The following is a 227,835-nucleotide window of genomic DNA, read 5'->3' on the forward strand; positions in this document are numbered from 1 at the left end:
TGCCGGAGTACATGGTGCCGGTGGTGGTGGTTCTGGACGCGTTGCCGTTGACGCCGAGCGGGAAGGTCGACCGGAAGGCGTTGCCCGCGCCCGACATGGGTGCGGTGGTGTCCTCGCGGATGCCCCGGGATCCGGTGGAGGAGGTGCTGTGCGCGTTGTTCGCGCAGGTCCTGGGCCTGGAACGGGTCGGCATCGACGACAGCTTCTTCGAACTCGGCGGCCACTCCCTCCTCGCCGTCCGCCTCGTCAGCCGCGCCCAGACCGCCGGCCTGCGGCTCAGCGTCGCCGACGTGGTCCTGCACCGCACCGTCGCCGCACTCGCCACCCGCGCCGAGAAGACGGGACCGGACCAGGAGAACACCCTCGATCCCTTCTCCACCGTGCTCCCCATCCGGCCGGGCGGCGACGCGCCCCCCGTCTTCCTCGTGCACAGCGGGCTCGGCTTCAGCCTCCCGTACGTCGGGCTCGCCCGGCACCTCGACCGCCGCCACCCCCTCTACGGCCTCCAGTCTCCGGCCGTCGGCGGCGCCTCCCCGATCCCCGACGACCTCCGTGCCGTGGCCACCGAGTACATCGGCCACATCCGGCGGATCCGACCGCACGGCCCGTACCGCCTCCTCGGCTGGTCCTACGGCGGCGTGCTGGCCCACGAGATCGCCGTGCAGCTGCAACAGGCGGGCGAGCGGGTCGACTTCCTCGCCAACCTCGACGGATACCTCGGCAGCACCGGACGCGACGAGGAGGACGACGAGCGGGAACTGCTCCTGCGGGCCCTCGAAGCCCTCGGCCACAGCCGGGCCGCCTTCACCGACCGTCCGCTCACCCCGGCCGTACTCCTCGACGTCCTGCGGCGGGAGAACCATCCGCTGGCCGAGCTCGGCGAGCACGGCATCCCGCGACTGCTGCGGCTGTCCCGGACCCACGGGGACCTGATGGAACGGTTCACCGCCGGCCGGTTCACCGGCGACATGCACCTCTTCACCGCCACCCGCGAATGGACGGCGGACCGACTGGCCGACCAGACCCGACGATGGGAGCACCACGTGGACGGACACCTCCGGATCCACCCGGTCGACTGCGGCCACGAGTACCTGATGCACCCCGGCCCCCAGGCCGTCGTCGGCCGCGCCGTCGACGCCGCGCTCGCACGGCTGGACGCGGCGGACACCCGTCCCGCGGACGTCGGCGCGGCGGACGGCGGGCAGCGGGGCGGTGACCGGACATGGTGACCCTCGTCCAGGTCCGCAGGCCCGCCCCGCCCATCGCCCTGGCCGTGGAGTCCCTCGCCGTCGCGGGCCGGAGACTGAACCGGCTGCGCAGGGCGCCCGGCCGCCTCATCGGCATCATCATGAACCCGCTCGTCTCCATGATCGTCCTCGGCTACCTCTTCCAGGGATCGCTGTCGGTGACAGGCGGATCCGACTACCAGACGTACATGTTCGCGGGCGTGGCCGCCCAGGTCGGGCTCGCCGGCATCGGCCCCACCGCCGTGGCCGTCGCCGCCGACCTGCGGGGCGGACTCGTCGACCGCTTCCGCAGCCTGCCGATCGCCCGCCCCTCGGTGCTCCTCGGCCACACCCTCGGCGACCTGGCCGTCGGCCTCATCGGGCTCGCCGTCGTCACCGGCATCGGCGTCCTCTTCGGCTGGCGGCCCGAGCGCGGCCCGCTGCCCGTGCTGGCCGGCTTCCTCCTGCTCGCCGTGTTCATGTACGCGATGCTCTGGGTCGGCGTCCTCCTCGGCCTGTTCTCCCGCAACATGGAGACGATCAACGTGGTCGCGGGTCTCGTCACCGTCCTCCTCTCCTTCCTGTCCAACGCCTTCCAGTCCGTCGACCGGCTGCCGGCCTGGCTGCGCCCGGTCGCCGAGTGGAACCCGGTCAGCGCCGTGGTCACCTGGACCCGCGAGCTGTGGGGCAATCCCACCGCGGCCGGCGGAAGCTTCCCGGGCGAGCACGCGTCCCTCGCCGTCGCCATCTCCCTGGGCGCCGTCTTCGTCCTCACCGTGCTGTTCAGCCTCCGCCGCTTCCGCACGGCGGCATCGTGAGACCGGGGCCGCGGCGGCCGCGCGCCGCGGCCCCACCGCCCCTCGTCACACCGCGATCCCACCGCACCTCGGTTCCCGCACCACCGCTCCCCGCACCACCTACGCCGTGCGCCGCGGTCCCACCGCCCCTCTCCGCCGTGTTCCGAAGGGAGCACCCGCCATGAGACCCACCGCACCGCAGCCCTCCGACCCCGCGAGACCGGAGGTCCCCGACCCCGACAGCGTCGACCTCACCGACCCCCGCACCTTCACCCGCCCCGACCTGAGGGCGATCTGGGCCCGGTTCCGCGCCGAACGGCCGGTCCACCACCACCGCGCCACCCCGGGCGCACCCCCGTTCTGGGCGCTCTCCCGCCACGCCGACGTCGTCGCGGTCTACCGGGACGACAAGCGGTTCACGTCCGAACGGGGCAACGTCCTCGCCACCCTGCTCCAGGGGGAGGACTCGGCGTCCGGGAAGATGCTCGCCGTCACCGACGGGCCCCGGCACCGCGAGATCCGCAACCTCATGCTCAAGTCCTTCTCGCCCCGCGTCCTCGCGCCGGTCGTGGAGGGCGTGAACCTCCGTACGGCCGACCTGCTCGCAGGGGCCCTGGACCGAGGCGCGTTCGACTTCGTCGTCGACCTCGCGGACCACATCCCGATCAACACCATCGGCGACCTCATGGACGTGCCGGTGGGGGACCGCGAGCAGCTCGTCCACTGGAACACCATGACCCTCTCCCGTACGAGCGAGGAGCACGGGGCGGAGGAGGAGTGGCTCGCGCGCAACGAGATCCTCCTGTACTTCTCCGGCCTCGCCGCCCAGCGCCGCCGGCACCCCGGCGAGGACGTGATCAGCGCCCTGGCCACCGGCACCGTCGACGGGCGGCTCCTCACCGAGGACGAGATCGTCTTCAACTGCTACAGCCTCATCCTCGGCGGCGACGAGTCCAGCCGGATGTCGTCCGTCGGCGCCGTGCTCGCCCTGGCCGAACACCCCGACCAGTGGAAGGCGCTGAAGGAGGGGGCCGTCGACACCGCCACCGCCACCGAGGAGGTGCTCCGCTGGACGACCCCGGCCATGCACTTCGGCCGGCGCGCCCTCACCGACGTCGAGATCCGCGACCGCACGATCGCCGCGGGCGACGTGGTCACCCTGTGGAACAGCGCCGCCAACTTCGACGAGGACGTCTTCACCGACCCGGAGCGCTTCGACCTGGCCCGTACGCCCAACAAGCACGTGGCCTTCGGACACGGGCCGCACTTCTGCATCGGCGCCTTCCTCGGCCGCACCCACGTCGAGGCGATGCTCCGCGCCCTGCGGGACAAGGTCGGACACATCGAACTGCTCGGCGGCCCGCGCCTGCTCCACTCGAACTTCGTGTACGGCTACACCGCCCTCCCGGTCCGTCTGGACCGCCCCACCCCGGACGCGACCGGCGGCATCAGCCCGGTGTCAGCGCCCCCTGCCACAGTCGAGCGGACCCGCGAGTCCGCGACAGATGGGAAGTGACCACATGCCGAACCCCTTCGACGACCAGAACGGCACGTTCCTCGTCCTGGTGAACGACGAGGCCCAGTACTGCCTCTGGCCCGCCTTCGCGCAGATCCCCGACGGCTGGACCGTGGCGCTCGGCGAGAGCAGCCATGACACGGCCCTCGCGTACGTGGAGGAGAACTGGACGGACATGCGCCCGCGCAGCCTGCGGGAGCAGGCCCCGGACCCGGTGCGCTGAGCGCGGTGGGGGCGGCAGAGGTGGACACGGCCATCCGGGCCGAGGGCCTGCGCAAGCGGTACGGGGACGTCGAGGCGCTCTCCGGCATCGACCTCCAGGTGCGCGCCGGCACGGTGCTCGGCCTGCTCGGCCCCAACGGGGCGGGAAAGACGACCACCGTGCAGGTGCTCACGACGCTCGTGGCGCCGGACGGCGGGCACGCGGAGGTCGCCGGATTCGACGTGGCCCGGCAGCCGCACGAGGTACGCCGGCGCATCGGCCTCGCGGGCCAGTACGCGGCCGTCGACGAGATCCTCACCGGGCACGAGAACCTGACGCTGCTCGGCAGGCTGCTGCACCTCGGCCGCCGTCCGGCGCGCCGGCGTGCGGACGAGCTCCTGGAGCGCTTCGGTCTCACCGCCGTGGCCCACCGGCCGGCCCGCACCTACTCCGGTGGCATGCGGAGGCGGCTCGACCTGGCGAGCTGTCTCCTCACCTCGCCCCCCGTCCTGTTCCTCGACGAGCCGACCACGGGTCTCGACCCGGTGAGCCGGATGGCGCTGTGGGAGCTGGTTCGCGAGCTGGTGGACAACGGCGTCACCCTGCTCCTGACGACGCAGTACCTGGAGGAGGCCGACTTCCTCGCGGACCAGATCGCGGTCGTCGACTCCGGCCGGGTGATCGCCGACGGCACCCCCGACGCTCTGAAGCGCAAGGTGGGACGGGAGTGGCTCGAAGTGACGGTGCCGGACCCGTCGGAGGTGGGTGCGGTCCTCACCGCCCTCGGACCGGCGCTGACGACGGTGCCGACGGTGGACGCCGCCAAGGGCACGGTCGCCATCCAGCTCGACGACGGTCTCGGTGACGTCGCCGACGTCGCCGTCGCGCTGCGCGACGCGGGCATCCGGGTCAGCGACTTCACCGTGCGCAGGCCGACCCTCGACGATGTCTTCGCGCATCTGACGGGCCGGCCGGCGGAATGACCCCGGCCCCTCCGGGCCCCGGCGACGACGCATCCGACCCCCGCGCGTCACCCCGCCGAGGGCCCGGAGGCGCCGGCTCGTGACGGACAAGGCCGGGACGTCGGCCTCAGGTCACGGGGGAGAGACGGAGGTCGCGGCCTTCGGCTCCCCGCGCGGTGGCCCGGCGTCCGGCGATCGGCCCCGCGCGGTGACCCGGGGCCGTCGGCGCCGCCACCGGCCGTAACCTCCCACCCGCGTCACAGCCCTCCGGCGCCCGCCCTCCGGCTACGCGCGCCGGAGGGCGACGGCCGTCACGACGAGGCCGTCGCGGCAGAGCCAGCGGCCTTCGAGGACCTTCAGACGGTCGCCGTCCGGGCCGTGGTCCGGGAGGGATATGCGCGCGGTGAACGTCCCGGCCTCCGGGTCGATCCGGACGTCCGCGTCCCCGAAGTCCAGCTCGCGCCGGGTCAGCGGGTACCAGACCTTGAACACCGCCTCCTTGGCGCTGAACAGCAGACGGTCCCAGCGGACCTCCGGCGCGGACGCGGCCAGCTCGCGGAGCCGGGCGCGCTCCCGCGGCAGGGAGACGAACTCCAGGACGTCGTCGTCGAGGGGCGCGTTCGGCTCGGCGTCGATGCCGAGCCCTCGGTAGTCGGAGACCCGGCCGACCACCGCCGCGCGGTACCCGGCGCAGTGGGTCATGCTTCCCACGAGACCGGCGGGCCACCGCGGCGCCCCCCGTTCCCCCGCCACGAGCGCCACCGCCTCCACACCGAGCGCGCCCATCGCGCGCCGGGCGCACATGCGGACGACGGCGTACTCCTGCCGCCGTTTCGGCAGGGCGAGCGCGACGGCGGCGGCCTCTTCGGGAAACAGCTCCCGGACGGCCGACTCGCAGTCGCGGAAGGCGTGCGCCGCGCTCGCGGGCGCGGGTACCAGCTCCTCGATCACGACGCCCCTCACGGCACGGGGTCGACGCCCACACCGGCGCCGACGGGGAGCCCAGCCTACCGACGGTCCGATCGGGCGTTCCGGACGGATGACACCATGGGTGCGCATCGACCGCCCACGATCGACAGGAGGCGACGGCCCCGTGCCCGCTCCCCGGATGAGAACGACCCCCCTGCCCGGCATCGGAGTCCAATACGACCTCAGCACCCGGGAGCACCGTCAGCTGTCGGTCATCGCGCACCGCGACGGGACCCGGACCGTGAACGTGTACCGGGCCGACGACCCCGACGCCTGCGCCCAGTCGCTGCACCTCACCGAGGCCGAGACGGCCTCGCTGATCGACGCCCTGATGCCCGCCCACCACAGCCCCAACGTCCTGCACACCACCGACCTGGGGCTGGTGGCCGAACGCATCGAGCTGTCCGCCCACTCGTACTGGAACGGGCGGGTCCTCGGCGAGACCCGGATGCGTACCGACGCCGGTGCCTCCATCGTCGCCGTCCTGCGCCGCTCCGGGGCCGTACCGTCCCCGACGCCCGCGTTCCGGCTGGCCGGCGGCGACACGCTCATCGTCATAGGCACCCGCGAGGGCGTCGACGCCGCCGCCACGATCCTCGGTCGGGAGTGAGGCAGGCGTGCACTCCGCGGTCTTCCTGATCGAATTCGGCGCCATCATCCTCGGCCTCGGTCTGCTCGGGCGCTTCGCCGGCCGGTTCCGCTTCTCCCCGATACCCCTCTACCTCCTCGCGGGGCTCGCCTTCGGCAAGGGCGGTCTCCTGCCGCTCGGCGCCAGCGAGGAGTTCGTCGCCATCGGCGCCGAGATCGGGGTGATCCTCCTGCTCCTCATGCTCGGCCTCGAGTACACCGCGAGCGATCTCGTCTCCAACCTCAAGACCCAGTACCCGGCCGGCCTTGTCGACTTCGCCCTCAACGCCCTGCCGGGCGCCGCGACCGCGCTGCTCCTCGGCTGGGGCCCGGTCGCCGCCGTCGTCCTCGCGGGCGTCACCTGGATCTCGTCCTCCGGGGTCATCGCCAAGGTCCTCGGAGACCTGGGGCGCCTGGGCAACCGCGAGACCCCGGTCATCCTGAGCATCCTGGTCCTCGAAGACCTCGCCATGGCCGTCTACCTGCCCATCGTCACCGCGCTCCTCGCGGGCGTCGGTCTCGCCGCGGGCAGTGCGACGCTCGCCATCGCTCTCGGTGTGGCGGGGGCCGTCCTGTTCGTCGCCGTCCGATACGGGCGCCTCATCTCCCGTTTCGTCTCCAGCGACGACCCGGAGAAACTGCTCCTCGTCGTCCTCGGCCTCACCCTGCTCGTCGCGGGCATCGCCCAGCAGCTCCAGGTCTCGGCGGCCGTCGGCGCGTTCCTCGTCGGCATCGCCCTCTCCGGTGAGGTCGCCGACGGCGCCCACGCGCTGCTGAGCCCGCTGCGCGACCTGTTCGCCGCGGTCTTCTTCGTCTTCTTCGGACTGCACACCGACCCCGCCAGCATCCCGCCGGTGATCCTGCCCGCGCTGGCCCTGGCCGTCGTCACCGCGCTGACGAAGATCGCCACCGGGTACTGGGCGGCGCGCCGCGCCGGGATCGGGACCAAGGGGCGTTGGCGGGCGGGCGGCGCCCTGGTGGCGCGCGGCGAGTTCTCCATCGTCATCGCCGGGCTGGCCGTCACCGCGGGGGTGCAGCCGCAACTGGGGCCGTTCGCCACCGCGTACGTCCTGATCCTCGTCGTCATCGGACCGCTCACAGCCCGCTTCACGGAGCCCGTGGCCACCCGCCTCACAGGGCGCCGGGCGAAGAACCCGCCGTCCCCGGAGCATCTGACGCCGGAGACGGTCACGGCGCCGGAGGCGGCCTCCGACCGCGTCTGAGGAACCCGTCGTTCCGGGGGGCCCTCCAGGGGGTCCCCCGGTTTCCTTTGCGCCGGAATCGCGCCAGCCCCTTGTCAGTGCAATTTCACATTACTATGGTACTGCTCGCACCTCCGCTGGAAAGAACGTCAACTCGGCTTATAGGCAACCGAGTTGACTGGGAACCACCCCCACATCCCCCTCCTCGACAGGAGTTCTGGTGTCCCAGCACAGATCCGTGCGCAGCGCTCTGCTCGCCCCCGCCCTCGCGGTCGGCCTGCTCCTACCGCTCGGCCAGACCGCCGGCGCGGCCGCCGCACCCCGCACTTCACCGACCGTGGCCGCCGCGTGGCAGCCGCACCCCTACGACGAGGTCGAACGGCTCGCGTCCGCGCCCCCGGCCCTCGCCGCCCCGGCCCCCGCCCCCGGCGGCGCCACGGACGGCCGCATACCCGGCGCCGCCCCCGACCCCGCCGACCGGACACACGCCGCCGCAACCGACTCCGCCGGCCGGACACCCGGAGCCGTCTCCGACCCGGCCGGCCGCCTCCCCGGAGTCGTCTCCGACCCCGCCGCGCGACCGCCGCGAGCGCACCGGCGGGCCGCCGCCGCGCCCTGCAGCCTCGACGGGGTCACCGGCCTCACCCCCGAACGGTTCGCCGACTTCCTCGCCGACCCCGCCGTGACCGCCGACGGCTGTCTGCGCGGACTCGTCTGGACCTGGGACACCCGGCTCGCGCCGGTCATGTCCGACGCCCACGTCCAGGCCGTCGCGCGCCGCGCCACCACCCTCGCGCCCGGCCACGACGGAAAGAACTCCTCCCACCTGGAGGAGATGTTCACCTACCTCCACGCGGTGGCGTACCACGACTTCTCGCGCGACGAGATCGACACCACCGACGCCCCGACCGTCGACGCCGTGCGACGGGCTGTCGCCGCCCACGGCACGGCCCCGCGCACCTTCGACGTCACCCCCACCAACGCCGACACCCTCCGCGAGGCCCTGTACGCGGCGAGCGCCCCGGGGCTCCGGCAGCACCAACTGCCCCTGATCCGCCGGACACTCGCGACGATGGACGCGGCGCACCCCGCGACGCACCTCGACCCGGCCTGGGCGGGCGCCGCGCTCGCCGCGCTCTCCCTCAACTACCTCGGCGTCTACCCCGGCAACCAGGACACCGCCTTCCACGCGGCCGCCGCCGCCGACCCCGCGTACCGCGCCGCCTTCAAGGCCTTCTCGGGATACGGGCACCTGAAGGACACCGCCAACAGCTGGGTCGCCCGTGACGCCCTGGGCGAGTACGGCCGCTTCGGCCAGATCCAGGGACTGCGCCCGGCGGTCGTCGCGGACCTGGGCGCCCTCCTCGGCCCGGTCGAGAGAACCTTCGGCACCGGCAGCGCCCCGTGGGCCTCGCTGGTCTCCTGGCTGAACGTCTACGAGGCCTGCGCCCCGTACGGGGTCTGCAAGGCGGACATCGAGCGCCGGATCTTCCCGTACACGTACCCGTACGACAGCGGCGCGATCAAGGTCCGCACCGGGCTGCCGCGCACGACCGTCGACACGCTCTACTACGCGAGCAAGCAGGTCAAGGCGCAGTTCCACCGGGTGCTCGGCACACAGGAGCCGCTGGCGGGCGACCCCAACACCTCCCTGAACATCGTCCTGTACGCCTCCCGCGCGGACTACGAGAAGTACCACCCCATCCTCACCGGGATGGACACGAACAACGGCGGCATCTACATCGAGCGCGGCGCCACCTTCTACACCTATGAGCGGCGCGTCCCGCAGGACTCCTCGCTGACCCTCGAAGAGCTGTTCCGGCACGAGTACACGCACTACCTCAACGGCCGTTACGCGGTGCCCGGCTTCTTCGGCGAGGGCCCCTGGTACCAGGGCGACCGCACCACGGCGATGGACGAGGGCACGGCCGAGTTCTTCGACGGAGCGACCCGCGACGACGGCGTCGCCGTCCGCAAGTCCCTCGTCCGCAGCGTCATCGCCGACACGGCGGGCGGCGGACCGCGCATGACCGTACGGCAGATCCTGCACGCCACGTACGACGGCGACGGCTTCCGCTTCTACGCGTACGCCGGCACCTTCTTCGAGTACCTCTGGACCGACAGGCCGGCCGCGCTGCGCGAGATGTACAAGCACCTGCGCGGCAACGACGTCGCCGCGTACGACGCCTGGCGTGAGCGGCTCGGCGCGGACCCGTCGGTGCAGCGCGGCTACGACCGCTTCCTGGACGCGGCGATCGCCGACGTCGACCGGCTCTTCGTGCCGGCCACCACGTTCACACCCGTCGCACAGCTCCGGGACTCCCGGGCCGCCGACGTCGCGGCCTCCTTCGCCGCCGCGACGTCCAGCACCCCCGTCTGCGCGGAGAGCGGCGAGCCCGGCGGTCGCCGCTTCACCTGCACCGGACGCGTCACGGCCAACCTCGCGAACGCGGGCAGCGCCGACCAGGTGTTCAAGGACATGTCCGAGACGGTCGACTACTTCCTCCTCGACCGGGCGGGCGCGGCCTCGAACAACCTCGCCGACATGAACTGCTCCTTCGGTCCGGTCGACATCTGGACCGGCGGACGCGCGGGAACGTCGAGCTACCACTGCGAGGGACCGCTGCGCGGCTGACCGTGGACCAACCCATCTGACGGGGTGCGGAGTTGAGCGGACTCCGCACCCTGTTCCCCTTCCAAAGAATGTGACATATTACTGCCGTGCCCAAGAGACTGCGGACCCTGGACGCCGTGATCATCGGCGCGGGCGTCGTCGGAGCCGCCTGCGCGTACTACGCAGGTCGCGCGGGACTCTCCGTCGCCGTCGTCGACCGCGGACCCGTCGCCGGGGGAACCACCGGCGCCGGAGAAGGCAATCTCCTCGTCTCCGACAAGGAGCCCGGCCCCGAACTCGACCTCGCGCTGCTCTCCGTACGCCTCTGGCGCGAACTCGCCGCCGCACTGCCGCAGGACATGGAGTACGAGACGAAGGGCGGCCTCGTGGTGGCCCCCGACACCGCCACGCTCCTGGCCCTGCGCACCTACGCCGAGAGCCAGCGGGCCGCGGGGGTGGAGGCCGCCGAGGTCCCCGGCGACACCCTGCGCACCCTCGAACCGCACCTCGCCGACGGTCTCGCGGGCGGCTTCCTCTACCCGCAGGACGCCCAGATCCAGCCGGCCCGCGCCGCCGCCCGTCTCCTCGCCGCCTCCGGCGCCGCCGTCCACCTCGGCGAGGAGGTCACCGCCATCCTCCGCACCCCCTCGGGAGCGGTACGCGGCGTCCGCACGGCCCGCCGCGAACTCGCCGCGCCCGCCGTGGTCAACGCGGCCGGGACATGGGGCGGAGCCGTCGCCGCCCTGGCGGGCACGGACCTGCCGGTACTGCCCCGGCGCGGGTTCGTGCTGGTGACCGAGCCCCTGCCCCGTGTCGTACGGCACAAGGTGTACGCCGCCGACTACATCGCCGACGTGGCCAGCGGCTCCGCCGCGCTCCAGTCCTCGGCCGTCGTCGAGGGCACTCCCGCGGGGCCGGTCCTCATCGGCGCCACCCGGGAGCGGGTGGGCTTCGACCGTTCGCTCTCCGTCCAGGCCCTGCGCAGGCTCGCGTCCCAGGCGGCCGCGCTCTTCCCGGTCCTCGCCGACGTGCGGGTACTGCGCGCCTACCACGGCTTCCGGCCCTACCTGCCGGACCACCTGCCGGCGATCGGACCCGACCCGCGCGTCCCGGGCCTCCACCACGCGTGCGGCCACGAGGGCGCGGGCATCGGCCTGGCCCCGGCCACGGGCCTCCTCGTGGCGGCGGCGCTGACGGGGGAGCCCCCACCCCTGAACCACTTCCCGTTCCGCCCGGAACGCTTCACGGCGGACGCCACCGCCACGGCTGCCCCCGATCCCTGCTCCGGCCCCGCCCCCGAACTCGGTTCCGGTTCCGGACTCGGTTCCGGTCCTGGCTCCGGCCCCGGCTTCGGTCCCGGCCCCGGCTTCGATCCAGCGGTTGCCGATTCCACCTCCGGGGCCTTCCCGGCCCCCGGTCCCGGCTCCGCACCAGACCCCACCCCCACCCCCCGGGAGACCGCACCATGAGACGACGTCGTCCCGCGTCCGGCGCCCGGACCCCGCGTTCCCTGGTCGGCGGAGCCGCGTCGGACGCGTTCACCGTCGACTTCGACGGGCGTCCGGTGCCCGCGCTCGCCGGGCAGTCCCTCGCGGCCGCCCTGTGGAGCGCGGGCATCCTGACCTGGCGCACCACGCGCGTCTCGGGCGCCCCGCGCGGTGTCTTCTGCGGGATGGGCAGTTGCTACGACTGCCTCGTCACCGTCGACGGGCGCCCCAACCAGCGCGCCTGTCTCACCCCGGCCCGCCCCGGCGCCACCGTCACGACGCAGGAGGGGACCGGCCGTGCCGACCTCACCGTGTGACACGGGACCCGAGCCGCACGACGCTGCCGGAGGCGACCCGTTCGACCTGGCCGTCGTCGGTGCCGGTCCGGCCGGACTGGCCGCGACCGTGGAGGCGGCGCGGCTCGGCCTCCGCGTGGCCCTGTTCGACGCCGGGGACCGCCCCGGCGGCCAGTACCACCGGCATCCGGCGCCCGCACTGGGCGCGCTGCGTCCGGAGGCGCTCCACCACGACTGGCGTGCCTTCGCCCGGCGGACGGCGACCCTGGACGGGTTCGTCCGTTCGGGACGGGTCACCTACCGCCCGGGGTGCCACGTCTGGACCGTGGTGCCCGAGGGCCCCGCGTGGCGGCTGCACGCGGTCGCCACCGCCGACGACAAGGCCGTGACCGTACGCGCTCGTGCCGTGGTCCTGGCCACGGGCTCGTACGAACGCCAACTGCCCTTTCCCGGCTGGACACTGCCGGGGGTCGTCGCAGCCGGGGGAGCGCAGGCCATGCTCAAGAGCGGGCTCGTCCTGCCGGGGCGCCGCGTCGTCGTCGCCGGCAGCGGCCCGCTGCTCCTGGCGGTCGCGTGTTCCCTGGCGACGGCGGGCGCACGCGTCCCGGTCGTCGTCGAGGCCGGGACGTATCTGGGGTACGCGAAGTTCGCGCCCGACGTGCTGCGCAACCCGGCCAAGCTCGCCGAAGGCGCGACGCACGGAGGGACCTTGCTCCGCCACGGCGTCAGGGTCCTCACCCGCCACGCGGTCGTCGAGGCACACGGCACCGACCGTGTGGAGGCGGTCACCGTGGCGCGGCTCGACCCCGACTGGCGCCCCGTACCCGGCACCGGCCGACGGGTCCCGTGCGACGCGGTCGCGGTGGGCCACGGGCTCGTACCCCAGCTGGAACTGGCCACCGCTCTCGGCTGCGCGACCCGGACGTCCGCCGACGGGACGTCTGCCCTCGTCCTCGACACCGACCAGTCGACCTCTGTCCCCGGCATCTGGGCGGCCGGTGAGCCCGGTGGCGTCGGCGGGGCGCGACTGGCCGTACTGGAGGGGGAGTTGGCGGTGGAGTCCGTCGCCCGGTCCCTCCTCGGGGTCGGGCCGCCGGGGGTACGGAACGCGCGTGGACCGACCGCCGCCCGGCGTCACCGCGACCGGCTGCGCGGGTTCGCCGAGGCGATGGGGGCCGTGCACCGGCCCGGCGTCGGATGGACGGACTGGTTGCGGGAGGACACCGAGATCTGCCGCTGCGAGGAGGTGCCCGTCGCGCGGGTCGTGGAGGCCGTCGACACGCTGGGCGCGCGGGACGCCCGTACGGTCAAGCTGTTCACCCGGGCCGGGATGGGATGGTGCCAGGGCCGGACGTGCGGGCCCGCCGTGGCGGCGCTCGCGGGCACCCCCGAGGGCGCCCCGGACCGGCGCCCGCTCTCCTGCCCCGTACCCCTCCGGCATCTGGCCGAGCTACCGGCCCCACCGTCGCGCAACTGACCTTCCATCAAGTCGGATGCCACAGGATGCACTTGTGGCCGGCGCGCGCACGAGTAAAATGTCACACACCACACAAGGGAGTTCTTCCATGGCCCACGAGCCCCGCGATTCCCACACGCCCCGCACATTTCCCAGTGCCCAGGGGCAGGCCCCCGCGCCCCGCGCCCACCCCTGGCACGGCATCATGGTCGCCACCACCCTCCCCCTGCGCGGCGACGGCTCCGTCGATCACGACGCCTACGCGCGCCACGTCTCCTGGCTGATCGCCCAGGGCTGCGACGGTGTCGTCCCGAACGGCTCGCTGGGCGAGTACCAGACCCTCACCGACGCGGAACGCGCCCAGGTCGTACGGACCGCCGTCGAAGCGGCCGGGGACGGATCCCGGGTCATGCCCGGCGTCTCCGCGTACGGCGGCGCCGAGGCCCTGCGCTGGGCCGAACAGGCCGCCGAGGCGGGGGCCGGCTCGGTGCTGCTCCTGCCGCCCAACGCCTACCGGGCCGACGAGCGCTCCGTACGCGCCCACTTCGCGCAGGTCGCGGGCGCCGGGCTGCCCGTCGTCGCGTACAACAACCCGTTCGACACCAAGGTCGACCTGACCCCGGCCCTGCTGGCCCGCCTGCACGCCGACGGCAGCATCGTCGCGGTCAAGGAGTTCAGCGGGGACGTCCGCCGCGCCTACGAGATCGCCGAACTCGCACCCGGACTCGACCTGTTGGTCGGCGCCGACGACGTCCTTCTCGAACTGGTCCTGGCCGGTGCGGTCGGCTGGGTCGCGGGCTATCCCAACGCCTTCCCGCGCACCTGCGCCACGCTCTACCGTGCCGCCGTGGCGGGGGATCTGGACACGGCGGTCCCCCTGTACAAGTCCCTGCACGGACTCTTCCGTTGGGACTCCAAGGTCGAGTTCGTCCAGGCGATCAAACTGTCGATGGACGTCGCGGGCCGGACCGGCGGCCCCACCCGGGCGCCCCGCCTCCCGCTGACAACGGAGCAGGAGACGGCCGTACGCGCGGCGACGGAGAAGGCCCTCGCCGAGGGCCACGCGTAGGTCGGCCTCGCCGAGGGCCCGCCCGGTCCGGCCGGTCGGACGACAGAGGCCGTAGGCCACGCAGACCAACGCCCGTTCCACCGCGTCCCGTTCCCGCCCCCGTACTCCTCCGCACGCCGACCCGAAGGGGACCCCATGCGCACCCGTCACGTCTACCACGCGGTGGACTCCCACACCGAAGGCATGCCCACCCGGGTGATCACCGGTGGCGTCGGGGTGATCCCCGGCGCCACGATGGCCGAAAAGCGGCTCCACTTCGTCGAGCACCTGGACCACGTCCGTACCCTCCTCATGTACGAGCCGCGCGGCCACGCGGCCATGAGCGGGGCGATCCTCCAGCCGCCCACCCGCCCCGACGCCGACTACGGCGTCCTGTTCATCGAGGTGTCGGGGCTTCTCCCGATGTGCGGTCACGGCACCATCGGCGTCGCCACCGTCCTCGTCGAGACGGGCATGGTGCCGGTCGTCGAACCGGTCACCACCGTCCGCCTCGACACCCCGGCGGGGCTCGTGAGCGTCGACGTCCGCGTCGAGGACGGGCAGGCCCGCTCCGTCACCCTGACCAACGTGCCGTCCTTCGCGGCCGGGCTCGACCTGAAGGCGGACGTGCCCGGGTACGGCACCGTCACCTACGACCTCGCCTACGGCGGCAACTTCTACGCCTTCGTCACCCTCGACTCCCTGGGTCTGCCGTTCGACCCGGCCCACAAGGACGAGCTGCTCGCCGCCGGACTCGCCGTCATGGAGGCGGTCAACGCCGGCCCCGACCGGCCGGTCCACCCGGAGGACCCGGCCATCGCCGGGGTGAAACACGTCTACCTGGCCGCGCCCGGCTCCGACGCGGTCCGCTCGCGCCACGCCATGGCCATTCACCCCGGCTGGTTCGACCGCTCGCCGTGCGGCACCGGCACCAGCGCGCGACTGGCGCAGCTGCACGCGCGGGGACTCCTCGCCCCCGGAGTCGACTTCGTCAACGAGTCGTTCATCGGCACCGAGTTCACCGGACGGATCGTCGAGGAGACGGAAGTCGCCGGCCGGCCGGCCGTCGTGCCGACCGTCACCGGCCGCGCCTGGATCACCGGCACGGCCCAGTACTTCCTCGACCCGGAGGACCCCTTCCCCGCCGGCTTCCTGCTCTGACCGCCCGTAACTCCCGCCCCCTTCGATACCGGCCCTCCGTAACGCCCCCCGTCACTTCCGCTCCCGCTAGAGAAACGTGACATTGTACGATGCCCCTCCGTGACTTCTCGGAGGACGCACGATGGGTGACCTGAAGCAGTACGGCCTCGTCAGGGCGCAGGAACGGCTCCGCGACCAGGTCGGGCACGCCCTCCGCGCCGCCCTGATCGCCGGCGAACTGCGCCCCGGTCAGGTCTACTCGGCGCCCGGCCTCGCGAGCGACCTCGGTGTCTCCGCGACCCCCGTCCGCGAGGCCATGCTCGACCTGGCCCGGGAGGGCCTGGTCGAACCCGTCCGCAACAAGGGCTTCCGCATCACGGAGGTCAGCGAACGGGACCTCGACCAGTTCACCGAACTGCGGACCCTCATCGAGGTCCCCACCATCGGCCGCGTCACCCGGAAGGCCGACCGGGAGCAGCTGGAGGCGCTGCGCCCGGTGGCCGAGGAGATCGTCGCGCGGGCCCGCGAGCACGACCTCATCGGCTATCTGGAGGCGGACCGCCGCTTCCATCTCGCGCTGCTCGCCCTCTCCGGCAACGAACGCCTGGTCGAGACGGTCGGGGAACTGCGCAAGCGCTCCCGCCTCTACGGGCTGACCGGTCTGGACGAGGCGGGCAGACTCGTCTCCTCCGCCGAGGAACACCTGGAACTCCTCGACCTGATGCTCGCCGGCGACGCACGCGGCGCGGAGGCGTGCATGCGCCGCCACCTCGGCCATGTGCGGTCCCTGTGGGCCGACGCCCGAGACACCCCGCCGGGCCGCGCGCGAACCGCCAAGGACGGCGGAAGGTAGCGCCCCGCACCTGCTCCTGCTCCCGCGCCTGATCCCCGCGTCCACCCCGCTCGCGTCAGCGGTGTGGCGGGGCATCGGCCGGACCGCGGCGATGAACAGCTTCGTGTCGGCGCCGATGACGACGTGCACGTCCGCCGAGAGGCGGCATTCGCGTAGGGACGCTCCGGCCTTCCGGTCACGGACCGCGACGGCTGCCGTCGTCCCGGGCCGCAGCCGACGCGACAGCCGCCGCACCGTGCCGCTGAAGCGCGATCGGACCGCCGGCCGCACAGAAGGCGGCTCCCTGGACGAGTGGTTCCGATGTCGTGGTGCTGTGCCATCTGGGATTGAGCGGTGTCACCAGGTACGTCGTGACATCGTGGCACCATGACGATCGCGGTTCGCCCGGCTTCAGCCTTCGAGGATGTCCGTACTCTGGTCGGCCCGAAGTCACCTGGGGCCGACGTCTGCTGGTGCCTGAGCTACCGGATCCCCTCCAAGCTCAACAACGAGCTTCGCGGGCCGGCCCGCGGTGCGTATGTCGCCGAGCTGTGCCGTACGGATCCCCCTCCGGGGGTGCTCGCCTACGACGGCGACGAGCCGGTCGGCTGGGCCGCCGTAGCACCGCGCTCGGACACCTCCTTCGCGCGCAGCCGTAAGATCCCACACGTTGACGACCTGCCCGTCTGGTCGCTGTGGTGCATCCGCGTACGCCCTGGTCATCGCAAGAGGGGGATCTCGCATGCCCTGATTGCCGGTGCGGTCGAGTTCGCCCGTGTCCACGGAGCACCGGCGATCGAGGCGTACCCGCTCGACAGCGGTGGCGCCAAGGTCGACCTGACGATGGCGTACGCCGGGATCCGGAAGAACTTCGAGCGTGCCGGGTTCGCCCACGCCGCCGACACCACCTCGGTGCTGGCCGGTCATCCCCGGGTCCTGATGCGGCTCGACCTGCGCTGACAGATCACGGACCTTCGACGGCCGTTCCGTCCTCCTCCGCCACCGGGTGGTACGCGAGGCGTGGGGCTCCGCCATCCGGGCGAGAGCTCGTGTCGCTGTTGGGCCGAACGGGTGAGGGGCGGGAGGATGGGGCCCATGAGTAGGTACGAGAGGTACGACGTCACCGACGAGCAGTGGGAGGGCCTCGCCCAGGTCGTGCCCCTGCGCGGCCGTGACGAATGGCCGTCCAGGGTCGACCACCGCACGAATCCCGAGCCGTACGAATCCGCCGAGCAGCGCCGTATGGTCGTTCTCCGCGTGCAGGTCTTCGCCGACGCCCGTGAGGTAGCCGACTACCTCATCGCCCAGATCCCGGTGCTCCTCGACCTGACGAGCGCCGACACCGAGGTCGCCAAGCGCATCCTCGACTTCAGCAGCGGCGTCGTCTTCGGCCTCGGCAGCGTGATGCACCGAGTCGACCGGAACGTCTTTCTGCTCGCCCCGGCCGGTACGGAGGTCGAGGGCACGGAAGGCGAGGACGAGGAGGGCGGCGTCGGCGGCAGGACCGCCGACGTCCCCCGATCGTAGGAAGGTCATCTCGGCGTAACGGTTCGTCAGGGAATGACGTGCGTACGGTCCGGGCATGGACCTCACCGGCGGCTTCACGCTCGACCACTCCTCCACCCTCGCGCCTTCTCCCGGCACCCCCGCCGACAGAGCGCCCTTGAGCGTGGCCCCGGCCAGAGGCGCCGCGCCGCGCGTGGCCCCCGCCCGAGCCGGAGTCCCCGGTTCGCGAGCCTCCGTCCCCGAGGCCCGGGGTCCGGCCGCCTCGGAGAGCCGGCCGCGGGGCGGGCCCGGGCGGAGGCCCGAGGGCGGGGCGGCCGACGGGCGGGAGGGCGGCCGGCTCCGCCCACGGCCCGCCGTCACCGAGCTGCGCCTGTCCGCGTTCGCCGGACATCGCGCCGCCGTGCACGCGCTGGGACCGGTCACCCTCTTCGCCGGTCCGAGCGGCAGCGGCAAGTCCACCACCCTGCGGGCCCACGAGGCGCTGGCCCGGCTGGCCGCGGGCGACCCGCTCGACGAGGTCTTCCCCGACGCCGCCGACTGCGTCCCCGAGCGGGCCAAGCCCGACGCCCAGGGCAGGCGCGGCTTCCGCATCGGATGCACGGTCGACGGACCGGAGGGCCCGGTCCACCTGGACCTCGCCGTCCAGGCCGAGCCCCGGCTCCGTATCGTCGGCGAGCGGCTCACCGGCCGCGGCCGCACCCTGCTCGCCACCGCCCTGCGGGACCCCGGCCGCACCACCGTCCAGGCCGAGTGGCACACGGCCGGTTCCACGCCCGTCACCCGGGCGCCGCTCCCCGACGACCTCCTGGGTACGGCGCTGCTGCCGCTACGGGTCGCGGGCAAGACCCCGGGGCAGCTCGAGGTCCTCGCCGCCGCCGAGCAGGTGGTCATCGGACTCTGCTCCGCGTTCGCCTGCGACCCCCGGCCCGAGCGGATGCGGGCCCCCGTCCTCCCCGGCGAGGGGCGGCTGCGGCGCGGCTGTGGCAACCTCGCCGAGGTGCTGCACCGCACCCACACGGACTGCCCGCGCCGTCACCACCGTCTCGCGGCCGTGGCGGGAGCCGGCTGCGCCGGACCCGTCACCGGGCTCGGCGTGCAGGAACTCCCCGAGGGCACGGTCCGGGCGGTCCTCGAACGAGGGGCCCGTCCTGCGACCCCGCTCGGCCGCCTCGGGGACGGGGAACTGCGCTATCTGGCACTCGCCCTCACCCTCCTCACGGGGCCCGGTGTGCTGGCGATGGACCGGCTCGCCGAGGTGCCCGACGCCATGCAGTCCCTGACCCTCCTCGCCGACGGCTTCGACCGGGGGCTCGACGGGCGGCAGGTGAGCGAACTGCTCCGACTCGCCACGGGCATCGCCGCCGACGGACACATCCGGGTCGCCGGGACGGTCGGCGCCGCGGCGGCGGAGGTGGCGTTCCGGATGCCGGGAGTGACGGTGGTGGATCTGAGTGCGTGACGGTCACGGTGATAGACCTGGACGTGTGACGGACAACGACGTACCGGGATTGCAGCGCAGGCTGGTCGAGTTCGCGGCGGCCCGCGACTGGCAGCCCTACCACACGCCCAAGAACCTGGCGGCGGCGCTCAGCGTGGAGGCGTCCGAACTTCTGGAGATCTTCCAGTGGTTGACGCCCGAGCAGGCGGAACGGGTGATGGAAGACCCCGGTACCGCCCACCGGGTGGCGGACGAGGTGGCGGACGTCCTCGCCTATCTTCTCCAGTTCTGCGCGGTGCTCGGGGTCGACCCGCTGGCGGCGCTCGCGGCGAAGATCGACCGGAACGAGGTCCGATTTCCGGTCCGGAGGCGGGGCGGAGCGGACGGAGAAGGGGATCCGGCCGACCATCGTCACTCTTCGGAGTGAGGCACTTTTCCCCGTCGAGCTTCCTGTCCACAGATTTCCGAATTCCCCTGGTGCCGCGGCTCAGGCGGCCTCACTCTGGGTAGTGGACTCAGTGGGTGGATAAGTCGTAGGAACGGGGGCGGCGTTGATGGAAGCGGAGCGGCTCATCGCGCTTGGCCGGCACGCACTGGCCGAGAGCGGAACGGCGCAGGACATCGTGGCGGAGGCCTGGCAGGCCCAGGCGCTCGCCCAGGCGATAGGAAGTCGACTCGCGCTCTGTGGACCGCAGGAACTGCGGGGCGAAGCGCGGGGGCTGAGTGAGATCGGGGAGTACCCGGCGTGGGGAGCCGGCGGGCCGCGAGCGGCCCAGTTGTCCGAAGTGGCGGACCCGCAGGGCGCGTTGACCAGACTCGGTGAGCTTCTCGGGGAGGTGGGAATCGGGCTGGTCGGGGTGGCCTGCGCCACCGACGAGGAGGGGCTCTACTGGCAGTGCATCGAGGCGATCGACGCGGTCGACGAGTCGAATGACCGGGTGCGCGGGATGCTGCGGCGGCTCGCGGTGCGGGAAGGGGAGCGGGCCCGCCCTCCCGACGCCGCACGGGCCGCGCGGAGCCGGTGGTGACCGGCGGGCGTCTACCCACCCGACCGGTGCGGCCGGCCCGTCCGGACCTGCTGGCCCCGCTTGGCCCTGCTGGTTCGGCCGACCGGCCGGCCCGGCCGCCCCGATTGGCCGTGCCGGTTCGGCCGTCCCGGCCGGCCCTACTGGTTCGGCGCGTGCTGCTCCGGCTCGTGCTGCTCGGACGCGGACTGGAGGTCGGCGTCCAGTTGGGAGAGGTCGGCGGAGAGCGCCGCCATCAGCTCCTCCATCTGCTGGAGCAGGCCCCCCGGGGCACCGGCGCCCTTCTGCTCCGGCACGGACCGCGGTACCGGCTGCTCGGGCACGGCCCGCTCCGGCGCGGCTTCCTGGGACATAGGGGCCTCCTCGGCCCGGACTCCGCCGCCAGGGCGGGGCCAGGAGAGAGCGACGCACCGGCAGCGGCCGCCGGCGCGCGGGCCGGGCGGTCCGGCTCCGCCCGAGCCAACGACGGGAACCCGGCCCGGTCACTGGCCGGGGAGGACGCGGCCCGCCAGGGGGCCGGATGTTCACCCGACCGAGCCGGGGCGGGCAAGGGGCTGACGGACAGGTTGACACGCACCCGACGGTGCAGGATGGAGGCATGGACCTTCGCATCTTCACGGAACCCCAGCAGGGGGCCGACTACGACACCCTCCTCGCGGTGGCACGGGCCACCGAAGAACTCGGATTCGACGCGTTCTTCCGCTCCGACCATTTTCTCAGCATGGGCTCCGGCGACGGGCTGCCCGGACCGACGGACGCCTGGATCACCCTCGCCGGGCTCGCCCGGGAGACCAAGCGGATCCGCCTCGGCACGCTGATGACCGCCGGTACCTTCCGGCTTCCCGGCGTCCTCGCCATCCAGGTCGCCCAGGTCGACCGGATGTCCGGTGGCCGGATCGAACTGGGCCTCGGCGCCGGCTGGTTCGAGGAGGAGCACAAGGCCTACGGCATCCCGTTCCCGAAGGAGAAGTTCGGCCGGCTGGAGGAGCAGCTGGCGATCGTCACCGGTCTGTGGGAGACGGAGGTGGGCAAGACCTTCAGCTATGAGGGGGAGTTCTACCAGCTCACCGACTCTCCGGCACTGCCCAAGCCGGCCCAGGACCGGATCCCGGTGCTGATCGGCGGGCACGGCGCCCGCCGCACGCCCCGCCTGGCCGCGCGCTACGCGGACGAGTTCAACATCCCCTTCGCGTCCGTGGAGGACAGCGAGCGACAGTTCGGCCGCGTCCGGGCCGCTGCCGAGGAGGCCGGGCGGGCACCCGGCGAACTCGTGTACTCGAACGCGCTGGTCGTCTGTGTCGGCAAGGACGACGCCGAGGTGGCCCGCCGGGCCGCCGCCATCGGTCGGGACGTGGACGAGCTGAAGGCGAACGGTCTGGCGGGCTCGCCCGCCGAGGTCGTCGACAAGCTCGGACGGTACGCGGACATCGGCTCCTCCCGGGTCTACCTCCAGGTCCTGGACCTGGACGACCTGGACCACCTGGAACTGATCTCCGCACGGGTCCAGTCGCAGCTGGGATGAGCGGGGCCATCAAATGAAGCCGGTCCGTACGCTCGCCGAGGCCCTCGGGGCGGGAGTCCTCGTCCTCGACGGCGGTCTGTCCAACCAACTGGAGGCGCAGGGATGCGACCTCTCCGACGCGCTCTGGTCCGCGCGGCTCCTCGCCGACGGGCCCGAGCAGATCGAGGCGGCCCACGCGGCGTACGTACGGGCCGGGGCCCGGGTGCTGATCACCTCCAGCTACCAGGCCACGTTCGAGGGCTTCGCCCGCCGGGGCGTGGACCGCCGGGAGGCGGCCCGGCTCCTGGCGGGGAGCGTGGAGCTGGCGAGGGCGGCGGCGGAGGGCGTGCGGGAGGAGGTCTGGGTCGCCGCGTCCGTGGGGCCGTACGGGGCGATGCTCGCGGACGGGAGCGAGTACCGGGGACGGTACGGGCTGTCCGTACGGGAACTGGAGGCGTTCCACCGGCCGCGGATCGAGGCCCTCGCGGCGGCGGAGCCGGACGTCCTCGCCCTGGAGACGGTTCCGGACGTGGTGGAGGCGGAGGCGCTGCTGAGGGCGGCCGAGGGGTGCGGGGTGCCCGTGTGGCTCTCGTACACGGTGGAGGGCGGGCGGACCCGGGCCGGGCAGGACCTGGGGGAGGCCTTCGCGGTGGCCGCCGGGAACGACCGGGTGGTCGCGGTCGGCGTCAACTGCTGCGACCCGGCCCAGGCCGGGCCCGCCGTGCGGCAGGCCGCGGCCGTGACGGGGAAGCCGGCCGTCGTCTACCCCAACAGCGGCGAGCGGTGGGACGCCCGCGGGCGAGGCTGGCGGGGGGACGTGGCCTTCGATCCGGCCCGCGCCACGGACTGGGCCGCGGCCGGCGCCCGGCTCGTCGGCGGCTGCTGCCGGGTGGGACCGACCACGATCACCGCCCTGGCGGCCTCCCTGGCCCTCGACGACAGCGCCTGAGGCGCGGAGCCCACCCCTCGGAAAATGCCTGGTCAGGAGGGGAGAGGAGAACCATACTCGGACGGGTGTTCCTGACGATCAGTACGACCGGCGACCAGGAGCGTCCCGCGACCGATCTCGGTTTCCTGCTGCACAAGCATCCCGAGCGGGCGCAGACGTTCTCGACTTCACACGGCACGGCGCACGTCCTCTACCCCGAGGCGAGCGCCGAGCGGTGCACGGCGGCACTTCTGCTGGAGGTGGACCCCGTGGCGCTGGTGCGCCGCGGCAAGGGCAAGGGCCGGGGCGGCGCCCCGGACTCCGCGCTCGCGCAGTACGTCAACGACCGGCCCTACGCGGCGTCCTCGCTGCTCGCCGTCGCGCTCGCCAGGGTCTTCAAGACGGCGCTGCACGGGGTGTGCCAGGCGATGCCCGAGCGGGCCGCCGCGCCGCTGCCGCTGCGCGTCGAGGTGCCCGCGCTGCCCGCGAGGGGCGGCGCCGACCTGGTGCGCGCGCTGTTCGCGCCGCTGGGCTGGGGCACGGTGGACGTCGAGCCGGTGGCCCTGGACGCGGAGTTCCCCCAGTGGGGCGACTCCCGCTACGTACGGCTGGTCCTGGAGGGCGAGCTGCGGCTCGCGGACGCCCTCAACCACCTGTACGTCCTGCTGCCGGTCCTCGACGACGCCAAGCACTACTGGGTCGCGCCCGACGAGGTCGACAAGCTGCTGCGCGCCGGTGACGGCTGGCTCGCCGCACACCCCGAGCGGCAGCTGATCACGGCACGCTACCTCTCCCGTCGCCGGGGCCTGGCCCGCGAGGCGACGGAGCGGCTCGAACTGGTGCGGCTCGCCGAGGCCGAGGGTCTCGACGTCGACGACGTCGACAACGCCGTGGACGAGTCGACGGACACCGAGGAACGGCCGGTGCCGCTGGCCGAGCAGCGCAGGGAGGCGATCCTCGGCGCCTTGGGGACGGCCGGGGCGGCTCGGGTGCTCGACCTCGGCTGCGGCCAGGGCCAGTTGGTGCAGGCCCTGCTCAAGGACCCCCGGTACACGGAGATCGTCGGCGTCGACGTGTCCGTCCGCGCCCTGAGCGTGGCCGCGCGCAGGTTGCGGATCGACCGGATGGGGGAGCGGCAGGCCGCCCGGGTGAACCTGCTGCAGGGCTCCCTGGCGTACACCGACAAGCGACTGACCGGGTACGACGCGGCCGTCCTCAGCGAGGTCATCGAGCACCTGGACCCGACGAGGCTGCCGGCCCTGGAGTACGCGGTGTTCGGCTCGGCCCGGCCCCGCACGGTCCTCGTGACCACGCCGAACGTCGAGTACAACGTGCGCTGGGAGTCCCTCCCGGCCGGACACGTCCGGCACAGCGACCACCGCTTCGAGTGGAACCGGGAGGAGTTCCGGAGCTGGGCGGCCTCGGTCGCCGAGCGGTACGGGTACGACGTCGGGCTCACCCCCGTCGGCCCCGACGACCCCGAGGTCGGGCCGCCCACCCAGATGGCCGTCTTCACCCGCGCCGACGAGACCCCGAAGGAGGCCGCGGCATGACCCGCACGCTCCCCGTCACCGACCTGTCCCTCGTGGTGCTCGTCGGTGCCACCGGCTCCGGCAAGTCCACCTTCGCCCGACGCCACTTCAAGGCGACCGAGATCGTCTCCTCCGACTTCTGCCGGGGGCTCGTCGCCGACGACGAGAACGACCAGTCCGCGAGCAGGGACGCCTTCGACGTCCTCCACTACATCGTCGGCAAGCGGCTCGCCGCGGGACGGCTCGCCGTCGTCGACGCCACCAACGTGCAGCAGGAGGCCCGGCGCCGGCTCGTCCAGCTGGCCCGGTCGCACGACGTGCTGCCCATCGCGATCGTCCTCGACCTGCCCGAGGACGTGTGCCGCAGCCGGAACGCCGCCCGTCCCGACCGCGCCGACATGCCCGCGCACGTCATCCAGCGCCACCGCCGCGAGCTGCGCCGCTCGCTGCGGGGCCTGGAGCGCGAGGGCTTCCGCAAGGTCCACGTGCTCCGGTCCGTCGAGGAGGTCGAGGACGCCGAGGTCGTCCTGGAGCGCCGATTCAACGACCTGCGTCACCTCACCGGCCCCTTCGACATCATCGGTGACATCCACGGCTGCCGCTCCGAACTGGAGACCCTGCTCGCGAAGCTCGGCTACGTCGACGGGCACCACCCCGAGGGGCGTACGGCCGTCTTCGTCGGCGACCTCGTCGACCGCGGGCCCGACTCGCCCGGCGTCCTGCGCCGGGTGATGGCGATGGTCGCCGCCGGCGACGCCCTGTGCGTCCCCGGCAACCACGAGAACAAGCTGGGCCGCTGGCTCAAGGGCCGCAAGGTGCAGGAGACGCACGGTCTCGCCGAGACGGTCGAGCAGCTCGGGCACGAGAGCGAGGAGTTCCGGGCCGAGGTGGCGCGGTTCATCGACGGACTCGTCAGCCACTACGTCCTCGACGGCGGCGACCTCGTCGTCTGCCACGCCGGTCTGCCGGAGAAGTACCACGGCCGGACCTCGGGGCGGGTGCGCTCGCACGCGCTGTACGGGGACACCACGGGCGAGACCGACGAGTTCGGGCTGCCGGTGCGCTACCCGTGGGCGGAGGAGTACCGGGGACGGGCCACCGTCGTGTACGGGCACACACCCGTGCCGAGCACCTCCTGGGTCAACAACACCATCTGCCTCGACACCGGAGCCGTCTTCGGCGGCAGGATGACCGCGCTGCGCTGGCCGGAGCGCGAACTCGTCGACGTACCGGCCGAGCGTGTCTGGTACGAGCCGGCCCGGCCGCTCGCGACCGAGGCGCCCGGCGGGCACCAGGGACGCCCCCTGGACCTGGCCGACGTGCACGGCAGGCGGATCGTGGAGACCCGGCAGCACGGCAACGTCGCGGTGCGGGAGGAGAACGCGGCGGCAGCCCTCGAGGTCATGAGCCGGTTCGCGGTCGATCCCCGGCTGCTCACCTACCTGCCGCCGACGATGGCACCGACCGCCACCTCCAAGGAGGACGGCTACCTGGAGCACCCGGCCGAGGCCTTCGCCCAGTACCGGGCGGACGGAGTCGGACGGGTCGTGTGCGAGGAGAAGCACATGGGCTCCCGCGCTGTGGCCCTGGTCTGCCGGGACGCCGACGCGGCCCGCGAGCGCTTCGGCGTCGACGGGGTGACCGGCGCGCTGCACACCCGGACCGGGCGGCCCTTCTTCGACGACCCGACCGTCACCGAGGAGGTCCTCGGACGGCTGCGGACGGCGATCGGCGCCGCCGGGCTCTGGGACGAGTTCGGCGCGGACTGGCTGCTGCTCGACGGCGAGCTGATGCCGTGGTCGCTCAAGTCGGCAGGTCTGCTCCGCCATCAGTACGCGGCGGTCGGCGCGGCCTCCGGCGCCGTCTTCCCCGGCGCCGTCGCCGCCCTCGAACAGGCGGTGGCGCGTGGCGTCGACGGGCTCGACGGGCTGCTCGCCAAGCAGCGGCAGCGGGCGGCGGACGCGGGCGCGTTCACCGAGGCGTACCGCAGGTACTGCTGGCCGACCGAAGGGCTAGACGGCGTGCGGTTCGCGCCGTTCCAGCTGCTCGCGACGACCGGACGCTCGCTCGCCGCCGTCCCCCACGACGGGCAGCTGGCCTGGCTCGACCGGCTCGTGGAGCACGACCCCACCGGGCTGCTCCAGGTCACCCGCCGGCTCGTCGTCGACACCGGCGACGAGGCCTCGGTCCGCGCCGGGGTCGACTGGTGGCTGGACATGACCGGCGCGGGCGGCGAGGGCATGGTCGTCAAGCCGTTGGCCGCGCTGGTCCGCGACCCCAAGGGCCGGCTCGTCCAGCCCGGGGTGAAGGTGCGCGGCCGGGAGTACCTGCGGATCATCTACGGCCCCGAGTACACCCGCCCGGAGAACCTGGAGCGGCTGCGGCAGCGCTTCCTCGGCCACAAGCGGTCGCTTGCCCTGCGGGAGTACGCCCTCGGCCTTGAGGCACTCGACCGCCTGGCGGAAGGAGAGCCGCTCTGGCGCGTCCACGAGGCCGTCTTCGCGGTCCTGGCCCTGGAGTCGGAACCGGTGGACCCGAGGCTCTGACGCCGTGGGGCGGGGCCTGACGCCCGGGACGGGGGCCGGCGGCCGACCGCCGGCCCCCGCTCACCGAGGCGCCCGGCGCGCGGACGGACCGGGCGCCTCGTCGTCGGCGGCGACGCCCCGGTCGGCACGACCGCCGCGCTCCTCCCGGCGGCGTATGAGCCGGGCGCCGCGCGCCCGCCCGTTACGCCCGACCACCCTGCCCCCGGCCATCCCGCCCCCGGCCATCCCGCCCCCGGCCATCCCGCCCCCCCCGGACCATTTCGCCCCGCCCTTCGATGACCCCGCCCCGCCCCCCCGACCACCCCGCCTCGTGCGAAACGCGGGCCACGGCCGCTCGGCTCCGTCAGGATGGGCGCATGGGATTCCACGTCGATTCCGAGACCGGGCGGCTGCGCCGCGTCATCCTGCACCGGCCCGATCTGGAGCTGAAGCGCCTCACCCCCAGCAACAAGGACGCCCTCCTCTTCGACGACGTGCTGTGGGTGCGCCGGGCCCGGCAGGAGCACGACGGCTTCGCGGACGTGCTGCGGGACCGGGGGGTGGAGGTGCATCTCTTCGGGGACCTGCTGAGCGAGGCCCTCGAGGTGCCGGCCGCCCGCGCGCTCGTGCTCGACCGGGTCTTCGACGAGAAGGAGTACGGGCCGCTCGCCACCGACCACCTCCGCGCCGCGTTCGACTCGCTGGACGCGGTCGCGCTGAGGGAGGCGCTGGTGGGCGGGATGACGAAGCGGGAGTTCCTGGTGGCGCACCGCGAGCCGACCTCGGTCCGTTTCCACGCCCTCGACCTGGACGACTTCCTCCTCGGCCCGCTGCCGAACCACCTCTTCACCCGGGACACCTCGGCCTGGATCTACGACGGTGTCTCCATCAACGCGATGCGCTGGCCGGCCCGGCAGCGCGAGACCGTCCACTTCGAGGCGATCTACAAGCACCATCCGCTCTTCACCGGCCCCGAGGCGGGTGCCTTCCACCACTGGTCGGAGGGACAGGCCGACTACCCGTCGACCATCGAGGGCGGGGACGTCCTCGTCATCGGCAACGGCGCCGTGCTCATCGGGATGAGCGAGCGGACGACGCCGCAGGCGGTGGAGATGCTGGCCCGGGGCATGTTCGCGGCCGGTTCGGCGCGCACGATCGTCGCGCTCGACATGCCGAAGCGGCGGGCGTTCATGCACCTGGACACGGTGATGACGATGGTCGACCAGGACACGTTCACCCAGTACGGAGGGCTCGGCATGCTCCGCTCGTACACGATCGAGCCGGGGGAGGCGGGGCAGGCGCTGCGGGTGACCGACCATCCGCCGGAGCACATGCACCGCGCCATCGCGGCGGCGCTCGGGCTCCAGGAGATCCGTGTCCTGACGGCGACGCAGGACGTGCACGCGGCCGAGCGGGAGCAGTGGGACGACGGATGCAACGTGCTCGCCGTGGAGCCCGGCGTCGTCGTCGCGTACGAGCGGAACGCGACCACCAACACGCATCTGCGGAAGCAGGGCATCGAGGTGATCGAGATCCCGGGCAGCGAGCTGGGGCGGGGGAGGGGTGGCCCGCGCTGCATGAGCTGCCCGGTGGAGCGCGACGCGGTGTGACGGATTCGTGAGGGCCCTCGCCCGAAGGGGGCTGTATAGAAATGTTGGTGTGCGTATACACTTCCAGCGTCGTCGATCGCCGTCCCCCCGACCGTACCCATAGGAGCGCGACCCATGGCCATAGACCTCATCGGCCGCCACTTCCTCAAGGAGCTGGACTTCACCGCCGAGGAGTTCCGCACCCTGATCGCGCTCTCGGCCGAACTCAAGGCCGCCAAGAGGGCGGGCGCCGAGGTCCAGCGGCTGCGCGGGAAGAACATCGCCCTCATCTTCGAGAAGACGTCGACCCGCACGCGCTGCGCCTTCGAGGTCGCCGCCGCCGACCAGGGCGCTTCCACGACCTACCTGGACCCCTCCAGCTCCCAGCTGGGTCACAAGGAGTCGGTCAGGGACACCGCCCGCGTCCTCGGTCGGATGTTCGACGGCATCGAGTACCGGGGTGACAGTCAGGCCGCGGTCGAGGAACTCGCCGCCTTCGCGGGCGTCCCCGTCTTCAACGGGCTCACCGACGACTGGCACCCCACCCAGATGCTCGCCGACGTGCTCACCATGACCGAGCACACGGACAAGCCGCTGGACGCGATCACCTTCGCCTACCTCGGTGACGCCCGTATGAACATGGGCAACTCCTATCTGGTCACCGGCGCCCTCCTCGGCATGGACGTACGGATCGTCGCCCCCCGGGCGTACTGGCCGGCCGAGGACGTCGTCGCCGCCGCCCGGAAGCTCGCCGGGACCAGCGGTGCCACCGTCACCCTCACCGAGGACGTGACGGAGGGGGTCAGGGGCGCCGACTTCGTGGCCACGGACGTCTGGGTCTCCATGGGCGAGCCCAAGGAGGTCTGGGACGAGCGGATCGCCGCCCTCGTCCCCTACTCCGTGACCATGGACGTGCTGCGCGCCACCGGGAACCCGGACGTCAGGTTCCTGCACTGCCTGCCGGCCTTCCACGACCTCGGTACGGCGGTCGGGCGGGACATCCACGCCCGGCACGGCCTGACCGAGCTGGAGTGCTCCGACGAGGTCTTCGAGTCGGCGCACTCGGTCGTCTTCGACGAGGCCGAGAACCGGCTGCACACCATCAAGGCGGTCATGGTCGCGACCCTGGCGGGTCCGACCGCGTGATCCCGGTGACCCCGCGCCTCGCGCACGCGCGGGCGTGCCCGGTCACGGTGCCGGGCGGCGCTGGGACGGTATCGCCGGAAGGGTGAACCAGACCGCCTTGCCGTGGGGGGTGGGGCGGTGCCCGCAGTCGCTGCTGAGCGCGCGGATGAGGAGGAGGCCGCAGCCGTGCTCCTGCCAGGGGTCGACCTCCGTCACCGGTTCGGGGCAGACGAGCGCGCCGGGGCGGCCGGGGTCGGAGTCGTGGACCTCGATCTGGCAGCCGCCGGGCCCCGGGAGCAGCTCGACGACGAGTTCGATGGGGCCGCGGCCGCCGGTGTGTTCGACGGCGTTGGCGACGAGCTCGGCGGTGAGGAGCTCCGCCGTGTCGCGGTCGGGGCCGTGGGCGGCCCCCGGGTCGATGTCGGACAGCGCGGTACGGATCAGGGCGCGGGCGATCGGCACGGCGGCGGTGGTGTGCGGCAGCTGGACGCGCCAGGCGGCGGGAGGGCCGGTCGCGGCCGCGCCGGGAGGCCGGCTCGCGGGGGCGTCGGCTTCGGGGCCGGTGGCCGCGCGTGAGTCGGTCGCGGACCCGGCGGCCGCGCGTGAGTCGGCCGCGGACCCGGTGCCTTCTGGTCCGGTGCCTTCTGGTCCGGTGGCTTCGGGCATGGGGGGCAGGGCTCCCTTCACCGAGGGGGGCGGTGGGGCGAGTGGGCGGGGCATCCAGAGACGTCCTGGTTTCAACCTTACGAGCTGTAATTTCTCGTTCCAGGGGCGCCCCTCCTTTACGGCGGGGACCTCCGCCCCCTCGTGCCCGGGACCTTGGCGGACGCCAGGCCATGTCGCGCACTCGTGACGACAGTCACAGTATGGTGATAACCTCCGAGCGGAGGAAGGAGGCCCTTCCCGATGAGCCCTTTCACCGGCTCCGCCCCCCGCACGGCGGACTGGCGGCATCTGCGACTCGACATCGACCGGGGCGTCGCCACGGTCACCCTCGCCCGGCCCGCGAAACTCAACGCCCTCACCTTCGGCGCCTACGCCGACCTGCGTGACCTCCTCGCCGAGCTCTCCCGCGAGCGGACCGTCCGCGCCCTCGTCCTCGACGGCGAGGGCCGGGGCTTCTGCTCCGGCGGTGACGTCGACGAGATCATCGGTGCCACCCTCGCCCTCGACACGGCCCAGCTCCTGGACTTCAACCGGATGACCGGACAGGTCGTCCGGGCCCTGCGCGAGTGCCCCTTCCCGGTCGTCGCCGCTCTCCACGGCGTCGCCGCCGGCGCCGGGGCCGTCCTCGCCCTCGCCGCCGACTTCCGGATCGCCGACCCCACCACCCGTTTCGCCTTCCTCTTCACCAGGGTCGGCCTCTCCGGCGGCGACATGGGCGCGGCCTATCTGCTGCCCCGGGTCGTCGGACTCGGACACGCCACCCGGCTCCTCATGCTGGGCGAGCCCGTCCACGCCGCCGAGGCCGAGCGCATCGGCCTGCTCTCCGAGCTCACCGAGGAGGGCCGGGCGGCCGAGCGGGCCACCGCCCTCGCCCGTCGCCTCGCCGACGGCCCCGCCCTCGCCCTCGCCCAGACGAAGGCGCTGCTCACCGCCGAGCTCGACATGCCGCTCGCCGCCTCGATCGAACTGGACGCGGCCACCCAGGCCCTCCTGATGCACGGCGCGGACTACGCCGAGTTCCACGCCGCCTTCACGGAGAAACGGCCCCCGACATGGCAGGGCCGCTAACCATGCCGAGCCCGCCGGAGACTGCCCGCCCGCCGGAGACTGCCCGCCCGCCGGCTACACCCCGGTCACCGACCGCACGCCAGCCGCTGAGCACGGCCCCACCGCCGGCTGCCACATCCCTACCGTGGGCCACGCCCCGGCCACCGACCACACCCCAACCCCAGGCCACACCCCAACCCCAGGCCACACCCCGACCGGCGACCACACCCCAACCCCAGGCCACACCCCGACCGGCGACCACATCCCAACCGCAGGCCACATCCCACCCGTCGACCGCGCCCCGTCCGTCGAGCATCGCCGTAGTCGGAGGCGGCCCCGGCGGGCTCTACGCCGCCGCCCTGCTCAAGCGGCTCGACCCCGGTCGTGAGGTGACCGTCTGGGAGCGGAACGCGCCCTCCGACACCTTCGGCTTCGGCGTCGTCCTCTCCGACGAGACCCTCGGCGGCATCCGGGACGCCGACCCCGTCGTGTACGAGGCGCTCCGCCGCGACCTCGTCCGCTGGGACGCCATCGACGTCGTCCACCGGAGCCACCGCACCCGCTCCACCGGGCACGGCTTCGCCGCCCTGGGCCGCCGCCGGCTCCTGGAGATCCTGCACGCCCGCTGCGCCGACCTGGGCGTACGGCTCCGCTTCCGCACCGAGGCCCCGCCCGCCGACGTCCTCGCCGCCCGCCACGACCTGGTCGTCGCCGCCGACGGCGTCCACAGCCGCACTCGCGAGGCACACGCCCCGCACTTCCGCCCCACGGTCACCACCCACCGCTGCCGCTACATCTGGCTCGCGGCCGACGTCGCCTTCGACGCCTTCCGCTTCGAGATCGCCGAGACCGAGTACGGCGTGATGCAGCTGCACGCCTACCCGTACGAGGCCGGCGCCTCCACCGCCATCGTCGAGATGCGCGAGGAGGTCTGGCGCGCGGCCGGATTCGACGGGCTCGACGAGGCCGACTCCACCGTCCGCTGCGCGAAGATCTTCGCGGAGGCCCTCGGCGGGCGGGAACTCCGCGCGCACCGTTCCGCGTGGGCGGCGTTCCGTACCGTCGTCAACGAGCGCTGGTCCTACGGCAACACCGTGCTCGTCGGCGACGCCGCCCACACCGCGCACTTCTCCATCGGCTCCGGAACCAAACTCGCCGTCGAGGACGCCCTGGCCCTGGCGCACGCCGTGGGCGGGCACCGGACGCTCCCGGACGCACTCGCCGCCTATGAGGCCGAGCGCCGTCCCGTCGTCGCGTCCACGCAGCGCGCGGCCGCCGCCAGCCTCCACTGGTTCGAGGAACTCGCCGGCCGCGTCGACCGCCCGCCCCGCCGGTTCGCCTTCGACCTCCTCACCCGCAGCCGCCGCGTCACCCACGCCAACCTGCGGCTCCGCGACCCGGACTTCACCACCGCCGTCGAACGCGACTTCGGCTGCCCGCCCGGCACCCCGCCCATGTTCACCCCGTTCCGGCTCCGGGGCCTCACCCTGCGCAACCGGGTCGTCGTCTCACCCATGGACCTGTACGTCGCGGAGGACGGCGTTCCCGGCGACTTCCACCTCGTCCACCTGGGGGCCAGAGCCCTCGGCGGTGCCGGGCTCGTCATGACCGAGATGGTCTGCGTGAGCCCCGAGGGCCGCATCACCCCCGGCTGCACCGGTCTCTGGTCCGACGAGCAGGCCGCCGCCTGGAGCGGGATCAGTGCCTTCGTCCACGCCCAGGCACCCGGCACCGCGCTCGGCGTCCAGCTCGGCCACTCCGGCCGCAAGGGCTCCACCCGCCGCATGTGGGAGGGCATCGACCAGCCGCTCCCGGCCGGCAACTGGCCCCTGGTCGCCGCCTCGCCGCTCCCGTACCGGCCGGGTGTCAACCAGACCCCCCGCGCCCTCGACCGCGCCGGACTGGCCGCCGTACGCGCGGAGTTCACGGACGCCGCCCTGCGGGCCGCCCGCTGCGGCTTCGACCTGTTGGAACTGCACTGCGCCCACGGCTACCTGCTCTCCGGCTTCCTCTCCCCCCTCACCAACCACCGCACCGACGCGTACGGCGGCGACCTCGACGGCCGGCTGCGCTTCCCGCTCGAAGTCTTCGACGCGGTACGGGAGGTGTGGCCCGCCGACCGTCCGATGACCGTCCGGATCTCGGCCACCGACTGGGCCGAGGGGGGCACGACCGACGAGGAGGCCGTCGCCGTCGCCCGGGCCTTCGCGGAGCACGGCGCCGACGCGATCGACGTCTCCACCGGCCAGGTCGTCGCCGAGGAGACCCCCGCCTACGGCCGCTCGTACCAGACCCCGTACGCCGATCGGATCCGCAACGAGGTCGGGATCCCCGTCGTCGCCGTCGGCGCGATCTCCTCGTGGGACGACGTCAACTCCCTGCTGCTCGCCGGCCGCGCCGACCTCTGCGCCCTGGCCCGCCCGCACCTCTACGACCCGCACTGGACCCTCCACGCGGCGGCCGAGCAGGGCTACCAGGGCCCGGCCGCACCCTGGCCGGCGCCCTACCGAGCGGGCAGCCGCCGCCCTCCCACCGGCCGCCGCGACTAGCGACCCGCCGCCCCCTGACCGGCCGCGGCGACCAGCGGCCCGCCTCCCATCGGCCGCCGCGACCAGTCACCCGCCGCCCCCCCGGTCGGCCGCCGCGACCAGTCACCCGCCGCCCCCCCCGGTCGGCCGCCGCGACCAACCACCCGCCGCCCCCCACCGGCCGGTGCCTGCTCCGAGTGGCCGTACGCCGTTCGCCGCCTCGGCGCGGCTCGGGTGGGATGGGGCAGCGACCACTTCTCCCATCGCGCCCCCACCCACGGGGTGCTCCGGAAGGACGGCTCTCCATGTCTGTGAGCGGCGACGGGCCCGACGGCGGCCACCGGCGTCCGGACGGTGTCACCGACGCCACCGTGGAAGCGCTCGGCTCCCTGTCGAAGGCCTTGGAGACGACCGAGCGGGCCCGCGGTCACCTCTACTCGTTCCACCAGCTGACGGGACGCGCGGACCTCGAACTGGACCGGGCGACGCGGCTGCTGAGCGACGCCGGTCACAGCGCCTGGGCCGACCGCGTGCGGCGGGAGATCGTGGGCCGCAACGTCATCCCCGGACGCTGGACCTTCCAGATCGTCGAGGAGTACAACCGCACCTACTACGAGCCGTTCCGGTCGGTGGAGCGGCAGGTCCTGGCCGACCTGGCCGAGGGGAAGGACCACCTGTACGAGGCGGAGATGAAGGAGGCCCGCCGCACCGATGGCCACCCCGACCACGCGGCCCGCCCCGACAGTCCCGGCACCGGTCGCCAGTGACGGTCTCGCGGAGAGGCCACCGGTTCGGAGCTGCCGGCCGGACCGGCCGTCACCCCTCGGCGGCCGCCTGCCGGATCAGCGGCTCGAACTCCCGCCGCACGTAGACGTCGAAGGGCTGCGTCAGCGCGCCGTCGATCACCCGCCGCACCCGGTGCTCCGCCGCGAACGCCTTGATCACGGCGCGGGATTCCGGCCCCACACCCCCGCCGATGATCAGCACGCCGAACTCCTCGGCTTCCATCAGCTTCAGGGCCTCCTCGTCGGTGCTCACCCCCTCCGCGTCGAACCCGTCCTCGCGCAGTGTCGTCAGCACCGCCGTCACCCTTGCGGGCGTCCTGCCCAGTACCAGCGTCCTCATGGTCGTTCCTCCCGGGTACGTCGACATCGGCATCCCCGAACCTAGAAGCTCAACCCGACTTGAGGTCAACCCCGCCGCCCCGACCCGCCCCCGCAACCCGTGCGCCGCCGGACAGGACCCGGCTAGGCGGGTTCTCCGGAGAGGAACGGGCGCACGAAGTCCGCGCCCCGGTCCCGCAGCAGTTCGTGCAGGGCCGTGAAGACCTCCACCGAGCGTCTCCCCGGCCAGTCGTCCGGCAGCAGCTCCGCCGGAAGCACCGGGTCCGCGTACGGCAGCCTGCGCCAGGAGTCCAGGGCGAGGAGGTAGTCCCGGTAGGCGTCCTCAGGGTCCGCCGGCGCCGTCCGCCAGCCCCGGAGCACCGGCCCGTGGGCCGCGAGGAACTCCTCGTGCAGCGCGGCGATAGCCGGCAGGTCCCACCAGCGGGCCACCGCCCCGGCCGTCGCCGCGTACCCCAGGTGGTCGCCCCTGAAGAGGTCCACGTACGGCGAGAGCTCCAGGCGTTCCAAGGTGTTCCTGGTCTCCTCGTACAGCCGCGCGGGCGCGATCCAGACGCCCGGCGCCGCCGTACCGAAGCCGAGCCGGGCGAGTCGGGAGCGCAGCAGATGGCGCTTGTGCCGCTCGGCCTCGGGCACCGAGAAGACGGCGAGGACCCAGCCCTCGGACAGTTTCGGCTCGGTACGGGCGTAGATACGGCGGTCGCCGTCGTCCAGGAGCCGACGGGCGTCCTCCGAGAGGGCGTACCCGGCGGCCCCGTCCGCCGTCCGGCCCGGCAGCAGCAGCCCGCGCCGCTTGAGCCGCGAAACGGAGGAACGCACCGAGGGCGCGTCCACCCCCAGCACCGCGAGCAGGCGGACGAGCGCGGCCACCGGCACCGGCGAACCGTCGGGGGCACGGCCGTACGCGCCGTAGAGGGAGACGATCAGGGATCGGGGAGTGTGCTGCTCGGCCACGTGATCACTTTAGGGGGTGCCTCGCCGATCGGGCGGGGTCGTACCGGGTCCGCGCGCAGCCGGAAGCGCTGGAGCTTGCCCGTCGGCGTCCGGGGCAGGGCGTCGAGGAAGACGATCTCGCGGGGCGACTTGTACGGGGCGAGGCGGGCGCGGACGAAGGCCCGCAGCGCCGCGGCCGTGGTGGCGTCGCGCGGCACCCCGTCCCGTACCACCGCGTAGGCCACGACGACCTGGCCGCGCAGCTCGTCGGGGCGGCCCACCACGGCCGTCTCCAGCACGTCGGGATGGCCGAGGAGCGTCTCCTCGACCTGGGGCCCCGCGATGTTGTACCCGGCCGAGATGATCATGTCGTCGGCCCGTGAGACGTACCGGAACCAGCCGTCGGGCTCGCGGACGTACGTGTCCCCCGTGATGTTCCAGCCCTCCCGTACGTACTCGGACTGGCGGGGATCGGCCAGATAGCGGCAGCCCACCGGGCCGCGCACCGCGAGCAGCCCCTCCTCGCCGTCGGGGACCTCCCGGCCGGCGTGGTCCGTGATCCGGGCCTGCCAGCCGGGCACCGGGCGGCCGGTGGTGCCGGGGCGGATGTCGCCGTCGGCGGCGGAGATGAAGATGTGGAGCAGCTCGGTCGCCCCGATGCCGTTGATCAGACGCAGCCCGGTGCGCCGGTACCAGGCGGTCCAGGTGGCCTCCGGCAGGTTCTCGCCGGCCGAGACGCAGCGGCGCAGCGACCCGACGTCGGGGGCGGTGCCGAGGGCCAGCTCGTCGAGCATGACCCGGTACGCCGTCGGGGCGGTGAAGAGCACCGACACCCGGTGCCGCTCGATCGCCGCGAGCAGTTGCTTGGGCCCCGCCTGTTCGAGCAGGACCGCGCTCGCCCCGGCCCGCAGGGGGAAGACGACGAGCCCGCCGAGGCCGAAGGTGAAGGCGAGCGGCGGTGAACCGGCGAAGACGTCGTCGGGCCGGGGGCGCAGGACGTGCGCGGAGAAGGTGTCGGCGACGGCCAGGACGTCCCGGTGGAAGTGGACGCACCCCTTGGGCCGGCCCGTCGTGCCGGAGGTGAAGGCGATCAGGGCCACGTCGTCGGCTGCCGTGGCCACCGCCGGGTACGGGCCGGGGCGGCGGGCGGCGAGGGCGAGGAGGTCGTCCGGTCCCTCCCCGCCGAAGGGGGTGACGCGGAGTCCCGGGATCCGGGCCGCGAGGAGCTCGTCGAGGGTGTGGGCGTCGCAGAGGGCGTGGGTGCAGCGGGCCGCGTCCGCCATGACGGCCAGCTCGGGGGCGCGCTGCTGGGCGAGGACGGTGACGGCGATCGCGCCGGCCTTCATCACGGCGAGCCAGCAGGCGGCGAGCCAGGGGGTGGTGGGGCCGCGCAACAGGACCCGGTTCCCGGGCCGGACCCGCAGGTCGGAGGTGAGGACGTGGGCGATGCGGTCGACCCGGTCCTGGAGCTCCCCGTAGCTCCAGACGCCGCCCTCGCCGTCGTGGAAGGCGGGCCGCTCGGCGCCGAATCGTTCCACCGTGCGGTCGAGGAGTTCCGTGCCGCAGTTGAGCCGGTCGGGGTAGGCGAGCTCGGGGAGGTCGAAGACGAGCCGCGGCCACCGGTCCGGTGGCGGAAGCCGGTCGCGGGCGAAGGTGTCGAGGTGGGCCGAGGGTGTCAGCTCCATGAGTCCGTCCCCCTGTCGTGGTGGGGTCGCCCGTCGCCACACGAGCGTATCGTGTTGGTGACGGCAGTCAACGGTTCGCGACAAGGGTGCCCGGCGACGAAGGGACGACGGCGTCCGGCGACGACGGGACGACGACGCCCGAGGGCGTCAGAGAGGGCCCACATGCCCGCATTCTCGCTCGATACGGCACAGACCACCTGGTGTGCGGAGCTCCGCGCCCTCGCCGCCGAACGCCTGCGGCCCCTCGCCGAGAAGGGCGAACCCGGCCGGGTCAACCGCCCCCTCGTCGCCGCCCTCGGCGAACTCGGCCTCCTCTCCCGGCTCTTCGACGCGGGCGCCCTCGACCTCTGCCTCCTGCGCGAATCCCTCGCCCGGACCTGCACCGAGGCCGAGACCGCCCTCGCCCTCCAGGGCCTCGGCGCCCACCCCGTCGCCGCCTACGGCACCCCGGCGCAGCGCGCCCGCTGGCTCCCCGAGGTCACCGCGGGCCGGGCCGTCGCGGCCTTCGCGCTCTCCGAACCGGGCGCCGGCTCCGACGCGGCCGCCCTCGCTCTCGACGCCGTCCCCGACGGGCGCGGCGGCTGGCGGCTGCACGGCGAGAAACAGTGGATCTCCAACGCCCCCGAAGCCGACTTCACCACCGTCTTCGCCCGCACCACCCGGGGCGCGGGCTCCCGGGGCGTCACCGCCTTCCTCGTCCCCGCCGACCGGCCGGGCCTCGGCGGCGAGCACCTCGACATGCTCGCCCCGCACGCCCTCGGCACCCTCACCTTCGACGGCGTCCCCGTGGGCCCCGAGGACCTCCTCGGCGAACCCGACGCGGGCTTCCGGGTCGCCATGCACACCCTGAACCTCTTCCGGCCCAGCGTCGGCGCCTTCGCCGTCGGCATGGCCCAGGCCGCCCTGGACGCCGCCGTCGCCCACACCGCCGCCCGCCCCGCCTTCGGCGGCCACCTCGCCGACCTTCAGTCCGTCGCCCACCGCATCGCCGAGATGGCCACCCGCACCGAGGCCGCCCGCCTCCTCGTGTACGCGGCGGCCGCGGCGTACGACGAAGGCGATCCGGACGTGCCCCGGCGCTCCGCCATGGCCAAACTCCTCGCCACCGAGACCGCCCAGCACGTCGTCGACGCCGCCGTCCAACTCCACGGCGCCCGCGCCCTGCAACGCGGCCACCTCCTGGAACACCTCTACCGTGAGGTCCGCGCACCCCGGATCTACGAGGGGGCCACCGAGGTCCAGCGCACCATCATCGCCAAGGAGCTGTACGCGTCCCACCACCGCCACGAAGAACCGTCCCCGGGCCGCGCCGCCGGCGGGAACCGTCCCCAGGAGCCGGTCATGAGTCGTGACGCGACACCGCACGAGGAGGAACCGTCCCCATGAGCCTGCACCGGCACAACCCCGCCGAACTCGCCCCGCCCAGTGGCTTCTCCCACGCCGTCACCGCCACCGGCACCCGGTTCGTCTTCCTCGCGGGCCAGACCGCCCTCGACAGCGAGGGCGCCGTCGTGGGGGACACCCTGGCCGAGCAGTTCACGACCGCCCTCGCCAACCTCCTCACCGCCCTGCGGCACGCCGGGGGCACCCCCGCCGACCTCGCCCGCGTCACCGTCTACACCACCGACGTCGACGAGTACCGCACGCACGCCCATGAACTCGGCCGGATCTGGGGCCGGTTGGCGGGCCGCGACTACCCGGCGATGGCCGTCATCGGCGTCGTACGCCTCTGGGACGAACAGGCCAGGGTGGAACTCGACGGCTTCGCGGTCCTGGACGAGCCCGCCCACGCTTGATCAACTGGTCAGCCGCGCGGGCCGGGCTTAGTGTCGAAAAGGTGGACTGACCGGCCCACGGCTCACTCACCAGGCGAAGCACTTGAGGCGCCCACATGAGTACACCCAAGCCGACGACACCGGCACAGACCGCCACCCCGGGGAACGGCAGTGACGGCAAGGGCATCGCCCTGTTCGTGATCGCCTCCTGCCAGCTGATGGTGGTCCTCGACATCACGATCGTGAACATCGCGCTCCCCCATATCCAGACCGCGCTGGACTTCTCCACCACCAGCCTGGCCTGGGTCGTCAACGCCTACACCCTCACCTTCGGCGGCCTGCTGCTGCTCGGTGGCCGCGCCGGCGACATCCTGGGCCGACGACGCGTCTTCATCTTCGGCGTGCTGCTCTTCGGACTCGCCTCGCTCTTCTGCGGACTCGCGCAGAGCGAGTGGCAACTCCTCGCCGCCCGAGCGCTCCAGGGCGTCGGCGGCGCCATAGCCTCGCCGACCGCGCTCTCCCTCATCACCACGACGTTCGACGAAGGCCCGGAACGCAACCGGGCCTTCGGCGTGTTCGCCGCCGTCTCGGCCGGCGGCAGCGCGATCGGCCTGGTCGCGGGAGGCATGCTCGTCCAATGGCTGGACTGGCGCTGGATCTTCTTCGTCAACGTCCCCATCGCCCTGCTCATCGCCTTCCTCACCCCCCGCCACGTCAAGGAGTCCGAGCGCAGCCCCGGCCACTTCGACCTCACCGGCGCCCTCACCTCGACGCTCGGCATGGTGGCGCTGGTCTACGGGTTCATCCGCGCCGCCCAGGAGGGCTGGCGCGACCCGTACACGATCGGCTCGTTCGTCGCGGCGGTCGTGCTCCTGGCCGTGTTCCTCCTCGTCGAACGGCGCTCCCAGCAGCCCATCACGCCGCTGCGCATGTTCGCCGACCGCAACCGCTCCGGCACCTACGCCATCATGCTGTGCCTGGCGGCGGCGATCTTCGGGATGTTCTTCTTCCTCACCCTGTTCGTCCAACAGGTGCTGAGCTTCAGTCCCTTGAAGGCCGGTCTGGCGTTCCTGCCGGTCAGCGCGATCATCGCGGTCGCCGCGGGACTCACCTCCAGCCTGCTGCCCCGCTACGGGCCGAAGCCGTTCATGGTGACGGGCTCGGTACTGGCCGCGGCGGGCCTCGCCTGGCTGACCCTGACCGACGTGGACTCCACCTACCTGGGCAGCATCCTCGGGCCGATCCTCGTCTTCGGCTTCGGTATGGGCTTCATGTTCGTCTCGCTGACCATCATGGCGCTGTCGAACGTCGAGCAGAGGGACACCGGCGCCGCGTCCGGCCTGCTCAACGCCACGCAGCAGGTGGGCGGTTCGCTGGGCCTCTCGATCCTGGTCACGGTCTTCGGCACGGCCAGCCGCAACGAGGCGGACAAGCAGGTCCCCGCCTTCCTCTCCCAGGCGAGCCCGCTGGAGAAGGCCGAGTTCGCCAGGACCGGCCAGCTCCCGCCCCCGTGGAGCGACCAGGTCCTCACCTCCGGAGTCTCGGCCGGCTTCGTCACGGCGGCGATCTTCGCCGTGCTGGGCGCCCTGATCGCCCTCTTCGTGATCCAGGTCCGCGCCTCGGACATCGAACGCCTCAAGGGCGGCGTGGTGCCGCCGGCCTGAGTGTGCCCGAGGGCCCCGGGACGGCGTAATGAAAATGATTGTCATTCTGGTATGGTCGGCGCGTACCCGCTCGCCGCGCCCTCCGAGGACCCCCCTTGCTCCCCCTGCCCGCGCCCTCCGGCCTGCCCGGAAACAGCCGCACCCTCCGCGCCCACCGTCGTCGCCCGCTCACCGCGCTCGCACTCACCCTCGCGGCCGCGACCCTGCTGACCGGCTGTTTCGCCGGAACCGGAACCGGAACGGGAGCCGGAGCCGACACCGGGGCCCGGTCCGGACCCGGGAGCGCAGGCGCCGACGGACGCCTCAGGGTCGCCATGATGCAACCGCCGCGTTCCGGCCTCTCCCCGCTCACCGACGACGCCTTCAAACTCTCCCGCTGGTCCACCGCCGAGACCCTCGTCCGGCTCGACCGCGACGGCAACGCCGAACCCGCCCTCGCCACCGACTGGCGACAGACCGGCCCGACCTGGACCTTCACCCTCCGCGACGACGTGACCTTCCACGACGGGACACCCCTGACCGCCGAGGCCGTCGTCCGCTCCCTCACCACCGCGGCGAAGGCCTCGCCCAAGCCCCGCATCCTCGACGGCGTCACCCTCACCGCCCGCGCCACCGGGCCCCGCACCGTCACCGTGACCACCGGCACCGCCGACCCCCTCGTCCCCCAGCGGCTCAGCTCGCCCCAGCTGTCGATCCTCGCCGCCAAGGCCTACCGGGGCAGGACCGTGAACCCCGTCGGCGCCGGCACCGGACCGTTCGTCCTGGTCCGCGCCGAGGGCACCGCCTCCGCGACCCTCGACCGCTACGACGCCTACTGGGGCGGCCGCGCCAAGGCCGCCGGCATCGACGTGCGGTACGTCCCCGACGGCACCGCCCGAGCCGCCGCCCTGCGCGCCGGCGAGGCGGACATCGTGGAAGCCGTCCCCGTCTCCCAGGCCCGTCTCCTCGACCCGGAGCTCGTCACCGAGGTCCCCATGCCCCGGACCAACACCCTGTACCTCAACACCCGCACGGGCCCGTTCAGGGACCCGGCCCTCCGCGCCGCCGCCCGCGAGGCCGTCGACGCCCGCGCCCTCGTCGCCGGGGTGTACGAAGGGCGCGCCGACGTCGCCGGCGGACTCCTCGGCCCGGCCCTGCCCTGGGCGGCCGAACTCCGCGCACCCGTCCGCCGCCCCCACGCGCCCGCCGCCCCCCGGGGCGCCACCGTCACCATCGGCACCTTCACCGACCGGGCCGAACTCCCCGAGGTGGCCCAGCTCCTCCAGCAGCAACTGGAGAAGGCCGGCTTCACCGTGAAGCTGGACGTACGGGAGTACGCCGCCATCGAGGCCGACGCGCTCGCCGGGAAGTTCGACGCCTTCGTCCTCTCCCGCGCCACCGTCCTCGACTCCGGCGATCCCGCCGCCTACCTCTACAGCGACTTCGCGGGCGACGGCTCGTTCAACATCGCCCAGCTCGCCGACCCCGCCGTCGACCGGGCGCTCGCCGCCGCGACCGGCACGGCGACCGGGGACTCCCGCCGCCGGGCCGTGATCGCCGCCGAGGCCGCCGTACTCGCCACCGACGCGGCCGTGCCGATGCTGCACGAGCGCGTCATCCAGGGCGACGCCGCCCACGTCGTGGACGCCGCGCACGACCCGCGCGAACGCGAACTCGTCACCGTCGACACCCACGTACGGTGAAGTCCCCCGCGGTCACGACCCTGGCGGCCCGGCTCCTCATCGCCAAGGCCCTGGCGGTCAAGTCCCTCCTGACGAAAGCCCACCCATGACCGCCCCCACGAGCCGACGGGCCACGATCCTCGCCGGGGCGGTCCCCGCCCGCCGGCGTGTGGCCACCGTCCTCGCCGGGGTGGTCCCCGCCCACCGGCGTGTGGCCACCGCCCTCGCCGGGGCCGTCCCCGCCCGCCGACGAGCCGTCCTCGCCGCGGTCACCGTCAGGGGGGTCGCCCTCACCGGGCTCGTGGCCGTCGTCGGGCTGCTGCCCTGGCTCTCCGGCAAGGATCCCGCGCTCGGTCTGCTGCGGGCCCGGTCCGCCGAGCAGGAGCCCACCCCCGAGGCGCTCGCCGCCATCCGCGCCGACCTCGGTCTCGACGCGGGACCGTGGGGTCTCCTCGGCGACTGGGGCGCCGGGCTGCTCCGGGGCGACCTCGGAGTCTCCTGGGTCTCCGGCACCGACGTCCTGCCCACGGTGGCGGCAGGCCTCGGGGTCTCCGTGACCCTGATGGGCGCCGCCCTCGGAGTCGCGCTCGTCGTCGGCTCACTGCTCGCGGCGCCCGCGCTCGTACGGGGCCGCCCGACGGCCGGCGCGGTCGCCGCGGCCCTCGCCTCGCTGCCCGAGTTCCTGCTGTCCCTCGTCCTCCTTGTCGTCGCCGGCGTATGGCTCGGTCTGCTGCCCACCTCCGGCTGGGCCGGACCGGCCCATCTGGTGCTGCCCGCCGTGGCCCTCGGCGTCCCGGCGGGCGCGCTCCTCGGCCGGCTCGTCGCCGACGCGGTCCCCCCCGTCCTGGAGGAAGCGTGGGCGGAGCTGTGGCGCGGCGCGGGCACCAGCCGCGCCCGTATCACGCGGGCCGCGCTCCGCCGCGCCCTGCCGTCGCTCGTCCCGCAGATCGGCCTGGTGGTGGTCGGCCTCACCGGTGGCGCCGTCGCCGTCGAAACCGTCTTCGCCGTCCCCGGCATCGGCCGTACGGCGCTCGGCGCGGCGAAGGCACAGGACCTGCCGCTGCTTCAGGGCTGCGTCCTCGCCCTGCTCCTGCTCGGCCTGCTCGTCGGCGGCGCGGCCTCGCTCGTCCGACGACGGCTCCTCGGTCCCGCGCTCCGCGAGGCGGGTCTGAGTCTGCCGCCGCCCCGGCCGACGCGGGTGTCCGCCGCGGTCCCGCTGCTGCTCGCCACCGTGCTCGCGGGGGTGATCGGCTGGGGCCTGCTCCGCGACCCGTACGCCGTGGACGTCGCCTCCCGGCTCGCCGGGCCCTCCGCCACGCACCCGCTCGGTGCGGACGCGCTAGGCCGGGACGTCCTCGCCCGGCTCGGGCACGGCGCCGCCTCCACCGTCGGCACCGCCGCCGCGGTGACCGCGCTGAGCTGTCTGGTCGCCCTCGTACTCGGCTTCCTGCCGGGCGCGACGGCCGGCCTCGCGGACATCGCGAACGCCCTGCCGCCGGTGATCGTCGGCCTGCTCGTCGCCGCCGTGACCGGTCCCGGCGCGGGCGCGGCCGCACTCGCCGTGACCCTGGTGTCCTGGCCGCCGCTCGCCGCGCACGCGGCCGCCCTCGCCCAGGAGGTGCGCGCCTCCCGCTTCCTCCAAGCCCAACGGGCCTTGGGAGCAGGTCCGTTGTGGATCGTCACTCGGCATGTACTGCCGTCGGTGGCGGGCCCGGTGGCCCGGCACGCGGTGCTGCGGCTGCCCGGAGTCGCCCTCGCCCTCGCCTCCCTCGGCTTCCTCGGTCTCGGCGCGCAGCCGCCCTCGCCGGAGTGGGGCCTGCTCCTCGACGAGTCGGCCGACTACGTCGAGCGGGCCCCCGTCGCCGCGCTCGCCCCGGCCGCGGCCCTCGCCATGCTCGCCGCGCTCGCTGTCCGCCTCTCCCACGCCTCCCCGACGGGTCGAATCCGCCGCACAGCCCCCGTACCCGGAAAGGCCGGTCCCGTTGCCGCCCCCCGCTCCTGAACCGCTCCTCTCCGTCGACGCGCTCCATGTCTCCTTCCCCGGGGCCGCCCCCGCGGGCGTCGAGGCCGTCCGCGGGATCGGTTTCGAGGTGGCCGCCGGCGAGGTCTTCGCCCTGGTCGGCGAGTCCGGTGCGGGCAAGTCGCTCACGGCGCGCGCCCTGCTCGGCATGGCGCCCCGCACGGCAACCGTCTCCGGTCGGGTGCTGCTGCGTGGCGCCCCCGTCACCCGGACCGACCTCGGGCGCCGCCTCGCCGGTATCCCGCAGGACGCCCTGTCGGCGCTCTCGCCCGTCCACCGGGTCGAGGACCAACTGGCCCTGGCCGTAGGGTCGGTCCAGGGTCTCGGCCGCCGCGAGGCCCGTGCGGCCGCCCGCCGGGCGCTCGCCGACACCGGCCTCGGCCCGGAAGACGCCGCCGCGTACCCGCACGCCCTGTCCGGCGGCATGCGTCAGCGCGCCGTGATCGCCATGGCCCTGGTCAACGGGCCCGATCTGGTGGTGGCCGACGAGCCGACCACCGCGCTCGACCCGGACCGCCAGGAACGGATCCTCACCCTCCTGCGGGAGCGGTGCGCGGCGGCCGGAGCGGCGCTGCTGCTCGTCAGTCACGACCTGGAGGCGGTGCGCCGCCACGCCGACCGGGTGGCCGTCCTGTACGCGGGCCGGATCGTCGAACTCGGGCCCGTGGACAGGGTCCTGGGACGCCCGGCCGCCCCGTACACCCGCGCTCTCCTCGCCTCGCTGCCCGCGCCCGGCCTCCCGCACCGGTCCCGGCTGCCCGTCCTGGCCGGAGCCCCGCCGCTCCCGGGCGCGACGGGCGAAGGCTGCGCCTTCGCACCCCGCTGCCCGTACGCCACGGCCCGCTGCCGCATCGAGGACCCCGAGCCGAGAACCGTCGACGGTCGCCGGGTCGCCTGCCATCACCCCCTGGGGGAGACCGCGTGAGCACCCTGCTCCAGGTACGCGACCTCGTCGTACGGTACGGCGGCCGCACCGTCGTCGACGGGGTGTCGTTCGACGTGGCGGCCGGCGAGACCGTCGGTCTCGTCGGGCCCTCCGGCTGCGGCAAGTCGACCACGGCCGCGGCCGTCCTGCGACTGTTGCGCCCCGACGCGGGATCGGTCCGCTTCGACGGGGTGGAGCTGACGACCCTGCGCGAGGGCGAACTGCGCTCGTTGCGGCCCCGGTTCCAGCCGGTCTTCCAGGACCCGTACGGAGCGCTCAGCCCGCGCCGCCGCGTCCGCGACCAGATCGCCGAGCCCCTCAGGCTGCACGGACTCTGGACGCGGGCGGCCGGCCCCGCGCGGATCACGGAACTGCTAGGCCTCGTCGGCCTGGACCCCTCGCACGGTGACCGGCTTCCCCACGAACTCTCCGGTGGGCAGTGCCAGCGCGCCGGGATCGCCCGCGCCCTCGCCACCCGCCCGGAACTCCTCGTACTCGACGAGCCGACCTCGGCCCTCGACCCGTCCCTGCGGGCCGGCGTCCTCAACCTCCTGATGGACCTCCAGGACACCCTCGGTGTCGGCTGCCTGTTCATCTCCCACGACCGGGCCGCGGTCCGGCACACCTGCGACCGCGTCCTGACCATGCACGACGGAAAGCTCACCGAGTGATTCCCCTCACCCGAACCACCCACACCGAAGGGCCCCGTCTGTCCGACGGGGGCCCTTCGGTGTGGGGCGGCCCTAGATGTCCCGGAAGATCTCGATCTGCGCGCCGATCGAGTTCAGGCGCTCCGCCAGGTCCTCGTAGCCGCGGTTGATGACGTAGACGTTCCGCAGGACCGACGTGCCCTCCGCCGCCATCATCGCGAGCAGGACGACCACCGCCGGGCGCAGGGCCGGCGGGCACATCATCTCGGCGGCGCGCCAGCGGGTGGGGCCCTCCACGAGGACGCGGTGGGGGTCGAGGAGCTGGAGGCGGCCGCCGAGGCGGTTGAGGTCGGTGAGGTAGATGGCGCGGTTGTCGTAGACCCAGTCGTGGATGAGCGTCTTGCCCTGGGCCGTCGCCGCGATGGCCGCGAAGAAGGGGACGTTGTCGATGTTCAGGCCCGGGAACGGCATCGGGTGGATCTTGTCGATCGGCGCCTCCAGCTTGGAGGGGCGGACCGTCAGGTCGACCAGGCGCGTGCGGCCGTTGTCCGCCGCGTACTCGGCCGAGCGGTCGTGGTCGAGGCCCATCTCCTCCAGGACCGCGAGCTCGATCTCCATGAACTCGATGGGGACCCGGCGGATCGTCAGCTCCGACTCGGTGACGACCGCGGCGGCGAGCAGGCTCATCGCCTCGACCGGGTCCTCGGAGGGGGAGTAGTCGACGTCCACGTCGATCTGGGGCACGCCGTGCACCGTCAGGGTGGTCGTGCCGATGCCGTCGACCCGCACGCCGAGCGCCTCCAGGAAGAAGCACAGGTCCTGGACCATGTAGTTGGAGGAGGCGTTGCGGATGACGGTCACGCCGTCGTGCCGGGCGGCGGCGAGCAGCGCGTTCTCGGTGACGGTGTCCCCGCGCTCGGTCAGCACGATCGGGCGGCCGGGGGAGACCGAGCGCTCGACCTGGGCGTGGTAGATGCCCTCGGTGGCCGTGACGTCGAGACCGAAGCGGCGCAGCGCGATCATGTGCGGCTCGATCGTGCGCGTACCGAGGTCGCAGCCTCCGGCGTACGGCAGCTTGAAGCGGTCCATGCGGTGCAGCAGCGGGCCGAGGAACATGATGATCGAGCGGGTGCGGATCGCCGCGTCGGCGTCGATCGAGTCCATGTCCAGCTCGGCCGGCGGCACGATCTCCAGGTCGACACCGTCGTTGACCCAACGGGTGCGGACCCCGATGGAGTTGAGCACCTCCAGGAGCCGGAAGACCTCCTCGATGCGCGCGACCCGGCGCAGGACCGTGCGCCCCTTGTTGAGGAGGGAGGCGCAGAGCAACGCGACACAGGCGTTCTTGCTCGTCTTGACGTCGATGGAGCCGGAGAGCCTGCGGCGGCCGACGACCCTGAGGTGCATCGGTCCCGCGTATCCCAGGGACACGATCTCGCTGTCGAGGGCTTCGCCGATCCGGGCGATCATCTCAAGGCTGATGTTCTGGTTGCCGCGCTCGATCCGGTTGACGGCGCTCTGGCTCGTGGCCAGCGCCTCGGCGAGCTGCGTCTGCGTCCAGCCGCGGTGCTGCCGGGCGTCACGGATGAGCTTGCCGATGCGTACGAGGTAGTCGTCTGCCATGGCGTCACGTTATCTCAGATATGAGATGACGCTGATCATGGGGGTGGGCCGTCAGGGTGACAGGCCGTGCGCGGTGGGGTGACGCGGCTCGTACAGGGGGAGTTCGGTGCCGCTCGGCAGCCGGACGGCGGCGAGCATGCCCCAGCCCTGGTCGGTGATGGCGCGTGAGATCTCGGCGCCCCGGTCCTCCAGGGCCGTCAGGGTCCCCGTGAGGTCCTCGCACATGAGGTACACCTCGTGCTTCGGCTCCTCCGACGTGGGATGCACCGCGATCTCGGACGGCGGCAGCTTGAAGATGAGCCAGCCACCCCCGGCGTCGACGTGCTCGAAGCCGAACACGTCCTTGAGGAAGGCGCGGTCGGCCTCCGCGTCCCGGGTGTACAGAATCACATGCGCGCCGCTGAACATGCTCCGATCCTGGGCCTCCGGTGCGGCGGCGGCAATCGTTCGGCGTCCGTACGAGGGCCGGGCCCCCTCCCCGGCCGCTACGGCAGGTCCACCGAGACATGGGCGGAGAGGGCGCGCAGGAAGTCGGCCGCGTCGAAAGCGGCCCCCGCCGAAGCGACCCCCACTGTCCTCGTCCGCCCCGACAGCACCCGGTCGACCGCCTCCACCGCGAGCGGCGCGCTGACGGCGTAGATGTCCTGGCCGCGCGCCACCGCGCGCCGCTCCTCGCCGCCGGAGCGCACGACCACGTCCACCAGGAAGGTCTGCGCGGACCGTCCGCGCTCGTCGACCGCCGTCGGCGCCGGCGTGTCGGAGGAGGCCAGATCCTCCGCCGCCCCGGCGGCCATGTAGGTGCGGACCTCGGGGACGTCCACGTGGCTGGGGACGGTGACGACGTCGGCCATCGTGAAGTCACCGATCACGGGGCTGACCCCCAGCGGCTCGGGAAAGGCCCACTTCTGGACGGTGGAGGCCGCCTCGTCGCGGTACTCGAGCCGCCCCCGTGTGAACCGGACGTGCCGGCCCTCCCTGCGTTCCCGGGAGACCGCTCCCGCCGTACGGGTGCCGGCCGTCGGGTGCCAACTGCTCAGCCCGTACGCGACGTGCACCTCGTCGGCCGACGCCCAGTCGCCCATCGCCGCCGTGACCAGCAGGTCACCGAGGCCGCCGAAGAAGGCCATCGCGGGGACCACGACGGCGCCGGCGGCGCGGGCGGGCTCCGCGAAACGGGTGAAGGTGTCGACGTTGGCCTCGATCTCGGCCGCCACGTCCACGTACGGGATCCGGGCGCGCAGCGCCGCGTCGATCACCGGGGCGGCGGTCGACGCGAAGGGACCGGCGCAGTTGATCACGGCGGCGACGCCGGCGAACGCGCGGTCCAGCGAGGCCGGGTCGTCGACCGTGGCCGGCCGGACATCGAGGCCGGCCGGCTCCGGGCGGGACGCCGCGAACTCCGCCAGCTTTCCGGCGTCGCGCCCGGACAGGACGGGGACGAACCCCCGGTCCAGCAGCTCCGCCACCACGAAACGCCCGGTGTGCCCGTAGGCGCCGAACACCGCGACCGTCCGTCCCGAACCCATGACTTCCTTCATCGCCCTCTGTCCTCTGTTCCTTGTTCTCTGTTCTCTTCCGGTACGAGGAGCCTGTCAGGGACCGTCAGCCGCGACGAGTGTCCGGAACGACATGGCCCGTACAATTACGGACATGGAAACCGTCGCGCTCGCCGTCACCGACGGCATGCTGCACTTCGAACTCTCGGTAGCGCACGAGGTGTTCGACGACCCGGCGTACGATCTCGCCGTCTGCGGACCGGGCCCGGTTCGGTTCGGGAGGTTCCGGCTCGAACCGGACGCCGGGCTCGACCGGCTCCCGGGTGCCGCCACGGTGATCGTCCCCGGCTGGGCCGACGTCGACGTGGACCCGCCCGCCGAACTCGTCGACGCGGTGCGCGCGGCCCACGAGGCGGGCGCGCGGGTGGCCTCGCTGTGCACGGGCGCGTTCGTCCTGGCCGCCGCGGGACTGCTCGACGGGCGCCGCGCCACCACCCACTGGGCGCACACGGACGAGCTGGCCGCCCGCCACCCCCTGGTCGAGGTCGACCCGGACGTCCTCTACGTCGACAACGGCACCGTGCTCACCTCCGCCGGCAAGGCCGCCGCGATGGACCTCTGCCTGCACCTGGTCCGCCTCGACCACGGTTCGGCGTACGCCAACACGATCGCCCGCCGTCTGGTCGTCCCCCCGCACCGCTCCGGAGGTCAGGCCCAGTTCGTCACCGCGCCGGTGCCGGCGCAGGAGGACCACCCGCTCACCGAGCTGCTCCCGTGGGCGATCGAGCGGCTGGACCAGCCGCTCACCGTCGAGGACCTGGCCCGCCGCGCGAACATCAGCTCGCGCCACCTCGGCCGCCACTTCCGGGCGGTGACCGGCGCCACCCCGCTCCAGTGGCTGCTGACCCAGCGGATCCGGCGCGCCCAGGAGCTCCTCGAATCCAGTGGCGACAGCGTCGACGCCATCGCGGCGGCCACCGGCATGGGCACGGCCACGACCCTGCGCCGCCACTTCAACCGCACCCTCGGCGTCCCCCCGGACGCCTACCGCCGCACCTTCCGCCGGTCCACGGCGCCCACCGAGGAGCCGGGAGCCCACGGCCCCACCCCAGGACCGTCCACGCCGGGTGAGGTGTAGGCCCGGTGGGTGCCGCCGTCCCCCGGGGTGGCGTCCAGTCCCAGGACCGCCCCGGGTGACCGTCCAGACCCAGTGCGCGAGGACCCCCCTACCCGATCGCTAGCCTGTTCGCATGACGCCGACCGACGACCGCCGCTTCCCTCCGGGGATCGCCGCCGCCATGGCGGTCCGCTTCGAGTACGAGGAGGGCTCCGGCATCGACTTCGAGCCCTTCAGTGCCTTCCTGTCCGCCGAGGAGACCACGGACTGGTTCCAAGCCTGGACGGGCAACGGCGAACTCACCGGCGACGACTTCCGTGTCTTCGGCCAGGACGGCACCGGCGGATACGCGGCCTTCTGGATGGTCCGCCCTGGCCGCCCGGTCGTCGAACAGCCCGTCGTCTTCCTCGGCTCCGAGGGCGAGACCGGCGTCGTCGCGCGCGACCTGGGCTCCTTCCTGTGGCTGCTCGCCGCCGGCTACGGCCCGTGGGAGGCGGCCACCTCGTACGAGCCCGACTGGACCCCGCACCCGCACCCCGAGCTGACGGCGATCGCGGAGCGCTTCGCCCCGTCCCACCGCGCACCGGCGTCCCGCGTACGGGAGGAGGCGGCGACAGAGTTCCCGGCCTTCGACGGCTACGTCGTGGACCTCTGTCGCTGACCGGCACCCGGGACCTGTTCCTGACCGGCCCCCCGGGGAGCCGGCCCGAGGGGTCGTAAGCCTCCGAGAAGATTCGCGTCCCGGGAGAACGTTTCGCGCGGCCGGCTTCCTCACCAGGGGGACGGAATCCGCACGCCGGCCTCGGAGGACCCATGCCCCGCCCGGTGGGCACCCGCGCTGCGGAGCCGGTTCCTGCTGGTGGGCGTGGCGGCGGCGCCGGAGGGTCCGGGTACGCGGGTGGCTTCACCGGCGGCGTACACCTGCCGACCCGCGCCGCCCCGATCCGCTCGGAACGTCATGGCGGCGGTCACAGGCATGCCGGGCATGACCGACTGGCGGGGATGCACTAGAGTTATCTCGACATCGAGATAACTGCTTACGGCGCACCGCGGCCGCCCACCCGGTAAGGTTTACCTAACTAAGTCTTACCTTAGCGGATCGGCGGGGAGTCGGGCGGCACCACGCGGCGGCAGCCGCATATTGTCGCTGCGCGGTAATCGCGCACACTGATGAAGGAGACTGTCGTGTCGGCGAACAGCTTCGACGCCCGCAGCACGCTGCGCGTGGGTGACGAGTCGTACGAGATCTTCAAGCTGGACAAGGTCGAGGGCTCCGCGCGCCTCCCTTACAGCCTGAAGGTCCTCCTGGAGAACCTGCTCCGCACCGAGGACGGCGCGAACATCACCGCCGACCACATCCGGGCGCTCGGCGGCTGGGACTCGCAGGCCCAGCCGAGCCAGGAGATCCAGTTCACGCCGGCCCGCGTGATCATGCAGGACTTCACCGGCGTTCCCTGTGTCGTCGACCTCGCCACCATGCGTGAGGCCGTCAAGGAGCTCGGCGGCGACCCGGCGAAGGTCAACCCGCTCTCCCCGGCCGAGCTGGTCATCGACCACTCGGTCATCGCCGACAAGTTCGGCACGAAGGAGGCCTTCGGCCAGAACGTCGAGCTGGAGTACGGCCGCAACAAGGAGCGCTACCAGTTCCTGCGCTGGGGCCAGACCGCCTTCGACGACTTCAAGGTCGTCCCCCCGGGCACCGGCATCGTCCACCAGGTGAACATCGAGCACCTGGCCCGTACGGTCATGGTCCGAAACGGCCAGGCGTACCCCGACACCCTCGTCGGCACCGACTCCCACACCACCATGGTCAACGGCCTCGGTGTGCTCGGCTGGGGCGTCGGTGGCATCGAGGCCGAGGCCGCGATGCTCGGCCAGCCGGTCTCCATGCTCATCCCGCGCGTCGTCGGCTTCAAGCTGACCGGCGAGCTCCCGGCCGGCACCACCGCCACCGACCTGGTCCTCACGATCACCGAGATGCTGCGCAAGCACGGCGTCGTCGGCAAGTTCGTCGAGTTCTACGGTGAGGGCGTCGCCGCGACCTCCCTCGCGAACCGCGCCACCATCGGCAACATGTCGCCGGAGTTCGGTTCCACCGCCGCGATCTTCCCGATCGACGGCGAGACCCTGAAGTACCTGAAGCTGACCGGCCGCTCCGAGCAGCAGGTCGCGCTCGTCGAGGCGTACGCCAAGGAGCAGGGCCTCTGGCTCGACCCGGCCGCCGAGCCCGACTTCTCCGAGAAGCTGGAGCTCGACCTCTCCACGGTCGTCCCCTCCATCGCCGGCCCGAAGCGCCCGCAGGACCGCATCGTCCTCGCGAACGCCGCCCAGCAGTTCGCCCAGGACGTCCGCAACTACGTGGACGACATCGACGAGGCGGGCAAGGAGTCCTTCCCGGCCTCCGACGCCCCGGCGAACACCCCGAACGGCGCCCCGTCGAAGCCGGTCACCGTGACCGCCCCCGACGGCTCGACCTACGAGATCGACCACGGTGCGGTGACGGTCGCGGCCATCACCTCCTGCACCAACACGTCGAACCCGTACGTCATGGTCGCCGCCGCGCTCGTCGCGAAGAAGGCCGTGGAGAAGGGCCTGACCCGCAAGCCGTGGGTCAAGACCACCCTCGCCCCGGGCTCGAAGGTCGTCACCGACTACTTCGACAAGGCGGGTCTCACCCCGTACCTCGACAAGGTCGGCTTCAACCTCGTCGGCTACGGCTGCACCACCTGCATCGGCAACTCCGGCCCGCTGCCGGAGGAGGTCTCCAAGGCCGTCAACGACCACGACCTCGCGGTCACCTCGGTCCTCTCCGGCAACCGGAACTTCGAGGGCCGTATCAACCCCGACGTCAAGATGAACTACCTGGCCTCCCCGCCGCTGGTCGTCGCGTACGCCCTCGCGGGGTCCATGAAGGTGGACATCACCAAGGACGCCCTCGGCGTCGACCAGGACGGCAAGCCCGTCTACCTGGCCGACATCTGGCCGACGGAGGCCGAGGTCAACGACGTCGTCGCCAACGCCATCGGCGAGGACATGTTCAACAAGTCCTACCAGGACGTCTTCGCGGGTGACGCACAGTGGCAGGCGCTGCCGATCCCGACCGGCAACACCTTCGAGTGGGACACCGAGTCCACCTACGTCCGCAAGCCCCCGTACTTCGAGGGCATGACGATGGAGACCACCCCGGTCACCGACATCGTCGGCGCCCGCGTCCTGGCCAAGCTGGGCGACTCGGTCACCACCGACCACATCTCCCCGGCCGGTGCCATCAAGGCCGACACCCCGGCCGGCAAGTACCTCACCGAGCACGGTGTGGAGCGTCGCGACTTCAACTCCTACGGCTCGCGCCGTGGCAACCACGAGGTCATGATCCGCGGCACCTTCGCCAACATCCGCCTGCGCAACCAGATCGCGCCGGGCACCGAGGGCGGCTACACCCGCGACTTCACCCAGCCGGACGCGCCGGTGTCGTTCATCTACGACGCCTCCCGCAACTACATCGAGCAGGGCACCCCGCTCGCGATCCTGGCGGGCAAGGAGTACGGCTCCGGCTCGTCCCGCGACTGGGCCGCCAAGGGCACCGCGCTGCTCGGCGTCAAGGCCGTCGTCGCCGAGTCGTACGAGCGCATCCACCGTTCGAACCTCATCGGCATGGGCGTCCTGCCGCTCCAGTTCCCCGAGGGCCAGACGGCCGCGACCCTGGGCCTGACCGGCGAGGAGACCTTCTCCTTCACCGGCGTCGAGGAGCTCAACAACGGCACGACCCCGCGGACGGTCAAGGTCAGCACCGACACCGGTGTCGAGTTCGACGCGGTCGTCCGCATCGACACGCCCGGCGAGGCGGACTACTACCGCAACGGCGGCATCATGCAGTACGTGCTCCGCAACCTGATCCGCGGCTGACACCCCCGGACCGGCTGAACGGCAAGGGCCCCGCTCCTCGGAAGAGGAGCGGGGCCCTTGTGCTGCGGTGGGGACGGTCAGAACATGATCTTGAAGCCGTTCCAGCCGGACGTGCCGATCTTGACCTTGGTGTGGAAGGGCGCGGCCGCGTTGCCGGTGCCCTTGTACAGCCACAGGGCGCCCGCACTGTCACGGGCGACCAGGTCCGCGACGCCGTCGATGTTGATGTCACCGACGGACAGCAGGGAGTTGAAGGCGTTCCAACCGCCACCGATGCGGGTGGGGGCGGAGAAGGGCGCCTTGTAGTTGCCGGTGCCCTTGTAGAGGTACAGCACGCCAGAGGCGTTGCGCGCGACGATGTCGGCCTTGCCGTCACCCGTCAGGTCACCCTTGCCGGTGATCTGGTTGAAGGCGTTCCAGCCCCCGCCGACCTTGGTCCGGGTGGTGAGCTTGCCCGTGCCGTAGCCCAGGTAGTGCCAAAGCACGCCCGCGCTGTCACGCGCGAACAGGTCGTCGGCAGCGCCGCCACCCGTGTTGCTCGCCGAGAACACCTTGTTGTAGGCGCCCCAGCCGCCGCCGATGTCGACCGGCGAGCCACCGAACTTCATGTGGGCGAGTCGGCCGTTCTCGACGAACCAGAGGGCGTCCGCGAACCCGTCGGCGTTGTGGTCCGTCTGGGTGATGAACTTGCTGTACTGCCACCCGCTGCCGGCGTTCACGGAGGCCTTCAGGCCGCCGCTGCCGTCGAGGTCGTAGCGGTAGAGGGTGCCGTTGCCCGCCACGCCGAACAGGGAGTTGTTCGGGGTGACCGTGGCGGCGGTCGCGGCGAACGTACCGGCGCGCGACGACTCGGTCGCGGCGGCGACGGCGGAGCGGGACTGCGGCGCGTCCGCCGCGACCGCGGCGGTCGTGGTGCCCACGAGGGCGGCCGTGATCGCGGCCACGGTGACACGGGACAGGACGCCCGTGCGGTTCAGGCCAGAAGAGTTGGCCACGTATTACTCCAGATGCGAGAGGTAAAAGGCAGGTTCCGCCGTTCGTCGCTGCGTGAGGACGGAGACGGTGGACCTCTATGATCCCGGATCGCCCTTACAGAACCTTCACCGGGCAGGGGGTCTGTGACACAACTGTTTCGATCCCGCTCTCATGTCCCCCTTGTCCGGTCTGTCCATGAGCCGCCGTCCGCGGCCCACCGGAACGGCCTCAGTACGGTGAGGCCTGATGTCGTGTCAAGGGTGGCGACGAACGGATGGTTGGACGAAACGCCGCAGATCCGCCGTGCTTATCCCGGAGGTCTCAACTCGGGAAAGATGGTTGCCGAAACCTGGTTTCGATCTTGCTCGGACGAAGGGAAGTGGACTATACCTGTCGGCGTCCAGCCAGTCGTATCCATCACACGACGGCCCGACGCCTGCACGACCCGGCTGCAAATGACCGCGGTGGCGGGGCCCTTCGCCTGTGGCGAGCGAGTACGGGCGACCGGTACACCGCCTGAGTCCTGAATGAAGGCGAGGACTTGAGCATGGGATCCACCTCCGCACACACCGATGAGGGCCTTGGCCGTCGCGATCTGATCAAGCGTTCTGCCGCTATCGGTCTGATCTCCGTACCGACGATGGGGTTCCTCTCCGCCTGTGCGAGCAGCGACAGCGGTGGCAACGGAAAGGTCGAGAAGGGCACGAAGTCCGAAAAGAACCCGCTCGCGGTGAACGAGTCGGCTCCGCTCGATTTCGTCCTCTTCGACGGCGGATTCGGACAGCAGTACGCCAAGGACGCGGTCAAGGTCTACGAGACCAATTACCCCAAGGCGAAGGTCAAGTTCACCCCCACCCAGAAGATCACCACCACGCTCCAGCCGCGCTTCAACGGCGGCAACCCGCCGGACCTCATCGACAACTCGGGCGCCGAGCAGATGGACATGGGTGTCCTCGTCGGCCAGAAGCAGCTGGCGGACCTCACCCCGCTCCTGGACGCGCCCTCCATCGACGACCCGAGCAAGAAGGTCCGCGACACCCTGCGGCCCGGCATCGTCGAGATGGGCCAGTTCGACGGCGACCCCGTGTGGATCATGTACTACGCCTACACGATCTACGGCGTCTGGTACTCCCAGAAGCTCCTCGACTCGCTCGACGCGAAGTACCCGGAGACCTGGGACGAGATGCTGGCCGTCTGCGAGAAGGCCAAGAAGAAGGGCATCGCCGGCTGGACGTACGCGGGCAAGCACCCGTACTACGTCCCCTTCTCGCTCTACCCGATGATCGGCAAGGTCGGCGGCCGCGAGGTCCTGGACGCGATCGACAACCTGGAGCCGAAGGCCTGGGAGCACCCGGCGGTCAAGGCCTGCTTCGAGGCGTACTACGAGCTCGTCCGGAAGGGTTACATCCTCAAGGGGACGCCCGGCCTCGACCACATCCAGTCGCAGACCGCCTGGACCGAGGGCAAGGCGCTGTTCATCCCGAACGGCTCCTGGGTCGAGAACGAGGCCGCGAAGACCATGCCGGCCGACTTCGGCCTGGCCGTCTCCGCGCCGACCGGCATCGACGCCTCGGACAAGATGCCGTTCGGCACCATCTGGGCCTCCGGTGGCGAGCCCTTCATCGTCCCGGCGAAGGCGGCGAACCCCGAGGGCGGCATGGAGCAGCTGCGCATCATGCTCAGCGAGGCGTCCTCCAAGAACTTCACCCAGTCCGTGAAGTCCCTCACCGCGCTCAACGGCGGCACCGACGGCATCGAGCTGACCCCGGGACTCAAGTCGGGCGTCGCGGCGCTGGAGAAGGCCGGTCAGAACGTCGTCAACCCGCGCCTCCAGGACTGGTACGTCGCGCTCCAGAAGGAGAAGATCGGTGTCGCGGGCATCGGCGAGATGATGGCGGGCCGCGCGACCCCGGCCGAGACGATCAAGAAGATCCAGAAGTACGCCGACGAAGCGGCCAAGGACTCCTCGATCAAGCACTACAAGCACCAGTGAGCTGTGCCGGGGCCCCTTCCCGCCGACCGGGAGCGGGCCCCGGGCCCTTCGCGCGCGGCACCAGCGGCGCGCCTCCGCGGGAAGATCGGGGTCGGTAGGAATGCAACACGGCAAGTACCGTTTCATCGTGGGGTTCCTGGCGGCCCCCCTCGCGCTCTACGCGCTGTTCGTCATCTGGCCCTTCATCCAGTCCATCTACTACTCCTTCACGGACTGGACGGGACTGAGTCCCGAATTCGGGATGGTCGGGGTCGACAACTACAGCCGGATGCTGGACGACGAGATCTTCTGGAAATCGCTCCAGCACAGCCTGACCTTCGCGGTGGTGCTCCCGATCGTGACGGTCGGACTCGCGCTGTTCTTCGCCTTCATGCTCAATGTCGGCGGTCGGCGCCGTAGGGGCGCGGCCATCGCGGGTGTGCGCGGCTCGTCCTTCTACAAGATCGTCTATTTCTTCCCGCAGGTGCTGTCGATCGCGATCGTGGCACTGCTCTTCCAGTTCGCGTACAACCCGAACAGCGGAGCCATCAATTCCGTTCTGAAGGGTGTCGGTCTCGACACCGTCCAGCCGGACTGGCTGGGAGATCCGGACCTCGCCCTCATGTGTGTGATGGTGGTCCTCGTCTGGTCCACCGTCGGATTCTTCGTCGTCCTCTTCTCGGCCGGCATGGCGTCCATTCCGCGGGACTTCTACGAGGCGGCCCTCCTCGACGGGGCGAACCGCTTCACCACGTTCTTCAAGATCACCCTGCCGCTGCTCTGGGACACCGTGCAGTCGGGCTGGATCTACATGGGCATCCTCGCGCTCGGCGCGGAGTCCTTCGCCGTCGTCCAGATCATGACCGTCGGCCCCAGTGGCGGCGGACCGGACTACTCGACCATCGTCCTTCCGTTGTACGTGTACCAGAAGGCGTTCCGGGACGGTCAGGCCGCCTACGCCACGACCATCGGTGTCGCGCTCCTCCTCGTCACGCTGGCCTTCGCGGCCGTCGTGATGAAGGTGGGCCGGCGCGAGCGGCTGGAGTTCTGATGAAGACGACCGACACTGCCCCCACCGGCGTCGAGAGCCCCGGCTCCCCGGGCGGCCCGGGTCCCGTGGTCACCAAGACGGTCACGCCCCCGCCCCGGAGGACCGCCAAGGCCGAGGGCGCGGCCCTCAACGTCTTCTCGCACGGCGTACTGATCATCTGGGCGATCATGGTGGTCACGCCGCTGCTCTGGGCCGTGATGACCTCCTTCAAGACCGACCGGGCGATCTTCACCTCCCCGTGGGCGCTCCCGGACCGGCTGCACTTCGAGAACTGGTCGCGGGCCTGGACCGAAGCCCACATGAGCGACTACTTCCTGAACACGCTCCTGGTGGTCGGCGGCTCGCTCCTCGGGACCCTGCTCCTCGGCTCGATGGCGGCCTACGTCCTGGCCCGCTTCGACTTCCCGGGCAACCGCTTCGTCTACTTCCTCTTCATCGGAGGGATGAGCTTCCCGATCATCCTGGCGCTCGTGCCGCTGTTCTACGTGATGCAGAACATGGCCCTCCTGAACACGCTGCACGGCCTGATCCTCGTGTACATCGCGTACTCGCTGCCCTTCACCGTCTTCTTCCTGACCGCCTTCTTCCGCACCCTGCCGACCTCGGTCGCGGAGGCGGCCTTCGTCGACGGCGCCTCGCACACCCGGACCTTCTTCCAGGTGATGCTGCCGATGGCCAAGCCCGGTCTCATCAGCGTCGGCATCTTCAACTTCCTCGGCCAGTGGAACCAGTACCTGCTGCCGACCGTGCTCAACACCGAGCCCGAGCGGAAGGTGCTCTCGCAGGGACTCGTCCAGCTCGCCGTCAGCCAGGGCTACAAGGGCGACTGGTCCGGGCTCTTCGCCGGCCTCGTCATGGCGATGCTCCCGGTCCTGGCCGCGTACATCATCTTCCAGCGTCAGGTCGTGGCCGGTCTGACGGCCGGTGCCGTGAAGTGATCCCGTAACCCCCTTTCCGTACCCGCAGGGCCCCCGGCGCACCCCGTGCCGGGGGCCCCTCGCGTACCGCCGGCACCGTGTGACTCGGACCGTCCGCCTCTCAAGGTCTTGACGGGGACCAAGGCGAAAGCGTCCCCTTAGAGTTCACATGTTGGAGAAAACGGTGGGAGTGAGTGAGTCGATGGAGACTCCGGGGTCGCAGACGTCTCTGCACAGGGCCAATCTCGAACGGGTCGTCCGGGCGGTGCGGATGGCCGGATCGCTGACCCAGGCGGAGATCGCCCGGGCGACGGGCCTGTCCGCCGCGACGGTCTCCAACATCGTCCGGGAGCTGAAGGACGGCGGCACCGTCGACGTCACACCGACCTCCGCGGGCGGTCGCCGCGCCCGCAGCGTCTCGCTCTCCGGCGACGCCGGCATCGTGATCGGCGTCGACTTCGGCCACACCCACCTCCGGGTCGCCGTCGGGAACCTCGCCCATCAGGTGCTCGCGGAGGAGGCCGAGCCGCTCGACGTGGACGCCTCCGCCGCCGAGGGCTTCGACCGGGCGGAACAGCTGGTCAAGCGGCTGATCCTGGCCACCGGGATCGGTCCGGACAAGGTGATCGGTGTCGGACTCGGCGTGCCGGGCCCGATCGACGTCTCCTCCGGAACCCTCGGATCGACCTCGATCCTGCCGGGCTGGAGCGGGATCAACCCCGCGGAGGAGCTGTCCGGCCGCCTGGGCGTCCCCGTGCACGTCGACAACGACGCCAACCTGGGCGCCCTCGGTGAGCTGGTCTGGGGCAGCGGGCGGGGTGTCAAGGACCTGGCGTACATCAAGGTGGCCAGCGGTGTCGGCGCCGGCCTGGTCATCGACGGGCGGGTCTACCGGGGGCCGGGCGGCACCGCGGGGGAGATCGGGCACATCACGCTCGACGAGTCGGGCCCGGTCTGCCGCTGCGGCAACCGCGGCTGCCTGGAGACCTTCACCGCCGCCCGGTACGTCCTGCCGCTGCTCCAGCCCGGCCACGGTCCCGACCTCACCATGGAACGGGTCGTCCAGCTGGCCCGGGAGGGCGACCCGGGCTGCCGGCGGGTGATCGCGGACGTGGGGCGGCACATCGGCAGCGGCATCGCCAACCTCTGCAACCTCCTGAATCCCAGCAGGGTGGTGCTCGGCGGTGACCTCGCCGAGGCCGGGGAGCTGGTCCTGGCGCCCATCAGGGACTCCGTCTCCCGGTACGCGATCCCCAGCGCGGCCCGGCAGCTCTCGCTGACCCAGGGGGCCCTCGGCGGCCGTGCGGAGGTGCTCGGCGCGCTCGCGCTCGTCCTGAGTGAAATGGGCGATTCGACCCTGTTGGAGAGCGCCCTCCCGACGGCCGCGCCGGCGTCTCGGCTTGCCTTCACTTAGATAACGAACACCACCGTTGTCATCTCGTTAAGAATTTACTTCTTGACGGCAACGTTGCGGCCAAGTTGACTTCGTGCCACCTCGGCCGCAACGTCGCGGCCTCGTCAGGGAGGCAAAACCCACATGAACGCAGTGACGCGTCGTGCCGTCATAGCCACGGCCGCGGTCTCGATGGCCCTCACGCTCGCCGCCTGCGGCCAGGCCGGCGGCGACGACAGCGCGGACAAGGGCAGCTCGACCAAGATCGGCCTGCTCCTTCCGGAGAACAAGACCGCTCGCTACGAGGGCCTCGACAAGCCCCAGTTCGAGAAGGCCGTCAAGGCCGCCTGCGGTGACTGCGAGGTCGTCTACAACAACGCGGTCTCCGACGTCGTCAAGCAGAAGCAGCAGTTCGACCAGCTGATCGCCGACGGCGTCAAGGTCATCGCGCTCGGCTCGGTCGACGCCACCAAGGCCGAGGGCTGGGTCACCGAGGCCAAGGCCAAGGGCGTCAAGGTCATCGCGTACGACCGTGCCGTCAAGGGCGCCGACGCCTACGTCAGCCACGACAACAACAAGGTCGGCGAGCTCCAGGGCCAGGCGCTCCTCGCCGCCCTCGGCGGCAAGGCCGCCACCGCCAACGTCGTGATGATCAACGGCGACGAGAAGGACCCGAACGCCGGGCTGTTCAAGAAGGGCGCCCACAGCGCCCTCGACGGCAAGGTCGGCAAGATCGCCTACGAGGCCTCCGGCGAGTGGGACCCGAAGGTCGCGGGCGAGAAGATGTCCGCCGCGATCTCCTCGCTCGGCAAGGACAAGATCACCGCGGTCTACTCCGCCAACGACGGCATGGCCGGCGGCATCATCACCTCCCTCGAGAACGCCGGCATCAAGAACATCCCGGTCGGCGGCCAGGACGCCGAGGTCGCGGGCATCCAGCGGATCATCGCCGGCACGCAGACCTTCACCATCTACAAGTCGCCGCTCCAGCTGGCCCCCGAGGCCGCCAAGTTCGCGGTCAACCTGCTCCAGGGCAAGGAGCTCGGCGCCCAGGGCGCGACCGACGGCGTGCCGTCCACGCTCTTCCCGCCGGTCGTGGTCGACAAGACCAACATCCAGACCACGGTCGTCAAGGACGGCATCTACAAGGTCGCCGACCTCTGCACCGCGGACCTCGCCGCCAAGTGCACCGAGCTGGGCGTCAAGTAGGCCCTCGCCCCACCCGCCGGGCCCCCCGAGGTCCCGGCACCACGGATCCCGCCGCCGGCCGCGTACGGCCCACCGGCCGCCCCTCGGACGGGGTGGCCGGCACTGGGCCGCCGCCACGGCCCGCGTACAGAGGGTGAACACTCCCTCCGGCCGGCGTGCGGCACTGGGATCCGTCCTCCCGCCCGTCCGGCCCCCGGCCGACCCAGACCCCGCTGTCGGCCCGGGGGCCGGACGAGCTCACCCCCCCTCTCGAACTTTGGCGCTGCACCGGCGGCGCGACATGCCGCCGCCCGCGGGCGGCGAAGGAGTTGGTTCACGTGTCCCAGACGCCCGTGCTGGCGTTGCGCGGGATCTTCAAGCGGTTCGGAGCGGTTCAGGTCCTCTCCGGTGTCGATCTCGAAGTCCACGCAGGAGAAGTCGTCGCGCTCGTCGGCGACAACGGAGCGGGAAAGTCCACGCTGGTCAAGACGATCGCCGGCGTGCACCCGATCGACGAGGGCGTCATCGAGTGGGAGGGCGAGCAGGTGGAGATCCAGCGCCCGCAGGACTCCCAGAACCTCGGTGTCGCGACCGTCTACCAGGACCTCGCGCTCTGCGACAACCTCGACGTCGTCGCCAACCTGTTCCTCGGCCGCGAGATCAAGAAGGGCAGCGTCCTCGACGAGGTCGCCATGGAGAAGCGGGCCAAGGACCTGCTCTCCACGCTCTCCATCCGCATCCCCAGCGTCCGCATCCCCGTCGCCGCCCTCTCCGGCGGCCAGCGGCAGGTCGTCGCCATCGCGCGCGCCCTCGTCGGCAACCCCAAGATCGTGATCCTGGACGAGCCGACCGCCGCCCTCGGCGTCGAGCAGACCGCCCAGGTCCTCGACCTGGTCGAGCGCCTGCGCGAGCAGGGCCTCGGCGTCATCCTCATCAGCCACAACATGGCCGATGTGAAGGCCGTCGCCGACACCGTCGCGGTGCTGCGCCTGGGCCGCAACAACGGCACCTTCCCGGTCGCCACCACCACGCACGAAGAGATCATCGCCGCGATCACCGGTGCCACGGACAACGCCGTGACCCGCCGCCAGGCCCGCAACGCGGAGGTAGCGAAGTGAGCAACACCCCTCCCGCCGCGAGCGAGGAAGCAGCGGTCCCCGAACCCCGCACCCCGGACGCGCAGGCCCCCGGCGAGCAGACCCCGGTGACCGAGACCCCGGCCGCCGCCGCGGTCCCCGCCGTCGACCCCCGCCTCCTCGTGCGCGAGCAGGGCTTCAAGGGCTACGTCGACGAGTTCAAGCGCAAGATCCGCTCCGGTGAGATCGGCTCGCTGCCCGTCGTGGTCGGCCTCGTCGTCATCGGCATCGTCTTCCAGGCCCTCACCGGCAACTTCATCACGTCGTACAACCTCGACCAGATCACGCTGTACGCGGTCGGCCCCGGCATCATGGCCGTCGGCATCGTGTTCGTGCTGCTGCTCGGCGAGATCGACCTCGCCGTCGGCTCCGTCGCGGGCCTGGCCGGCGCGGTGTGGGGCGTCCTCGGCACCGACATGCCGGACGGCCTCGCCATCCTCCTCGGCATCCTCTCCGGCACCCTGCTCGGCGCCTTCCACGGCCTGGTCTTCGCCAAGATCGGCGTGCCCGCCTTCGTCGTCACCCTCGCCGGCTTCCTCGGCTGGGCCGGCCTCCAGACCTGGGTCATGGGCGAGCGGTCCACCATCCCGACGCCGATCGGCAGCTTCGTCGGCGACCTCACCAAGTACTACTTCTCCGACGTCGCCGCCGCCTACGGCCTCGCCGTGGCCGTCGTCGCCGCGTTCTACCTCGCCCAGCTGCGCGACGCCCGCCGCCGCAAGGCCGCGGAGCTGCCGTACCGCCCGCAGAGCGAGATGATCCTGCGCACCGCCGTCCTCGCGGTCCTGGTCCTCGTCGCCGCCTACGGCTTCAACCAGGAGCAGGGCCTCCCGCTGTCGCTGGTGATCTTCCTGGTGATCCTGCTCGTCACCGACTTCGTGCTGCGCCGCACCACCTACGGCCGTCAGGTCTTCGCCGTCGGCGGCGGCATCGAGGCCGCCCGCCGCGCCGGCATCAACGTGGCGTGGATCCGGATCTCGGTGTTCATGATCTCCGGCACGATGGGCGCGATCGGCGGACTGTTCCTCGCGTCCGCGACCGGTGGCGCCGACCGCTCCCTCGGCGGCGGCAACCAGCTGATGATGTGCATCGCCGCCGCGGTCATCGGCGGTACCTCCCTGTTCGGCGGACGCGGCAAGGTCTGGTCGGCGCTCCTCGGCATCCTGGTCATCCAGTCGATCGTCCAGGGCCTCAACCAGATGAACCTGTCCTCGAACGCGATCCAGTACATGATCACCGGAGCGGTCCTGCTCATCGCCGTGATCATCGACTCGGTCTCCCGCAAGACGCAGAAGACGGCGGGACGCGCCTAGGCCTGTCCCTCGCGCGGGACGGACCCCGTCCCGCGCGCGTAACGCTCGCCACACCGCCCGGCGCCGCGAAACCGGCGCCGGGCGCTGCTGCGTCCGGAGCAGTGCACCGCCCGGCACGGGGCCGTACAGATCAGCGGCGTGTAGGCCGTGAGGGTGACGCCTCATCCACCGGCCCGATGCCCACGATCCAAGACGGAACATTAGACTCGACAAATCGGCAAGCTCGACCAGCTCAAACGCAAGGAGGCACGGGTGGCATTGCTGACCCGTATCAGGGGACCGCGAGATCTGGACCGGCTCTCCCCGGAACAGCTGGACCAGCTGGCCGACGAGATCAGGACGTTCCTCGTGGACGCCGTCTCCAAGACCGGCGGGCACCTCGGGCCCAACCTCGGCGTGGTCGAGCTGACCATCGCCCTGCACCGCGTGTTCGACTCCCCGAAGGACAAGGTCCTCTGGGACACCGGCCACCAGAGCTACGTCCACAAGCTGCTCACCGGCCGCCAGGACTTCTCGAAGCTCAAGATGAAGGGCGGCCTCTCCGGCTACCCCTCGCAGGCCGAGTCCGAGCACGACGTCATCGAGAACTCGCACGCCTCCACGGTCCTCGGCTGGGCCGACGGCCTCGCCAAGGCCAACGAGGTCCTGAAGAAGGACGACCACGTCGTCGCCGTCATCGGCGACGGAGCCCTCACCGGCGGCATGGCCTGGGAGGCGCTCAACAACATCGCCGCCGCCAAGGACCGCCCGCTCGTCATCGTCGTCAACGACAACGAGCGCTCCTACGCGCCGACCATCGGCGGCCTCGCCAACCACCTGGCGACCCTGCGCACCACCGACGGCTACGAGCGCTTCCTCGCCCGCGGCAAGGACATCCTGGAGCGCACCCCCGTCGTGGGGAGGCCGCTCTACGAGACCCTGCACGGCGCGAAGAAGGGCCTCAAGGACTTCATCGCCCCCCAGGGCATGTTCGAGGACCTCGGTCTCAAGTACGTCGGCCCGATCGACGGCCACGACATGGAGGCCCTGGAGTCCGCCCTCACGCGCGCCAAGCGCTTCGGCGGCCCCGTGATCGTCCACTGCCTCACCGAGAAGGGCCGCGGCTACCAGCCGGCCCTCCAGGACGAGGCCGACCGCTTCCACGCCGTCGGCAAGATCCACCCCGACACGGGCCTGCCCATCTCCTCCTCCGGCGCCGACTGGACCGGTGTCTTCGCCGAGGAGATGGTCGCGCTCGGCAAGGAGCGCGAGGACATCGTCGCGATCACCGCGGCCATGCTCCAGCCCGTCGGTCTCGACAAGTTCGCCAAGGCCTTCCCCGAGCGGGTCTTCGACGTCGGCATCGCCGAGCAGCACGCCGCGGTGTCCGCGGCCGGTCTCGCCACCGGCGGACTGCACCCCGTCTTCGCGGTGTACGCGACCTTCCTCAACCGCGCCTTCGACCAGGTCCTGATGGACGTGGCCCTGCACAGGTGCGGTGTCACCTTCGTCCTGGACCGGGCCGGCGTCACCGGTACCGACGGCGCCTCGCACAACGGCATGTGGGACATGTCGATCCTCCAGGTCGTCCCCGGCCTGCGGCTCGCCGCCCCGCGCGACGCCGACCAGGTCCGCGCCCAGCTGCGCGAGGCCGTCGAGGTGACCGACGCCCCGACCGTGGTCCGCTTCTCCAAGGGCGCGGTCGGCCCGGCCGTCCCCGCCCTGCGCAGGGTCGGCGGCATGGACGTGCTCCGGGACCCCGGCACCGACAGGCCGGACGTCCTCCTGGTCTCCGTCGGCGCCCTCGCCCCGATGTGCCTGGAGATCGCGACCCTCCTCGACAACCAGGGCATCACCACCACCGTCGTCGACCCCCGTTGGGTCAAGCCGGTCGACGAGGCACTCGCCCCGATGGCCGAGCGTCACCGGGTCGTCGTCACGGTCGAGGACAACAGCCGCGTCGGCGGTGTCGGCTCGGCCGTCGCGCAGGCGCTGCGCGACGCCGGAGTGGACGTACCGCTGCGTGACTTCGGGATCCCGCCGCGCTTCCTCGACCACGCCTCGCGGGCCGAGGTGATGGCCGAGATCGGGCTGACCGCCCCGGACATCGCCCGCCAGGTCACCGGTCTGGTCTCACGGCTCGACGGCCTCCCCCAAGCTCTCGGCTCCGCTCGAGCGGGGGGGACCCCCGACGAGAGCAGCGCGCAGGCCGTGGAGCCCGCCCGCGACTGACGGATCCCGTCACCCGGCGTCACCCTTGGGCCGGTCGGCTTGCTCTTCGGAGTGCCGACCGGCCCATTGCCGTGCATTCTGACCCCAGGGCGGACAGCCGGCAGGGAGGTACGAAGGTGAGTACGGACCAGCAGCCACGGGCGAACTCCGGAATGTTCCGGACCAAGTCGGTCGAACAGTCGATCCGGGACACGGAGGAACCGGAGCACGCGCTACGGAAATCACTCTCCGCGTGGGATCTGACGGTGTTCGGCGTCGGTGTCATCATCGGCACCGGCATCTTCGTCCTGACCGGAAAGGTCGCCAAGGAGAACGCGGGCCCGGCCACCGCCCTCGCGTTCGTCGCGGCGGGCATCGTCTGCGCCCTCGCCGCCCTCTGCTACGCCGAGTTCGCCTCGACGGTGCCGGTGGCCGGATCGGCGTACACCTTCGCGTACGCCTCGATCGGCGAGCTGCCGGCCTGGATCATCGGCTGGGACCTCGTCCTGGAGTTCGCGCTCGGCACGGCGGTGGTCGCCGTCGGCTGGTCGGGGTACGTCCGCTCGCTCATGGACAACATCGGCTGGCACCTACCGGCCTGGCTGGAGGGCCCGGACGCCGCGGGCGGCACCTTCGACATCCTGGCCTTCATCCTCGTCCTGGTGCTGACCGTGGTCCTCGTCCTCGGCATGAAGCTCTCCGCGCGGATCACCGCCGTCGTCGTGGCGATCAAGGTGACCGTGGTCATGATCGTGATCATCGCGGGCCTGTTCTTCATCGTCGGTGACAACTACAAGCCCTTCATCCCGCCGGCGATCACCCCCGAGGGCGGCGGCTCCAACTGGGACTCGCCGCTCGTCCAGCTGCTCTTCGGGTACGAGCCGACCAACTTCGGCGTCATGGGCATCTTCACCGCCGCCTCGGTCGTCTTCTTCGCCTTCATCGGCTTCGACGTCGTCGCGACCGCCGCCGAGGAGACCAAGCTGCCGCAGCGGGACATGCCCCGGGGCATCCTGGGCTCGCTCCTCATCTGCACGGTCCTCTACGTGGCCGTGGCCCTGGTCGTCACCGGCATGCAGCACTACACGGAGCTGTCCGTGAGCGCCCCGCTCGCCGACGCCTTCAAGGCAGCCGGGCATCCCTTCTACGCGGGCGTCATCAGCTTCGGCGCCGCCGTGGGCCTCACCACGGTCTGTCTGATCCTGCTCCTCGGTCAGACCCGGGTGTTCTTCGCGATGAGCCGTGACGGCCTGCTGCCGCGCTTCTTCTCCGTCACGCACCCCAAGTACAAGACCCCTTACCGGCCGACGATCCTGCTCGGTGTGATCATCGCGATCGTCGCCGGCTTCACCAGCATCAACGAGCTGGCGACCCTGGTGAACATCGGCACCCTCTTCGCCTTCGTCCTCGTCGCGTTCGGTGTCATCGTGCTCCGCCGCACCCGCCCGGACCTGCCCCGCGCCTTCCGCACCCCCTGGGTGCCCGCGCTGCCGATCCTCTCCATCGCCGCCTCGCTCTGGCTGATGCTCAACCTGCCCGGCGAGACCTGGTTCCGCTTCGCCGTCTGGATGGCGATCGGCATCGTCGTGTACTTCCTGTACGGACGCGGTCACAGCCGGCTCGGCCGGGAGGGCCCGAACGCCCGGTACTGAGACGGGTGGGCGGTGGCCGCGGAAGGGGCCGTTCGGCAGGACGACTACAGTCGGTTCGTACCCGAACTCCTCACGACGACCGGAGTGCTGGATCCCCCCATGGCGAATCGATCCCAGGTCCCCGCTGCCCGCTCTCACACCTCGACCACCGCCCCTGTACTCCAGGGGCCTTGGCTGACCCGAGGGGAGGAGGGCCGGTTCAGCGCCTACCTGCCCCGGGACGGAGAGGTGGTGCGCTGGACCGAGGGGCCCGACGGAGTCTGGAGCGGGCCGGTGTCGCTCGGCGGCGGCGGGCTCACCCCCCTCCTCGCGGTCGGCCAGGGCGCCGACCGCTACGTCCACCTCGTCGGACTGCGCCCCACCGGCGGCGACGAAGGACACGTCGAGGTGGTCCACACGGTCCAGTTCCAGACGGGCCGCCCCGCCCTGGAATGGCGCGCGATCGGGCACTCCAACGTCAAGGGGCCGTGGACCGGCAACCCCGCCGTCGCCGTCGACGCCCAGGGCCGCGCGTACGTCTTCATGCGCAACGGCGGCGGCGGCCTGAGCGTGCGGGCGCAGAAGGACGCCGGCGGCTGGCACCCCTGGTGGGACCTGCACGGCTCCCGGACCGACCCCTCGCCGGTCGCCGTCACCAACGGCTCGGGCCTCGTCGAGCTGTACAGCGCGCACGCCAAGGGCCTCGCCCGGTACGTCCAGCGCGAGCCCGGGGCCAAGCCGATCCGCGAGGAGGTCGTGCCGGCCCCGGTGACCATGGGCACCCTGGCGGCGACGACCGGCCCGTCCGGTCACGTCACCCTCTACTACCTCGACGAGGACGGCCGGGTCTGCGCCTGGTCGCCGGAGCGCGCCCTGGAGCCCACGCCCCTCGGTGAGGCGGTCGGCACCGGCCGGCTCGCCGTCACCCGCTGTCTCATCGACGGCTTCGACTGCACGGTCCTGGCCCAGCAGTCCACCGACGGCCGGCTCGCCCTCGCCGCCTACCCGAGCGAGCAGGAGGCCGAGGGCATCCGCTGGTCGGAGACGGGGGAGGCGCAGGGCGACCTCGCCCCCGTCCTCACCCGGGGGCTCGACGGGCGTCTCGTCGTGATGGCCCACGTCGGCGGGACCTCGCTGCTCACCACCCGTCAGAAGGCGGCGGCGGACGGACTCCTGCTCGAAGGCTGGCGCTCCCTGGCGTGACCACGGCCCCTGACGGCACGGGAACGGCCCCGGCACCTGGAGAAGGTGCCGGGGCCGTTCCCGTGTACGGGGAGGCGTTACGCGGGGACGCTCGCCACGCCCTGCGCGAGGAACCGCTTGCCGTTGACGCGCTCGGAGACGCCCTCACGGTCCAGGTACGGCGTGATGCCGCCCAGGTGGAAGGGCCAGCCCGCGCCCGTGATGAGGCAGAGGTCGATGTCCTGCGCCTCGGCGACGACACCCTCCTCCAGCATCAGGCCGATCTCCTGCGCGACCGCGTCCAGGACACGGTCGCGGACCTGCTCCTCGGTCAGGACGGAGTCGCCCTGGACGAGGAGGGCGGCGACCTCCGGGTCGAGCTCCGGCTTGAAGCCGTTCTCGGCGTTGTAGACGTAGAAGCCGCGCTTGCCGGCCTCGACCACACGCTTGAGGTTCGGCGAGACGGTGAAGCGGTCCGGGAAGGAGCGGTTCAGGGTCTCGGAGACGTGCAGACCGATCGCCGGGCCGACGAGCTCCAGGAGCACCAGCGGCGACATCGGCAGACCGAGCGGCTCGATGGCCTTCTCGGCCGTCTCGACGGGGGTGCCCTCGTCGATGACGTTCTGGATCTCGCCCATGAAGCGGGTGAGGATGCGGTTCACGACGAACGCCGGGGCGTCCTTGGTGAGGACCGCGGTCTTCTTCAGCTTCTTCGCCACGCCGAAGGCGGTGGCGAGGGAGGCGTCGTCCGTCTTCTCGCCGCGGACGATCTCCAGGAGCGGGAGGATCGCGACCGGGTTGAAGAAGTGGAAGCCGACCACGCGCTCCGGGTGCTGGAGCTTGGAGGCCATCTCCGAGACGGACAGCGAGGAGGTGTTGGTGGCGAGGATCGCGTGCGCCGGGGCGACCGCCTCGACCTCCGCGAACACCTTCTGCTTGACGGACATCTCCTCGAACACGGCCTCGATGATGAAGTCCGCGTCCGCGAAGCCCTCGGCCTTGTCCAGGACGCCGGAGACCAGGCCCTTGAGACGGTTGGCCTTGTCCTGGTTGATCCGGCCCTTGCCGAGCAGCTTCTCGATCTCGGCGTGGACGTAGCCCACGCCCTTGTCGACGCGCTCCTGGTCGATGTCGGTCAGGACGACCGGCACCTCCAGGCGGCGCAGGAAGAGCAGGGCCAGCTGGGAGGCCATCAGACCGGCGCCGACGACACCGACCTTGGTGACCGGGCGGGCGAGGGACTTGTCCGGGGCGCCGGCGGGGCGCTTGCCGCGCTTCTGCACCAGGTTGAAGGCGTAGATGCCGGCACGCAGCTCGCCGCCCATGATCAGGTCCGCGAGGGCCTGGTCCTCGGCGTCGAAGCCCTTCTGCAGGTCGCCGTCCTTGGCGGCCTCGATGATGTCGAGGGCCCGGTAGGCGGCCGGGGCGGCGCCGTGCACCTTGGAGTCGGCGATGGCGCGGCCCTTGGCGACGGCCTGGTCCCAGCCCTCGCCGCGGTCGATCTCGGGGCGTTCGACGGTCACGGAGCCGTTCAGGACGGAGGCCGTCCAGATCAGCGACTGCTCCAGGAAGTCGGCGCCCTCGAACAGGGCGTCGGCGATGCCGAGTTCGAAGACCTGCTTGCCCTTGAGCTGGCGGTTCTGGTTCAGCGAGTTCTCGATGATGACCGAGACGGCCTTCTCCGCGCCGATCAGGTTCGGCAGGATCGCGCAGCCGCCCCAGCCGGGCACCAGACCGAGGAAGACCTCGGGCAGCGAGAAGGCGGGCAGGGCCTTCGACACGGTGCGGTAGGAGCAGTGCAGACCGACCTCGACGCCGCCGCCCATGGCCGCGCCGTTGTAGTACGCGAAGGTCGGCACGGCGAGCGCGGACAGACGCTTGAAGACGTCGTGGCCGCCCTTGCCGATGGCGAGCGCCTCGTCGTGCTTCTTCAGCAGCTCGACGCCCTTGAGGTCGGCGCCGACGGCGAAGATGAACGGCTTGCCGGTGAGGCCGACACCGACGATCTCACCGTTGGCGGCCTCCGCCTCGACCTGGTCGATCGCCGTGTTCAGGTTGGCGAGGGACTGCGGGCCGAAGGTGGTCGGCTTGGTGTGGTCGAAGCCGTTGTCGAGGGTGATCAGCGCGAACCGGCCGGCACCGGCGGGCAGGTCGAAGTGGCGGACGTGGGCGCTGGTGACGACCTCGTCCGGGAAGAGCTCCGCGGCGCCCTTCAGAAGCTCGGCGGTGGTGCTCACTTGCCCTCCCAGTGGGGGTTTTCCCAGATGACCGTGGCGCCCATGCCGAAGCCGACGCACATCGTGTTGAGGCCGTAGCGGACCTGCGGGTTCTCCTCGAACTGGCGGGCCAGCTGCGTCATGAGACGGACGCCGGAGGAGGCGAGCGGGTGACCGTAGGCGATGGCGCCGCCGTACTGGTTGACGCGGGCGTCGTCGTCGGCGATGCCGTAGTGCTCCAGGAAGGCGAGGACCTGGACCGCGAAGGCCTCGTTGACCTCGAAGAGGTCGATGTCCTCGATGGAGAGACCGGCCTTGGCCAGCGCCTTCTCCGTCGCGGGGATCGGGCCGTAGCCCATGACCTCGGGCTCGACGCCGGCGAAGGCGTACGAGACGAGGCGCATCTTGACGGGGAGGTCGTTCTCCCGCGCGAAGTCCTCGGAGGCGATGATCGAGGCGGTGGCGCCGTCGTTGAGACCGGCCGCGTTGCCGGCGGTCACGTTGCCGTGGACGCGGAACGGCGTCTTCAGGCCGGCCAGCGACTCCAGGGTGGTGCCCGGACGCATCGGCTCGTCGGCGGTGACCAGGCCCCAGCCGGTCTCACCGGTGGAGGCGTCGGTGCGGCGCACCGAGATCGGCACCAGGTCCTGCTGGATCTTGCCGTCGGCGTACGCCTTGGCGGCCTTCTCCTGCGAGCGCACGGCGTACTCGTCGGCGCGCCGCTTGGTGATGCTGGGGTAGCGGTCGTGCAGGTTCTCGGCGGTCATGCCCATGAACAGGGCGGACTCGTCGACCAGCTTCTCGCTCACGAACCGCGGGTTCGGGTCGACGCCCTCGCCCATGGGGTGGCGGCCCATGTGCTCGACGCCACCGGCGATGACGGCGTCGTAGGCACCGAAGGCGATGGAGCCGGCGACGCTCGTCACGGCGGTCAGCGCACCGGCGCACATGCGGTCGATGGAGTAGCCCGGCACCGACTGCGGCAGCCCGGCGAGGATGCCCGCCGTACGGCCGAGGGTCAGGCCCTGGTCACCGATCTGCGTGGTCGCGGCGATGGCGACCTCGTCGATCCGCGCCGGGTCGAGGCCCGGGTTGCGGCGCAGCAGCTCCCGGATGGCCTTGACGACGAGGTCGTCGGCGCGGGTCTCGTGGTAGATGCCCTTCGGGCCCGCCTTGCCGAACGGGGTGCGGACGCCGTCGACGAAGACGACGTCCCTGACGGTACGAGGCACGATGGCTCTCCTCCAGGGTGCGGGATGGCACTGCTGCGAGCACACGCCTAAGCGTGCGCTTGCTTCCCCCATGCTACTTGTGGGTAACCAGGCTGCCCAGCCCCTGGGGGCCAAGCGGCGAAGGTCACATCCCGAGGATGCCACCGGACCGACCGCACGCCCCCCGCGCACGCCCGACCGTTCGAACGGTCCCGCCCTCCGATGGCCCAGGGCGGCGGCCGCGTCACGGGGTCGGCTCGCACGGGCGGCCGCAGTCTGGCCGGGCCGGGGCGCGAGGTCCCGGCGCCCCGCGCACAGAAGGGATCCCCGTGCCCATCGTCACCACCGATCACCAGGTCACCCATACCTCCACGGTTCCGGCGAACAAGGACGAGATCGTCGAGCTCTTCGTACGGGAGCGGAACGGCACGCCTCCGGGACAGCCGCGCAAGCCGGTCCTGATGCTCCACGGCCGGAGCGTCCCGGTGCTCCCGGGCTTCGACCTCCAGTACAAGTCGTACAGCTGGGCCGAGGACCTGGCGAAGGCCGGCTACGACGTCTTCCTGATGGACCTCCAGGGCTCGGGACTCTCGCCGCGCCCCAAGATGGACGACCCCCGCAACGTCAACCCCGCCCAGCAGCACCTGCTGAACCCGAGGCCGCCGGGATTCGTGCCGGGCCCGCCGAGCTACCCGTACCAGCTGACCAACTCGGACAGCGACCGCGACGAGCTGAACACCGTCGTGGAGTTCGTCCTGAACGAGTGCGGGACGGCGAAACTCGCCTTCGTCGGCTGGTCCGCGGCCGCCTTCCACATGGGGCCGTACGCGATCGACAACCCCGGCAGGGTCGAGAGCCTGTTCCTGCTGGCCCCGATCTTCCCGGCCAACGGCTCTTCCACCCCGCCGTCCCCGCTGCCGCAGCCGGGCTTTCCGACCTTCGTCGGTGGCAAGACGGGGTTCGTCAGGGGCATGGACAACGAGACGCACTGCGTGGACCAGCGCGAACCCGGCATCACGGACGTGGCCTGGGACGCGATCATGGCGTGTGACCCGATCGGCAGCGCCTGGGGGCCGCCCACCGGGTTCAACAGGATCAGGAACTTCGTCCGGTGGGGATGGAACAAGACCACGGCGTCCCAGGGCGGAGTGCTCGGCGGAAGCGTGCCGGTGCTCATCGTGTACGGGGACAGCGACACCCAGGTGAACACCTCGCCGCCCAACCCCGACCCGGAACTCAACTTCTCGGTCCCCGAGCTCTACGACGCCGTCGCGGGCCCCCACAAGCTCATGGTCAGGCTGGCCTGCGCGGGGCACTCGGTGGTGTGGGAGGCGCAGCACAAGAACGTGCACCTCCTCTCGAAGCACTGGCTGAAGCACCTCAAGGTCGACGGCAAGACCCAGGGCGTCTTCGACATGGACACCGACGGCATCCTCAGCCCGGTCTCGTAGGACGACGAAGCCCCCGGCGCCGTCGGGGGCGCCGGGGGGCCTGTTCGGGCGGCGTCACGCCGTCGCCGTCAGCGCCTCCACGAGGAGGGGGGTCACCAGCTCGACCTGCCACTGCCGGGCGCCGTGGTTCGTCAGGGCCTCGGACACGCCCTCGGGGCCCGACGGGGACGGCGGCTCCCAGCAGACCCGGCGCACGGTGTCCGGGGTGATCAGGTTCTCCTGCGGGAGGTTCAGCTCCTCCGCGAGCGCCGAGACCGCCGCGCGCGCCGCCGAGAGGCGGGCCGCCGCGGCCGGGTCCTTGTCCGCCCAGGCGCGCGGCGGGGGCGGGCCCGCGATCTGCTGGCCGGGCTGCGGCAGCTCGCTCTCGGGCAGCGCCCTGGCCCGGTCCACCGCGGCCTGCCACTGCTCCAGCTGACGGCGGCCCGTCCGGTGACCGAACCCGGGCAGTGCCGAGAGCGCGGCCAGGTTCACCGGCACCGCGAGCGCCGCCTCCACGATCGCCGCGTCGCTCAGCACCTTGCCGGGGGAGACGTCCCGCCGCTGGGCGACCGCGTCACGGGCCGTCCACAGCTCCCTCACGACCGCCATCTGACGCCGGCGGCGCACCTTGTGCATGCCGGAGGTCCGTCGCCACGGGTCCTTGCGGGGCGGGGCGGGCGGGGCCGCGGCGATGGCGTCGAACTCCTGGTGCGCCCAGTCCAGCTTGCCCTGCCGGTCGAGCTCCTTCTCCAGCGCGTCCCGCAGGTCGACGAGGAGCTCCACGTCGAGCGCCGCGTACCGCAGCCAGGGCTCGGGCAGCGGACGGGTGGACCAGTCCACGGCGGAGTGGCCCTTCTCCAGGGCGTAGCCGAGGACGGACTCGACCATCGCGCCGAGGCCGACGCGGGGGAAGCCGGCGAGCCGCCCGGCCAGCTCCGTGTCGAACAGCGAGGTCGGGAGCATGCCTATGTCGCGCAGGCAGGGGAGGTCCTGGGTCGCCGCGTGCAGGATCCACTCGGTCCCGGCGAGCGCGTTGCCGAGGCCCGACAGGTCGGGGCAGCCCACGGGGTCGATGAGCGCCGTGCCCGCGCCCTCGCGACGGAGCTGGACGAGGTAGGCGCGTTGGCCGTAGCGGTAGCCGGAGGCGCGCTCGGCGTCCACGGCGACGGGGCCGCGGCCGGCCGCGAAGGCGGCGATCACCTCGGCGAGGGCGTCCTCGGTCTCGACGACGGGCGGAACTCCCTCGCGGGGCTCCAGCAACGGGATCGGAAGCCCATTCGCAGGGACGTCGTCGTCCGGGGGGCCGCCCCCGGTGGTGCGCAGTGCTGTGTCTGCTGCGGTCTCTTGGGCGTCGGTCACCTGTCAAGGGTATCGGTGAACGGCAAGCGCCCGCCGACGGAACGTTCCGTCGACAGGCGCGGGCCCGATGTCCACCGTTCTGTCAGTGGATGATCCCCGTCCGCAGGGCCACCGCGACCATGCCGGCGCGGTCGCCGGTGCCCAGCTTGCGGGCGATGCGGGCGAGGTGGCTCTTCACCGTGAGGGCCGAGAGGCCCATGGAGACGCCGATCGCCTTGTTCGACTGGCCCTCCGCGACGAGCCGGAGCACCTCGACCTCCCGGCCGGAGAGCTCGCGGTAGCCGCCCGGGTGGCTCGGGGTACCCGGGGGGCGGCGGTGGCCGAGACGGGCGGCCGCGGCGCCGATGGGGGCGGCGCCGGGCCGGGTGGGGTGCCCGATGTTGTTCCGGGTCCCGGTGACGACATAGCCCTTCACGCCGCCCGCCAGGGCGTTGCGCACGGCGCCGATGTCATCGGCGGCCGAGAGGGCGAGGCCGTTGGGCCAGCCCGCGGCGCGGGTCTCGGACAGCAGTGTCAGGCCGCTGCCGTCGGGCAGATGGACGTCGGCAACGCAGATGTCGCGCGGGTTGCCGACGCGGGGACGTGCCTCCGCGATGGACGAAGCCTCGATCACGTCACGTACTCCGAGGGCCCACAGGTGGCGGGTCACGGTGGAACGGACACGCGGATCGGCTACGACGACCATGGCCGTCGGCTTGTTCGGGCGGTAGGCGACCAGGCTTGCGGGCTGCTCGAGGAGAACGGACACCAGGCCTCCTGGGGGAAGGATGCGGGACGGGGGCCGGCTCGGGGAAGAGGCCGGGGGCGAACCCGTGCTGTGAAGGGGTCTCTCACTCCTTCGGCAGCCGAGCCGCCCGCCTTTAGGGAAAGATCACGATTTGGTGAGTAACAATTAGGGCAATTCGGACGCTTGATCGATCATCCTACGAGCGGACCCCGCCCCGTCACCCCCACGAGGGAGCGCCGGGACGCCGCCGTTCACCCCCCTAGGGCTGCTGCGGGCCCCGCCGCTGTGGCAACGAGACGACCCCCGCGCCCGACACCGTCCCCGCCGCCCCGGGTTCCGCCGGCGCCGGGGGGAGCCCCGCGATCTGGCAGAGGAGATCGCACCAGGCCGCCAGGTGCGCTCCCGTGTCCGGCACGCCTCCCGGACCCTCGTGCGGCGTCCAGGACGCCCGGATCTCGATCTGGGTCGCCGGCCTGCGCTCCGCGAGCCCGCCGAAGTAGTGCGAGCCCGCCATCGTGACGGTCCCGCTGGCCTCCCCGTACGCGAGGCCCCGGGCGTCCATCGCCCCGGTCAGCCAGGACCAGCACACCTCGGGCAGCAGCGGATCCGCGGCCATCTCCGGCTCCAGCTCCGCCCGGACGAGCGTCACCAGGCGGAACGTTCCCTTCCAGGCCTCGTGCCCGGCCGGATCGTGCAGCAGGACGAGCCGCCCGTCCGCCAGATCCTCCTCGCCGTCCACCACGGCCGCCTCCACCGCGTACGCGTGCGGCGCGAGGCGCTGCGGCGGCCTCGTCGGATCGACCTCGACCTCCGGCCGCAGCCGCGCCGAGCGCAAGGCCTCCACCGCCCGCCGGAACGCCGGTGGCACCGCGTTCGCCTCCGTACTGTCCGCCGTTTCGCCCGTCCCTCGATCGCCGTCGGAATGATCGGAAAAATGTCCCTGCGCCGCAGCCATGCCGGGAAGAGTAGGCGGAACGGGGCCTCCGTGCAGGGAGGGACACCCGGCCCGGACGAGCGGCTTCCCGCCACATGCGAAGATTCTGGGCGTGAGTGCCAACGACAGCCCGCAGGGCCAGCAGACGAAGCAGCAGTCGCGGACGCACGACTCCGCGTTCCTCAAGGCATGCCGGCGTGAGCCCGTGCCGCACACCCCCGTCTGGTTCATGCGGCAGGCCGGGCGCTCGCTCCCCGAGTACCTGAAGGTGCGCGAGGGCATCCCCATGCTCGAGTCGTGCATGCGGCCCGAGCTGGTCACCGAGATCACCCTCCAGCCGGTCCGCCGCCACAAGGTCGACGCCGCCATCTACTTCAGCGACATCGTCGTCCCCCTCAAGGCCATCGGCATCGACCTCGACATCAAGCCCGGCGTGGGCCCCGTCGTCGCCGACCCCATCCGCACCCGCGCCGACCTCGCCCGGCTGCGCGACCTGACCCCCGAGGACGTCCACTACGTCACCGAGGCCATCGGGATGCTCACCGAGGAACTGGGCGAGACCCCGCTCATCGGCTTCGCCGGCGCGCCCTTCACCCTCGCGAGCTACCTCGTCGAGGGCGGCCCCTCGCGCAACCACGAGCACACCAAGGCGCTCATGTACGGCGACCCGCAGCTCTGGGCCGACCTCCTCGACCGCCTCGCCGAGATCACCTCGGCCTTCCTCAAGGTCCAGATCGAGGCCGGCGCCTCCGCCGTCCAGCTCTTCGACTCCTGGGTCGGCGCCCTCGCCCCGGCCGACTACCGCCGCTCCGTGATGCCGGCCTCCGTGAAGGTCTTCGACGCGGTCGCCGGATACGGCGTCCCCCGCATCCACTTCGGCGTCGGTACGGGCGAACTGCTCGGCCTCATGGGCGAGGCCGGCGCGGACGTCGTCGGCGTCGACTGGCGCGTCCCGCTCGACGAGGCCGCCCGCCGCGTCGGCCCCGGCAAGGCGCTCCAGGGCAACCTGGACCCCGCCGTGCTCTTCGCCTCCCGCGAGGTCGTGGAGGCCAAGACCGACGAGGTCCTCGCCGCGGCGAAGGACCTGGAGGGCCATGTCTTCAACCTGGGCCACGGCGTCATGCCGTCCATGGACCCCGACGCGCTGAGCCGCCTCGTCGAGTACGTCCACACCCGGACCGCCGTCTGACGGTCGCCCCCGCACAGCCGACGCCTCCGCCCCACCGGGCGGAGGCGTCGTCGTCTCAGCCCGCCGCGCGGACCGCCGCCGCAGCCTTGCGGGCCGCGACCAGGACCGGGTCCCACACCGGCGAGAACGGCGGCGCGTACCCGAGGTCCAGCGCCGTCATCGCCTCCACCGTCATCCGCGCCGTCAGCGCCACGGCCGCGATGTCCACCCGCTTCGCCGCGCCCTCCCGGCCCACGATCTGCACCCCGAGCAGCCGCCCCGTGCGCCGCTCCGCCAGCATCTTCACCGTCATCGGCGCGGCCCCCGGGTAGTACCCCGCCCGGCTCGTCGACTCCACCGTCACCGACACGTACCGCAGCCCCATCGCACGGGCGTCCTTCTCCCGCAGGCCCGTCCGGCCGATCTCCAGGTCGCACACCTTCGACACCGCCGTGCCGACGACGCCGGGGAAGGTCGCGTAGTCGCCGCCCACGTTCGCGCCGATGACCTGACCGTGCTTGTTCGCGTGCGTCCCGAGCGGCACGTACCGCTCCCTGCCTGAGACCAGGTCGAGGACCTCCACGCAGTCACCGCCCGCCCAGATGTTCTCCTGCCCCCGCACCCGCATCGCCGGATCGGTGAGGAGCCCCCCGTGCGACCCGAGCGGCAGCCCCGCCGCCCTCGCCAGGGACGTCTCCGGCTCCACCCCCATCCCGAGGACCACCACGTCCGCCGGGTACTCGGCCTCGTCCGTCGCCACCGCCCGGACCCGGCGTCCCCCGAGCTCTCGGCTGCGTTCGAGCAGGGAGGTGCCCCCATCATCCGTCAGGATCTTCGTGACCTCCGCCGAGGCGACCGTCGTGATCCCCAGACCGTCCATCGCCCGGTGCACCAGACGGCCCATGTCCGGATCCAGGGTCGCCATCGGCTGCTCGCCCCGGTTCAGGACCGTCACCTCGTAGCCCCGGCCGAGCAGCGCCTCCGCCATCTCCACGCCGATGTACCCCGCGCCGACCACGACCGCCCGCCGCCCGGGCGCCCGCTCCAGCGAGTCGAGCAACGCCTGCCCGTCGCCCAGGGTCTGCACCCCGTGCACCCCCGGCGCGTCGATCCCCGGCAGCCGCGGCCGCTTCGGCCGGGCCCCCGTCGCGATCACCAGCTTGTCGAAACCCGTCCACGCCTCCGTACCCGCTTCGAGATCACGGGTACGGACCCGCTGACCGGCCACGTCGACCTCGGTGACCTCCGTCCGCATCCGCAGGTCGATGGCACGCTCCCGGTGCTCCTCGGGAGAGCGCGCGATCAACTCGTCGCGGGTGGCGACGTCACCCCCCACCCAGTACGGGATGCCACACGCCGAGTACGAGGAGAAACGACCGCGCTCGAAGGCGACGATCTCCAGCTCCCCGGCCCCCTTGAGCCTGCGCGCCTGCGACGCGGCGGACATCCCCGCCGCGTCCCCACCGATGACAACCAATCGTTCGCTCATGGGAGGAAACTACTTCTCGGGGGTCCCCGCGGGTTCGGGAGCCGTCGGCGCCCCCGCCGCGTTGCGCGGCACCTCCCGCTCCGTGGGGGAGTCCTGGGGCTTCCGGGCCGTGCGACGGGGGCGGATCAGACGGTGCCACAGGGCGAAGGCGATCAGGCCGACCGCGAGCCACGGGGCCAGGGCGGCCAGGACGAGACCGATCCAGGTGGCCGCGCCGACCAGGGCGTTCCAGCCGCCGCCGAGGGCGTCCCCGAAGCCCGGACGGCCCTCGTCGGGCGCCGCGGGCGCCGGCTTCTCCTTCTCCGTCAGCTGGAGGGAGATCGTCGCCAGGGACGTGCGGTCCTTCAGCGAGGACTGCTGGGCCAGCAGCGACTCCAGGTCCGCCTGGCGGCGGCTCAGTTCGCCCTCCAGGGTCACCACGTCCGCGAGCCTCTCCGCGCGCTGCATCAGCGCCCGTACCCGCGCCACGCTCGCGCGCTGGGTGGCGATCCGGCTCTCCACGTCCACCACCTGCTCGGTGACGTCCTTGGCGTCCGCCTTGCGGCCGAGGAGCTTCCCGGTGCCCGCGAGCTCGGTGAGCACCGCGTCGTACCGCTCCTGCGGCACCCGCAGCACGATGTGCGAGGTGACGTGGGTGTCGTCGACGCGTTCCGTCGACTCGTTCTCGACCCGCCCGCCCGCCGCCGCCGCCACCCGGCGGGCCGTGGCCACCGCCTTCGTCGCGTCCGCGACCTGCACCGAGAGCGAGGCGGTACGGATGACGTGCTGCTGGGCGGCGGCCTTGGACGGCGCCGCCGCCTGTCCGCTGCCCGAGGCGGCGTCGGCGGCCCCCCGGCCGGAGGCGTCGGCCGCACTGCCCTCGGCCCCGTCGGCGGGCTGCGCCGCGCCCAGGTCCCGCTTGGCGTCCGAGCTCATCCCGGTGTCGTCGGCTCCGCAGCCGGTCACGACCAGTACGGCCGTCAGCAGGGCGGCGGCCGCCGCCACCCGTGTCCTCGCCGTCGTACGTGCGCTGCGCATCGTGTCCCCCCAGGGTGTGGTGAAGTGCTGCCACTTCGACGCCTCTTCGACGTACGAGCCCCCGGAACGGGTTGCCCTCCCGCGGTAGCGATGCGGTCACGGTCCGGCCTCGGAACGGGAGCGGCGGGCGATTTGAGAGAGTGGTCCCATGAACGCGGACACCACGGGACCCCATGTCGTCGTCGCCGGAGGCGGTATCGCCGGGCTGGCGGCCGCCCACCGGCTGGCCGTCGCCGGCCACCGGGTGACGCTTCTCGAAGCGGGACCCCGGCTCGGCGGCAAGCTCCTCGCCGGGGAGATCGCGGGAGCGCCCGTGGACCTCGGCGCCGAGTCGCTGCTCGCCCGCCGCCCCGAGGCCGTCGCCCTCGCCAGGGCGGTCGGCCTCGGCGACCGGCTCCAGGCCCCCGCCACCACCACCGCGTCCGTCTGGTCGCGGGGCGCGCTCGTCCCCATGCCCAAGGGCCACGTCATGGGCGTCCCCGGCGACGCCCGCGCGGTCGGCGGGCTCCTCTCCGAGGAGGGCGTACGCCGGATCGGCCGCGACGCCGAGCTGCCCCCGACCGAGATCGGCGAGGACATCGCCATCGGCGCGTACGTCGCCGACCGCATGGGCCACGAGGTCGTCGACCGGCTCGTGGAACCCCTCCTCGGCGGGGTGTACGCCGGTGACGCCTACCGCATCTCGATGCGGGCCGCCGTCCCCGCCCTCTTCGACGCCGCCCGCGCCCACCCCACCCTCACCGCCGCCGTCCGCGCCGTCCAGCAGGCCGGAGCCGCCGTCCCCGCCGACGCGGCGGGCGCCGCCACCGGCCTCGGCGGCTCCGTCTTCCTCGGTGTCGACGGGGGTGTCGGCACCCTGCCCGGCGCGGTCGCCGCCGCGATCCGCGCCGCGGGCGGCGAGATCCTCACCGACGCCCCCGTGACCGGACTGCGCCGCACCGGCCGCACCGGCTGGCAGGTCGTGACCGGCGACCGGGTCCTCGACGCGGACGCCGTCGTCCTCGCCACCCCCGCCGGGCCCGCCGCCGCGCTCCTCGCCCCCCACGCCCCCGCGGCGGCCGCCGAACTCGACGCCGTCGCGTACGCCTCCATGGCCCTGGTCACCCTCGCCTTCCGCCGCACCGACATGCCCGCCCTGGCCGGCTCCGGTTTCCTCGTGCCGCCCGTCGACGGCCACACGATCAAGGCCTCCACCTTCTCCTCGCAGAAGTGGCGCTGGGTCACCGACGGCGCCCCCGACCTGTTCGTGCTGCGCACCTCCGTCGGCCGGCACGGCGAGGAGGAGCAGGTCCACCGCGAGGACGCCGACCTCGTCGCCGCCTCCCTGAAGGACCTCGCCGCCGCCACCGGTCTCGCCGCCCGCCCCGTCGCCACCACGGTCACCCGCTGGCCCGGCGGCCTGCCCCAGTACCCGGTCGGCCACCTCGCCCGCGTCGTCCGGGTCCGCGAAGCCGTCGCCGCGCTCCCCGGGCTGCGGGTCGCGGGCGCCGCGTACGACGGTGTCGGCATCCCCGCCTGCGTCGTCTCGGCCCACCGCGCCGCCGACGAGATCGCGGACGAGATCATCGCCACGTCGAAAAGGACCGACCCCGGTGCGGGGCACTCCCGGTGACGGGCGAGAATAGGCGTATGAGTGCGCCCGAAAAGATCCCGAACGCCGGTAAGAAGGCGAAGGACCTCAACGAGGTCATCCGCTACACCCTGTGGTCCGTCTTCAAGCTGCGCGACGTCCTGCCCGAGGACCGCGGCGGTTACGCCGACGAGGTCCAGGAGCTGTTCGACCAGCTCGCGGCCAAGGACATCACCGTCCGCGGCACGTACGACCTGTCCGGTCTGCGCGCCGACGCCGACGTCATGATCTGGTGGCACGCCGAGACGAGCGACGAGCTCCAGGAGGCGTACAACCTCTTCCGCCGCACCCGCCTTGGCCGCGCCCTCGACCCGGTCTGGTCGAACATGGCGCTGCACCGCCCCGCCGAGTTCAACAAGTCGCACATCCCGGCCTTCCTGGCCGACGAGAACCCCCGCGACTACGTCTCGGTCTACCCCTTCGTGCGCTCCTACGACTGGTACCTGCTGCCGGACGAGGACCGCCGCAGGATGCTCGCCGACCACGGCAAGATGGCCCGTGGCTTCCCGGACGTCCGCGCCAACACCGTCGCCTCCTTCTCGCTGGGCGACTACGAGTGGCTCCTCGCCTTCGAGGCCGACGAGCTGCACCGCATCGTGGACCTCATGCGTCACCTGCGCGCCTCCGAGGCGCGGATGCACGTCCGCGAGGAGGTCCCGTTCTACACCGGTCGCCGCAAGAGCGTCGCCGACCTGGTGGCGGGCCTGGCCTGACGGCCGTACGAACATGGTGGCGGCCCGGCTCCCGGCCGGGTGCGTCACCCCTCGACCCGGAAGATCAGACGGCAGGCGGGAATCTCGCCTGCGGGTCCAGCGACACCGGGTCCGGCACCGGGTGCGGCGCGCGTCACGCGCGCCGCACCGGCGTCATCTCATGAGCTGCTGGAACTGGAGCACGAGCTTCCGCCGGAACTCGAGCTGGAGCACGAACTCCCGCTGGAGCCGGAGCACGAGCTGCCGCCGCCTCCGCCTCCGCCGCCCCCGCAGCCGGAGCCCCCTCCGGAACAGGAACCCGAGGAACACGACCCGGAGCCACCGGAGCCACCGCCTCCGCCGCAGGAGCTGTTCCCCGCGCACCACAGGGCCACCGCTCCGGAGGCGTCCGCCGCACCCCAGTCCGCGACGAACTGCGGCGAAGGACGCCTGCCGCGCCTGACCGGTCCGTAGAACCGGGCGGCGGCCAGGATCTGCTCCCGCAACACCGGGTCCGGCAGAGCCCGCAGGCCGTGCAGGGCCACGAGATGCCCGGCGTCCGTGAGGTGCCCGTACGCCCGCCCGTACGCGAAGAGCGCGTTCCGCCCGGCCGAGGTGACCTGCCGGCCGGACACCGCCCCGCAGACGAGGGCCGTGAGCCCGCAGGCCAGCAGCGCCGGCAGGACCGAGAAGACGAACGGCACCGACAATCCCGGCGTCACCGCGAAGCCCACCGCCGTCAGGACGACCGACACCGGGACCAGCACGAAGACCGACAGACCGAGCCCGGCACACCACCAGGCCGTGGTACGCCGGGTCGCCGGAGGGACGACGAGCCCGCGCGCCGCGAGCGCGTCGCCGACCTCCTGCACCGCCGGGTGCCGCATCACGGCGAGCCGCAGGTGGTGCAGCGCGCCGTGCGGGGCGGCGGCGTGCGCCTGGAACACGGCGCGCTCCACCGGGTCGTGCGCGACGGGCCGGACGACGGCCACGATCCCCGGGCCGCCGACCGCCAGCCGGCCGTCCGCCTGGAGCGCGGCGAGCGCCGTGTCGACGACCCTGGCCGGCCCGCCGGTGAGGAAGGCGACCTCGTACCGGTCGTGGACGGGCCCGCCGGGACCGCGCCGCGTCCGCACGACCCGGGTGACGACCAGGGTGATGCCGACGGCACCGAAGAGGTAGTAGAGGGCGGTCAGGACGTTCATGGGCACCTCACCTTCCGACCAGTGCGTGACGGGCGGCCCGTACGAGCCGGGTGGCGCGGCCCGGCGGGCGGCTGCCGGAACGGTCCTCCCACCACCGGGTCAGCCTCTGCCGCGCCGCCGGATCCTCCGGCCGGCCGGCCACCAGCAGGTGTGCGGCGAAGTCCAGCGCGTCCCGGCGGTAGCCGCCGGTCATGGGGCGGGACCTGGCGTAGCCGAGGAACGCCCGCCGGAAGTCCGTGCCCAGGATCTCCGGCAGCTCCGGCGCGACCTTCGCGACCACCCCCGCCCGCTTCGCCGCGAGCGCCCGGCTCTGCACGCCGAGCCGCCGACTGTCGAAACCCTCGGGCACGGGCGTGCCCGCGACCAGCGCCGAGAGGAGGGAGGCCTGGGCGAGGCCGAGCCGCTGGCGCGCGCCACCGCTGTCGCCGTCGCGCGAGGCGGGCGCGGCCGGCATCGGGCCTCCCGAGACCCGGGCCTCGGCACCGATGAGGAGCGCCGTACCGGCTGCGGGCCCACGTTCCGCAGGGGCGGGACGAGGGAGCACAGCCCGGCCGCGCGGAGCCCCTCCGCCGGAAGCGGCATCCCGTCGCGGCGCCGCATCCGTCAGCGTCTCCCGTATCCGGCCCAGTTCCCCCGCCAGCTCCGCCGCGGGCGGGAAGTCGTCGTCCCGTTCCAGCAGGATGCCCGGCGGCGACACCCGGGACGCGAGGTCCGCCAGGACGTCCAACACCGCCTCCGGCACGGGATGCGCGTGGGTGTCGTGCCAGACGCCGTCCCGCTCGACACCCCCCGCCACGTGCACGTACGCGATCGCCTCGACCGGCAGTTCCGACAGGGCCCGCGCCGGGTCCTCGCCCCGGTTGACGTGGTTGGTGTGCAGGTTGGCGACGTCGACGAGGAGCCGTACCCCCGTGCGCTCCACCAGCTCCGCGAGGAACCGTCCCTCCGACATCTCCTCGCCCGGCCAGGCGAGGAGCGCCGCGATGTTCTCCAGGGCGAGCGGCACGGGCAGCGCGTCCTGGGCGATCCGCACGTTCTCGACGAGCACGTCGAGGGCGTCCCGGGTCCGGGGCACCGGTAGCAGGTGGCCCGCTTCGAGCCGCGGCGTCGCCGTGAGCGGCCCCCCGGCCCGGACGAACGCGATGTGTTCCGTGACCAGCGGTGCCCCGAGCGCCACCGCCTTCTCCCCGAGCGCCGCGAGCCGCGCCGGGTCGGGCCGGTCCGCGCCCCCGAGCCCCAGCGACACGCCGTGCGGCACGACCGTCACACCGCGCTCGCGCAGCCGCGTCAGGGATGCGGGCAGATGGCCGGCGCAGATGTTCTCCGCGACGACCTCCACCCAGTCGACGCCGGACAGTCCCTCCACCGCCTCAGCGATCTCGGGACGCCAGCCGATGCCGATGCCGAGTTCCGTCATGTCCCCCTCCTTCGGTCCCCAGTCACCCACGTGATGGCCCTCGCGGGAACGTTCGAACCCCGGGAGGGGGACGTTCAGAGCTTCATTTGAGGTTCGCCGGCGGCGCTCACGCCCGGGGGAGACGCAGACGGGGAGCGAAACGGTCGCTGCCCTCGGACACGACCGTCTCTCCCGGCGCGATCTCGGTGAACCCGGCGTCCCGCACGGTGGGCAGACCGCTCGCCGCGAGCGCGGCCCAGCGTCCGGGCGCCGCCGTCCGCACCGCGAGCGGGAAACCGGCCTCCTGCCACTCCTTCCGCTCCGCGTCCGTCATCGCCCACCACAGCAGCTGCGCCCCGTGCCCGGTCTGCGCCATCGTCTTGCCCGCCGACATGTCGAGCCCGGGGTTGATCCAGAGCACCACGGCACCCTCCGGTACGGGACCGGGCGCGGCCGGGTCGTCGAGTTCGGTGCCCGAGACCTGGAGTTTGGCCAGTTCCTTGGGCCAGCCGTCGAGCGGAACCGGCGGGAAGACCCGTACCTCCGCCTCCTCGCCCGCGACCGTGATCCCCGGCAGCGCCTCCGCCTGCCGCCACTCCGCGCCGCGCGCCCGGCGCACCACCTTGCGGATCCTGGCGTCCTGCCAGTCGGTCATGGCCGGGGCCCACTCCCCGTCACCGAGGGAACGGGCGTCGGTGAGGATCTCCATGACGGCGCGCGCGGCCGTCTCCAGGGCGTCGGTACGGGCCGGGGGCGCGTCCCGCTCCATCCGGACGACCAGGGGGAGGACGAACTGGGGCTTCTCATCGCGGAGATCGGTGTCGTTGCTGCTCACCCGGCAAGTCTGCCATCGCGGTGACGAGCCGTTCTTGTGGGAGTCGTCCCTTCCGGGCCAGGATGCCCCCATGAAGAGCGATCTTTTCGCCGGTGAGCACCTCGCCGAGGCCGCCGGCTTCCCGGGCATGACCCTGCAGAACGCCAAATCCGTCAAGTACACGGTCAACGGCGAGATGCACGCTCGTCAGGGGTCGATGATCGCCTTCCGCGGCGACCTCCAGTTCGAGCGCAAGGGGCAGGGCATCGGAGGTCTGCTCAAGCGCGCCGTCACCGGCGAGGGCCTGGCGCTGATGGCCGTGCGCGGCCAGGGCGAGGCCTGGTTCGCGCACGAGGCGCAGAACTGCTTCATCGTCGAGATCGAGCAGGGCGACGCGTTCTCGGTCAACGGCCGCAACGTGCTCTGCTTCGACGCGACCCTCCGCTACGAGATCAAGACGGTGAAGGGCGCCGGTATGACCGGCGGCGGCCTCTTCAACTCCGTCTTCACCGGTCACGGCAAGGTCGCCCTGATCTGCGAGGGCACCCCCATCGTCATCCCCGTCACCCCGCAGGCACCCGTCTTCGTCGACACGGACGCCGTCGTCGGCTGGAGCGAGCAGCTGAGCACCTCGCTGCACCGCTCGCAGTCGCTGGGCTCGATGATGCGCGGCGGCTCGGGCGAGGCGGTGCAGCTGAAGCTGGAGGGCCAGGGTTTCGTGGTCGTCCGTCCCAGCGAGGCCACCCCGCAGAAGAACTCGGGCGGTTGAGGCTGGAGGGGGTCGGGCGCCGGCACGGCCTCCGGGGGCCGTGGGTCCTGCGTGACGTCGGTCTCGACCTGCCCGCGGCGACGCTCGTGCGGGTCGTCGGCGCCAACGGCACCGGCAAGTCCACCCTGCTCCGGCTCGTCGCCGGTGTCGACGCGCCGAGCGAGGGCCGGGTCACGGGCCGTCCGGCCCGTACCGCGTACGTCCCCGAACGCTTCCCGGTCGCCCTGCCGTTCACGGCCGTCGACTACCTCGTCCACCTGGGGCGCGTCCAGGGCCTCGGCAGGGCGGCGGCGCGGGCCCGGGCGGGGGAGTGGCTGGAACGCCTCGGGGCCGCCGAGCACGCCCGTACGGACATGGCGCGGCTCTCCAAGGGCAGCAGCCAGAAGGTCGCCGTGGCGCAGGCGTTCGTCGCCGATCCGGCCCTCCTCGTCCTCGACGAGGCCTGGACGGGCCTCGACACGCGCGCGCGTGCGGAGCTGGACGCGGCCGTCCGGGAACGCCGGGCGGCGGGCGCGACGGTCGTCTTCGTCGACCACGACCCCCGACGACTCGCGGACGAGGCGGACGCGGTGTACGAGGTGGGGGCGGGGCGAGCCCGGGAGCGAACCGCCGCGCCCGGACGTGGGACGGTCGGGCCCGGACGCGAAGCGGTCGCGCCGGGGTACGGGACGGCCACCCCCGCCGACCGAGACTCACCCGACCCCGACCCCGACCCCGACCCCGACCCCGACCCGCACTCGCCCGACCCCGACCCGCCCGCGCCCGCCTCCCTCGTCACGATCGTCGTCTCCGGGGGGCGGCGCCCGTTGCCCGCGTGGCTGCCCGGCGATCCCGTCGTCGCTCCGGGGCCCGACGGCATCACCACCGTCCTGACCGTGGGCGCCGCCCACTCCGACGCCCTGCTGGGGGCGCTCCTCGCGGCGTCCTGGCACGTCCATCACCTCACCACCGAGGGCGTACGGGTATGACGGCGCTCCTGCGCTACCAGACGGGCCTGCTGCTCCGCTCGCAGCGCTGGCTCGCCCCGCTCCTCCTGTACGCGGCCTTCGTCGGGGTCGGCGTCAACCCGGGCGAGCCGGTGCTCGGGGCCCTCGGCTTCGCGGCGGCGGCTCTCCTTCCGGTGACCGCCTGGTCCGTCCGGATCTGTCTGACGCAGGAGCCGCCCGCCGCGAGGAGCGTCGTCGCGGCCGCGGCCGGCCGGGACCGCGCCCATCTCGCGGCACTCGTGACCGGGACCGCCCTGCCCGTGCTCATCGGCGCGGTCGCCGTGCTCGCGGTGACCGCGCTCTGCGACCGGCGCGGCGTCACGGCGCCGGCCGCCGCGAGCACCGGCCTCGTCGCGGCCGTGGCCTGCGCCCTGACGGGCGCCGCCGTCGGCGCGCTGACCTCCAGGCCCTTCCTCCGCGCCGCCGGCTGGTCGCTCGCGGCCCTGGCCCTGGGCTCGCTGCTGGCCCTGGTGACCACCGGGTCGCCGGCGAAGCACGCGGTGACGGCCCTGATCACGGGCTCCCGCACGGCGGCGGCGGAGCCTCCGTGGCTCGCCTGCGCCGGTGCCGTGCTCCTGGCCGGCGTGGTGGCGGCCTTCGCCTGCCGGGCCACGGCACGTCTGGAGTGAGTACGCTCGAAGACATGAGCGAGTCCACGTCGTACTGCGCGCCCGAGCCCGGCCCGACGCCCGAACGGGCGGTCGGGGGACCGTTCGCCGCGTGCGTGCAGTGCCAGGAGCCGACCGAGTACCCGGAGTCGACGAAGGGCATCACGCTGTGCCCGGTGTGCGAATGGCGGGAGGCCGAGCGCACGGCCTGCTCCGGGTGAGCCCCGTCAGCGGCTCATGAGCTCGGAGACCTTCACGAAGCGGTAGCCACGGGCCCGCAGCTCCGGGACGATCCGGCGAATCGCCCGCTCGGTGACGGGGGCGGCGCTGCGCGTGCAGTGCATGACGACCAGGGAGCCGGGCTTCACCCCGTCGAGGACCTGTTCGGCGACGGCGTCCGCGTCCTTCGCGAAGGCGTCGCCGCTGACCACGTCCCACTGGACCGCCGTCACCCCGGCGGGCGCGAGGGCGCGCAGGGCCGCGTCGTCGTAGCACCCGCCGGGGAAGCGGAAGTACGGGACGACGTTGACGGCCCCGGCGTCACGGAAGGCGTCGAAGGCCCGCTGGACGTCGGCCGTCATGTCCGGGCCCGGGACGGTCGGGAGGCCGTAGCAGGGGGACGCGAAGGCGTAGTGGCTGTAGGAGTGGTTGGCGATCTCGAAGCGCGGATCGCCGCCGATGGACCTGGCCTGCTCGGGGTACTCCTCCGCCCAGCGGCCGGTCATGAACACCGTCGCGTCCACATCGAGCCGGCGCAGGGTCGCGATGAGCTCCGGGTTGTCGAAGCGCTCGCCCCGCGCGGCCCGGGGTCCCTGGTCGGCCGTCATGTCGGCGTCGAAGGTGAGCGCGACGACCTTCTCGGCGCCCTTCGTCCGGCGCTCGTACACGGGGGTGAGACCGCCGGGCCCCGGTGCCATGGTCGGCGGGGCGCCGGGGACGCGGGCGGGCTTCGGGCCGCCGACCGCCGCGCCGGCCGACGGCGCGGCGGGTCGCTTCGACAGGGAGGTCTCGGCGGCGCCCCCGCCGCAGGCGACGAGAACGACACCCGAGAGACCGAGCATCGCCATTTTTCGGACAAAAATATTCACGATCGGAAGTTATCCGATCATCGGTGCTCCAGCTCGCGACGCGGCAGCGCCACCCGGGTCATGTCGCCAGGAGTCGCCGCCTGCACTCCTCCACGTCGAAGTCCCCCGGCGGGTACGTCGGGTCCAGGGCTTCGAGGTGTTCGAGGAGTAGTCCGCTGATGGCCCAGTTGCGGTACCACTTGCGGTCCGCCGGGACGAGGTACCAGGGGGCCTCGTCCGTCGAGCAGCGCCCGAGCGCGACCTCGTAGGCCTCGCGGTACGCCGGCCACAGCGCGCGTTCCTCGATGTCGCCCACGGCGAACTTCCAGTGCTTCTCCGGGTTGTCCAGACGTTCGAGGAGCCGCTTGCGCTGCTCCTCGTACGAGAGGTGGAGGAAGACCTTGACGACCGTCACACCGTCCTCCGCGAGGGACTTCTCGAAGCGGTTGATCTGCTGGTAGCGGCGGTCGATCCGGTCGCGGGCGGCCAGCTCCCGCACGCGCGCGATGAGGACGTCCTCGTAGTGCGAGCGGTCGAAGATGCCGATCTCGCCGGGCGCGGGGAGGGCCTTCATGATCCGCCAGAGGAACGGGTGGTTCCGTTCCTCCCGCGTCGGGGCCTTGAAGGCGTGGATCCGGCAGCCCGACGGGTTGAACTGGCCGATCACGTGCTTGACCGTGCCGCCCTTGCCACTGGTGTCCATGCCCTGGAGGACCAGGAGGACGCGTCGGCGGTCACCGGCCGTGCTCGCCGCATACAGACGTTCCTGGAGGTCGGCGAGACGCGGCGCGAGGGCGGCCGTCGCGGCCAGCCCCGCCGCCTTGTCGCCGGGGCCGACCGGGATCGCCGAGGGGTCGTACGCGGTCAGGTCGAGGCGCTTGCCTCCCGGGACGCGCAGCACCTCACGGAGGGACGGTTCGGACGCCGAGCGCGGACCGTGCTTCCCCGACCCGTGCTTCCCCGTCCCGGTCTTCCCCGTTCCCCGTATGTCCGTCCCGCGCTTCCCCTGTCCGTGCTTCTTCGGCATCCCGTTCCCCTTCCGCCGCGTCGCCGCCCGTCTTCCCCCGATCCTGCGACGGAACCCGGCCGCCCGCGAGTGCGGACGGCCGGGCCGGAACGGAGCAGGACCTCAACAGGTCAGGTCGGAAGGGTCAGGTCAGCACCACGGGCCCGTCACCGCGAACGTCGTCCCCGGGGTGTAGCAGTTCACGTACATCGTCTGTCGGTCGGGCGAGAAGGTCACGCCCGCGAACTCGCCCCACTCCGGGGCCTCGGGGGTGCCGATGTTCCGCGCGCCCCGGGCGAGCGCGTACACCTCGCCCTTCATGCTCACCCCGTAGACGTGCTGCGCCCCGTCGCCGTCCTCGCACACCATCAGGCCCCCGCTCGGCGCCAGACAGATGTTGTCCGGTGACTCGCCGGGGAGCTGGATGTCGGTGCTCGGGCCGAAGACGACGACGAGGGTGAGCCGGCGCCGGTGCGGCTCGTACTTCCACACCTGCCCGAAGTGCGTGGCGCCCGAGCCGTCCCTGACCCGCGCGAAGGAGGACACGAAGTACACCGCGTTCCCGCCCCAGTAGCAGCCCTCCAGCTTCTGGGCGTGCGTGATGCCCTTCGGGCCGAAGTCCTGGAGCCTGATGGGGGTCTCCACGGCCTGCGGATCCGGTACGGGGACCCACTCGACGCCCTCGAAGCGCGCGCCGGTCTCCTGGATCACGGAGAGGTCCGGTACGCCCGGCACCCGCATGGCCTCCAGGTCGCCGCCCGCGCGCAGCGAACCGGTGCCGCCGAGCGGGTTGCGGGGGAGGAAGCGGTAGAAGAGGCCGAAGGGCTGCTGGAAGGCGTCCTCCGTCTCGTACACGATCCCGCTGGCCGGATCGATCGCGACCGCCTCGTGCTGGAAGCGGCCCATCGCGGTGAGCGGGACGGCTCCGGTGCGCCGAGGGTCGGCGCCGTCGACCTCGAAGACGAAGCCGTGGTCCTTGGCGTAGCCGTTGGTGCCCGCCTTGTCCTCGGTCTCCTCGCAGGTCAGCCAGGTACGCCAGGGAGTGGGCCCGCCCGCGCAGTTGACGGCGGTTCCCGCGATGGCGACCCGCTCGCCGAGGACGTTGTTCCGGCCGTCGAGTTCGAGGGCCGTGCAGCCGCCCTTGGCGGCCGGGTCGTAGGTCAGGCCGGGGACGGTCGGGACGCCGGCGGCCGCGGTGATCCGGTTCTCGTGGTTGCGGACGAGGTGCACGCGCCCGCGACGGCCGGCGAAGGCATGCATGCCGTCGGGGTTGCCGGGGACCTGGCCCTCGCCTGAGCGGAGCGGTTCGCCCTGCCGGGAGAGGACCTTGTAGCGGAAGCCGGCCGGGAGGTCGAGGAGGCCGGCCGGGTCGGGCACGAGCGGGCCGTAGCCGTCCCGGCTGCCGGCGGCGGCCGCGCTGCCGGCGAAGAGTTCGGAGAAGGCGCCGGTGAAGGCGATCCCGACGGCGGACGCGCCGGTGCGGGAGAGGATCTGACGTCGTGTCGCGGACATGAGGCAACCACTTTTCCTGTTGGCGGACAGGGTGTGTGCGATGACGTGTGACCCGCATGTGTGTATCACGCACTCTGGTGACACGTGAACATGCGGGTCACAACTGCCTCATGTGGCTTCTGCCGCGATCCGGGCTCGGGATCAGACCAGTTCGGCGGTGAGGGTGATCGTCGTGCCCGTCAGCGCCTGGCTGACCGGGCAGTTCTTCTTCGCGTCCTCCGCGAGCTGCTGGAACTGGTCCGCGTCCAGGCCCGGGACCTCGCCCCGCGTGGTCAGGTGGACGCCGGTGATGCCCTCGCCCGGCTGGAAGGTGACGTCGGCCTTGGTCTCCAGGCGGGTCGGCGCGTTCCCGGCCTTGGCCAGGATGTTGGAGAAGGCCATCGAGAAGCAGGAGGAGTGCGCGGCTGCGATGAGCTCCTCGGGGCTGGTTTTGCCGTTCGGCTCCTCCGTCCGGGCCGGCCAGGAGACGTCGTACGAGCCGAGACCGGAGGAGTCGAGGGTGACGACACCGGAGCCCTTGAGGAGGTCGCCCTGCCAGACGGTGTGTGCGTGACGCACGGTGGCCATGTGAATCCCTTTCGATCGGGTACGGCCACCAAGCTACTGCGCGACGAGCCCCTTCGCGTCGCGGGCGAGCGCGGTGAGCCGGGAGATCGCCCGGAAGTACTTCTTGCGGTACCCGCCGTTCAGCATCTCGTCGCTGAAGAGCCGGTCGAAGGGGAGGCCGGAGGCGAGGACGGGTATCTCGCGGTCGTAGAGCCGGTCGGCGAGGACGACGAGTCGCAGCGCCGTCGACTGGTCGGGGACGGGCCGCACGTCGGTGAGGCAGACCGCGGAGAGGTCGTCGGTGAGCGCGCCGTACCGGCTGGGATGCACCTTGGCCAGGTGGTCGAGCAGGTGCGGGAAGTCGTCCAGCGAGGCGCCGGGTGTCGCGTACGCGGTCTCCGTGACGACCTGGTCGGAGTGAGGGGCCGGGGCCTCGGGGAGACCCCGGTGCCGGTAGTCCTCGCCGTCGATCCGCAGGGGGCGGAAGTGGGCGGAGAGGCCCTGGATCTCGCGGAGGAAGTCGACCGCGGCGAAGCGGCCCTCGCCGAGCTTGCCGGGCAGGGTGTTGGACGTGGCGGCGAGCGCGACGCCCGACTCGACGAGCTTTCCGAGCAGGCTGGAGACGAGGACGGTGTCGCCCGGGTCGTCGAGTTCGAACTCGTCGATGCAGAGGAGACGGTGCCCGCCGAGGGTCTTCACCGTCTGCTGGAAACCGAGCGCGCCGACCAGGTTGGTCAGCTCGACGAAGGTGCCGAAGGCCTTGAGCGCGGGCTCCGCGGGAGTCGCGTGCCACAGCGAGGCGAGCAGGTGGGTCTTGCCGACGCCGTACCCGCCGTCCAGGTAGACCCCGCGCGGCCCGGTGGGGGCGGCCGGCTTCCTGGCGAACCAGCGGCGCTTCCCGGAACCGGAGGCGTGTGCTCCGCCGAGGCCCTCGGCGAAGGAGCTCAGTGCCTTGACGGCGTCCGCCTGGCTGGGCTGGTTCGGATCCGGGAGGTACGTGTCGAACCGTACGGAGTCGAAGCGCGGCGGCGGCACCATCTCCGCGACGAGACGGTCCGCGGGGACGTGGGGCTCTCGGGAGCAGAGCGAGAGCGGGGCCGCGGAGGCGGAAGCGGCTTCGGTGAGGGCACGGGTCGACACAGTTCCCCACTGTAAGCGCCATGTCAGACTGCGAGGATGCGACGACTGTTCCCTGTGACGGACATGACAGCCTGGGTGACCGCCGCCGACGGGGCCGTCGAGCCCCCCGCCACCGGGGCCGCCGACGGTCGTGAGTGGTCCCTCGACGAGCTCGCCGACGCCTACGCCCATCCCGAGCTCCCCCCGGGCGGCTCGTGGCTGCGGGCCAACATGGTCTCCTCGCTCGACGGGGCGGGGCAGCACGACGGGCGCTCCCAGCCGCTCTCCTCCGAGGCCGACATGCGGATCTTCGGCACCCTGCGGGCGCTCGCCGACGTCGTCGTCGTGGGTGCGGAAACGGTACGCCTGGAGGGTTACCGTCCGGCACGCGCGCGGGAGGCCTTCGCGGCCCGCCGCGCGGCTGCCGGACAGGGCCCGGCCCCCGTGATCGCCGTGGTCAGTGCCTCACTGGACCTGGACTTCTCCCTTCCGCTCTTCACCGAGCCGCTGGTACCGACCCTGGTCCTCACCGGTGCCGCCGCCCCCGCCGACCGGGTCGCGGCCGCCCGCGCGGCGGGCGCCGAGGTGCTGGTGGCGGGCGACGGCGCGGGAGTGGAGCCGGCCCGTGCCAGGACGGTGCTCGCGGAGCGGGGGCTCCGGCGGCAGCTGACCGAGGGCGGGCCCAGGCTGCTCGGGCAGTTCGTGGCGGCGGACGCCCTCGACGAGCTGTGTCTGACGGTCTCGCCGACGATGACGGCGGGGGGTGCCCAGAGGATCGCCGGGGGCCCTTCGGTCGCCGTCCCGACACGCTTCGCCCTGGCTTCGCTGCTGGAGCAGGACGGCTTCCTCTTCACCCGATACCGTCGGATCTGACAATCGGCGGAATTTGTCGTTCCGCTTACCGTCCGCTGGGCACACTTACTGTCGCAGACCCCGTGCGGGCACGGGGAAGGATGGTTTCCGCAGAAGGGCTCCTGAGGTGTTCACAAGCGTTCTGATGATCGAGAAGCCCCTGACGTCCGTGGACGTGGAGTTCGTCACCACGCTGCACGGCGACGAGGGCGTGTCCTTCATCGTTCTGATGCAGCCGCGTGGTGACCAGGCCGATGTACTGCTGCGTGCCATCGACGACGTCGCCATGGGCGAGCTGAAGGAAGCCGCCCGTGAGGGCGACGAGCCGGAGGGCAGGGAGGCCAGAGTCCCCGCCGAGCTGGCCCTGGAGCACTCGCTCCAGGCACTGAGAGACGCCGGCTGCGAAGCGGTCGGCCAGGTCGTCGAGGACCACCCGCTCGACAAGATGAAGGCGGTGGTCGGCGAGTCGGCGGCGGACGAGGTGATCGTGCTCACCGCCCCCCACTACGTGGAGGAGTTCTTCCACCGGGACTGGGCCTCCCGGGCCCGCCACAAGGTGGGGGTCCCGGTGCTCAAGCTCTTCGCCCACAGCGGGCAGGAGGACGAGTAACCGCCCGGGCCCGGGTCCGCCCCACCCCGCGACGGGGCGCGGACCCGGGCCCACCCCGCGCGAGCCACTAGGCTGAGACCTTCCACGCAAGGACACGCAACGACAAGCGTCAACACACGACGACGTGCGACGCAACGCACCCAGGGGAGAGATCCGCATGGCACCCGCCATCCCTGCCGCCATGGAACGGCCGCACTTCATCGGCATCGGCGGTGCCGGAATGTCGGGCATCGCGAAGATCCTCGCCCAGCGCGGCGCCAAGGTCGCCGGCAGCGACGCCAAGGAGTCCGCGACCGCGGAGTCCCTGCGCGCCCTCGGCGTCACCGTGCACATCGGCCACGCCGCCGAGCACCTCGCCGACGACGCCTCGGCCGTCGTCGTCTCCAGCGCCATCCGCGCCGACAACCCCGAGCTGGCCCGCGCCGCCGAGCTCGGCATCCCCGTCGTCCACCGCTCCGACGCGCTCGCCTCCCTCATGGACGGCCTGCGCGCGATCGCCGTCGCCGGCACCCACGGCAAGACGACGACCACCTCCATGCTGGCCGTCGCCCTCACCGCGCTCGGCCTCGACCCCTCGTACGCCATCGGGGGCGACCTCGCGGGCCCCGGCACCAACGCCCTGCACGGGGACGGCGAGGTCTTCGTCGCCGAGGCCGACGAGAGCGACCGCAGCTTCCAGAAGTACGACCCCGAGGTCGCGATCGTCCTCAACGTCGAGCTGGACCACCACGCGAACTACGCTTCCATCGAAGAGATCTACGAGTCCTTCGAGGCCTTCACCGCGAAGATCCGCCCCGGCGGCACCCTGGTCGTCGGCGAGCACGCGGGCGCCCGCGAGCTGGCCCGCCGGGTCGCGGACCGCGAGGGCCTGGACATCGTCACGGTCGGCGAGACCGAGGACTCCGACGCCCGCATCCTGAAGATCGTCCCGAACGGGATGAAGAGCGAGGTGACAGTCGCCCTCGACGGCGTCGAGCACACCTTCACCGTCTCCGTCCCCGGCCGCCACTACGCCCACAACGCCGCCGCGGCCCTCGCCGCCGGCGCCCGCGTCGGCATCGACCCGGCCGAGCTCGCCCAGGCACTCACCGCCTACACCGGCGTCGGCCGCCGCCTCCAGCTCAAGGGCGAGGCCGCGGGTGTCCAGGTCATCGACTCGTACGCGCACCACCCCACCGAGATGACCGCCGACCTGGAGGCCATGCGCGGGGCCGCCGGGGCCTCCCGCCTCCTCGTCGTCTTCCAGCCCCACCTCTTCTCCCGCACCCAGGAGCTGGGCAGGGAGATGGGCGACGCGCTGGCCCTCGCCGACGCGTCCGTGGTCCTCGACATCTACCCGGCCCGTGAGGACCCGATCCCGGGCGTCACCAGCGACCTGATCATCGCCGCCGCGCGGAAGGCGGGCGCCGACGTGACGCCCGTCCACGACAAGGACGCGGTGCCGGAGGTCGTGGCGGGAATGGCCGGCCCCGGCGATCTCGTTCTGACGATGGGCGCGGGAGACGTCACGGACCTCGGTCCGCGGATCCTCGGCCACCTGTCGAAGTAGCGGTCGCAACAGCAGAGGGAGCGAGCTCATGGCGTACGACGTCGAGAAGCCGGACGAGCAGTGGCGTGCGGAGCTGACCCCGGCGGAGTACCAGGTGCTGCGCCAGGCGGGCACCGAGCCCGCCTTCCGGGGTGAGTACACGGACACCACCGCCAAGGGCGTGTACTCCTGCCGGGCCTGCGGCGCGGAGCTGTTCACGTCGAACGAGAAGTTCGCGTCGCACTGCGGCTGGCCGTCCTTCTTCGACCCGAAGGACAGCTCCGCAGTCGAGCTGATCGAGGACCGCTCCCACGGCATGCTCCGCACCGAGGTCCGCTGCTCCCGCTGCGGATCGCACCTCGGCCATGTGTTCGTGGGGGAGGGGTACCCCACCCCCACGGACCAGCGGTACTGCATCAACTCCATCTCGCTGCGGCTGGAGCCGGAGGCGTAGCGGCGGTGGACGGGTCGGCGCGAGGGCTCAGCTCGGAGAGGGTTCCGGGGTGAGTTCCTCGCGGCCGATGCGGGAGCCCGACTTGTAGATGGAGACGGTGCCCCCGCTGATGACGTACCGGTACGGCGTGTTGGTCGCCTCGTACCCGTCGCCCGTCTTCTTCGCCGGCATGGTGATGCCCGCCTCGCGCCCGTCCCTGAACTCGCCGTAGTAGTACAGCTTCCCGGCCTTCGTACGGCACAGGGTGATCCGGTGGTCGTCCGTGCGGAACGCCTCGACGAGCGTGGCGCCCCTGCCGCTCGGCAGCGTGGACGCGATACGCGACGGGCACGCGGCGGCGGCCGGGCCCCGGCTCGCGGTCGGCTTCGGGTCGGCCTCGTCGAGGGAGCCGACGATCGCGGTGATCCCTCCGTTGAGGATGCCGAGCAGGACGAGGCCCCCCACCACGCTGAGACAGCTGATCATGCAGCCGTTCGACTTCTTCTTCGCCGGCGGCCGGTACGGCGGCGTGTAGGGCGGCGGGGTGTACGGGGTCCGGGGCGGGGGCGTGGCCCGCGGAGGTGACGGGGTGTAGCCGGTGCTGCTCGGCGGCGGGTAGAGAAGACCCGTCGGGCGGGCCCCGGTCCCGCCGGTGGTGCCGGGGCGCGGCGTGGCCGTCCTGCGGGGCGTCGGCTTCTTCGGGGCCGCCTTCTTGGTGGGACTCGTCCTCGGCGGTGTCCCCGTCCCAGGGGTGGCCTTGCCGGTCGTCGTCCTCGGAGTGGTCTTCGGGGCCGCCTTCGTCGGCGTGCTCTTCGGGGTCGTCTTCTTCGGGGCCGGGCCGCCGCTCGTCCGCCAGCTCTTGCCGCAGCCGACGCAGTCGAGCCGCCGTGCCGGGTTGGTGGCGCGGCACGCCGAGCACTCCCAGTCACCGGAGGGGCGCGCGGGTGAGGGGCGTCTCGCCGCCGGGCGGGGCGGGGTGGGGGCCGCCGGGGCGGGGGTCTCCCCGATCGGTACCTTGCGGGTCGACTCGCAGATGACGCAGGGCTTCGCCCCCGCCTCGGTGTTGCTGCCGCAGTCCTTGCACTTCCACTTGGCAGAGCCCGCCACCCCGTCGTCCCTCCTATCGGTCGCTGTTGACCGGGCGTGCCATCACGTCCCGGAAGAGTTCCTCGGACCTCGGCCCGACGTGGTTGACGATCCAGGCGGGCCCTCCGGGGACCCGCTCGAGTTCGGCCTCGTCCGGGGCCGTCTCCGTCTCCGTCGCCTTCCGCGTGCCGACGCCGGAGACGGTTCCCTCCCCGGCACCGGCACCGGCACCGGCACCGGCACCGGCACCGGCCTCGGCCTCGGCCCCGATCGCGGTCTTCGCCTCCCCGTGCGCTCCGGCCTCGTCCGGTACGGAGTAGTCCGACCAGAGCATGGTCACGAAGCGCCGCGCCTGCTCCACCGCGCCGGGGGGCACGTCCACGCGGATCACCACCGACTCGGTCCCCAGGGCGACGCCGGGGAACCGGAACCGGAAGACGAGCCGGTGTGCCTCGCCCGCCGCCTTCGGCTCGTGGAGCGAGACCGAGACGCAGTCCGTCGTTCCGGCCTCGAAGACGCTTCTCCCGATCCAGACGAACTGGAGGCCGTCACGCCCCAGGGACAGGTGGAACCCGTCCCACTCCAGACTCACAGGCTGTTCGCGATGGTCTCGATGATCTCGTCCATCTCGAACTCCTCAAGGCCCTCGCCCGCCTTGGAGGCGAAGTGCAGGGTGAGGTCCCAGTCCTCGGCGATCGGGTCGGACCAGGGCGCCTCCTCCGGTGCGAAGAGGACGAGACGCTTGGCGGACTGCTCCATGACCGAGGTCTGGCTGCGGGCGTAGCCCCACTGCTCGAACAGCTCGTCCATGCTGCGGGGGATGTGCCGCGGGTAGGTGGCCGCGTCCGCGCCGACCGTACCGAGGGCGTGCGCGGACGCGTCGGTGAACATCACGATCACATGGCGCCTGCGGTCGAGCCCGGTCTCCCAGGGGGAGTTGATGGCCAGGGCGAGGGCCTCAAGGCCGGACTCCGGGTAGTCACCGCCGCCTCCGGCCTCGATACCGCTGACGAACTGCTCGAACTCCCGTGCCTGGGCCGGGAGATGGAGGAAGTCCGTCTCCTCGATCGCGTCCGTGGGGTCGTCGCCGAAGTCGCGGAAGGCGATGACCTTCAGCCGCAGCTGGCTGATGGACTTGCCCTTCTTGGCCATCACGTCGTCGAGGCGCTGGTGGAACTGGAGGGCGCTCGACTTCACCGTGCCGAGGACGGGGTGCATGCTGCCGGTGGCGTCGATGCACAGGGCGATGTCGACGGCGTACTGCAGATTGCCCTGGTACTGCCCGCGGGCGTCGCTCATGGTGGTTCTCCTTGTCAGCGGGGACGGCGGTCGCCGCGGCGGCCGCCGAGGTTGATGTGGACGCGGGACGTGCCCGGCGCGGGGGAGGGAGCGGGTGCCGGTTCCGCCGCCGGAGCGGGGGCCGGTGCCGGCGCTTCGGGCGCCGGGGTCTCGGCGGTCTCCTTGCGCCGCCCGAAGGTGGACTTGATACGGCTGGGGCGGCGCCCTTCCGCCGGGGGTGCGGGAGCGGGCGCGGTCGCGGGCCTGGGCGCCGGGACCCCCGGGGCTGTCGTGCCGGGCCGACGGTGCTGGAGCGTGCACACGGCGGGGTCGGAGAGCGCCGCGAGGAAGGCGGCGATGTCGGGACGGGTACGGGGGTCGGCGGCCGTCATCCGGCGCAGCAGGTCGAGCAGCTCGTCGGAGAGGCGTGGGTCGAGCCGGAGTTCCTCCCCGGCGTTCACGGCGTCCGCGGGCGAGCCGAACCTCTCGTCGTACGAGGGGAGGTGCCCCACCACGTACAGATGGGTCATCAGGCCGAGCGCGAAGATGTCGACGGCGCAGGTGAGGTCCTTCGGGCCCGCCGATCCGTCGTCCTGGAGGTAGCGCCGCCACTCCGGGGCGCCGTAGACCGAGTCGCCCGAGATGTCGTCCGGCTTCGGCGGGTCCCCCGAGTCGTAGGAGTCGTCGAAGTCGATGAGCCGCGCCGAGTGGAACGCGGCGCCCTCCCGCTTCTGCACCAGCACGTTCAGCGGCTTGAGGTCCCCGTGGACCGTGCCGGTCTCGTGGAGCTGCTTGAGGCTCGCCCCGAGCGTCTTGAGCAGCACCGTCTTCGGCCGTGGCTCAAGGGTGTCGGGCTGTTCGAGGCTGGAGGTGTCGATCCGCTCGGTGACCTTGTAGTAGGTGCTGCCCTGGTGGAAGAAGTCGGTGGCGAGCACGAGGTTGCCCCCGCCGAGCGTGTCCGGACGCAGCCGCTTCATGATCTTGCGGTGCCGCTGCTCGAACTCCCGGGCGACCTCGCGGCGGATCCGCACGCTGTTGGAGTCGGCGGCGTCGTCGCGGGGGCGTTTGGGTTCGAGGAACTGTTTGATGAAGTACTGGCCCCCGTCCTTCTCGGCGAAGGCCCAGATGCACTTGCCCCCGTTGGCGTTGGTGGGATCGGTGACGACGCGGTAGCCCGCGATCGTGTCGCCCTTCTTCATCGGCGCTCCTCGGATGCGGGCGGCAGATAGGTCTCGTATCCGGCGCGGTACGTCTGCCAGCTCTGGTCCTGCCAGGCGCGGACGCGGGCGTGCGTCTCGCGTTCGTCCTCCGGCCCCGTGGCCGAGTCGACCGCGCCCGGGGCGGGCCGGTCGAGGGCGGCGGGTCTGCCCCGCAGATGCCGTTCGATCAGGGCGTCGAACCGGCGCTCGTAGGCGCGGCGCAGCTGCGCGAAGTCGCGGTGGCCGATGGCGAGCAGCGCGAGCGAGGCGTCGTCCGCCGTGTAGGCCTGCACCTCGCGGCGCAGCAGGTCGGCCCACTCGTACTCGCTGCCCGCCTCGCGCAGGGTGCGCAGGAGCAGGTACTCGAAGTCGGCGGGGGTGTGCACGTAGCCGAAGTACCCGTCCGTCGCCGCCACCAGGACGCAGGGCAGGTCGAACGACGCGATGTACTGCGTGTCGATGGTGAACTCCCGGTCCGCGCAGATCATGTTGGTCATCGGCGGGTCGGAGCGCAGCAGTTCCAGCGCGTCGCTCTCACGGGTGTGGTCCCGGGTGAGGACGTGCAGTCCGCTCCCGGGCGAGAGCACGTACGCCCGCGAGTCACCCGCCCACAGGGGGCGCAGCGCCAGGGAGTTGCGGTCGTCCCGGATCTGGTAGTGCACGGCCGCGAGGGTGGTGGGCAGTTGTCGGCGCATGGTGCCACCGATCTTGCTGCGGCGCTGCGGGGCCTTCGCCAGGAACCAGTCCAGGTACTGGTGCAGGGAGTCGGGGCCGCCGTCCTCGGCCTCCCGCGCCACCTCGTGGAACCAGCAGTCCGTGGCCAGGCGGGCGACCCGGGCGCCGACCCAGGCCGAGGTGTGCGTGGTGCCGTCCGGCCCCTGCCACACGGGGGTGGAACCGGCGCCGCCCGATCCGTCGAACACGGCGATCACGCCCTGGTGGGTGCCCCAGTGGTGGACGACGAAGGGTTCGGCGTCCTCCCCGTGCCCGGGGACCCGCTCGGTCCACACGGAGAGCGCGTGCACGCGGGTGTCCTCCCCCTCCGTAGCCCAGACGGCCTGTGGAGGCTGCGGGCGGGGACCCTCCGCGGTCGCCGTCGCCGGCGCCGGCGGAGCACCTGCGGAGGCGGCCATGGGCCCCGGCCCGATCTCCGGACCGAGGTGCGGTACGGAGGCGGGCGGGGATACGGCGTGCTGCCGCGGGTCCGTGGCCGCGGGGGGCCCGGTCGGCGGGGGCGGTCCCTGCGGGGCGGGTACGTGCGGCCACCCGTCCAGGTGGTGCGAGGGCCCGGCGTGCCGTGCCCCGTGGTCGTGGTCTGCCATCAACGCTCCCTGTCGGGTCCGGGCCGAGGAGTGTCCCGCCTGGTGGTGCCCCGCACCCTGCTCACCCGGGGTGGCGCCCCTTCCACGGCCGACCCGCCGGGCTCCACCCCACGCGCCCCGGCGTCGGCCGCCGCTCCAGGCCGGTCCCGGTCCCGGCCCACGCCCGGGTCGGAACCCGGCCGGTCCCGGTCCCGGCCCGCCCTCGGGTCAGGCAGCGGCTCGTCCTCCGGTGGACCGGCGTACCCGGGGCGCGCGGCGCTCCGTGGCGCCCCGCCGTCCCGGCCCCGTCCGTCGGGGTCCGCCGCGCGCCCGGTGCGGCGGCCGGAGCCGTACCCCTCCGAACGCCCCGAGCCGTACCCCTCCGTGCGCCCCGAGCCGTACCCCTCCGTGCGCCCGGAGCCGTACGCCCCCGACACCCGCCCGCCGGGCCGCGCCGGGCCCGCCTCCCCGGGGCCCGTGCCCCGAGCGTCCGTGTCCGGGTCCGCCGGGACGTCCTCCCGCACGACCTCGCCGCGCAGCGGTCCCCGGCGCTCGCTCCCGGTCTCCCGCGCCGGGCCCAGCGCGGGGGCTGGGTCCGTGGTGCGGGCGAGGGAGCCGCGCAGCCGGCCGCGTCTCGCGGCCCCGTCGAAGAGGCCGTCCCGCTCGCGCAGGACCTCCTCCAGGACGGTCCGCTCCAGTTCGGCCTGCTCGAAGGGCTCCCGGTCCGAGTCGCCGCGCTCCAGGACCAGGCGCATGATCTCGCGCCGTGCCTCGTTCTTCTCGGCCTCGTTCTTCTCGATCCAGGTGAGGGCGGCCCGGGGGCCCTCCTTCTCCATGATCTCGGCGATCAGGCCGTCGAGGCCCTCCTCGCGGATCATGTCGAGGTGCCGTCCGCGCCGCATCCCGGCGAGCCGGGTCTCCCGGACGACGTCCCGGTACTCGCGGCCGCTGGTGGCGATCTCGTCCTCGTCGACGAGGAGTTCGACGTGCACGTTCCGCAGGCGGACGGCGTCGTCGCCGGTGAAGCCGGTCACCGTCCCGTTCAGCGCCCGCTCCGCCTGGTGGAACTCCGCGATGTCGTAGTCCCGCGCGACCTCGCGGAGCGTCTTGCGCAGGTAGTCGAAGAGCGTCGCGCTCATGTCCCGGATGCCCCGCGACACGACCTGCGCGGGGTCGGCGACCCGGCACACCAGGTCGACCCGGCTGCGGAAGGAGAACGTGGGGTCACGGCTGAGGAGCGGGATGTCGAGCACGAGCCGGTGCTCGGTCATGTCGACGGTGAACATCCCGCTGTACGCGCCGAAGCGCGAGGACGGTATCTCCTCCCCGCTGCGGATGGTCAGGGACGGGCCGCTGTCCCGGACCAGGACCAGGGCGCGGCCGGGCTGCGGCGGCCGTACGGGGCTCGTCAGCCGCCACTTGGGCAGCTCCTCGTAGGACGTCACCGGGTCGTAGGTCTGTGCTTCCACCGGTTCCTCCCCCTTCCTCGGGGCGTGTCGCTCAGGTCGTACGGGCCAGGGCCGCGTGGAGAAGCGCGGCGTTGGCGGAGGGCGAGTCGCGGTCCCGTGCCCACGTGTCCAGCCACCACAGCAGCCGCTCGCGGTGGGAGCCGCGTTTGCGGGAGATGTCCCACAGGAGGCGGTTCAGGGCCTCAAGGGTGCGCCGGCCGCCACGGGCGGCGTAGACGTCGATCCAGTCGCGCAGGGCGAGGAGCGCCTTGTCCTGCATCGGTCGGCGGGCCAGCGCGCGGGCCCACAGTTCCGCGACGGCTTCCTCGTGGTCGGGGAGGCCGCTCAGCAGCAGAGGCACTCCGGACACGCCGTCCACCGGTCCGTCGCCCGTCGGTTCGTACGGTCGTCCCGCCGCGAAGAGGAACGCGGAGAGCGACTTGACGACCATGGGGGAGAGGTCCTGCGGCTCGGACCAGTCCAGATAGGCGTCGAGCAGTTCGCCCGCCCGCCCCTGGTGCACGAGGTGGACGCCGCCCCACGCCACGGACGGGAGGGTGCCCCAGTCGCCGTCCCGGTCGAGAGCGTCGTGCAGCACGGCCACGGCCCGCTCGGGCGCCTTCCGGCCGAGGAGTCCGCCCGCCGTGTTCGCGGCGGTCCCCGCGAGCCGGCGCTGCCGGACCGAGCTGCCGCCGCGCGCCCAGCCGTGCAGCAGGTTCCACACCGTCTCGGCCGAGTCGTCGCGGCTTCCGGCCACGCCGAGCGCGGTCGCGGCGGCCTGGCGCAGCTGCCAGGAGTCCGACGCTGCCCAGGCGGTGAGGAAGCGGTGCACGGCGTAGTGGTGGTCGGCCCAGGCGAGGATCCCGGCGGCGACGGCCGCACGGGCGCGGACCTCCAGGTCGCTGTGGTCGAGGAGCCGGCGCAGCCAGGTGAGCAGGGCCTCGCGCCAGCCGTCGAGTCCGGTCCAGGCGTAGATCAGGACGACCTGGCCGAGCATCGCGTTCCGGAAGCGCACCCGGGGCGGTCCGAAGCCGTCGGCGTCGAGACGGATCCACTGCTGCTCGTCGCCCAGCCGGTCCCTGAACCGTACGTCGGGCAGGGCGGGTTCGGGCACGGCGAGGGCGGCGCGGAGCTTGACGGCGGCCTCGGCGACGGTGAGGTAGCCGCTGTCCTCCAGGACGGCGGCGGCGAGGGCGAAGGCCACCGCCTCCGGGTTCCGGTGCCGGTCGAACCAGGTCCTGACCTGGTCGCTCGGGTCGCGCAGCGCGGCGGCCGCCGCGGCCACGTCCCGGCCCGCGGAGATGTCGGCGGCGAGGCGCGCGGCGTGCCGGGCCGCGGGCATCTCCCGGAGGGCGGCGACGACCCCTTCGGAGTCGAGCATCGCCCGCAGTTCGGCGCGGGCCTCGGGCGGGCCGCCGTGGCCGAGCACCCGCAGTTCGAGGACGGCCACCGGGTCGACGGGTGCGAGGGCGTGCACGGCCACCGACTCGGCGCCGTCGCCGCGCACGGCCACGGCGAGGTCCTGGCCGCCGGTGAGGACCAGATGGCAGCCGTGGGCGCGCAGGGCCGCCACGACGGCGGGAAGCCGGCGGGGGAGTGCTTCGAAGTCCCGCGCGCCGGCCGCCCCGTCCTCGACGGTGACCAGGTATCCGCTGTCCTTGGCCGGTGGTTCCCAGTCGGGGGCGAGGACGGAGACCGGGTCGAGGAGCCGGTGGCAGGCGCCGCCGCCGTCGGCGCCCCCCAGGGCGAGGGCCTCGGCGAGCAGATTGACGGCGGCGGCCTCACGACCGCTGCCGGACGGCCCGGTCAGGACGAGGAGCCGCCGCTCGCCCAGGGCGGTGAGGGCGGATTCGTATCCGTCGGGCTGCACGAACAGCTCGGTGTGGTCGACCAGTTCGGCCGCGCCCAGCGGCAGCACGGACCCGCCGCCCCGGTGGGCGGCGCGGCCGGACCGCTCGCCCCCGGAGTGGAAGCCGCCACCGAAGCTGACGGTGTCGTTGAAGAGGGCCAGCGTGCCGATCCGCGTGCCGGACGCGTCGGCGTTGAGGCGCTGCGCGATGAGGTCCGCGATGGCGCCCGCCTTCTGCGCGTCGGACCGTTCGGCGTCGTCGGACGCCGAGCCCTCCGTGAGGGAACGCAGGGCGTCGGACTCGCTGACGGGCCCGTCCTGCTCCGTGACCCCGGCACGCGGCTCACTCTCCGGCACCCCTTTCGGGGCGTCGGAGGGGGAGGGCGGTGCGGGGGCGGGATCGGAGCGGACACTCGTACCGCCGGACGACGGATCGGCGGTGGATTCCTCGCTCATGGCACAGGTCTTCCGGGGTGGGTCGGCGAAGGGCGGCGCGCGGACGGCCGTCCTTCTCTGAGCGGGGTCGGACGGACGTCGTTACGAGACGTTCCAGTCGCCCTGGATCTCGACCTTCTCGTTGAAGATCTGAGCGTTCTTGATCAGTGCGGCGCTGACCTGGGGGCCGCCCCGGCCGGAGGCCGCCACGGCCTCGTCGACCAACTGCCTCAGGTCGCTCTCGAAGGCACGGTCACGCAGCATGTGCGCCGTGAGCATCCGCTCCAGGTCCTGCTGGCCGGTTTCGTCGTCCGGCGTGTCGGTCACGCGCTCCAGCGCGGCCTCGGCGTCGCCGTCCCCGCGGAAGCGCTCCCGGATGCGGGCGATCAGCCGCGCCCCACCGGTCCAGCCGCTCCGCCCGGCCTCCTGCCCCGTGGCTTCCAAAGCACCCTTGACCACGAGCGCGACGCCCGCCGCCGCGATGGCCGTCAACGGATCCATGAGTTCCCCCGATTGTTCCCGCACGCACCCCATGCGCACGTGAGGCCATTCAAGTGCTCACCACGTGGGACGCCAGGGGTTCCGTGAACAATGACCGAAAGCCGTCGGCCCGTCGCGGTGCGCAATGGCCGGATCTCGCTGGACGACCGGGAGGAGGCAGCCGCTCAGTGGACGGAGAAGCCGCCGTCCACGAAGAGGGACTGGCCCGTCACGTACGCGGACGACGTGCTCGCCAGGAAGACGGCCGCGCCCGCGAAGTCCTCGGCGAGACCGTTGCGGCCGACCATCGTGCGGGCCGCGAGGGCGGCGACGCGCTCCGGGTCGGAGGAGAGACGCTGGTTGAGCGGGGTCATCACGAAGCCGGGGACCAGGGTGTTGCAGGTGACGCCGTACGGGGACCAGGCCTCGGCCTGCGAGCGGGCGAGGGACTCCAGGGCGCCCTTGGACACTCCGTACGCCCCGCTCTGCACGAAGGCCCGGTGCGCCTGCTGCGACGTGATGTGGATGATCCGCCCGAAGCCGCGCCCGGCCATGCCGGGCCCGAAACGCTGACCGAGGAGGAACGGGGCCTCCAGATTCACGGTCATGGTCGTGTCCCAGACATCGTCGCCCAGCTCGTGGAGCGGCGGACGGAGGTTGACCCCCGCCGAGTTGACGAGGATGTCGGGCTCCCCGAAGACGGCCGCGGCCTGCTCGGCCGCCGCCTTGATCCCCGTACGGGTGCTCAGGTCGGCGCTCACCCACGCGGCCCGGCAGCCGTCGGCGGTCAGCTCGTCGACCGTCGCGACGAGTTCGGCCTCCTTGCGGGCCACGATCACGACACCCGCCCCGGCGCGCGCCAAGGCTCCGGCGATGGCACGCCCGATGCCGGAACTGCCGCCCGTGACGAGGGCGGTGCGCCCTTCGAGGGAGAAGAGGCCGGAGAGGTAGCCGCCGGGGGTGGTGCTCATCGTGTCGCTCCTCGCGTCGTGCGTGTACCCGCCCGTCCGTGGGCGATGGAGGGCGGGTACACGCATCTTCTCAGACGCGATGCGGACACGACTCAGCCCAGGTGGGCGAGGAATCCCGTCCAGGCGTCGGGCGCCACGGCGAACTGGGGACCGTCCGGGACCTTGGAGTCACGGACGTGGACGGTGGAGGGGCAGGCGGCGACCTCGACGCAGTCGTCGCCGCTGCCGCCGCTGTAGCTGGACTTGTGCCAGGAGAGGGCGACTTCGACGCAGTTGTCGCCGCTTCCGCTGCTGTAGCTGCTCTTGAACCAAGCCAGGTCTGTGGTGCTCATGTTGCTCCTCGCATCTCCCGCAACAGGCTCGCGGACTCCTCTGCGGAAAGAGCCTGTGCCCGCATCCTGGCATATCGCTTCTGGAGGATGCTGACTACTTTGGCGTCGGGGATGAGCTGTCCGGTCTCCTGGCCCTCGCAGTAGGCGAACCACTTGTTCTCCTGGGTCTCCAGGAGGCACAAGGGGCCGTTGAGGCCCGCGTGGTGCCCGCGTGTCTGCGGCATGATCTGCACGTCGATGTTGCGCCGGGCGCAGATGTCGAGGATGTGGTCGATCTGCTCTCGCACGACCTCCGGACCGCCCGTCTGGCGGCGTAGTACGTGCTCCTCGATGATGAAGCTGTAGATCGTGTGGGGGCGGTCCGTGAGGAGCTTCGTCCGTGCGACGCGGGTGGTGAGGAGGGACTCGATCTCATCGTCCCCCAGCGCCGGAATCTGCTCGTCGAACAGCGTCTTCGCGTACGAAGGCGTCTGGAGCAGCCCCGGTACCAGCCGGTTCTCGTACGTGTAGAGCGTGACCGCCTCCGCCTCCAGCTTCGCCCACTGGCGGAACCAGCTCGCGAGGCCCGGCTTGCGCGCCAGGTGCTTCGCCGCCGCCCGGATCACCCCGAACGCGTCGAGCACCCGCTCCGCGCGCTCCACGAAATCGGCGGAGGGTAAACGCCGCCCCTGCTCGATCGAGGCGATCGTCGGCACCGAGTACCCGACCATCGGCGCGAACTGCTCCTGCGTGAGGCCGGCCCGTCTGCGGAATGCCTTGACCACCTCCCCGAAGGCCTTCAAGCTGTCCGACGTCTCCGGCTCGCTCCCGTAGGGAGCCGCGTCCGTCACTTCGCCCGGAACCTCGTCCGTCACCCCGGCCACCTCCCGCACCCGTGCACTCGCACTGAACGCGACCATGCTCACGGGTAGTGACCGGTACCGTCCAGAGGGTGAACCCGTACGCTGTCGCAGCGTACGGGTTTCTGAGCTGGTACCCGGTCCTGTGCGACGCCACATTGGCCCCATGACCTCCCCCATGACCCGCGAAGTGCCGGTCACCGTACGTGTGTTCGTCCAACGCTTCAGCTCCACCCCACGAGGTGCCCGGCTCGCCCGCCGACTCGCTCTCCACCAACTGCACCGCTGGGACTTCCCGTACGGCTCCGACACCTCCGACACCGTCGCGCTGCTCGTCGCCGAACTCGCCGCCAACGCGGTGACGCACGGCCGGGTGCCCGGACGGGACTGCGAGCTGAGGCTCTCGTACACGCCGGGACTGCTGCTCCAGATCGACGTCTCCGACACGCGGGGCGAGCGCCGGCCGCCCGCGGGGCCGGCGGACCCGGTCCCCGCGCCTGACGGCGAGGGCGGGCGCGGGCTGCTCATCGTCGGGGCGCTGGCGTCACGGTGGGCGGTACTCGACCGCGTACCGGTCGGAAAGACCGTACGGGCCGAGCTCGACCTCGGTCCTGGTTGCCGACATCGGGCAGCCGGACGATGACCGGAGTGCCGACAACGCCCGATGACGCCGGCGAACCGGCCGCATAGCGTCGGGGACGGGACGGACACGACCGGAGGGGGGTTCGGGACATGACCGAGGGAGCTCTCGGAGTGCGGGCGGGGTTCTACCTGTCGGTGGTGCTCGCGCTGCTCCTCAGCGCGCTGGCGGGCCTCGTCGCGCACCCGGCGGCCCAACACCTCCGCTCCCTCCGGGACGGCGAGCGGGCGCAGGCGACGCTGACGACGAACGGCCCGTGCATGGCGGGCGGATGCACGGTCTCCTTCGAGGTCGGGGGGCGGATCGTGGAGGCGGAACTGCCGGTCGGGAGCGGCGGCAGGTACAGCTCGGCCGGCACCCGCATGGACGTCCGGTACCGAGCGGACGATCCGCGGGTGGTCGCCCGCGAAGAGGACCTCGGCGGCGGCGGGATGGCGGTCCTGGCCGCGATGTCGGGCGCCGCCGCCCTGCTCTTCGCGGCGCTCTCGGCCTGGTCGGCGGTCACCGTGCTCCGACAGCGACGCGCACGGCCCACGGCCCCCGGGCGTCAGTCCGGGGGCCGTGGGCCGCTGTAGCCGGGCATACGAGCGAGGTGCTCGATCCGTCAGGACGGATCCTGGTTACATCGGGTCGGGGAAGATGTCGGTGATGCTCCAGGCGACGCTGAAGCAGGGGTAGAGGGAATCGGCCTCCGACTCGGTGTCCAGTGTCTGGAGCGCGAGGATCTGGCTCATGGATGCTCTCCGCATTCTTCTCGGGGTGGTGGTGGTCGGTCACTGCGTACCCGGGCACGGAGCTGCTCGCCGCCGTGCCCGGGCGTTCAGGGGACGCCCGCCCGGAGCCCTCGGCCGAGTGCCGGGACCCGGGGACGCGCCTGGTGGGGCTCGGTCAGGAGCGGGCCGGACAGCAGGCGGTGGAGGGCCAGCAGGACACCGGCCCCGCCGCTGGACAGGTCGGCGGTGAACCGCTGCGAACCCGCTCCGAGGAAGCGGACACCCCGCCGGTACGGAACGGCGTACTTGAGCAGGCCGGTCGCGGCGTGCACGGCGTCCCGGCGGGCGTCGGCCGTGCCGGTGAGCTCGGCGTGCCCGGTCAGGACCCAGGACAGTCCGGCCAGCCCCCGGTACAGTCCGGCCTCCTTCGTGGCGCGGGAGACCCGGATGCCGGCGACCAGCCTCGGCAGCGCCGCGGCGCAGCGCTCGTCCGGCGCGGTGGCCACATAACGGGTGAGTACGGCCGCCACACCGGCCGCGCCCGTGGCCAGGTACGGCATGGCACGGGTGAGCCGCGCGTCGTCCGAGAGGGACAGCGTGCCGTCGTCCAGCGGAAAGGTCCGGTCCAGTTCCTGGTGGAGCAGGACGCGGCCCGCCTCCAGGTAGCGGCCGTCGTCGGTGGCGCGGGCCAGGCGGTGCAGGAAGAGGGCGAGCCCCGAGCGCCCGTGCAGCAGACCGCGGGCGTCGTGCTCGCCGAGGGTGGCCGGCAGGTCGGAGGTGCTCAGGAGGCCGTCCCCCGCCGCCGCGGCCCGCTCCAGATGGCTGCTCTCCCCGGTCAGCCGGTGCAGGGCGAGCCAGCCCAGACCGACCCCGGCGCGCCCGCCGGCCAGCGTGCCGCAGGAGGCCGTGAGCGGGTGGTCGTCGGCGTCCCGGAGCAGGTCGACGGCCTCGTCCGGCGAGCCGAGAGCGGCCAGTACCCGGGCGATACCGGCCGAGCCGACGAGCAGGCCGGGCGGCAGCGTGTCACGCTGCGCCAGCGTGTCGCGGCGCAGCCGTTCCCGGATCTCCTCCGGCACCGCGACCCCGGCGCGGTGCAGGGCGTGCACCACCCCGGCCGTGCCGTAGGCCAGGCACAGGGTGTTGGTACGGAACGCCTCGGGCGAGGGCGGGAAGGCCCACTCCGGCCGGTCGGCGTCAGCCGTCTCCAGCAGCCCCGCGGCCACCTCCTCGGCCAGCCGGGTGAGGCAGCCGCGCGGATCGGCGTCCAGCTCGGCGGGGGAGGGCAGGCGGTCGGGACCGTCCTGGTCCCGAGCCCGCTCCTCCGGCAGGTGGAAGGCGGTGGCCCGCTCCCACAGGTCCCGCGGCGGAGCCGTGTCCGCCAGGTCGCGGCGCAGCAGCGCGAGGTTGGCGGGCGCGTGTTCGGCGATCTCGTGGAACGGCGCCAGGAAGGCGAACGCGACCGCCGACACGCCGTACCGGTCCTGCAGCAGCGGATCGGTGCGGGCCCGGAGCAGCCCGGGGGGCGGCGTGAACCCCGGGGTGCCCATCCCGGAGGGCGCCTCGTCCAGCGCCGACGCCGCCTCGAAGTCCACCAGCCGGATCCCGCCCGCCGGTGTGACCATGACATTGCCCAGGCTGAGGTCGCCGAACCGGAAACCGGCGGCGTGCACCCGCTCGACGGAGGCGTCCAGCGCGGCCAGCAGGTGCCGGCACGCCTCGTGGTACGCGGCGACGGACTCCGCCGTGCGGTCGGCGCGGGCCAGCGGCGTGGACCGGCTCAGCCAGCCCACCAGCGGCTGCCCGGCGACGTACTCGGTGACGAGGAAGTCGTGCTCCCACTCCGTGAAGTGGTCCAGCGGTTCAGGCCCCACGCCGGGGGCGGACGCGTGGAGCTCGCGCAGCACCCGGTACTCGTGCCGCAGCCGCTGCTGCGCGTCGGTCCCGTCGAAGAGCAGGCCGTTGTGGGCGCGGGCCTCCTTGACGAAGACGGCGCGGCCCGTCCGCCGGTCCCGGGCCTGGTAGGCGCCGCCGGCGTTGCTCAGGCGCACCGCGCGGGTCACCTCGTAGTCGCGGATCAGGATCGGGCCCGTGTGCGGCTCCTCCTCCCGCTCGACGAAGGGGTCCGTGATCCCCGCGGGCAGGTGCCAGGCGGGCAGCCGCGGGTCCACGACCTCGCGGCCGGAGCCGTCTCGGACCAGCCCCTCCCGGGTGCCGTCGGCGCGCAGCCGGCTGCGGGCGCCGAAGGAGCCGTAACGGTAGTGGACCGTCCGCGAGTCGCGGAAGCGCCGGTCGGTGAGGACGTACGGCCCCTCCTCCCCGTCGAGCGCGTCGCGCAGACGTTCCAGCAGCCGCCGGGCGGTCGCCGTGTCCGGGGGGTAGACGGCGCAGAACTTGCCCGACTGGGCACGGCCCGAGTGTTTGTGATGGAGGAACAGGAAGAAGAGCCTGGCGCTGAGGTGCTTGAACGGCACGCCTTCGGAGAAGCAGATCCCCGCGACCGTGTCGAGGACGTCCTGCGCCCGGTCCAGCCGCGCCGACACGTGGATCTTCCAGCCCTGCTCGGCGAGCCCGGTCCGCGGACCGCCCCAGACCGTCCAGATGCCCTGGGCGGCGCCGTTCCAGCCGGGTGGCACCCGACGGGGGGCGAAGCGCGGCCCGGGGTCGGCCACGCTGGGCAGCGGCAGGTGGTACTCCCGGTCCGCGAGCGCTTCGCCGAAGCCTTCGAGCACGGGATCTCCTCGCGGGGTGGTCGTGGTGGCGGCCGCGACGGCCGTGCCAGACGCTAGGACCGGCGGGTATGGAAACGGTTCGTCGGCGGCATGCGACCGGTATCGGGCGGGTTCGCCCTCGTCGGGACGTCTGCGCTGAGTTCGGGGCGTCTGCCGTGAGTTCGCCCTGCCCGTGCAGGAGGGGCTGTCGGCGTCCCCGCCCCCGACGTCGGCCACCGTTCCGCACGGCATCCGCGGTCCGCCCGCAGGTCCCCCGCACCACCGGCCCTCCGCCGGACGGGCAGGCCCGGGAGCCTGCCCGGCCGGCGGCCCCGGGCGGCAGCGGATGCCGGTCACGGATGCCTGGTCACCTCGCGCCGGTCACCGCACGCCGGTCACCTCGCGCCGGGCACACGATCCGGAGCCGTCGCCGGAGCCGGGGCGTACCCCGCCGGGCGGGTCGTGAACGTGCCACGGCCCTGGGTGCGGCCGCGGAGGCGGGACGCGTAGCCGAAGAGTTCGGCCAGCGGGACCGTCGCCGCCACCACCGCCGTACCGGAGCGGGTCGTCTGGTCCGTGACCCGGCCCCGGCGGGCCGCGAGGTCACCGAGAACCGTCCCCACGGACTCCGCCGGGACGGTGACCGTGACGTCGGCCACCGGCTCCAGGAGCGTCACGGCGCTCGCGCGGAGCGCCTCGCGGAGCGCGAAGCGGCCCGCCGTGCGGAACGCCATCTCCGAGGAGTCCTTCGGATGCGTGGCACCGTCCGTGAGCGTGACCCGGACCCCCGTCACCGGGTGCCCGCCGAGGGGGCCCTCCACGAGGGCGTCCCGGCAGCCGGCCTCGACCGCGCGGACGTACTCCTGGGGGACACGCCCGCCCGTCACCGTGGAGCGGAACTCGAACTCCTCGGCCGAGTCGGGCCCCAGCGGTTCGAGGTCGACGACGACGTGCGCGAACTGTCCCGCCCCGCCGTCCTGCTTCACATGGCGGTAGAGCAGGCCGGTGACACCCTTCGCCACCGTCTCCCGGTACGCGACCTGCGGACGGCCGACCGTGACATCGAGGCCCCGGTCGCTCCGCAGCCTCTCCACGACGACCTCCAGATGCAGTTCACCGAGCCCCGAGAGGACCGTCTGGCCCGTCTCCGGGTCGGAGCGCACGACCAGCGACGGATCCTCCTCCGACAGCCGGGCGAGCGCCGTCGCCAGGCGGCCGGTGTCCGTGCCGCGCCGGGCCTCCACGGCGACCGAGACCACCGGGTCGGCGGTCATCGGCGGTTCGAGGACGACCGGCGCGCCCGGCGCGCACAGCGTCGCACCGGCGCGGACCGTCTTCGGCCCGACGACGGCGACGATGTCACCGGCGCGCGCCACGTCGACCTCCGTCGCCCGGTCGGCCTGGACCCGCAGGATGCGGGCGATCCGCTCGGTGCGGCCGGTGACGGCGTCCAGCACGGTGTCCCCCTTCGTGAGCGTGCCCGCGTAGACGCGGACGTAGGTCATGCGGCCGGTGGCGGTCGCGCTCACCTTGAACGCGAGCGCGGTGAACGGCGCCTCCGGGTCCGCCGGGACCTCCCCGCGCACCGGCGGCATGTCCGACGGCGCCGGGAGGTACGCGACGACGGCGTCGAGCAGCGGCTCGACACCCCGGTTGCGGTACGCCGAGCCGCACAGGACGACCACGGCCTCGCCGCTGAGGGTGAGGTCGCGGAGCGCGTCCGCCAGCGTCCCGTCGGAGAGCGCGGAATCCGCGCAGAACTCCTCCAGGGCGCCCGGATGCAGCTCCGCCACCGTCTCCTCAAGGCGTCGCCTGCGGTGCCGGGCCTCGTCCCCGAGCCCCTCGGGGACCGGTTGCTCGGTGTACGTGTCGGCGCCCTCGGCCCACACGTACGCCCGCATCCGGACCAGGTCCACGACGCCGGTGAAGCCGTCCTCGCGCCCGATCGGAAGCTGGACGGGCAGCGGGACGGTGCCCAGGCGCGTACGGATCGACTCGACGGCGCCGTCGAGTTCCGCGCCCGCGCGGTCCAGCTTGTTGACGAACGCGATGCGCGGGACGCCGTGCCGGTCGGCCTGCCGCCACACCGTCTCGCTCTGCGGCTCGACGCCCGCGACGGCGTCGAAGACGGCGACGGCGCCGTCGAGGACGCGCAGCGAACGCTCCACCTCGTCGGAGAAGTCGACGTGCCCCGGTGTGTCGATCAGATTGATCCGGTGCCCGGCCCAGTCGCAGCTGACGGCCGCGGCGAAGATCGTGATGCCCCGGTCCCGCTCCTGCGGGTCGAAGTCGGTGACGGTCGTGCCGTCGTGGACCTCGCCGCGCTTGTGGATGGCGCCCGTCAGGTACAGGAACCGCTCGGTGACGGTGGTCTTGCCCGCGTCGACGTGGGCCAGGATGCCCAGGTTGCGGACGGCGGTGATGTCAGTGGTGATGCCAGGGGTACGCACGGTCTCGTGCCTTTCGCTGCTGCGTGGGAACAGGGCAGCGCGATTCCCGGACGACGGTCAGGGGTGCGAGGTCGTCACGGGCGGCGATGGCGGGCGCGCAGCCGCCACCGCTCGGCGGAGGAGGCGAGGATCACGTCGTACCGGGTGCGGGAGGAGGACACGGCGACGGCACGGTGACTGCGCACGGTCCTCTCCCCTCGGTCGGACGGCTCGGCGGCGCACCGACCGGTGCGCCGAGACGTGAGTGTAGGGAGACCGACGCGCCGGGCGACAGCGAATTTCGCGAGGCCGGAGAGCGGTGCACGGGTCACGTGCCGTCAGGGTGGGGGCGTGGGACGGGCGAGGGGCCCGTCCCCCCTACGCGCCCGGGTCGGCCGGCTGGAGGAGGTCCCAGCGGTTGCCGTACAGGTCCTCGAAGACGGCGACCGAGCCGTAGGGCTCGTGGCGGGGATCCTCCAGGAACGTCACTCCCGCCGACGCCATCCGGGCATGGTCGCGGGCGAAGTCCTCGGTGTGGAGGAAGAAGCCGACCCGGCCGCCCGTCTGGTTGCCGACGGCGGCCTCCTCGGTCGCGTTCTTGGCGCGGGCCAGGAGCAGACCGGCGTTGCCGAGGCCGCCGACCCCGGCCGCGCCACGCGGACGGACGACGACCCAGCGGGTGCCGTCGCCCCGGTCGGTGTCCTCGACCAGGTCGAATCCGAGGGCGTCGGTGAAGAAGGCGACGGCCTCGTCGTAGTCACGGACGACGAGGGTCACGAGTGCGATGGACGGCATGGGGCAAACGTAATACGGATGAATCTACCCGCGTCAACCGGAGCGCCCGATGTGAGAATGCCCGCCATGGAGCCGAAACAATTCGAGCGCCTCGTCACGCGCGCGCGTGCCCTGGCCGAGCCCGTCCACGGGCAGGGACACCGCCGCCTCCTCGGGCTCGCCGGAGCGCCCGGCTCCGGGAAGTCCACGCTCGCCGCGCGGCTCGTCGACCGGCTCGACGGGCTCGCCGTCCTCGTCCCCATGGACGGGTTCCACCTGGCCCAGGCCGAACTGGAACGCCTCGGCCGGGCCGACAGGAAGGGCGCGCCCGACACCTTCGACGCCGCCGGATACGCCGCGCTCCTCGCCCGGCTGCGCGCCCCCGAACCCGGCACCACCGTCTACGCCCCCGCCTTCGACCGCACCCTTGAGGAGCCGGTCGCCGGGGCGGTCCCCGTCGGCCCCGAGGTCCCGCTCGTCATCACGGAGGGCAACTACCTCCTGCACGACGAGGGCGCCTGGGCCGGAGTCCTCCCCCTCCTCGACGAGGCCTGGTACCTGCACCTGGACGACAGCGTCCGGGTGCCCCGGCTCGTCGACCGGCACGTCCGCTTCGGCAAGGACCGGACCCACGCCGAACGCTGGGTCCACGCCTCGGACGAGCCGAACGCCCACCTGGTGGCGAGGGGCCGGGACCGCGCCCACCTGGTCGTCACGATGAGCTGACCCACCGCCGGGGATCCCCGTACCGCCCACGCCCTAGGCTGCCCGTATGACGAACGATCAGGAGTGGGAGCGCCGCGTCGCCGCCCTCTGGGAGGACCCCGACGCGTACGAGCCCGCCGACTTCCGCGCCCGCGTCGCCGGACTCGCCGCCGAGCGGCCCGCCGACGACGCAGCCGCCCTCTTCGAACAGGCCGCCGCCCACGACTCCACCGGACAGCCCGAGGAAGCCGTCCGCCTCTACCTGCGGGCCCTCGACCAGGGCCTCACCGGGCTCCGCCGCCGCCGGGCCGTCATCCAGCTCGCCAGCAGCCTGCGCAACCTCGGCCGCCCCGACCGCAGCGTCGAACTCCTCACCGCCGAGCGGGCCGTCCCAGCCGATCGGCTCGACCCCGAGGAGGCCGCGCTCGCCGGAGCCGTCGACGCCTTCCTCGCCCTCGCCCTCGCCGACACCGGGCGCGACCGCGAGGCCGCCGCGCTCGCCCTCGGCGCCCTCGCCCCCCTGCTGCCCCGCTACAACCGCTCCCTCGCCCACTACGCCCGCGCCCTGCTCACCGCCCCCGACGGGTCCTGAGCGAACGAACCGTCCGGGCCGGTCACCGAGTTCACCCGGCGGCTGGGGAGCCGCCACCCGCAGTCGCTACGCTGGGCGCAACGGCGACGGAAGGCGGGCTGGCGTGGGGTGGCTGCGACGGGGACCCAGGCGGGACGGCGACGACGCACCGAGGGACCCCGAGTTCGCGTACTTCTCCCAGCGCGAGGCCGCGCTCTTCCGGAGCCGGGTCCGGGAGACCTTCGCGGAACTCGGTCTCGAGGTCACCGTCTACGCCGACCACGTCATCGACGACAAGGGGCGCCGCTTCGGCCTCGGCAACCTGGCCGCCGTCTGCCACCAGGACCGGCGCGGCCCCCGCGTCTGGCCCGGCACGATCGACCGGCACGTCAACCTGGTCGTCCGCGCCATGGACGGCCCCTCCGCGCTCGACACCCTGCCGCCCGAGCAGATCCGCTCCCAGCTCTACCCCCGGGTCGTCAGCGGCGACGGCATCGACGCGGCCGCCTTCGGCTATGCCAGGACCGTCGCCCCCGGCCTCTACGAGATCCTCGCCCTCGACCTGCCGGAGAGCGTCATGATGCTCACCGACGAGGCGCTCGAACGGCTCGGTGACCACGCCCAGCTCCGCGACCGGGCCCTGCGCAACCTGCGCGGCCTGCCCGTCGAGGAGCACGAGACCGTCCGCGACGCCGACGGCATGTGCTTCGAGATCATCCTCGGCGACTCCTTCTACACCGCGAGCCGCGTCCTCGACCTGGACGGCGTCGTCCAGCGCGTGACCGGCCTGCCGCTGGGCGAGCACGGCGCCCTCGTCGCGATGCCCTTCCGGCACCAGCTCGCCTTCCACCCCATCCGCGACACCTCGATCGTCCCGGCCCTCGGCGCGATGGCCTCCTTCGCCGCCTCCGGGTACGAGGACGTGCCCGGTGCCATCAGCCCGTACGTCTTCTGGTGGCGCGGCGGCACGCTCACCCAGCTCAGCGAGCACGACGAGGAACAGGGCGACCTGAGGATCGTCGTCGGCGACGACTTCCAGGAACTCCTGGAACGGCTCATCGCCCAGGGCCCCGACCGCCGCTGAGCGGTCGCGGCGGCCCCCCGCTCCCGGGCAGGATGCTGAACGCCGAGGACGCGCCCGGAAGACCCCCGCAGGACGACGCCGCCGAGACGAAGCCCCGTGCCGGGCGCCGGCGCCGTCGACGAGGTCGTGCCCTTCACCGCCGCCGACTACCGGGCGCGGATGACCCGCGCCGCCGAGTCCGCCCGATTGAGGACGGCGGCGGGCTCCGCTTCGACAACACGCCGCGCGAGCCGGCGATCGTCGAGTGACCGCACCCCGGCGGGTTCAGCCGTCCGTGAGGACGACCGCCGACTCGCCGGGCAGCCGCAGGGCCCCGTCGGCCGCGGGCGTCTCCACCGGCTCCCACGCCGCCAGGACCCGGTCCCGGCCGTTGGAGCCGAGCGGGATCACCGCCGGCTCCTTGCCCAGGTTGACCGCCACCCGCAGCACCCCCCGCCGGAACACCAGCCAGCGGGCCTGCTCGTCGAAGGCCACCTTCACCCCCGCCAGGTCCGGGTCCGTCAGGTCGGGCAGGGTGCGGCGCAGCGCGATGAGTTCCCGGTGCCAGGCGAGCAACCGCTTGTGCGGGTCCCGCTCGCGCTCCGTCCGGTCGAGGACCGAGCGGTCCCGGGTCGCCGGGTCCTGCGGGTCGGGAACCTCGTCCTCGTCCCAGCCGTGCTCCGCGAACTCCCGCCGCCTGCCCCGCCGTACCGCCTCCGCGAGCTCCGGATCGGTGTGGTCCGTGAAGTACTGCCAGGGCGTCGTCGCCCCCCACTCCTCGCCCATGAAGAGCATCGGCACCGAAGGTCCGGTGAGGACGAGGGTCGCCGCGCAGGCCAGCAGACCGGGGGAGAGGGAACCCGAGAGCCGGTCGCCCAGGGCGCGGTTGCCGATCTGGTCGTGGGTCTGGGCGTAGCCGAGGAAGCGGTGGGCGGGGGTGCGCTCCCGGTCCACCGGACGCCCGTGGTGGCGGCCCCGGAAGGCCGAGTACGTCCCGTCGTGGAAGAAGACGTGCGTGAGCGTCTTGGCGAGCGCCGCCATCGGGGCGCGCGCGAAGTCCGCGTAGTAACCCTGGGACTCGCCGGTCAGGGCGGTGTGCAGGGAGTGGTGGAAGTCGTCGTTCCACTGGGCGTGCAGACCGGTCCCGCCGAGCGCCCGCGGCGCGGTCGTGCGCGGGTCGGCCAGATCGGACTCGGCGATCAGGAAGTGCGTACGGCCCTGCTCCCGCGCCAGCTCGTCGACGGCCGCCGACAGTTCCTCCAGGAACGTCAGTGCCCGGGTGTCGGCGAGCGCGTGCACGGCGTCGAGCCGCAGCCCGTCGATCCGGTAGTCCCGCAGCCAGGCCAGCGCGCTGCCCTGGAAGTACGCCCGGACCTCGTCCGAACCCGGCGCGTCCAGGTTCACCGCGGCGCCCCACGGGGTGTGGTGGGTGTCCGTGAAGTACGGCCCGAAGGACGGCAGATGGTTTCCCGAGGGCCCCAGGTGGTTGTGCACCACGTCGAGGACCACGCCCATGCCGAGGCCGTGGGCCGTGTCGACGAACCGCTTCAGCGCCTCGGGGCCGCCGTACGGCTCGTGCACCGCCCACGGCGCCACCCCGTCGTAGCCCCAGCCCCGCACCCCGGGGAACGGGCACAGCGGCATCAGCTCCACATGGGTGATGCCGAGGCCCGCGAGCTCCCCGAGGCGCGCGGCGGCGCCGTCCAGGGTCCCCTCCGGGGTGAAGGTCCCCACGTGCAGCTCGTAGAGGACCGCGCCGCGCAGCCGCAGCCGCGGGGAGTCGTGCCGCCAGGTGTACGCGGAGTGGTCCACGACCGCGCTGAGCCCGTCGGGCCCGTCCGGCAGCCGGCGGGAGCGCGGGTCGGGCAGGACGGGCCCGCCGTCCACGGTGAAGCCGTACCGGTCACCGTCCCCGGCGGGTACCACGCCCGTCCACCAGCCGTCCCGCTCTGCGTCCCGGTCCAGGTCGTGGCCGGAGCCGTTCAGTTCCAGCGTCACCCGGTCACGGGCGTTCGGCGCCCACACCTCGAAGAGCACGGAAATCCCCTCGTCGACGGTCCAACCACGGTGGGCCCGCGCGTCAGCGCCTGCCCGCCGCGTCCATCCTGGCAGTCAGGACCCTTCCACGCCCGGCGCGTCCCACACGTAGTTGATCGCACGCTCGAAGGTGACATAGCCCGCGCGGGCGAAGGCCGCCGCCATCGGCACGTTCCCCAGGTCCGTCGCCGCCCTGATCCGGGGCACGCCGACGGCGGCCAGGATCCGGGTCCCCTCCGCCAGGATGTCGTCGATGTGGCCGTGACCGCGATGGGCGGGCAGCACGCCGATGTACGCGATGGTGTGGTGGTAGTTGTTCCGCGCGGGCACGACGAAGCCGACCGGCTCGCCGCTCTCCGGCAGCTGCGCCACCCGCCACCACTCACGCGGGGACGCGTACTGCGCGAACTCCTCGTCGAAGTGCAGCTCCGCCGCCTTCCGCGCCGACAGACCCGAGGCCAGATCGGCCTGCCCGTGCGCGTCGAGGGTGCCTTCGAGGACCGGCGTCATCAGCGCGACCAGGTCCTCACGGTCCCGCACCGGGCGGAACTCCAGCCGGCCCTTCGGCTCCGGTACGGGGGTGCCGGGCCGCCACTCCAGCCGGAGCCGCTCGACCAGCGGGCGGGCCCCCGAGCGCTCCAGGACCGAGAAGAGGGACTCCAGGAGGGAACGGGTCTCCGGGACGTCCCGCCAGTCCGCCGGCAGGAACCGCCCGAACTCGGGGCGCCTGACGCCCGCCGGGACCACCGCGGCCGTCGCCGTCTCCAGGAGCCGAAGACCGACCTCCGCACGTTCCCCGGCCGACAGCTCGGGGGAGAGGTCGAAGAAGTCGAGGGCCGCCGGCCGCGCGCCCGCCTTGTTCGTCCACCACGCGATCCGGCCGACGAGCCGGTCGCCGTCGAGCGCCACCCACATCCACTCGGGGACCCGGCGGCCGGCGGCGAGGTCGTCGGCGAGCTCGTGGTCGAGCGAGTAGGTGAGGCGGAGGAACAGATCGAGTTCCTCAGGTCCGGCGAGCGGACGTATGACGAGGTCGTGCGTGGTCGGAGAGGACGCGGTCACGTCGTGGTTCCCCCTGGGGAGCTGTGGTGTGGCGGGACGGCAGACCGTAGCAGCGATCCTGCTGGTCGGGTACGGGGCTTCAGGCGCCCGGCCGGGGTCCCCGGTGTCCGGGTCGCACCCGGGCACCGGGGACCCGGGCGTCCTGGTGCGACCTCGTGCGGGCCGGTCCGCGTCCGGGCCCGAGTGTCCGGAAGGGCCCCACCCGGGGGCCCTTCTGGACACTTCGGGCCCGACGGACCGACAATCACGGATGTGACGACCCCTTTCGAGCTCCCGGCGAACTCACCTCGGCTCACCGACGCCGAGCGGGACCGCGCGCTGGTGCTGCTCCGTGAGGGCGCCGCTCAGGGCCGCCTCTCGCACGACACCTTCCTCTTCCGGATGGAGCGCGCGCTCCAGGCCCGGCGGCCGGACGAACTCGACCTCCTCACCGCCGACCTGAGGAGCGAGGGCACCTGGACCCGGCGGGTGGTGGGCGCGGTCGAGCGGATGTCCGCGTTCACGGCGAAGCTCGGGCGCGCCTGGCACGCGGAGCGGCTGCCGAAGCTGCTGCTGCCGCTGCCCGGCCCGCACCCGCTGCGGATAGGCCGCGACCCGGTCAACGGACTCCGGCTCAGCCACGAGACCGCGTCCCGGCTGCACGCCGAACTGTCGCTGCAGAGCGGGATGTGGGTGCTGCGCGACCTCGGCTCGACGAACGGCACGACCGTCAACGGGCGGCGGGTCACCGGCGCGGTGGTGGTGCGGGCGGGGGACGTCGTCGGCTTCGGACAGATGTCGTTCCGGCTGTCCCACGGCTGAGCACCCGCGCGGGATCGTTCACCCGTTCGGCCCTATGTGGCGGGCGGCGCGGCGCGGGCGGTGATGGGCTGGACGGACGCGCGCCACGATCTCCCGGCCGCGGCACCCACCGCCGACCGACAGGGGCCCGCGATGAGCGACGAGCCGAAGCACGGCATACGCGACGACCGGACGGCGGCGTCGCCGAAGCCCGGCACAGGCAGTGACCGGACGGCGGCGCCGCAGCGCGGTGTACGTGACGACCGGACGGCGGCGGCGAAGTACGGCGTACGCGGTGACCGGACGGCGGCGTCGGTCGGTGACCCCTGGCGGCGGTTGCCCTCCATGGCGCCGGCGACGCCGGGGCCCTGCCGGCCGGGGGCCAGGATCGTCGCGCCGAGCCCCCTGGACCCGGGGGCCTCGAATGACCCGCACGGGATCCACCGCACCCTGCGCGAGGAGTTCCCGCTCACGTACGACCCGCTGCTGCGGGCCTGGGTGCTCTCCCGGTACGCGGACGTGGCCACCGCCCTCACCGACACCCGTTTCACGCACGGCCACCGGCCCGGAGACCCGCCGTGCGCGCGGGCCCACGTCGACGTCGACGTGGAGGCGCTGCGGTCGGTCGCCGAACGGACCGCGTACGTCCTGGCCCGCCGGGTCGCCGAGCGGCCGCAGGCGGACCTGGTCGCCGACTTCTGCCACTGGCTGCCCGCCGGAACCGTCGCCGCCGCCGTCGGCGTCCCCTACCGCGACATGATGCGACTGGTGCGGGGCCGGGCCGCCGGGGCGCTCGCGGGGGAGTGCGGTGCGCAGATCGCGGTACGGGAGAAGGCGCTCGCGTCCTTCCTCGCGAACGTCCTGGTCGACCCCGACCAGGTCGCCGCCCTGCGTGACGCCCCCGCCGGGCTCGTGGGCCGCGCCTGGACGGAGTCGCTGCGGCGCGACCCGCCGGTGCAGGTCGCCATGCGCCGCACCGGCGCGGAGGTTCCGGTCAGCGGGGGCGTCATCCCGGCCGGCGCGTCCGTCGCCCTGCTCGTGGGCTCGGCCGGTCGGGACCCGGAGCGCTTCCGCGAGCCCGAGCGCTTCGATCCGCTCCGCGACGACCCGGGCCAGCTCACGTACGGCTCCGGCTTCTGCCCGGCGGTCGTCCTCGCCGGCCTCGAAGCCGAGTACGCGCTGCGGGCGTTGTTCGTGGCGATGCCCCGGCTCCGTCTGGCCGACGGTTTCCGCCCCGTCCCCACCGGGGTCATCACCCGGGCCCCGCGCAGTCTGATCGTCCGCCCGTCCGGCTGAACCGGGCCCGGGAAGGGATCGAGCGGCTCCCCGACCGCTGCTAGGGTGACGTGCGCTCGTCAAAGGGCCATATTCAGTACCACTTTCAACGGGGATTCAAACATGAAGATGCGTCATGTCCGTGCCATCGCAGTCTTCGGCATCGCGGTCGTCGCCCTGACCGGTGCCCGGGGTTCGGGCGGCGGCAGCTGCGACAACAACAGCAGCAGCTCCAGCTCCAGTTCCAGCAGCGGCGGCAACGGCAGCGACAACGACAGCACCTCCGGCGGCACGTCCGGCGGCTCCGTGCCCGGGGGAACCGGCAGCGCCGACAAGGCCGCCCGTGACGTGACCATCGACGCGTGCACGTACGACCCGGCCACCAAGAACCTCGTCGCCCGGATCACCGTGAAGAACGACAGCGCGATCGACTACGACTACAACATCACGATGAAGTTCACCGGCGCCGCGGGCGGCAACGTCCTCCCGGCGACCGCGTTCAAGACCGGCATCGCGGTCGCGTCGGGCGCGTCCGCGAAGGCCGAGCTGACCACCCCGTACATCGGAACCGGCGACGGCTCCGAGTACACCAGGTGCGAGGTCTCGCGAGCCTCCCGCATCTGACCGTCCGCGAGCCCCGGGGGTGCCCCCGGGGCCTGGCTCCTGATTCGGTCGGCCGAACCGCGGCGGGGTGCCCCCGGGGCTCTGCTCCGGCGGCTCCTGCTTCGGCGGCCGAACCGCGGTCGCCGAGCCTCAGTCGCCACCCTGGGCAGGGCCGACCCGCGGTCGCCGACCCCTGGCAGCGGAACCGCGGCCGCCGAGCCGCGGCCGCCGAGCCGCGGCTTTCGAGCCCAGGGCCGGCCTTCAGTCGCCGAGCCGGGCCAGCAGTGCCACCGGCCGCTCCGCGAATAGCTCCGCGAGCTTGAGCTCCGTCGCCGGGCCGCCGGTGAACTCCCGTACCCCGTCCAGGACATCGGCCCAGCGCCCGTCCGGCAGGACCAGCTCCGTGTCCTGCCAGCCGCCCTCCTCCGAGAGCCGCAGCGAGAGGCGCGTGACGGCGGTGACCACCTCTCCGGAGCGGGCGAAGGCGAGACAGTGCGCGGCGGCCGGGCCCTCGGCCGTCAGCGGCGTGTACGTCCCCGTGGCGCCGAAGGCCTCCGGGCGCTCGCGGCGCAGCCGCAGGGCCGCGCGGACCAGGGCCGTACGGTCGTCGTCCGGCCCGACGGCGAACGGGGCCCGGTTGTCCGGGTCGACCAGGGCCCGGTACTCCCGCTCCGTGTTCTGGTAGAGCTCCGGCACCCCCGGCATCGTCAGCTGCGCCAGGAGCACGCCGAGCGCGTGCGCCCGGATGTGCGGCTCCAGGGCGAAGGCCGCCTCCGAGGCGCTCCGGAGCGGGATGCGGCCGGGGCCCGCCGCCGCGAAGTCGGCCACCGCCCGCTCGTACTCCGTGTCGGGCTCGGTCCAGCTGGTCCGCAGCCCCGCCTCCCGTACGGACTTGAGGATCGCGGGACCGAGCCGCTCCGCGTCCGGGATCCCGAACCCGAAGGCGGTCTGCCAGGCCGTCCAGGCCACGTGCGCGTCGGGCGCGGGCACCCCCGCCACCTCCGCGAGCAGCTCCGCCCACACCTGGGGGCACTGGGCGAGGACCGCGATCGCCGCCCGGACGTCCGCACTGCGCTTGGTGTCGTGCGTGGACAGCACGGTGCCGGTGCCGGGCCAGTCCCGGGCGATCCGGAGGCAGTACGCGTGGAACTCCTCCGTCGACACGGCGGGCCTGCCCGCGTCCCCGCCCACCTCGTTCGCCGACAGCAGCGGGGTGTACCGGTAGAAGGCCGTGTCCTCGACCGACTTGGCCCGCAGGGCCGAGGAGGTCTGGGCGAACCGGGCCCGGAACGCCCGGTGGTCGGGGCCCTCGCCGAGCGTGCCGAGCGCGAGAGCGCGGACGACGTCGACGGCCGCGGCCTCCTCCGGCACCGCGAACGCGGCCTTCGCACCGCGCGCCGCCTCCGGGGTCAGCACGTCCTCGTCGCCGGTCCGGTACGCGCGGTAGACGGGGACCCGGACGAGCAGCTCACGGATCGCGGTGCGCAGCGCCCAGGGCGCGTGGTCCCGCAGCGCCGGGTCGGCGGCGCAGATCCGCTCCGCGAGCCGGGTGAGGACGGCGGTCTCGGCGGCCAGGTCGTGCCCCACCACCTCGTACGCGGCCCGCCGCTCGGTCGCCTCCCAGAGACCGCCTCTGTCTGCGGCCTTGCCGACGAACTCCCGGTACACGTCCGTCAGTTCCGCGGCGCCCAGTGGGTCGGTGAACACCCCGTCGAGATGGCGCAGGGCGTCGTAACCGGTGGTTCCGGCCACCGGCCAGTCCGTGGGCAGCGTCTCCGGCCCCGTGAGGATCTTCTCGACCACCGTCCAGCAGCGCCCGCCGGTGGCCGCCGCCAGGTCCTCCAGGTAGCCCTGCGGGTCGGCGAGCCCGTCGGGGTGGTCGATGCGCAGCCCCTCCACGACTCCGTCCCCGACCAGCTCGACGATCTTCGCGTGGGTCGCGGCGAACACCTCGGGGTCCTCCACCCGAACCCCGATGAGCTCCGAGATGGTGAAGAACCGGCGGTAGTTGAGCTCGGTGCGGGCGAGGCGCCACCAGCCGAGCCGGTACCACTGGGCGTCGAGCAGCTCGTCGAGCGGCAGCCCCTCCGTGCCGGGCCGCAGCGGGAACTCCTGGCCGTCCAGGTGCAGCGCCCCGCCGGAGACCCGCAGCCGGTCCTTCACCTCGGGCAGCCGCGCGGGCAGCACCGGAAGGAGCAGCCGGCCGTCCCCCGCCGACCGGTCGATGTCGAACCAGCGGGCGTACGGCGAGTCGGGGCCGTCGCGGAGCACCTCGCGCAGCGGCCGGTTGTGCCGCGGGGAGGCCGCCATGTGGTTGGGCACGAGGTCGACGACGATTCCGAGCCCGTGCGCCCGCGCGGTCGCGGCGAGGGCCCGCAGCCCGGCCTCCCCGCCCAGCTCGGTCCGTACGGATCCGTGGTCGGTGACGTCGTACCCGTGGGTGGAGCCCGGGACGGCCTCCAGGACGGGGGAGAGGTGGAGGTGCGAGACCCCGAGGCCCGCGAGGTGGGGCACGGCCCGCTCGGCGGCGGCGAACGGGAACTCCGGCTGGAGCTGGAGGCGGTAGGTCGCGGTGGGGAGGGCGGGAAGGGCCGGGAGGGAGGTCATGCGAACGTACGTACCCCGCGCGGGAGCTTCTGTGTCATCGCCCGATGCACCCGTTCGTGTGCATCGCGTTACGTTCGGTTGATGCTCCGGATGTATCGCGACACCCTGTCGCTGCTCGGTCCCGCCCTGCCGGTCGTCTCCTTCCTCGGCCGTCTGCCCACCGCCATGTGCCAGCTCGGCAGCCTGCTCCTGGTCGCGGAGACGAGCGGATCCCTCGCCACGGCCGGCCTCACGGGCGGCGCGCTGGCCGCGGGACAGACCGTCGCGGGGCCCGTCATCGGCCGGCTCACCGACCGGCGCGGCCAGCGCGGAGTCGTCCTCGCCGCCTCCCTCGCCAACGCGGTCGCCGTCACCGCCCTCGTCCTCGCCGCGCTCGGCCACGCCCCGACCGGCCCGCTGATGGTCCTCGGCGCGCTCGCCGGAGCCACCGTCCCCCAGGTCGGGCCGCTCGCGAGGACCCGCTCGGTGGCCCTCGCGCGCCGCTCGGGGGCGGACGACCGGACCGTCGGCACCGTCCTCTCCTTCGAGGGCACCCTCGACGAGGTGTCCTTCGTCCTCGGCCCGGCGCTCGTGGGCCTCGCCGCCGCCCTGGCCCACCCCGCCGCCGCCCTTCTGCTCGCGGCGCTGCTGCTCGCCGTCTGCGGGACGGCCTTCGCCCTCCATCCGACGGCGAGGGCCACCGCGCCCGACGTTTCGACTTCCACCCGATCGGGCGCCGCCGAACGGACGAGGCTGCCCGGATCGGCGTACGCGCTGCGCGCCACGATGGTCCTCCAGGGCGCCATGTTCGGCGCCTCGCAGGCCGGGATCACCGCACTCACACAAGAGCTCGGCGCCCCCGCCCAGGCCGGTCTGGTCTACGCGGCGATGGGGGTGATGAGCGCCGCCGTCGGCCTCTCGATGGCGGCCGTGCCCGACCGGATCGGGCTCACGACCCGCTGGCGCGCCGCGACCGCGGGGCTCGTCGTCCTCTCCGTACCGCTGTTGTCCGCCGGTTCCCTCGGCGCGCTGTACGCGGTCGTGGTCGTCCTCGGCGCCGCGTACGCCCCGCATCTCATCACGGTCTTCGGCCTCACCGAGCGGACCGTCCCCGCCGTCCGGCTCGCCGAGTCCATGGCCTTCCTGACCAGCGGGATCGTGGGCGGTCAGGCCCTCGCCCTCGCCGTGTCCGGCCGGCTCGCCGAAAGCCACGGCGCCCCCGCCGCCTTCGCGGTGGCGGTGGGGGCGGCCGCGGCCTGCGCGGTGCTGTCCTGGTCGGTCCGGGTGGCGGCTCCCGTACGGGGGCTCAGGCCGGCCGTCGCAGAACGGTCAGGCTGAGCGGCGCGAGGGTCACCCGCTCCCCGGCCGCCAGCTCCGGGCCCTCCTGCGGCGGCATGCCCTCCGGGTCGGAGGTGTCCACCACCGTGCGCCAGCAGGCGCCGTGGCTGTCCGGCACCGCGAACTCCAACTCCTTCGACGAGGCGTTGAACATCAGCAGGAAGGAGTCGTCGGCGATCCGCTCGCCCTGGGTGCCCGGCTCCGAGATGGCGTTGCCGTTGAGGAAGACGGTCAGCGCCTGGGCGTGCGCCGCCTGCCAGTCGCGGGACTTCATCTCCTCCCCCTCGGGCGTGAACCAGGCGATGTCCGTCAGCTCGTCGTGGGTGCCCTCCACCGGCCGCCCGTGGAAGAAGCGGCGGCGTCGGAAGACCGGATGGTCCCGGCGCAGCCGCACCATCGCCCGGGTGAAGCGGAGCAGGGTGGTCTCCGCCTCGCTGTCCGCCTTGGGCCAGCGCACCCAGGACACCTCGTTGTCCTGGCAGTACGCGTTGTTGTTGCCGCCCTGCGTCCGCCCGAACTCGTCGCCGTGGCTGAGCATGGGCACGCCCTGCGACAGCATCAGGGTGGCGATGAAGTTGCGCGTCTGGCGGGCGCGCAGCTCGGCGATCCCGACGTCCTCGGTGTCGCCCTCGGCACCGCAGTTCCACGAGCGGTTGTGGTTCTCGCCGTCCTGGTTGTCCTCGCCGTTCGCCTCGTTGTGCTTCTCGTTGTACGAGACGAGGTCCCGCAGCGTGAAGCCGTCGTGGCAGGTGACGAAGTTGACCGAGGCGAGCGGCCGCCGGCCGTCGTCCTGGTAGAGGTCGGAGGAGCCGGTGAGCCGGGAGGCGAACTCGGCGAGGGTGCGCGGTTCGCCCCGCCACAGATCCCGCACGCAGTCCCGGTACATGCCGTTCCACTCGGTCCACAGCGGCGGGAAGTTGCCGACCTGGTAGCCGCCCTCGCCGACGTCCCACGGCTCGGCGATCAGCTTCACCTGGCTGACCACCGGGTCCTGCTGCACCAGGTCGAAGAACGAGGACAGCCGGTCCACCTCGTGGAACTGGCGGGCCAGGGTGGCCGCCAGGTCGAAGCGGAAGCCGTCCACGTGCATCTCGGTCACCCAGTACCGCAGGCTGTCCATGATCATCTGAAGCACGTGCGGGGACCGCATGAGCAGCGAGTTCCCGGTGCCGGTGGTGTCCATGTAGTACCGGGGGTCGTCGGCGAGCCGGTAGTACGAGGGGTTGTCCAGGCCCCGGAAGGACAGCGTCGGCCCCAGGTGGTTGCCCTCGGCGGTGTGGTTGTAGACCACGTCGAGGATGACCTCGATGCCCGCCTGGTGCAGTGCCCGGACCGCCGACTTGAACTCCAGGACCTGCTGGCCCCGGTCACCCCAGGAGGCGTAGGCGTTGTGCGGGGCGAAGAAGCCGATCGTGTTGTAGCCCCAGTAGTTGGAGAGCCCCGAGTCCACGAGCCGGTGGTCGTTCACGAACTGGTGCACGGGCATCAGTTCGAGCGCGGTCACCCCCAGCTCCTTCAGGTGCCCGATCACCGACGGGTGCGCCAGGCCCGCGTACGTCCCGCGCAGCTCCTCCGGAAGGTCCGGATGGAGCATCGTCAGGCCCTTCACATGGGCCTCGTAGATCACCGTGTGGTGGTACTCGGTACGCGGCCGCCGGTCGTCGCCCCAGTCGAAGTACGGGTTGACGACGACCGAGGTCATCGTGTGCGGCCCCGAGTCCAGGTCGTTGCGCGCGTCCGGCCGCCCGAAGGGATAGCCGTACACCGCCTCGCCCCACTCGATCTGCCCCGACACCGCGCGCGCGTACGGGTCGAGGAGCAGCTTCGCCGCGTTGCACCGCAGCCCGCTCTCCGGGGCGTACGGGCCGTGCACCCGGAACCCGTACCGCTGGCCGGGCATCACGCCCGGCAGGTACGCGTGCCGGACGAACGCGTCGGACTCGCGCAGTTCCACCGCCGTCTCCGAGCCGTCGTCATGAAGGAGACACAGCTCGATCCTGTGGGCGGTCTCCGAGAAGACCGCGAAGTTGGTTCCCGCTCCGTCATAGGTGGCGCCCAGGGGGTACGCCTGTCCCGGCCAGACCTGCATGGATACGACTATTCCTCTTCTGTCCGGGTTTGTGGAGATGCTCTTCGGCCAGATCCTGCCCGAAAGTCGGGCAACCTCCTAGGACTTCGCCCCGTCCTACCGGGTGACCGCAGACCTAGAGGGGGAAAGAGGGGGAAGTGTGTACGAAATAGCGCGTCGCCACCTGGGGAAGGTGGTGGCCGGAGCGGCCATGGCGGTGACGGGGACCGCCGTCGCGGTCGCGATCAGCCTGCCGGGCCCGGCGGGGGCGAACGGGGCCGCGGGGCCCGCCGGCACGGCGGGATCCGCCGCCGCGTCGACAGGGGGCGGCTCGGCCGGGACGGCCGGCTCTTCCGGCACGGCCGGCACGCAGGGCGGCGACGGATCGCAGACCACGGGCACCGCGCCCGCGCCGGCGACCGTGGTGCCCCCGGCGGCCGAGGGGAAGAAGGGCGTGGGCGGCGACCCGCTCACCGACGACGAACTCGTCCGGGCCGAGAGCCTGGCGCTGACCCCGCCCGGCGCCACCGCCCAGCAGGACGTCGACGGCGGCAAGGGGCCGCAGCACCTGGGCACCGACCTCGCCGACCCGCAGCCGGGGGACGCGGCACGCCGCGCGGAGGTCCGCTTCTACGACTACGCGCGCGACGAGCTCATCACCCGGACCGTCAACCTCGACACCGGCAAGGTCGAGAGGTCCGGCGCCCAGCGCGGGGTCCAGCCCTCAGCCCATCCCGAAGAGCTGCGCGAGGCCCTGGAGCTGATCCTCGCCGGCCCGCTCGGCAAGGGCGTCAAGGAGGACTACAAGGACGCCACCGGCAAGGAGCTCACCTCCACCACGCAGCTGTGGTTCAACGGCGACCTCTACCGCACCTACCGCGAGGCGAACGTGCCCGCGCAGCTCGCCCGCTGCGGGGAGCACCGCTGCGTCCGGCTCGTCACCAAGGTCCTCAACGGGGCCTGGATCGACACCCGGAACCTGATCGTCGACCTCTCCGCGAGGACCGTCACCCGCGTCGGCTGACCACCGCCGCCCCGGTCCCCGCCCGCCCGATCACCGTACGAGGGAGTACGTCCGCATGTTCCGCGCGACCACCCGTCGAAACCCACGCACGCGCAGGCGTGCCGCCGTCCTGACCGCGGCAGCCCTGCTCGGCACCGCCACGGCCGCCGCCGGCCCCGTCGGCGGGGCCACCGCCGCCCCCACTCCGCCACGCCCGCCCGCCCCGACCCGCCCGGCGCCCCCGCTCCCGGTCGACTGCTCCGCCGCGTACCGCATCACCCAGCAGCTCGAAGGCGGCGCGACCTGGCGCATGTGCTGGCGCTACGACACCGACGCCGGGCTGACGCTCGACAAGATCACCTACCAGCCGCCCGGCGCCAGGACCCCCGTGAGGGTCCTCACCAGCGCCCGGCTCGCCCAGATCCACGTGCCCTACGACGACGGCGCCGCCGAGTACGACGACCTCACCGGCGCGGGCTTCGGCTGGGGCCTGCAGAACCTCAAGCCGGCCGAGTGCCCCGGCGGCACCCTCACCACCGTCAAGGTGCCCGAGGTCGGCCAGGTCAAGGGCCTGTGCACCACCACGCGCGCGCGTGGCCACGCGTACCGCATGGCCAGCGACAACGGGGCCAAGGTCTGGCAGGCCCAGTCCAAGGACCTGCTCGTCTACACCGTCAACAAGGTCGGCTGGTACGAGTACATCACCGAGTGGCGGTTCTCCGCCGACGGCACCGTCGGCGCCAACGTCGGAGCCACGGGCAGCCTCTCGCCCGTCGACTACAACGCCACCGACGGCCGCGGCTGGCCCATCGGCAAGGGCGCCCGCGCCTACGCCACCAGCCACGCCCACAACGTCTTCTGGAAGCTCGACTTCGGGCTCGACGGCTCCACCAAGGACCGGATCGAGCAGTTCGACTCCACCGTCACCGCACCCGTGGGCGGCGGCGGGCCGACCGTGAAGACCAAGCGCACCGCCGTCACCAAGGAGCTGGCCGGCGACGCGAAGAACATGCGGTGGTGGCGGGTGGTCAGCGGCACCGGCAAGAACGCCGACGGCCACGCCCGCTCCTACGAGATCGTGCCCGGCCACACCGACACCCACGCGGGGCGCGGCTTCACCAAGCACGACGTGTACTTCACGCAGGCGCGTGCCTGCGAGCAGTTCGCGAGCAACAACATCGGCAACTGCGCGCCGGGCGCCGGTGACAGCGTGGACAAGTGGGTCAACGGCGAGACGTTGACCAAGCCTTCCGTGTGGGTCAACATCGGGTTCCACCACATCGCCCGGGACGAGGACCAGCAGCCGATGCCGGTCCACTGGCAGGGTTTCCAGCTCGCGCCCAGGGACGTAACCGCTATGAATCCGCTCACTCCGGCCGATCTCGCCTCCCAGAACGGACAGCCCGATCTGGGGAGTTGAGCGGGCAGCCTGACGATCCTGCTGCACCGCCTCCCGCTCCCGGAGTACCCTTCCTTGATCGTTGTCGGACCGGTCGACACGGGCGTCCAGGAGCAGAAGGCGGTGCGCGGGTGAGCTCGGGAGGTCGTGAGCTGCCCCCAGGTGACGCGGGTCACGAGGGGGCCCCGGCCGACCCCGCCGAGGCGCCGCCCGGCACGGTCGCGCCGCCGGGTGCCGTGCCGCCCGGGACGGTCACCGTCGCCCGGCCGGTGGAGATCGGGGCGGAGATCGACTGGGACGCCGAGGCCTGGAGCGAGGTGCGCACCCGCGCCCAGCGCGCCGGGCGGGCCTACATCTGGCTGAATCTCGTCGAACAGCGGCTCCGTGCCGTCGTCGCCGCCGTCCTGCGGCCCGTGTACGAACCGGTGCACGGGGAGGAGTGGGTGGTGGCGGCGGCCGGTCCCGCGGGGCAGGAGTGGGTGCAGCGGGCCGTCGCCGTGCGCGAGGTCTCGCGGCGCAAGGGCTACCTCCTGGACCCGGCCGACGACAACGTGCTGAGCTTCCTCACCCTGCCGCAGCTGCGGGAGCTGATGGTCCAGCACTGGCCCTGCTTCGAGCCCTACTTCGACGACCGGCGCGAGGTGGAGCTCGCCCTCGACGAGCTGGAGGTCACGCGCAACGTGGTCTCCCGCAACCGGGCCCTCTCGCTGACCGTGCTCGCCCAGTCCGAGCGGGCCTCCGCCCGCATCCTGGAGATCCTCGGCAGCGGCGCCGGGGTGCCGTCCGCCGACCGGCTGCCCGTGGACGCGGTCGAGGACCTCGTCGGGGACCGGTACGCGGACGTGGTCTCCGTCCACCCCGACCGGGTGCGGCTCCAGCGGCAGCTGCCGGCCGAGGACCTCTTCGGCGGGGCCCGCCGCCTCGACGCGACCGGCATAGGTCTCAATCTGCTCGTGCAGAACTTCTCCGGCCGCCGCATGGTCCGGCTCGCCGAGTCCGGCTGCCGGACCCGGCTCCTCTTCCTCAACCCGGCGAGCAGCGCGGTCAAGCGGCGTGAGCGGGAACTCGGCCTCAGGAAGGGCGAGCTGAGCCGCTCCGTCGAGATGAACATCCTGCACATGCGCCGGGTCCGCTCCAAGCTCCGCGACCCGGGCGCCTTCCAGATCCACGTCTTCGACGAGACCCCCCGCTTCACCGCCTACCTGGTGGACGGCGACGGCCCGGACGGGGTCGGCGTCGTGCAGTCCTACCTCCGCCGGGCCCGGGGCATGGAGGCGCCGGTCCTCGTGCTGCGCGGCGGCGGGCGGAACGTGGTGCGCCACGGGCAAGGCCTCCGTGACGGCGATCACGGACTTTTCGAGACGTACCGGGAGGAGTTCGAGTCCATCTGGCTCGACTCACGGCCCGTCTCCTGACGCCCCGACGGGGGACCCCGGGGCGTTGTCAGTGGTGCGTGCGAGGGTGGTCAGCACCACGGGGGAGATCACGTAAGGAGGACCCGATGGCTTGGCACGGCGAGACGCTGGTCGGCTTCGACCTGGAGACGACCGGCACCGAACCGCTTGAGGCCCGTATCGTGACGGCCTCGATCGTCGAGGTCGACGGCGGGGGACACATCACGCGGCGGCGGGACTGGCTCGCCGACCCGGGGATCCGCATCCCGGAGCAGGCCTCCGCGATCCACGGCATCAGCACCGAGCGCGCCGCCGCGGAAGGCAGGCCGGTGCGCGAGGTGGCCGACGAGATCGCGAAGGCCCTCGCCGAGTACTGGGAGGACGGCGTCCCCGTCGTCGCGTACAACGCCTCGTTCGACCTGACGCTCCTCTCCGCGGAGCTGCGCCGCCACGGACTGCCCTCGCTGAGCGAGCGCCTGGGCGGCGTCGGCATCGGGCCCGTCATCGACCCGTACACCATCGACCGGGCCGTCGACCGCTACCGGCGCGGCAAGAGGACCCTGGAAGCCGTCTGCGGGGAGTACGGCGTGGTGCTCGAAGCCGCCCACCAGGCCGCCGCCGACGCGCTCGCCGCCGTCCGGGTCGCCGTCGCGATAGCCGAGCGGCACCGCGAGGTCGCCGAACTCGACCCGGCCCAACTGCACGAGCGGCAGATCGGCTGGTACCGCCTCTGGGCGGAGAACTTCCAGGAGTTCCTGCGCCGCAAGGGCGACCCGGACGCGGTCGTCGACCCGGTCTGGCCCGTGCGCCACGCGGTCACGGCGACCGTCTGACAGCGCCTCGGGCCACCGCCTCAGGGAGCAGTCGCCGGTGGACCGGACGGAGCACCAGGTCAGAACGGGTACCAGCGCACCTCGGGGTCGCCGTCCCGCAGCGAGGCCACCCGCCGCTCGAACTCGGCGAGCGCCTTCGGGTTCGTCGGCGCGTGCTGCGCCACCCACGCGCAGCTCGCCGTCTCCCGCGCCCCCCGCAGTACCGCGCACCCCTCCCACTCCCGGACGTCCCAGCCGTACGCCTGCGTGAACGCCTCGTACGCCGCCGGATCGAGGCCGTACCGGTCCCGGGACAGAGCGAGCACCACGAGATCGTGCTCGCGCAGGTCGCAGGAGAAGGTCTCCAGGTCCATCAGGACCGGGCCGTCCGGGCCGACGAGCACGTTCCGGGGGAGGGCGTCACCGTGGATCGGCCCCGGCGACAGGTGCGGGGTCAGGGCCGCGGCCGCCGGCGCGAAGGCGTCCCGCCGCTCCCGCAGGAAGGCCGCGTCCGCCGGGTCGATCGCGTCCCCCGCGAGCCGCAGCCACCGCTCCACCCCGCCGAGCAGCTCGCGGCGCGGCAGTGTGAGGCCCGCCGGCTCCGGCAGGGCGTGGACCGCCCGCAGCAGCGGCGCCAGATCACGGGGCTCCGCGGGCCGCACCGGCTCGGGCAGCCGATGCCAGAAGGTCACCGGGTGCCCGTCGACGAGGAGCGGCTTCTCCTCGGCGGCCCGGACCGCGGGGATCCCCGCCCCGGCGAGCCAGCCGGCGAGCGCCACCTCCCGCTCGGCCCGCTCGAACACCTCCGCGTCGCGGCCCACCTTCACGGCCAGCGCGCCCACGGCGAAGACCGCGTTCTCACCGAGGGCCAGCAGCCGCGCCTCCGCCACCGGCAGCCCCGCCACGGCCAGGATCTCCCGCGCCCGCGCCTCGTCCATCGACCTCTCCCTCACCTGTGGGTTTGCGCCAAAGTCTCGCACCCGCCCAGCTCACCGCGCAGGTCGCCTTGACGCCCCCACGGGCCGTCAGGACCATGGCGGGATTCCCACGGCCGCGACGGGGTAACCCGTACGGAGCCAGGGGGACGGCGGACGGGAGGGCTTATCGGTGGGCTCGATGACCGCGACGAAGCGGCCGGGCGGGACGCGGGCACCACGTGCCGACCAGGGGACACGCCCCCGCGGCCCCGACTTCGGCGCCTGGTTCCTGGTGCTCCCGGCGCTCCTGCCCATCCTGGTCCTCAGCGTCGGCCCGCTGCTCTACGGCATCGCGCTCGCCTTCACCGACGCCCAGTCGGGCCGCACCCAGGCGACCCGATGGGTGGGCACCCTCAACTTCCAGGACCTGCTGCACGACACCCTCTTCTGGGACTCGTTCCGCATCGGCGTGGTCTGGGCCGTCGGCGTCACCGTCCCCCAGTTCCTGCTCGCCCTCGGCCTCGCCCTCCTGCTCAACCAGAACCTCCGCTTCCGCTGGCTGGCGCGGGCCCTCGCCATCGTGCCCTGGGCGATGCCGGAGGTCGTCGTCGGCATCATGTGGCGGCTCGTCTACAACCCCGACGCCGGCATCCTCAACGAGACCCTCCGGAGCCTCGGCCTCGGCGAGGGCCACGACTGGCTCTCCGGACTCGCCACCGCCCTGCCCGCCGTCATCGTCGTCGGCGTCTGGGCGGGCATGCCGCAGACCACCGTCGCCCTCCTCGCCGGACTCCAGAACACCCCGAAGGAACTCCACGAGGCAGCCGCGCTCGACGGCGCCGGAGCCTGGCGCCGCTTCCGCGCCGTCACCTGGCCCGCGCTCCGCCCCGTCGCGCTCGCCATCACCGCCCTCAACCTCATCTGGAACTTCAACTCCTTCGCCCTGGTCTACGTGCTCACCAACGGCGGACCTGGCGGCCGGACCCGGCTCCCCATGCTCTTCGCCTACGAAGAGGCCTTCCGCTACGGACAGTTCGGCTACGCCGCCGCGATGGGCTGCGTGATGGTCGCCGCGGTCTCGGTGCTCATCGCCCTCTCTCTCGTACGCCGGCTGAAAGGGGACCAGGACCGGTGAGCGCACTGCGGACGAGCGGACCCGCGCGGCTGGGCCAGTACCTGGCCCTCCTCGCGTACCTGGTCTTCCTCGCCTTCCCCTTCCTCTGGCTGGTCTCCACCGCCTTCAAGCCCGCGCCCGAACTGGCCTCGCTCCACCCCACCTGGATCCCGAAGGACCCCACGCTCGCCAACTTCCGGCAGGCCTTCGACGAACAGCCGCTGCTCAGGGCCGCCGCGAACAGCCTGGTCGCCGCGGTCTCCGCCGCCGTGATCGCGGTGGGCGTCGCGACCCCGCTCGCCTACGTGACCGCCCGGCACCGGGGCAGGCTCGCCTCGGCGGCCTCGGCCTGGGTGGTGATCAGCCAGGCCTTCCCGTTCGTCCTGGTGATCATCCCGCTCTTCCTGATCCTCAGGAACCTGCACCTGATCAACAGTGTCCTCGGCCTGGTCATGGTCTACGTCGTCTGGTCGCTGCCCTTCGCCCTCTGGATGCTGATGGGATACGTCCGGGCCGTCCCCGCCGAGCTGGAGGAGGCCGCCGCCGTCGACGGCGCAGGCCGGCTGCGTACCCTCGTCTCCGTCACCGCCCCCCTGCTCGTCCCCGGCATCGTCGCCACCGCCCTCTTCGCCTTCGTCACCGCGTGGAACGAGTTCTTCTTCGCGCTCGTCCTGCTCAAGACCCCGGAGAAACAGACCCTGCCGGTCGTCCTCACCCACTTCCTCGGCGCCGAGGGCGTCGCCGACCTCGGCCCCCTCGCCGCCGCGGCCTTCCTCGCCACCCTCCCCTCCCTCGTCGTCTTCGCCCTCCTCCAACGACGGATCACCGGCGGCATGCTGGCAGGGGCGGTGAAGTCATGAGACGGATCCTCACCGCCGCCGCCGCGCTCGTCCTGCTCCTCACCGGCTGCACCGCGGGGGACGAGGGGCCCGACGACGGGGTCGTACGGCTCCGCTTCCAGTCCCTCGCCTGGCAGAAGGAGTCCGTCGACGCCAACCGGCAACTGGTGCAGGAGTGGAACGCCGCCCACCCCGACGTCCAGATCGACTACGTCCAGGGCAGCTGGGACTCCGTCCACGACCAGCTCCTCACCTCCTTCGAGGGCGGCGAGGCGCCCGACATCATCCACGACGCCTCCGACGACCTGGCCGACTTCGCCTACGGCGGCCACCTCGCCGACCTGCGCGCCCTGCTGCCCGAACGGCTCCGCGCCGACATCCCCGCCCGCAGCTGGGAGACCACCACCTTCGGCGGGGGGATCTACGGCGTGCCGTTCCTCCAGGAACCGCGCGTGATCATCGCCAACCGGAAGATCCTCGAATCCTCCGGCGTCCGCGTCCCCACCCCGGACAAGCCCTGGACCTGGCCCGAGTTCCGGCAGATCGCCCAGGACGTCACCCGGAGCATGGGCCCCGGCAGATACGCCGTCGCCTGGCCGCTCAAGGAGCCGGTCTCCGTCAGCCTCAACCTCGGGCTCTCCGCGGGCGGCCGGCTCTTCCACCGGGAGGCCGACGGGCGGGTCACCGTCCGCTTCACCGAGGCCGACGCCGTCGTCCCGGGAACGATCCACGACCAGGTCGTCACCGACCGCACAGCCCCGCGCACCACGCTCGGCAGCGGCGGCTCCGACACCCTGCCCGGCTTCTTCGCCGGCAAGTACGCCATGGTCCCGCTGGGCTTCGCCTACCGGCAGCAGATCGCCCAGCAGGCCCCCGACGGCTTCGAGTGGACCGTACTGCCCGCACCCGCCGGGAGCGCAGGACCCACCCAGGGCGTCTCCCCGCAGACCCTGTCGATCGCCGAGGACAGCCCGTACAAGAAGGAGGCCGTGGAGTTCCTCGACTTCTTCCTCCGCCCGGCGAACATGGTGCGGCTCGCGCGCGGCGACTGGATGCTGCCCACCGGCACGGCCGCGCTCGCCGACCCCTCCCTGCGCACCGCCGAGGCCGGCTGGGCGACCGGGGCCGCGATGGCCGCCCACCTGCGGCCCGCCCCGGCGCAGTCGGTGCGGGGCTATCCGGAGTGGAAGGACAAGGTGGCGACCCCGGCTTTCCAGGAGTACTACAGCGGAGCCATCGACGGGGCCGAGCTGCGCGGTCGGCTGGCCGAGGACGGCAACCGCGTCCTCGCCCGCTATCAGCGCAAATGATGGATTCCTTATTACGAAACCTTGTTGAATAAGTCACAGATAGGTGAAGGGTCTTCTCCCGGATCCCCTTCATCGGCGAGTGTTCGAACCGGCCACCGTGCCGCCCCCCACGAGGCGCGGTGGCCGCCCTAAGGTGAACCCATGGCGACGACATACGCGGCTCTGCTCCGCGGCATCAACGTGAGCGGTCACCGCAAGGTCCCCATGCCGGAGCTGCGCGCCGTCCTGGAAGGTCTCGGTCACCGGAACGTCCGCACGTACCTCCAGAGCGGGAACGCCGTCTTCACGACCGACTCCACCGCGGCCGAGGACGAACTCAACGCTGCGGTCGAGGACGCGATCGAGAGCCACTTCGGCTTCCGCGTCGACTGCCTCGTCCGCGACGGCGACTACCTCAGGGCCGTCGCCGACGCCTGCCCCTTCCCCACCGCCGGCATCGAGGGCAGGCAGCTCCACGCCTTCTACCTCTCCGGCCCCGCCGACCCCGCGCGGTTCGCCGCCGTCGACCAGGCCCCGTACCACCCCCAGGCCTTCGCGCTCGGCGACCGCGTCCTCTACCTCTCCGTCCCCGAAGGCCTGGGCAGGTCCAAGCTGGCCGAGGTCGTCACCCGGCCGTCCCTCGTCAAGGGCCTGGTGGTCACCGCCCGGAACTGGAACACCGTGGTCAAACTGGTGGAGATGACCCGGGAGGGCTGACGGCAGCGCACACCGCGGCTGCCTCCCGCGGAACGGGAGGCAGCCGGGGCATCACCGTGCGAAGCCGTAGTCCAGCAGCTTCTTGACGTCGGCCGCCCTGTTCGTCTCGCTCGACGAACCGAGCACCGTGCCGATGACCGTCTTGTTGCCGCGGGTGGCCGCGAAGACGAGGCAGTACTTGGCCTGCGGACCCGAACCGGTCTTCACACCGATCGCGCCGCTGTACGTGCTCAGCAGCTTGTTGGTGTTGCTCCACGACATGTACCGGTAGCCACCGGTCCTGGTCGTCACCTTCTGCTTCGTGGACTTCGTGCCCACCACGGTGCGGAACGTGGAGTTCTTCATCGCCGTGCTCGCGAGCTTCGTCAGATCGCGCGGAGTCGAGTAGTTGCTCCCGTTGCTTATGCCGTCGAACGAGTCGAAGTGGGTGTTCCTCAGGCCGAGCCGCCTGGCCTCCTCGTTCATCTTCCCGATGAACGACTTGACCCGCGCCGCCCGCGTCGTGCCGGTGCCGAACTTGTCGGCGAGGGCGTAGGCCGCGTCACACCCCGACGGCAGCATGAGGCCGTAGAGGAGCTGCCGGACGGTCACCTTGTCCCCGACGATGAGCCGGGCCGAGGAGGCGTTCTTCGAGACGATGTAGTCGCTGTAGGCCTTCTGGATCGTGACCTTGGCGTCGAGGTTGAGGTTCCGCTGGGACAGCACCACCCTCGCGGTCATGATCTTCGTGGTGGAACCGGTCGACCGGCGGGTGTCCGCGGCCTTCCCGAACAGCGTCGTGCCCGTCCCGTTGTTCATGACGAAGCCGCCCGGGGCGGTGATCGACGGGGTGGGCGGCGCGGCGTGCGCCTGACCGGCGAAGAGGCCCCCGGCCAGGACGGCCGAGACCGTGAGCGAGACGGTCACGGCGCTGCGCACACCGAGTGTGGAAGTGATCAAAGTCCCCTGCCCTCGATAGGAGTCGAAGTCTCCCGGGCCCGCACGGACCCGGCGAACAGAGGACGAGTGAAAGGGCGTCAGGGATGTACGCCCGAGGTGTGATTTTCTTCTCGTGCCCGCTGGAAGGGGATCAGCCGGCGACGGCCGTGAGGTCCATCGCCCGCGCCGCCCCGTCGTACCGCTCCACGAGCAGCGCGGCCAGCTCGGGGGAGGGGCCGAGGACGTCCGCCAGGAAGTCCGCCGCGCCCGCGCCCGCCGCGATCCGGTCCGGCAGTCGGCCCGGCGCGATGACGTACGGGGCGACGGCCACCCGCCGGACACCCGGATCCGTACGAAGGGCCTGGACGGCGTCCTCCGTACGGGGAAGGGATGCGGAGGCGAACGCGGGCCGCACGGAGCACCAACCGGTGCGCCGCAGCTCCCGCGCCGTTTCTGCGATCACCGCGATCGCCTCCGGGTCGGTGGAACCCGCCGAGGCCAGGACGACCCCGGTCGTGCTCTTGTCGCCGGGGGTGACCCCGGCCTCGCGCAGACGCCGTTCCACCGCCGCGACCAGCAGCGGCGAGGGCCCGAGGACCTCCGCCCGGCGCACGCGCAGGGACGGCGGCGCCTGCCGCAGTACGGCGGGGATGTCGGCCTTCGCGTGGAAGGCACGGGTGAGCAGCAGGGGCAGCGCCACCACGTCCCGCACTCCTTCGGCGGCGAGCCGGTCGAGCACCCCCGTCACCGAGGGCAGGGTGAAGTCCAGGAACGCCGTCTCCACCCGCAGCCCCGGCCGCAGCGCACCGGCCCGGCGCACGAGCGCCTGGACGGTCGCCGCGTGCCGCGGGTCGCGGCTGCCGTGCGCGATGACGAGAAGGACAGGCGCGGAGCGCTTCCCTGCAAGGGCGGTGGTGGGCGAGGGGAGGGCGCGGCGGTTCACGGTCCGGCTCAGCTCTTCACCAGCAGGCCGCGGCGGCGCAGCACCGCGCGCTCCAGCGGGCTGAAGATCAGCAGGTCGATGGCGATGCCGACGACGAGGATCAGGATGATCGCCAGGAAGATGCCCGCCATGTCGATGTTGTTGCGGCCGTTCTCCAGGAGCTGCCCGAGGCCGAGACCCAGGTCGGGGGAGGACGCGATGATCTCCGCGGCCATCAGTGAACGCCACGAGAACGCCCAGCCCTGCTTCAGGCCCGCGAGGTAGCCCGGCAGCGCGGCCGGCATCACGATGAACCAGGCGCCCTTGAGGCCGTTCGCGCCGAGCGTCTGCCCCGCCCGCAGGTAGAGCGGGGGGACCTGGTCGACACCGGCGACGAGGCCGTTGGCGATCGACGGGACGGCGCCGAGCAGGATCACCGCGTACATCATGCTGTCGTTGAGGCCGAGCCACAGGACGGCGGGCGCCACCCAGGCCACGGAGGGCAGCGACTGGAGGCCGGCGAGGATCGGGCCGATCGCCGCGCGCACGAACTTCACCCGGGAGACGAGGAGTCCGAGGGGGGTTCCGATGGCGAGCGCCAGGAGGAAGCCGAACAGGGCCCGGGACATGCTGGTCCACAGGACTTCGAGGAGCGTGCCCTCCAGCCACATCGTGGTCAGGCTGTCCCACACCGCGGACGGCGCGGGCAGCTTGTACTCGTCGGTGACCTTCAGCGTGACGAGCAGCTGCCAGACCACGAGGACGAGCACGACGGCGACGACCGGCGGCAGCACCTTCTTGAGCAGCACCTCACGGACCGGGGTCCGTCGGATCTGCACGCTGTCGAGGGCGTCCAGACCGGCTTCGAGCCCGGCGAGGTCGTCGCTCTTCTGTGTCCTTGGCGCCTTCGGGCTCGTATCAGTGCTGGCCATGACGGCGGATCTCCCCACGCAGGTGCTCGGTGATCTCGAGGGACAGCTCCGCGACGTCGGAGTCCTCGATGCGGCGCGGCTGAGGGATGTCGATGGTCCACTCGTGCGCGATCCGGCCGGGCCGGGACGAGAGGAGGACGACGCGCTCGGCCAGCCGCACGGCCTCGCGCACGTTGTGGGTGACGAAGAGCACCGAAAGGTTCGTCTCCCGCCAGATCCGGGTCAGTTCGTCGTGCAGTACGTCCCGGGTGATGGCGTCGAGCGCGGCGAACGGCTCGTCCATCAGGAGGAGGTCGCTGTCCTGGGCGAGCGCGCGGGCCAGCGCGACCCGCTGGCGCATGCCGCCGGACAGCTCGTGGACCCGCTTGCCGTAGGAGCCGCGGAGCCGGACCAGGTCGAGCAGCCGCTCGGCCTCGGTCTGCCGCTCGTTCTTGGGCACCCCGCGCAGCCGCAGGGCCAGTTCGATGTTCTTGCCCGCGGTGAGCCACGGGAACAGGGCGTGCTCCTGGAACATCAGGGCCGGCCGGCCGCCGGGGGTCTCGATGGACCCCGCGGACGGCCGGTCGAGCCCCGCTACCAGGTTGAGCAGCGTGGACTTGCCGCAGCCCGAGGCGCCCAGGAGGGTGACGAACTCGCCCGGGGCGACATCGAGCGTGATGTCGTCGAGGACGAGCTGCCCGCCGGCGGGTCCGCCGAAGGACTTGGAGACATGCTGGATACGGGCGGCATGGGTCACCGCCGCACGGTCCTCGGCCTTGGCGATCGTCGCGGTCGTGGCCATGGTCGTCACCTCCTGGTGAAGCTGAACTCGGGCTGCTGCACGGGTGTCTGACGCCTGGTTACTTCACGCCGAGCCCGGCGTCGGAGACCTCGGGCCGACCCGCGGCCTTCAGGACCTTGTTGAGCGGCTTCAGGTCGTAGATGCCGCCCAGCTCGGGCTTCTCCAGGAGACCGGCGTTCACCGCGTGGTCGGCCTGCGCCTGGAGCGTGGCCGCCAGCGGGTCGTCGGTGAACCGGATGGACGGCCACGCGGCGTCGATCACCTTCGCGCCCAGCGCCTTGCCCGAGAGGTCCTTCAGCTTGGCGTTGGCCGAGGCCTTCGCCTTGTCCGGGTTGGCGTTGATCCACTCGTTGGTCTTCACCGCGCCGCGCAGGAACGCCTCGACGACGTCCGGGTGCGCCTTCAGGAACTTCTGCGACACGATGATGTTCGTGATCACGAACTTCTTGTCCGGCCACAGGTCGGACTCGTCGAGCAGCACCTTCGCCCCGTCGCTGACCAGCTTCGAGGCGGTCGGCTCGGGCACCCAGGCACCGTCGATGGCGCCGGAGGCGTAGGCGTTCGGGGTGACCTTGTTGTCCGTGCGGATCACCGAGACGTCGCCCTTGCCGCTCTCGGCGTCGACCTTCCAGCCCTTCTCGGAGATCCAGTGGAGGAAGGCCACGTCCTGCGTGTTGCCGTGCTGCGGAGTGGCGATCCTCTTGCCCTTGACGTCGTCCAGGGTCTTGATCTTCGCCGGGTTCACGACGAGCTTCACACCGCCGGAGGCGGAGCCGCCGATGATCCGCAGGTTCGTGCCCTTGGTCTTGACGTAGCCGTTGATCGACGGCGAGGGGCCGATGAAGCCGATGTCGATCGAGCCGGCGTTGAGCGCCTCGATCTCGGAGGGGCCGGCGTTGAAGGTGGTCGGAACCAGTCTGGTGCCGCCCAGCTCCTTCTGGAGGATGCCCTCCTGGTCGCCCACGAGCGCGGTCGCGTGGGTGAGGTTGGGGAAGTACCCGAGCCGTACGGTGTCGGCGGAGAGCTTCTCGCCCTCGGCGGCCACCTTCTTCTCGTCGTTCTTGGCCTCGGAGCCGTAGCCGCAGGAGGCGAGTGCGCCGATCAGCAGCGGCAGAGCGGCGGCGGCGGCGAGGCCGCGGCGCAGGGTGGTACGGGTGGCAGGCACGGGAGGTGTCCCCTCGATTCAGCGTTTTCGAAGTCTGCGTCTATGTCGTTCGGGGTGGAGCGGGGTCGCGCCGCGCATGCGGCGCGTCGAGGTCAGCACGCACATCGCGCCACACCTCCCGTGCCCGCGCCGAGGGCACCGGAGCCCACCCGGCCGCCCTCCTTCGCGAAGGTGGCGTACATGTCCTGAACCATCAGAAGTCCCACCCTTCCTCGTCCTCGACGACCGAGACGGCCTTGGTGGTGGCGAAGGACTCGCCCGCCATGCCGGCCGCGAGCGTGGTGCCGTCCGCCGGGTCGATCAGCAGGAACGAACCGGTACGGCGCGAGTCCGCGTACGCGTCGAGCGCGAGCGGCTCGGCCGTGCGCACCACGACCCGGCCGATGTCGTTGGCGACCAGCTGTCCCGGGTTCGGGTGCTGGGAGAGGTCGTCCAGGGTCAGCCGCGAGGGGATCTCCTTGACGATCGCCTTGACCGTGCGGGTGGTGTGCTTGAGCAGCACCCGCTGGCCGACGGCGAGCGACTGGTCGGCCACGTGGCAGACGGTCGCCTCGATGTCCTGCGTGGTCGCCGGGGCGTCACCGCTCGGGGCGAGCAGGTCGCCGCGCGAGATGTCGATGTCGTCGGCGAGCCGGATCGTGACCGACTGCGGCGCCCAGGCGATGTCCACGGACTCGCCCAGCGCGTCGATCGCGGTGATCGTGGAGGCCTTCCCCGACGGCAGGACGGTGATCTTCTCACCGACCCGGAACGCGCCGGCCGCGATCTGACCCGCGTACCCCCGGTAGTCGGGGTGCTCGGCGGTCTGCGGGCGGATCACGTACTGCACCGGGAAACGCGCGTGACAGGCCGTCAGGTCGTGGCTGACCGGAACGGTCTCCAGGTGTTCGAGCACCGTCGGGCCGCCGTACCAGTCCATGTTCGCGGACGGCTCCACGACGTTGTCGCCGGCGAGCGCCGAGATCGGGATCGCGGTGATCTCCGGGACGCCGAGCTCGGAGGCGTACGTCGTGAACTCCTCGGCGATCGCGGCGAAGACGGGCTCCCGGTAGTCGACCAGGTCCATCTTGTTCACGGCCAGGACCACGTGCGGGACGCGGAGCAGCGCGGCGACGGCGGCGTGCCGGCGGGTCTGCTCGACGACGCCGTTGCGGGCGTCGACCAGGACCACGGCCAGCTCGGCGGTGGAGGCGCCGGTCACCATGTTCCGGGTGTACTGCACGTGCCCGGGGGTGTCGGCGAGGATGAAGCGGCGGCGGGGCGTGGCGAAGTAGCGGTAGGCCACGTCGATGGTGATGCCCTGCTCGCGCTCGGCCCGCAGACCGTCGGTGAGGAGCGCCAGGTCGGGCGCCTCCTGACCGCGCTTGAGGGACGCCGCCTCGACGGCCTCCAGCTGGTCGGTGAGGACCGACTTGGAGTCGTGCAGGAGGCGGCCCACCAGGGTGGACTTCCCGTCGTCGACGGACCCGGCGGTGGCGAAGCGCAGCAGGGTGGTGGCCGCCACGTCGGCGAACGGCTCGGTGGTGCTCGTCATGGCTAGAAGTACCCTTCGCGCTTGCGGTCTTCCATCGCGGCCTCGGACATCTTGTCGTCGGCGCGGGTGGCGCCCCGCTCGGTCAGTCGGGAGGCGGCGATCTCGGCGATGACGGCGTCCAGCGTGGTGGCGTCGGAGTCGACGGCGCCGGTGCAGGACATGTCGCCGACGGTCCGGTAGCGGATCAGCCGCGTCTCGACCGTCTCGGACTCCTTGGGACCGCCCCACTCGCCGGCCGTCAGCCACATGCCGGAGCGGGCGAACACCTCGCGCTCGTGCGCGAAGTAGATCTGCGGGAGCTCGATCTTCTCGCGCTGGATGTACTGCCAGACGTCCAGCTCGGTCCAGTTGGACAGCGGGAAGACGCGGACGTGCTCGCCGGGGGCGTGCCGACCGTTGTAGAGCTGCCACAGCTCGGGCCGCTGGCGGCGCGGGTCCCACTGCGAGAACTCGTCACGCAGCGAGAACACCCGCTCCTTGGCGCGGGCCTTCTCCTCGTCGCGGCGGCCGCCGCCGAAGACGGCGTCGAAGCGGCGGTGCTGGATCGCCTCCGTCAGCGGGACGGTCTGCAGCGGGTTGCGGGTGCCGTCGGGGCGCTCGCGCAGCTTGCCCGCGTCGATGTACTCCTGCACGGAGGCCACGTGCAGCCGCAGCCCGTGCTGGGCGACGACGCGGTCGCGGTACTCCAGGACCTCGGGGAAGTTGTGCCCGGTGTCGACGTGCAGCAGCGTGAACGGCACCGGCGCCGGCGCGAACGCCTTGAGCGCCAGGTGCAGCATGACGATGGAGTCCTTGCCGCCGGAGAAGAGGATCACCGGCCGCTCGAACTCGCCCGCCACCTCACGGAAGATGTGGACGGCCTCGGACTCCAGGGAGTCGAGGTGCGACAGCGCGAACGGGCTGCCGGTGGTGTCGTGGACATGAGCGACAGTGGTCACAGCAGACCCCTCTCGGTGAGCAGCGCGTGGAGCTGCGCCGCGGACTCCTGCACGGTCTGGTTCTGGGACTCGATCCGCAGATCGGGCGTCTCGGGTGCCTCGTACGGGTCGTCGACGCCGGTGAGTCCGCTGATCTCGCCCGCGGCCTGCTTGGCGTAGAGGCCCTTCACGTCCCGGACGGAGCAGACCTCCACGGGGGTGGCCACGTGCACCTCGACGAAGGGCGTGCCTTCGGCCGCGTGCCGCTTGCGGACCGCCTCACGGCTGTCGGCGTACGGGGCGATGACGGGGACCAGGACCTGCACGCCCTGCGAGGCGAGGAGCTCGGCGACGAAGCCGATCCGCTGCACGTTGGTGTGCCGGTCCTGGCGGCTGAAGCCGAGGCCCGCGGAGAGGAACTCGCGGATCTCGTCGCCGTCGAGGACCTCGACGCGGTGGCCCTCGCCGCGCAGTCGGCCTGCCAGCTCGTACGCGATGGTGGTCTTGCCGGCGCTGGGCAGGCCGGTGAGCCAGATGGTGGCGCCGGTCACGTGATTCTCCTGGGTTTCCTGATGGTCCGTCATCCGTGCAGTCCGCATTCGGTCTTGGCCCGCCCGGCCCAGCGGCCGGACCGGGCGTCCTCGCCCTCCAGGACGCGGCGGGTGCAGGGCGCGCAGCCGACGGAGGCGTAACCGTCCATGAGGAGCGGGTTGGTGAGGACGCCGTGCTCCGCGACGTAGGCGTCGACGTCGTCCTGCGTCCAGCGGGCGATGGGGGAGACCTTGACCTTGCGCCGCTTCTCGTCCCAGCCGACGACCGGGGTGTTCGCCCGGGTCGGGGACTCCTCGCGGCGCAGGCCCGTCGCCCACGCGCTGTACCGGGTCAGGCCCTCTTCGAGGGGCTTGACCTTGCGCAGCGCGCAGCACAGGTCGGGGTCGCGGTCGTGCAGCCTCGGGCCGTACTCCGCGTCCTGCTCGGCCACCGTCTGACGCGGGGTCAGGGTGATGACGTCGACGTCCATGACGGCGGCCACGGCGTCGCGGGTGCCGATGGTCTCCTCGAAGTGGTAGCCCGTGTCGAGGAAGACGACGGCCACGCCGGGCCGGACCCGCGAGGCGAGGTGGGCGACGACGGCGTCCTCCATGGAGGAGGTGACGCAGAAGGCGTCGCCGAAGGTGTCGACCGCCCACCGGAGGATCTCGGCGGCGGGGGCGTCCTCCAGCTCGCGGCCGGCCTGCTCGGCGAGTGCCTTGAGGTCGGCCGTGGTGGCGTCCTGGCTGCCCTCGCTGTGCTGAGTTGTCGTCATATCTTGTCCCTCCCAGGGGTGTTGCCCGAAGTCGCCGGGGCGAGCAGCCCCAGGAACTTCAACTGGAAGGCTCGGCTGCACGCTGCGCATTCCCAGGCGCCGTGACCCTGCTCGTTCGGACGCAGGTCCTCGTCGCCGCAGTAGGGGCAGTGGAACGGTGCGGCACGCTCGCTCACGACAGCGCCTCTTCCGACGCGCGGGCCGCCCAGGTCGCGAAGCGCTCGCCGGTCTCGCGCTCCGCCTGGAAACGCGTGAGGACCCGCTCGACGTAGTCGGGTAGCTCGGCCGCCGTCACCTTGAGACCGCGGACCTTGCGGCCGAAGCCGGCCTCCAGACCCAGGGCGCCGCCCAGGTGCACCTGGTAGCCCTCGACGCGGTTGCCCTCGTCGTCCAGGACCAGCTGGCCCTTGAGACCGATGTCCGCGACCTGGATACGGGCGCAGGCATTCGGGCAACCGTTGATGTTGATCGTCAACGGCTCGTCGAACTCCGGGATCCGGCGCTCCAGTTCGTCGATGAGCGAGGAACCGCGGCCCTTGGTCTCGACGATCGCGAGCTTGCAGAACTCGATGCCGGTGCAGGCCATCGTGCCCCGCCGGAAGGGCGAGGGGGTGACCCGCAGGTCGAGCGCCTCCAGGGCGGCGACGATCGACTCGACCTGCGCCTCCTCGACGTCGAGGACGAGCATCTTCTGCTCGGCGGTGGTGCGGACCCGGCCGGAGCCGTGGGCCTCGGCGACCGCGGCGATCTTCGTCAGGGTGGCGCCGTCGACCCGGCCGACACGCGGCGCGAAACCTACGTAGAACTTGCCGTCCCGCTGCCGGTGCACACCGACGTGGTCGCGCCAGCGGCCCGCGGGCTGCTCGGGGGCGGGGCCGTCCGTCAGCTTGCGCTTCAGGTACTCGTCCTCCAGGACCTGGCGGAACTTCTCCGGGCCCCAGTCGGCGACGAGGAACTTCAGCCGGGCGCGGTTGCGCAGCCGGCGGTAGCCGTAGTCGCGGAAGATCGAGATGACGCCCTCGTAGACGTCGGGGACCTCGTCGAGGGAGACCCAGGTGCCGAGGCGGACGCCGAGCTTGGGGTTCGTGGAGAGACCGCCGCCGACCCAGACGTCGAAGCCGGGGCCGTGCTCCGGGTGGTGCACGCCGACGAAGGCGATGTCGTTGATCTCGTGCGCCACGTCGAGCAGCGGCGAGCCGGAGATCGCGGACTTGAACTTGCGGGGCAGGTTGGAGAAGTCCTTGTTGCCGACGATCCGCCGGTAGATCTCGTCGATGGCGGGGGTGCCGTCGATGATCTCGTCGGCGGCGATGCCGGCCACCGGAGAGCCGAGGATGACACGCGGGGTGTCGCCGCAGGCCTCCGTGGTGGACAGTCCCACCGCTTCGAGGCGGTTCCAGATCTCGGGGACGTCCTCGATGCGGATCCAGTGGTACTGGACGTTCTGCCGGTCGGTGATGTCCGCCGTGCCCCGGGCGAACTCCTCGGAGATCTCGCCGATCACCCGCAGCTGCTCGGTGGTCAGCCGGCCGCCGTCGATCCGGACGCGGAGCATGAAGTACTCGTCGTCCAGCTCCTCCGGCTCCAGGACGCCCGTCTTGGTGCCGTCCAGACCCTGCTTGCGCTGGGTGTAGAGGCCCCACCAGCGCATGCGCCCGCGCAGGTCGTTGGGGTCGATGGAGTCGAAGCCGCGCTTCGAGTACACCGTCTCAATACGTGTCCGTACGTTGAGACCGTCATCGTCCTTCTTGAACTGCTCATTGCCGTTCAGAGGGGTGAAGTGCCCCACGGCCCACTGACCCTCGCCACGGTGACGCCCGGGCTTGCGGCGGGTGGCGGGGGGTGTGGGGTTTTCCGGGGTGGCGGCCATGGCGTCTTGTCCTTCGGGACTGCGAGAGGGCGGCTCTGACCTGCACACTGGCGCTCAGGTCAGAGGGTGGCGCGTCAGTGCGCAGCAGGGTGGGGCAGAGTCGGGCAGAAAAGAGATCGCGGCGGTGCTGGTTCTCTCAGCGCGCCGGACAGATGGCGCTGGACATGCGGCCTAGGTCGACGTGCCGCCGACTCACCAAGGCAATTCCAGTTCCAGACATGACGGAAGCGTGTCACGGGACTTTGGACTCAGTCCAGCATCGTCCAGAATGCGGACATAGTCGTCTCGCTTGTCGAGATGGCGTGATGCGGGTCACGCGCGAGGGGCCCTGATCGGGCCCCTTCAGGTCTCCTCGGCGCGGTCTCAGGCGTGAGCGCCGGGCCACGGCCCGGGGGTCTCGGTCTCCTCGACCTGTTCGACCTTCGTGTCGAACAGCCGGAAGCCGCGCCGCTCGTAGTTGGCCATCGCGTGCGGGCCGTCGAGCGAGCAGGTATGCAACCAGACCCGCTTCGTCGCCTCCCGCTCCGGCCAGCGCTCGGCCAGGTCCCAGGCCCTGGCCACCCCGTACGAGAGGAGATGACCGCCGATCCGGCGCCCCCGGAAGGCCGGGACCAGGCCGAAGTAGACGATCTCCACCACACCGTCGTCCTGCGGGTCGAGTTCCACGTACCCGGCGGGCGTCCCCCTGTCGTACGCCACCCAGATCTCGGCGCCCGGCTTCTCCACGATCTCCTGCCACTGCTTGTAGGTCAGTGACAACCGGTCGGACCAGCGGATGTCACCGCCGACCGCCGTATAGAGGAAGCGGCTGAACTCCGCCGAGGGCACCTCGGCGCGCAGGACCGTCACGTCGTCGCCCTCCGGCGGGGCGGCGGGCCGCAGGTCGGAGGGGGAGGTCTGTTCGAGGGACCAGGTGGTGAGAGTGATGCTCATGAGGTCATCGCATCATGCGGAGCGAGGGATTCCCAGAGCGGGTCCGGCTCCGCCCGGCCCGCCGGAAGACGCATGTCCGCATGGTGGACACCACGACGTCGTCCGGTTCTCCGGGCCGTCCAGGTCGCGGGTCGCCCAGCGCCCTTCGTGGGGATCAGACCCCGCGAGACCGGCCTGACCGATCGAGAGGCCTACGTCGCCGCCCCGGACCGCACCGCCGGGGCCAGCGAGTGGGGCAGGAGCTCCGACGGGCGCTCCGGACGCAGGACCTCCACCGCCACCTCCTCCCGGAAGCGGTACGGGCGGTGCGCCAGGACCCCCGCCAGGTTCCGGCGCACCCGGGACATCTCCGCCCGGACGGTCACCGCGCGCGTACGGTCCCCGAACACGTCGCCCGCGAGCTCCGCCGCCGTCCGCCCGTCCCGGTGCACCGCCAGTACATAGAGGAGCTCCGCGTGCCGGGGACTCAGCTCCTGCTGCCAGCTGCCCGCCACCCCCGAGACGGCCACCGTCCAGCGGCGCGGCCGGCGCAGATCGAGGACCACCCGGCTCACCGCCTCCGCGCCCGGCGCCTGCGCCGCCGTCTCCTCCTCGACCCGCAGCAGCCAGCCGCCGGGCAGCGGCTCCACCGAGCACACGCCGAGCGAGGGGATCCACATCCGGCCGGACCGGAAGGACCTCGGGAGCGGGATCCGGTCCATCGGCGCGACCCCCGTCACCGCCGCCGTCCAGCCGTGGGTGTCCACCGCGACCGCCCGGCCCCCCACCCGGCACAGGATCGGCGCCGCCACCGCCCGCAACCGCTCCACCGACCGCCGGTGCCGCTCCCGCATCTCGGCCTCGGCGAGCTGGGCCACCGAGTCGACCAGGGCCAGCATCGCCGGATGGAAGGTGGACGCCGGACCGCTCACGTCCAGGATGCCGAGGAGCCGCCGGTCGCGCGGGTCGTGCACGGGCGCCGCGGCGCAGGTCCAGTTGTGGAGGGTGTGCACATAGTGCTCGGCGGAGTGCACCTGTACCGCACGGCCCATGGCGAGGGCCGTGCCGACCGCGTTGGTGCCCGCGGTGTGCTCGGTCCAGGCCGCGCCCTCCTCCAGACAGATCCCGTTCGCCTGCCGCATCACCGCCAGGTTCCCCTGGCGCCACAGCACCCGGCCGTGCTCGTCGGTGACCACCATGATCTGCAGCGAGGTGTCGGCGATCCCGGCGAGCCCGCCGCTCAGCGTCTGCATGACCTCCGCGAGGAGGGTGGACCTCCGGCGCTCCTCCAGCTCGTCCCGCTGGAGCAGCACGCTGCTCGTCCCCTGGTCGGGGTCGAGTCCGAGCCGGGCCATCCGCTGCCACGAGGCGTCGATCACCGGGCGGGGCGCGATGGGAGGCGTACGGCCCGCGAGGGTCTCCTCGCGCACCCGGTGGAGCAGGCGGCTGGCCTGGGTGGTGTCCATGGCGGCGAGGCGCTTCATGTCGAGCTGCGTGTTCTGCATCGGTCTCTCCCAGCCACCCGGGTGCTGTATCGGTTCTGCACGGGGCAGATGTCCGGAGTGTCGGTGCCCATCGTGCCGTCCGTGACCACCCGGCGAGACCCGGTTCGGGTAATCCTGCAACCCTTTGCAACTCTGGCCGCCGACCGGCCCTCCGGGCGAAGCTGAGGCAAGCGGCGGGTGGTGCCGTGTCGGCGCAGCACCACCCCCGCTTCTCCGCCGGCGGCTGCGCGGCCCTACGCCGCCTTTTCGCCGGTGTCGGCGCAGCACCACCCGCCCCTCCGCGCACACCGACCGGCGGGACCGGGCCCCGTCGCACCGCCGCCGGCGCCCGCCGTCTGTCTGCCGCCCCGCCGGGCCCCTCAGACCTCCACCCGCGCCCGCTCCACCACCGCCCGCAGGTCCAGGGTGTGCGGCAGCGTCCCGAAGGCCGAACCGCCGTCCCCGCCCAGCCGCCCCGCGCAGAACGCGTCCGCGACCTCCGGGGGCGCCCAGCGCACGAGCAGCGCGCCCTGGAGGACCAGCGCGAGCCGCTCCGTGAGCCGCCGCGCCCGCGCCTCGATCCCGTCCAGATCCGCCAGCTCGGTCAGCACGCCCCGGATCGCCCGGTCGAGACGCGGGTCCGCGCCCCGCGCCGCCCCGACCTCCCGCAGGAACGCGTCGAGGGACGCCGGTTCGGTCCGCAGCACCCGGACCACGTCGAGCGCCTGGACGTTCCCCGAGCCCTCCCACACCGAGTTGAGCGGCGACTCCCGCAGCAGCCGGGGCATCCCCGACTCCTCCACGTACCCGTTGCCGCCGAGGCACTCCAGCGCCTCCGCCACCATCGGCGTACACCGCTTCGTCACCCAGTACTTCGCCGCCGGTACGGCGATGCGGAGCAGAGCCCGCTCCTGCTCGGCGTCGCCGCCGTCGGCATCGCCGGCGTCGTAGGCCGCCGCGAGACGCATGGCCAGGGTCGTGGCCGCCTCCGACTCCAGGGCCAGATCGGCCAGCACGTTCCGCATCAGCGGCTTGTCGACGAGGAGCCCGCCGAAGGCGCTGCGGTACGCGCAGTGGTGCACGGCCTGCGTCACCGCCTGCCGCATCAGCGCCGCCGAGCCGACGACGCAGTCGAGCCGGGTCGCCGCCACCATCCCCATGATCGTGCGCAGTCCGCGACCCTCCTCGCCGACCCGGCGCGCCCAGGTCGTCCCGTCGAACTCCACCTCGGCGGAAGCGTTCGAACGGTTGCCCAGCTTGTCCTTGAGCCGCTGGAGCGCGAAGGCGTTCCGCGAGCCGTCCGCGAGCACCCGCGGCACCAGGAAGCACGTCAGCCCCGCCGGGGCCTGCGCCAGGACGAGGAAGGCGTCCGACATCGGCGCCGAACAGAACCACTTGTGCCCGGTCAGGACGTACTCACCGTCGGCCGCCAGCGGACGCGCCTCCGTCGTGTTCGACCGGACGTCGCTGCCGCCCTGCTTCTCCGTCATGCCCATCCCGAGCAGCGCCCCGGCCTTCTCCGCGACCGGACGGAGCCCCCACTCGTACACGTGGGAGGTGGCGGCGGGCTCCCAGACCTCCGCGACCTCCGGCTCGGCGCGCAGCGCGGGCACCGCCGCGTGCGTCATCGACAGGGGGCAGCCGTGCCCCGCCTCCACCTGGGACATCACCAGGAACCCGGCCGCCCGGCGGACATGACCACCCGGACGGCCCCACGCGTCGGTCAGGCCGGCCCCCACCGACTTGCCGAGGAGCCGGTGCCAGGCCGGATCGAACACGACCTCGTCGATCCGGTGGCCGTACCGGTCGTGCGTCAGCAGCCGGGGCGGATTCTCGTTCGCCCGCTCGCCCCAGGCCCGCATCTGTGCCGAACCGGCCGCCTTCCCCAGGACTTCGAGGTCGCCGCGGGCCGCGTCGACGAGCTCCGGCGCGAGGTGCCGTTCGACCGCTTCCGCGAGCGCCCGATCGCTGCCGTAGACGTCATGTCCCACCAGGGGCGGAGCCTGGTTGGTCACGGTGTGGGTGGTCGCTGTCATGCCGATACGGTAAGCAGGTGCAGGCAGCAAGCGAAACACCCGATCGGCCCGAGCGTCGGCCCTGGAGCAGGCTCCACCGCGCGCGTGTCCTCTACCGCAACGTCTCGAAGCGGAAGATGGTCTGGCTGCTCCTCAAGGACACGGTCAACTCGTGCATCGAGTACCGGATCCTCGGCCTCGCCGCCGAGGCCGCCTTCTTCACCCTGCTGTCCCTGCCGCCGCTGCTCCTCGGCCTGATCGCCCTCCTGGGCTACGCCGACGACTGGACCAACACGGACACCGTGGCGAGCATCCAGGAGAACATCCTCCGAGCCGCCGGAACGGTGCTCTCCGACCGGGGCGTCGACGACATCGCCAAACCGATCCTGGACGACGTGACCCAGGGCAACCGGGCGGACCTCATCTCCCTCGGCTTCGCCATCGCCCTCTGGTCCGGCTCGCGCGCGGTGAACGTCTTCATCGACACCATCACCGTCATGTACGGGCTCGACGGCCACCGCGGCATCGTCAAGACCCGCCTCCTCGCCTTCCTGCTCTACCTGGTGGCCCTGGTCCTCGGAGCCGTCGTGCTGCCCCTCGCGGTCGTCGGCCCCGACCGGGTGGTCGAACTCGTCCCCTTCGGCACGGAGGTCGTCGCCGTCCTCTACTGGCCGGCCGTCATCCTGCTGTCCATCGCCTTCCTCACCACGCTCTACCACGTGTCCGTACCCGTCAGATCGCCGTGGATCGAGGACATCTTCGGCGCCCTGGTCGCGCTCGGGATGTGGGTCCTCGGCAGCTTCCTGCTGCGCATCTACCTCACCAGCCAGGTGGAGGGCCCCACGATCTACGGTTCCCTCGCCGCTCCCATCGCCGTCCTCCTCTGGATCGGCATCTCCGCCTTCGCCGTGCTCGTCGGCGCCGCCGTGAACGCCGCCATCGACCGCGTCTGGCCCTCCGTCGCCACGGCCGCGGCCCGCGAGGCCAACGAGCGGGCCCGCGCCTTCCAGGCGGCGGAACTCGTCGCCCGGGTCCGTGCAGAGGCCGAGGACGTCGACGAGGACGATCCCGACATGCCCTCGGAGTTCCCCGAACGCTGGTCGAGGTTCCTGCCCCCGGACGACGTGAAGTCCCGCCTCCACTCGGGCTGGGAGAAGGACTGACGGCGCGGCAGACCGGTCTTCGCCCCGTGTACGAGGAGCGCCCCGCCCAGCTCGACGGAGCCGTCCTGTGGACCAGGACCGCCGGCCCCGCCGCGGAGAGCCCCCGCCCGGTCCTGCCCGACGGCTGCATGGACCTGATCTGGGCGGACGGCCACCTCCTCGTCGCCGGACCCGACACACGCGCGTACGTACCGACGGAGACCGCCGCACGGTACGCGGGAATCCGCTTCGCCCCCGGTGACGCGCCCGCCTTCCTCGGCGTCCCTGCCCACGAACTCCGCGACCGGCGGGTCGCCCTCGGAGAGCTGTGGGGCGGGGCGCGGGCGCGTCGCCTCGGAGAGCGGATCACGGAGGACCCTGACCCGGCGGCCGCCCTGGACGCCCTCGTACGGCGGCGGGCCGCCGACGCGCCCGCACCCGATCCGCTGCTCCGGGCCGTCGCCGCCCGGCTCGCCGCGGGCCGGACGGTCGCGGAGACGGCCGAGGCGGTCGGGCTCGGCGCCCGGCGGCTGCACCGGCGGTCCCTGACCGCCTTCGGCTACGGTCCCAAGACCCTCGCGCGCGTCCTCCGGCTCCAACGCGCCCTCGCCCTCGTCCTGTCCGGCACGCCCTACGCGGACGCAGCCCTCCGCGCGGGCTACGCCGACCAGGCCCACCTCGCCCGTGAGACCCGGGCCCTCGCGGGCACGACGCTGGGCGCCTACACGCGCGGGGCAGCGGCGTCGGCGAAGAGCGACACGCCCGAACCGTCCGGGTCGAGCACCACCGCGTAACGCTGCCCCCAGACGGCGTCCCAGGGCTTCAGATGACCCCGGTACCCGGCGGCGAGCAGCTCCTCGTACACCGCGTCCACCGCCGCCGCCGCACCGCACCGGAAGGCGAGCTCGACCCGGTGCCCGCCCTCGGGCCGCCTCCACCCGGGGTCGAAGGAACGCACGACGTCCTCGGTGTCCCACGCGATCCGCACCCCACCGGCCACCACCACCTCCACGTGCGGCGCGGGCTCGGCCCCCTCGGGGATGTCAAGGCCGAGCCGACGGTAGAAGGCGAGCGAGGCGGCCATGTCGGAGACGACGAGACCGACCAGATCGAGACGGGGTGTCATACCGGGTGCTGTGTCCATGCCCCGCACGCTAGGCGCCGCGCCCCGCCGAGGTCTTGGACGAATCGGACGTGCGCGGGGCGTCCGGAAAAACCTGTGGCGCGTGCCGGGCCGTTCCGGCTACGGTGAATCCCGTACAAGATCGCGAAAGACACAGGAGGTGTGACCGATGGCTGTCGTCGTCACGACGGGCATGGCCCGTACGCCGAAGTTCGTCCACTCCACCTCCGTGGCCACCGGCTGACCTCACCGTTCCTCACACGCCGGCCGGGGCCATCCCTGTGAAGGGTCCCCCTTGTCTTTCCCGCTCTCCCTCGATTCCTCCTCTTCTCTCCTCGACGCCCACGGCTGGGACTCCGGCTGGGCCGCCGCCTTCGCGCCCTACGCCGCCCAGGGACTCGTCCCGGGACGGGTCATCCGTGTCGACCGGGGCCAGTGCGACGTCGCCACCGAGGAAGGGGTCGTCCGCGCCGACACGGCGTTCGTGACCCCGCACGATCCCCTCCGGGTCGTCTGCACCGGCGACTGGGCCGCCGTCGACCCGGCGGGTGTCCGCGACCCCCGGTACGTACGGGCCTGCCTGCCGCGCCGTACCGCCTTCGCGCGGTCCACCTCGTCCAAGCGGTCCGAGGGACAGATCCTCGCCGCCAACGTCGACCACGCCGTCATCACCGTCTCCCTCGCCGTCGAGCTCGACCTCGGCCGGATCGAACGCTTCCTCGCCCTGGCCTGGGAGTCCGGCGCCCAGCCGACCGTCGTCCTCAGCAAGGCCGACCTCGTGCCCGACCCGGTCGGACTCTCCTACCTCGTCGAGGACGTGGAGACGGTCGCCCCCGGCGTGCAGGTGCTGCCCCTCAGCTCCACCACCGGCGAGGGCCTCGACGTGCTCGCCGCGACCGTCGCCGGCGGCACGACCGTGCTCCTCGGCGTCTCCGGCGCCGGGAAGTCGACCCTCGCCAACGTGCTCGTCGGCGAGGACGTCATGACCGTCCAGGCCGCCCGCGACATCGACGGCAAGGGCCGCCACACCACCACCACGCGCAACCTCTTCGTGCTGCCGGGCGGGGGAGTCCTCATCGACACCCCCGGGCTGCGCGGGGTCGGACTCTGGGACGCCGAGACCGGCGTCGGCCAAGTCTTCGCGGAGATCCAGGAACTGGCCGGGAACTGCCGTTTCCACGACTGCGGCCACGAGTCGGAGCCGGGCTGCGCGGTCGCCGCGGCGATCGAGGACGGCACGCTGTCGGTGCGCCGTCTGGAGAGCTACCGCAAACTGCTCCGTGAGAACCAGCGGATCGTCGCCAAGACCGACGCCCGGCTGCGCACCGAGATGCTCAAGGACTGGAAGCGCCGGCACGCGGCGGGCCGCAAGGCACTGGAGATGAAGCGCGGGCACAGCCGGTAGCCGGACCGGGGTCGTCCCGGGCGCGGTGTCCGAAAAGCGCCAGCCGTCTGGTGTGCGAGCTCGCACACTGGAACCATGAGGGACGACGACACCCGCTACGAGGCGGTCAGCAGCAGGGACGCGCGGTTCGACGGAGAGTTCTTCTTCGCCGTCCGGACCACCGGTATCTACTGCCGTCCCAGCTGCCCCGCCGTCACCCCCAAGCGGCAGAACGTCGCGTTCTTCCCGACGGCCGCCGCCGCCCAGGGACACGGCTTCCGCGCCTGCCGCCGCTGCCGGCCGGACGCCGTGCCCGGCTCCGCCGAGTGGAACGTACGGGCCGATGTCGTCGGGCGCGCCATGCGGATGATCGGCGACGGCGTCGTCGACCGCGAGGGCGTGCCCGGCCTCGCCGGACGCCTCGGCTACAGCACCCGGCAGGTGCAGCGCCAGCTCACCGCCGAGCTCGGCGCCGGGCCCGTCGCGCTCGCCCGCGCCCAGCGGGCGCACACCGCGCGGCTGCTGCTCCAGACCACCGGGCTGCCCGTCACCGAGATCGCCTTCGCGGCCGGCTTCGCCAGCGTCCGCCAGTTCAACGAGACGATCCGCGCCGTGTACGCGAGGACGCCCTCCGCCCTGCGCGCGGAGGCGGGCAGCGGCGCCGGAGCCCGTACCGCCCTCGCCGCCGGAGTCCCGCTGCGGCTCGCCCACCGGGGGCCGTACGCGGCCGGCGAGGTCTTCGACCTGCTCGCCGCCGAGGCCCTGCCCCGTCTGGAAGAGGTCGTCGGAACCCCCGGCGCCCGCACCTACCGGCGTACGCTCCGCCTCCCGTACGGCACCGGCGTCGTCTCCGTCGACGAGCGCTCCGCCGGGCGCTGGCTGGACGCCCGCATCCACCTCACCGAGCTGCGCGACCTCACCACCGCCGTGCACCGGCTGCGCCACCTGTTCGACCTGGACGCCGACCCGTACGCGGTCGCCGAGCGCCTCGGGGCGGCACCCGGGCTCGCCGCCGAGGTAGCCGCCCGGCCCGGCGTACGCTCCCCGGGCACGGCCGACCCCGAGGAGTTCGCGCTGCGGACGGTGCTCGGCGCCGAGGAGTCGGCGCGGCTCGTCGAGCGGTACGGCACCCCCCTGGCCACGGCCTGCGGCACCCTCACCCATGTCTTCCCGCAACCGGCGGCCCTGACCGGCCACCCCGTCGCCGGCCCGCTGGCCCGCGCCCTCGCCGACGGAGCCGTGCGCCTCGACCCCGGCGCGGACCGCGACGACGCCGAGCGTGCCCTGCTCGCCGTCCCCGGGGTGACCGCGCGGGCGGCGGCCCTGATCCGCATGAGGTCCCTGGGCGACCCGGACGTCGCACCGAAGGACGGCCCGGACGCGGAGGAGTGGCGCCCGTGGCGCTCGTACGCGGCGCGCTACCTCGCCTACACCACGACGGCCTGAACGGCCGGCACCCGGGCGGCGCTCGGCCGCTGGCCGGCACTCGCCCTGGGTGGCGCTCCGCCCCCGGCTCACGCTCGCCCCCCACCGATGCCGCCCCGCCCCCGCTCCCCGGCTCACCCGCACGCTCAGCCCCAGAGCACCGCGCCCGCCCACGCCCCCACGATCAGCAGACACGCGAAGAGTTCGACGAGCACGCTCCTGCCGGCCGCCCTCATCACCGTCCGCGTCGCCGCCCAGGCCTGGCCGTGACCGCCGAGCCGAAGCCGCTCCGCGAGATAGACCCCGCCGACGAAACCGGGGACCGCGCCGACCACCGGGACCACGACGAAGCCCAGGAGCGCGCCCACCCCGGCGTACGTCACCATCTGCCGGTTGATGCCGACGCCCCGGAACCGGCGTGGCGGCAGCTGCCAGACGACCACCTGGGTGAGGAGCAGCAGCCCGGTCGCGGAGGCCAGCAGGATCCAGGCGAGGTCCGTCCGCTCGTGGAGCGACCACCACAGCATCGCCGCCCACACCAGCCACGTCCCCGGCACACCGGGAGCCAGTACCCCGGACAGTCCGAGCAGCATCACCGTCGCGACCATCAGGAGCTGCCACACACCCACGCTGACCAGCGTCCCCCACATTCCACGAACCCGCAGGTCGCGGCCGCCATCCGGGGGCGCGAGCCCGCAGGCGCGCCGGCGCGCGCCCTCAGCCGCGCGCCACCCACCCCTTCTCGTACGCGTGCCAGCCCAGCTGCAACCGGGTCGTCACCCCGGTCAGCTCCATCAGCCCCTTCACCCGCCGCTGCACCGTCCGCAGCCCCAGGTCCAGCTGCTTGGCCACGCTCGCGTCCGTCATCCCGGCCAGGAGCAGCGACAGGATCTCCAGGTCCATGACGTCCGGGCCCGGCGCCTCGTCCTCGGTGATCTGCGCGCCCGCCCCCAGCCTCAGCGGCAGCGCGTCACGCCACACCGACTCGAACAGGCCCATCAGCGATTCGAGGAGCCCGCTCGCGTGCACGACGATCGCCGCGGGCTCCGCGCCCCGGCCGGTCAGCGGCACCATCGCCAGGTTCCCGTCGGCGATCACCAGCTTCGTGGGGACCCGGTCCGCGACCCGGATCCGCTCCTCACGGCCGAGCGCCGCCGACAGTTCGAGGAGCCCGGTCGGGAGGGTGAGCACCTCGCGCTCGACCACCACCCGGTAGCGCACCCCCCGCCCGGCGGCCTGTTCCTCCGCGTCGTTCTCCATCCCGGAGACCGCGATCGGCTTGCCCGTCACCAGGGCGCAGACCTCCTCCTGCGCGCCCAGCTGGAGCTGGAGGAAGCGGTGGGTGACGGCGCTCGCTCCGGTCACCACCTCCACCAGGTCGTGCACGGCCGCCTCCGCGGCCTCCGCCCGGTACTCCTCGGCGAGCAGCTTCGCCGTCAGCTCCGCCTGCTCCAGCTCGTGCCGCTGCTGGGTCAACAGGGCGCCGAGCGCCACTCCCGGCGGCGCCGCCACCCACCGTCCGACCCCGGCCGACGACTGCGCGGCGAGCCCCTGCGACTCGAGGCGGCGCAGCGCCCGCTCGGTGTCCCGCTCGGGCAGGGCGAGCCGGTGCGCGAGGTCCGTCACCTCGGCCGCGCCGAGGGCGACCAGCGCCCGGTACGCGGACTCCTGGCGTTCGTCGAGTCCTATCGCTCCCAGCATGGATGCCCCGCCCCTCGCCCCACCGCCGGTGGGAGGCCCGGACCTTCCCAGGACATGCACCGGAGACATTCGTTCCGTTGGTGACCTGGCGGAAAGCGGCCACGGCGCATTTCCGCCGTCCCCATCATCCCTGCACCGCCCTCACCTCTGCCAATGTGGCGCCACCGCGGTATCAACAGCCACCGGAGACGGGTGTTCTGTGCCTGTTTTCCGGAATCAGACGGGGAGAGCGATGCGCCCGATTTCGCGTACGGCCCTGGGGGCGGCGACCGCCGCCGTCCTCGCCGTCACCGCGGTCGCGCCGTCCGCGGCGGACGAACCGCAGGACGAGGTCACCCCCGCCCGGCAGGCCCCCGCGAAGACCCCGTACGTCTACAACCTCGCCTTCCCGGACGCCCGTCCGGTCCGAGCTGAAAGGAACTACCGTGTGCGGCATGCCCCGTTGGGGCGTACGGATGTGGCCTACGGTTCGGTCGGCATGGCCATCGACCTCCCGGCCGCCCACCGGCCGAACCCGGGAGGGAACTCCTGGCCGTTCGGTGTCCTCCACGTACCGGCCGAAGCCGGGACGTACACGCTCGAAACAGAACACCCTGAAGATCGGCGGCAAGCTGGGGCCCGCTCCCCATCCGTCAACTCGATGGGGGAATTCACCTCCAAGATTGACGAGAGCGTCTATTCTCAGGGCATCCCGATTCTCTTCCCCCGGTACGATCTTCCGGAGGGCGGACTCAAGACCCTCGCCGCGACCGACGGCCAACACATCGGCCTCACCGCGACGGGTCACGCGGGCTACATCCCCGCAGCGCTCACCTCGGCGAAGCTTTCGTACTCCTACGACGGGGGTACGACCTGGACCGAAGCGCGGGTCTTCCAGCAGGGCGGTCACCGGACCGCGACCGTGAACCACGCGGGCGCGACCGGAAGGCCCGTCACCCTGAAGACCCGACTGACGGACGCCAACGGCAACTCCGTCACCCAGACCGTGGTCCGCGCCTACGACGTGCGCTGACCACGCGGTCCGCCGGGCGTCCTTCCCGTGGGGGGTGGGGCCGCCCGGCGGACCACCCATTCGCAGCAACGGTTTTCCCCATGTCCCGTTTTCCGGCGCCGTGCGGGGTGGAAAATAGGGACATGACTCAGCAGGGGGACAGCAGCTGGTGGGACGAGCTCTACGGCGAGTCGGCGCCGGACACGGCCCCGACGGTCGCGGGTGACACCCTTGACGACCACTTCGCCGCGGCGACCCGCGCCACGACGGGCCCGCCCCCACCCCACCCGCCGGACCGGACCCCGGAGCCGGCCCCGGCGACGAAGCCCGCCCCGGTGCCGCCCCGACCGGACCTGGCGCCCGGTCAGGCCCCGACACCAGGGCCGGCCCCGACGCCCGGTCAGGCCGCGCCGACCGCGCAGGCGCCCGTAACAGGGCAGGCGCCCGCGACCGGGCAAGCCCCGCCGCCCGGGCAGGCCCCGGTCCTCGCGTCGTCGGTGGCGGCCGAGGCCGTGGACGGGCGGGCCCCGTGGGAGTCGCCCGCTGCCGGGCCGCGGACCTTCCCCTCCCCGCCGCCTCCCCCGCCCCCGGTGGAGGCGCCCACCGTCCACGTGCCGGTGCCGCCGCCACCCGGCGCCGCCCCCCGGAAGCCGGAGCAGGACCCCGAGTCCGGTGCCGAAGGGGACCCCGGCCTCACCGTCGACGGCTCCGTGCCCCGGCCCCGTACCGGACACGTCGGCAGCCGCCCGCCCACCTACGAGCCCGAGCCGACCGCCCTGCCCGTCGCCAGGCCCGGTGAGCTCGGCGAGCTGGTCCCGGACACCGTCCTCGACGGCGCCCGCTACGGCACCTGCACGGTACGGGCCGCCTCCGTCCGGGGCGACTCCGCCCGCTACCGGGGCGAGCCCCGCCGCGACGCCCTGCTCACCGCCCGCTTCGGCCACGACGAGACCGCGCTCGTCCTCGTCGCCGTCGCCGCCGGGTCCCGCGCCGCCGAGGACGCCCACCTCGCCGCCGCCGACGCCTGCCGGTGGATCGCCGAGGCCGTCTGCCGCAGCCACGCCCGGCTCTCCGACGACATCAGGTCCGGTCGCCGCGGCGACCTCAAGTCGGGACTGCACCGGCTCACCGACCGTACGTACGGCAAGCTGCGGGCCCGCGCCGCCGAGCGGGGCCTCGCCCCCGACGAGTACACCGCCACCCTCCGCTGTCTGCTCCTCCCCGCCGACCCCGCCTGCCGCACCCGGATCTTCTTCGGCATCGGCGGCGGCGGTCTCCTCCGGCTCCGCGACGGCGCCTGGCAGGACATCGAACCGCTCCTGCCCGAACCGGCCGCCGTCACCGGCGCCCCCGTCGTCGGCTTCGGCTCGCCGCCCCCGAGTCCGACGCCGAGCCGGACGCCGAGCCCGACGCCGAATCCGCCCCCGGGCCGGCCCCCGGGTCCGCCCGCGGCGGCCGTGCCCTCCGAGACCGAGGAGGGCGACCGGCTCACCATGGACCTCGGCATCACCACCGCCCCCGCGCCGCTCGTCGAGGACCCCGTGCCGGCGCCCGCCGAGCCGTTCCGCTTCCGTGCCTCCGTCGCCCGTCCCGGTGACACCCTGCTCCTCGCCTCGCCCGGCCTCGCCGAGCCGATGCGCGGCGAACCCGCGCTCGCCCGCGCGCTGGCCGGCCGCTGGGCCGGCACCGAGGCCCCCGGACTCGCCGCCTTCCTCGCCGACACCCAGGTGAGGGTGACCGGTTACGCCGACGACCGTACGGCGGTGGGTGTCTGGGAGGCGTAACCCGCCGGGCCATGTGTTGATGGAGCCATGGCCAAACAGAACGTGGCGGAACAGTTCGTCGACATCCTCGTGCGCGCGGGCGTGCGACGCCTGTACGGCGTCGTCGGTGACAGCCTCAACCCGGTCGTCGACGCGATCCGCCGCACCCGGGGAATCGACTGGATCCAGGTGCGGCACGAGGAGACCGCGGCCTTCGCCGCCGGCGCCGAGGCGCAGATCACCGGCGGCCTCGCCGCCTGCGCGGGCTCCTGCGGGCCGGGCAATCTCCACCTGATCAACGGGCTGTACGACGCCCACCGCTCGATGGCCCCCGTCCTGGCCCTCGCCTCACAGATCCCGTCCAGCGAGATCGGCCTCGGCTACTTCCAGGAGACCCACCCGGACCAGCTGTTCCGCGAGTGCAGCCACTACAGCGAACTCATCTCCAACCCCCAGCAGATGCCCCGGCTGCTCCACACGGCGATCCAGCACGCCGTCGGCCGCCGGGGCGTCAGCGTGGTCTCCCTGCCCGGTGACGTCGCCTCGCAGCCTGCCCCGGAGAAGTCGGTGGAGACGGCCCTCGTCACCACCCGGCCCACCGTCCGGCCGGGGGACACCGAGATCGACGCCCTCGTACGAATGATCGACGACGCCGACCGCGTGACGCTCTTCTGCGGCAGCGGAACGGCCGGGGCGCACGCCGAGGTGATGCAGTTCGCCGAACGGGTCAAGGCCCCGGTCGGCCACGCCCTGCGCGGCAAGGAGTGGATCCAGTACGACAATCCGTACGACGTGGGCATGAGCGGCCTCCTCGGGTACGGCGCCGCCTACGAGGCCACCCACGAGTGCGATCTGCTGATCCTGCTCGGCACCGACTTCCCGTACAGCGCCTTCCTCCCCGACGACGTGAAGATCGTGCAGGTGGACATCCGGCCCGAGCACCTCGGCCGTCGCTCCCGGCTCGATCTCGCCGTCTGGGGCGACGTCCGCGAGACCCTGCGCTGTGTGATCCCGCGCGTCCGCCCCAAGAAGGACCGCCGCTTCCTCGACAAGATGCTGAAGAAGCACGCCGGCGCCCTCGAAGGCGTCGTCAGGGCCTACACCCGCAAGGTCGAGAAACACGTCCCCGTCCACCCCGAGTTCGTGGCGTCCGTGATCGACGAACTGGCCGACGACGACGCCGTGTTCACGGTGGACACGGGAATGTGCAACGTCTGGGCGGCCCGCTATCTCAGCCCCAACGGGCGGCGCAGGATCATCGGCTCCTTCAGCCACGGCTCGATGGCGAACGCCCTGCCCCAGGCCATCGGCGCCCAGTTCACCGACCGGAACCGCCAGGTCGTCACGCTCTCCGGCGACGGCGGCTTCTCCATGCTGATGGGCGACTTCCTCACCCTCGTGCAGTACGACCTGCCCGTGAAGGTGATCGTGTTCGACAACTCCTCGCTCGGCATGGTCGAACTGGAGATGCTGGTCGCCGGACTCCCCTCGTACGGAACGACGAACAAGAACCCGGACTTCGCGGCGATCGCCCGCGCCGCCGGTGCCTACGGCGTCCGCGTCGAGAAGCCCAAGCAGCTGAGGAGCGCGCTCAAGGACGCCTTCGCGCACAAGGGCCCGGCCCTGGTGGACGTCGTCACCGACCCCAACGCGCTCTCCATCCCCCCGAAGATCAAGGCCGACATGGTGACCGGCTTCGCCCTCTCCGCCAGCAAGATCGTCCTGGACGGGGGAGTGGGCCGGATGGTCCAGATGGCGCGCTCCAACCTGCGCAACGTGCCCCGGCCCTGAGGGAGTGCGGGCGTCGTGGTGGGGCATGCATCCCGGGAGCCTGTTCGACGCGATCTGTGGGTGGGGGGATATGGCCGGGGAGCCGCGACAGCCGACTCGACTGCTCAGAAAGGTGGGATGCGAGGATCTCACCGCGGTGCCGGAGGTGCGCCACGCACTGCGTGACCTGCTGCGGAGGTGGGGCGGACCGGGCGCCTCCGACGTGGCGGAACTCCTCACCAGCGAACTCGTGACCAACGCGCTGATCCACACCGAGCACGGAGCCGTCGTCACCGCGACGGTCGTGCCCGAGCAACTGAGGGTCGAGGTACGTGACTTCGTCCCCGGCATCACCCCGCCGCACGTACCGCCCGCCGACGACGGTACGCACGGCAGGGGGCTCGTCCTCGTCGAGGCCCTCGCCGACTCCTGGGGGGTGGAGGACCAGGAGGTGGGCAAGGTGGTGTGGTTCGAACTGAACGGCGGGGCCGCCCGGGAGGCGACCCCGCCGACGCGCGCGGTGGACGGTACGTCCGGCTGACGGCGAGGTGCGTCAGCCGAACTGCTGCTCCAGATTCTTGAGCTTGCGCTCCAGGTCGTCGAGAGGCAGCGTCTGCGTGTCGTCCTCCGCCGTCAGGTCCACCGTCCGGGATTCGCCCGTGTGGAGGTCACGACCCCTGACGGCTTGGAGGGAGGGCCGGGATCGAAGCGGCAGTTGTCCCGGGTCCGCTATGGCGGGTTCCGCGACGGCGGCCTGCACGGACGCCGAGGCGGAACCGGAACCCGGACCCGCGCCGGCCCCGGGACCCGGGCCCGTCCCGGTGCCCGGGGTGGCGTTGAGCGCCGCCATCTCGACCTGACGCCCGCCACCCCTGCCGAGCCCGAAGGCCCGGTGCTGGCGGTTGATCGCCTTGAGCCGCGCCCGGTCGAGCTTGACCTGGTCGCGCCGGCGGATCCGGTTCTGCTCCTTCTCCCGCCGGTCCTCGCGCACCTCGTCGACGGCCTCGTCCAGGGTCCGCACGCCCTCCAGAAGCATCAGCGACCAGGCGGCGAACGTCTCCCGGGGCGCCCTCAGCCACCGGACGATCCGGATCTGCGGCAACGGGCGGGGCACCAGACCCTGCTCGCGCAGCGCGGCCCTGCGGGTCTGCTTGAGGGCCCGGTCGAAGAGGACCGCCGCCGAGAGGGACATGCCCGCGAAGAACTGCGGGGCTCCGTCGTGGCCGAGGCCACGGGGAGCGTGAACCCAGTTGAACCAGGCGGCCGCGCCCGCGAACAGCCAGACGAGCAGGCGCGAGCCGAGCGCCGCGTCGCCGTGGCTGGCCTCACGGACGGCGAGCACCGAGCAGAACATGGCGGCACCGTCGAGGCCGAAGGGGACCAGGTACTCCCAGCCCCCCGCGAGGTTGAGGTTCTGCCGGCCGAAGCCGACGAGTCCGTGGAAGGAGAGCGCCGCGGCGACCGCGGCACAGCAGAAGAGGAGGACGTAGGAAGCGGTGCCGTAGACGGCTTCCTTACGTCTGCGGCGTTCCTCGCTGCGTTCCCAGGAATCCTCGGCCGCGGCCTGGTCACCGGCGCGCTTCCCGCGCGCGAGCACCGCCACCGCCGTCAGGACTCCGGCCACCATCACGCCGCCCGGAAGCAGCCAGTCCAGCGATATGTCGGTCAGTCTCATGCGGTGTCCCTTGCATCGCAGTAGGGCGTTTGGCGGCCCATACTTGCCGACCCCGCGGGGCGCTCAAGGGGTTTCCGGGCAAGAGCACGCCATCGGGGCACCAGGGCATACGAATAGGGGCGATCTGGTCGAACACCCGTGCAGGAACAGTGCTTTGAGTTTGATTCACGTCACCCGTCCGGGTGGCGTATTCGCCCCGGGAGCCTCAGGCCGTCGCGGCCAGTCGGCGGACCCGCTCGGCATCGCAGGTACGCGGACAGGTGAGACAGGTGTCGTCGGGCCGCAGCGTGTAGAAGAAGCAGCAGGTGGCCCGGTCGCGCGTGGCGCGCGGCTCCCCTTCGGGTCCCTCGGAGCCGGGCAGCTCGCGGAACGCCGCCGCGCCCGCGTACGGCTTGGCCGTGCCCGGCATGAGGAGTTCGAGCTCCTCCATCACCCGCCGCTCCTCGCCGAGCAGCGTCCCCACGTACCAGAGGCCCTCGACGATCTCGTCCGTGGCCATGCCCCACAGGGCGCGGCGGCCGCGCCGCATCCGGGAGCCGAAGCCGTCGAGGATCGCCTCGAAATGCTCGGCGAGCGAGGCGCGCACCTCGGCCCGCAGCGCGTCCTCGTCGGCGACCACCCGGGCGCCGGGCAAGGCGGCGGCGGGGTCGCCCGGCAGGCAGGCGAACTCCTCGACCCGCACCGCGAGCCGGCCGAGCGTGCGCTGGAAGGAGACGTTCCGGGCGGGAAGGCGGGGGACCCTGCGGTCCAGGAACCAGGGGACGGTCACGAGGAGGCAGGCGGGCCAGGCGTACCGGTGCAGTCCGAAGCCGGCGACGACGTCGGGGCGGGCCCGGGTGCCGTAGTCGCGCAGTACCTGCGCGTCGTCCCAGGCGAGGAAGGCGTCGAGATCGGGGCCGCCGGCCGCGAGCTCCTCCGCGCCGACCCAGCCGGCGCCGCTCGGCAGCCGCTCGCCCGGGGCCGGTTCCTCTATCCGCAGATGGGGGAAGACCTCGGCGAGGCGCGCGAAGGCGGCCGCGACGGGCGAGGCCGGAGGGGCGGGCAACAGGGCGGGGACGGTCATGCGGACCACCGAATCGCGAGCGTTGGCAGGTTAGCCTTACCTTACCCGATTGGGGGTCACCTCTCACCACCGGCCCACCGGCTCCCACCAGCGAGGCAGCCCTCACACCCCTGATGTCGGCCCGTTCGCCTATGGTGCACAGAGGACCCGCGCGACGCGAGCCGGGCCCGGCACGAGGCCGCAGGAGGACCCGGGTGGAGCAGGGCGCAGCACGCGAGCGGGCGACGGACACACCGTCCCCGCCGCTTCGCGGCGACGCCGGACGGGGGGACGGCACGGGCCCGGACGCCGGACGTGACGGCGACGAGGGCGAGGGCCCCGTGCCTCCGGGCGAGGCGCGCGCGGACGCCGCCCGCGTCCCCGAGCAGGCCCGCGGCACGCGGCGGGAGCCGTACGCCCGGGACGAGCACACCCCGGGCGAGTCGGCCGGCGGCGTCCCCGCACCCCGCGTCGTACGGCACTCCGTCCGGGGCCAGATCCTCGACGCCCTGCGCGCCGCCCTCGTCGACGGCGAACTCGTCCCCGGCGAGGTGTACTCCGCGCCCGCCCTCGGCGACCGCTTCGGGGTCTCGGCCACCCCCGTCCGCGAGGCCATGCAGCGCCTCGCCGTCGAAGGCGCCGTCGAGGTCGTCCCCAACCGCGGCTTCCGGGTCATCGAACGCACCCCCCGCGAGCTCGCGGAACTGGCCGAGGTCCGCGCGCTCATCGAGGTCCCCGTCATGCTGCGGCTCGCCCGCACGGTCCCGGCCGCCCGCTGGGCCGGACTCCGCCCGCTCGCCGAGGCCACGTCGGCCGCCGCCGCCCGGGGCGACCGCGCCCATTACGCGGAGGCCGACCGGGCCTTCCACCGCGCCGTCCTCTCCCTCGCGGGGAACGAGCAACTGCTCGCCGTCGCCGACGACCTCCACCGACGCTCCCAGTGGCCCCTGATCAGCGCCCCGGCCCTGCGGCACGGCGTACTCGTCGCCGACGCCGCCGAGCACACCGCCCTCCTGGACGCCCTGATCGCCCAGGACCTGACCGTCGTCCAGGCCCTCGTACGGGAGCACTTCACCGGCTCGGAGGGCTAGGGCCTGGTCGGAGGGCGTGTCAGTGGCCCCGCTTCCGATCCGCCTGATCGACAAGGTCCCTCCCGGCGCCCCCGACGACTAAGGTCGTTGACGTCAGCCGCCCGCACCGCGTCGCCCGTGAGGTGTCCCATGCCGTCCGCGACCCCGCCCCCGGCATGGGACGGACGCCGACCCGTCACCGGTACGGAAGCCGAGGCCACGGCTCTGCTCGGCTGGCTCACCGATCCCGAGGCGCCCCGGCTCTGCCTCGTCACCGGTGCCCCCGGCAGCGGCAAGACGGCCCTGCTCGGCTGGCTCGCCGCGTACGGGCCGCGTTCCGGCCGGCCGCGTCGCCGCGCGGCCCGGATGCTCGTCCCGCTCGCGGGCCAATGCGCCCTCGGCGCGACCTGGACGATCGCCGACCGCCTCGGCGTGGTGGCCAGGTCGCCCGGCGACCTCGTGCACGCCCTCGCCACCAGCGACGCCCGGCCCGCGGGCCGTACCGTCCTCCTCCTCACCGATCTGCACGACGCCGCCGAACCCGCCGCCCTCACCGACCTGATCGCCGAACTCGCCGCTGTCGGCCGGATCCGTCTCGTCGTCGAGGCCCGCAGCGGCACCCCCGCCCCCGCCGCCCTGCGCGCCGACCGCAGGGTCACCGTCGTGGACCTCGAAGGTGACGCCGACCCCGCCGGCGGCGCCGCCCGGGAGCGCGCCCGGCCGGTGCCGGACCTCTCCGACCCGGTGGCCGTCTGCACGGCGGACCCGCTGCTCGTCACCACGGCGTACGTCACCGGTGCCGCCGCCGCCGGACTCCCGGGCACCCTCGACGGCCCCGAGGCGCCCGCCCGCCCCGGCGACAACGCCGCCGAGGACCACGGCGGGCTCCGGGCCGCCTGGATGCGGGCGGGCCAGTCGCTCTGCCGTGAACAGCTTCCCGCCGAGCGGGCGTCGGTACTCCTCACGGCGCTCGGCGACGGAGCCGATCCCCGACTGCGGCCCGCCCTCGCCGAGTTGGCGGCCAGCTCGCCCTGGCGGCTGCGCTGGGCGCGTCACCGCGGCGACCTGACCCCGCCCTGGCCCGGCCCCGTCACCGTGCTCGGCGCGGCCGGCGGACCGCTGGAGGGGACCCTGCTCGTCGGGGACCGCACCGGCGCCGTGCGGCTGCTCCACGAGGCCGACGCGAGCCCCGCCGGGCGCCTCGCCCACACCGTGCCCGGCCGGATCACCGCGCTCGCGCCCGCGCCCGACGGCACCGTGCTCCTCCTGGACGACCGGGGCCGGCTGCACACCGTACGAGGGGCGGCGCCCCGCGCCCCGTACCTGGAGCGCCTCACGGAGGCGGTCTCCGCGACCCTGGCCCGTCATCCCGGGACGGCCCTCGCGGCCATCGCGGGCTCGGTGGTGGTGGGGGACCGGCTCGGCTCCGTGCACGCGTTCGGGCTCAGGGGTCTGCACCAGGCGGCGTCACACAGCGGCCGGGTCACGGCCGTCTCGGCGGTCGACTCCGCGACCCCGTTCGTCTGCTCGGGCGGCGCCGACGGAACGGTCCGGATGTGGACCCCGGGCCGCGACCCGCGCCCCGAACCCCTCGCCGAACGCTCCTCGCCCGTCGTCTCCCTGCACGCGACCCAGACTCCGCACGGCCCGCAGGTCGCCGTGGCCTGGGCCGACGGACTCGTCGCCCTCCACCGCCCCGAGGGGGGCCGGACGCTGTCGTTCCGTCCGGGCCCCCCGGTCCGCGCGGTCGCCGTCACCGGCTCGGGCTCCCTGCTCATCGGCACCGACGAGAGCCTGGTGTGCCTCGCACCGAGGAGTTGAGGCATCGTCACCGGGCCTGCCGGTCATGCGGATTCAGGCTGCGGTCGGCGGCGTCAGCTGACTCGCGAGCCAGGTCGGGACCCCGCCGAGGAGCCGGAAGAGACGCCGGGCCTCCGCGCGCAGCCGGCCCGCCTCCGGCTCCGTCTCCGTGGTGGCGAGGGCGGTGAGCGCCGGAGCCGTACCGACCAGATAACCCAACTCCTCCCGGATGCGCAGCGACTCCGCGAAGCCGTGCCGGGCCTCCGCCAACTCCCCCTCCCGCAGGGCCAGTCCGGCGAGATGCCGCCAGGTGGAGGACAGCAGCAGCGAGTCCCCCTGCTCGGCGGCCCCCGCGTGCGCCCTGCGGTACGCGGCCCTCGCGGCCTGCGGGGAGTCGCCCAGGTTCTGTGCGATCAGCCCGCGCCGCAGGTCGAGCAGTGGCCGACCCTCGGCGGAAGGGGCGATCAGGGCGGCCGCGCGGCCGAGTGCCATCCGCGCCTCGTCGGCCCGGTCCCGTACCCCGAGAAGCGTGGACGCGTAGGCGAGGTAGCCGCGTTCGCACGCCGCCGCCCCGCGTTCCTCGTCGGTGCGGGCCACCGCCTCGGCCGACCGGAGCGCCTCCTCCGCGTCGGCCCAGCCCTGTTCGGTGTAGAGGCAGCGCTCGATCAGGAGCGCGGCCCGTTCGAGTGCGGCGGCCGGTTCCGCCGCGTGCGGCGCGAGCAGTGCCGCCGCGTCCGTCCAGCATCCCCGGGAGCGGAGCCGCCATATGGCGGTCTCGACCGGGGTCTCCTTGCCATAGGCGAGGGACGGATCTTCGCCGCCCCTTGATTCGGAACCAGACATGGCGGTATCCGCCACGTTGCCCTCCCCGAGCGCGCCATTGAGCTGTTGAGTGAGACCCGCATCTCAGCACGAAGGGGAGTACCAGGCCAAGGGGTCAGGTGAAAGATTTCACAAGAGGGCGCTGGATCGGGGTGCCGCCGCCGACGGGGTGGCCGACAGCCCGTCAGATCGCCGCGGGGCCGGTGATCAGGCCCCGGGGTGGCCGCCGCGCACCCCGGCGGGCGGACGGCACCGGCGCGGGACGTCACTCCACCGGACTCGCCCGAAGGGGTGAATCCCGTACGGGACCTCTCAGCTCGTCCGAGCGGCCCCGTTCGAACCCCTCAGCTCATCCGCAGGGCCAGGAAGAAGTCGAGCTTGTCCTCGAGACGCGACAGATCGCGTCCGGTCAGCTGCTCGATCCGGCCCACCCGGTAACGCAGCGTGTTCACGTGCAGATGGAGCCGGGTCGCGCAGCGCGTCCAGGAGCCGTCGCAGTCCAGGAACGTCTCCAGGGTCGGAATCAGCTCCGCGCGGTGGCGCCGGTCGTAGTCGCGCAGCGGGTCGAGCAGCCGGGCTGTGAAGGCGCGCCGGACGTCGTCCGGGACGAACGGCAGCAGCAGCACGTGCGAGGCCAGCTCGTGGTGGCCGGCCGCGCACACCCGGCCCGGACGGGCGGCGGCGACCCGGCGGGCGTGCCGTGCCTCCTCCAGGGCCCCGCGCAGGCCCTCCGCCGAGTGCACGGCCGCGCTGACCCCGAGGGTGAGCCGCCCGTCGTCCGCGAGGCCCGCGGAGAGCGGGACCCGTACGGCGGCGAGCAGCGCGTCCGCGTGCAGGCCGAGGGTGGCCGCCGGGTTGTCGTCCTCGCTGTCCGGCAACGGCGCCGCCGCCAGCGGTACGAGGGCGATGGCCTCGTCGCCGCTGTGCGCGACGGCGATCCGGTCGGCCGACTCGGCGCCCACGGTCGCCGGGTCGACGAGGATCTCCTCCAGGAGCGCCTGGGCGACCGGGCCGCTGTCCACTGCGGTGCCCTGCCCTGCCTCCTGCTCCCACTCGACCCGGGCGACGACCACCTGCCAGTGCGGGGCCGTGCCGAGACCGGGCAGCAGCACCGGGGCGGCGACCCGCAGCCTGGCCGCGATCTCGGCGGGCGCCGCGCCCGTCTGCACCAGCTCCAGGACCTCCTGGGCGAGCCGACGCCGTACCGTGCGGGCCGCGTCGCGCCGGTCCCGCTCGACGGCGATCAGCTGGGTGACGCCCTGGAGCAGGTCGAGCCGGGCGGCGGGCCAGTCACCGGCGTCCGCCTCGACGGCGAGCAGCCAGTCCGAAAGCACCGTCTCCCGCACGTCCCGGGTGGCGGGGACGGCACCCCGGCCGGTGTTGCGGATCGGGAAGAGCGAGTACGCCGTTCCGCCGGTGCTCAGCCGGTGCGGGCCGCGCCGTCCCGTCCGGGTGGCGGCCAGGTGCTCACCGGCCAGGGTGGCGGCGAGGGCGGCCGGGAGGGGCTCGCCCGCGCCCGCGATCTGGCGGCCGGTGGGGGAGAGGACCCAGGCCCGCAGGTCCAGGTCGGAGCCGAGCAGGTCGAGGACCACCTCGGGCCCGCCACCCGCCGGTCCCGAGGTCATGAGCCGCCGGTGGCGGTCGACGACGGCCGCCAGGTCACCGGCCCGCTCGCCGGACACCTGTCGAACAACGTGCTCGGTGATCGTCGCGAACGCAACGGTCTCGTTCACCGCGAAGAGCGGCAGACGATGGCGTGAACATGCCTGTACGAGGTCGTCGGGGATGTCGCCGAGCTCCGCCTCGCCCGCGGCGAGGGCCGCGACCCCGGCCGAGGCCAGGAGGCGGGCGAAGGGCTCGGCGTCGGCCGGCTCCCGCAGCCAGGCGAGGCCGGTGAGCACCAGCTCGCCGCCCGAGAGGTACCGGCTGGGGTCCTTGAGGTCCGTCGTCATCACGCCGCGGACGGTGCGGTCCAGCTCGTCCTCGCCGCCGAGCAGGCGCAGCCCGAGCGCGTCGTTCTCCAGCAGTGCGCGCAGCCGCATCGTGTCGCCGCCGTTCCTTGGTCAGTGGGGTGAAGGGTGTCGCGTTGTCGACGGTGGAGTGGTGCCACCGTTTCCAGGGGAAAACAGCGAGGTTCGTGTTTCCCGCCTTTCGTTCGAATCTACAAGACGACAACGGGAGCCAGCCAACTCCTTCATGTTTTCGGTGACTGCACCCGGGCGATCGTGGGCTTGTGTACTAGGCCACACACCGCGTGAACAGCACATGAACATGAAGTCGAGGGCCGGCCGTACCCCCGGAACCCTGCGCGACCCCCGATCACCAGAATCACTAGAAGAGAGCCACCATGGACTTCCTTCGCCCCGCCAGCTGGGAGGAGGCGCTCGCCGCCAAGGCCGAGCACCCCACGGCCGTGCCCATCGCCGGTGGTACCGACGTCATGGTCGAGATCAACTTCGACCACCGGCGCCCCGAGTACCTCCTTGACCTGAACCGCGTCGAGCTTCTGCGCGACTACGAGGTCGGCGAGGAGAACGTACGGCTCGGCGCCTCCGTTCCGTACACCCGGATCATGGAGAACCTGCGGGCCGAGCTGCCCGGTCTGGCGCTCGCCTCGCACACGGTCGCCTCCCCGCAGATCCGCAACCGCGGTGGCGTCGGGGGCAACCTCGGCACCGCCTCCCCCGCCGGCGACGCCCACCCGGCGCTGCTCGCCGCGGGAGCCGAGGTCGAGGTCGAGTCGGTGCGTGGCAGCCGCTTCATCCCGATCGACGCGTTCTACACGGGCGTCAAGCGCAACGCGCTCGAGCCCGACGAGCTCATCAAGACCGTCCACATCAAGAAGGCGGACGGCCCCCAGCAGTACTCCAAGGTCGGCACCCGCAACGCGATGGTCATCGCCGTCTGCGCCTTCGGTCTCGCCCTGCACCCGGAGACCCGGACCGTGCGCACCGGCATCGGTTCCGCCGCGCCGACCCCGATCCGCGCCAAGGAGGCCGAGGCCTTCCTGAACGCGGCTCTGGAGGAGGGCGGCTTCTGGGACAACGGCAAGATCATCACCCCGTCGATCGCGAAGCAGTTCGCCGACCTCTGCTCCGGCGCCGCCAACCCGATCGACGATGTCCGAGGCACCGCCAAGTACCGCCGCCACGCCGTCGGCATCATGGCCCGCCGCCAGCTCGGATGGACCTGGGAGCAGTACCGCGGCACCAGCCGCACGCTTGAGGGAGCTGCATAACCATGCGCGTCAATTTCACGGTCAACGGACGTCCGCAGGAAGCCGACGACGTCTGGGAGGGCGAGTCCCTCCTCTACGTTCTGCGTGAGCGTCTGGGTCTGCCCGGCTCCAAGAACGCCTGCGAGCAGGGCGAGTGCGGTTCCTGCACGGTCCGCCTCGACGGAGTGCCGGTCTGCTCCTGTCTGGTCGCCGCCGGTCAGGCCGAGGGCCGCGACGTCGTCACGGTCGAGGGCCTGGCGGAGTTCGCCAAGCAGCGCGAGGAGCACGGTGGTTGCGCCTCCGGCGCCTGCGGCACGTCGATCGACGCCGCCAAGAAGTGGGAGGCCCGGCCGAGCCAGGACTCCCAGACCGGCGAGGGCGTCGAACTGAGCCCCATCCAGCAGGCGTTCATCGACGCCGGCGCCGTCCAGTGCGGTTTCTGCACGCCCGGTCTGCTGGTCGCGGCCGACGAGATGCTGGAGCGCAACCCGTCCCCGACGGACGCGGACATCCGCGAAGCCCTCTCCGGCAACCTCTGCCGGTGCACGGGTTACGAGAAGATCCTCGACGCGGTCCGCCTCGCGGCCACGCGCCAGGAGCGTCAGGGAGAGGCGGTCTGACGATGGCTCAGAACACACGTACCGTTCCGGCGGGTACGCCCACCGAGGTCACCCAGAAGCACGTCAAGGGCGGCGTCGGCGAGTCCACCCTCCGCCCGGACGGCACCCTGAAGGTCACCGGCGAGTTCGCGTACTCCTCGGACATGTGGCACGAGGACATGCTGTGGGGCCAGATCCTGCGCTCCACCGTCGCGCACGCCGAGATCGTGTCCATCGACACCTCCGAGGCCCTCACGATGGACGGCGTCTACGCCGTCCTGACCGCCGACGACCTCCCGGCCGCGAAGAACTACGGCATGGAGTTCCAGGACACCCCGGTCCTCGCGTACGGCAAGGTCCGTCACCACGGTGAGCCGGTCGCCCTCGTGGCCGCCGACCACCCGGAGACCGCCCGCCGCGCCGCCGCCAAGATCAGGATCGAGTACCGCGAGCTCCCGCTCATCACGGACGAGGCCTCGGCCGTCGCCCCTGACGCGATCCTGGTCCACGAGAACCGCGACGACCACCACTCCGGTCACGTCCCGCACCCCAACATCGTGCACCGCCAGCCGATCATCCGCGGCAACGCCGACGAGGCCGCCAAGAGGGCCGACGTCATCGTCCGCGGCGAGTACACCTTCGGCATGCAGGACCAGGCCTTCCTCGGCCCCGAGTCCGGCCTCGCCGTGCCCGCCGAGGACGGCGGCGTCGACCTGTACGTCGCCACCCAGTGGCTGCACTCGGACCTCAAGCAGATCGCCCCCTGCCTCGGCCTGCCCGAGGAGAAGATCCGGATGACGATGGCGGGCGTCGGCGGCGCGTTCGGCGGCCGCGAGGACATCTCCATGCAGATCCTCGCCTCCGTCCTGGCGCTGCGCACGGGCAAGCCGGTCAAGATGGTCTACAACCGGTACGAGTCGTTCTTCGGGCACGTCCACCGGCACCCGGCGAAGCTCTCCTACGAGCACGGCGCCACCAAGGACGGCAAGCTCACCCACCTGAAGTGCAAGATCGTGCTCGACGGCGGCGCCTACGCGTCGTCCACGGCCTCGGTCGTCGGCAACGCCGCCTCCCTCTCCGTCGGCCCGTACGTCGTCGAGGACGTCGAGATCGAGGCGATCGGCCTCTACACCAACAACCCGCCCTGCGGCGCCATGCGCGGCTTCGGCGCGGTCCAGGCGTGCTTCGCGTACGAGGCGCAGATGGACAAGGTGGCGGCCGAGCTGGGTATGGACCCGGTCGAGTTCCGGCAGCTCAACGCCATGGAGCAGGGCACCATCATGCCGACCGGCCAGCTGGTCGACTCGCCCGCCCCGGTCGCCGAACTCCTGCGCCTGGTCAAGGCCCGCCCGATGCCGCCGGAACGCCAGTGGGAGACCGCGGGCGAGGGTGCGGACGTCCGCGCGCTGCCGGGCGGCCTGTCCAACACCTCGCACGGCGAGGGTGTGGTGCGGGGCGTCGGCTACGCAGTCGGCATCAAGAACGTCGGCTTCTCCGAGGGCTTCGACGACTACTCGACCGCCAGGATCCGCATGGAGGTCATCAACGGCGAGCCCGTCGCCACGGTCCACACCGCCGCGGCGGAGGTCGGCCAGGGCGGTGTCACCATCCACGCGCAGATCGCCCGTACCGAGCTCGGCGTCCAGCAGGTCACCATCCAGCCCGCCGACACCCAGGTCGGCTCGGCCGGTTCGACCTCCGCGGGCCGCCAGACGTACATGACCGGCGGCGCCATCAAGAACTCCTGCGGGCTCGTCCGCGAGAGGGTCCTGGAGATCGGCCGGCGCAAGTTCGGCTCGTACCACCCGGCGTGGGCCACCGCCGAACTCCTCCTGGAGGGCGGCAAGGTCGTCACCGACGGCGGCGAGGCCCTCGCCACCATCGCGGACGTCCTGGAGGACCAGGCCGTGGAGGTCGAGGAGGAGTGGCGGCACCGCCCCACCCAGGCCTTCGACCTCGTCACCGGCCAGGGCAACGGCCATGTCCAGTACGCCTTCGCCGCGCACCGCGCGGTGGTGGAGGTGGACACCGAGCTCGGCCTGGTCAAGGTCATCGAGCTGGCCTGCGCGCAGGACGTCGGCAAGGCGGTCAACCCCCTCTCCGTCGTCGGCCAGATCCAGGGTGGCACCACCCAGGGCCTGGGCGTCGCGGTGATGGAGGAGATCATCGTCGACCCGAAGACCGCGAAGGTGCGCAACCCCTCCTTCACGGACTACCTGATCCCCACCATCCTCGACACGCCGACCATCCCGGTCGACTACCTCGAGCTGGCGGACCCGAACGCCCCGTACGGAGTACGCGGCATCGGTGAGGCCCCGACGCTGTCGTCGACCCCGGCCGTCCTCGCGGCGATCCGGGCCGCGACGGGCCTGGAGCTCAACAAGACGCCGGTCCGCCCCGAGGCGCTCACCGGCACCCTGTAGGACTCTCCGGGCGGTACGTGCCTCCCAGGAACGTCACACTTCCCCGCCCGCACCGCCCGGAGTACACACCAGCACCACCGGCAACACCCGCAGTACACGTCACATCGGGCACCACCGGCACCACCGGCATCACCCGTAGTACCGCAGAACCGATCCATTCCGTTCGCCTCGGGCCGTCCCCCGGGTCGTGCAGCCCACGCAGCATCCCAAATCCCGCAGCTTCACCAGATCAGAAGCCCTTCGAAGTCTGACGCGGGTGCCCCTTTGAACCTTGGGAGTAGGCCCCATGACCCAGTCGTCTGTGGAGCCCAAGACCGCTTCGGAGGACGCGGGCTCCGGCTCCGACGTCCCCGCCGGCCGCTCTTGGCTCGACCGGTACTTTCACATCTCGGAGAGAGGATCCTCCGTCGCGACGGAGATCCGCGGCGGCGTCACCACCTTCATGGCGATGGCGTACATTCTCCTGCTCAACCCCCTGATCCTCGGCGGCAAGGACGTCGCGGGCAACGTGCTCAGCCAGCCCGCCCTTATCACCGCGACCGCGCTCGCCGCCGCCGTGACCACTCTCCTGATGGGCTTCTGGGGCAAGGTCCCGCTCGCCCTCGCGGCCGGTCTCAGTGTCTCCGGCGTCCTGTCCTCGCAGGTCATCGCCGTCATGACCTGGCCCCAGGCGATGGCCATGTGTGTGGCCTACGGTGTCATCATCTGTCTCCTGGTGGTCACCGGCCTCCGTGAGATGATCATGAACGCGATCCCGCTGGCGATCAAGCACGCGATCACCATCGGCATCGGCCTCTTCATCGCGATCATCGGCTTCGTCAAGGCCGGCTTCGTCCACGAGAACCCCGCCCCGGGCGGCGGCCCCGTCTCCCTCGGCCCCGCCGGTGAACTCATGGGCTGGCCGGTCCTCATCTTCGCCGTCACCCTGCTGCTGATCTTCGCGCTGCAGGCCCGCAACGTTCCCGGTGCCATCCTCATCGGCATCGTCGTCGGCACCGCCGTCGCCATGGTCGTCAACGCCGTGGCCGACATCCCCGCCAAGGGCGCGGGCGCCTGGTTCGCCGGTGCGCCGGAGCTCGACGGCAGCGCCGTCTCCGCGCCGGACTTCTCGCTCATCGGCGAGGTGTCCTTCAGCGGCTGGGGCGACGTCGGCTACATCACGATCACCATGATCGTCTTCACCCTGGTCCTGGCCGGTTTCTTCGACGCGATGGCCACCATCATCGGCGTCGGCTCCGAGGCCAACCTCGCCGACGACAAGGGCCGCATGCCGGGCCTGTCCAAGGCCCTGTTCATCGACGGCGCCGGCGGTGTCATCGGTGGTGTCGGCGGCGGCTCCGGCCAGACCGTCTTCGTCGAGTCGGCCACCGGCGTCGGCGAGGGTGCCCGTACGGGCCTCTCCTCCGTCGTCACCGGCGCCTTCTTCGCCCTCTGCCTGTTCTTCACCCCGCTCACCGCGATCGTGCCGGCCGAGGTCGCCTCCGCCGCCCTGGTCGTCATCGGCGCGATGATGATGCAGAACGCCAAGCACGTCGACTGGAGCGACCGCTCCGTGGCGATCCCGGTGTTCCTCACCGTGGTCCTGATGCCCTTCACGTACACCATCACCACGGGTGTCGCGGCCGGTGTCATCTCCTACGCCGTGATCAAGGTGGCGCAGGGCAAGGCCCGTGAGGTGGGTGCCTTCATGTGGGGCCTCACCGCGATCTTCGTCGTGTACTTCGCGATCCACCCGATCGAGAGCTGGCTCGGCGTCGGCTGACGCCACCGCCGTCACCCTCCGCACACCTTCCAGAGGAGAACCGAGATGCTGGACATCGCCGAAGAGCTCAACCGGTGGGTCGAGCAGGGACGCGACTTCGCCGTGGCCACCGTGGTGGCCGTCGGCGGCAGCGCGCCCCGGCAACCGGGTGCCGCACTCGCCGTCGACGGCGAGGGCACGGCGATCGGCTCGGTCTCCGGAGGATGTGTGGAGGGCGCGGTCTACGACCTGTGCACGCAGGCCCTCGACGACGGCAGGACCGTCGTCGAGCGCTTCGGCTACAGCGACGAGGACGCCTTCGCGGTCGGTCTGACCTGCGGCGGCATCATCGACATCCTCGTCACCCCGGTCCGCGGCGGGGTCTTCCCCGACGCGCTCACGGCCGCCGCCGCGAGGGAGGCGGCGGCCCTGGCCCGGATCGTCTCCGGCCCCGAGGACCTCATGGGCCGGGCCCTCCTGGTCCGCCCCGACGGCTCGTACGAGGGGAAGCTCGGCGGCCACCCCCAGCTGGACCGCACCGCGGCGGGCGAGGCCCGCGCGATGCTGGACGCGGGGCGCACCGGCACGGTGGAGATCGGCGAGGACGGCAGCCGCTGCGGACAGCCGCTGACCCTCCTGGTCGAGTCCTCCGTCCCCGCCCCCCGCATGATCGTCTTCGGCGCCATCGACTTCGCCGCCGCCCTCGTCCGGGTCGGCAAGTTCCTCGGCTACCACGTCACCGTGTGCGACGCGCGGCCGGTCTTCGCGACGCGGGCCCGCTTCCCCGAGGCCGACGAGGTCGTCGTCGAATGGCCCCACCGCTACCTGGAGTCCACGGAGACCGACGGCCGGACCGTCCTCTGCGTCCTCACCCACGACGCCAAGTTCGACGTCCCCCTCCTCCAGGCCGCCCTGAAGCTTCCCGTCGCCTACGTCGGCGCGATGGGCTCCCGCCGCACCCACGAGGACCGCAACAAGCGCCTCCGCGAGGTCGGCGTCACCGAACTCGAACTCGCCCGCCTGCGCTCCCCGATCGGCCTCGACCTCGGAGCCCGTACGCCGGAGGAGACGGCCCTCTCGATCGGCGCCGAGATCGTCGCCAACCGCCGCGGCGGCACCGGCCGCTCCCTCACCGGCGCCCACACCCCGATCCACCACGACGTGCCCCGCGAACCGGCCGGACGGATAGGTTCCGTCGCGTAGCCGCACAGCCGCACAGCCGCACAGCCGCACAGCCGCACAGCCGCACGGCCGTGCCCGCCCCCGCCGGCTCGCCCGCTCGGCCGAGGCGACGGCGCCCGGCAGGTGCCGCGTGAGCTCAGTGCGCCGCCCGCTCCCGTACGGTCGAGGTCCAGGCCGGCTGCTCCTCGGCGGTCTCCGGCTCGGCCCTCCGGCCGCCCCGGGCGAAGAAGTCCGCGAGCGGCAGGATCGCCGCTCCGACCGTGACCGCGTCGGGGCCCAGCCTGCCGAGGCCGATGTCGACCCGGGCCGCCGGGTACGTGAGTGCGTACTCCTTGGCGTAGCCCGTGACGGTGGCCAGGAAGCGGGTGCCGAGCTGGAGGCCCGCCCAGCCGCCGACGAGGATGCGTTCGGGCTGGAAGAGGTTGATCAGGTCCGCGAAGCCCGCGCCGAGGTACTCCGCCGTCTCCTCCAGGACCGTCAGCGCCGTCACGTCCGGCGCCGCCTGCGGGTCGGCGGGGTACGCGGCCGCCAGCATCGCCGTCAGCGCCGTCTCCTCGTCCGCGCCCGACGGCGGCACACCCCCCGCCTCCCGCCACCGCTCCAGCAACGCCTCCGCACCCGCGTACGCCTCCAGACAACCCCGCGCCCCGCACCGGCAGCGACGCCCCCGCACCCGGACCGTCAGATGACCCCACTCCACCGCCCGGCCCGGCCCCAGCGGATCGGTCACCACACACGCACCCACACCCGAACCGAACAGCACCACCACCGCACTGCGCGCACCCCGCCCCGCCCCGAACCACATCTCCGCCTGACCCAGGGTCTTGGCACCGTTGTCGATCCAGTACGGCACCTCCTCCGGCAACTCCACCGCCGCCCGCAGAAGACGCTCGAACGGCACCGCGTCCCACCCGATCGTCTGCCCGTGCACCACCGCACCCTCACCGGCATCACGCGCCACAATGCCCGGAACCCCCACCCCCACACCCAGCAGACGACCCGCCGGCACCTCCGCGATCCGCAGCACCTCCGCGATCCCCTCACGGACATGGTCGACGACCACCCCCACCTCGTACCGCTCGTGCGGATGGGCGCTGTCGACGGCCAAGGGCCTTTCCGCGCGCGCGAGTTCGGTGAGGGTGAGGTCGAACAGCTCGATCCTCACCCGGGTCTCGCCGACGTCGACGCCGATCATGAAGCCGCTGCCCGGCGTGACGCGGAGCAGGGTACGGGGGCGGCCGCCGGCCGAGTCGACGCTTCCGGCCTCCTCGACCAGGCCCTCCGCCACGAGCTCGGCGACCACGTTGCTGACCGAACCCGAACTGAGGCCGGTCGCCGGGCCGAGGGAGAAGCGGCTCAGCGGTCCGTCGAAGTAGAGGCGCTGGAGGACGGCGGTGCGGTTCTCGCGCCGCAGGTCACGCACGGTGCGGCCGTTCCGCATGGTCACTTGTGCCCCCTGGTGAAGTAGTCCTGAACGCAACATACCTCTCCCGGGTCGGCCGCGCTCTCTTCACTTGGGCTTTAACTCATATCGTGAAATAAGGGGGGTTCGCGTTCAGGTCGTGAAGGCGGCCCACGCGTCAGCTCCCCAGCAGGCCCCTCAGGTGGACGCAGGCCGCCGCCTCCGTGGGGTGCGTGGCGACCGGCTCGTACCCGCCCCGCTCGTACACCCCGGTCTCCCAGCCGTCCCCGTCCGGCCCCGTCCGCAGATAGACGAAGTCCGGCGGGGTGGGCGCCGGCTCGTGGACGCCCTCGATCCAGTAGTACGCGTCGGGCACCCCGGCCTCCCGGAGTGCCCGTTCCAGCGCACGGCGGTCGGTCACGCGGGGACGCGTACCAGGTAGCCGTTGTCCAGCAGCCACTTGACGCTGAGCCGCTGCCCCTCGCCCGGGTCGAGGAAGGCCGGGTCCAGCTTGATCTGGCGGCCGCCGCCCGGCTGCTCGAACCAGGGGGCGATGGAGCCCTCCCAGACCACGAACGACCGTGTCACCTCGTACAGGTGGTAGTCGCAGGGGAAGGCGGCGTCGCGGGTGTTGAGGTTCTGCGGGGGCAGCGCCCGCTTCGGGTAGGCGTCACCGGCCGGGGCCAGGTAGGAGCCGTACTCGGAGCCGAAGCGGTCCAGGCGCTCGCCCTCCGTCAGTAGCTCGGGCGCCTTGTCGACGGCGCCGTTGACGTCGCCGAAGCCGTCGTTCGGCGGGTACTTCCAGCTGCCGGTGTCAGCGGGGCCCTCCCAGTACTTCTTGAGGAAGTCGGCCGGGGAGAGCCTTCCGGTCCGGTGGTAGCGGTCGAGCAGCGGCCCCACCGGTTCCTGCCACTTCTTCGGCAGGTGCTTCGGCCCGAGCCGCTTGTCGCCCTGGAACTCCCCGGTGCAGGGGGCCGGGGGAGCGGCGGCGGGCTTCCCGGCGGGCGCGGCCTGCGCCGCGGGTGTGACGGCGAGGACGGCGGTGACGCCCATGGCGGCGAGTACGGCACGGATCCTCGGGACGGTACGGCTGTGCTCCACGCGGAGGTCTCCCTGAAGGGGGTGGTCGATGACGCCGCACACAGTAGTGCCATGACTGCGCAGAGTGATGGGGAGTGGGCGGAAACAGGCCATGTCCGCCCGTCGGGGTGCTCAGCCCTTGCGCAGTCCGCTGAGGAGCAGTTCCGCCAGTTCCTCGTACGCCTCCGCGTCGGCGAGGCCCGTCGCCGCGGCGACCTGGCGGCGCTGGATGCGGACCATCACGGAGGAGATGACGTCGGCCGCGAAGGTCACGTGGACCTCGCGGAAGACTCCGGCCCGCACGCCCTCCTCGATGAGCTGCTGGACCCGGCCCGCGGCCGCGCGCGTGTTGCGTTCGTACACCTCCGCCGCCGGTTCGAAGGCGGCCACGTCGTCGAAGAACTGCGGCGAGACCGGCGCCAGCTCGGCCGAGACGGCCCGCAGATAGGCCGCGAGCCGCTCGGCCGGGTCGGCCTCGGCGGCGAGGACCGCCTCCACGCGGGCGGTGGCGCGCCGGAAGAAGTGCACGACGGCCGCCCGGACCAGCTGTTCCTTGCTGCCGGCGAGGCCGTACAGGGTCCGCTTCGAGCAGCGCAGGCGCCCGGCGAGGTCGTCGAGGGTCAGCCGGGCGAAGCCCTCGCCGACGAGGAGGGCGACGAGTTCCTCGAAGAGGGCGGCGCGGCGCGCAGCGCCGCGGCCCGTGAGCTTCGGGGCGTCGGCGGCTGAGGTCTCGATCACCGGGCCAGTATTCCAGGCCGGGCTTTCCGGGGGTTACGGCGGCACCCTTCTGCGCTACTCTCAGCGGTACTGCAGTACCTGCCCCAGTACCACTTTGCGCGCCGCTGGAGTCGCCATGGATGTCGACCGCCTGCTTCCCACCCCCGAGGCAGCGGACCTCATCGCCCTCACCCGGGAGATCGCCGACAAGGAGCTCTCTCCGCGCGTGGACGAGCACGAGGCCACCGAGACCTATCCGGAAGGGCTCTTCGCCACCCTGGGGGAGGCCGGGCTCCTCGGCCTCGCGTACCCGGAGGAGTACGGCGGCGGAGGCCAGCCGTACGAGGTCTACCTCCAGGTCCTGGAGGAGCTCGCCGCCCGCTGGGCCGCCGTCGCCGTCGCCACCAGCGTCCACACCCTGGCCTGCCACCCGCTGCACACCTTCGGCACCACCGAGCAGAAGGAACGCTGGCTGCCCGCGATGCTGGAGGGCCGCACCATCGGCGGCTACAGCCTGTCCGAGCCGCAGGCCGGCTCCGACGCCGCCGCCCTCACCTGCAAGGCCGAGCGCCAGGAGGACGGCAGCGGATACCGGATCACGGGCACCAAGGCGTGGATCACCCACGGCGGCAAGGCCGGGTTCTACGCGCTCTTCGCCCGTACCGCGCCCGGCAGCCACGGCATCTCCTGCTTCCTCGCCCCCGGCGCCACCGAGGGGCTGAGCTTCGGCGCGCCCGAGCGGAAGATGGGCCTCCAGGCCGTTCCCACCACCTCCGCCTACTGGGACGGCGCCCTCCTCGACGCCGACCGGCTCGTCGGGAAGGAGGGCCAGGGCCTCCAGATCGCGTTCAGCGCCCTCGACAGCGGCCGCCTCGGCATCGCCGCCTGCGCCACGGGCCTCGCCCAGGCCGCCCTCGACGCCGCCGTCGGCTACGCCAACGAGCGGACCACCTTCGGCCGCCGGATCGTCGACCACCAGGGCCTCGGGTTCCTCCTCGCCGACATGGCCGCCGCCGTCGACGCGGCCCGCGCCACCTATCTGGACGCGGCCCGCCGCCGTGACCTCGGCCGCCCCTTCAGCCGTCAGGCCAGCGCGGCCAAGCTCATCGCCACCGACACGGCGATGAAGGTCACGACGGACGCCGTCCAGGTCCTCGGCGGTTACGGCTACACCCGGGACTTCCCGGTCGAGCGCTACATGCGCGAAGCCAAGATCACCCAGATCTTCGAGGGCACCAACCAGATCCAGCGTCTCGTCATAAGCCGTGGGCTCGCCCACGCGCAGAAGTAGCGCAGAAGTAGGACGACAACCCCGGGAGCGGCAGGGTCGCACCCGCACACGCACGAGGAGATCCATGGACATCGCCGGCTCCGCCGCTCTCGTCACCGGTGCCGCCTCCGGCCTCGGAGCCGCCACCGCGGCGGCGCTCGCCGCACGGGGCGCCACCGTCTACGGCATCGACCTGGACAAGGCCGTGGCCGCCGCCGGACCGCTGCCCGCGGGCGTCCGACTGCTCGCCGCCGACGTCACCGACGAGCACCAGGTCCGCGCGGCCCTCGCCGCGGTCGACGCCGACGGCGCCGAACTGCGGCTCGCCGTGAACTGCGCCGGCATCGCCCCCTCCGCCCGCGTCCTGGGGCGCAAGGGACCGCACGACCTCGGCCTGTTCCGGACCGTGCTCGAGGTCAACCTGCTCGGCACGTTCAACGTGATGCGGCTCGCCGCCGAGGCCATCGCCCGCCACGAGCCCGACGAGCACGGGCAGCGCGGCCTGGTCGTCAACACCGCCTCGATCGCCGCCTTCGAGGGCCAGGTCGGACAGATCGCCTACGCCGCCTCCAAGGCCGGCGTCGCGGGCATGACCGTCACCGCCGCCCGCGACCTGGCGCAGTTCGGCATCCGGGTCGTCACCCTCGCCCCCGGCATCGTCGACACCCCGATGATGGCCGGGTTCGGCGAGGACGTCAGGGCCGGTCTCGCCGCGAGCGTCACCTTCCCGCAGCGCCTCGCGCACCCGGAGGAGTACGCCCGTCTGGTGACGATGGTCGCCGAGCACGACTACCTCAACGGCGAGACGATCCGGATGGACGGAGCGCTCCGCATGGCGGCCCGCTGAACCGTCGTCCAGGCGTCGGCTGAGCCTCCGTACCCTCGACAGAGCACTGGGTGCCGGATTTTTCCGGCATCCAGTGCCGTGTGAGGGCGTTCCCGATGTTAGGTTCGGCTCATGGGAACAGCGTCGACGAACTCCACGAAGCCCGCGATGCGGGACTCCCTCATCGCCGCGGCCTTCCAGCTCTTCCTGGAGCGGGGCTACGAGCAGACCACGGTCGACGACATCGTCACCCTCGCGGGCGTGGGCCGCAGGTCCTTCTTCCGGTACTTCCCGTCGAAGGAGGACGTGGTATTCCCCGACCACGAGCAGTGCCTCGCCGACATGACCCGCTTCCTCGCGGCGAGCGCCGACGCCGACGACCCGATGGTCCGCGTCTGCGGCGCCGCCCGGCTCGTCATGCGGATGTACGCCGAGAACCCCACCTTCTCCGTCCAGCGCTACCGGCTCACCCGGGAGGTGACCGGGCTCCGCACCTACGAGGTCTCGGTCGTCTGGCGGTACGAGAGGACCCTCGGCGACTACCTGCGCACCCGCTGGGCCGACCGCAGGGACGGCACCCTGCGCGCCAACGTGGCCGCCGCGGCCGTGGTCGCCGCCCACAACCACGCCCTGCGGCACTGGCTGCGCTCGGGAGGGGAGGGCGACCCGCTCGCGGAGGTCGACCGCGCCCTGGAGTTCGTCCGCGCCACCTGGAGCCCGGACGCGGTGGTGGACGCGCCCGCGGAGGAGACCGAGGACGTCGTGGTGGTGATCACCAAGCGGTCCACCCCCATGTGGCGCGTGGTGCGCGAGGTCGAGTCGAGCCTCGGCGAGGACTGACGTGAACGCACGGTGGCCGCCGGGGTTCTCGGTATCTCCGATTCAGGGAACTCAGGTCTTTATTTGATGGCACTCAGTGCCATATCTTTGCTCCATGCACGGTCGAGCCGCCGAGTGCGAGGAGAAGGCATCGTGTTCCACACGGGAATGAGGAGCGGGACCGCCGTCCGGGCCGCGGAGGAGTCGGCCCCCGACGTCGAGCTCTACTTCCAGCGCTGCCGCTGGTGCCACACCACGACGTTCCAGCGACTGCTCTGTCCGACCTGCGGGTCGACGGATCTCACCCCCGAACTCAGCGAGGGCGAGGGCGTGATCTCCGTACGGCGCGGGGTCGCCGCGGCCGATGCCGACCTCTGGCCGGTGCACATGGCGGAGGGCTTCGTCGTCCGCTGCCGCGTCGACGGGCCGCTGCACGCGGTGCGCCCCGGCGTCCGGGTCAAGGTCTCGTCGGGGGTCGGCGTGACCGGTCGCAGGCCGGTCGTCCGGCTCTGCGAGGAGGTCCCGCTCGACGGCTGGATCTGAACCGGGGGGCGACACGAAAAAGGGGGGTGGGTGGCACAGAGTGCCACCCCCCCCCCCTTAGGGCGCGGGGGGGTGGCGCCGGCCGCGGGGGCCGAACTCGTGCCTCCGAAGCGGGAGCCCCGCGGAGAGGTCACCGACCACGCCGTAGTCCACCAGGTCGAAGATCGGGGCCTCCGCGTCCTTGTTGACCGCGACGATCGTCTTCGACGTCTGCATGCCGGCCCGGTGCTGGATCGCGCCCGAGATGCCCGCGGCGACGTACAGCTGCGGCGAGACCTGCTTGCCGGTCTGGCCGACCTGGTTGGCGTGCGGGTACCAGCCGGCGTCCACGGCGGCGCGGGAGGCGCCGACAGCCGCGCCGAGCGAGTCGGCCAGCTTCTCGACGACCGCGAAGCCCTCCGCCGCGCCGACACCGCGGCCGCCGGAGACAACGATCGCGGACTCGGTCAGCTCGGGGCGGCCGGTGGAGACGCGCGGGGTGCGCGAGACGACCTTCGCCGCGTTGCCGGTGAAAGCGACGGTGACCTCCTCGACCGTACCGGCGGCCGGGGCGGCCTCCGGGGCGGCGGAGTTCGGCTTGACGGTGATGACCGGCACGCCGTGCGAGACCCGCGACCTCACCTGGTACGAGGCGGCGAAGACGGACTGGGTGGCGACCGGGCCGTCCTCCCCGGCCTCCAGCTCCACGGCGTCGGTGATCAGACCGGAGCCGAGGCGGAGCGCGACGCGGGCCGCGATCTCCTTGCCCTCGCCCGAGGAGGTCACCAGGACGGCGGCGGCCCCCTTCTCCTTGGCGAGCTGGGTGAGCGCGTCCACCTTCGGCACGACCAGCTGCTCGGCGAACTCGGCGCCGTCCGCGACGTACACGGTCGCCGCGCCGTACTCGCCGACGGTGGCGGCGATGGAGGCCGCGGCCTCGCCCGCGCCGAGGACGACCGCCGAGGGCTCACCGACACGGCGGGCCAGGGTCAGCAGTTCGAGGGCCGGCTTGCGGACCGCACCGTCGGCGTGGTCCACGAGAACCAGGATCTCAGCCATGATTCGTTGCTCCTGTGTGGGTGTGGCTGACGGGCGGTCAGATGAACTTCTGGGTCGCGAGGAAGGCGGCCAGCTGCTTGCCGCCGTCGCCCTCGTCCGTGACGATCGTGCCCTGCGTACGGGCGGGGCGCGCGGCCACCGCGTCGACCAGGGTCCAGGCCCCGGCCAGACCCACCTCGTCGGCGTCGATGTCCAGGTCGTCCAGGTCCAGCTCCTGGACCGGCTTCTTCTTGGCGGCCATGATCCCCTTGAAGGAGGGGTAACGGGCCTCGCCGGACTGGTCGGTGACCGAGACGACGGCGGGCAGCGGGGCCTCCAGGAGCTCGGTGGCGGCGTCGCCGTCGCGACGGCCCTTCACCAGGCCGTCCGCCACGGAGAGCTCCGAGAGCAGCGTCACCTGGGGGAGCGACAGCCGCTCGGCGAGCAGCGCGGGCAGCACGCCCATCGTGCCGTCGGTCGAGGCCATGCCGCAGACGACCAGGTCGAAACCGGTCTTCTCCAGGGCCTTGGCCAGGATCGCGGAGGTGGCGATCACGTCGGAGCCGTGGATGTCCTCGTCGTTGACGTGGAAGGCCTTGTCGGCGCCCATGGACAGCGCCTTGCGGAGCGCGTCCTTGGCGTCGTCCGGGCCCACCGTGACGACGGTGACCTCGGCGTCGTCGGCCCCCTCCGAGATCCGGAGCGCCTGCTCGACCGCGTACTCGTCGAGCTCCGAGAGCAGCCCGTCCACGGCCTCGCGGTCGGTCGTCAGGTCGTCGGCGAATCCGCGGTCGCCGGTCGCGTCGGGAACGTACTTCACACAGACAGCGATCTTCAGGGTCACGGCCTGTCTCCTTTCAACGGGCAGGGGGTTACGGGAGGTTGCGGGCCATGACGATGCGCTGGACCTGGTTGGTGCCTTCGTAGATCTGGGTGATCTTGGCGTCACGCATCATGCGCTCGACGGGGTAGTCGCGGGTGTAGCCGTAGCCGCCGAGGAGCTGGACGGCGTCGGTGGTGACCTCCATCGCGACGTCGGAGGCGAAGCACTTGGCAGCGGCGCCGAAGAAGGTCAGGTCGCCGTCCACGCGCTCGCTCTTGGCCGCGGCGGCGTAGGTGAGCTGGCGGGCGGCCTCGAGCTTCATGGCCATGTCGGCCAGCATGAACTGCACGCCCTGGAAGTCGGCGATCGGCTTGCCGAACTGCTTGCGCTCCTGCACGTAGCCCTTGGCGTAGTCCAGGGCGCCCTGGGCGATGCCGATGGCCTGGGCGGCGATGGTGATGCGGGTGTGGTCGAGGGTCTTCATCGCGGTGGCGAAGCCGGTGCCCTCGGCGCCGATCATGCGGTCGGCGGGGATGCGGACGTTGTCGAGGTAGACCTCGCGGGTCGGGGAGCCCTTGATGCCGAGCTTCCTCTCCGGCGCGCCGAAGGAGACGCCCTCGTCGGACTTCTCCACGACGAAGGCGCTGATGCCCTTGGACCGCTTGTCGGGGTCGGTGACGGCCATCACCGTGTAGTACTCGGAGACGCCGGCGTTGGTGATCCAGCGCTTCACGCCGTTGAGGACCCAGAAGTCGCCGTCGCGGACCGCGCGGGTCTTCATCCCGGCCGCGTCCGAGCCCGCGTCAGGCTCGGACAGGGCGTAGGAGAACATCGCGTCGCCCTTGGCCAGCGGGCCGAGGTACTTGTGCTTGAGATCCTCCGAGCCGGACAGGATGACCGGCAGCGAGCCCAGCTTGTTGACCGCGGGGATCAGCGAGGAGCTGCCGCACGCGCGCGCGACCTCCTCGATGACGATCACCGTGGCGAGGGCGTCCGCACCGGCGCCGCCGTAGGTCTCGGGGACGTGCACGGCGTGCAGGTCGTTGGCGACCAGCGCGTCCAGCGCCTCCTGAGGGAACCGGCCCTCCTCGTCCACCGCCGCGGCGAACGGCATGATCTTCGCCTCCGCCAGCGCACGGACCGACTCCCGGAGCATGTCGTGCTCCTCGGAAGGCCGATACAGGTCGAAGTCCTTGCCCATGATGTCGAGCTCCCCTAGACGCTTGTGGCACTGAGTACCCTCAGCAAAACACACTCAGTGCCATGACGCCAGAGCGCCCCGACGCGGGTCCGCGTCGGGGCGCTCCGGAGACCGGTCGGTCGGTTTCGTCACGTCCGGGTGTCGGCGAGGTTTCCTTCCTCCCTCCGGAGGCGACTCGCGTCGTACTCGACGGCGAGTTGCCGGGCGCGGCTCTCGGTCATGTCCAGTCCCGTAAGCAATGCCGGCGTGCAGATGCTCGGCAGTACGTGTTGGAGCAGGACCACCACGCGATGTGTCAGGTCATCGCGGTCGCAGAGAATTTGAGACATCGTCTGAATTCCCGCGAAAGCGCCGGAGAAGAGCTCCGCCGTATCCGTCACATTCACATGGAGCAGCAGTTCGCCCCGCGCCTTGGCCACCGTGAGCACCTCCGACACCTGGTCGATCCAGGCGCGGAACGGCGCGCCCCGGTCGACTCCGGTGGCACCGCTGTCCAGAGCGAGAGCCACGCTCGCGCGCACGAGCGGATCGCGCTGGAGCCGGTGGGCGAGCAGGAAGCCCTGGTCCACCAGCTCCTGGAGCTTGATGGGCTGAGGCGTGAGCGGCTCGTCGAGCAGCTGGGCAGCGAGAACGCCGAGGGCAAGATCTTCCTTGGAAGCAAAGTGGAAGTACAGCGCCCCCTTGGTCACCCCGGCGCGCACCAGGATCTCGCCGATGGTCGTCCGCTCGTAGCCGCGCTCCGCGAAGACGTTCGCAGCCGATTCGAGGATCACCCGACGGGTTCGAATTGCACGCGCTTGCTGCGCCAAGGCACCCCTCCTGCTGTCTCGCTGTCTGTGCTCACCGTGTGACGTGAAGCATTGAAAAGAAAACCGCGCTGTACGTATTCTACTTCTGGTGGGTTTCACCGCCGGGGGTGTGGGGAATCGAGGGGTGTCCATGGATCGGAACCGTCAGGGATTGGCGACGCACGTCCCCGGGGAGTTCGTCCACCGCGCGGACCCCGCCGACATCATCCCCACGGACTGGACGCGACTGCGGGAGAATCGGTTCTCCGTCTCCGCCCGCTGGCCCGCCTCGCATCCCTTCTTCTCTCCGGTGGCAGGGGTCCGGCACGACCCCGTCCTGGTGGCCGAGACGATACGCCAGACGACCACGCTGGTGGCTCACGCCGAACTCGGGGTACCCCTGGACGATCAGTTCGTCATATGGAGCCTCTTCTACAGCGCCGACCCCGACGCGCTCGCCGTGGACGGACTCTCCCCGGACGTCCACGTCGACGTGATCTGCTCCGACCTCACGAGCCGGGGCGGACGCCTCCGGAAGCTCCGCGTCTCCATGGTGCTCACCCGCGACGACCGGCTCCTCGCCACCGGCGGCGGCGTGGCCCGCTGCACCTCCGCCCTCGCCTACCGCCGGATGCGCGGCGAGCGGATGAAGGCGCTGGGCCGGCCCGTACCGCTGATACCCGGCGTCGCCCCGCACCTCGTCGGCCGGGAGCGGCCCGAGGACGTCGTCCTCGGGCCCGGCACCCGCCCCGGACAGTGGCAGCTGCGGATCAACACCGCCCACGCCACCCTCTTCCGGCGCCCCAACGACCACGTCCCCGGGATGGTCCTGCTCGAAGCCGCCCGGCAGGCGGCGACGATCCGCCTCGGGAACCCCGCCCACCTGCCCACCGTCCTCGACACCGCCTTCTCGCGCTATGTCGAACTCGACAGCCCCTGCTGGATCGAGGCCGAGACCGTGCCCGCCCAGGACCCGTCGACGACCGTGGTCAGGGTCTCCGGCCACCAGGACGGCGCGCCCGTTTTCGTCTGCACGCTCACCTCCCCGACCGGCGAACTGGCGGTGGCCACGAGCGGCCTCGACAGTCGGCTGGCGGGTTGAACCGGATCGGCACCATGGGCCCTCGCATCCTGATCACCGGTGCGACCGGGTTCATCGGCGGCCGGGTGGCGGCGGCGGCCTCGTCGGCCCTGTCCTCGCCGACCGCGGCACCCGCGTCGCCCCCGCCGTCGGCATCGGCGCACGAGCCCCCGCGCATCCGGCTGCTCACCCGCCGTCCACCCACCGGCGGGGGAGGGCCCGCAGGACCCGAGACCGTCATGGGCGACCTCCGTGACCCCGACTCACTGCGCCGCGCGTGCGCGGGGACCGACGTCCTGATCCACTGCGCCTCCGCGATCGGCGGTGACGAGGAACTGGCCCGCGCCGTCAACGATGAAGGCACCCGAGCCCTCGTCGACGCCGCCGTGCACGCCGGAGTGACCCGCATCGTCGCCCTCAGCACCGCCTCCGTCCACGGCCGGGGCCCCTTCCGGGCAGCCGCACCCGGCACCCTGCCGCTCGCCCCCGGCTCCCCGACCAGCCGCACGCGCGCGGCGGGCGAGCGCCACGTCCTGGACGCGGGCGGCACGGTCCTGCGGCCGCACCTCGTGTACGGAACAGGGGACCGGCTGTTGATCCCCGGCCTGGTCCGGCTGCTCGCGGCCCTGCCGGGACCGCCCGACGCGGGGAACTCCCTGCACTCCCTGATCGACGTGGACAGCCTGGCGCGTGTCCTGCTCGCCGCGGCGCTCTCACCCGCGACCGAGCCGGGTCCGTACTACGTCGCCCACCCCGACCCGGTCCCGGGCGCCGAGCTGCTCACAGCGGCCGAGGAACTGCTCGCCCACCGGACCGACAGGCCCCGGGGTCCGGCGGTGGACATCGCCACGGCCCGTGCGCTGCTCGCCGAACTCCCCTTCGCACGGCACCACCTGGACATGTTCGCCACCGACCACTGGTTCGCCGACGACCGCCCCTGGCGGATGCTGGGAAGCGACCCGGGGCCGGGCTTCACCGAGGGGTTCGCCGCCCACGCTCCGTGGTACCACGGTCTCCTCACTCGTTCCTGAACCGAAAGCAGGCACCACCGACATGTCCGCGTTGGCCGGCAGGACCGCGATCGTCACAGGGGCGAGCCGGGGCATCGGAAGAGGCATCGCCGAGCGGCTGGCCCGCGACGGGGCCCTCGTCGCCGTCCACTACGGCAGCAACGAGAAGGCCGCCCTGGAGACGGTGGAGATCATCGAGGAGCGGGGAGGCCGGGCGTTCGCCTTCCGCGCGGAACTCGGAGCGCCCGACGCCGTCGACACCTTCTACGCCGCGCTCGACGAGGGGCTCGCGGCGCGGGGAGAGGGCCGCGCGTTCGACATCCTCGTCAACAACGCCGCCGCGAGCGGCTCCGGCCGCGTCGCGCAGCTCACCACCGAGGTCTTCGACCGACTGGTCGCGATCAACGTCAAGGCCCCGCTCTTCCTCATCCAGAGGGGCCTCGACCGCCTGCGCGACGGTGGCCGGATCGTCAATATCTCCTCGGCGGTCACCAAGCACGCCTTCCCCGAATCCGTCACCTACGCGATGACCAAGGGGGCCGTCGACACGATGACCCTCGCCCTCGCCAAGGAGCTGGGCCCCCGGGGCATCACGGTCAACGCCGTGGCCCCCGGTTACATCGCGACGGACATGAACGCGGGGCGCAGGGCGACCCCGGAGGCGAGCGCCGCCCTCGCGGCGCTCTCGGTCTTCAACCGGATCGGAACCCCGGCCGACATCGCGGACGTGGTCGGTTTCCTCGTCTCCGACGACGCGCGCTGGATCACCGGCCAGTACGTGGACGTCACGGGAGGCACCGGGCTCTAGCCGGCCTCGCCGGGGCCTGCGTCGCGGCCGCTCCCGTCCGAGCGGATGCCGCCGGACGCGCCGTCGCCGCGGTCCGTTCCCGCTCCCTGCTTTCAGGACGGACGGCGGGGACGGCACGGACCCCGTCACCGTCCCGCCTGCCGACCTTCCCCGGGAACCGGACAAGTCTGCCCGCCTCCCCCGGCCGACGCGCCTTCGTCCGCGGCGGCATCTGCGAGGTGCCGCTGATGCGGAGGCCCGGGGGGCACGCGAAGACGGCCGACGGCCCGGGGTGACCCGGTTCGCCGGCCGTCCGCGTCGCGGCACCGTACGCGCGGGGCGTCCCCCGCGTGTCCTAGTGCTTGAGCGTGTCCTTGGCCTTCTCCGCCGTCTGCTTCGCGTCACCCTTGATCTGCTCGGCGCGGCCTTCCCTCTGCATGCTCTCGTTGCCCACGGCCCTGCCAGTGGCCTCCTTGGCCTTGCCCTTGGCGGTCTCCGCGGCGTGCTTCGCCTTCTTACCGGCGGACATCCGGCACCTCCTGGTCGGTCTGGTGGTCGTGCGACTTCCCGGGATCGCGGCGGATACTCACGGGTGCTGCTCCCGCTGCTCCTCGCGGCCGATGCCGGGGCTCTGCCGCTTGGCGGTGCTGCCGTGGGCGTCCTCCGCCGAGGAGTCACCCTGGTCCCGCGTCGCCTCCTCCGCCTGGCGCCGTGCCTCCGCGTCGCCGCTCTCGCCCTCGGCCCCGGACGGTGTGGTCCGCGGGGGCTCGTGCCGGTCCTGCTCGCTGCCGTGCCTGTCGTGGTGGCTCATGGTCCTCTCCCTGACGCCGCTCGGTACGCGCCCCGGTCGCCGCCGGTGGCACGAGGTGCTGCTGCCCGGCGATGTGCGGCCGAAACACCGTCTCTCAGGACCTACCGGACAGGAGCAACGAGCGCCGTGGCACCTTCCCGCGTCCGCGGGGTGTGCGTCGGAGGGCGCCGAGAGCATGGCGAGGCCCGGTGTCGGACACGGGGGATACCCGACACCAGGCCTCTGTTGAATATTGTACGAGACGCGGGGAGTGACGCGCGCACCCGGCCGGGCCGCCTCCGACCGGCCTCGGCCGACGGGCGAACCGCGGCCGTACGGGGTAGAAGTCCCCTGAGAAGCGGATGCGGCCGGAGCCGGGGCCCCGCCCCCTCGGTCGCGCCGCCCGTGTCGGCGAGGAGGCCCGCCATGGACAGCAGGAGCACAGGGTTCGTGCACTCCTTCAACCGCACCGGCGGGTACGGCTTCGTCGTTCCCGTCGGCTCCCACGAACAGGTCTACTTCAGCGCCGCGGACATCGAGGGGGAGGAGCGCTCGCTCTCCGAGGGGCAGCAGGTCTCTTTCGTCCTCGTCCTGGGCGAAGGCCGCTTCGAGGCGAGGGAACTGCGGGTCTGACGCCCCTCGGTCCGGTCACTCGCCCGGAGCCGGAGGCAGCGCGTCCATGAACGAGCTGACCGAGAACACCGCGCGGCCCGGGCCCGCCGGGCCGTACCCGGGCGGCGCCGACAGCCCGTACTCCTCCAGCGTCGCCGTGTACGCCTCAAGGAGGCGCAGGTGGTACTCCAGCGGCGCGCCGTCGGGGTTCTCGCGGCCCAGCGGCGTCGTCGGCTCGGGGCACCACGTGGTGAAGCGGGGGGTGATCCCGCGCGACATGAAGAACCGCAGGCCCTCCCGGGTGGAGGCGATCGCCTCGTCCACGGTCAGGAAGCCGGAGGGGCGGGCCATCTCGACCCCGGCGACGAAGTTCGGGATGACGTTGCGGGGCCCGAAGACCTCCGCGGAGTCCAGGATCCTGCGGTGCCACTCGTCCCGGCCGATGTACCGCTCCTTGCCGGGGCAGTACAGCTCGAAGAGCCTGCGGTCCCACACCTCGTAGTTCGGGTGGTAGATCCGGATGCCGTAGTCGTGGAAGCGCCGCACGTCCTCCTGCGGCAGGGCCTGGGCGACGACCTTGCCGATCCAGCGGCCGGGGAAGCGCTCCTCGATCGCGCGCGCGTACTGCCCGTAGAAGTCCGCCTCGTCCTTCCCGCCCACCTGGGAGGTGACCGCCCCGCCGGTCAGGGTGTACGCCGTCGACGTACGGGCCGTGTCGTGGCGGTCGATGATCTCCAGGGCCTCCAGGACCTCGTCGACCGGCTTCACCCCCCGTGTACGGGCGGCCCGCCGCCTTGTGCTGGCGCCAGTTGTGGTTGATGTCGCAGTACTGGCACTCCTCCTTGGCGCCGAAGTACTGGCAGACCCGGAAGACCGTCAGGTAGATCAGATAACCCCACTGGATGGTCGGCGCGACCTCCATCACGGACTTGCCGTTCGACAGCGGGTGCCGGTAGTACTCCGGCATCGGCGGCAGCCCCACGTCGGCGCTCCGGACCCCGTCGAGGAACAGCGCGAGCGCCCCGTCGGCGTCCGGCGCCACCCGGTACGGGGACGCGGGGTTGACCCGTACCGACACCACCGTGCGGCGCAGACCGTAGGGCCCGCCGGTGAGGACGATCTCCTCCGGCGGACGGTTCAGCGCCGCCTCGCCCAGCTCCGGCAGCGTGCGGTGGTCGAAGGAGAAGATGAAGTACGACTTCGGCTTCACCTCGCCGCCCTCGTTCCCGCTCAGCGCGGACGGATCGAAGGCGAGGCCGCCGCGCAGCAGGTCCTCCTTGAACACGGCCTCAGGGGGGACTCCCGGGAAGCGGTCCATGAGGGACTCCACGACAGCGGTACGGGTCGGGGCGGCGCTGGACACAGGCGGATCTCCAGTGGGGAGGGACGACGGAGCCGACACCCTCACGCTACGCGCGCGTGCCCCCGGGGCGACGAGCGGGGACCCGGCACGACCGGCCGTGTGGCCCCCGTCGTCCCCGTCGCCGGGAGTCGACGCCCTGCTCCGAGGTGCTGCCGGACGCCCCTCTGGTTACGCTGCGCAAGGAGGGGCCCAGCGGTTCGCCGCCCCGGCCCGGTTCGCCGACGTGGCCGAACGAAGCGAGAAGCCCTCATGACGACTCCCGCGCACCCCCCGATCCCGCCGACCCCCATGGACACGGTCACCCTGGAGCGGCGCATCGGCGCCGCCCCCGAGGCCGTCTTCCGGTTCCTCACCGACCGTGAGAGATGGCTGTCCTGGATGGGCGTGGACGGCACGTTCTCCTTCGAGCCCGGCGGCTCCTACCGCACCCGGGTCACCGGCGACGGCGTCGCCGCCGGCCGCTTCATCACCGTCGACCCGCCGGTACGCCTCGTCTTCAGCTGGGGCTGGGAGACCGGCCCGGCGCCCGTCCCGCCCGGCTCCGGTGGGGCCTGGGGGACCGGCCCGGCGCCCGTCCCGCCGGGCTCCAGCACCATCGAGCTCACCCTCCGGCCCACGCCGGACGGAACGCTCCTGCGGCTGATCCACAGCGGGCTCCCCTCCACCGAGGCCTGCGAGGGCCACGCCGAGGGCTGGCAGCACTACGTCGACCGCCTCGCGGCCCTCGCCGAGGGGGCGGACCCCGGCGAGGACGACTGGATCCGGCAGTCCGCAGGCTGAGAGCGGGCGCCGGGCGGGTGCGCGAGGCCGGGGACGGGCCCCGCGCACCCGCCCGGCGCGTCAGGCGCCCACCGGCACCGGCGTACGCGCCGGAGCGCCCGCGCCGAGCTCGCGGACGAGCCGGATCCCCAGCCGCAGGTACGCGGCGAGGTCCGCCCGGGGCGCCTTGCGGACGAGGTGACGGATCGCCTGCATGGCCTCCCAGGCGGAGGCGTGCGCCAGGGAGCCGCCCCAGCCGTCGCCCAGACCGTCCCAGAGGTACGCGCTGAACCCGAGCTGGAGCGCGCCCGCCCGGCGCCGTTCCTCCTCGTGCGCGTCCAGGGCACGCACAAGGAACCGTTCCGCCTCCACCGGGGGAAGCGCGGACCGGATGATGCGCAGGTACGGCGCGACGAGCGACGCGACTTCGGGGCACTCCCCACGGGGAACGACCGGGTCACCGGAAACGACCGGGTCACCGGAAACGACCGGATCACCGGGAACGACCGCGTCACCGAGAACGTCCGGGTCACCGAGAACGGGTGCCGTGAGGGGCTCGCATGTGTGAGTCATGAACCCATCGATACGTCATCTCATCGCAGGATCGGCCGTGGCGCGCCGTCACGAACCCGTGAGGACGACGAGTTGGCGGGTCGCACGGGTCATGGCGACGTAGCGGTCGACCGCCCCCTCGATCCCCTCGCCGAAGGCCTCCGGATCGACCAGGACGACCAGGTCGAACTCCAGGCCCTTCGACAGCGAGGGCGTCAGCGACCGGACCCGGTCGTCCGCCGGCCGGAACCGGGGTGCGCCGATGACACAGGCCGTCCCCTCGGCGTGGGCGGCGAGCCAGTCGTCGAGGACCGCGTCGAGGTCGTCCACCGATCCGTGGACGACCGGGAGGCCGGAGGCGCGGACGGACGTCGGCACGTTCGCGTCCGGGAGCGCGGCCCGGATGGCCGGCTCGGCCTCCGCCATGACCTCTTCCGGCGTCCGGTAGTTGATGCTCAGGGACGCCACGGTGATCCGGTCGAGCCCGACCCGCTCAAGGCGTTCCCGCCACGACTCGGTGAAGCCGTTCCTCGCCTGGGCGCGGTCCCCGACGATGGTGAAGCTCCGGGACGGGCAGCGCTGCAGCAGCATCTGCCACTCGGCGTCCGTCAGCTCCTGCGCCTCGTCCACGACGATGTGCGCGAACGGTCCGACGAGCAGGTCGGGCTCGGCACCGGGCAGCACGGCCTCGTCGACGAGGCTGTCCTTCAGGTCCTGACCGCGCAGCATCGTCACCGCGCCCTCACCGTCGGCGTCGGCCGCGAGGACGTTGTCGATGACGTCGGCCATCCGCGCGCGTTCGGCGGCGACCGTGGCCCGGTGACGGCGCTTGCGCCGGGCCGCCTCCGGATCGCCGAGCCGCTGGCGGGCCGCGTCCAGGAGCGGCAGATCGGACACCGTCCAGGCCTGGGCGTCCTCGCGCTGCAGCTTCCGGACCTCCTCGCGGCTCAGCCAGGGAGCGCACTTCCGCAGGTACGCGGGGACCGACCACAGGTCTCCGACGAGGTCGGCCGCCTCCAGCAGCGGCCAGGCGCCGTGCAGGGCGTCGGCCAGGTCCTCGTCCTGCCGCAGCGCCCCGCGGAACTGGTCCTCGGGGACCTCGCCGTCGAGCTTGGCGAGCAGGATCGTGCCCAGCTCCTCCCAGATGTGCTCCCGCGCCTCGTTGTGCGGGGTACCGGCCTCCGGGGCGTCGAACGCCTCGGCCCAGTCGGCCGGGCTCACCCGTACGTCGGCCCAGTCGGTCGACACGGTCATCCCCTGGGCGGGCGGCTCCTCGTAGAACCTGACGGCCGTCTCGATCGCCCGCACCATGTCCGCGGACGACTTCAGGAGGGCCACCTCCGGATCGCGCTCGCCCGCCGCCCGCGCCCCCTCGGCGACGAGGTCCCGCACGGTGCAGGTCTGCACCCCCTCCTCGCCGAGGCTGGGCAGGACATCGGCGACGTACGCCAGATAGGGCTGGTGCGGGCCGACGAACAGCACGCCGCCCCGGCGGTGACCGAGGCGCGGGTCCGCGTAGAGGAGGTGGGCGGAGCGGTGCAGCGCGACCACGGTCTTGCCCGTGCCCGGCCCGCCGTCGACGACGAGGGTGCCGCGCGCGCCGGCCCGGATGATGGCGTCCTGGTCGGCCTGGATGGTGGCGAGCACGTCACGCATCCGGGGCGACCGGCTGCCGCCCAGGCTGGCGATGAACGCGGACTGGTCGTCCAGGGCCGCGTGCTCGTCGAGCCCGTCGGCGGTGAACACCTCGTCCCAGTAGTCACCGATCCGGCCGTTGTTCCAGCGGTACCTGCGGCGGCTCGCCAGCCCCATCGGATTGGCGTGGGTGGCCGCGAAGAACGGTTCGGCGGCGGGGGAACGCCAGTCGATGAGCAGCCGGCGCCCCGCGCTGTCGGTCAGGCCGAGACGTCCGACGTACACGGGCTCGGAACCGTCCGCCCCGACGACCCGTCCGAGGCACAGGTCGAGGCCGAAGCGGCGCAGGGTACGCAGCCGGGCGGTCAGCCGGTGGATCTCGGCGTCCCGGTCCATCGCCTCCCGGCCGGCGCCGCCGGGCGCCTTCCGCGCCGCGTCGAGACGGCCGGACAGTTCGGTGATCGACTCCCTCAGGCTCTCCGCGACGGCCGCGAAGTGCCGCTCGTCGCCGGCGATCAGCGCCGGGTCGGCCTTGGGGGAGAGACGGTCGGGAAGGTCGAACGCGCTGGTGTCGTACGACCGGTCCACCGACGAAAGCACACGCACGGAGGGGGACTCATTTCTGCAGGGGCCGGCTGAGACCAGTGATTCTGCGGTACCACCAGGGCCTTGCCGCAAGCCCCCCTGTGCGCTATAAGTTGAGAGTGGCAAGAGGTGAGTGCTCCCCTTGCCCTTTCTCATGTCACCCTCTTCGCGGCTCCCGCCGCTCCGCCGCGATCAGCGCGGCGCCACCGGGCCGTCGTAGACGTTGCCCGGGGTGGCGACCGCCGTGACCGCCCTGGCGAGCAGCGTGGACGGCTCCCGGCCCTCGCTGTCGACATCCGTGTTGATCATGACGACCAGGGTGGCCTTCTGCGACGGCAGGTAGACCGTCACGGTCTCGTACCCCGGGATGGACCCGTTGTGGCCGATCCATCCGTTGGCGTCGAAGATCCCCAGGCCGTAGCCGGTGCCGGGGAACCCGGTCGGCAGCGTCCGGAGCCGCTGCGCCTGGGTCGCGGGGCTGAGCAGTTCGCCGGTGGCGACGACCTTCGCCCAGCGCCGCAGGTCGTGCAGGTTCGAGATCATCGCCCCGGCGGCCCAGGCCCAGCTCGGGTTCCAGTCCGTGACGTCGGTGACCGCGCCGCTCAGCGTCTGGTCGGTGTAGCCGCGGGCGTGCGGTTCGGGGAACTCCGCCCCCTTCGGGAACAGCGTGTGGCGCAGGTGCGCGGGCCGGAGCACCCGCTGGTGGATGACGTCGGCGAGACGCTGCCCGGTGACCTTCTCGATCACCAGGCCGAGCAGGACGAGGTTGGAGTTGGAGTACTCGAACGCCGTACCCGGCGCGAAGGTGTTGGGGTGCCGGTAGCCGTACGAGAGCAGCTCCCACGGGGTGAAGGCGCGTTCCGGCTGGGTCTGCAGGTCGCGGACGAAGTCCGGATCGGCGGTGTACGGGAAGAGGCCGCTGCGCATCCCGGCGAGGTGGCGCAGCGTGATCCTCTTCCCGTCGGGCACGCCGCGGACGTAGTCGGAGATCGGGTCGTCGAGACGGATCCTGCCGTCGTCGACGAGCTGGAGCAGCGCGGTGACGGTGAAGGTCTTGGTCTCGCTGCCGATCCGGACGTAGGTGTCGACGGGCATGGGCTCGCGGGTGGTCGTGTCGGCGACGCCGGTCGCGCGGACGTAGCACCCCTTGCCCGGCATCCACAGTCCGACCACGACACCGGGGATGCGCGCCTGCTTCCGGACGTCCTCGATCGTCCTGTCGAGCTTCGCCGTGAGGCCCTGACCGAGGCTGCCGGGCCGGCAGTCGTCCGAGTCCTGACGGTCGACGCCCGCGGCGTGCACGGGCGCGGCGGGGGTGACCGCCGTCGAGGTGAGCACGGACGCCGCGAGCAGCGTCGCGGCGAGCAGTCTGCGCTGGTGGGTACGTCGCATGTGGGGACGCCTCTTCCTGGTCACGGGCACGGACGGCAACATCACCACCGGCACGCGGCCGTGGCGGCTCCCCACCCCGGCCGCGTTCCGGCGAGTCCACTCGTTCGGCGCCACGGCGTCCCCGGCACGGTCGGGGTCGGGCGCAGCCCTCCGGGCGGCAGGCCGCGCGCGGACACCCACCCGGCGTCTTGGTAATGAAAACCATTGCCATATAGTGTCTCGTCCCACCATGAAAGGCCCTGCCATGAAGCCCACCGCCCAGCTTCCCGTGGTGATCGTCGCCGGCCTCCACGCCGACGCCCGCACCCAGGTCGTCGAACGCCTCCTGTCCACCGTGCCGGGGAGCGTGGCCCTGCACCACGACCTGTCCGAGGCGCCCGGCGGCACCGTCCTCCGCGTGATCCGCGACGCCTCAGGCACCCTCTCCCGGGGCGAGACCCCCCTGGTCGACGACTGCGCGTGCTGCGCGCTGCGCGAGGACCTGGTCCCCGAGCTCCGGCGGATGGCGGACAGCGGCCTCACCCGCCTCGCCGTCGTCGAACTCTGGGACTCGGTCGAACCGAAGGCCATGGCGGAGGTCGTCGCCGGACACGGAGGCGACCGACTGGCCCTCACGGGCGTGATCACCGCCGTGGACCCCGCGCTCGTCCTGCCCTACCTCGCCAACGGCGACGACCTCGCCGAGACCGGCCTCGCGGCCGCCCCCACCGACCGGCGGACCGTCGGAGACACCTGGGCCCGCCAACTGGAGTACGCCCCCGTGCTCGCCGTCGTCGACAGCGAGGAGGCCGGCGACGAGGACCGCGCCCTCCTCGCCCAACTGCACCCCACCGCACGCCAGGTACCCGTCGCGTCCGCCGAACTCGCCCGCGCCGCCTTCGCCGGCGTCGACGTCGAGGCCGCCGCGGCGGCGCAGCACCCCGCGTGCGCGCTGCTGCCCCAGGACGCCGACGAGGCGGGCGTCGCCACCTTCGTCTGGCGCCGCCGCCGGCCGTTCCATCCGGAGCGCCTCTACCGGGCACTCGAAGACCTCTGCTGCGCCGCCGCCCGCAGCCGCGGCCGCTTCTGGCTCGCCGACCGCCCCGACATGCTGCTCGCGTGGGACGCGGCGGGCGGAGCACTGTGCGTGGAGAGCGTCGGCCCCTGGCTGGCGTCGCTGCCCGACGCGGCCTGGGACATGGTCCCTCCCGTACGCAGGGCGGCCGCCGCACTGGACTGGCACCCCGACCACGGCGACTGCTGCCAGCACCTCGTCTTCACGTCCCCCGGCCTCGACCGGGACGGGCTCGAACAGCTCCTCGACTCCTGCCTCCTGACGGACGCGGAGTACGGATCGGGACGCGAGGGCTGGAAGCACCTGCCCGCAGCGTTCGACGCCCTTCTCGACGCCGCCTGACCCCGCCCCCCGACCCCGAGGAGAAGTCACCATGGCCCGACGCCACGACCCCCGCAAGCCCGCCGCGCCCCGGCCCAACCCGCTCGACGCGGCCGGCGTCACGTACATCGACTACAAGGACACCGACCTGCTGAGGAAGTTCGTCTCCGACCGGGGGAAGATCCGCAGCCGACGCGTCACCCGCGTGACGGCCCGGCAGCAGCGCGCCCTCGCGGCCGCCGTCAAGAACGCGCGCGAGATGGCACTGCTGCCGTACACGAGCCGCTGACACCCGGCGCCGGCACGGCCGCTCACTCCGGGACGAACAGGTCCTCGCGCGCGTCGGCCAGGACGAAGCCGTTGTCGAGACGGACACGGACCGTCGCGCGGGGCTGCTCCTCCTGGTACGCGGTCCACGCCGGTTCCAGCGCCGCCACCTGCTCGGCGAGCTGCTGCCTGCTGGCGGGGGGCATCTGGTGGCCGAAGTCGGCGTGGAGCGAGCGGAGCCGCTCGTACTCGCGCACCTCCGGGCCCGGGGCCTTCTCCAGCCGGTCGACCCGTACGACCGTGCCCCCGGTCCCCGCCGCGAGGAACAGCGTCCCGACGGAGGTGTCCGCCTCCGTCGGGACACTGTCGGCGAGGGTGATCGCACCGTCCACCCTGAGGTCGGCCGCGAGGCTCACCCGCCGGCCCTCTGTCCATGTCGTCCAGGTCATCGGGCCTTCATAACACGAGGTGGATCAGCTGCCCGCGTCCTGCGGGTACCAGCGGAGTTCCACCGTGTTGCCGTCCGGGTCCCTGACGTAGACCGACTGCGCCGAGCCGCGCGCGCCCCAGCGCGGGACGGGCCCCTCGACCACGTCGAACGTCCCGGAGTCGATGACCTCCTGCCAGTCGAGGGGATCGACGACCAGGCAGATGTGGTCGACGTTGGACTCGCCGCGCGGCCGGGAGAAGAGGTCGATGACCGTGCTCGCGTCGATGCGCACCGAAGGGAAGGGCACCTTGCCGGCCCGCCACTCCTCGACGCGCTCGGGTTCGAGACCCAGGGGGCCGGTGTAGAAGTCGAGAGCCCTGTCGACGTCGCTCACGTTGAGCACGAGGTGGTCGAAGGCTTTGACGCGCATGGTGGATTCTCCGGTTTTCTCAGACATCTTCGTGGCTTCTGTCAGTACGGCGGGCCGCGCGGGCGGAGAAAGACTGCCCGTCACACGCCCGACCCGGACGAAGCGCAGGAGGACGACACGGTGGGTACGCAACAGTACGACGCCATCGGTGAGGCGTACGAGGGCTTCAAGTCCCTTCCGCTGGAGAGGTTCGCCGTGGTCCCCGGTCTCCTGGCCATGGTCGGGGACGTGCGCGGCAGGTCCCTCCTCGACCTGGCCTCCGGCACCGGCTTCTACAGCAGGGAGTTCAGACGGCGCGGCGCCACGGACGTCCTCGGGATCGACGTCTCCGGTGAGATGGTCTCTGTGGCGCGGCGGTTGGAGGAGAGCGAGCCCCTGGGCGTGCGCTACGAGGTCGGCGACGTCGCCGAACTGCGCCCGATCGGCCGGCGTTTCGACCTCGCGCTCGCGGTCCAGCTGCTCAGCTACGCGGAGGACTACGCCACCACGGAACGGATGTGCCGCAACGTCCACCGGAACCTGAGGCCGGGCGGCGAGTTCTTCGTGCTCAACCAGTCGCCCGACTACCGCTTCGACGGACCGACCCCGGAGAAGTACGGCTTCCGCAGCGAACCCACCGGCGAGGAGGCCGAGACCGGGCCCCAGGTCCGGATCACCGCCCTGCTCGACCCGCCGATCTCCTTCGTCGCCAACCGTCCCCGCCGAGAGGTCTACGAGAAGGCGCTGCGGTCAGCCGGGTTCACCGGCCTGACCTGGGTCCCGCTCACGGTCTCGGAGGCCGGGGTCCGCGAGTTCGGCGAGGACTTCTGGGCCGACTTCCACGCCAACCCTCCGCTGGAGATGCTCCGTTGCCGCGCGGGACGGCCCTGACCGGCGGCACGCCCCCGAGGCGGGGCCGGACGGGCCGGTCCATGCGGTTCCGTTGATGCCGGCGGGCGCCGGGGCGACCGGTCCTCGTGGCCCGTCGGGTACGCCGCGCTTTTCCCGGTCCACGCCCTCCACGGGGCCGCGGACGGTGGAGCACCATGCCGCCAGCGTCCCACACCAGCTCGGCCTTCCGCACCGCGACGTGCTCAGGGACGTATCGCTCGATCACATGTGGGGCCCCCGTCCGCCCGGGGTGAGCCGCGTCTCACGGGGGCGGGCTTGCTATGCAACGAGGTGCATAGCAGGATCGGGCACATGGCGCTCGACCACGCGATCCTTGTCTCCCTGCTCGAGAAGCCCGGGTCCGGTTACGAGCTGGCCCGGCGCTTCGAGCGGTCCATCGGGTACTTCTGGACCGCCACCCACCAGCAGATCTACCGCGTGCTCAAGCGCATGGAGGGCGACGGCTGGATCGACGTCCGGGACGTGCCGCAGCAGGGGCGTCCCGACAAGAAGGAGTACTCCGTCGCCGCCGCCGGGCGGGACGCGCTCGCCGCGTGGCTGCACGAGCCGATCGAACCCGAGAGCGTGCGGCACGACCTCGCCGTGAAGATCAGGGGCGCCGCCTTCGACGACCCGGCCGCCCTGATCGGCGAGGTCGAGCGGCACCGCCGGGCGCACACCGACCGCCTGGCCCGCTATCTCGCCGGCGAGACCCGCGACTTCGGGCCCCTCCTCGCGGGCGGGCCGGCCGGCGCGGACGGGCCACCTGTCGCGGGCGGATCGCTCGACACGGACGGGCCACTTGACGCGGAGGGGCCGCCCGACGCCGAGCGGGAGCTCCAGCACGTCGTGCTCCGTGGCGGCATCGCGTACGAGCGGATGATGATCGCCTGGCTCGACGACGTCCTCGCCACGCTCGCCCGGTTCCAGGCCGGCGAGCACTGAACCACCTCCCGAACCCACCTCCCGCACCACCACCCTCATCCCGAGCCGGAAAGGCTGACGTCATGGCCGACGCGCTGCTGTTCAACCCGCACACCTACGACCCGGCGCACTTCGACCCGGAGACCCGCCGACTGCTGCGGGCCACCGTCGACTGGTTCGAGGCGCGCGGCAAGCGTCAGATCATCGAGGACTACCGGAGCCGGGCCTGGCTCGGCGACTTCCTCGCCTTCGCCGCCGAGGAGGGACTCTTCGCGACCTTCCTGACGCCGTCCTCCGCCGCCGGCGAGCAGGAGGGCGACAAGCGCTGGGACACCGCCCGCATCGCCGCCCTCAACGAGATCCTCGGCTTCTACGGCCTCGACTACTGGTACGCCTGGCAGGTCACCATCCTCGGCCTCGGCCCGGTCTGGCAGAGCGACAACGCCGCCGCCCGCGCCCGCGCCGCCGAACTCCTCACCCAGGGCGAGGTGTTCGCCTTCGGCCTCTCCGAGAAGTCGCACGGCGCCGACATCTACTCCACCGACATGCTCCTGGAGCCCGACGGCGAGGGCGGCTTCCGCGCCACCGGCTCCAAGTACTACATCGGCAACGGCAACGCGGCCGGGCTCGTCTCCGTCTTCGGCCGCCGCACCGACGTCGAGGGCCCCGACGGGTACGTCTTCTTCGCCGCCGACAGCCGCCACCCGGCGTACCGCCTGGTCAAGAACGTCGTCGACTCCTCCAAGTACGTCAGCGAGTTCCGGCTCGAGGAGTACCCGGTCGGTGCCGAGGACGTGCTGCACACCGGCCGGGCCGCCTTCGACGCCGCCCTGAACACCGTCAACGTGGGCAAGTTCAACCTGTGCACCGCGTCGATCGGCATCTGCGAGCACGCGATGTACGAGGCCGTCACGCACGCGCAGAACCGGATCCTGTACGGCCGGCCCGTCACCGCGTTCCCGCACGTGCGGCGCGAGCTGACCGACGCGTACGTCCGGCTCGTCGGCATGAAGCTGTTCAGCGACCGCGCCGTCGACTACTTCCGCACCGCCGGTCCCGACGACCGCCGTTACCTCCTCTTCAACCCGATGACGAAGATGAAGGTGACCACCGAGGGCGAGAAGGTCATCGACCTGATGTGGGACGTCATCGCCGCCAAGGGCTTCGAGAAGGACAACTACTTCGCCCAGGCCGCCGTGGAGATCCGCGGACTGCCGAAGCTGGAGGGCACGGTCCACGTCAACCTGGCGCTGATCCTGAAGTTCATGCGCAACCACCTGCTCGACCCGGTCGCGTACGAGCCCGTCCCGACCCGCCTGGACGCGGCGGACGACGCGTTCCTCTTCCGCCAGGGACCGGCCCGCGGTCTCGGCTCCGTCCGTTTCCACGACTGGCGCGCCGCCTACGACGCCTACGGCCACCTGCCCAACGTCGCCCGCCTCCGCGAACAGGCCGACGCGCTCTGCGAGTTCGTCGTCAAGGCCGCCCCGGACGAGGAGCAGAGCCGCGACCTGGACCTCCTCCTCGCCGTCGGCCAGCTCTTCGCGCTCGTCGTCCACGGCCAGCTGGTCCTGGAGCAGGCCGCGCTGACCGGCCTCGACGAGGACGTCCTCGACGAGCTGTTCGCCGTCCTCGTCCGCGACTTCTCCTCGCACGCCGTCGAACTGCACGGCAAGGACTCCGCGACGGAGCAGCAGCAGCACTGGGCGCTCGGCGCGGTCCGCCGTCCGGTCGTCGACGAGGCGCGCTCGGAGCGTGTCTGGCAGCAGGTCGAGGCCCTCTCGGGCACGTACGAGATGACCCTCTGACCCACGACACCCGGCCCCCGGGTGCCGTCCGGACGCGGTCCCGCCGCCCGGACGGCACCCGGGGGCCTGCCCGGTCCTTCTGGGCCGGGCGCCGGTCGGGCCGGCCGCTGAGGCCGATCACCCGGTCCAGCAGCGGCGCGTCGTCCGGTACCGCGACGACGGGGCCGAGGAACGCCTCGTCGCCCCCGCCGCCGCGACAGGGTGCCGGCCGGGCCGTTCGCGTTGCCGGAAGGCTCCGGATGGGTAGGCCCGCCCCTGGTACGCACCCCACGTGCGCACCCCACGACGGAGGGGAACGCCCATGGACCACGACGGTACGAAGGCGCGGCCGGTGTCGGCGGCGGAGCTGTTCGACGACCTGGGGATCGCCTACGAGCGCGCCTTCGTCCGGCTGCCGGCCCAGTGGGAGGCGATCGACTGGCTCACCGCACGGCTGGACGCGGGAGCCAGGGTCCTCGACGTCGGGAGCGGCACCGGACGCCCGGTGGCCGACCTCCTGGTACGTGCCGGCTGCGAGGTGACCGGCATCGACGTGTCCGGGGGCATGGTCGCCCTCGCGAGCGCCCAGGTGCCCGGGGCCCGGTTCGAGCAGTGCGACGTGCGCGCCTTCGACGCGCCGGAGGGCGGCTTCGACGCGGTCTGCGCGTTCTTCCCGCTGCTGATGATGGGCCGGGCGGAGGCGGTCGGCGCCCTGAAGCGCATGGCCGGCTGGCTTGCGCCGGGCGGCTTCCTGGTGACGGCGACCGTTCCCGCCGACGTGGAGGACGTCGAGATCGTCTGGATGGGGCGTCCCGTCAGGGTCTCCAGCTTCCCGACGGAGGAGTACCTGCGCCTCCAGCGGGAGGACTGCGGTCTCGACGTGCTGCACCACGCGGTGTCGGCCTTCACCCCGGACGGCGACAGCGCGGCCCCCGAGGACCACCTCTTCACCTACGCCCGCCGCCCGGCCGCCGCGAAGGACACGGTCCCGGGGGCCTGAACCTCCTCCGTGAGGACCGGGCGGGCTGTCATCACCGGCCCGCCGCCGCCTTCGCCCGCAGACCGGCCCAGGCCCGCTCCGACACCTCCGGACGCAGCAGGACGTCGACCGCCGTGCACGCCAGCGCCTCCGCCGCGGCCGTCATCACCTGTCGCGCCCGGGGGCCCGCCGCCGCCTCCGCGAACTCCGGTGTGTGGTCGGAGCCGTCCGGCCCCATGACGGCGACCCACGGATGGATCGCGGGTACGCGGGTGCTGACGTTCCCGATGTCGGACGACCCCAGGTACACGCCCGCCGTGGGCTCCGACAGCGGGATGCCCGCCCGGTCGAGGTGGGCGGCGAACAGGGCCGACAGGACCTCGTTGTCTCGGAAGTGCTCGTACCGCCCGCCCACGTCGCTGACCTCCACCCGGGTACGGGTCGCCGACGCCACCCCCCGGGCGCACGAGCGCAGCTCCTCCACCAGCGCCTCCAGCGCGGACGTGGTTCCGCCACGCAGGCCGAACAGGCCCTCCGCGTACGCGGGGACGATGTTCGTGGCCCGGCCGCCGTCCGTCACGATGCCCTGGACGTGGGAACCCGGGGGCAGCCGTCGGTCCAGCACACCGAGGGTGTTGAAGAGCTGGATCAGCGCCCCCAGCGCGTCGATCCCCTCCGTGGGGCTGCCCGTCGGGTGCGCGGCCCGCCCGTGGAACCCCACCCGCAGCTGGGCACTGGCCGTCAACGGCGCCCACACCCAGTCATGGACCCCGGGATGGAACATGAGCGCCGCGTCCACCTCCCGGAACACCCCCGCGCCCACCAACGCCACCTTGCCACCGCCCCGTTCCTCCGCGGGTGTCCCGACGGCCAGCAGCGTCCCCTCGATCCCGCCGAGCGCGGCGCGTACGGCGAGGGCCGCACCGAGGCCCGCCGACGCGATGAGGTTGTGGCCGCAGGCGTGCCCGAGACGCGGCAGCGCGTCGTACTCCATCAGCAGGGCCACGACGGGCCCGCCCCGGGCCCCGGCCGCCGACCCCGTACGGGCGACGAAGGCGGTCGGCAGGCCGGCCACCCCGCGTTCCACCGCGAAGCCCTCCCGTTCGAGTTCCCCCGCGAGCAGGCGGGCCGCGCGGTGCTCCTCGTACGCGGTCTCCGGTTCGCGGTGCAGGGCGAGGCTCACCTCCCACAGGCGATCCGCGCGGACGCCGACCTCCTGCCGGACGCGGGTGTACAGGGACTCGGGGTTCCGTGACACGACGGGGCCTCCTCGGACGAACGGGTCCGCGGGCGGAGAACCGGCCGAAAGCCGGTGAGTTTTTACCAATGTGTCGCCATTATGGGGGTATGGGCAGTGAGGCAACACCTTCACTACGGAGGCCATCATGGCGTCAACACACCGTGCCCCCATCGAGGAGCACCCCGACCTCATGGAACTGCGCGCACGGCACGACCGCGCCGCAGCAACGCCACGAGCGCAGATGGTCGAGGCACTCGCCCTGATCACCGGCCTCTATCTGGCGGCGTCCCCCTGGATCGCGGGCTTCAACGGCTTCACCACGCTCGCGGTGACCAACCTCATCGCCGGTATCGCCTACATGCTCCTCCTCGGAGGCCTCGGCAACTCCTACGAGCGCACGCACTCCATGGCCTGGGCTGCCGCCGCCATCGGCATCTGGACCTGCGTGGCCCCATGGGTCGTCGCCGGCGACGTCGCCCACACCCGCTCCATCACGAGCAACCTCATCACCGGCGTCATCGCCACGCTCCTGGCCCTCGCGGCCGCCTCTGCCGCGCGCGACCACGACAGCCGGCGTTCCGACACCCGCCGATCCGCCCGGGGCTCCATGACCTAGGGCCTCTCGTTCGACCGGCTGCCTCAGCCGATGCTGCTGCCCCGCGCCGCCAGGAAGATCCCTCCCGGCGGCGCGGTGCCGCGTGGCCGAGGGGTGCACCGCCGGGGCCCGGGGGTGCAACCCCCGCGTCACGCGGTGAGCCACCGCTGGAGCCAGTCCGCCGCCGTGCGGCGGAACAGTCGTCGGCTCTCGGCGCGGCGGAAGTCGTGGCCCTCCTCGTGGAGGAGGAGGAGTTCCGCCTCCAGGCCGCGTTCCCGGGCCGCGTGGACGATCTGCTCGGACTCGCTCGGCGGGACGTTGGTGTCGTGTTCGCCGTGCACCGCGAGCAGCGGTACGCGCAGGGCGTCGACGCGGCTCATCGGCGACAGCGACTGCAGCAGCGCCCGGTCCCGCTCGGGATGGCCGTACTTGTGGGCGGCCGAGTCCGCGAGCCACGGTTCGGTGCCGGCGAAGAAGGTCGCGAAGTCCGACATGCCGCAGACCGTGACGCCGGTACGGAAGAGCTCCGGGTGCCAGACGAGGGAGGCGAGCGTCAGGTACCCGCCGTACGAGTGCCCCATGACGGCCAGCCGCCGGGGATCGGCGAGCCCGGCCTCGATCACGTGGGCCGCGCAGGCGGCGACGTCCTCGATCGCGGCGAAGCGACCCGTACCGAGGTCCGCGTCGCGGAACGAGCGGCCCCAACCCGAGGAGCCCCGGACGTCGGGCGCGAAGACGTCGAGGCCCCGCCCCAGCAGCTCGTGGTAAAGCGGGTCGAAGACGGGCCGTTCCTGCTCCTCCGGGCCGCCGTGCAGGTGCAGTACGCAGGGAGCGGGGTCGCCGGGAGCGCGGCCGGGGGCCCGGTGGTACCAGCCGCCGAGGAGCAGTCCGTCGCGGGCAGTCGGGCGCAGCGGCGCCGGTCGGACCGGGGGCGGTCCCGGTGGGACGGTCTCCTGGTCACGGGCCGACCACGGCGTACGCCTCGGTGGCGCCGTACCCGGCACGTGCCACACCCCGGGCCTGCGCCGCGAGCCGGAAAGGGCCACCAGCATCCCGTCGGGCCCGGCGGGCGTGACGCGGGTGACCACCTCGTGGTCCAGCTCGACCACCCGCGACCCGAGCGGCGCCGCCCCGGCCGTACCGCTCGGCGCCGCTGTCCGGCCCGTACCGCTCACAGGCGCCGTACCGCCCGTACCGCTCAAGGGCGCCATCCCGCCCGCACCGCTCACGGGCCCCGTCGCGCTCGTCAGGTTCGCCGGCCCCGTCCCGCCCGCGACGAGCGGCATGGTCTCCAGTTCGCTCGTCCCCCGGACGTTCCACGACAGCACGGCCCGCCCGCCGCTCTCCACGACGGCGAGCAGTTCCAGGTCGCCGGAGGGGCGCTCGGCGACCGTGTGGAGGTCCGTCGGGCGCCCCGCCTCGTCCAGGCGCAGGGCGAGCAGCGCGGCGAACTCCCGTTCGTGATCGCTGCGCAGCCATACCGTACGGGCGTCCGCGGAGAAGCGGCCGATCCACGGGTCGCCGTCGGCGACGGGCAGCACGCACAGGGGTGTCCGGTCGGAGACGCGGACCACCACCGCCTCCCGCCGGCCGCGCGGACCGCGGCGCAGCAGGGCCAGGCCGCCGTCCTGGCTGAGGTCGCACACCCGGAGCGTCGCGGCCTCCCTCTCGTCGGCCAGCAGGACGGGAGCGGAGGTGCCGGCCGGATCGAGGAGGTAGGCGGCGAGCCGGTCGCGCACGGCGGAGCCGCCGTCCTCGGTGCCGTGCGCACCGGCGCCGAGGAGGGTGGCGGGTCCGTCGCGTCCCGTCCAGCCAGGGGGACGGCCGACCAGGGCGCGAAGGTCCGGCCCGTCGGCCACGGGCTCCGCGATCGTGACCGCCACGGCCGAGCCGTCCCGGGTCCAGCAGCCCAGGTACGCCGAGGATCCCGGGTCCGCTCCGGCCAGGATCCTGCGGTCCGAGCCGTCGGGGCGGACGCACAGCACCCGGGTGTGACCGCTGCCGCCGGGGGAGACGGTGTACGCGATCCAGCGGCCGTCCGGCGACCAGGACGCCTCGGTGACGTGGTCCGGGCCGCCGTCGAGCAGCCGGACCTCCTCGCCGTCCACCGGTCCGGTCCAGAGCTGGGGTACGCCTCCGCGGTCGCAGACGAAGGCCACGCGCTCACCGCCGGGGTCCACCGTCGGGTACCAGCAGGCGTGCGCCGCGAGCCCCCTGGGGCCGTCCGGGGACCCCGCGTCGGCCAGTGGCTGCGTCCAGGGAGCCCCGGAGGCTCCGTAAGGTCTCCCCGCGTCGGCCGACGGCTGCGTCCAGGGTGCCCCGGAGGCTCCGTAAGGGCTCTTCGCGGTCAGTCGATGCCGTGCGTCTGCAGCCATATCTCCAGCAACGCTACCTGCCACAGGGCGTTGGCCCCCCGGTTGGTGCGGTGGTCGTCGGGCGCCCGCAGGAGCGAGGCGACGTACTCGTCCCGGAAGATCCCCCGTCGGCGTGCGGCGGGGGCGTTCAGCGCCTCCCGGACGCGTCCCAGGACGGGGGCGGCCATGTGGCGGATGGCGGGCACCGGGAAGTAGCCCTTCGGCCGGTCGACGATCTCCCTGGGCAGCACCGTGCGTCCGGCGTCCTTGAGGACGCCCTTGCCGCCCTGGGCGAGCTTCAGCTCGGGCGGGCAGGCGGCGGCCAGCTCGACGAGCTCGTGGTCGAGGAACGGCACCCGGGCCTCCAGGCCCCAGTCCATGGTCATGTTGTCGACCCGCTTCACCGGGTCGTCGATCATCATGACGTGGGTCTCCGTGCGGAGCGCCGCGTCCAGGGCGGTCTCGGCACCGGGTTCGGCCATGTGCGTGTGGATGTACCGGCGGGACGGGTCGCCCTCGGCCAGCATGTGCGGCTGGAGGATCTTCGCCAGCTCGGAGTGCGGCCGGTCGGAGTACACGTCGGCGTACCGCTCGGGCTCGTCCTCGCGCGAGACCTCGGCGAGGGCCGGGTACCAGTGGTAGCCACCGAACACCTCGTCGGCCCCCTGGCCGCTCTGCACGACGCTGACCTCCTTGGAGACCAGCTCCGACAGGAGGTGGAAGGCGACGACGTCGTGACTGGTCATGGGCTCGCTCATGGCGGCGACGGCCCCGTCGAGCGCGGTGGACACCCGGTCCGACGGCACCAGCAACTGGTGGTGGTCGGTCTCGAAGTGCCGTGCGACCCGGTCGGAGTAGCGGAACTCGTCGCCCTCCTCGTCCGCCTCCGACTCGAACCCCACGCTGAACGTGGCCAGGTCCTGCTGTCCCTCCTCGGCGAGCAGGGCGACGATCAGGCTGGAGTCCAGACCACCTGACAGCAGCACGCCGACGGGGACGTCGGCCACCATCCGACGGCGCACGGCGGTGCGCAGCGCCCCGAGGACGGCGTCCCGCCACTCCTCCGCGTCCATGCCGGCGAAGGCGCTCCGCCGCGTGTAGGAGGGCTGCCAGTAGCGGTGGTCCTGCTGCCGGCCGTCCGGCTCGACGACCCTGACGGTCGCCGGCGGGAGCTTGCGCACGCCGGCGAGAACGGTGCGCGGGGCGGGCACCGTCGACTGCCAGCTCATGTAGTGGTGCACGGCGACCGGATCGAGCGAGGTGTCGACCTCGCCGCCCGCGAGGAGGGCCGGGAGCGTGGAGGCGAACCGCAGCCGACCCGGCCGCGCCGCCGTGTAGAGGGGCTTGATGCCCAGCCGGTCACGGGCGAGCACGAGGCGTCCGGTGGCGTGCTCGGCCACCGCCACGGCGAACATGCCGACGAGGTGCCGGACGAAGTCCGTGCCCCACTGCCGGTACGCCTTGAGGACCACCTCGGTGTCCGACGTGGTGGCGAAGCGATGGCCGAGGCCCCGCAGCTCCTCACGCAACTGCTTGTAGTTGTAGATGCAACCGTTGAAGACACAGGTCAGTCCCGTCTCCTCGTCGGTCATCGGCTGGGCCGCCCGCTCCGACAGATCGATGATCTTCAGACGCCGATGGCCGAGGGCGATGGCGCCCCGGTGCCACAGACCGCGACCGTCGGGCCCCCGGGCCGCGAGCCGGTCGGTCATCCGCTCCACGGCGGCCAGGTCGGGCCGCCCGCCGTCGAAACGGATCTCTCCGCTCAGGCCGCACACGCCGGACCTCCAGCGAGCGGAGTGGACGAGAGGGACGGGTGGGCCGGTTTTCGCATGGTCTGTATCTCCTTGATCGGCTGTTCGGGGTGGGGCGTCCGGCCCGCTCCGTCGCACGGTCCCGGGTGGTCCGGGACCGTCTTGAGCGGTGAGCGGATCCCGCGTCGTCTCGTCATCACGTTCTCCCGTCTCATGGGGTGTGTGCCGCCGCGCGGGCGTCACGTCGGGTACGGAGGTGCTCGCCGCGTCCACGGGCCCGGCCACCGCGGTCGGGCCGAAGCTCTCCGCCCCTGGTCTCGGCCAGGATGTCGTCGACACCCGCGAGGAGGTCCTCCCGCGCCGCCTTCCGGCGCAGGCGATGGGCGGCACTGCCACGGGCCAGGGCCGACTCCGCCAGGGCGCACACGGTCTCCCAGTCCCCGTACGCCTCAAGGGCCGGGCGGAACCGCCGCAGCATGCCGCGGACGACCACGGGGGCGGGCGCCGCGAGCCGCGTGGCGGGATCGACCAGGTCCCCTTCGAGGCCCGACCGGGCGGCCCGCCAGGTGGCCGCGCGCAGCCACTCGTGACGGCCGTCGCACCCGGCGCTCCCTTCGGCCCGGATCTTCTCGCAGGCTTCGGTCACGACCGCGCGGAAGAGGGCGGCGATGAGCACCACCGTCTCGACGCGAGGGCAGGCATCACAGATGCGCAGTTCCAAGGTCCTTATGTGCGCCGAGGGACGGACGTCGTAATAGATCATGCCGGGGTCGCTGATGACGCCCGAGTGGACCAGTTCGTCCAGGGACCGGTCGTACTCCTCCGCCCCGTCGAAGCACCCGGGCGGGCCCGAGGTGGGCCAGCGCTGCCAGACCATCGTGCGCCAGCTCGCGTAGCCGGTGTCGGCGCCGAGCCAGAAGGGGGAGCTCGCCGACAACGCCAGGAGCGGCGGCAGCCAGGGGCTGACGGCGCACATCGCGCGCACCGCGGTGTCCCGGTCGGGCACGTCCACGTGCACCTGCGCGCCGCAGATCAGCTGCTCGTCCGCGAGCAGCCGGTACTCGTCCGTCATGTGCAGGTAGCGGTCGTCGTCGGTCGGCGGCACGGTGCCGAGCCGGGTCAGCGGGGCGGTGCCGGCCGCCGCGATCGCCAGGCCCTGGGAGGACGCGGCACGGTCGAGCCGTGCGCGCGAGGCGGTCAGGTCGGCGCCGAGGCCCTCCAGGGTCTCGTGCACCCCGCTGTTGGACTCGACGACCGACTGTTGCAGCTCCCGTGTGTACCCGTCGGCGTGCCGTGCGAGCCTGCCGAGTACCGCGTCGGCGCGCGGGACGAGTTCCCCGCTCTCGACGTCGATCACGTGGAACTCTTCCTCGACCCCGATCCGGACGGTCACGGTGACTCCCCTCGACGGCTGGACATGGCCTCCGACCGGCCCCGTCGTGATCGAAGCCGTCGTTGTGCCCGTACGAATGCCCGCCTTGGTCACACGTATGCACGACCGCTCATGTGTGACATTTGTTGCACGTCTGAGCGGTTTGAGGGGCCGATCAGAAGGTCGTGCGGCCCGCGCCCACCGTCGGTGGGGGCGCGAGGCGGTCACCCGGTGGCAGGCCGAGGCCTTGCGCCCGACCAGGGACCGCCGCCGCGTGCCCCTGGTCGGGCGACCGCCCTCAGGAAGGGGGCGGCGCCGTGCGTCCGACCCGGGACCCCGCGTACGCGGGGACGCGGATCGCGGCAAGGCGCTCCCCGGGCCGGAAGTCCGGCAGGGAGTTCAGGTAGGGGTCGAACGCGTACCGGCCCGGCGAGGCCTCCCGCAGCAGGCGGAGGCGTGCCAGTGGCCACCAGCCCGCGGCCGTCCCCAGCCCCAGGTCGAACTCCAGGGGCCGCGAGCCCGGCGCGGCTCCCACCACGACGGGATCGGCCGGGACCCGCGCCGACCCCGGCACCGGGAACGCCGCCACCACGCCCCGCCCGTCGCCGACGACGTAGGACAGCAACGTGCTGTAGGGCCCGGCGGTGGCCGACGTCCGAGGCAGCGGCACGTGCCGGGTCACCCCTCCCCGCCCGCTGCTGGTGAGCAGCAGTTCCAACGCGCGGCCCGGCCCGTCGACGTCCTCGATCCGCAGCGCGAGCCCCAGGCCGTCGGGCAGGGGACGCGGGAGGCCCGCGGCCCGCGACCACCGCGCCGTCACCGCGTAGGTCCCGGGTCGGTCGAGCCACGGCACGCCCCAGCGGCGCTCGTGGTCCGGCACGACGAGACGCCCCTCCAGGACCACCCCGTGGGGGTGGAGCGCGGGTCGGGAGCCCCGGCGGCGGGCGAGGGCGCGGCCCGCGCGGAAGGCGACGTGTCCGAGCGCGTCCACGGGCTCAGATCCACGCGTGGTCGTCGGCTCCGGCCGACTCCTCGACGACGTCCGCGAGCCGTTTCAGCATGTCACGGTGGCGCAGCTGGATCAGCGCGTCGAGTGCGGCGTTGTGCAGGAGGCCGCCGATACCCCGCAGCGGGTGCTCGTCCACGATGACCAGGCTTTCCTCGCCCCAGGAGCGGACCTCGATCGCCACCCGAGCGGTCCCGACAGGGCCGCTGTCGACTTCCAGCTCCAGTTCCCGGGGCGCGTCCACCCGTCGTACGACCGTGGTCCCGGAAACCTGCCACGGCCCGATCCGGACGGTGTACTCCAGAGCCGAGTGCAGCTCGGGCCACGCGCCTCTGGCCTCGTGCGACTCGCTCGTACCCACCACCCAGTCCGCGTAGCGCGAAGCGTCGGCGAGCACGTGCCACACGTCGTGCGGTGCGGCGTGGATCAGTCGGTGTCGTACGGCCATTGCTTCTCCTGGGAGCTGATGGGCTGCTGAACCGGCGGTCCGGCGGGACGGGGGTGGTCGGCGGCCGTGCCACCGGGGCCGAGGAGCCCGGTCGGCGGCAGGGGGCCGCCGCCGTGAGCGGCGAGGACCTGCCGGGACCGGTAGGTGATGACCGGCGGCAGGAAGGACCGCACGGCGTGGGCGCCCCATAGCCACGGCGGGGCGTACACATGGGCGGACCGGCGTTCGACGCCTCGGACCATGGCGCGGACGAAGGGGGCGGTCGCGTGGGTGGCGGACGCCGGCCAGGGCATGTGGGTGCGCAGTATCCGGAAGGCGGCGGTCTCGTCGGCCGCCCGGATCATGGCGGTGTCGGCCCAGCTCAGATAGGCGATGCCGACGCCGACGTCCCGGTGCGCGACCTCGGCGCGCAGTGCGTGGGCGAACGCCTCCACACCGGATTTGGAGGCGCAGTACGCCGTGAGCAGCGGCGCGGGCGCGAGGGCCGCGAGCGAGGCGACCTGGAGGTAGTAGCCGTGGGTGCGCAGCAGATCGGGCAGGAAGGCACGCGCGGTCAGGGCGCTGCCGACGAGGTTGACGTCGACCACCCGTCGCCAGGCCTCCGGGTCGCACTCCAGGAGCGGCCCGCCGAGGGCGACGCCCGCGTTCGCGATGACGACGGAGGGAGGGCCCAGGGTGTCCCGTACGGCTTCGGCGGTGGTCGAGAGCGCGTCCGCGTCCGCCACGTCCACCGCCCAATGGGCCGCCGGGACGGGAAGATCCGCCGCCAGACGGCGGAGCCGCTCCTCCTCCAGACCGAGGAGGGCCATCCGCGCTCCGCGCTCCGCCAGGGCGTGCGCCAAGCCCTCACCGAGCCCCCGGGCGGCGCCCGTGACGACAGCGACGCGGCCCTCCAAGGGGCTCGGGTGCGTCACGTGTCCACGACGGGTCCTCATGGCGGGCCCCTGCCCGGCCCGGTCCTGCGTACACACGTGAGGGAGGACCGTTCCCGGCCGGAGGTGCGGGAGAGCGGGCCGCCGTGGTCCGCACCGCCCGGATCGCCCGGAGGACGTCCCGCGCCCGGCCGGGGGCCTCGGATCCGGCGGTACGTGATGCCCCGTAGGGCGCGGACACCTGTACGGCCCTGGTACATCGCTGGGCTCAGCCACCCGTACGGCTCTGGTATCCGCGCGGGGTCGCCGCCCCGTGCGGCCCTGTCGGCGGGGACACTCCCGGCGTCCCCGACGTCCCCAGCGGCGGCATCGGCCGCCCCCACGACGGGCTATCCGGCAGCCATGTCGGGCCCCGGCCGGAGCGTCTCGTCGAGGTGGTAGCCGAGGAGCCGCAGCCCACGGGCGATCGCGATGGCCTCGTTGCGGCGCTCGGTGACTTCGGCGGGTTCCTCGGTCATCCGCGCGGGGCCCGCGTCGGAGTCGGGGTCGGGCGGAGGAGGCGTGGCCGCGCTCACCGCGTCCCAGGCCTCGCGGGCGATGCGCTCCGCCGTCGCGTCGTCGATACGGCGCTCACCACCCGCCGGGCCGTCGGCGCCGCGCGGAAGCCGTTCCCCTTCCGGACGGTCGGCGCCGCGCGGAGGATGATGCTCCCCTTCCGGAGCCGCACGGCTCAGGTACGCCTCGATGGCGGAGCGAGCCGCGCGAACGTCGCCCGGCTCGACCGGGTCCCCTTCCGGTGCTGTCGTCATGGACGCACGGTACGTGCCGACGACCGGCACCGGGGCGCCGCCACGCAGCGCCCCGCGACCGACGCCGCGGTCGGTGGGCCGGGCGGCGTCCGAGGGGTGCCGGCCGAGGAGTTCGGCGAGGCCGCGGCGTGTGGCGGCGATGACGACGCGGTCCTCCGGGCGCAGCACGTAGCCGGGGTGGAGGTCCCACAGCAGCTGCGGCCGCTCGCCGGCGTGAGGTGCGGAGGCGAGGTCGGGGCGGCGGGCCGCGGGGGAGGCCGTGTCGAGGGCGAGGACGCGCCAGGCACCCGGGCGGAACGCCTCGGAGACGGTACGGCCCTCGAACCCGGGGTGGGCGGCGACGAGGAGCGCGGCGAAGAGCAGCACCTTGCGTTCGACGGGGATGGCGCCGAGGATCTGCCGACCCATCATCGCGCCGGCGAAGGCGGGGGCCGCCAGATGGGTGACGCTGCGGCTCCGCGTGAGGGCGTCCGGGTGGGCGGTGCGCAGGGTGCGGTAGACGGCGGTGGCGAAGTCGTCGTCGTAGAGGCGCAGGGCCACGCGCAGATCGGGCTTGACCGTACGGGCGTAGAGCGTGCCCTCCAGGTTGGTGGTGTCCGAGCTGGTGAGGGCGAGCAGGGCGTGCGCGCGATGGATCTTGGCGGCCTCCAGGACCCCGTCCTCGGTGACGTCACCGAGGACGACGGGCACGCCCAGGTCGCGGGCGAGCGTGATGCCACGGGCATCGGGGTCCTCCTCGACGCACACCACGGGGATGTCCAGTTCGCGCAGCCGGGCCAGCACGCGGGTGCCGATCTTGCCGAGTCCGAGGAGCACGACGTGACCGGACAGCCCGCGGGGCGGGCGCCGGAGCGCGCCGACGCCCCGGAAGGTCCCCAGGGCCTCCAGGGAGCCGGCGACGAGCAGCGGCAGCAGCGCCAGACCGACGAGACCGGACAGGAGTTGCAGGACCTGCCGCGAGGCGGGCTCGCCCACCGCCGGGTCACCGATGGAGAACAGGTCGAGAAGGGTGAGGTGGGCGGCGTGGACGAGGCCTTCGTCCGTCGTGAGCGACGCGGCTAGGGTCAGAAGCGGTACCGCCCCGGCGATCCCGGCCAGAGCCCAACGGAGGCGGCGCGAAAGGAGCTTGCCGAGGGGCGCCCCCCTGCGGGCGAGACGGCGCGCGGGCCTTGCGGGGCCCGCGTGCCGTACGGTCTCCAGCACGATCGTGCCCCGGCCCGCCGAGTCCCGCACGGACCGGTCGTCGGGCAGCAGATCGGGGCCTTGGGACCCGGCGGCGTCCGAGCCCTCCGAGCCGGCCGGGTCGACGGTGGTGGAGGACAGCAGCGCGAGGGTGCACAGCCCGGGGGCCGGCACCTCGCCCGGGCCGGGAGGCGTGCGCTCCACCGCGCGCAGGAGCAGTCCGTCGGCCTGTACGACCTTGCTGGTTCCCGCGACGGCGGTGGCGGCGAGCGCCGGAGCGGCGGTGTCCGCGTCCGAGAGGACCGTCGTCGAGGCGTCGAGCGCGGCCCGTTCGATGCCGGGCAGGGCGACGAGGACGGCCTGGTCGAGGAGTTCCTCCATGTACAGCCCGAGCTTGCGGTTGTACATCCGGACGACGAGCCGGATGCCCGGGCTGAGGCGACGCGCGGCGAGCGCGGCCCGCAGGTTGGTCTCGTCGTCCTCGTACAACAGGGCGAGCGCGGCGGCCCGGTCGACACCGGCGCGCAGGAGGGCCGCCTCCGTGGGGCGGTCCGAGAACAGCTCCTGGACGGACGGTGTGGCCCCGCCGCTCGTGCCGTCCGGCGCGGGGCCGGCGGGCCGCCGCGGCGACCCCGGCACGCCCACCGGGTCCGCCGCGCGGGACAGCGTCGCCGGCTGTCCCGCCACGGCCTCCTCGGTGTCCCCGTCCGGGACGACGAGGACGACCCGCTCGCGGTACACGTCCCGTAACTCCGCCGCCAGCCGGTGCGCGAGTCCGTCGTCTCCGCAGACCACCATGTGACCGGCCGGAACTCGACGGCTCCGCGGGTGGAGGCTCATGATTCCTCCGCTAGTCGGTGATCCGGACGGCTCCGTCGTCGGAAGCCACGGGTCGAACCGGACCGGGGACGGTCTTCTTCTGCGTGAGGCCCTGGAGGAGCTGGGCGAGGTCGACTCCGGTGGTGGAGGAGAGGAGTTCCATGCCCTGGGCCACGTTGTCGGCGACGGTGCGGGAGAGCTGGCTCGCCCCGTCGGTGGAGATGACGGTCATCTTGTCGATGGCGGAGAGCGGTTCGGACGCCTTGGCGACGACCTGCGGCAGGACCTCGACGAGCATCTGGAGGACGGCGGCGTCACCGTAGCGGGCGAAGGCGTCGGCCTTCTTCCGCATGGCCTCGGCCTCGGCGGAGCCCTTGGCGGCGATGGACGCGGCCTCCGCCTCGCCCTCGATGCGTACGGCGTCGGCGAGCGCGGCGCGGTGGGCCTTCTCGCCCTCGCCGGTGAGACGGGAGCGCTGGGCGTCGGCCTCGGCCTGCTTGACCAGGGCGATACGGCGGGCCTCCGCCTCCTGCTCGGCCTGGTAGCGGGCGGCGTCGGCGGGCTTGCGGACCTGGGTGTCGAGCTGACGGTCGGTCAGAGCGGCCTGGCGTTCGGCGACCTTCTCCTGCTCGGTGAGGATCTGCTGCTGGCGGTCGGCCTCGGCGAGCGGGCCGGCGGCGTTGGCCTGGGCGGCGGCCTCGTCGGTCTGGGCCTTGATCTCGGCCTGCTTCAGGTAGAGGGTCCGCTGCGCGATGGCGATCTCCTCCTCCGCCTTCAGCCGGGCCTGTTCGGCGGCGCGGCGGGCGACGGCCTCGGCGATGTCGGCCTCCTGCTTGGCGCGGGCGGCCTCGGGGCGGCCGAGGTCTTCGAGGTAGGAGCCCTCGGTGGTGATGTCCTGGATCTGGAAGGCGTCCAGGACCAGGCCCTGGCCGGACAGGCTCGCCTCGGCCTCTTCGGCGACCTGCCCGGCGAAGGCGGCGCGGTCACGGATGATGTCCTCGACCGACATCCGGCCGACGATCGACCGCAGCGCACCGGACAGTACTTCCTGGGTGAAGCCGACGATCCCGTCCTGCTGCATCAGGAACCGCTGCGCCGCGGCCCGGATGGAGTCCTCGGTGCCGCCGACCTTGACGATCGCGACACCCTCCAGGTTGGCCTTCACCCCGCGCAGGGTGACCGCGCCGCGGACGGCGACGGGGATGTGCCGGCTGGAGAGGTCGAGCGTGAACTTCTGCTGGACGAACGGGACGACGAACACGCCGCCGCCGACGACGACCTTCTGCCCGCTGTTGTCGGTGAACACCCGCCCGGTGGCGGGATCGGTGGCCTGCTTGCCCCGGCGGCCGGTGATGATGAACGCCTGGCTGGGCCCGGCGACCTTGTAGCGGGTGATGACGACGAGACCGAGCAGCACCACGAGGACGACGATGCCCACCACGGCGGTGAGGACAGGGCTCATGAAGAAACCCCCTTCGATCAGAATGGAAAAGACAGAACGTGACGCCCGGTCAGCGCTCGACCGGGCGGACGGCGACGGACGTCGGTGAGAGCACGGCCTCGACCCACACCTCGGTGCCGCGCGGGAGGGCAAAGCCGGCCTTCGCCGCGTACTTCACCGGCTGGCCCGCGAGATACAGCAGAACCTCGCCGTACCCGTCCACGGGGACCGCGGTCACCACGGAACCGCTCGTCCCGGTCAGGTCGTCGCCTCGCGGCGCGGGCGCGGACCCGTCCCGGAGCAGCGCCCGGCTGAACCGCCAGGTCCCCCACCCCACGGCGCCCCCCGCGACCACACCCGCACCGGCGGCGACCCCGGCCCCCGCGCCGGAGGTTCCGAGGACGATCGCCCCCGTGAACCCGAGGGCGGACACGAACCCGGCGATCACCGGCAACGACAGAAACCCGTCGAGGGCCCCGCCGATCGAGTCGAGGACCCCCTCCAGCACCCCGTCGAAGACCAGCGAGAGGACGAGCAGCACGAGACCCGCGATGCCGAGACCAAGAAACCAGCCCATGTACGCCACCCGCCCCGTGTCGCGCTTCCCCGTTGTCCATGGATGGTTCCACAGAGCCGCACGAGTGTTCACTGCCTGGTTCCGGCAATCTTTACGCGTTCTTGATGCCGCCCGCACGCGTCCGTGAACTCACCTGCGAGGGCAGGGTCGTCGCCCGTCCACGCGCTGGGCACGGCCGCGGAGAGCCTGTGACCCACGTCACCGCCCGCTCCCGTTAGGAAACGGGCGGCTGTCTCGCTCAAGACGCCGGAAGCAGGCGAACCGACGGGAGCATCACATGAAGCACCGCATCGTCGTCCTCGGCGCCGGGTATGCCGGGGCCTACGCGGCCGGGACCCTGGCGCGACGACTGACCCCCGCGGACGTCCGGATCACCGTGGTGAACGCGGTGCCGGACTTCGTGCAACGGCTGCGGCTGCACGAGTTCGCGGCCGGGCGGGAGATCGAGGCCCCGCAGCTCGCCGACGTCTTCGCGGGCACGGCGATACGGCTGCGCCTTGGCCGTGTCACCACCGTCGACCCCGAGCGCCGGGTCGTCGCCGTGACCGACGCCGACGGCACCGGGGAGCTCGGCTACGACACGCTTCTCTACGCGCTCGGCAGTCACGGCGCCACCCACGGAGTCCCCGGCGTGACCGAGCACGCCTTCGACGTCGGCTCCCGGCCTTCGGCGCTGCGGCTGCGCGAACGCCTGAGCAGCCTGAGCGAACGGGACGAAGGCGGGAACGTCCTGGTCGTCGGCGACGGGTTGACCGGCATCGAGACCGCCACTGAGATCGCCGAATCCCGCCCCGGCCTGTCGGTGACGCTGATCGCCCGCGGCGAGCTGGGCGCCCAGCTCACCGCCGGAGCCCGCGGCCACCTGCGCCAGGCCTGTGACCGGCTGGGCATCACCGTCCTGGAGCACGCCGGCGTCGAGGCCGTCGAAGCGACGCGGGTGCGGTGCGCCGACGGCACCGTCCTGGCGTCCGACGCGACCGTGTGGACGGCCGGGTTCGCGGTCAGCCCCCTGGCCGCCGCGAGCGGGATCGAGGTCACCGAGGACGGCCGGATCGTCGTCGACCGCACGATGCGGTCGGTGTCGCACCCGGACGTCTACGCCGCGGGCGACAGCGCCTACACCCTCGGCGACAACGGACGGCCGCTGCCGATGTCCTGCGCCTCGGCCGGCTACACCGGCAGGCAGGCCGTGGACACGATCGTGAGATGCCTGACCGGTCGCGAGGTCGCGACCACCAAGCTGGAGTACGTGGGCAACCACATCAGCCTCGGGCGGCGGGACGGGATCCTGCAGATGGTCGACGACGAAGGGCGGGCCAAGTCGTCGTACGCGGGCGGCCGGAAGGCCGCACGGATCAAGGCGGGCATCGTCTGGATGTCGCTGTGGGCCACCCGGCACCCCACCTTCGGCCTGCCCAGACGCAAGCACCGTCTGACGACCACGCAGCGGGATCTCTCGCTCCCTACAGCCAGTCCCGCCGCTTGAAAATCACGTACAGACTGACGCAGACCACGCCCATCAACCCGACGGCGAAGGGGTATCCGAAACCCCAGCTCAGCTCGGGCATGGAGTCGAAGTTCATGCCGTAGATCGTTCCCACCAGCGTGGGAGCGAAGAGGATGGCCGCCCACGAGGAGATCTTCTTGAAGTCCTCGCCCTCAGCGCGCTGACCTGCACGTATCGCAGTACGAGCCGTGCTGACCTGCGAATTTGCTCGTTTCCGGGGCTTTCATGGTGACGCCGATTTACGCGGTCGATTCTCCCCAGCCGCTCCCCAGAGCGGCTTCATTCTCCCCAGATTCTCCCCAGCCGCAGCTGTTCGTGGCGCCGCTTTTGCTGGTGAGGCGACCGGCATTGGGCGTGCGAGACGGCTACGTACCGTTGTGGGTCGACCGGCTCCCATCAGCTCGCCGCCCTGGCGCTCATGACGAGTAGACCTTGATGGTGTCGGTGATGAGGTGCCGGCTGCGCTCCGAGGGGAGGGCCAGGGCTCGTAGGTGGGCGTGTGTCGCGCTGTACTGCTGGACTTCGGACGGATTCTCCACGGGTGTCTGCAGAAGGGCGGGGATCATCATCGCGAGAGATCACCCGGCCGGCTGCCGACCCTCTGTTGCCCTCTGTGCGCTCGTGCCGCTTCCGCCGGTGCGTGTGAAGGTCCTGACAACCGCGACGCTGTGGGCCACAGGCCGGTCCCTGCTTCTCCCGTTGGCTACCCCGCAGCGCGACGTGCTGCCAGGTGGCTCGGCGGCTTCGACACGCGCGCCACTGCTCCGCCTTGAGCCGCACGCAGTACGACTCCTTCGTGCCCGGTGAGACCATTCCCGCAACCCCGACGGCGGGGGGTGGTACGGCTGGGCGCACTTGCACTCCCTGTAAGGTCACGGGGCGGCGGGGCGGCTCACCGTGTCGAACGCGTTGTCGACGTAAGAGGTCTGTCAATCCCGCTTCGGATCGTCGCCGCCTAGCACCACCGTTCCGGTGGTGTCCTTGCCGCGTGTGGCGAGGGAGAGGACCAGGTAGACGGCCATGCCGATGACGAGCCCGATGCTGTACCAGGCGAACATCGTGCCGTCTGCAGGGCCGTACAGCGTAGTGACTACGCCGCCGCCGATGGCGCCGATGACGGTGGCAAGGTCGGTGATGGCCGCCTTGTCGGTGGTGCGGGCGAGCGTCCGGTAGGTGATGTAGCCGACGGCGACACCGAAGAATGCGGCGCCGGTCAGGACCAGGCCGGTGGGGCTCTGGATGGTGGTTACCGCGATGATCATCGGTTCTCCTTCGAGGGTCACGGGGACGGCCTGAGGCGGAGATCGGCTGCGCAGTAGGGGGTGTAGGAGAACCCGAGGAGGTTTCCGCGCCGCAAGAGGCGCCACCGCATCAGGCGGACTGCTTCGCCGGCGGTGCTACCGGCGGCGAAGTCGGTGAGAAAGGATTCCATCGCGGAGGAGGCGACGTTTTGCTCGACCAGGGTCTCCGTCCCCACGACGCCGGAGGCGCCCGCCGCGACGAAGTTCGTGACGAAGCCGGCCATGGTCGACGCCGTGATCTCAGCGGTGTAGCAGGCGTTGAGGAGGACCAACGGACGGCGTCCAGCCCAATGGTCCTTCGGCCATTCGTCGCGTGCCCACACGGCGACGTCGTCACTGGTCAACTTCTGGTCCGCGAAGACAAGGGCATGAGTGCGCTCCGAGGGCCCCGTACGTTTGCAGTGACTGAGCAGGTAGACGACATCCATCGTGGACGGCGTCAGGGCGTCGAGGAATTCCGTGGCGTCGGTCAGGGGACTGTCTGGCGTGGAGGCGATGCCTGGGGCTTGTGAGCCCATTCGGCTCAGATGGGTCTTGAGTAGCTTGTCGTTCAGGTCGGCACCGATGCCGGTCACCATGGTCGGTTGGGCGGTCGAGTCCGTGACGATGTGGTCGAGGGAACGGCGCCCCGGGGGCGGTTCGGGGATCTCAAGGATGTGGGCCATCCCCCAGAATCCGTAGGGGCAGAGGAAAGCTCGTCGGGGACGCTCCGCCAAGGCCCGGTCGTGGTCCTCGCCATGAGGGCAGGAGGCAGGCGGCGGCCACTCTCCGGTCCCGCCCGGCCCATACTCGTCGACCGCGGGACATACCCGCACTCCCAACTCGGGGTGCTCCAAGGGCAGCTCGTAGAGGATCTGCCATGGGATGACGAAGGGCCGTTGAACCGTGCGAGCGATCTGTATGACAGCCGGCCTACCGCGTGCTCGAGCCTCGTGCTGCAGCATGGGCGCGAGCTCGCGGCTCTCTGAGGTGTTGAACAGTTGGTTGAAGAGGACGCGCCCGAGGTCGGCCACGCGGAGCAGGGAGTCCCCGTACTCCTTCCGCGGGACATCGACGTCCGGGTAGAGAGGCTGCCACCCGGTTTCCTCCCTGTGGAAATGCCGGGCGGTCAGCTGCTCTCGAACGTCCACCGCCG

General features: G+C 72.6%; 201 protein-coding genes and 4 pseudogenes (1 of these 205 only partly in view). 109 read left to right on the forward strand and 96 right to left on the reverse strand.

The window, feature by feature from the left end; all coding sequences use genetic code 11:
- From ACFWV2_RS02195 to ACFWV2_RS02215, 5 genes are all read left to right on the forward strand, one after another.
- Nucleotides 1-1,229, forward strand: a 1,229-nt coding sequence (locus ACFWV2_RS02195) for a thioesterase domain-containing protein (RefSeq protein ID WP_384400353.1), incomplete at its 5' end; no start/stop codon positions are given.
- Nucleotides 1,223-2,044, forward strand: a complete 822-nt coding sequence (locus ACFWV2_RS02200) for an ABC transporter permease (protein WP_384400356.1) — start codon at nt 1,223-1,225, stop codon at nt 2,042-2,044. The genes ACFWV2_RS02195 and ACFWV2_RS02200, both read left to right, overlap by 7 nt.
- Before the next feature lie 160 nt (nt 2,045-2,204).
- Nucleotides 2,205-3,539 carry a cytochrome P450 gene (locus tag ACFWV2_RS02205; RefSeq protein ID WP_384400360.1) on the forward strand — a complete coding sequence of 445 codons (1,335 nt, stop codon included), beginning with the start codon at nt 2,205-2,207 and terminating at the stop codon, nt 3,537-3,539.
- A gap of 4 nt (nt 3,540-3,543) precedes the next feature.
- Nucleotides 3,544-3,762, forward strand: coding sequence for an MbtH family protein (locus tag ACFWV2_RS02210; protein WP_384400362.1), 219 nt, complete (start codon nt 3,544-3,546; stop codon nt 3,760-3,762).
- A 5-nt stretch (nt 3,763-3,767) separates the two neighbouring features.
- Nucleotides 3,768-4,724 carry an ATP-binding cassette domain-containing protein gene (locus ACFWV2_RS02215; protein ID WP_384400364.1) on the forward strand — a complete coding sequence of 319 codons (957 nt, stop codon included), beginning with the start codon at nt 3,768-3,770 and terminating at the stop codon, nt 4,722-4,724.
- A gap of 264 nt (nt 4,725-4,988) precedes the next feature.
- Here the strand turns inward: ACFWV2_RS02215 and ACFWV2_RS02220 are convergent, their stop codons facing one another.
- Nucleotides 4,989-5,654, reverse strand: a complete 666-nt coding sequence (locus tag ACFWV2_RS02220) for a 4'-phosphopantetheinyl transferase (RefSeq protein ID WP_384400367.1) — start codon at nt 5,652-5,654, stop codon at nt 4,989-4,991.
- 157 nt (nt 5,655-5,811) lie between these two features.
- On the opposite strand from ACFWV2_RS02220, the gene ACFWV2_RS02225 reads away from it, so the two are divergent.
- From ACFWV2_RS02225 to ACFWV2_RS02290, 14 genes and pseudogenes are all read left to right on the forward strand, one after another.
- Nucleotides 5,812-6,282: a cation:proton antiporter regulatory subunit gene (locus ACFWV2_RS02225; protein WP_384400370.1), complete on the forward strand. Its 471-nt coding sequence runs from the start codon at nt 5,812-5,814 to the stop codon at nt 6,280-6,282.
- 7 nt (nt 6,283-6,289) lie between these two features.
- A complete protein-coding gene (locus ACFWV2_RS02230; RefSeq protein WP_384400373.1) occupies nt 6,290-7,522 on the forward strand; it encodes a cation:proton antiporter in 1,233 nt (410 codons plus the stop codon).
- Between the two features lie 199 nt (nt 7,523-7,721).
- Nucleotides 7,722-10,136 (forward strand): collagenase, encoded by a 2,415-nt coding sequence (locus tag ACFWV2_RS02235; RefSeq protein WP_384400376.1) that lies wholly within the window; start codon nt 7,722-7,724, stop codon nt 10,134-10,136.
- An 86-nt stretch (nt 10,137-10,222) separates the two neighbouring features.
- Nucleotides 10,223-11,362: pseudogene (locus ACFWV2_RS02240) on the forward strand (NAD(P)/FAD-dependent oxidoreductase); the annotation flags it as partial.
- A 218-nt stretch (nt 11,363-11,580) separates the two neighbouring features.
- The gene (locus ACFWV2_RS02245; RefSeq protein WP_384400378.1) at nt 11,581-11,919 is read left to right on the forward strand and encodes a (2Fe-2S)-binding protein; all 339 of its coding nucleotides are present in this window, start codon (nt 11,581-11,583) and stop codon (nt 11,917-11,919) included.
- Nucleotides 11,900-13,375: an FAD-dependent oxidoreductase gene (locus tag ACFWV2_RS02250; protein ID WP_384400381.1), complete on the forward strand. Its 1,476-nt coding sequence runs from the start codon at nt 11,900-11,902 to the stop codon at nt 13,373-13,375. Before ACFWV2_RS02245 ends, ACFWV2_RS02250 begins: the two co-directional genes overlap by 20 nt.
- 184 nt (nt 13,376-13,559) lie before the next feature.
- Nucleotides 13,560-14,423 carry a dihydrodipicolinate synthase family protein gene (locus ACFWV2_RS02255; protein WP_384401419.1) on the forward strand — a complete coding sequence of 288 codons (864 nt, stop codon included), beginning with the start codon at nt 13,560-13,562 and terminating at the stop codon, nt 14,421-14,423.
- 135 nt (nt 14,424-14,558) lie between these two features.
- On the forward strand, nt 14,559-15,563 hold the full coding sequence (locus tag ACFWV2_RS02260; protein WP_384400384.1) for a proline racemase family protein: 1,005 nt from the start codon (nt 14,559-14,561) through the stop codon (nt 15,561-15,563).
- Nucleotides 15,564-15,684: 121 nt separating this feature from the next.
- A complete protein-coding gene (locus tag ACFWV2_RS02265) occupies nt 15,685-16,395 on the forward strand; it encodes a GntR family transcriptional regulator (protein ID WP_384400387.1) in 711 nt (236 codons plus the stop codon).
- A gap of 366 nt (nt 16,396-16,761) precedes the next feature.
- Complete coding sequence (locus tag ACFWV2_RS02270) at nt 16,762-17,334, forward strand: GNAT family N-acetyltransferase (RefSeq protein ID WP_384400390.1); 573 nt, start codon at nt 16,762-16,764, stop codon at nt 17,332-17,334.
- A 135-nt stretch (nt 17,335-17,469) separates the two neighbouring features.
- Nucleotides 17,470-17,901 carry a cell division protein SepF gene (locus tag ACFWV2_RS02275; RefSeq protein WP_384400393.1) on the forward strand — a complete coding sequence of 144 codons (432 nt, stop codon included), beginning with the start codon at nt 17,470-17,472 and terminating at the stop codon, nt 17,899-17,901.
- 55 nt (nt 17,902-17,956) lie between these two features.
- Nucleotides 17,957-19,339, forward strand: coding sequence for an ATP-binding protein (locus tag ACFWV2_RS02280; protein WP_384400396.1), 1,383 nt, complete (start codon nt 17,957-17,959; stop codon nt 19,337-19,339).
- 25 nt (nt 19,340-19,364) lie between these two features.
- Complete coding sequence (locus ACFWV2_RS02285) at nt 19,365-19,745, forward strand: nucleotide pyrophosphohydrolase (RefSeq protein ID WP_384400399.1); 381 nt, start codon at nt 19,365-19,367, stop codon at nt 19,743-19,745.
- A 127-nt stretch (nt 19,746-19,872) separates the two neighbouring features.
- Nucleotides 19,873-20,346: a DUF6099 family protein gene (locus ACFWV2_RS02290; protein WP_384400402.1), complete on the forward strand. Its 474-nt coding sequence runs from the start codon at nt 19,873-19,875 to the stop codon at nt 20,344-20,346.
- A 137-nt stretch (nt 20,347-20,483) separates the two neighbouring features.
- Here the strand turns inward: ACFWV2_RS02290 and ACFWV2_RS02295 are convergent, their stop codons facing one another.
- Complete coding sequence (locus ACFWV2_RS02295) at nt 20,484-20,696, reverse strand: hypothetical protein (protein WP_384400405.1); 213 nt, start codon at nt 20,694-20,696, stop codon at nt 20,484-20,486.
- A 245-nt stretch (nt 20,697-20,941) separates the two neighbouring features.
- Between ACFWV2_RS02295 and ACFWV2_RS02300 the strand changes: the two genes are divergently transcribed.
- The 6 genes from ACFWV2_RS02300 to argF all read left to right on the forward strand — a co-directional run bounded on the left by ACFWV2_RS02300 (nt 20,942) and on the right by argF (nt 29,564).
- Nucleotides 20,942-21,865: an LLM class F420-dependent oxidoreductase gene (locus ACFWV2_RS02300; protein ID WP_384400408.1), complete on the forward strand. Its 924-nt coding sequence runs from the start codon at nt 20,942-20,944 to the stop codon at nt 21,863-21,865.
- A gap of 13 nt (nt 21,866-21,878) precedes the next feature.
- On the forward strand, nt 21,879-22,793 hold the full coding sequence (gene mmuM, locus ACFWV2_RS02305; protein WP_384400411.1) for a homocysteine S-methyltransferase: 915 nt from the start codon (nt 21,879-21,881) through the stop codon (nt 22,791-22,793).
- Nucleotides 22,794-22,858: 65 nt separating this feature from the next.
- Nucleotides 22,859-24,325 (forward strand): 3' terminal RNA ribose 2'-O-methyltransferase Hen1, encoded by a 1,467-nt coding sequence (locus ACFWV2_RS02310; protein ID WP_384400414.1) that lies wholly within the window; start codon nt 22,859-22,861, stop codon nt 24,323-24,325.
- Nucleotides 24,322-26,850 carry a polynucleotide kinase-phosphatase gene (locus tag ACFWV2_RS02315; protein ID WP_384400417.1) on the forward strand — a complete coding sequence of 843 codons (2,529 nt, stop codon included), beginning with the start codon at nt 24,322-24,324 and terminating at the stop codon, nt 26,848-26,850. The genes ACFWV2_RS02310 and ACFWV2_RS02315 overlap by 4 nt, the downstream gene beginning before the upstream one ends.
- A 356-nt stretch (nt 26,851-27,206) precedes the next feature.
- Entirely contained in the window at nt 27,207-28,439 is a 1,233-nt protein-coding gene (locus ACFWV2_RS02320) for an arginine deiminase (protein ID WP_384400420.1), read from the forward strand.
- Nucleotides 28,440-28,553: 114 nt separating this feature from the next.
- Nucleotides 28,554-29,564: an ornithine carbamoyltransferase gene (argF, locus tag ACFWV2_RS02325; RefSeq protein WP_384400423.1), complete on the forward strand. Its 1,011-nt coding sequence runs from the start codon at nt 28,554-28,556 to the stop codon at nt 29,562-29,564.
- A 42-nt stretch (nt 29,565-29,606) separates the two neighbouring features.
- Here argF and ACFWV2_RS02330 read toward each other — a convergent pair whose 3' ends face one another.
- Entirely contained in the window at nt 29,607-30,026 is a 420-nt protein-coding gene (locus ACFWV2_RS02330; protein WP_384401422.1) for an ATP-binding protein, read from the reverse strand.
- A gap of 423 nt (nt 30,027-30,449) precedes the next feature.
- Between ACFWV2_RS02330 and ACFWV2_RS02335 the strand changes: the two genes are divergently transcribed.
- The 3 genes from ACFWV2_RS02335 (at nt 30,450) to ACFWV2_RS02345 (ending at nt 34,551) form a co-directional block, all read left to right on the forward strand.
- A complete protein-coding gene (locus ACFWV2_RS02335) occupies nt 30,450-31,277 on the forward strand; it encodes an enoyl-CoA hydratase family protein (RefSeq protein ID WP_384400426.1) in 828 nt (275 codons plus the stop codon).
- Between the two features lie 293 nt (nt 31,278-31,570).
- Nucleotides 31,571-33,805 carry a bifunctional salicylyl-CoA 5-hydroxylase/oxidoreductase gene (locus tag ACFWV2_RS02340; RefSeq protein ID WP_384401425.1) on the forward strand — a complete coding sequence of 745 codons (2,235 nt, stop codon included), beginning with the start codon at nt 31,571-31,573 and terminating at the stop codon, nt 33,803-33,805.
- 284 nt (nt 33,806-34,089) lie between these two features.
- Nucleotides 34,090-34,551: a hypothetical protein gene (locus tag ACFWV2_RS02345; protein ID WP_384400429.1), complete on the forward strand. Its 462-nt coding sequence runs from the start codon at nt 34,090-34,092 to the stop codon at nt 34,549-34,551.
- Between the two features lie 49 nt (nt 34,552-34,600).
- Here ACFWV2_RS02345 and ACFWV2_RS02350 read toward each other — a convergent pair whose 3' ends face one another.
- The 3 genes from ACFWV2_RS02350 to ACFWV2_RS02360 all read right to left on the reverse strand — a co-directional run bounded on the left by ACFWV2_RS02350 (nt 34,601) and on the right by ACFWV2_RS02360 (nt 37,523).
- Entirely contained in the window at nt 34,601-34,909 is a 309-nt protein-coding gene (locus ACFWV2_RS02350) for a hypothetical protein (protein ID WP_384400431.1), read from the reverse strand.
- Between the two features lie 122 nt (nt 34,910-35,031).
- Nucleotides 35,032-35,859 (reverse strand): PaaX family transcriptional regulator C-terminal domain-containing protein, encoded by an 828-nt coding sequence (locus ACFWV2_RS02355; RefSeq protein WP_384400434.1) that lies wholly within the window; start codon nt 35,857-35,859, stop codon nt 35,032-35,034.
- Nucleotides 35,829-37,523, reverse strand: coding sequence for an AMP-binding protein (locus tag ACFWV2_RS02360; RefSeq protein ID WP_384400437.1), 1,695 nt, complete (start codon nt 37,521-37,523; stop codon nt 35,829-35,831). Before ACFWV2_RS02360 ends, ACFWV2_RS02355 begins: the two co-directional genes overlap by 31 nt.
- 162 nt (nt 37,524-37,685) lie before the next feature.
- Here ACFWV2_RS02360 and ACFWV2_RS02365 point away from each other — a divergent pair, with 162 nt between their 5' ends.
- The 7 genes from ACFWV2_RS02365 (at nt 37,686) to ACFWV2_RS02395 (ending at nt 46,239) form a co-directional block, all read left to right on the forward strand.
- Nucleotides 37,686-38,909, forward strand: a complete 1,224-nt coding sequence (locus tag ACFWV2_RS02365; protein ID WP_384400440.1) for an acyl-CoA dehydrogenase family protein — start codon at nt 37,686-37,688, stop codon at nt 38,907-38,909.
- Complete coding sequence (locus tag ACFWV2_RS02370; protein WP_384400443.1) at nt 38,906-39,319, forward strand: RidA family protein; 414 nt, start codon at nt 38,906-38,908, stop codon at nt 39,317-39,319. Before ACFWV2_RS02365 ends, ACFWV2_RS02370 begins: the two co-directional genes overlap by 4 nt.
- Before the next feature lie 95 nt (nt 39,320-39,414).
- A complete protein-coding gene (locus ACFWV2_RS02375; RefSeq protein WP_384400445.1) occupies nt 39,415-40,962 on the forward strand; it encodes an MFS transporter in 1,548 nt (515 codons plus the stop codon).
- A gap of 104 nt (nt 40,963-41,066) precedes the next feature.
- On the forward strand, nt 41,067-42,644 hold the full coding sequence (locus ACFWV2_RS02380; RefSeq protein WP_384401428.1) for an ABC transporter substrate-binding protein: 1,578 nt from the start codon (nt 41,067-41,069) through the stop codon (nt 42,642-42,644).
- Between the two features lie 85 nt (nt 42,645-42,729).
- Nucleotides 42,730-44,625 (forward strand): ABC transporter permease subunit, encoded by a 1,896-nt coding sequence (locus ACFWV2_RS02385; RefSeq protein WP_384400448.1) that lies wholly within the window; start codon nt 42,730-42,732, stop codon nt 44,623-44,625.
- Nucleotides 44,606-45,568, forward strand: coding sequence for an ABC transporter ATP-binding protein (locus tag ACFWV2_RS02390; protein ID WP_384400451.1), 963 nt, complete (start codon nt 44,606-44,608; stop codon nt 45,566-45,568). The genes ACFWV2_RS02385 and ACFWV2_RS02390 overlap by 20 nt, the downstream gene beginning before the upstream one ends.
- Complete coding sequence (locus ACFWV2_RS02395; RefSeq protein ID WP_384400455.1) at nt 45,565-46,239, forward strand: ATP-binding cassette domain-containing protein; 675 nt, start codon at nt 45,565-45,567, stop codon at nt 46,237-46,239. Before ACFWV2_RS02390 ends, ACFWV2_RS02395 begins: the two co-directional genes overlap by 4 nt.
- A 72-nt stretch (nt 46,240-46,311) precedes the next feature.
- On the opposite strand, the gene ACFWV2_RS02400 is transcribed toward ACFWV2_RS02395, so the two are convergent.
- The 3 genes from ACFWV2_RS02400 to ACFWV2_RS02410 all read right to left on the reverse strand — a co-directional run bounded on the left by ACFWV2_RS02400 (nt 46,312) and on the right by ACFWV2_RS02410 (nt 49,367).
- On the reverse strand, nt 46,312-47,841 hold the full coding sequence (locus ACFWV2_RS02400; protein ID WP_384400458.1) for a helix-turn-helix domain-containing protein: 1,530 nt from the start codon (nt 47,839-47,841) through the stop codon (nt 46,312-46,314).
- A gap of 51 nt (nt 47,842-47,892) precedes the next feature.
- Complete coding sequence (locus ACFWV2_RS02405; RefSeq protein WP_360789509.1) at nt 47,893-48,249, reverse strand: VOC family protein; 357 nt, start codon at nt 48,247-48,249, stop codon at nt 47,893-47,895.
- 77 nt (nt 48,250-48,326) lie between these two features.
- The gene (locus tag ACFWV2_RS02410) at nt 48,327-49,367 is read right to left on the reverse strand and encodes a saccharopine dehydrogenase NADP-binding domain-containing protein (protein ID WP_384401431.1); all 1,041 of its coding nucleotides are present in this window, start codon (nt 49,365-49,367) and stop codon (nt 48,327-48,329) included.
- Between the two features lie 124 nt (nt 49,368-49,491).
- Between ACFWV2_RS02410 and ACFWV2_RS02415 the strand changes: the two genes are divergently transcribed.
- The 3 genes from ACFWV2_RS02415 (at nt 49,492) to acnA (ending at nt 54,357) form a co-directional block, all read left to right on the forward strand.
- Complete coding sequence (locus tag ACFWV2_RS02415) at nt 49,492-50,475, forward strand: helix-turn-helix domain-containing protein (RefSeq protein WP_384400461.1); 984 nt, start codon at nt 49,492-49,494, stop codon at nt 50,473-50,475.
- Nucleotides 50,476-50,587: 112 nt separating this feature from the next.
- Complete coding sequence (locus tag ACFWV2_RS02420; protein ID WP_384400464.1) at nt 50,588-51,115, forward strand: SMI1/KNR4 family protein; 528 nt, start codon at nt 50,588-50,590, stop codon at nt 51,113-51,115.
- 524 nt (nt 51,116-51,639) lie between these two features.
- Entirely contained in the window at nt 51,640-54,357 is a 2,718-nt protein-coding gene (gene acnA / locus ACFWV2_RS02425) for an aconitate hydratase AcnA (protein ID WP_384400467.1), read from the forward strand.
- Between the two features lie 77 nt (nt 54,358-54,434).
- On the opposite strand, the gene ACFWV2_RS02430 is transcribed toward acnA, so the two are convergent.
- Entirely contained in the window at nt 54,435-55,352 is a 918-nt protein-coding gene (locus tag ACFWV2_RS02430; RefSeq protein WP_384400470.1) for an FG-GAP repeat domain-containing protein, read from the reverse strand.
- Nucleotides 55,353-55,879: 527 nt separating this feature from the next.
- On the opposite strand from ACFWV2_RS02430, the gene ngcE reads away from it, so the two are divergent.
- From ngcE to ACFWV2_RS02480, 10 genes are all read left to right on the forward strand, one after another.
- Nucleotides 55,880-57,325: an N-acetylglucosamine/diacetylchitobiose ABC transporter substrate-binding protein gene (ngcE, locus tag ACFWV2_RS02435; protein ID WP_384400473.1), complete on the forward strand. Its 1,446-nt coding sequence runs from the start codon at nt 55,880-55,882 to the stop codon at nt 57,323-57,325.
- Nucleotides 57,326-57,425: 100 nt separating this feature from the next.
- Nucleotides 57,426-58,355, forward strand: a complete 930-nt coding sequence (locus ACFWV2_RS02440) for a carbohydrate ABC transporter permease (RefSeq protein ID WP_384400476.1) — start codon at nt 57,426-57,428, stop codon at nt 58,353-58,355.
- Nucleotides 58,355-59,293, forward strand: a complete 939-nt coding sequence (locus tag ACFWV2_RS02445; RefSeq protein ID WP_384400479.1) for a carbohydrate ABC transporter permease — start codon at nt 58,355-58,357, stop codon at nt 59,291-59,293. The genes ACFWV2_RS02440 and ACFWV2_RS02445 overlap by 1 nt, the downstream gene beginning before the upstream one ends.
- Before the next feature lie 181 nt (nt 59,294-59,474).
- Entirely contained in the window at nt 59,475-60,686 is a 1,212-nt protein-coding gene (locus ACFWV2_RS02450) for an ROK family transcriptional regulator (protein WP_360789531.1), read from the forward strand.
- Nucleotides 60,687-60,809: 123 nt separating this feature from the next.
- Nucleotides 60,810-61,874: a sugar ABC transporter substrate-binding protein gene (locus ACFWV2_RS02455; RefSeq protein WP_384400481.1), complete on the forward strand. Its 1,065-nt coding sequence runs from the start codon at nt 60,810-60,812 to the stop codon at nt 61,872-61,874.
- 317 nt (nt 61,875-62,191) lie between these two features.
- Nucleotides 62,192-62,971, forward strand: coding sequence for an ATP-binding cassette domain-containing protein (locus ACFWV2_RS02460; RefSeq protein WP_384400484.1), 780 nt, complete (start codon nt 62,192-62,194; stop codon nt 62,969-62,971).
- Nucleotides 62,968-64,302: a sugar ABC transporter permease gene (locus tag ACFWV2_RS02465; RefSeq protein ID WP_384400487.1), complete on the forward strand. Its 1,335-nt coding sequence runs from the start codon at nt 62,968-62,970 to the stop codon at nt 64,300-64,302. Before ACFWV2_RS02460 ends, ACFWV2_RS02465 begins: the two co-directional genes overlap by 4 nt.
- Before the next feature lie 252 nt (nt 64,303-64,554).
- Nucleotides 64,555-66,513: a 1-deoxy-D-xylulose-5-phosphate synthase gene (gene dxs, locus ACFWV2_RS02470; protein ID WP_384400489.1), complete on the forward strand. Its 1,959-nt coding sequence runs from the start codon at nt 64,555-64,557 to the stop codon at nt 66,511-66,513.
- A gap of 152 nt (nt 66,514-66,665) precedes the next feature.
- Nucleotides 66,666-68,144: an amino acid permease gene (locus tag ACFWV2_RS02475; RefSeq protein WP_384401435.1), complete on the forward strand. Its 1,479-nt coding sequence runs from the start codon at nt 66,666-66,668 to the stop codon at nt 68,142-68,144.
- A 99-nt stretch (nt 68,145-68,243) separates the two neighbouring features.
- Nucleotides 68,244-69,326, forward strand: coding sequence for a hypothetical protein (locus ACFWV2_RS02480; RefSeq protein WP_384400492.1), 1,083 nt, complete (start codon nt 68,244-68,246; stop codon nt 69,324-69,326).
- Between the two features lie 77 nt (nt 69,327-69,403).
- On the opposite strand, the gene ACFWV2_RS02485 is transcribed toward ACFWV2_RS02480, so the two are convergent.
- Both ACFWV2_RS02485 and ACFWV2_RS02490 read right to left on the reverse strand, forming a co-directional pair.
- On the reverse strand, nt 69,404-71,542 hold the full coding sequence (locus ACFWV2_RS02485) for a 3-hydroxyacyl-CoA dehydrogenase NAD-binding domain-containing protein (protein WP_360789546.1): 2,139 nt from the start codon (nt 71,540-71,542) through the stop codon (nt 69,404-69,406).
- A complete protein-coding gene (locus ACFWV2_RS02490) occupies nt 71,539-72,753 on the reverse strand; it encodes an acetyl-CoA C-acyltransferase (RefSeq protein ID WP_360789549.1) in 1,215 nt (404 codons plus the stop codon). Before ACFWV2_RS02490 ends, ACFWV2_RS02485 begins: the two co-directional genes overlap by 4 nt.
- A gap of 308 nt (nt 72,754-73,061) precedes the next feature.
- Here ACFWV2_RS02490 and ACFWV2_RS02495 point away from each other — a divergent pair, with 308 nt between their 5' ends.
- Nucleotides 73,062-74,183, forward strand: coding sequence for an alpha/beta fold hydrolase (locus tag ACFWV2_RS02495; RefSeq protein WP_384400496.1), 1,122 nt, complete (start codon nt 73,062-73,064; stop codon nt 74,181-74,183).
- Nucleotides 74,184-74,237: 54 nt separating this feature from the next.
- Here the strand turns inward: ACFWV2_RS02495 and ACFWV2_RS02500 are convergent, their stop codons facing one another.
- From ACFWV2_RS02500 to ACFWV2_RS02510, 3 genes are all read right to left on the reverse strand, one after another.
- Nucleotides 74,238-75,521 (reverse strand): HRDC domain-containing protein, encoded by a 1,284-nt coding sequence (locus ACFWV2_RS02500; RefSeq protein ID WP_384400500.1) that lies wholly within the window; start codon nt 75,519-75,521, stop codon nt 74,238-74,240.
- Nucleotides 75,522-75,603: 82 nt separating this feature from the next.
- Nucleotides 75,604-76,269, reverse strand: coding sequence for a response regulator transcription factor (locus ACFWV2_RS02505; protein WP_360789555.1), 666 nt, complete (start codon nt 76,267-76,269; stop codon nt 75,604-75,606).
- Between the two features lie 238 nt (nt 76,270-76,507).
- Entirely contained in the window at nt 76,508-77,203 is a 696-nt protein-coding gene (locus ACFWV2_RS02510) for a DUF3000 domain-containing protein (protein WP_384400503.1), read from the reverse strand.
- A gap of 91 nt (nt 77,204-77,294) precedes the next feature.
- Between ACFWV2_RS02510 and hemE the strand changes: the two genes are divergently transcribed.
- Nucleotides 77,295-78,371 (forward strand): uroporphyrinogen decarboxylase, encoded by a 1,077-nt coding sequence (hemE, locus tag ACFWV2_RS02515; protein WP_360789561.1) that lies wholly within the window; start codon nt 77,295-77,297, stop codon nt 78,369-78,371.
- A 55-nt stretch (nt 78,372-78,426) separates the two neighbouring features.
- Here hemE and ACFWV2_RS02520 read toward each other — a convergent pair whose 3' ends face one another.
- The gene (locus tag ACFWV2_RS02520; RefSeq protein WP_384400506.1) at nt 78,427-79,839 is read right to left on the reverse strand and encodes an FAD-dependent oxidoreductase; all 1,413 of its coding nucleotides are present in this window, start codon (nt 79,837-79,839) and stop codon (nt 78,427-78,429) included.
- 9 nt (nt 79,840-79,848) lie between these two features.
- Entirely contained in the window at nt 79,849-80,856 is a 1,008-nt protein-coding gene (locus ACFWV2_RS02525) for a DUF4349 domain-containing protein (protein ID WP_384400508.1), read from the reverse strand.
- Nucleotides 80,857-81,004: 148 nt separating this feature from the next.
- On the opposite strand from ACFWV2_RS02525, the gene hemG reads away from it, so the two are divergent.
- Both hemG and hemQ read left to right on the forward strand, forming a co-directional pair.
- The gene (gene hemG, locus ACFWV2_RS02530; protein ID WP_384400511.1) at nt 81,005-82,468 is read left to right on the forward strand and encodes a protoporphyrinogen oxidase; all 1,464 of its coding nucleotides are present in this window, start codon (nt 81,005-81,007) and stop codon (nt 82,466-82,468) included.
- A gap of 17 nt (nt 82,469-82,485) precedes the next feature.
- Nucleotides 82,486-83,199 carry a hydrogen peroxide-dependent heme synthase gene (hemQ, locus tag ACFWV2_RS02535; protein WP_384400514.1) on the forward strand — a complete coding sequence of 238 codons (714 nt, stop codon included), beginning with the start codon at nt 82,486-82,488 and terminating at the stop codon, nt 83,197-83,199.
- A gap of 158 nt (nt 83,200-83,357) precedes the next feature.
- On the opposite strand, the gene ACFWV2_RS02540 is transcribed toward hemQ, so the two are convergent.
- From ACFWV2_RS02540 to ACFWV2_RS02550, 3 genes are all read right to left on the reverse strand, one after another.
- The gene (locus ACFWV2_RS02540) at nt 83,358-84,383 is read right to left on the reverse strand and encodes a TIGR04222 domain-containing membrane protein (protein ID WP_384400517.1); all 1,026 of its coding nucleotides are present in this window, start codon (nt 84,381-84,383) and stop codon (nt 83,358-83,360) included.
- A 7-nt stretch (nt 84,384-84,390) separates the two neighbouring features.
- Nucleotides 84,391-85,800 carry a DUF692 family multinuclear iron-containing protein gene (locus ACFWV2_RS02545; RefSeq protein WP_384400519.1) on the reverse strand — a complete coding sequence of 470 codons (1,410 nt, stop codon included), beginning with the start codon at nt 85,798-85,800 and terminating at the stop codon, nt 84,391-84,393.
- Nucleotides 85,801-85,906: 106 nt separating this feature from the next.
- Entirely contained in the window at nt 85,907-86,614 is a 708-nt protein-coding gene (locus tag ACFWV2_RS02550) for a peptidyl-tRNA hydrolase (protein ID WP_384400522.1), read from the reverse strand.
- A gap of 70 nt (nt 86,615-86,684) precedes the next feature.
- Here ACFWV2_RS02550 and ACFWV2_RS02555 point away from each other — a divergent pair, with 70 nt between their 5' ends.
- From ACFWV2_RS02555 to ACFWV2_RS02570, 4 genes are read left to right on the forward strand one after another with little or no spacing between them, the layout of a single operon-like run.
- On the forward strand, nt 86,685-87,362 hold the full coding sequence (locus ACFWV2_RS02555; protein ID WP_384400525.1) for an AIM24 family protein: 678 nt from the start codon (nt 86,685-86,687) through the stop codon (nt 87,360-87,362).
- Nucleotides 87,359-88,330, forward strand: coding sequence for an ATP-binding cassette domain-containing protein (locus ACFWV2_RS02560; protein ID WP_384400528.1), 972 nt, complete (start codon nt 87,359-87,361; stop codon nt 88,328-88,330). Before ACFWV2_RS02555 ends, ACFWV2_RS02560 begins: the two co-directional genes overlap by 4 nt.
- Complete coding sequence (locus ACFWV2_RS02565) at nt 88,327-88,977, forward strand: ABC transporter (RefSeq protein WP_384400531.1); 651 nt, start codon at nt 88,327-88,329, stop codon at nt 88,975-88,977. Before ACFWV2_RS02560 ends, ACFWV2_RS02565 begins: the two co-directional genes overlap by 4 nt.
- A 14-nt stretch (nt 88,978-88,991) precedes the next feature.
- Nucleotides 88,992-89,177 carry a hypothetical protein gene (locus ACFWV2_RS02570; protein ID WP_384400534.1) on the forward strand — a complete coding sequence of 62 codons (186 nt, stop codon included), beginning with the start codon at nt 88,992-88,994 and terminating at the stop codon, nt 89,175-89,177.
- A 6-nt stretch (nt 89,178-89,183) separates the two neighbouring features.
- Here ACFWV2_RS02570 and ACFWV2_RS02575 read toward each other — a convergent pair whose 3' ends face one another.
- From ACFWV2_RS02575 to zapE, 5 genes are all read right to left on the reverse strand, one after another.
- Entirely contained in the window at nt 89,184-90,023 is an 840-nt protein-coding gene (locus ACFWV2_RS02575) for a polysaccharide deacetylase family protein (protein ID WP_384401438.1), read from the reverse strand.
- Nucleotides 90,024-90,102: 79 nt separating this feature from the next.
- Nucleotides 90,103-91,050 (reverse strand): PPK2 family polyphosphate kinase, encoded by a 948-nt coding sequence (locus ACFWV2_RS02580; RefSeq protein WP_384400537.1) that lies wholly within the window; start codon nt 91,048-91,050, stop codon nt 90,103-90,105.
- Between the two features lie 129 nt (nt 91,051-91,179).
- Nucleotides 91,180-92,541 carry an alkaline phosphatase PhoX gene (locus ACFWV2_RS02585; RefSeq protein WP_384400540.1) on the reverse strand — a complete coding sequence of 454 codons (1,362 nt, stop codon included), beginning with the start codon at nt 92,539-92,541 and terminating at the stop codon, nt 91,180-91,182.
- Nucleotides 92,542-92,682: 141 nt separating this feature from the next.
- Nucleotides 92,683-93,108, reverse strand: a complete 426-nt coding sequence (locus tag ACFWV2_RS02590) for an OsmC family protein (RefSeq protein WP_384400543.1) — start codon at nt 93,106-93,108, stop codon at nt 92,683-92,685.
- Nucleotides 93,109-93,141: 33 nt separating this feature from the next.
- Complete coding sequence (gene zapE / locus ACFWV2_RS02595) at nt 93,142-94,227, reverse strand: cell division protein ZapE (RefSeq protein WP_384400545.1); 1,086 nt, start codon at nt 94,225-94,227, stop codon at nt 93,142-93,144.
- Between the two features lie 36 nt (nt 94,228-94,263).
- On the opposite strand from zapE, the gene ACFWV2_RS02600 reads away from it, so the two are divergent.
- The 4 genes from ACFWV2_RS02600 to msrB all read left to right on the forward strand — a co-directional run bounded on the left by ACFWV2_RS02600 (nt 94,264) and on the right by msrB (nt 97,650).
- Nucleotides 94,264-95,079 carry a pyrimidine reductase family protein gene (locus ACFWV2_RS02600; protein WP_384400548.1) on the forward strand — a complete coding sequence of 272 codons (816 nt, stop codon included), beginning with the start codon at nt 94,264-94,266 and terminating at the stop codon, nt 95,077-95,079.
- Nucleotides 95,080-95,185: 106 nt separating this feature from the next.
- Nucleotides 95,186-95,668, forward strand: coding sequence for an indole-3-glycerol phosphate synthase (locus tag ACFWV2_RS02605; protein WP_384400551.1), 483 nt, complete (start codon nt 95,186-95,188; stop codon nt 95,666-95,668).
- Between the two features lie 157 nt (nt 95,669-95,825).
- The gene (gene murC, locus ACFWV2_RS02610) at nt 95,826-97,217 is read left to right on the forward strand and encodes a UDP-N-acetylmuramate--L-alanine ligase (RefSeq protein ID WP_360789616.1); all 1,392 of its coding nucleotides are present in this window, start codon (nt 95,826-95,828) and stop codon (nt 97,215-97,217) included.
- A gap of 28 nt (nt 97,218-97,245) precedes the next feature.
- Nucleotides 97,246-97,650 (forward strand): peptide-methionine (R)-S-oxide reductase MsrB, encoded by a 405-nt coding sequence (gene msrB / locus ACFWV2_RS02615; RefSeq protein WP_384400554.1) that lies wholly within the window; start codon nt 97,246-97,248, stop codon nt 97,648-97,650.
- A gap of 27 nt (nt 97,651-97,677) precedes the next feature.
- On the opposite strand, the gene ACFWV2_RS02620 is transcribed toward msrB, so the two are convergent.
- The 11 genes from ACFWV2_RS02620 to ACFWV2_RS02670 all read right to left on the reverse strand — a co-directional run bounded on the left by ACFWV2_RS02620 (nt 97,678) and on the right by ACFWV2_RS02670 (nt 108,862).
- Nucleotides 97,678-98,736 (reverse strand): hypothetical protein, encoded by a 1,059-nt coding sequence (locus ACFWV2_RS02620; protein WP_384400556.1) that lies wholly within the window; start codon nt 98,734-98,736, stop codon nt 97,678-97,680.
- Between the two features lie 13 nt (nt 98,737-98,749).
- Nucleotides 98,750-99,307 carry a hypothetical protein gene (locus ACFWV2_RS02625; protein WP_384400559.1) on the reverse strand — a complete coding sequence of 186 codons (558 nt, stop codon included), beginning with the start codon at nt 99,305-99,307 and terminating at the stop codon, nt 98,750-98,752.
- On the reverse strand, nt 99,304-100,014 hold the full coding sequence (locus ACFWV2_RS02630; RefSeq protein WP_384400562.1) for a vWA domain-containing protein: 711 nt from the start codon (nt 100,012-100,014) through the stop codon (nt 99,304-99,306). Before ACFWV2_RS02630 ends, ACFWV2_RS02625 begins: the two co-directional genes overlap by 4 nt.
- Nucleotides 100,015-100,028: 14 nt before the next feature.
- Complete coding sequence (locus ACFWV2_RS02635) at nt 100,029-101,192, reverse strand: lipopolysaccharide kinase InaA family protein (protein WP_384400565.1); 1,164 nt, start codon at nt 101,190-101,192, stop codon at nt 100,029-100,031.
- Nucleotides 101,189-102,217 carry a serine/threonine protein phosphatase gene (locus ACFWV2_RS02640; RefSeq protein ID WP_384400568.1) on the reverse strand — a complete coding sequence of 343 codons (1,029 nt, stop codon included), beginning with the start codon at nt 102,215-102,217 and terminating at the stop codon, nt 101,189-101,191. The genes ACFWV2_RS02635 and ACFWV2_RS02640 overlap by 4 nt, the downstream gene beginning before the upstream one ends.
- Before the next feature lie 296 nt (nt 102,218-102,513).
- Nucleotides 102,514-103,962, reverse strand: a complete 1,449-nt coding sequence (locus ACFWV2_RS02645; RefSeq protein ID WP_384400571.1) for a hypothetical protein — start codon at nt 103,960-103,962, stop codon at nt 102,514-102,516.
- 31 nt (nt 103,963-103,993) lie between these two features.
- Nucleotides 103,994-106,246 carry a hypothetical protein gene (locus ACFWV2_RS02650; protein ID WP_384400574.1) on the reverse strand — a complete coding sequence of 751 codons (2,253 nt, stop codon included), beginning with the start codon at nt 106,244-106,246 and terminating at the stop codon, nt 103,994-103,996.
- An 81-nt stretch (nt 106,247-106,327) separates the two neighbouring features.
- A complete protein-coding gene (locus ACFWV2_RS02655; RefSeq protein WP_360789640.1) occupies nt 106,328-106,726 on the reverse strand; it encodes a hypothetical protein in 399 nt (132 codons plus the stop codon).
- A 164-nt stretch (nt 106,727-106,890) separates the two neighbouring features.
- The gene (locus tag ACFWV2_RS02660) at nt 106,891-107,676 is read right to left on the reverse strand and encodes an SDR family NAD(P)-dependent oxidoreductase (protein WP_384400577.1); all 786 of its coding nucleotides are present in this window, start codon (nt 107,674-107,676) and stop codon (nt 106,891-106,893) included.
- Between the two features lie 92 nt (nt 107,677-107,768).
- Nucleotides 107,769-108,008 (reverse strand): DUF397 domain-containing protein, encoded by a 240-nt coding sequence (locus ACFWV2_RS02665; protein ID WP_384400580.1) that lies wholly within the window; start codon nt 108,006-108,008, stop codon nt 107,769-107,771.
- Nucleotides 108,005-108,862: a Scr1 family TA system antitoxin-like transcriptional regulator gene (locus tag ACFWV2_RS02670; protein ID WP_384400582.1), complete on the reverse strand. Its 858-nt coding sequence runs from the start codon at nt 108,860-108,862 to the stop codon at nt 108,005-108,007. The genes ACFWV2_RS02665 and ACFWV2_RS02670 overlap by 4 nt, the downstream gene beginning before the upstream one ends.
- Nucleotides 108,863-109,013: 151 nt before the next feature.
- Here ACFWV2_RS02670 and ACFWV2_RS02675 point away from each other — a divergent pair, with 151 nt between their 5' ends.
- Both ACFWV2_RS02675 and ACFWV2_RS02680 read left to right on the forward strand, forming a co-directional pair.
- Nucleotides 109,014-109,490, forward strand: a complete 477-nt coding sequence (locus ACFWV2_RS02675; RefSeq protein WP_384400585.1) for an ATP-binding protein — start codon at nt 109,014-109,016, stop codon at nt 109,488-109,490.
- A gap of 89 nt (nt 109,491-109,579) precedes the next feature.
- On the forward strand, nt 109,580-110,062 hold the full coding sequence (locus tag ACFWV2_RS02680; RefSeq protein ID WP_384400588.1) for a hypothetical protein: 483 nt from the start codon (nt 109,580-109,582) through the stop codon (nt 110,060-110,062).
- A 245-nt stretch (nt 110,063-110,307) separates the two neighbouring features.
- Here ACFWV2_RS02680 and lanKC read toward each other — a convergent pair whose 3' ends face one another.
- The 3 genes from lanKC to ACFWV2_RS02695 form a co-directional block, all read right to left on the reverse strand.
- Nucleotides 110,308-112,929: a class III lanthionine synthetase LanKC gene (gene lanKC / locus ACFWV2_RS02685; protein ID WP_384400591.1), complete on the reverse strand. Its 2,622-nt coding sequence runs from the start codon at nt 112,927-112,929 to the stop codon at nt 110,308-110,310.
- Between the two features lie 374 nt (nt 112,930-113,303).
- Nucleotides 113,304-115,358 (reverse strand): elongation factor G, encoded by a 2,055-nt coding sequence (gene fusA / locus ACFWV2_RS02690; protein WP_384400594.1) that lies wholly within the window; start codon nt 115,356-115,358, stop codon nt 113,304-113,306.
- 357 nt (nt 115,359-115,715) lie between these two features.
- On the reverse strand, nt 115,716-116,132 hold the full coding sequence (locus ACFWV2_RS02695; protein WP_384400597.1) for a VOC family protein: 417 nt from the start codon (nt 116,130-116,132) through the stop codon (nt 115,716-115,718).
- A 66-nt stretch (nt 116,133-116,198) separates the two neighbouring features.
- On the opposite strand from ACFWV2_RS02695, the gene ACFWV2_RS02700 reads away from it, so the two are divergent.
- From ACFWV2_RS02700 to ACFWV2_RS02710, 3 genes are all read left to right on the forward strand, one after another.
- Nucleotides 116,199-116,837: a nucleoside/nucleotide kinase family protein gene (locus ACFWV2_RS02700; protein ID WP_384400599.1), complete on the forward strand. Its 639-nt coding sequence runs from the start codon at nt 116,199-116,201 to the stop codon at nt 116,835-116,837.
- 46 nt (nt 116,838-116,883) lie between these two features.
- Complete coding sequence (locus ACFWV2_RS02705; RefSeq protein ID WP_384400602.1) at nt 116,884-117,408, forward strand: tetratricopeptide repeat protein; 525 nt, start codon at nt 116,884-116,886, stop codon at nt 117,406-117,408.
- 103 nt (nt 117,409-117,511) lie between these two features.
- Nucleotides 117,512-118,471, forward strand: coding sequence for a hypothetical protein (locus ACFWV2_RS02710; protein ID WP_384400605.1), 960 nt, complete (start codon nt 117,512-117,514; stop codon nt 118,469-118,471).
- A 264-nt stretch (nt 118,472-118,735) separates the two neighbouring features.
- Here ACFWV2_RS02710 and treZ read toward each other — a convergent pair whose 3' ends face one another.
- Together treZ and ACFWV2_RS02720 are read right to left on the reverse strand one after the other, a co-directional pair.
- Complete coding sequence (treZ, locus tag ACFWV2_RS02715; protein WP_384400608.1) at nt 118,736-120,487, reverse strand: malto-oligosyltrehalose trehalohydrolase; 1,752 nt, start codon at nt 120,485-120,487, stop codon at nt 118,736-118,738.
- Between the two features lie 75 nt (nt 120,488-120,562).
- Nucleotides 120,563-121,549, reverse strand: a complete 987-nt coding sequence (locus ACFWV2_RS02720) for a GNAT family N-acetyltransferase (protein ID WP_384400611.1) — start codon at nt 121,547-121,549, stop codon at nt 120,563-120,565.
- Nucleotides 121,550-121,801: 252 nt separating this feature from the next.
- Here ACFWV2_RS02720 and ACFWV2_RS02725 point away from each other — a divergent pair, with 252 nt between their 5' ends.
- From ACFWV2_RS02725 to ACFWV2_RS02735, 3 genes are all read left to right on the forward strand, one after another.
- Complete coding sequence (locus ACFWV2_RS02725; RefSeq protein ID WP_360789686.1) at nt 121,802-122,350, forward strand: DUF1707 and FHA domain-containing protein; 549 nt, start codon at nt 121,802-121,804, stop codon at nt 122,348-122,350.
- 324 nt (nt 122,351-122,674) lie between these two features.
- The gene (locus tag ACFWV2_RS02730) at nt 122,675-123,625 is read left to right on the forward strand and encodes a cytochrome P450 (protein ID WP_384401441.1); all 951 of its coding nucleotides are present in this window, start codon (nt 122,675-122,677) and stop codon (nt 123,623-123,625) included.
- 102 nt (nt 123,626-123,727) lie between these two features.
- Nucleotides 123,728-124,228: a hypothetical protein gene (locus ACFWV2_RS02735; protein WP_384400615.1), complete on the forward strand. Its 501-nt coding sequence runs from the start codon at nt 123,728-123,730 to the stop codon at nt 124,226-124,228.
- Nucleotides 124,229-124,468: 240 nt separating this feature from the next.
- Here ACFWV2_RS02735 and treY read toward each other — a convergent pair whose 3' ends face one another.
- Complete coding sequence (gene treY / locus ACFWV2_RS02740; protein ID WP_384400618.1) at nt 124,469-126,814, reverse strand: malto-oligosyltrehalose synthase; 2,346 nt, start codon at nt 126,812-126,814, stop codon at nt 124,469-124,471.
- Nucleotides 126,815-126,904: 90 nt separating this feature from the next.
- On the opposite strand from treY, the gene ACFWV2_RS02745 reads away from it, so the two are divergent.
- A complete protein-coding gene (locus ACFWV2_RS02745; RefSeq protein ID WP_384401444.1) occupies nt 126,905-128,131 on the forward strand; it encodes an MFS transporter in 1,227 nt (408 codons plus the stop codon).
- On the opposite strand, the gene glgX is transcribed toward ACFWV2_RS02745, so the two are convergent.
- Nucleotides 128,100-130,220 (reverse strand): glycogen debranching protein GlgX, encoded by a 2,121-nt coding sequence (gene glgX / locus ACFWV2_RS02750; RefSeq protein ID WP_384400621.1) that lies wholly within the window; start codon nt 130,218-130,220, stop codon nt 128,100-128,102. The two genes, ACFWV2_RS02745 and glgX, sit on opposite strands and share 32 nt — an antisense overlap.
- 139 nt (nt 130,221-130,359) lie before the next feature.
- On the opposite strand from glgX, the gene ACFWV2_RS02755 reads away from it, so the two are divergent.
- From ACFWV2_RS02755 to ACFWV2_RS02770, 4 genes are all read left to right on the forward strand, one after another.
- Complete coding sequence (locus tag ACFWV2_RS02755) at nt 130,360-131,223, forward strand: Tat pathway signal sequence domain protein (protein ID WP_384400624.1); 864 nt, start codon at nt 130,360-130,362, stop codon at nt 131,221-131,223.
- A gap of 55 nt (nt 131,224-131,278) precedes the next feature.
- Nucleotides 131,279-132,622 carry a copper amine oxidase gene (locus tag ACFWV2_RS02760; protein WP_384400627.1) on the forward strand — a complete coding sequence of 448 codons (1,344 nt, stop codon included), beginning with the start codon at nt 131,279-131,281 and terminating at the stop codon, nt 132,620-132,622.
- A 110-nt stretch (nt 132,623-132,732) separates the two neighbouring features.
- The gene (locus tag ACFWV2_RS02765) at nt 132,733-134,016 is read left to right on the forward strand and encodes an SAV2148 family HEPN domain-containing protein (protein ID WP_384400629.1); all 1,284 of its coding nucleotides are present in this window, start codon (nt 132,733-132,735) and stop codon (nt 134,014-134,016) included.
- Between the two features lie 86 nt (nt 134,017-134,102).
- Complete coding sequence (locus ACFWV2_RS02770) at nt 134,103-134,828, forward strand: 3'-5' exonuclease (protein ID WP_384400632.1); 726 nt, start codon at nt 134,103-134,105, stop codon at nt 134,826-134,828.
- 59 nt (nt 134,829-134,887) lie between these two features.
- Here the strand turns inward: ACFWV2_RS02770 and ACFWV2_RS02775 are convergent, their stop codons facing one another.
- Nucleotides 134,888-135,745 carry a phosphotransferase enzyme family protein gene (locus tag ACFWV2_RS02775; RefSeq protein ID WP_384400635.1) on the reverse strand — a complete coding sequence of 286 codons (858 nt, stop codon included), beginning with the start codon at nt 135,743-135,745 and terminating at the stop codon, nt 134,888-134,890.
- Nucleotides 135,746-135,923: 178 nt separating this feature from the next.
- On the opposite strand from ACFWV2_RS02775, the gene ACFWV2_RS02780 reads away from it, so the two are divergent.
- From ACFWV2_RS02780 to ACFWV2_RS02795, 4 genes are all read left to right on the forward strand, one after another.
- The gene (locus ACFWV2_RS02780; RefSeq protein ID WP_384400638.1) at nt 135,924-136,859 is read left to right on the forward strand and encodes a carbohydrate ABC transporter permease; all 936 of its coding nucleotides are present in this window, start codon (nt 135,924-135,926) and stop codon (nt 136,857-136,859) included.
- Complete coding sequence (locus ACFWV2_RS02785; RefSeq protein WP_384400641.1) at nt 136,856-137,698, forward strand: carbohydrate ABC transporter permease; 843 nt, start codon at nt 136,856-136,858, stop codon at nt 137,696-137,698. Before ACFWV2_RS02780 ends, ACFWV2_RS02785 begins: the two co-directional genes overlap by 4 nt.
- Nucleotides 137,695-138,987, forward strand: a complete 1,293-nt coding sequence (locus ACFWV2_RS02790) for an ABC transporter substrate-binding protein (protein WP_384400644.1) — start codon at nt 137,695-137,697, stop codon at nt 138,985-138,987. The genes ACFWV2_RS02785 and ACFWV2_RS02790 overlap by 4 nt, the downstream gene beginning before the upstream one ends.
- A gap of 141 nt (nt 138,988-139,128) precedes the next feature.
- Nucleotides 139,129-139,683: a DUF1697 domain-containing protein gene (locus ACFWV2_RS02795; RefSeq protein WP_384400646.1), complete on the forward strand. Its 555-nt coding sequence runs from the start codon at nt 139,129-139,131 to the stop codon at nt 139,681-139,683.
- 51 nt (nt 139,684-139,734) lie between these two features.
- Here the strand turns inward: ACFWV2_RS02795 and ACFWV2_RS02800 are convergent, their stop codons facing one another.
- The 15 genes from ACFWV2_RS02800 to ACFWV2_RS02870 all read right to left on the reverse strand — a co-directional run bounded on the left by ACFWV2_RS02800 (nt 139,735) and on the right by ACFWV2_RS02870 (nt 154,460).
- Nucleotides 139,735-140,601: a D-alanyl-D-alanine carboxypeptidase family protein gene (locus ACFWV2_RS02800; RefSeq protein WP_384400648.1), complete on the reverse strand. Its 867-nt coding sequence runs from the start codon at nt 140,599-140,601 to the stop codon at nt 139,735-139,737.
- A gap of 151 nt (nt 140,602-140,752) precedes the next feature.
- Nucleotides 140,753-141,544, reverse strand: coding sequence for a sirohydrochlorin chelatase (locus tag ACFWV2_RS02805; protein ID WP_384400651.1), 792 nt, complete (start codon nt 141,542-141,544; stop codon nt 140,753-140,755).
- An 8-nt stretch (nt 141,545-141,552) separates the two neighbouring features.
- A complete protein-coding gene (locus tag ACFWV2_RS02810) occupies nt 141,553-142,455 on the reverse strand; it encodes an ABC transporter permease (protein ID WP_384400654.1) in 903 nt (300 codons plus the stop codon).
- Complete coding sequence (locus tag ACFWV2_RS02815; RefSeq protein ID WP_384400657.1) at nt 142,442-143,236, reverse strand: ABC transporter ATP-binding protein; 795 nt, start codon at nt 143,234-143,236, stop codon at nt 142,442-142,444. The genes ACFWV2_RS02810 and ACFWV2_RS02815 overlap by 14 nt, the downstream gene beginning before the upstream one ends.
- 58 nt (nt 143,237-143,294) lie before the next feature.
- Nucleotides 143,295-144,401 (reverse strand): aliphatic sulfonate ABC transporter substrate-binding protein, encoded by a 1,107-nt coding sequence (locus tag ACFWV2_RS02820; RefSeq protein ID WP_384400660.1) that lies wholly within the window; start codon nt 144,399-144,401, stop codon nt 143,295-143,297.
- 193 nt (nt 144,402-144,594) lie between these two features.
- Entirely contained in the window at nt 144,595-145,935 is a 1,341-nt protein-coding gene (locus ACFWV2_RS02825) for a sulfate adenylyltransferase subunit 1 (protein ID WP_384400663.1), read from the reverse strand.
- A 2-nt stretch (nt 145,936-145,937) separates the two neighbouring features.
- A complete protein-coding gene (gene cysD / locus ACFWV2_RS02830) occupies nt 145,938-146,873 on the reverse strand; it encodes a sulfate adenylyltransferase subunit CysD (protein ID WP_384400666.1) in 936 nt (311 codons plus the stop codon).
- Nucleotides 146,870-147,451: an adenylyl-sulfate kinase gene (gene cysC / locus ACFWV2_RS02835; RefSeq protein ID WP_384400669.1), complete on the reverse strand. Its 582-nt coding sequence runs from the start codon at nt 147,449-147,451 to the stop codon at nt 146,870-146,872. The genes cysD and cysC overlap by 4 nt, the downstream gene beginning before the upstream one ends.
- A complete protein-coding gene (locus ACFWV2_RS02840) occupies nt 147,433-148,158 on the reverse strand; it encodes a phosphoadenylyl-sulfate reductase (protein ID WP_384400672.1) in 726 nt (241 codons plus the stop codon). The genes cysC and ACFWV2_RS02840 overlap by 19 nt, the downstream gene beginning before the upstream one ends.
- Nucleotides 148,155-148,334, reverse strand: a complete 180-nt coding sequence (locus ACFWV2_RS02845) for a hypothetical protein (RefSeq protein ID WP_384400675.1) — start codon at nt 148,332-148,334, stop codon at nt 148,155-148,157. Before ACFWV2_RS02845 ends, ACFWV2_RS02840 begins: the two co-directional genes overlap by 4 nt.
- Nucleotides 148,331-150,028, reverse strand: a complete 1,698-nt coding sequence (locus ACFWV2_RS02850) for a nitrite/sulfite reductase (RefSeq protein WP_384400677.1) — start codon at nt 150,026-150,028, stop codon at nt 148,331-148,333. The genes ACFWV2_RS02845 and ACFWV2_RS02850 overlap by 4 nt, the downstream gene beginning before the upstream one ends.
- 136 nt (nt 150,029-150,164) lie before the next feature.
- Nucleotides 150,165-150,248: a putative leader peptide gene (locus ACFWV2_RS02855; RefSeq protein WP_310591794.1), complete on the reverse strand. Its 84-nt coding sequence runs from the start codon at nt 150,246-150,248 to the stop codon at nt 150,165-150,167.
- A 143-nt stretch (nt 150,249-150,391) separates the two neighbouring features.
- Nucleotides 150,392-150,961, reverse strand: a complete 570-nt coding sequence (locus ACFWV2_RS02860) for a GNAT family N-acetyltransferase (RefSeq protein WP_384400680.1) — start codon at nt 150,959-150,961, stop codon at nt 150,392-150,394.
- A gap of 191 nt (nt 150,962-151,152) precedes the next feature.
- Entirely contained in the window at nt 151,153-152,445 is a 1,293-nt protein-coding gene (locus ACFWV2_RS02865; RefSeq protein ID WP_384400683.1) for a GAF domain-containing protein, read from the reverse strand.
- Between the two features lie 359 nt (nt 152,446-152,804).
- Nucleotides 152,805-154,460 carry an acyl-CoA dehydrogenase family protein gene (locus tag ACFWV2_RS02870; RefSeq protein WP_384400686.1) on the reverse strand — a complete coding sequence of 552 codons (1,656 nt, stop codon included), beginning with the start codon at nt 154,458-154,460 and terminating at the stop codon, nt 152,805-152,807.
- 17 nt (nt 154,461-154,477) lie between these two features.
- On the opposite strand from ACFWV2_RS02870, the gene ACFWV2_RS02875 reads away from it, so the two are divergent.
- The gene (locus ACFWV2_RS02875) at nt 154,478-155,602 is read left to right on the forward strand and encodes a YihY/virulence factor BrkB family protein (protein ID WP_384400689.1); all 1,125 of its coding nucleotides are present in this window, start codon (nt 154,478-154,480) and stop codon (nt 155,600-155,602) included.
- Between the two features lie 26 nt (nt 155,603-155,628).
- A complete protein-coding gene (locus ACFWV2_RS02880) occupies nt 155,629-156,375 on the forward strand; it encodes a helix-turn-helix domain-containing protein (RefSeq protein WP_384400692.1) in 747 nt (248 codons plus the stop codon).
- Here the strand turns inward: ACFWV2_RS02880 and ACFWV2_RS02885 are convergent.
- Nucleotides 156,303-156,707 carry a VOC family protein gene (locus tag ACFWV2_RS02885; protein WP_384401448.1) on the reverse strand — a complete coding sequence of 135 codons (405 nt, stop codon included), beginning with the start codon at nt 156,705-156,707 and terminating at the stop codon, nt 156,303-156,305. The two genes, ACFWV2_RS02880 and ACFWV2_RS02885, sit on opposite strands and share 73 nt — an antisense overlap.
- A gap of 292 nt (nt 156,708-156,999) precedes the next feature.
- Between ACFWV2_RS02885 and rsgA the strand changes: the two genes are divergently transcribed.
- Together rsgA and ACFWV2_RS02895 are read left to right on the forward strand one after the other, a co-directional pair.
- Nucleotides 157,000-158,109: a ribosome small subunit-dependent GTPase A gene (gene rsgA, locus ACFWV2_RS02890; RefSeq protein WP_360789776.1), complete on the forward strand. Its 1,110-nt coding sequence runs from the start codon at nt 157,000-157,002 to the stop codon at nt 158,107-158,109.
- Nucleotides 158,110-158,184: 75 nt separating this feature from the next.
- The gene (locus ACFWV2_RS02895; RefSeq protein WP_384400695.1) at nt 158,185-159,534 is read left to right on the forward strand and encodes a DNA-3-methyladenine glycosylase 2 family protein; all 1,350 of its coding nucleotides are present in this window, start codon (nt 158,185-158,187) and stop codon (nt 159,532-159,534) included.
- A 125-nt stretch (nt 159,535-159,659) separates the two neighbouring features.
- Here the strand turns inward: ACFWV2_RS02895 and ACFWV2_RS02900 are convergent, their stop codons facing one another.
- A complete protein-coding gene (locus tag ACFWV2_RS02900) occupies nt 159,660-160,142 on the reverse strand; it encodes a DUF456 domain-containing protein (RefSeq protein ID WP_384400698.1) in 483 nt (160 codons plus the stop codon).
- Between the two features lie 88 nt (nt 160,143-160,230).
- Nucleotides 160,231-161,214: a helix-turn-helix domain-containing protein gene (locus ACFWV2_RS02905; RefSeq protein WP_384400700.1), complete on the reverse strand. Its 984-nt coding sequence runs from the start codon at nt 161,212-161,214 to the stop codon at nt 160,231-160,233.
- 232 nt (nt 161,215-161,446) lie between these two features.
- Here ACFWV2_RS02905 and ACFWV2_RS02910 point away from each other — a divergent pair, with 232 nt between their 5' ends.
- The 4 genes from ACFWV2_RS02910 (at nt 161,447) to ACFWV2_RS02925 (ending at nt 166,279) form a co-directional block, all read left to right on the forward strand.
- Nucleotides 161,447-162,226, forward strand: a complete 780-nt coding sequence (locus tag ACFWV2_RS02910) for a hypothetical protein (RefSeq protein WP_384400703.1) — start codon at nt 161,447-161,449, stop codon at nt 162,224-162,226.
- A 122-nt stretch (nt 162,227-162,348) separates the two neighbouring features.
- Nucleotides 162,349-163,989, forward strand: a complete 1,641-nt coding sequence (locus ACFWV2_RS02915; protein WP_384400706.1) for a protein phosphatase 2C domain-containing protein — start codon at nt 162,349-162,351, stop codon at nt 163,987-163,989.
- Nucleotides 163,990-164,016: 27 nt separating this feature from the next.
- On the forward strand, nt 164,017-165,759 hold the full coding sequence (locus ACFWV2_RS02920) for a pyruvate dehydrogenase (RefSeq protein ID WP_384400709.1): 1,743 nt from the start codon (nt 164,017-164,019) through the stop codon (nt 165,757-165,759).
- 70 nt (nt 165,760-165,829) lie between these two features.
- Nucleotides 165,830-166,279, forward strand: a complete 450-nt coding sequence (locus ACFWV2_RS02925) for an ATP-binding protein (protein WP_384400711.1) — start codon at nt 165,830-165,832, stop codon at nt 166,277-166,279.
- A gap of 12 nt (nt 166,280-166,291) precedes the next feature.
- Here ACFWV2_RS02925 and ACFWV2_RS02930 read toward each other — a convergent pair whose 3' ends face one another.
- Nucleotides 166,292-167,413, reverse strand: a complete 1,122-nt coding sequence (locus ACFWV2_RS02930) for a DUF2637 domain-containing protein (protein ID WP_384400714.1) — start codon at nt 167,411-167,413, stop codon at nt 166,292-166,294.
- Nucleotides 167,414-167,618: 205 nt separating this feature from the next.
- A complete protein-coding gene (locus ACFWV2_RS02935; RefSeq protein ID WP_384400717.1) occupies nt 167,619-168,476 on the reverse strand; it encodes a (2Fe-2S)-binding protein in 858 nt (285 codons plus the stop codon).
- Between the two features lie 194 nt (nt 168,477-168,670).
- On the opposite strand from ACFWV2_RS02935, the gene ACFWV2_RS02940 reads away from it, so the two are divergent.
- Complete coding sequence (locus tag ACFWV2_RS02940) at nt 168,671-169,546, forward strand: GntR family transcriptional regulator (protein ID WP_384400720.1); 876 nt, start codon at nt 168,671-168,673, stop codon at nt 169,544-169,546.
- 129 nt (nt 169,547-169,675) lie between these two features.
- A complete protein-coding gene (locus ACFWV2_RS02945) occupies nt 169,676-171,346 on the forward strand; it encodes a WD40 repeat domain-containing protein (RefSeq protein WP_384400723.1) in 1,671 nt (556 codons plus the stop codon).
- A gap of 33 nt (nt 171,347-171,379) precedes the next feature.
- Here ACFWV2_RS02945 and ACFWV2_RS02950 read toward each other — a convergent pair whose 3' ends face one another.
- Both ACFWV2_RS02950 and ACFWV2_RS02955 read right to left on the reverse strand, forming a co-directional pair.
- The gene (locus ACFWV2_RS02950; RefSeq protein WP_384400725.1) at nt 171,380-172,168 is read right to left on the reverse strand and encodes a hypothetical protein; all 789 of its coding nucleotides are present in this window, start codon (nt 172,166-172,168) and stop codon (nt 171,380-171,382) included.
- A 323-nt stretch (nt 172,169-172,491) separates the two neighbouring features.
- Nucleotides 172,492-174,189, reverse strand: a complete 1,698-nt coding sequence (locus tag ACFWV2_RS02955) for a PucR family transcriptional regulator (RefSeq protein WP_384400728.1) — start codon at nt 174,187-174,189, stop codon at nt 172,492-172,494.
- A gap of 305 nt (nt 174,190-174,494) precedes the next feature.
- Between ACFWV2_RS02955 and ACFWV2_RS02960 the strand changes: the two genes are divergently transcribed.
- The 5 genes from ACFWV2_RS02960 to ACFWV2_RS02980 all read left to right on the forward strand — a co-directional run bounded on the left by ACFWV2_RS02960 (nt 174,495) and on the right by ACFWV2_RS02980 (nt 181,330).
- Nucleotides 174,495-175,385 (forward strand): FAD binding domain-containing protein, encoded by an 891-nt coding sequence (locus ACFWV2_RS02960; protein ID WP_384400731.1) that lies wholly within the window; start codon nt 174,495-174,497, stop codon nt 175,383-175,385.
- Between the two features lie 2 nt (nt 175,386-175,387).
- Nucleotides 175,388-175,984, forward strand: a complete 597-nt coding sequence (locus tag ACFWV2_RS02965) for a (2Fe-2S)-binding protein (protein WP_384400734.1) — start codon at nt 175,388-175,390, stop codon at nt 175,982-175,984.
- Between the two features lie 2 nt (nt 175,985-175,986).
- Nucleotides 175,987-178,386, forward strand: coding sequence for a xanthine dehydrogenase family protein molybdopterin-binding subunit (locus ACFWV2_RS02970; protein ID WP_384400737.1), 2,400 nt, complete (start codon nt 175,987-175,989; stop codon nt 178,384-178,386).
- Between the two features lie 286 nt (nt 178,387-178,672).
- Complete coding sequence (locus ACFWV2_RS02975; protein WP_384400739.1) at nt 178,673-180,148, forward strand: NCS2 family permease; 1,476 nt, start codon at nt 178,673-178,675, stop codon at nt 180,146-180,148.
- A 45-nt stretch (nt 180,149-180,193) separates the two neighbouring features.
- Nucleotides 180,194-181,330 (forward strand): XdhC family protein, encoded by a 1,137-nt coding sequence (locus ACFWV2_RS02980; protein WP_384400742.1) that lies wholly within the window; start codon nt 180,194-180,196, stop codon nt 181,328-181,330.
- Between the two features lie 115 nt (nt 181,331-181,445).
- Here the strand turns inward: ACFWV2_RS02980 and ACFWV2_RS02985 are convergent, their stop codons facing one another.
- From ACFWV2_RS02985 to ACFWV2_RS03000, 4 genes are all read right to left on the reverse strand, one after another.
- Nucleotides 181,446-182,756, reverse strand: coding sequence for an ROK family protein (locus ACFWV2_RS02985; protein ID WP_384400745.1), 1,311 nt, complete (start codon nt 182,754-182,756; stop codon nt 181,446-181,448).
- Between the two features lie 133 nt (nt 182,757-182,889).
- Nucleotides 182,890-183,132, reverse strand: a complete 243-nt coding sequence (locus ACFWV2_RS02990) for a hypothetical protein (RefSeq protein ID WP_384400747.1) — start codon at nt 183,130-183,132, stop codon at nt 182,890-182,892.
- A complete protein-coding gene (locus tag ACFWV2_RS02995) occupies nt 183,129-183,764 on the reverse strand; it encodes a TNT domain-containing protein (protein WP_384401451.1) in 636 nt (211 codons plus the stop codon). Before ACFWV2_RS02995 ends, ACFWV2_RS02990 begins: the two co-directional genes overlap by 4 nt.
- Before the next feature lie 159 nt (nt 183,765-183,923).
- Nucleotides 183,924-184,529, reverse strand: a complete 606-nt coding sequence (locus ACFWV2_RS03000; protein WP_360786553.1) for a TetR/AcrR family transcriptional regulator — start codon at nt 184,527-184,529, stop codon at nt 183,924-183,926.
- Between the two features lie 115 nt (nt 184,530-184,644).
- Here ACFWV2_RS03000 and ACFWV2_RS03005 point away from each other — a divergent pair, with 115 nt between their 5' ends.
- The 4 genes from ACFWV2_RS03005 (at nt 184,645) to ACFWV2_RS03020 (ending at nt 187,966) form a co-directional block, all read left to right on the forward strand.
- Nucleotides 184,645-185,799, forward strand: a complete 1,155-nt coding sequence (locus ACFWV2_RS03005) for an acyl-CoA dehydrogenase family protein (RefSeq protein WP_384400750.1) — start codon at nt 184,645-184,647, stop codon at nt 185,797-185,799.
- A 64-nt stretch (nt 185,800-185,863) separates the two neighbouring features.
- Nucleotides 185,864-186,625, forward strand: coding sequence for an SDR family NAD(P)-dependent oxidoreductase (locus tag ACFWV2_RS03010; protein ID WP_384400753.1), 762 nt, complete (start codon nt 185,864-185,866; stop codon nt 186,623-186,625).
- A 111-nt stretch (nt 186,626-186,736) separates the two neighbouring features.
- Nucleotides 186,737-187,444 (forward strand): TetR/AcrR family transcriptional regulator, encoded by a 708-nt coding sequence (locus tag ACFWV2_RS03015; RefSeq protein ID WP_384400756.1) that lies wholly within the window; start codon nt 186,737-186,739, stop codon nt 187,442-187,444.
- Between the two features lie 132 nt (nt 187,445-187,576).
- Complete coding sequence (locus tag ACFWV2_RS03020; RefSeq protein WP_360786560.1) at nt 187,577-187,966, forward strand: zinc ribbon domain-containing protein; 390 nt, start codon at nt 187,577-187,579, stop codon at nt 187,964-187,966.
- A gap of 57 nt (nt 187,967-188,023) precedes the next feature.
- Here ACFWV2_RS03020 and ACFWV2_RS03025 read toward each other — a convergent pair whose 3' ends face one another.
- From ACFWV2_RS03025 to ACFWV2_RS03040, 4 genes are all read right to left on the reverse strand, one after another.
- Nucleotides 188,024-189,004: an electron transfer flavoprotein subunit alpha/FixB family protein gene (locus tag ACFWV2_RS03025; protein WP_384400759.1), complete on the reverse strand. Its 981-nt coding sequence runs from the start codon at nt 189,002-189,004 to the stop codon at nt 188,024-188,026.
- A 37-nt stretch (nt 189,005-189,041) separates the two neighbouring features.
- Nucleotides 189,042-189,827, reverse strand: a complete 786-nt coding sequence (locus ACFWV2_RS03030; protein WP_384400762.1) for an electron transfer flavoprotein subunit beta/FixA family protein — start codon at nt 189,825-189,827, stop codon at nt 189,042-189,044.
- A gap of 28 nt (nt 189,828-189,855) precedes the next feature.
- Nucleotides 189,856-191,007: an acyl-CoA dehydrogenase family protein gene (locus tag ACFWV2_RS03035; protein WP_384400765.1), complete on the reverse strand. Its 1,152-nt coding sequence runs from the start codon at nt 191,005-191,007 to the stop codon at nt 189,856-189,858.
- A gap of 128 nt (nt 191,008-191,135) precedes the next feature.
- Nucleotides 191,136-191,816, reverse strand: a complete 681-nt coding sequence (locus ACFWV2_RS03040; protein WP_384400767.1) for a ScbR family autoregulator-binding transcription factor — start codon at nt 191,814-191,816, stop codon at nt 191,136-191,138.
- Between the two features lie 130 nt (nt 191,817-191,946).
- Between ACFWV2_RS03040 and ACFWV2_RS03045 the strand changes: the two genes are divergently transcribed.
- The 3 genes from ACFWV2_RS03045 to ACFWV2_RS03055 are packed head-to-tail and all read left to right on the forward strand — an operon-like array spanning nt 191,947 to nt 194,694.
- On the forward strand, nt 191,947-192,897 hold the full coding sequence (locus ACFWV2_RS03045) for a ScbA/BarX family gamma-butyrolactone biosynthesis protein (RefSeq protein WP_384400770.1): 951 nt from the start codon (nt 191,947-191,949) through the stop codon (nt 192,895-192,897).
- Nucleotides 192,898-192,911: 14 nt separating this feature from the next.
- Nucleotides 192,912-193,907, forward strand: coding sequence for an NAD-dependent epimerase/dehydratase family protein (locus ACFWV2_RS03050; RefSeq protein ID WP_384400773.1), 996 nt, complete (start codon nt 192,912-192,914; stop codon nt 193,905-193,907).
- 22 nt (nt 193,908-193,929) lie between these two features.
- Nucleotides 193,930-194,694, forward strand: coding sequence for an SDR family oxidoreductase (locus ACFWV2_RS03055; RefSeq protein ID WP_384400776.1), 765 nt, complete (start codon nt 193,930-193,932; stop codon nt 194,692-194,694).
- Nucleotides 194,695-195,028: 334 nt separating this feature from the next.
- Here the strand turns inward: ACFWV2_RS03055 and ACFWV2_RS03060 are convergent, their stop codons facing one another.
- Together ACFWV2_RS03060 and ACFWV2_RS03065 are read right to left on the reverse strand one after the other, a co-directional pair.
- Nucleotides 195,029-195,202 (reverse strand): CsbD family protein, encoded by a 174-nt coding sequence (locus tag ACFWV2_RS03060; protein ID WP_360786573.1) that lies wholly within the window; start codon nt 195,200-195,202, stop codon nt 195,029-195,031.
- A 57-nt stretch (nt 195,203-195,259) separates the two neighbouring features.
- Nucleotides 195,260-195,484, reverse strand: coding sequence for a hypothetical protein (locus ACFWV2_RS03065; RefSeq protein WP_384400779.1), 225 nt, complete (start codon nt 195,482-195,484; stop codon nt 195,260-195,262).
- A gap of 405 nt (nt 195,485-195,889) precedes the next feature.
- On the opposite strand from ACFWV2_RS03065, the gene ACFWV2_RS03070 reads away from it, so the two are divergent.
- Nucleotides 195,890-196,096, forward strand: a complete 207-nt coding sequence (locus ACFWV2_RS03070) for a cold-shock protein (RefSeq protein ID WP_384400782.1) — start codon at nt 195,890-195,892, stop codon at nt 196,094-196,096.
- Nucleotides 196,097-196,111: 15 nt separating this feature from the next.
- Here ACFWV2_RS03070 and ACFWV2_RS03075 read toward each other — a convergent pair.
- Nucleotides 196,112-197,393: pseudogene (locus ACFWV2_RS03075) on the reverse strand (radical SAM protein).
- 294 nt (nt 197,394-197,687) lie between these two features.
- On the opposite strand from ACFWV2_RS03075, the gene ACFWV2_RS03080 reads away from it, so the two are divergent.
- Nucleotides 197,688-198,218 (forward strand): SRPBCC domain-containing protein, encoded by a 531-nt coding sequence (locus ACFWV2_RS03080; protein ID WP_384400785.1) that lies wholly within the window; start codon nt 197,688-197,690, stop codon nt 198,216-198,218.
- Between the two features lie 60 nt (nt 198,219-198,278).
- Here ACFWV2_RS03080 and ACFWV2_RS03085 read toward each other — a convergent pair whose 3' ends face one another.
- The 3 genes from ACFWV2_RS03085 to ACFWV2_RS03095 form a co-directional block, all read right to left on the reverse strand.
- Nucleotides 198,279-198,770, reverse strand: coding sequence for a hypothetical protein (locus tag ACFWV2_RS03085; protein WP_384400788.1), 492 nt, complete (start codon nt 198,768-198,770; stop codon nt 198,279-198,281).
- Nucleotides 198,771-198,818: 48 nt separating this feature from the next.
- Entirely contained in the window at nt 198,819-200,990 is a 2,172-nt protein-coding gene (gene helR / locus ACFWV2_RS03090) for an RNA polymerase recycling motor ATPase HelR (protein ID WP_384400791.1), read from the reverse strand.
- Nucleotides 200,991-201,161: 171 nt separating this feature from the next.
- On the reverse strand, nt 201,162-202,361 hold the full coding sequence (locus ACFWV2_RS03095; protein WP_384400794.1) for a serine hydrolase domain-containing protein: 1,200 nt from the start codon (nt 202,359-202,361) through the stop codon (nt 201,162-201,164).
- 244 nt (nt 202,362-202,605) lie between these two features.
- On the opposite strand from ACFWV2_RS03095, the gene ACFWV2_RS03100 reads away from it, so the two are divergent.
- Together ACFWV2_RS03100 and rpsR are read left to right on the forward strand one after the other, a co-directional pair.
- Nucleotides 202,606-203,757 carry a CobW family GTP-binding protein gene (locus tag ACFWV2_RS03100; RefSeq protein WP_384400797.1) on the forward strand — a complete coding sequence of 384 codons (1,152 nt, stop codon included), beginning with the start codon at nt 202,606-202,608 and terminating at the stop codon, nt 203,755-203,757.
- Between the two features lie 31 nt (nt 203,758-203,788).
- Nucleotides 203,789-204,025, forward strand: coding sequence for a 30S ribosomal protein S18 (gene rpsR, locus ACFWV2_RS03105; protein ID WP_384400800.1), 237 nt, complete (start codon nt 203,789-203,791; stop codon nt 204,023-204,025).
- Between the two features lie 22 nt (nt 204,026-204,047).
- Here the strand turns inward: rpsR and ACFWV2_RS03110 are convergent, their stop codons facing one another.
- Nucleotides 204,048-204,452: a hypothetical protein gene (locus tag ACFWV2_RS03110; RefSeq protein WP_384400803.1), complete on the reverse strand. Its 405-nt coding sequence runs from the start codon at nt 204,450-204,452 to the stop codon at nt 204,048-204,050.
- A 24-nt stretch (nt 204,453-204,476) separates the two neighbouring features.
- Nucleotides 204,477-204,863 (reverse strand): VOC family protein, encoded by a 387-nt coding sequence (locus ACFWV2_RS03115; RefSeq protein ID WP_384401454.1) that lies wholly within the window; start codon nt 204,861-204,863, stop codon nt 204,477-204,479.
- A 120-nt stretch (nt 204,864-204,983) separates the two neighbouring features.
- On the opposite strand from ACFWV2_RS03115, the gene ACFWV2_RS03120 reads away from it, so the two are divergent.
- The 4 genes from ACFWV2_RS03120 (at nt 204,984) to ACFWV2_RS03135 (ending at nt 209,444) form a co-directional block, all read left to right on the forward strand.
- Entirely contained in the window at nt 204,984-205,733 is a 750-nt protein-coding gene (locus ACFWV2_RS03120) for a class I SAM-dependent methyltransferase (protein ID WP_384400806.1), read from the forward strand.
- A 312-nt stretch (nt 205,734-206,045) separates the two neighbouring features.
- On the forward strand, nt 206,046-206,678 hold the full coding sequence (locus ACFWV2_RS03125) for a PadR family transcriptional regulator (protein ID WP_384400808.1): 633 nt from the start codon (nt 206,046-206,048) through the stop codon (nt 206,676-206,678).
- Between the two features lie 62 nt (nt 206,679-206,740).
- Entirely contained in the window at nt 206,741-208,465 is a 1,725-nt protein-coding gene (locus ACFWV2_RS03130; protein ID WP_384400811.1) for an acyl-CoA dehydrogenase family protein, read from the forward strand.
- Nucleotides 208,466-208,766: 301 nt separating this feature from the next.
- Nucleotides 208,767-209,444, forward strand: a complete 678-nt coding sequence (locus ACFWV2_RS03135; protein ID WP_384400814.1) for a class I SAM-dependent methyltransferase — start codon at nt 208,767-208,769, stop codon at nt 209,442-209,444.
- Between the two features lie 31 nt (nt 209,445-209,475).
- Here the strand turns inward: ACFWV2_RS03135 and ACFWV2_RS03140 are convergent, their stop codons facing one another.
- Nucleotides 209,476-210,681 carry an amidohydrolase gene (locus ACFWV2_RS03140; RefSeq protein WP_384400817.1) on the reverse strand — a complete coding sequence of 402 codons (1,206 nt, stop codon included), beginning with the start codon at nt 210,679-210,681 and terminating at the stop codon, nt 209,476-209,478.
- A 127-nt stretch (nt 210,682-210,808) separates the two neighbouring features.
- Here ACFWV2_RS03140 and ACFWV2_RS03145 point away from each other — a divergent pair, with 127 nt between their 5' ends.
- On the forward strand, nt 210,809-211,279 hold the full coding sequence (locus tag ACFWV2_RS03145; protein ID WP_384400819.1) for an SPW repeat protein: 471 nt from the start codon (nt 210,809-210,811) through the stop codon (nt 211,277-211,279).
- Nucleotides 211,280-211,407: 128 nt separating this feature from the next.
- Here ACFWV2_RS03145 and ACFWV2_RS03150 read toward each other — a convergent pair whose 3' ends face one another.
- From ACFWV2_RS03150 to ACFWV2_RS03190, 9 genes and pseudogenes are all read right to left on the reverse strand, one after another.
- Nucleotides 211,408-213,633: a S9 family peptidase gene (locus ACFWV2_RS03150; RefSeq protein WP_384400822.1), complete on the reverse strand. Its 2,226-nt coding sequence runs from the start codon at nt 213,631-213,633 to the stop codon at nt 211,408-211,410.
- A complete protein-coding gene (locus tag ACFWV2_RS03155; protein WP_384400825.1) occupies nt 213,606-215,390 on the reverse strand; it encodes an N-acetylglutaminylglutamine amidotransferase in 1,785 nt (594 codons plus the stop codon). Before ACFWV2_RS03155 ends, ACFWV2_RS03150 begins: the two co-directional genes overlap by 28 nt.
- Nucleotides 215,391-215,577: 187 nt before the next feature.
- The gene (locus ACFWV2_RS03160; protein WP_384400828.1) at nt 215,578-216,759 is read right to left on the reverse strand and encodes a glutamate--cysteine ligase; all 1,182 of its coding nucleotides are present in this window, start codon (nt 216,757-216,759) and stop codon (nt 215,578-215,580) included.
- Between the two features lie 277 nt (nt 216,760-217,036).
- Nucleotides 217,037-217,729, reverse strand: a complete 693-nt coding sequence (locus ACFWV2_RS03165) for a phosphodiesterase (RefSeq protein ID WP_384400831.1) — start codon at nt 217,727-217,729, stop codon at nt 217,037-217,039.
- A 4-nt stretch (nt 217,730-217,733) separates the two neighbouring features.
- Complete coding sequence (locus ACFWV2_RS03170) at nt 217,734-218,192, reverse strand: SRPBCC family protein (RefSeq protein ID WP_384400834.1); 459 nt, start codon at nt 218,190-218,192, stop codon at nt 217,734-217,736.
- Complete coding sequence (locus ACFWV2_RS03175; RefSeq protein ID WP_384400837.1) at nt 218,171-219,106, reverse strand: SDR family oxidoreductase; 936 nt, start codon at nt 219,104-219,106, stop codon at nt 218,171-218,173. Before ACFWV2_RS03175 ends, ACFWV2_RS03170 begins: the two co-directional genes overlap by 22 nt.
- Nucleotides 219,107-219,951: 845 nt before the next feature.
- A pseudogene (locus tag ACFWV2_RS03180) lies at nt 219,952-221,853 on the reverse strand (potassium channel family protein); the annotation flags it as partial.
- Between the two features lie 52 nt (nt 221,854-221,905).
- Entirely contained in the window at nt 221,906-223,336 is a 1,431-nt protein-coding gene (locus ACFWV2_RS03185; RefSeq protein ID WP_384400840.1) for a flotillin family protein, read from the reverse strand.
- A 49-nt stretch (nt 223,337-223,385) separates the two neighbouring features.
- On the reverse strand, nt 223,386-223,892 hold the full coding sequence (locus ACFWV2_RS03190; protein WP_384400843.1) for a hypothetical protein: 507 nt from the start codon (nt 223,890-223,892) through the stop codon (nt 223,386-223,388).
- 277 nt (nt 223,893-224,169) lie between these two features.
- On the opposite strand from ACFWV2_RS03190, the gene ACFWV2_RS03195 reads away from it, so the two are divergent.
- The gene (locus tag ACFWV2_RS03195) at nt 224,170-225,378 is read left to right on the forward strand and encodes an NAD(P)/FAD-dependent oxidoreductase (protein WP_384400846.1); all 1,209 of its coding nucleotides are present in this window, start codon (nt 224,170-224,172) and stop codon (nt 225,376-225,378) included.
- Here the strand turns inward: ACFWV2_RS03195 and ACFWV2_RS03200 are convergent.
- The 4 genes and pseudogenes from ACFWV2_RS03200 to ACFWV2_RS03215 form a co-directional block, all read right to left on the reverse strand.
- Nucleotides 225,356-225,553, reverse strand: a pseudogene (locus ACFWV2_RS03200) (CorA family divalent cation transporter); the annotation flags it as partial. The gene ACFWV2_RS03195 and the pseudogene ACFWV2_RS03200 overlap by 23 nt on opposite strands.
- A gap of 262 nt (nt 225,554-225,815) precedes the next feature.
- Nucleotides 225,816-225,968, reverse strand: a complete 153-nt coding sequence (locus tag ACFWV2_RS03205) for a hypothetical protein (RefSeq protein WP_384400849.1) — start codon at nt 225,966-225,968, stop codon at nt 225,816-225,818.
- Between the two features lie 360 nt (nt 225,969-226,328).
- Nucleotides 226,329-226,661: a hypothetical protein gene (locus tag ACFWV2_RS03210; protein WP_384400852.1), complete on the reverse strand. Its 333-nt coding sequence runs from the start codon at nt 226,659-226,661 to the stop codon at nt 226,329-226,331.
- Between the two features lie 17 nt (nt 226,662-226,678).
- Nucleotides 226,679-227,835: the 3' end of a CHAT domain-containing protein gene (locus tag ACFWV2_RS03215; protein WP_384400855.1), read on the reverse strand. Its footprint extends 1,174 nt past the window's final position; 1,157 of the gene's 2,331 nt are visible here — the last part of the coding sequence; its start codon lies off the right edge, out of view; its stop codon occupies nt 226,679-226,681.

The organism is Streptomyces sp. NPDC058671, from assembly GCF_042716475.1.
Lineage (GTDB): Bacteria > Actinomycetota > Actinomycetes > Streptomycetales > Streptomycetaceae > Streptomyces.

Coding starts and splice junctions, on each gene's coding strand:
- ACFWV2_RS02200 (WP_384400356.1), top strand. CDS start 1,223: ATGGTGACCCTCGTCCAGGTCCGCAGGCCCGCCCCGCCCATCGCCCTG.
- ACFWV2_RS02205 (WP_384400360.1), top strand. CDS start 2,205: ATGAGACCCACCGCACCGCAGCCCTCCGACCCCGCGAGACCGGAGGTC.
- ACFWV2_RS02210 (WP_384400362.1), top strand. CDS start 3,544: ATGCCGAACCCCTTCGACGACCAGAACGGCACGTTCCTCGTCCTGGTG.
- ACFWV2_RS02225 (WP_384400370.1), top strand. CDS start 5,812: ATGAGAACGACCCCCCTGCCCGGCATCGGAGTCCAATACGACCTCAGC.
- ACFWV2_RS02245 (WP_384400378.1), top strand. CDS start 11,581: ATGAGACGACGTCGTCCCGCGTCCGGCGCCCGGACCCCGCGTTCCCTG.
- ACFWV2_RS02255 (WP_384401419.1), top strand. CDS start 13,560: ATGGTCGCCACCACCCTCCCCCTGCGCGGCGACGGCTCCGTCGATCAC.
- ACFWV2_RS02260 (WP_384400384.1), top strand. CDS start 14,559: ATGCGCACCCGTCACGTCTACCACGCGGTGGACTCCCACACCGAAGGC.
- ACFWV2_RS02265 (WP_384400387.1), top strand. CDS start 15,685: ATGGGTGACCTGAAGCAGTACGGCCTCGTCAGGGCGCAGGAACGGCTC.
- ACFWV2_RS02270 (WP_384400390.1), top strand. CDS start 16,762: ATGACGATCGCGGTTCGCCCGGCTTCAGCCTTCGAGGATGTCCGTACT.
- ACFWV2_RS02275 (WP_384400393.1), top strand. CDS start 17,470: ATGAGTAGGTACGAGAGGTACGACGTCACCGACGAGCAGTGGGAGGGC.
- ACFWV2_RS02280 (WP_384400396.1), top strand. CDS start 17,957: ATGGACCTCACCGGCGGCTTCACGCTCGACCACTCCTCCACCCTCGCG.
- ACFWV2_RS02290 (WP_384400402.1), top strand. CDS start 19,873: ATGGAAGCGGAGCGGCTCATCGCGCTTGGCCGGCACGCACTGGCCGAG.
- ACFWV2_RS02295 (WP_384400405.1), bottom strand. CDS start 20,696: ATGTCCCAGGAAGCCGCGCCGGAGCGGGCCGTGCCCGAGCAGCCGGTA.
- ACFWV2_RS02300 (WP_384400408.1), top strand. CDS start 20,942: ATGGACCTTCGCATCTTCACGGAACCCCAGCAGGGGGCCGACTACGAC.
- mmuM (WP_384400411.1), top strand. CDS start 21,879: ATGAAGCCGGTCCGTACGCTCGCCGAGGCCCTCGGGGCGGGAGTCCTC.
- ACFWV2_RS02315 (WP_384400417.1), top strand. CDS start 24,322: ATGACCCGCACGCTCCCCGTCACCGACCTGTCCCTCGTGGTGCTCGTC.
- ACFWV2_RS02320 (WP_384400420.1), top strand. CDS start 27,207: ATGGGATTCCACGTCGATTCCGAGACCGGGCGGCTGCGCCGCGTCATC.
- argF (WP_384400423.1), top strand. CDS start 28,554: ATGGCCATAGACCTCATCGGCCGCCACTTCCTCAAGGAGCTGGACTTC.
- ACFWV2_RS02335 (WP_384400426.1), top strand. CDS start 30,450: ATGAGCCCTTTCACCGGCTCCGCCCCCCGCACGGCGGACTGGCGGCAT.
- ACFWV2_RS02345 (WP_384400429.1), top strand. CDS start 34,090: ATGTCTGTGAGCGGCGACGGGCCCGACGGCGGCCACCGGCGTCCGGAC.
- ACFWV2_RS02350 (WP_384400431.1), bottom strand. CDS start 34,909: ATGAGGACGCTGGTACTGGGCAGGACGCCCGCAAGGGTGACGGCGGTG.
- ACFWV2_RS02360 (WP_384400437.1), bottom strand. CDS start 37,523: ATGGAGCTGACACCCTCGGCCCACCTCGACACCTTCGCCCGCGACCGG.
- ACFWV2_RS02365 (WP_384400440.1), top strand. CDS start 37,686: ATGCCCGCATTCTCGCTCGATACGGCACAGACCACCTGGTGTGCGGAG.
- ACFWV2_RS02370 (WP_384400443.1), top strand. CDS start 38,906: ATGAGCCTGCACCGGCACAACCCCGCCGAACTCGCCCCGCCCAGTGGC.
- ACFWV2_RS02375 (WP_384400445.1), top strand. CDS start 39,415: ATGAGTACACCCAAGCCGACGACACCGGCACAGACCGCCACCCCGGGG.
- ACFWV2_RS02385 (WP_384400448.1), top strand. CDS start 42,730: ATGACCGCCCCCACGAGCCGACGGGCCACGATCCTCGCCGGGGCGGTC.
- ACFWV2_RS02400 (WP_384400458.1), bottom strand. CDS start 47,841: ATGGCAGACGACTACCTCGTACGCATCGGCAAGCTCATCCGTGACGCC.
- ACFWV2_RS02405 (WP_360789509.1), bottom strand. CDS start 48,249: ATGTTCAGCGGCGCGCATGTGATTCTGTACACCCGGGACGCGGAGGCC.
- ACFWV2_RS02410 (WP_384401431.1), bottom strand. CDS start 49,367: ATGGGTTCGGGACGGACGGTCGCGGTGTTCGGCGCCTACGGGCACACC.
- ACFWV2_RS02415 (WP_384400461.1), top strand. CDS start 49,492: ATGGAAACCGTCGCGCTCGCCGTCACCGACGGCATGCTGCACTTCGAA.
- ACFWV2_RS02420 (WP_384400464.1), top strand. CDS start 50,588: ATGACGCCGACCGACGACCGCCGCTTCCCTCCGGGGATCGCCGCCGCC.
- ngcE (WP_384400473.1), top strand. CDS start 55,880: ATGGGATCCACCTCCGCACACACCGATGAGGGCCTTGGCCGTCGCGAT.
- ACFWV2_RS02440 (WP_384400476.1), top strand. CDS start 57,426: ATGCAACACGGCAAGTACCGTTTCATCGTGGGGTTCCTGGCGGCCCCC.
- ACFWV2_RS02445 (WP_384400479.1), top strand. CDS start 58,355: ATGAAGACGACCGACACTGCCCCCACCGGCGTCGAGAGCCCCGGCTCC.
- ACFWV2_RS02450 (WP_360789531.1), top strand. CDS start 59,475: ATGGAGACTCCGGGGTCGCAGACGTCTCTGCACAGGGCCAATCTCGAA.
- ACFWV2_RS02455 (WP_384400481.1), top strand. CDS start 60,810: ATGAACGCAGTGACGCGTCGTGCCGTCATAGCCACGGCCGCGGTCTCG.
- ACFWV2_RS02475 (WP_384401435.1), top strand. CDS start 66,666: ATGTTCCGGACCAAGTCGGTCGAACAGTCGATCCGGGACACGGAGGAA.
- ACFWV2_RS02480 (WP_384400492.1), top strand. CDS start 68,244: ATGGCGAATCGATCCCAGGTCCCCGCTGCCCGCTCTCACACCTCGACC.
- ACFWV2_RS02510 (WP_384400503.1), bottom strand. CDS start 77,203: ATGGCTGCGGCGCAGGGACATTTTTCCGATCATTCCGACGGCGATCGA.
- ACFWV2_RS02520 (WP_384400506.1), bottom strand. CDS start 79,839: ATGAGCGAACGATTGGTTGTCATCGGTGGGGACGCGGCGGGGATGTCC.
- ACFWV2_RS02525 (WP_384400508.1), bottom strand. CDS start 80,856: ATGCGCAGCGCACGTACGACGGCGAGGACACGGGTGGCGGCGGCCGCC.
- hemG (WP_384400511.1), top strand. CDS start 81,005: ATGAACGCGGACACCACGGGACCCCATGTCGTCGTCGCCGGAGGCGGT.
- hemQ (WP_384400514.1), top strand. CDS start 82,486: ATGAGTGCGCCCGAAAAGATCCCGAACGCCGGTAAGAAGGCGAAGGAC.
- ACFWV2_RS02540 (WP_384400517.1), bottom strand. CDS start 84,383: ATGAACGTCCTGACCGCCCTCTACTACCTCTTCGGTGCCGTCGGCATC.
- ACFWV2_RS02545 (WP_384400519.1), bottom strand. CDS start 85,800: ATGACGGAACTCGGCATCGGCATCGGCTGGCGTCCCGAGATCGCTGAG.
- ACFWV2_RS02555 (WP_384400525.1), top strand. CDS start 86,685: ATGAAGAGCGATCTTTTCGCCGGTGAGCACCTCGCCGAGGCCGCCGGC.
- ACFWV2_RS02565 (WP_384400531.1), top strand. CDS start 88,327: ATGACGGCGCTCCTGCGCTACCAGACGGGCCTGCTGCTCCGCTCGCAG.
- ACFWV2_RS02570 (WP_384400534.1), top strand. CDS start 88,992: ATGAGCGAGTCCACGTCGTACTGCGCGCCCGAGCCCGGCCCGACGCCC.
- ACFWV2_RS02575 (WP_384401438.1), bottom strand. CDS start 90,023: ATGGCGATGCTCGGTCTCTCGGGTGTCGTTCTCGTCGCCTGCGGCGGG.
- ACFWV2_RS02580 (WP_384400537.1), bottom strand. CDS start 91,050: ATGCCGAAGAAGCACGGACAGGGGAAGCGCGGGACGGACATACGGGGA.
- ACFWV2_RS02585 (WP_384400540.1), bottom strand. CDS start 92,541: ATGTCCGCGACACGACGTCAGATCCTCTCCCGCACCGGCGCGTCCGCC.
- ACFWV2_RS02590 (WP_384400543.1), bottom strand. CDS start 93,108: ATGGCCACCGTGCGTCACGCACACACCGTCTGGCAGGGCGACCTCCTC.
- ACFWV2_RS02600 (WP_384400548.1), top strand. CDS start 94,264: ATGCGACGACTGTTCCCTGTGACGGACATGACAGCCTGGGTGACCGCC.
- murC (WP_360789616.1), top strand. CDS start 95,826: ATGGCACCCGCCATCCCTGCCGCCATGGAACGGCCGCACTTCATCGGC.
- msrB (WP_384400554.1), top strand. CDS start 97,246: ATGGCGTACGACGTCGAGAAGCCGGACGAGCAGTGGCGTGCGGAGCTG.
- ACFWV2_RS02630 (WP_384400562.1), bottom strand. CDS start 100,014: ATGAGCGACGCCCGCGGGCAGTACCAGGGCAATCTGCAGTACGCCGTC.
- ACFWV2_RS02635 (WP_384400565.1), bottom strand. CDS start 101,192: ATGAAGAAGGGCGACACGATCGCGGGCTACCGCGTCGTCACCGATCCC.
- ACFWV2_RS02650 (WP_384400574.1), bottom strand. CDS start 106,246: ATGAGCGAGGAATCCACCGCCGATCCGTCGTCCGGCGGTACGAGTGTC.
- ACFWV2_RS02655 (WP_360789640.1), bottom strand. CDS start 106,726: ATGGATCCGTTGACGGCCATCGCGGCGGCGGGCGTCGCGCTCGTGGTC.
- ACFWV2_RS02660 (WP_384400577.1), bottom strand. CDS start 107,676: ATGAGCACCACCCCCGGCGGCTACCTCTCCGGCCTCTTCTCCCTCGAA.
- ACFWV2_RS02665 (WP_384400580.1), bottom strand. CDS start 108,008: ATGAGCACCACAGACCTGGCTTGGTTCAAGAGCAGCTACAGCAGCGGA.
- ACFWV2_RS02675 (WP_384400585.1), top strand. CDS start 109,014: ATGACCTCCCCCATGACCCGCGAAGTGCCGGTCACCGTACGTGTGTTC.
- ACFWV2_RS02680 (WP_384400588.1), top strand. CDS start 109,580: ATGACCGAGGGAGCTCTCGGAGTGCGGGCGGGGTTCTACCTGTCGGTG.
- ACFWV2_RS02695 (WP_384400597.1), bottom strand. CDS start 116,132: ATGCCGTCCATCGCACTCGTGACCCTCGTCGTCCGTGACTACGACGAG.
- ACFWV2_RS02700 (WP_384400599.1), top strand. CDS start 116,199: ATGGAGCCGAAACAATTCGAGCGCCTCGTCACGCGCGCGCGTGCCCTG.
- ACFWV2_RS02705 (WP_384400602.1), top strand. CDS start 116,884: ATGACGAACGATCAGGAGTGGGAGCGCCGCGTCGCCGCCCTCTGGGAG.
- ACFWV2_RS02730 (WP_384401441.1), top strand. CDS start 122,675: ATGGCGCCGGCGACGCCGGGGCCCTGCCGGCCGGGGGCCAGGATCGTC.
- ACFWV2_RS02735 (WP_384400615.1), top strand. CDS start 123,728: ATGAAGATGCGTCATGTCCGTGCCATCGCAGTCTTCGGCATCGCGGTC.
- treY (WP_384400618.1), bottom strand. CDS start 126,814: ATGACCTCCCTCCCGGCCCTTCCCGCCCTCCCCACCGCGACCTACCGC.
- ACFWV2_RS02745 (WP_384401444.1), top strand. CDS start 126,905: ATGTATCGCGACACCCTGTCGCTGCTCGGTCCCGCCCTGCCGGTCGTC.
- glgX (WP_384400621.1), bottom strand. CDS start 130,220: ATGCAGGTCTGGCCGGGACAGGCGTACCCCCTGGGCGCCACCTATGAC.
- ACFWV2_RS02760 (WP_384400627.1), top strand. CDS start 131,279: ATGTTCCGCGCGACCACCCGTCGAAACCCACGCACGCGCAGGCGTGCC.
- ACFWV2_RS02770 (WP_384400632.1), top strand. CDS start 134,103: ATGGCTTGGCACGGCGAGACGCTGGTCGGCTTCGACCTGGAGACGACC.
- ACFWV2_RS02775 (WP_384400635.1), bottom strand. CDS start 135,745: ATGGACGAGGCGCGGGCGCGGGAGATCCTGGCCGTGGCGGGGCTGCCG.
- ACFWV2_RS02780 (WP_384400638.1), top strand. CDS start 135,924: ATGACCGCGACGAAGCGGCCGGGCGGGACGCGGGCACCACGTGCCGAC.
- ACFWV2_RS02790 (WP_384400644.1), top strand. CDS start 137,695: ATGAGACGGATCCTCACCGCCGCCGCCGCGCTCGTCCTGCTCCTCACC.
- ACFWV2_RS02795 (WP_384400646.1), top strand. CDS start 139,129: ATGGCGACGACATACGCGGCTCTGCTCCGCGGCATCAACGTGAGCGGT.
- ACFWV2_RS02810 (WP_384400654.1), bottom strand. CDS start 142,455: ATGGCCAGCACTGATACGAGCCCGAAGGCGCCAAGGACACAGAAGAGC.
- ACFWV2_RS02815 (WP_384400657.1), bottom strand. CDS start 143,236: ATGGCCACGACCGCGACGATCGCCAAGGCCGAGGACCGTGCGGCGGTG.
- ACFWV2_RS02825 (WP_384400663.1), bottom strand. CDS start 145,935: ATGACGAGCACCACCGAGCCGTTCGCCGACGTGGCGGCCACCACCCTG.
- cysC (WP_384400669.1), bottom strand. CDS start 147,451: ATGCGGACTGCACGGATGACGGACCATCAGGAAACCCAGGAGAATCAC.
- ACFWV2_RS02840 (WP_384400672.1), bottom strand. CDS start 148,158: ATGACGACAACTCAGCACAGCGAGGGCAGCCAGGACGCCACCACGGCC.
- ACFWV2_RS02850 (WP_384400677.1), bottom strand. CDS start 150,028: ATGGCCGCCACCCCGGAAAACCCCACACCCCCCGCCACCCGCCGCAAG.
- ACFWV2_RS02855 (WP_310591794.1), bottom strand. CDS start 150,248: ATGTCTGGAACTGGAATTGCCTTGGTGAGTCGGCGGCACGTCGACCTA.
- ACFWV2_RS02860 (WP_384400680.1), bottom strand. CDS start 150,961: ATGAGCATCACTCTCACCACCTGGTCCCTCGAACAGACCTCCCCCTCC.
- ACFWV2_RS02865 (WP_384400683.1), bottom strand. CDS start 152,445: ATGCAGAACACGCAGCTCGACATGAAGCGCCTCGCCGCCATGGACACC.
- ACFWV2_RS02870 (WP_384400686.1), bottom strand. CDS start 154,460: ATGACAGCGACCACCCACACCGTGACCAACCAGGCTCCGCCCCTGGTG.
- ACFWV2_RS02885 (WP_384401448.1), bottom strand. CDS start 156,707: ATGACACCCCGTCTCGATCTGGTCGGTCTCGTCGTCTCCGACATGGCC.
- ACFWV2_RS02895 (WP_384400695.1), top strand. CDS start 158,185: ATGAGGGACGACGACACCCGCTACGAGGCGGTCAGCAGCAGGGACGCG.
- ACFWV2_RS02905 (WP_384400700.1), bottom strand. CDS start 161,214: ATGCTGGGAGCGATAGGACTCGACGAACGCCAGGAGTCCGCGTACCGG.
- ACFWV2_RS02910 (WP_384400703.1), top strand. CDS start 161,447: ATGCGCCCGATTTCGCGTACGGCCCTGGGGGCGGCGACCGCCGCCGTC.
- ACFWV2_RS02915 (WP_384400706.1), top strand. CDS start 162,349: ATGACTCAGCAGGGGGACAGCAGCTGGTGGGACGAGCTCTACGGCGAG.
- ACFWV2_RS02920 (WP_384400709.1), top strand. CDS start 164,017: ATGGCCAAACAGAACGTGGCGGAACAGTTCGTCGACATCCTCGTGCGC.
- ACFWV2_RS02925 (WP_384400711.1), top strand. CDS start 165,830: ATGGCCGGGGAGCCGCGACAGCCGACTCGACTGCTCAGAAAGGTGGGA.
- ACFWV2_RS02930 (WP_384400714.1), bottom strand. CDS start 167,413: ATGAGACTGACCGACATATCGCTGGACTGGCTGCTTCCGGGCGGCGTG.
- ACFWV2_RS02935 (WP_384400717.1), bottom strand. CDS start 168,476: ATGACCGTCCCCGCCCTGTTGCCCGCCCCTCCGGCCTCGCCCGTCGCG.
- ACFWV2_RS02945 (WP_384400723.1), top strand. CDS start 169,676: ATGCCGTCCGCGACCCCGCCCCCGGCATGGGACGGACGCCGACCCGTC.
- ACFWV2_RS02950 (WP_384400725.1), bottom strand. CDS start 172,168: ATGTCTGGTTCCGAATCAAGGGGCGGCGAAGATCCGTCCCTCGCCTAT.
- ACFWV2_RS02955 (WP_384400728.1), bottom strand. CDS start 174,189: ATGCGGCTGCGCGCACTGCTGGAGAACGACGCGCTCGGGCTGCGCCTG.
- ACFWV2_RS02960 (WP_384400731.1), top strand. CDS start 174,495: ATGGACTTCCTTCGCCCCGCCAGCTGGGAGGAGGCGCTCGCCGCCAAG.
- ACFWV2_RS02965 (WP_384400734.1), top strand. CDS start 175,388: ATGCGCGTCAATTTCACGGTCAACGGACGTCCGCAGGAAGCCGACGAC.
- ACFWV2_RS02970 (WP_384400737.1), top strand. CDS start 175,987: ATGGCTCAGAACACACGTACCGTTCCGGCGGGTACGCCCACCGAGGTC.
- ACFWV2_RS02975 (WP_384400739.1), top strand. CDS start 178,673: ATGACCCAGTCGTCTGTGGAGCCCAAGACCGCTTCGGAGGACGCGGGC.
- ACFWV2_RS02980 (WP_384400742.1), top strand. CDS start 180,194: ATGCTGGACATCGCCGAAGAGCTCAACCGGTGGGTCGAGCAGGGACGC.
- ACFWV2_RS02995 (WP_384401451.1), bottom strand. CDS start 183,764: ATGGGCGTCACCGCCGTCCTCGCCGTCACACCCGCGGCGCAGGCCGCG.
- ACFWV2_RS03005 (WP_384400750.1), top strand. CDS start 184,645: ATGGATGTCGACCGCCTGCTTCCCACCCCCGAGGCAGCGGACCTCATC.
- ACFWV2_RS03010 (WP_384400753.1), top strand. CDS start 185,864: ATGGACATCGCCGGCTCCGCCGCTCTCGTCACCGGTGCCGCCTCCGGC.
- ACFWV2_RS03015 (WP_384400756.1), top strand. CDS start 186,737: ATGGGAACAGCGTCGACGAACTCCACGAAGCCCGCGATGCGGGACTCC.
- ACFWV2_RS03025 (WP_384400759.1), bottom strand. CDS start 189,004: ATGGCTGAGATCCTGGTTCTCGTGGACCACGCCGACGGTGCGGTCCGC.
- ACFWV2_RS03035 (WP_384400765.1), bottom strand. CDS start 191,007: ATGGGCAAGGACTTCGACCTGTATCGGCCTTCCGAGGAGCACGACATG.
- ACFWV2_RS03045 (WP_384400770.1), top strand. CDS start 191,947: ATGGATCGGAACCGTCAGGGATTGGCGACGCACGTCCCCGGGGAGTTC.
- ACFWV2_RS03050 (WP_384400773.1), top strand. CDS start 192,912: ATGGGCCCTCGCATCCTGATCACCGGTGCGACCGGGTTCATCGGCGGC.
- ACFWV2_RS03055 (WP_384400776.1), top strand. CDS start 193,930: ATGTCCGCGTTGGCCGGCAGGACCGCGATCGTCACAGGGGCGAGCCGG.
- ACFWV2_RS03060 (WP_360786573.1), bottom strand. CDS start 195,202: ATGTCCGCCGGTAAGAAGGCGAAGCACGCCGCGGAGACCGCCAAGGGC.
- ACFWV2_RS03065 (WP_384400779.1), bottom strand. CDS start 195,484: ATGAGCCACCACGACAGGCACGGCAGCGAGCAGGACCGGCACGAGCCC.
- ACFWV2_RS03070 (WP_384400782.1), top strand. CDS start 195,890: ATGGACAGCAGGAGCACAGGGTTCGTGCACTCCTTCAACCGCACCGGC.
- ACFWV2_RS03080 (WP_384400785.1), top strand. CDS start 197,688: ATGACGACTCCCGCGCACCCCCCGATCCCGCCGACCCCCATGGACACG.
- ACFWV2_RS03085 (WP_384400788.1), bottom strand. CDS start 198,770: ATGACTCACACATGCGAGCCCCTCACGGCACCCGTTCTCGGTGACCCG.
- ACFWV2_RS03095 (WP_384400794.1), bottom strand. CDS start 202,361: ATGCGACGTACCCACCAGCGCAGACTGCTCGCCGCGACGCTGCTCGCG.
- ACFWV2_RS03100 (WP_384400797.1), top strand. CDS start 202,606: ATGAAGCCCACCGCCCAGCTTCCCGTGGTGATCGTCGCCGGCCTCCAC.
- rpsR (WP_384400800.1), top strand. CDS start 203,789: ATGGCCCGACGCCACGACCCCCGCAAGCCCGCCGCGCCCCGGCCCAAC.
- ACFWV2_RS03110 (WP_384400803.1), bottom strand. CDS start 204,452: ATGACCTGGACGACATGGACAGAGGGCCGGCGGGTGAGCCTCGCGGCC.
- ACFWV2_RS03115 (WP_384401454.1), bottom strand. CDS start 204,863: ATGCGCGTCAAAGCCTTCGACCACCTCGTGCTCAACGTGAGCGACGTC.
- ACFWV2_RS03125 (WP_384400808.1), top strand. CDS start 206,046: ATGGCGCTCGACCACGCGATCCTTGTCTCCCTGCTCGAGAAGCCCGGG.
- ACFWV2_RS03130 (WP_384400811.1), top strand. CDS start 206,741: ATGGCCGACGCGCTGCTGTTCAACCCGCACACCTACGACCCGGCGCAC.
- ACFWV2_RS03135 (WP_384400814.1), top strand. CDS start 208,767: ATGGACCACGACGGTACGAAGGCGCGGCCGGTGTCGGCGGCGGAGCTG.
- ACFWV2_RS03145 (WP_384400819.1), top strand. CDS start 210,809: ATGGCGTCAACACACCGTGCCCCCATCGAGGAGCACCCCGACCTCATG.
- ACFWV2_RS03150 (WP_384400822.1), bottom strand. CDS start 213,633: ATGGCTGCAGACGCACGGCATCGACTGACCGCGAAGAGCCCTTACGGA.
- ACFWV2_RS03170 (WP_384400834.1), bottom strand. CDS start 218,192: ATGGCCGTACGACACCGACTGATCCACGCCGCACCGCACGACGTGTGG.
- ACFWV2_RS03185 (WP_384400840.1), bottom strand. CDS start 223,336: ATGAGCCCTGTCCTCACCGCCGTGGTGGGCATCGTCGTCCTCGTGGTG.
- ACFWV2_RS03190 (WP_384400843.1), bottom strand. CDS start 223,892: ATGGGCTGGTTTCTTGGTCTCGGCATCGCGGGTCTCGTGCTGCTCGTC.
- ACFWV2_RS03195 (WP_384400846.1), top strand. CDS start 224,170: ATGAAGCACCGCATCGTCGTCCTCGGCGCCGGGTATGCCGGGGCCTAC.
- ACFWV2_RS03205 (WP_384400849.1), bottom strand. CDS start 225,968: ATGATGATCCCCGCCCTTCTGCAGACACCCGTGGAGAATCCGTCCGAA.
- ACFWV2_RS03210 (WP_384400852.1), bottom strand. CDS start 226,661: ATGATCATCGCGGTAACCACCATCCAGAGCCCCACCGGCCTGGTCCTG.